A 230,686-nucleotide genomic window follows, 5' to 3' on the forward strand; every position below is an offset into this window, starting at 1 on the left:
TAGCGACTAAGGTCGTGTAGAGCGCTTGCCGCACCCCCCACGCACTGCCTTCGCGGGGCAGAGCATTAGCCCACGCACGCCGCTCATCCAGCGTGTAGTGAGTGGCCGCCCCCTGCATGACAGCGTGGTAAAACACTTCCGCCTGGTCGGCGGCGTCGCGTGCCAGCGCCGCGCGATACATTATCCGCGTACCGGTTGGCGCTTGCTGCTCCTCGGTATTGGTCATGCGTCACCTCTGAGCTGTTCAGCTATCATTTGATCAAGATACATTCGATCACGCCCCATTTGGTCACGCTTAAGCCATTGCCTGCTTTATACTGCCCGAGTCAGCCCTACGCGGATCAACCCTAGCAAAAGGCAGTGTGATGGACGATGCCCCTAACAGCGAGCACTTTACGCTAACGCCCATTGGTCATGTGGTCAGCGACTACCCCGATAAATTCGGCATTCCGCGCCAGCCGGGGCTCGCCCCTGCTGCCAATGCCCGACTGGTACTCACCGCTCCCTACAACGACCTACTCGCTGTGCGCGGCTTGGAAGACTTCAGCCACCTGTGGCTGAGCTTTATTTTTCATCAAAGCCCTGAGCGCTGGTCGCCGCTGGTAAGGCCGCCGCGCCTGGGAGGCAATAAAAAGGTGGGGGTTTTTGCCAGTCGCAGCACCCACCGCCCTAACCGCCTGGGGCTCTCTCTCGTGAGATTAGTCGGGATAGACTCCCAGCACGGTGTCGCCCTGCAGCTCCAGGGCTGTGACTTAGTCAGCGGCACCCCGGTGGTCGATATCAAGCCTTATTTACCCTGGGCCGAATCTCATCCTAATGCACAGGCCGGCTTTGCCCCTGAGGCACCATCTCTCATGGAGGTTGCCTTTCATCCATCGGCACTGGATACGCTCGCTCTGCGCCAAGACAGTGCCACTCTGCTAGCATTAATTGAGCAGGTACTAAGCCAAGACCCTAGGCCCGCCTATCAACAAAAAGATAAAGTCTCTGAGCGTCTCTACGGCGTTCGCCTACGCGATGTGGACGTTAAATTTCGCCAACGCCAAAAAGGCGAAGCCACCACCTTAGAGGTGATGGCTATCGAACCATGTGCCGAGTAATGACACAACAGTGGCGGTTTAAGCGGGGAAGGTAATACCCAAACGGCGGCCGACTTCCTCGTACGCCTCAATTACACCGCCCAACCCCTGACGGAAGCGGTCTTTATCCAGCTTTTCACGGGTGTTGGCGTCCCATAGGCGGCAACCATCCGGAGAGAACTCATCCCCCAGCACGACCTCGCCTTTAAATACACCAAACTCCAGCTTGTAATCCACCAGCAGCATATCGCCCTCAGCAAACAGCGCTTTGAGGATATGGTTAACCTTGAAAGTTAATACCTTCATTTTGGCTAACTGCTCAGGTGTAGCCCAACCGAAAGTCTCCGCCAGCGACTCATTGATCATCGGGTCACCCTTCTCATCGTTCTTCAAGAACAACTCAAAGGTGGGTGGCGTCAGCACAATTCCCTCTTCCACGCCGAGGCGTTTGACCAAACCACCCGCGGCGATATTGCGCACCACACATTCAACCGGGATCATCTGCATCTTTTTGACCAGACTCTCCGTATTGGTGAGCTGTTTTTCGAAGTGGGTGGGAATGCCCGCTTCCTGCAGCCGCTCCATAATGAAGGCGTTAAAGACGTTATTGACCATTCCCTTGCGGGCCAGCGACTCCACTTTTTTGCCATCGAAGGCACTGGTGTCATCACGAAAATTGAGCACCAACAAATCCGGATCGTCGGTGGTATACACAGATTTCGCCTTACCGGCGTAGAGTTCTTGGCGCTTTTCCATGGGGGCTCCGTAAGGGGTCAAGGGTCACAAATTAACGTAAATAGCCGGAGACACGCTCAAGCAACTCGCGCTGATCATCGGCGCTGAATGCCCGTTCGCTGGCATTGATGGCACGCAGAATCGTCTGGTCGCCGTCAGGCTGTAGGGCAAGGCGGATCTCTTGAGACATCTTGCGAACATCAGCGCTGAACACGATTTGTAGCGGGTTGCGGTTGCGCTCGGTTTCCGTCATGTACTCAACCATAAACTCGTGACTGGCGGGGTCGGCAGCTAACAAATCACGCTGACCTTCCTGGGCAAAATCCAGCTCAAGATAGTGGTTCAACTCGGCCCACACACGGTCAATTGGCTGCGGGATAACCACTTCCCACTCGTCGCCCTGCTCGCGAATTTGCAGCGTTTGCTCATCGGTAAGGCGCTGAGCCGTCCAGGAAGAGGAGGCGCTGACGGATGCACTGCGCGAACTTAGGTGGCTCTCCAGCGCATCCAGGCAGCTAGTCATGGTTTGCCCACCGCGTTCGCAGCGAACTTCGCTACTGCCTGCGCGCAGCGCACTTTGCAGCTGTATGTCTGCCTGGGAGGTAATGATAACACCCTGGGAAGCGCTGCTCTCCTGCACCGCTAACTGACGGCTACGCACGAACTCTTCCAACTGCGGCCACACCGTACCGGTATCGGCGGCCACCACTAGCCAGGTGTTGTCGCCCACTTCGCGGCGCTCAACGTACTCTGGCTCCAGGCCACTACCCATTGCCAGTGACTGCGGAGGGCGAATTTCTGCCGCTTCGTCAAGCCGCGCGCCTTGGGTGGCGGCTTGAGGAACCGGCAGCGCATCTCCGTAGCGTTGGGTATTGCGGGTCTCTGGCAGCACCAGAGGCGGTGCCGGAGCGGCCTCGGTGTAGTCCAGGTTGCGGTCGTGGTAAAAACCATCCCGCGCACAACCAGAGAGCGCGACAGCCGCTGCGAGTGCCAGCGGCACCCATTTAAGCACACGTATTTCAAGCACAGAGCTCATCAAGCCACCTTAAGTCAACAAATCAAGTACCCAGCTCACGGCAAGTGAGCTGGGTAGCAAAGGGTATTGCGCCGGGTTACTCCTCTACGACGCCCGCCAGTTGCAGCGCTTCACTAACCGTCGCGTGGTACTTTTCCGACAGCCAAGTTAGCGGCAACCGAATCCCCGCGTCCGCGTAACCCATACGATTCAACGCCCACTTCACCGGGATAGGGTTCGACTCTATGCCCAGATTGGTGTGCAGCGGCATCAAGCGCGTATTGATCTGGTGCGCCTTATCGGCATCACCGGCCACGGCTGCCGTGCAGAGCTCATGCATCGCCCGAGGTGCAACGTTGGCGGTTACTGAGATATCCCCATGGCCACCCATCAGCATAAAATCACAGGCGGTCGCATCGTCACCGGAGTAGAGCATAAAGCCACTGCCTTTTAGGCGAGTAATTAGATCTTCCGCACGCTCTAGGTTCCCCGTGGCGTCTTTTAAACCGATAATATTATCTACTTCGGCCAGACGTAAGACGGTTTCGTTGTAAATATCCGAGCAAGTGCGACCAGGCACATTGTAAAGAATGACCGGCAGGTCGCTGGCCTCGGCGGTGGCCTTAAAGTGCTGAAACAAGCCTTCCTGAGTAGGCTTGTTGTAGTAAGGCGCAACCGTTAGGCAATAATCGGCACCGACCTCTTTAGCGTAACGGGTCAGCTCTACTGCTTCGGTGGTGTTGTTCGAACCAGTACCGGCAATGACGGGAATACGGCCATTAACCTCTTCTACGACGCTGCGAATGACATCGAAGTGTTCGGCGAAGGACATGGTAGTCGGTTCGCCCGTGGTGCCAGCGGCCACAATGGCATCGGTGCCATTTTCGAGATGGAAGTTCACCAGACGGCGAAGCGCCTCCCAGTCGATGTCGCCATTGACCTTCATAGGCGTCGCCAGGGCGACAATGCTGCCTGTGATCATCCGTTTATTCCTCACCAGCCAAATTGTGATATCAACTATCTAGGTTTTTAAATACTAAGTTTACATCGAAGCCGAGCGCGATCAGGCTATTTTGCGCTAAACGCCTGCATCTCGCAGAGGCCAAATGGTACTCAGGCGATTCGAGCCTGTACAGCGTAAAGCGCTGTGAGTTTGTCGTCACCCGGTTTTGGGCTTTGACAACGGCCCTTGGCTTACGTGTAATCGTGCATAGCTCTTCACATTAGCTATTCACATTAGCGCTTCACCTCAACGCCCATCTTAACCCCCAATGAGGACGCTTCATGCCTGTTGAAATTGGTCAATCCGTTGCTGACTTCTCTGCCACTGCCACTGGTGATACCACCGTGACGCTGTCGGAGCTACGCGGCAAACAAGTGGTCATTTACTTCTACCCCAAAGCCAGCACGCCCGGCTGCACCACCGAGGGCGGAGACTTTCGTGACCGCAAACCCGCCTTCGACGCTGCAAATACGGTGATTCTCGGCGTTTCTCGCGATGGCCTGCGCGCCCAGGAGAATTTTAAGGCCAAGCAGGATTTCAATTTCGATCTTATTTCAGACAAAGACGAAAATGTCTGCACTCTATTCGACGTTATCAAGCTCAAGAAAATGTACGGCAAGGAGCACCTGGGCATCGAACGCAGCACCTTCTTGATTGATAAGCAGGGCAAGCTAGCCAACGAGTGGCGCGGCGTTAAAGTACCTGGCCACGCGGAAGAAGTGCTTGCTGCGGCTGAAAAACTTAACGCCTCCAGCTAGTTTTCCCAAACTTTCTCTCCGCTAACCCCATTACCCGTGCCCATCCATCACGGGTAATGGGTGAACCTTACTCGGCCTCCTGGGCCGCCGGGGCTTGCAGCCCTCTCCGTTCATCACGTCCATGCATGCTACGCGGCCAGGCGTAAATCAGCGCCTTCAGCAGCGTTGCCAAGGGAATTGCAAAGAAGATCCCCCAGAAGCCCCAAACCCCACCGAAGAACAGTACCGCCACAATAATCGAAACCGGGTGAATATTATTGGTCTCAGAGAACAATACCGGTGCCAATACGTTGCCATCCAGCGCTTGAATCACGCCATAAGCCACCAGCACATAGACAAAATCTTCGCTAAGGCCAAAATAGAACCCCGCCACCGCAGCGACAGGCAGCGTAGCCACTGCAGCACCGATATAAGGCACTAACACTGAAAGACCTACCAATACCGCCAATAACGCCGTATATGGCAAGCCAAAGAACGCAAAGGTAAAGAACGCCACTGTACCCACGATGATAATTTCAATAAATTTACCGCGGATATAGTTGGCAATTTGATCGTCCATCTCACGCCAAATACGCGAGAGCAGCGTACGTTTTTGGGGCAGCAGCGAAAGTATAAAACCGACCAGTACGTCGCGGTCCTTAAGCATAAAGAACACCAGAATCGGCACCAGCACCAAATAGATAATCAGCGACATAATATTGCCTAGCGAGGCCAGCGAGAGTGTTAAGGCGCGCTGGCCTAACTGGCTAATCTCGCGGCTTGCTACGCCTATCCAGCTCTGCATCTGATCCGGTGTAATAATATTCGGATAGCGCGTCTGCAACTCATCCAGCCATCCCTGGCCACTAGCGAACATGCGGGGCGTCTCTTGAACCAGCCCCACTAACTGATTCCAGATCAACGGCATCAGAATAAACGCCAGGGTGAGCAACACACTGATGAAGGCTAAAAAGACCAGGATGACCGCCAGCAGATGCGGTAGCCCCCGCCGGGTAAGCGCACCCACTACGCCCTGGAGCAAAAACGCGATCACGAGTGCGGTAAAAAATGGCGCCAGCATCCGTCCAAACCAAATAATCGCTGCAAAGCCTGCCACCAGCACTACCAGCAGTATGAGCGCCTCTTCGTCAGAGAAGTAGCGCTCAACCCAGCTTTTTAGAATCGTGCGCAGGGTCATGAGTGCGCATCCCCAGCTTTTCTAATCCAGTAAACATAAACGTCGTCGCGCTGTTCACGACCTTCCAGCGTATGCGCACTCTGGTCGGTAAACGACGCCATATCCCGCCACGAACCCGCATCTGTTGAGCGTACTTCCAGTAACTGACCAGCCGCCAAGCCTGCGAGGGCCTGTTTGGCCTTTAACAAAGGTAACGGGCAATGCAGCCCACAGGCGTCAAGCACCGTATCGGGTTGAAAGCCCCCGGTTTGCTCAGACATACTCACTCCCTCAAAATGACCTGCCTATTCACGGCATAGATTTATAAATCTTGTTGCATATACATTGTTTAATAAACGCTTCGGCATAAACTGTCTTTTTAACGATTGATTTCACTAGGCTGTCGATTTAACGGCACTTCCCAGCCTTTATCAATGTCACACAATCACCGCTGTGCTTAATCATCACTTAAGAGGATGCCATGCCGACCCTTCGTACCGCTTACCCAGGCTGGATATGTGCATTCGCTTGTGCCTTTGGCAGCCTACTCTTTAGTCCGCAAAGTGCGGCTATCAACGATTACGGTTTGCCAAGTTTAGGGGCGGCGTCTACCTCCGTCAGCAATGAAGAGTATCGTTTGGGCCGCGCCTGGCTGCGCCAGTTTCGTGCCCAAGCCCCCCAGTGGCAAGACCCCATTACCAATGATTATTTGCAAAGCCTGATTGCCCGGCTGGCTCCGCACAGCGATATTAACGGTCTGCGTACGATCACCGTGATGGTCGATAATGCTTCACTGAACGCCTTTGCCGTCCCTGGCGGGGTGGTAGGGATCAATTCAGGACTATTCGCGTTTGCCGAAGATGAAGGTGCCTTTGTCTCGGTATTAGCTCACGAACTGGGCCACCTCTCTCAACGCCACTATGCCCGAGGCAGCGCCCGCGCGGCTCAGACCCAGCTGCCCGCCATGGCGGCCATGCTGGCGGGCATGCTGATTGCCGCCAGTGGCGGCGGCGACGCTGGCATGGCGGCCGCTATGGGCTCACAGGCGGCGCTGATTCAGGATCAGCTCAGCTACTCACGGCTGTTTGAGCAGGAAGCCGACAATATCGGCCTGCAGGCCATGGCCGATGCGGGCTACGACCCTGAAGCAATGGTGCGCATGTTCGCCGCCATGCAGCGCATGGCCCGCTTACAGGGCGACACGCCGCCGGAGTTCTTGCTCACCCACCCGGTCACCGACAATCGCTTAAGCGCCGCACAAGCTCGCGCAGCCCAACTCAATGTGGCCGATGCATACACCAGCGACACCCTCTACGACATGGTGCGCGCCCGAGCGCTGCTCAGCATTTACAACAACACGCCACAGCAAGCTGCTTCGCGCCTTGCTCAGGAAGGCGCCGAACAAGCCGCTCAGGACTACTTAACTGCACTGATCGATGCTCGCAACGGCCAAACCGATAGCGCTCTGGGGCAGCTGGATAGGCTTGCTAACGAGCATCCCGACTTTGCCATGCTGCCCGCCTCTGCGGCTAATGTCGCCCTGGAAGCGGGCCGCTACGATCAGACCATTCAGCGCAGCCAGCAATTGCTACGTTTTATGCCCAACTACCTACCTGCCCAGCTAATATTGGCCGAAGCCCAGCTCCAGCGCGACCCGCAGGCGGCCTATGACCTGCTACGCGACATCACCTCCCAAAACCCGGAAAATCCGCAGGTCTTTAACCTGCTGGCCGAAGCCGCCGGGCGCAGTGGACATGATAGCTGGGGGCATTTAGCGCGTGCAGAGCATCTTCAGCTGACCGGCCGCGTTGATAGCGGCATTCGCCAGCTCTCTATCGCCCGGGATGCCGCTGAGCGGGAAAATGACCAGCAGGCGCTGGCAAGAATCGAGCAGCGTCGCGAGGACTTTATTGAGTATCGCGAAGCCCTGGAAGATTTTAACTAAACCTATGTTCTAAACCTATGTCATTGCGAGGAGCGCAGCGACGCGGCAATCTTCACCAGTGGTGGCAGTAACACCTAGATTGTTCCACATCGTGCGCAATGACACTTCTAAGCTCGCAATGACATTCGGTTAATCTTATCTCGCTATGCGTTGAAGTTAAGCATGCGTTCAAGGGGTTTTAAGGCCTGCAGGCGCAATGCTTCATCCACCTGAATCTCACCACTCCCCTCGCGCAGCGCACCGGCTAGATTATCCAGCTCGTTCATGGCCATCCAGGGGCAGTGGGCGCAGCTACGGCAGGTAGCGCCATTGCCTGCCGTCGGCGCTTCAAACAGGGTTTTATCCGGCACCGCCTGCTGCATCTTGAAAAAGATGCCACGATCAGTGGCCACAATCAGCTTATCGTTGGGCAACTCTTTCGCCGCCTTGATCAACTGTGAGGTGGAGCCCGCCACATCCGCCAGCTTCACTACCGGCTCTGGCGACTCCGGATGCACCAGCACTGCGGCATCCGGATAGATGCGTTTCAAGTCTTCAACGCCCTTGGCCTTGAACTCTTCATGGACGATACAGGCGCCGTCCCACATCAACATATCGGCGCCGGTTTTGTTCTGGATATAGCCGCCCAAATGCTTATCGGGTGCCCAAAGAATTTTCTCGCCTTTGGCCTGCAGGTGCTCAATCACCTCTACCGCAATCGACGAAGTCACCACCCAGTCTGCCCGCGCCTTAACAGCCGCGGAGGTGTTGGCATACACCACTACGGTGCGGTCTGGGTGGGCATCACAGAAAGCGCTGAACTCATCAGCAGGACAGCCAATATCCAGCGAGCAAGTGGCTTCCAAAGTGGGCATCAGCACGCGCTTTTCAGGCGATATGATCTTGGCGGTTTCGCCCATAAAGCGGACCCCGGCGACGACCAGCGTGGTGGCGTCATGGCGAGCACCAAAACGCGCCATCTCCAGCGAGTCCGCGACACAGCCGCCGGTCTCTTCCGCCAGTTGCTGAATGGCATCAGCGGTGTAGTAGTGTGCGACCAGAACGGCGTTATGGGCTTTCAATAGCCGTTTGATCTCTTCAACCCGGGCCTGATCTTCCGCGGGAATGCGGGTCGGGCAGTAGGCTGTGGGTAGCGGAGCACTGAGCTCTGCTTGCGTATTCATAATAGTCATTGTGTCTACCACTGTGACGAACAGGGAATCCCCCTGTTAAACACTGGGTCACGGCTCACGCACGCCTTGTACGTGTGCCGCTCGTATGAGCGATGGGCCGCTGCGTCTCTCGCGATGGCCGATCACTTAAAATCTATTCTGGATAGCATTATTCTAGACTATTTTGGCGGGAAATAGCTTTTGACTGCAAACAGATTGTCACACACAAATTGCTTACCAGGCGCATAGCAAAACGCCCCTGGCAGATAAACTGCCAAGGGCGTTGAATTTGGTGGGTCGTGCAGGATTCGAACCTGCGACCAATTGATTAAAAGTCAACTGCTCTACCAACTGAGCTAACGACCCAAACTTGCTTTGCTTTTCATTTACTGGCGGTACAACACTTTAAACGTTCATCACTGAATTCAAACTAACTTAATCCAAACTGATCAGATGTTTGAATGGTGGGTCGTGCAGGATTCGAACCTGCGACCAATTGATTAAAAGTCAACTGCTCTACCAACTGAGCTAACGACCCGCCTGAACGGATGCATATCCTACGCTTACACCTCATTGATAGCAAGCGTTTTTTCGCCTTCACTCTACAACAAGCTACCCTTCGCGTGCCTGCTCGCGTCACTCAATGCTGACAGGCAAGCTTATCAGCCTAATCGCTAATAACTTAACGGGCTTTGCTTTTCGGTTTGCGCAATGCCTGTACCGGCTTACGCTTGTGCTTGTCGCGGTTCCAACGATTCTTCTCATCTGGCGTCAGCGCGGGCACTTTACGGGTTTCCAAGTTAGCCAGCGTGGCTAAGTCATCCACCTCATCCTGGGTAAGCTCGACCCACTCGCCAGCTTTTGCCCGCTTATCGAGGAAGATATTGCCGTAGCGCACGCGTTTAAGGCGGCTGACCGTCAGCGCTTGCGATTCCCAAAGACGCCGCACTTCACGGTTGCGCCCTTCCAGAATCACTACGTGGAACCAGGTGTTGATGCCTTCGCCACCAAACTCCTGTACATCGGTAAAGCGCGCTGGGCCATCTTCAAGCATGACGCCATCGACCATGGCCATGATATGCTCGCGCTTCACTTCACCCATCACGCGAACCGCATACTCGCGCTCCACCTGGGTGGAGGGGTGCATCAAACGGTTGGCCAGCTCACCATCGGTGGTAAACAGCAGCAAACCGCTGGTATTGATATCCAGGCGCCCAATCGCAATCCAACGCTCGCCTTTCAGGCGCGGCAAGCGGTCAAACACCGTGCGACGCCCTTCTGGATCTTTACGGGTGCACAGCTCGCCTTCCGGCTTGTTGTACATAATCACCCGGCGTGGCACTTCTTCTTCGGGGCGCAGTGCCACCGGACGGTCATCAAAACTGACTTTGTCCCGCGCTTCAACGCGGTCGCCCAGCTTAGCTACTTGGCTATTCACTTTAACGCGGCCGGCGGAAATCGCCGTTTCCATTTCACGACGCGAGCCAAGGCCTGCGCGGGCCAAGACTTTTTGCAGCTTTTCGCTGGTGGGGGGCGTGGTGTTATTACTCTGACTCATGGTCGTCTGACCTCACATCGGTAGTCTCCGTGCTTTCGCGCTCGTCTTGTTGGCGCTTGGCACGTGCCGCGAGCCGAGCCTGTAGGTCGGCAAAACTCAGCGGCTGGGTTAACGCCGTCTCGGCGTGCGTGTCGGCTATCTCAGCCGAGGTTATCTGTTCTTTCTGGGGTGGCGCATCCTGCACCGTTTTGATCGTTTCGTCTAGTGCTTCAGCATCTGAACCGGTGTCATTTTCTTCCTGAATGTCAGCATCCTCCGCTATCCCCGGCTCTTCAGGTAGTTCGTTCTCTTCCCAGCTTGCCAGCGTGTGCATGGGCGGCAGCGCATCGAGGGTTTTTAACCCAAAATCGTCTAAAAAGCTGCGCGTGGTGGCGTATACCGCCGGTCGGCCGGGCACATCACGATGACCGACTACGCGAATCCAGCCGCGCTCCGCCAAGGTGCGCATAATGGAACTACTCACGCTGACCCCGCGCACCTCTTCAATATCACCACGCGTAACCGGCTGCCGGTAGGCGATTAACGCCAGCGTTTCCAGCAGCGCCCGTGAATATCGCTGGGGGCGTTCATCCCACAACCGCGACACCCATTGAGAAAGCCGCGGGCGAATGCGTAGCTGATAGCCTGAGACCGTTTCCAGCAGCTCCAGCGCACCGCCGGAATGGCGATGTTGTAAACGCCCCAAGACGTCACGAAACTCCTTGCGCGAGGGGCATTCGCCCTCAACGAAAAGGGTCTCCAACCGCTCAAGGGGCAAGGGCTCGCCAGCGGCCAGCAACGCCGCTTCAATAATCTCATCTAACGCGGTGGCGGCGTTACTCATGGCGTCTCCTCGCCAGGTTCAAAAGCGGACTCGCCATAGGCATCATCTTCTATCTCGCCCTCATCAAAAGCACTCTCCTCGCCGTCAGCAAGGGCTGCGCGCCGCGCCCGCACGTGAATCGGCGACAGCGGCACATTTTGAACAATTTCAATCATGGCTTCTTTGGCTAGTTCAAGAATTGCCATAAAAGTGACCACCACACCTGCGCGCCCCTCTTCCAGCGTAAAAAGCGCTTCAAAGGGTGTATAGCGCTGATGGGCGTCATCGTGACTTAGTCGCTCCATAATTTTGAGCATACGCTCGCGGGTAGAGAGCACCTCGCGACTGATTTGGTGGGCCTGCACCAGCTCGGCGCGCTTGAGGATGTCGGAGAGCGCGCTAAGCAATTCCTCCAATTCCACCTCGGGGTGAATCACACGGGATTCCAGCGGGGGCAAACCCGCCTGCACGCTAAACCAGTCACGCCCCACGCGCGGTAGCGTATCCAGCGTCTCTGCCGCCTCTTTAAGGCGCTCGTACTCTTGCAGTCGGCGGATAAGCTCAGCGCGGGGGTCTTCTTCGTCGTCGCCCTCGACCTTCGGCGGGCGGGGCAACAAGGTGCGCGACTTGATCTCCGCCAGCATAGCGGCCATTAACAGGTACTCGCCCGCCAGCTCTATCTCCATGGCCTTCATCAGCTCCACGTACTCGATGTACTGGTGGGTAATGGTGGCTACGTTAATGGTCAGAATATCCAGATTCTGACGCCGAATCAGGTAGAGCAGTAAATCCAGCGGGCCTTCAAAGGTCTCCAGAAAGACCCTTAGCGCCTCGGGAGGAATGTATAAATCCTCTGGCATTTGCGTAATCTGCTCATTGAACAGACGCCCAAACGAAACTGCCACTGGATCAGCGGGCTCGGAATCAGACGTCTCTAAATCAACGGTAGCACTTGGCGTCTCGCTCACGCGGGTCGGCTCTCTTGAAAAGTGGAAATCGGCACCAGCGAACAGTTTAGCAAAGTCGTCAGCATTCGCGTCGCTCTGGTAGAGAGTAAGCACAAGCGTACTACCCCGCCTCCACCGCTTTGCGGTAGCGGCCAGCATAGTCAAACAGCTTGTCACGGATTTGGAAATGGCGCCCCACTTTGCGGCCTACAACAAAATCAGGATGGCGCAGGCGGCGTTGTTCGGCAACGACTTCTTCGGCGCTTAGCGGCTGCCATTTACCTCCCGGCGCGCGCAGGTGGTAGCGCAGAAAAGCGGCATAGAAAGCGCGCCGCTGGGCGGGCGTCTCCAGCGCGAACCACTCGGCCAGGTGGGTGCCATCTTCGTCATGATAGGTGACTTTTAAGCGCGGCAAACCACGGCCGTTGGTGGTCGCTTCCAGCTGCATACCGCTTACCCGCAACACCTTGGCGTCTTTCAGCTTAAGGGCATCCTTGAGCTTATCATCCGCGTCCACTAACAGCTTGTCGCAGCCGTGGCAGCGACGGGCGGCGATGTCATTCTCGGCGCCGCACTCCTCGCACACTTTAAACCGAAAACGAAAGTCACATTGATGGCGCCTCCCTTCGTCATCCTCAATCAAACCCTGGCAGCGACGGCCAAAGTGCTCAATCACTAAATCACCGTCGCGCTTACCCCAATAAAGATTGGCATGACCGCAGGCGGGGCACTCCACCTGCACCGGTTCGCTGTCGCTATCCGGCTTTGGCTCACCCACTTCCGGCGCAAAGATATCCCAGGGGTTACCGGCGTAATCCAGAATCAGGCAGTCGCTCTTACCCGGCGACAGGCGCAGCCCCCTGCCTATCATCTGTTGGTAGAGACTCACCGATTCGGTAGGCCGCAAAACAGCGATCAAGTCAACGTGAGGCGCATCGAAACCGGTGGTCAGCACTGCCACGTTCACCAGATATTTAAGCTCCCGCGCTTTAAAGGCATCAATAAGCTCAGTGCGCTCCTTTGACGGAGTTGCGCCTGTGATTAACGCGGCTTCCGACCGGGGTAAATAACCGATGATTTCTTCAGCGTGGGCCACGGTGGCGGCAAAAATCATCACGCCCTGGCGATCAACCGCACGCTCAATGATTTGCCCGATAATACACGGCGTCGCTCGGCTGCCCGCCACCACGCGATTAAGTTCTTCCTCATGGAACAGACCGCTTGATGAGGGTTTGAGCGCGGAGAAGTCGTAGCCCTCAATGGCCATATCCAGGCGCTTGGGCGCGGCGAGGTAGCCCTGCTTTACCATCAGTCGCAGCGGCTGTTCAAAGACACAGTCGCGAAAAAAACTCTCTTCACTGCCCCGCACCATGCCATGGTGGTGGCGATAATAGATAAACCCCTGCCCCAAACGGTAGGGCGTAGCGGTGAGGCCGAGTATTTTAAGCTGCGGATTGAGCTGGCGCAGGTGCTCAATCACCTGACGATAGCTGGCGTCTTCGTTGAGTGATACACGATGACTCTCGTCGATGACCAAAAGGGTAAAATTAGCGTCGTTAAAACTCGCTAGGTTACGCACCACCGACTGCACCGAGCCAAATACCACTTGGCGACTCGCCTCCTTGCGCTTTAAACCGGCGCTAAAGATGTCCGCCTCCAGCCCATACGCCTGATATTTAGCGTGGTTCTGCTCCACCAGTTCACGCACATGGGCCAGCACCAATACCCGCCCACGGGCCAAGCGCGCTAGCTCAGCTATCACCAGGGATTTACCACTGCCGGTGGGCAGCACTACCAAAGCAGGCTCGCTGGAGGTGCGAAAGTGCACCACCACGCGCTTGACCGCCTCCTGTTGGTAGGGGCGAAGTTTGGGCGTAGCCGATGAAGATAGGAAAGGCGGCCCGGAGGCCGCCTTAGGGTGTTGCTTAATCAATCTCTAACCCAACCATACGCGAGCGTTGCGGAATAGCCGCAGCCAGGCACCATCTTCCGTCCACTCCGCCGGGCGCCAGGAGTTGGTGACCGCCCGAGCAACACGCTCTGGGTGGGGCATCATAATGGTCACCCGGCCATCCGGCGTGGTCAGGCCGGTAATGCCTGCCGGCGAGCCGTTAGGGTTTGCCGGGTAGCGCGTAGTCGCCTGGCCGTAGTTATCGATATAGCGAAGGGCGATTTGGTTGCTCGACTGCATGCTGCGCAGATGAGCGCTGTCGCGGAACTCCGCCTGCCCTTCACCATGAGCCACGGCGATGGGCAGCTGAGAGCCTTCCATACCGGAGAGCAGAATCGAGGGGCTCTTTTCAACCCGAACCATGGAAACCCGCGCCTCAAACTGCTCGGATTCGTTGCGCACGAAGGTCGGCCAGTTTTCAGCGCCAGGAATTAGCGACTTCAACTGCGAGAGCATTTGGCAACCGTTACATACGCCCAGCGAAAAGCTGTCTTCACGGGCGAAGAAGGCCGCAAACTGCTCCTGGGCGCGCTTGTTAAACAGCACCGACTTGGCCCAGCCACCGCCAGCGCCGAGCACGTCGCCGTAGGAGAAGCCGCCGCAGGCCACAAGCCCTTTGAACTCATCCAACGAAACGCGCCCTTCGAGGATGTCGCTCATATGTACATCGACGGCCTCGAACCCGGCCTTATCGAAAGCCCAGGCCATCTCTACCTGGCCATTGACGCCCTGCTCACGCAGCACCGCCATGGCAGGCTTGGCGGTGTTAACGAACGGTGCGCTTATATCTTCATTGATATCAAAGGTTGGCGTGGCGGATAGCCCTGGGTCGCGGCTATCGAGCAGATTATCGAATTCGTTTTTAGCGCATTCAGGATTATCGCGCAGCGCCTGCATGCGATAACTGGTTTCTGTCCAGGTACGCTGGGTAATTTGACGAGTAGTTTCCAGCAGCGGCTCTTCAAACAGCGTAACGCGCACCTGGTCGTCGTAACGCGGGCGGGCGATAACGCCACAGGTTTCGATACCGGCCACGGCAAACTGCGCCAGCACTTCTTCAGTGTGTTCACGGTTGACCTGGATCACTGCGCCCAGCTCTTCCGAGAACAGCGCGTTCAACGCTTCTACTGGCTCATCGATCATCCAGTCGAGTTTAATCTCAAGCCCGGCGTGGGCGGCAAAGGCCATTTCCAGCAGCGTGACCAGCAGGCCGCCATCGCTGCGGTCGTGATACGCCAGCAGCTTGCCGTCGCGGTTCAGGCCTTGAATGACTTCGAAGAATGCTTTGATATCTTCCGGGTCGTCTACATCCGGGCAGTCGCTGCCTACCTGCCCATACACCTGAGCAAGTGCTGAGCCGCCCAAGCGGTTCTGACCGCTGCCCAGATCAATCAAAATCAGATCCGATTCGTCTTGATCCAGATTAATCTGCGGGGTTAGCGTCGCCAAAGCGTTGGTCACCGGGGCAAAGCCGGTCACCACTAGCGAAAGCGGCGACGTCACGCTCTTATCTTCGTATTGGCCCTGCTCGTCCTCATCTTTCCAAGCCGTACGCATCGACATCGAGTCTTTGCCCACCGGAATCGCGATACCCAGCGCCGGGCACATTTCCATACCTACGGCATAAACCGCATCGTAAAGCGCCTGGTTTTCACCTGGGTGATCCGCCGCGCTCATCCAGTTAGCAGAGAGTTTGATGTCGCTAAGTTTGGCAATCGGTGCCGCCGCCAAATTGGTGATCGCTTCGGCGACCGCCAGACGGGCGCTAGCCGCGGGGTTGATCAATGCGACCGGCGGACGCTCCCCCATGGCCATGGCTTCACCAGCATGACTATCAAAGCTTGCCGTGGTTACCGCGACATCGGCGACCGGCACCTGCCAGGGGCCGACCATTTGGTCCCGAGCCACTTGACCGGTAATCGAGCGGTCGCCAATGGTGATCAAGAAATTTTTGGAGGCGACCGTGGGCAGACGCAGCACCCGATCCAACGCTTCGCGCAGGTCGAGGTTATCGAGCATTACGCCGGACAGCTCAGGGTCGTGACGGGCAAATTCGCGCTGCATCTTGGGTGCTTTGCCGAACAGTACACTCATTGGCAAATCGACCGGCTTACTTTCAAAGTGGCCGTCGCGCACTTCAAGGTGGTGCTCTTCCAAGGCTTCGCCGACGACCGCATAGGGGCAGCGCTCACGCTTACATAGCGCATCAAAAGTATCCAAATCCTCTGGCGCGACCGCAAGCACGTAGCGCTCCTGGGCTTCGTTACACCAGATTTCCAGCGGACTCATGCCCGGCTCGGCGTTGGGCACCGCGCGCAGATCAAATCGGCCACCACGATTGCCGTCTTTGACCAGTTCCGGCAGCGCATTGGAGAGCCCACCGGCGCCCACGTCGTGGATAAAGCGGATCGGGTTGTGGTCGCCCAGTGCCCAGCAGCGATCGATCACTTCTTGGGCACGGCGTTCAATTTCGGGGTTTTCACGCTGTACCGAGGCAAAATCCAAATCGGCGCTAGAGGTGCCGGATGACATGCTGGAGGCTGCACCGCCGCCCAGACCAATCAGCATCGCCGGGCCACCCATCACAATCAGCTTGCCGCCAACGGGGATATCGCCCTTCTGAACATGGTGGGCTCGGATATTGCCGTAACCACCGGCGAGCATAATCGGCTTATGGAAGCCGCGACGCTCAATGCCGCCTTCGTTAAGCGACTCCTGCTCGTAGGTGCGGAAATAGCCAGTTAGATTGGGGCGACCAAATTCATTGTTGAACGCGGCACCGCCAATGGGGCCCTCGAGCATAATGTTAAGCGCCGATTCCATCCGCCCTGGTTTGCCGTAATCAAAGGCTTCCCAGGGCTGCACGAACTCCGGAATGCGTAGGTTGGAAACCGTAAAGCCCGAAAGGCCCGCTTTGGGCTTGCCGCCGATGCCGGTAGCGCCCTCGTCGCGGATTTCACCACCCGAGCCAGTCGCCGCCCCCGGGAAAGGGGCGATCGCGGTGGGGTGATTATGGGTTTCAACCTTCATCAGGATATGAATGGGTTCCTGATGGGTGGCGTAAAGCGCACGTTCATCGTCGGCGCCCGTCAGCGGCGTGGCAAAGAAGCGCCCGGCCTGGCTGCCCTTAATGACCGCAGCGTTGTCGCTGTAGGCCGAGAGCACGTTGTCCGGCGATGATGCAAAGGTGTTCTTGATCATCTTAAACAGCGAGTGGCTCTGGGGCTCGCCGTCGATCACCCAATCGGCGTTGAATATTTTGTGACGGCAGTGTTCAGAGTTGGCCTGAGCAAACATCATCAGCTCAACGTCGCTGGGGTTGCGCCCCAGCTCATTGAAGGCATCGACAAGATAGTCGATTTCGTCTTCTGCCAGCGCCAGCCCCAAGGCCTGGTTGGCCGTTGCCAGCGCATCCCGGCCACCCTCTAGAATATCCACACTGCCCAGCGGTGCCGGGTCGTGTTGGGCAAACAGCTTAGCGGCGTCCGAGGCATCTACCAGCACGGTTTCGGTCATCCGGTCATGCAGCAGTGCCGCCAGCGCATTCAAACCCTCTTCGTCGGGCATAGCGCTAAAGCTGACCCGGTAATCGATGCCGCGCTCGATGCGGCTAATTTGGTGCAAGCCACAGTTGTGGGCGATGTCAGTGGCTTTTGAAGACCAGGGTGACTGAGTGCCCAGGCGCGGCACCACCAAAAAGCGCTGGGCGCGCTCGGGAACCTCTACGCTCGAGTGAGTGCCGTAATCAAGTAACTGCACCAAACGTTCGCGGGCAGCGTCATCCAACTCATCTGGGCGGTCATGGGAATGAACATCAATGAAATGAACATAATGGGCAGACAGCGCTTCCACCTCGGGAATACGTTCACGCAGCACCGTTAACAGCCGAGCATGACGGAAGTCAGAAAGGGCGGGCGCGCCTCGCAGTTCGAGCATATCCTGAAGCCTCTAGAGCAGGGAAATTCGAGCAGGGAAATCACCGGGCCGCCAGGCGGCCGTGCTTTTATGGTGCCGGAAAACACAGATAATATGGTACCGGAAAACGCCTATGATACTGGAAACCAGCCGCCACACGAAATCAACAAGGTGACAGCCTGCCCCTGGCTGGGTATCGTGGCAGATTGTTTCATGCCGACAAGACGCCATGCTGACGTTGATTTGCCGACATTTTGTAGCCTGTGCTGGCGCTTTTTATGCGCTGATCGCCATTACGCTACTGACCCTCGTACCGACGCTCTCCCTGGTTCCTCCCGGCGAGCATCTTACGCAGATCACTGCAAAAGATTTTATTACCGTACACACCCGCAACACGCCCACCACTTATTACGAAGGTCGCCAAGGCCCTACCGGCTTTGAGTACGAGCTAATGCACCGCTTTGCCGACTACCTGGGGGTGAGCCTTAACCTTAACGCCCGCCATCACCCCGAGAGCGTGCTCCCGGCGGTACGCGAAAGTGGCGACCTGGGCGCGGCGGCGCTACCGCTATTACCCGCCCCCACTGGTATTCACTACACTCGGCCGATTATTCAGATGCAGCCGCTGGTAGTATACCGGCGCGGCCTGAATGGTATTAGTGAGCCGAGCGACCTAGTCGGCCTGGAGCTTGGTACGCTTAGCGAAGCGGGTACCAGCGAAGCACTGCGCGACCTGCAGCTTCGCCACCCCACACTGAGCTGGAAAGAGTCCCACGAGCTGGAGGTCGCCGAACTGCTGGCCCGGGTTGAGGACGGCACGCTGGACGCTGCGGTTATTTTTGAACATCAGTTTCGTTTAAACCGGTTGTTTTTCCCCAACGTTGAGCGCGGTTTTATCCTTGGCGACCCGCTCTCCATGGTGTGGGCGGTGCCCAGCGACCGCGGCTTGGGGTTACTGGAAGCCGCCAATCGCTTCCTCCAAGACCTTCAGGAAAGCGGCATACTGGATCGGCTAGTCAGCCGTTACTTTGGCCATGACGACTATTTGGAGTATGTAGGCACCCGTACCTTCCTTGATCACCTGGATGCGCGTTTACCCCGCTACACGGAGCTATTCCAGCAGTCCGCCCGAGAAACGGGGTTTGATTGGAAGCTACTCGCTGCCGTGGGCTACCAGGAGTCGCACTGGGATCCAGATGCTGTATCGCCAACTGGGGTGCGAGGTCTGATGATGCTGACCAACCCCACTGCGGGTGAAATGGGTATCGCTGACCGTACCGACCCCGCACAGAGTATTGATGGCGGCTCCCGCTATTTACGCAGTATTAAAGACCGCCTACCGGAAAGCATTACCGGTGATGACCGCTTGTTTATGGCCATGGCGGCCTACAACGTAGGCCTTGGGCATTTATACGACGCTCGCAAGATTGCTGAAATGCGCGGCGGCGACCCTGATAGCTGGGCAGATGTGCGCGCTGCGCTACCGTTGCTGCAGCAGCGGGAGTGGCATAGCCAGACGCGTCACGGCTATGCGCGCGGTGGAGAGCCGGTAATATACGTACGCAATATCCGCCGCTACTACGAAATGATTGAGTATGTTGAGCGCAGCCGCCAGCAGTTTTTCCAACTAGAACAAACGGCTGTCAACGATGACCCACTGCTATTGTTCGAGCTTGTACCGCCGCTTAATTAAAAGCCTCCTGCCACCTACCACTTCACTGACCCGTTACCCGCCTGCGGATAACTACTCACTTGGCTACTCTCGACGCGCGGCAAAAAAGCTCTTTAGCAGTTTTTGCGAGGCTGGCGCCAACACTCCCCCGGTCACCAATATCTGATGGTTAAACCACGGCTGCGCCAACAGGTTAGCTTTAGATTCGACCATGCCAGCCCTGGGTTCGGCGGCGCCATACACCAGCCGCGCTAGGCGGGCATGGATCATCGCGCCTGAGCACATCATGCACGGCTCTAAGGTGACAAACAGCGTGCAGCCCTCAAGGCGATAATTTCCCTGGTGCTGGCCCGCCTCGCGCAGAGCACGAACTTCCGCGTGGCCGCTAGGGTCGCAGCTCGCCACCGGGGCGTTGCAGCCGACGCCAATAATTTCTCCCTGCGCATCGACAACCACCGCCCCTACAGGCACCTCGCCCGCAGCAGCGGCCAGGTGGGCTTGGTCAAGTGCCCGATGCATGTAAAATTCATCGCTGCGCATAAACGTAAACTCCGCTAAGGTAGCTAAACGATCGTATGAAAGGGTTGCCCGCTGCTGTGGCAGCTCGCTTTTCACCGACAGCATCTTATAGAGACAGCCGCAAGGATACCGAGAATGACAGACGCGCTGAACAAACTGGTAGCGTTACTGGAGCTAGAAACGCTGGAAGAGACGCTATTTCGTGGCCAGAGCCAGGATCTAGGCTTTCCCCAGCTCTATGGTGGCCAGGTACTCGGCCAGGCGCTTGCGGCAGCCGCGCGCACCGTACCCGACGAGCGCCGCCCGCACTCTCAGCATGGCTACTTCCTGCGCCCCGGTGACCCACATCGCCCCGTTGTCTATCAGGTGGATACCATTCGCGACGGCGGCAGCTTCACCACCCGACGCGTCACCGCTATTCAAAAAGGCCGACCGATCTTCTTCTGCAGCGCCTCCTTTCAAAGCGAAGAGATGAGCTTTAGCCATCAGCGTGCCATGCCGGATGTGCCGACACCCGAAGCGTTAATCGAGAGCGGCGAGGCCAAGCACGACCGCTTTCCCGGTCACCCGATTGAGTTTGTGCATCTACCCGGCAACCCCGATAACGGCACACCCGCTGGCCAATGTTTATGGTTTCGTCTTTCCGGTACGCTGCCAGACGACCCAGCATTACACCGCCACTTGCTCTCTTACGCCTCGGATTTCAACCTGCTGACCACCAGCCTGATTCCCCACGGCATTGAGTACCGAGACCCTAAGCTGCGCATCGCCAGCCTTGACCATGCCCTGTGGCTCCACCAGGACACCCGCCTGGACGACTGGCTGCTATACGTTATCGACTCACCCTGGGTAGGCGGCGCTCGCGGGCTGGCACGGGGGCATATTTATAGCCGCGATGGCCGCTTAGTGGCCTCCACCGCTCAAGAAGGGCTAACGCGCTATTCACAAGACTAACTAGGCAGTCTCTCAAAACACTTACGCCCGCGAGTAGCGGGCGTAAGTCAGTGAATAAGCTAGGAGCTTAGCCGCCGTAGACGTCGTTAATTGACTGCAGCGGGTAGTGCGCCGGGAAAGGCTTACGCGCGACACCGGAATCAACCGCGGCTTGCGCCACCGCCGAAGAGACCCTTGCCAGCAGGCGAATATCGACCGGCGTGGGAATGATGTACTCGCGGCCAAAACTCATCTCGGTGCGTTCGTAGGCGTTCAGCACCTCCTGGGGCACGGGCTCGCGGGCCAGGTCTTTTAGTGCGTGAACCGCGGCCAGCTTCATCTCTTCATTAATGCGGGTGGCACGAACATCCAAAGCGCCGCGGAAGATAAACGGGAAGCCCAGCACATTGTTGACCTGATTGGGGAAGTCAGAACGGCCAGTCGCCATGATCACATCCGGACGCACTTCGCGAGCAACGTCAGGGTGAATTTCCGGATCCGGGTTGGTGCATGCAAAAATCACCGGATCAGGCGCCATTTTCTTCACCTGATTAGCGGAGAGGAGCCCAGGCCCTGATAGGCCGATAAAGACGTCAGCGTTGTCGATAGCATCGTCTAAGGTGCGCATCTCAGTATCGCGGGCGAACTCGGCTTTATATTCGTTAATGCCTTCGCGGTCGGTGTGAATAACGCCACGCCGATCCAGCATCACCAGGTTATCTTTACTAGCACCACATGAGATCAGCAGCCGCATGCAGGCAATCGCCGCTGCACCTGCGCCCATGCAAACGATCTTAACGTTTTCAATTTTTTTGCCAGCGATATCCAAGGCATTAAGCATGCCTGCCGCCGTCACAATTGCGGTGCCGTGCTGGTCATCGTGGAAGACCGGGATGCTGCAGCGCTCAATCAGCGCTTTCTCAATTTCAAAACACTCCGGCGCCTTGATGTCTTCAAGGTTGATGCCGCCCCAGGTATCGGCAATGCGCGCGACGGTATCGATAAACGCCTGCGGGTTCTCCGCATCCACTTCGATATCCACAGAGTTAATGCCAGCAAAGCACTTGAACAGCACGCCTTTACCTTCCATTACTGGCTTGCTGGCCAGTGGGCCCAGATTACCCAACCCCAGGATAGCGCTGCCATCGGTAATCACGGCTACCAGATTGCCCTTGCCGGTATAGCGGTAGGCATTTTCCGCATCCCTGGCAATTTCAAGTACTGGCTCAGCCACGCCAGGACTATACGCCAGCGCCAAATCCCGTGCAGTTGCGGTGGGTTTGGTCAACTCCACCGAAAGCTTACCGGGAATCGGTTTCGCGTGATAATCCAAAGCAGCCTGCTTATTTGCATCCGTCATGGTCAGAGTCCAGTTAACATAAAGTAGATAAGTCGTTTCAGAATATAGAAAAAACCATAGCGCCTCAAGCACGCCGTCAACTTACAACAAAACGCTCGTTTAACTGAATTTTCCCTTCACATTCGTCACTTTTAGCCACCATTTGCAGAAACTTATGCAAACATCGTTCACCCATAACGCTTTGCTTATTGCTGCAACGCAAAATTTATGGAAAATTTTTCCACATAAAACTAATACAGCAAGCATATCCAGATAACAAAAAACCCACGCCGGGGCGTGGGTTTTGCGGGAGCCTAGCCTGATAAGAACAGGCCTGCTGCCGATATGGCTATCCGACTAGGATTAGCCGCGCTTAACAGCAGCGCCGAAACGCTTGTTGAAGCGCTCTACGCGGCCACCAGTGGTCGCTTGCTTCTGCTTACCGGTGTAGAACGGGTGGCAGTTGGAGCACACGTCCAAAGAGAAGTCCTGACCAGAGGTCGAACCTACTTGGAAAGTGGCGCCGCAAGAACAGTTGGCGGTGACCGTGTTGTAATTCGGGTGAATACCTTGTCTCATTTCGAGCCTCACGAAGCTATATGCCGCCACCTGATCTAATGCCAGGCACCGCATAAGGGTTTGGAAAAAACGACTAACCGGTTAGCCGCTCTGTCGTTACGATAGGTCTTTACAAATAGATCGATAAAGATCGTTAGGATTCAGAGCGGTCGCATATTCTAGCAAAACTAACGCCGGAGGCCAATTGGCTGACTCTTTTTCTTCACAGGCATCTTCGCAAAGACAGTCTCAAAGACCTTCTCAAGCTTTTAATCAGGTGCTTAAGGTCGCCCTGCCTTCGCCGCTGCGCCGCCTGTTCGACTACTTGCCGTCCAGGGAAGCGCCCTCCTGCGGCTGGCTGCCGGGACTGCGAGTGCGGGTGCCCTTTGGGCGTCGCGAAGTCGTTGGCGTGGTCGTCGAATTAGCCGACCACAGCGACCTTCCGCGCAGCCAACTGCGTAGTATCAGTGAAGCGCTGGATGATGCCCCGCTGCCGGAGGATTGGCTGTGGCTATGCCGCTTTGCCGCTCGTTATTATCAGCACAGTCTAGGCGACACCTTGCACCACGCCATGCCTGCACGGCTACGCCAGGGGCACCCCATGGCGGGTCGTACCCAGACGCTCTGGCTTGCCCAAGGCGAAGGCGCAGAAGACATACTCAGCCGAGCGCCCAAGCAAGCCGAGCTATATGCGCTGCTGCGCCAACATCCTCATGGGCTGCCCGGCCGCGCGGTTAGCGCCCACGGTTTTGCCCGCGACCAGCTGTTAGCGCTGGAGAAGAAAGGCCTGGCATCCAGCCAGGAACACATCCTCACGGCCCCAACGCCCCCCAGCGGCAACTTACTGGCAACGCCAGCTCTGCCGCTTAACCGCGAACAGGCGACGGCGCTGGCCGCACTGCATGAGAAGCTCGATGGCTACCACCCCTGCTTGCTCGAAGGTGTCACCGGCAGCGGCAAAACGGAAGTCTATCTGCAGCTTATTGAAGCCGTCGCCGCCAAGGGCAAGCAGTCGCTGGTACTGGTGCCGGAAATTGGCTTAACCCCACAGACGCTTGCCCGCTTTAGAAGCCGCTTTCGGGTGCCCGTGGTGGCGCTGCATTCGGGTCTTACCGATCCAGAACGGTTAGATGTATGGGAAGCCGCCGCCAGCGGTCGGGCGCTGATCATTATTGGCACTCGTTCGGCGATTTTCACCCCGCTGGCCAACCCCGGCGCGATTATTGTCGATGAAGAGCACGACGGTTCCTACAAACAGCACGACGGCTTGCGCTACCACGCCCGCGATTTAGCCGTGGCCCGGGCCCACTACCATAAAATTCCGCTGCTGATGGGCAGTGCCACACCCTCCTTGGAGAGCCTGCACCAGGCGCTTAGCGGCGCTTACCGCCATCTGCGCCTGACCCAGCGCCCCAGCCAGCACCCGCCAGCCAAGCTGGAGCTGATTGATCTACGCCACCAGCGCCGCCAGGGGGGCCTGTTACCCGGTGCCATCAAGGCGATTAAAAGCACCTTGAGCGCTGGCAAGCAGGTGCTGATTTTTATCAACCGGCGCGGCTTTGCCCCGACTCTTGCCTGCCACGCCTGCGGCTGGATGGCCGAGTGTGGCCAGTGCGACGCACGCATGACGCTACACCGCCAGCCTCCCCTACTGGCTTGCCACCACTGCGATAGCCGCCGCGCCCTGCCGGACGCTTGCCCCGATTGCGGCAGCGGCGACCTGCGCGCCTTGGGCAGTGGCACGGAGCGCACCGAAGAGACGTTGCAAACGCTGTTCCCGAAAACCACTATCCACCGCATCGACCGGGATAGCACCCGGCGGAAGGATAGTTTCGAACAGGTACTCAAAGAGATTCAGCGCGGCGAACCCTGCGTCTTGGTCGGCACTCAAATGCTCGCCAAAGGGCACCACCTGCCCCACGTCACACTTGTGGTGGTCGTCAATGCCGACGGCGGCCTCTACGCCGCTGATTTTCGCGCCCTAGAGCACAGCGCCCAACTGCTTGAACAGGTGGCGGGCCGTGCCGGTCGCGCCGCCCACCCAGGCCGAGTGCTGGTGCAAACACTGCACCCCGACGACCCTCACTTGGGCCAATTGGCTGAACATGGCTACGGGGCCCTCGCGCGCAATATGCTGGAAGAAAGACGCATTTCTCAGCTGCCGCCGTTCTGTTTTATGGCGCTGCTACGCATTGAAAGCCCAAAAGAGGAGGCAGCTTTGGCCATGGCGCAACAGGCTGCCCAGGCCCTGCGCCAATGGCTAAAAGAGTCCGGCGTAGCCACCCGCTGCTTGGGACCGGTACCCGCACCGATGGAAAGACGCCAGAACCGCTACCATTTACACGTTATGCTGGCAGCCGATAAACGCAGCCAACTACACCCGGCCGTTAGCTGGCTGGTGCAGTGGCTGGAAGCCAATCGCGAAGCACGCAAGGTACGCTGGTCGATTGATATCGACCCACAAACTCTCGCTTAGCGCTTATCTCTTGGCACTTGTTTAGCAACACGCCTTTGAAACTGCGGCTCAATTGCCGATAATAGCCGCCTTACCGACGCAACTTTACTGCTGCGCATTAGCACACGCCGCCACAGACGTAACCGGATACCTACATGAAAGATACGATAGTTTCTCTGCTCGAAGGCGCGGTCACCGCGCTCAAGCACCAGGGCGTGCTGCCAAACGATCTTCAGCCCACCATCAAAGTGGATCCAACCAAAGACAAGGCCCACGGCGATTACGCCACCAACTTGGCGCTGATGCTGGCCAAACCAGCAGGTAAAAATCCGCGCGAATTAGCCAACGCGCTGGTAGCCGCGCTACCCGAAAGCGACGCTATCCAAAAAACCGAGATTGCGGGCCCCGGCTTTATCAACTTTTTCGCCGCCGCCGATGCCGCGGCGCAAATCGTTGCCCAGGTGCTCGACTGCGGCGACACCTTTGGCCGCAGCATGGTCGGCAAAGGAGAGAAGGTTCAGGTCGAGTTCGTTTCCGCCAATCCCACCGGCCCGCTGCACGTAGGTCACGGTCGGGGCGCGGCCATTGGCGACTGCCTATGCCGCCTGCTCGAAGCCACCGGTTTTGATGTCACCCGCGAGTTCTACTACAACGACGCGGGCGCCCAGATCGCCAACCTGGCGCGTTCGGTACAAGCGCGGGTAAAAGGCTTGGGCCCTGACGATGCCAGCTGGCCCGAAGATGGCTATCGTGGTGAGTACATTGTCGATGTCGCCAACGATTACCTAGCAGGTAAAACGGTTAGCGCCGATGACCGTGAAGTCACCGCCAAAAAAGACCCGGATGATTTAGACGCCATTCAAGAGTTTGCCGTGGCGTGGCTGCGTCGCGAACAGGATCTGGATCTAAAAGCCTTCGGCGTGGAGTTTGACGTCTATTTCTTAGAGTCATCGCTCTATGAAGATGGCAAGGTGGATGCCACCGTTGAGAAGCTGGTGAACGCGGGCCACACCTATGAAGAAGATGGCGCCATGTGGCTACGCACCACCGACTTCGGTGATGACAAAGACCGCGTAATGCGCAAACAAGACGGTGGCTACACCTACTTCCTGCCCGATGTGGCCTACCACCTGGACAAGTGGCAGCGCGGTTTCAAAACCGTGATCAACGAACAGGGCGCCGATCACCACTCCACCGTCACCCGCGTACGCGCCGGTTTGCAGGCGCTGGAAGTCGGCATTCCCAAAGGCTGGCCCGACTACGTGCTCCACCAGATGGTCATGGTTACCCGCTCAGGCGTCGAGGTAAAACTCTCCAAGCGCGCGGGTAGCTATGTCACCGTGCGCGACTTGATCGACGAAGTGGGTCGCGACGCCACGCGCTTCTTCCTCGCCGCCCGCCGCGCCGACTCACAGCTCACCTTTGACATCGACCTGGCCCGCTCCCAGTCGAATGACAACCCGGTCTACTACATCCAGTACGCCCATGCCCGAGTCTGCAGCATGCTGCGCAAAGCCCAGGATGCCGACCAGCCGTTTGATCATGCCCTGGCACTGGCCAACCTGGCGTTATTGGACAGCGACCAGGAGAAAGCCGTACTTAACCGGCTAGCGCGCTTCCCTGAAGTAGTAGAAACCGCCGCCAGAAACCGCGAGCCCCAGCAGGTTGCCCAGTATTTGCTCGACCTTTCCGGCGACTTCCACACCTGCTACAACGCCGTCAAAGTAATGGTCGATGACGACACCCTGCGCAATTCGCGCTTGGCGCTAGGCCTCGCCACCCGTCAAGTGCTACGCAACGGGCTTGATTTAATGGGGGTTAGCGCCCCAGAGGAGATGTAAGCCATGGCTAGCCCGCGCAAAAAGCCCGCCCCCCGCCGCGGCGCCACCTCGCAGCGCAAGTCCAAGCGCAGCTCAGGCGGCTTCCGCCTACCCGGCTGGCTGTGGGGACTTGCTGGTATGGCGGCAGGCTTCTTTCTGGCTCAGCACCAGCACGGCACCGCCCCCTGGCAAGAGCAGAGCGAAGCACCTCAGGCCACGGTAGTGCCTAAGCCCTCGGGTAGCGAAGAGCGCGCCGCCGCTCGGGAAACCGAGGAAGCCGCCGAACCCTCGATGCCGACGTTTGAGTTTTATACCCTGCTGCCGGAAACCGAGGTCATTGCCCCCGGCGTCACGCTGCCGTCAAGCGTAGTGCGCCCGGAGACTCCCGAACAAACGGTCGATAGCGATGCGGCCTCCGTCGCCGCAGGCGACGACCCCATTGCCCAAGTCATTGCCGCCAATACCCGGCCCGAAGATCAGGTCTCGGCTGCCCAAGAGAATGAAGCGGCCACCAATACCCCAGGGCGCTATATGCTTCAGGCGGCTTCATTTCGAGAGGCAAGCGACGCCGAGCAGCTGCGCGGCCGACTGCGTAATTTAAGCCTGCTGGCGGAAATCAGCGCGGTACAGGCAGATGGCAGTACCTGGCACCGGGTACAAGTGGGGCCTTACGAAGACACCCGGGAGCTGAACCGCGCCCAGGATTTAATGAATACCCAAGGTATCGAGCCCCTGCTTATCCAACTGCAAAACTAATAATCCCATCCTGAATAGTTGCGGGCGGTTGATTTTTTATCAGCCGCCCGCATTTTGTTGTGAACGCTTAAACAATGGTCGCTTGTTGAGTGACCTGCCAGTCATCGGGAGCGAGCCTCCCCCAAGGAGTTATCTCCATGACCACTATTGTCTCCGTTCGTCGTGGTAACCAGGTCGCCCTCGCTGGCGACGGCCAAGTATCGCTGGGCAATACCGTAATGAAGGGTAACGCCAGCAAAGTACGCCGCCTCTACCGCGGCAAGGTACTGGCTGGGTTTGCGGGTGGCACGGCGGATGCGTTCACCCTGTTTGAGCGCTTTGAAGCGCAGCTGGAAAAGTACCAAGGCCATTTGACCAAGGCCGCGGTTGAGCTTGCCAAAGATTGGCGCACCGACCGGGCGCTGCGCCGCCTGGAAGCGCTGCTCGCAGTCGCCGATCACAGCGCTTCGCTGATCATTACCGGTAACGGTGACGTAGTCGAACCCGAGCGCGGCATTATTGCCATTGGCTCTGGCGGCAACTTCGCCCAGGCTAGCGCCCGTGCGCTACTGGAAAACACCGAGCTGTCGGCGCGTGAAATTACCGAGAAGTCGCTTTCGATCGCTGGTGATATCTGTGTATTCACCAACCACCATGTGACCCTCGAAGAGCTGTCGATTGACGGTCGCTAATCAACTCACGCGATCCCCAAACGCCGCTCATTGCCCACAAAGGTTACTTATATGACTCAGATGACACCCCGCGAAATTGTTCACGCTCTAGACCAGTACATTATTGGCCAGCAGGATGCCAAACGCGCCGTTGCAATCGCTTTGCGTAACCGCTGGCGCCGTATGCAGCTCGATGACGACCTGCGCCCTGAAGTCACGCCTAAAAATATTTTGATGATTGGCCCCACCGGTGTGGGTAAAACCGAGATTGCCCGCCGTCTGGCCAAGCTGGCCAAAGCGCCGTTTATTAAAGTTGAAGCGACCAAGTTTACCGAAGTCGGCTACGTGGGCCGGGATGTTGAGTCGATTATTCGCGACTTAATGGAAGCAGCGATCAAGATGGTCCGTGAACAGGCCAAAGAGGAAGTTAGCCACCGCGCCGAAGATGCTGCAGAAGACCGCGTGCTAGACGCCCTTCTACCGCCGCCCCGTGGCCAGGAAGATAAGCCGCGGGAAGATAACGGCACACGCCAGACCTTCCGCAAGAAGCTTCGCGAAGGGCAGTTGGACGACAAAGAGATCGATATCGAAGTATCTTCCCAGGGCCAAGGCATCGACATCATGACGCCCCCGGGCATGGAAGAGATGACCAGCCAGCTGCAGAGCATGTTCTCCAGCATGGGCCAGCAGAAGCGTGAAAACCGCCGCGTCACGGTCAAAGAGGCGCTGGTACTGCTGCGCGATGAAGAAGCGGGCAAGCTGGTCAACGAGGAAGAGATCAAGTCCCGCGCGGTCTACTCGGTCGAGCAACACGGCATCGTGTTCCTGGATGAAATCGATAAAGTAGCCAAGGGCAGCGGCCAGTCCAGCGGTGGCGAAGTCTCCCGTGAAGGCGTCCAGCGCGATCTGCTGCCGCTGATTGAAGGCTCCACCGTCTCGACCAAGTACGGCATGGTAAAAACCGATCACATACTGTTTATCGCCTCCGGTGCCTTCCACCTGTCGCGTCCGTCGGATCTGATTCCGGAGCTTCAGGGCCGCCTGCCGATCCGCGTTGAGCTCGACGCGCTTACGCCCAACGACTTTAAGCGCATTCTTACCGAGCCCTCCGCCTCACTGACCAAGCAGTATCAAGCGCTGCTGGCCACCGAAGGGCTCGACGTTGAGTTTACCCCCGACGGTATCGAGCGCATCGCTCAGATCTCCTGGCAGGTTAACGAAGGCACCGAAAATATCGGCGCTCGCCGCCTGCACACGGTGATGGAGCGGCTGTTAGAGGAAGCCTCTTTCCGAGGCGGCGATATGGAGAGCCCGCTGGTCATTGACGGCGACTACGTCAATGCTCAGCTTGGCGAACTGGCGGTCGACGAAGATCTGTCGCGGTATATTCTATAAGCTACGTCTGCCGTTATTATCAGCACTGGTATAGTCAGCAACAGTAAGCCCGCTCTTTGCGGGCTTGCTGCTATGTTCATAAGCCATGGACACTTAGCGATGAGGTCTGATCATGAATGCCCCTACCCCCACTCGGGTTCACTACCATAAGCAGAATCGCGAGCTGGAACTTGGCTACGCCAATGGGGAGAGTTTTCACCTCCCGGTTGAGTTTTTACGCGTCTATTCGCCTTCCGCCGAAGTACGCGGTCACGGCGGCGATACGGCGGTACTGCAAGTGGGTAAAAAAGATGTCGGTCTACAGAATATTACCCAGGCGGGCAACTACGCGCTGAAACTGCACTTTGACGATGGCCATGACAGCGGGCTGTTTAGCTGGAACTATCTGTATGACCTCGCTACCCACCAAGAGGCCTACTGGAACAACTACTTGCAGCGCTTAAAAGAGGCCGGTGCCTCACGAGAGCCCGCCAGTATTCAATTCAAACAACTGTGACTACCTGACTCAGGCCTATACAAGAAGCCAGGCAGACAAGCCAGGGTGGACAAGGCTACAATGGCGTTAACTTTTAATCGCGTCGGCCTTAAGGTCAAAAGGACTTACGGTCGAATTGCCACCGCCTCGAATTCGGGAGCTACTGCCCAATGAGCCCCACAGAAAAACGCACCACTGACTTTGGTTTTCAGGAAGTCCCTGTTGATGAAAAAGCCTCGCGAGTGGCTGATGTTTTCCACTCTGTGGCTGCCCGCTACGATGTGATGAATGACCTGATGTCCATGGGCATCCACCGGATATGGAAGCGCCTTACCATTGAGCGCGCAGGCGTGCGCCCCGGTCACCACGTGCTGGATATCGCGGGCGGCACGGGGGATTTAACGCTTAAGTTTTCCCGTATGGTTGGCCCCCGGGGCAAAGTCGTACTTGCCGATATTAACGCCTCCATGCTCAAAGTCGGCCGCGACAAGCTGATGGATAACGGCGTAGGCGGCAACGTCGAGTATGTTCAAGCCAATGCCGAAAGCCTGCCGTTTCCCGACAACAGCTTCGACTGCATCACCATTGCCTTTGGCCTACGTAACGTCACCGACAAAGACGCCGCGCTACGCTCCATGGCCCGGGTGCTCAAGCCCGGTGGTCGCCTACTGGTGCTGGAGTTCTCCAAGCCCAACAACCCGCTGCTCTCCAAGGCCTACGACGAGTACTCTTTCCGCCTGCTGCCCCGAATGGGCGAATTGGTGGCGGGCGACGGCGACAGCTATCGCTACTTGGCGGAGTCGATTCGTATGCACCCGGATCAGGAAACGCTCAAAGCCATGATGGAAGAGGCAGGGCTTGAGCGGGTTGAGTACACCAACCTGACCGGCGGTATCGTTGCACTGCACCGCGGCATTAAGCTATGAGGTTTCAGACGCTACAGGCCCAGAGGTCAGCATGCTGGTAACCCCGACCTTGCTACTGGCCGGTTGTGAACGCACGCTCAACGCCCTGCTCGCCCGCGACCCCGCGGCCCCTGCACGGCTAGCGGCACTGGCGGGCAGCCGTTTACTGGTTCGCCTTGAGCAGCCTCACTTAGCGCTGGTCATTCACTACCATCACGCCGGGCTCGACCTGATGCGCGGCGATGACGTTGATGAAACCGACGTAGACGCAGTGGTAGAACTCACTCCGGAAACGTTTTCCGAGTGGATCAGCGGCGCTTCGATTGAACGCCTTATGTTTGATGGCAAGCTGGCCGTGCGCGGGCGTATTCATCTGCTTGAAGCCACTCGAGACCTGCTCTTCGACCTGGACATCGACTGGGAGAGCGAGCTGGCCCACTGGCTGGGCGATATACCCGCCCACTCCCTGGCCGAAGGCCTGCGGCGCGCTGCCCGCTGGGGGCTGCGCGCCAAAGACGAGCTGATGCAGGATGTATCTGAATATGTCTTTGAAGAGGCACGCCTGCTGCCTGGGCCGCAGCAGCGTAGCCTGCTCCGCGAGCACCTGACCGAGTTAGAGGTGGCGACCGATCGCCTGGAAGCGCGCCTAAACCGCTTACAGCGACGACTAGAACAGCTTCAGCTTGCGCCACAGGAGACGCGCCCATGAGTTTGCGCCTGCTACGGATCAGCTGGGTGATCAGCCGCCACCGACTGGACACGCTGCTGCCGTTAGAGCGGCTGCCCTGGTGGCTCCGGGCGCTGCTGTGGTTTTCTCCGCTACGATTGATCCCCGTTGGCAAGCGCTCACGGGGCGAACGACTGCGCTTGTCGCTGGAGGCGTTAGGACCGATTTTTATTAAATTCGGCCAAATGCTCTCGACCCGCCGCGACCTGCTGCCAGCGGATATCGCCGATGAGCTTAAACGCCTGCAGGATCAGGTGCCGCCTTTTCCAGGTGATCAAGCCGCCGACCGGGTCGAGAAAGCGCTGGAAGTGTCGCTGGAAGAGGCCTTTGCTGAGTTCGATCGAGTGCCCTTGGCCTCGGCGTCGATTGCCCAGGTCCACGCGGCAAGGCTGCACGGCGGCGAAGACGTGGTGGTGAAAATTATTCGCCCCGGCATCGATCGCGTGATGCGCCAGGATATGGCGCTGATGTACCAAGTCGCCAAATTATGCTCCAAAATCCCCGAGGCGCGCCGCCTGCGCCCGGTGGAAGTCATTCGCGACTACGAAGCCACGCTGTTTGACGAGTTGGACCTTTACAAAGAGGCCGCCAATACCTCGCAGCTCAAGCGTAACTTCAAAGACTCACCGCTGCTGTTTGTACCCACCATCTACTGGCCCTTCACCCGCCGGCACGTGATGGTGCAGGAGCGCATTCGCGGTATTCCGGTCGCCGATTTAGATACCCTGATTGCTCGTGGCACTAATTTGAAGAAACTTGCCGAGCGCGGCGTCGAACTGTTCTTTACCCAGGTATTCCGCGACAACTTCTTCCACGCGGACATGCACCCAGGCAATATCTTCGTCAACTGTGACAACCCCGAAGATCCCCAGTACATTGCCATCGACTGCGGCATTGTGGGCAGCCTGACGCGGGAAGACCAGGACTACCTGGCGCGGAACCTACTGGCGTTTTTCCACCAGGACTATTACGAAGTCGCTGCGCTGCACATTGAGTCAGGCTGGGTGGGCGAAAATACCCGAGCCAATGAGTTCGCAGCGGCGATTCGCACCGTTTGTGAACCCATTTTAGAGAAGCCGTTGAAAGATATCTCCTTCGGCCAAGTGCTATTGGGGCTGTTTCAAACCGCGCGGCGCTTTAATATGGAAGTGCAGCCGCAGCTGGTACTGTTGCAGAAAACGCTGCTCAATATTGAAGGCCTGGGGCGCCAACTCTATCCGGATCTAGATCTGTGGAGCACCGCCAAGCCCTATTTAGAGCAGTGGATGAAAGAGCGTGCCGGGGTGAGCGGTTTATGGGAGTCGCTAAAGCGTCAGGCGCCGGAACTTTCGCACCAGTTGCCCGAACTGCCCGTACTGGCTCATCAGGCGCTTAGCCGCATGGAGCATGAGCATCGCCAGCGCCATCAGCAGGTCGATTCGATCAACGCCATGCGGGTGCAGATGGCGCGCCAGGTTAAACGCCTTTACCGCCTGCGGCTTGGCTTGATTCTACTGGCGCTGGCACTGGCGTGGCAGCCATTAAGCGGTTGGATTGCGCTTCAGGAGTGGCCGATACTAGCGGCCGCCGCCATTGGCCTACTGCTGCTGGTGTGGCAATAGAGTGACGCACTAAACGTTTACAAGGATTCCCATGGACAGCAACGCATTAACGCCTAACAATTCGACTAGCCACCCCAATGTGCTGGATACGCTCAATGAGGTGTTAAAGCAGCGGCGCCATGCAGCGGCAGAAGAATCTTATGTTGCCTCCTTGCATCATAAGGGTTTGAACAAGATACTCGAAAAGGTGGGCGAGGAAGCGACAGAAACAGTGCTTGCGGCAAAAGATGCTGAGCATGGTAGCGAGGCTGAACGCCAAGCGTTGATTTCTGAAACCGCCGACCTGTGGTTTCATAGCCTAGTGATGCTGTCACACCTGGGAATGGATCATCAGGCCGTTTTAGACGAACTGGCACGGCGCTTCGGCATTTCCGGACACGAGGAAAAAGCCGCCCGCCAGCCATAGTTACCACATATCGCTGTTGCATAGTGGTAACGCGCGTAATGTAGTGGTAACGCTGGTAGTAGCCATGTTTACATCAGCGCTTGCATCAACGTTTGCATCAACAATGAAAGTTAACTTGCTCCCATGAGGAAACGCATATGTTAGGTGGCATTAGTATTTGGCAGTTGCTGATTGTACTGGGCATCATCATCCTGGTTTTCGGCACCAAAAAACTGCGTAACGTGGGTACCGACCTGGGCGGGGCGGTCAAGGGCTTCAAGAAAGCCATGCACGATGAAGAAAAAAATAAAGAGGCAGATAAAGACGACGCCGACCAACCCCATGCCAAAGTGAGCCATGAAGAGCCGGGCAACACTTATGACGTTCAAGCCGAAGAGAAACAGGCCGCCAACGACCGCAACGAAGAGCGCAAATAAACCATGCTGGATATCGGCTTTCTTGAACTGATGCTGATTGGCGTCGTCGGGCTGTTGGTGCTTGGGCCGGAACGGCTGCCCCGCGCCGCCCGAACGGCGGGCATGTGGATTGGTAAAATCAAGCGTACGGTATCCGGTATGCAGCGTGAAATCAGCGCCCAACTGGAAGCAGAAGAGCTGCGCCAAAAGCTCAACGAACAGCAAAAGAAGCTCGATGACAGTTTGAAGAAAGCCAAGTTGGACGTAGAGAGCATTGCCGATAGCCCCTCAAACGCAGCGCCAGCGTCGCAGAGCGATACTGAGCAGCGGGTTGCCAAGGCCAGCTCTCGATTGGATGACGCCCTGCAAACGGTGCGTGAAGAAACGCCTCCGTCATCATCTACACCTGCCTCGGCTACGCCCACCCGCGAGGCCGAACCTGAAACGCCTAACCCTGAGTCGGCTGCACTTAATAAGGATCGTAATCACCAATGAGTATGTCTGGCGATTCAAAGGAGCCGCGGGAAGAGCAGAGCCAAGCCCCCCTGATTGAGCACCTGATCGAGCTACGCTCACGGCTAATGCGCGCCGTGATCGTTATCCTGGTGGTCTTTTTGGGCCTCTACTCCTTTGCCAATGATATCTACACCTTTGTGGCCGAGCCGTTAATGGCGCTACTGCCTGAAGGCTCGCAGATGATCGCCACGGAAGTCGCTTCGCCGTTCTTGGCGCCGTTCAAGCTCACCCTGGTGGTTGCGGTATTTATTGCTATTCCCTTTGTGCTACACCAAGCCTGGGCGTTTATCGCGCCGGGCCTTTACGACAATGAGAAAGCGCTGGCGATACCGATTCTGGTTTCGAGTATTGCACTTTTCTACGGCGGCGCGGCGTTTGCCTATTACGTGGTATTTCCACTGCTGTTTGAGTTTTTCACTCAGACCGGGCCGGAAAACGTCGCCGTCATGACCGACATTAATCAGTATTTGAACTTCGTTCTTAAGCTGTTTTTTGCCTTCGGCGTAGCGTTTGAAATTCCCATTGCGACCTTTTTGCTTATTTTATCGGGCGCGACGACGGTGGAGAGCCTGTCTAAAAAGCGCCCGTATATTCTTCTAGGCTGTTTCGTTGTCGGCATGCTGCTAACACCACCAGACGTGATTTCTCAGAGTCTACTGGCGATACCAATGTATCTGCTTTATGAAGTCGGGCTACTGTTTGGACGCCTGGTGCGTAAGCGCAAAGAGGAGAAAGAGGCCGCCGAAGAGCAAGAAGCAGACCTCTAAGCACGGGGTCAGGGTGCAGATACTTAAAAAACGCCGCCATTAACCATGGCGGCGGTTTTTTATCTAGAGCACAGCGTCGAGCTTAATCCATCATTTCGGCAATGCGGTCTACTAGCTTAAAAATACCGGTAGCAGCTTCGCTGATACGCGTTGCCAGCATATAGGCAGGCGTAGTGACCACACGATGTTCAAGATCCACGACGATATCTTCTACGCCGCAGCTACGGTGCAGGCCGCCCATGGCGCTAATGGCCCCGGAAACCGCCGGGTCATTGCCCACCGTTACCGCAATGCCCTCATCCAATAGGCGGGGTACCAGTACGGGGGAAATACACATCAAACCAATTGGCTTGGCCTCTTCGCGAAACCCCACCAAGGCCGCTTTTAATGCATCTAGAACCTGCATACTGTCACCGGCGCTGGCGAAGTCCGACAGGTTCTTGGCGACGCCAAAACCGCCGGGCACGATCACTGCGTCGAAGCTGTCAGCGTCTAACTCCTCCAGCGGGCTGACCTCTCCCCGCGCCAGGCGGGCAGACTCCAGCAGCACGTTGCGCTGCTCGCCCTCTACCACCTCTTGAGTGAGGTGATTAACCACATGGTGCTGCTCTATATCTGGGGCAAAACAACGGTAACCGATACCCAACTGATCCAAGCGCAGCAGCGTTAGCGTGGTCTCGTATATTTCTGAACCATCGTAGACGCCGCAGCCGGCTAAAATCACCGCCACCTGTTTGGTCATGCTTATCTCCTTATCCCAGGGTCTGCCGAACGCAATACAGCAAAGCAATCGCTCACTTTAGTCAGTCTGGCGTGTCGCCACAAGACGCCTTTCGCCGCAAGGTATGGCTGATATACTGACGCCAGGCCTTCAGGCATATTTATTTTCGATCCTTAATGTTCACGATTGCTGATCTTTACGACTTCTATGGAGAGACCCTTGAATACACCCACTGCCCGCCACTTTCCCGCCACGCGACTGCGCCGCATGCGCCGCGACGATTTCTCACGCCGGTTGATGCAGGAAAAGAGCCTGTCTCCCTCTGACCTAATCCTGCCGGTGTTCGTACTGGAAGGTGAAAATCAGCGTGAAGCCGTTGCTTCCATGCCAGGTGTTGAACGGCTCTCTATCGATCTGCTGATCGAGCAAGCTCGCGAGGCGTATGAACTGGGTATTCCAGCGCTGGCTCTGTTTCCTGTGGTTGGCCCCGAGCACAAGAGTGAGCTTGCTGAAGAGGCCTATAGCGCCAGCGGTCTAGTTCAGCGCAGCGTGCGCGCCCTCAAACAAGCGCTGCCCGAATTAGGCATCATCACTGACGTGGCGCTTGACCCTTATACCAGCCACGGCCAGGACGGCATCCTTGACGAACACGGCTATGTGCAGAATGACCGCACGGTGGATACGCTGCTCAAACAGGCACTCTCCCATGCCGAAGCCGGTGCCGACGTCGTCGCCCCTTCCGACATGATGGATGGGCGGATCGGCGCTATTCGTCTGGTGTTGGAGCAGGAACACCTGCATAACGTGCGTATTATGGCCTACAGCGCCAAGTATGCGTCGCACTACTACGGGCCTTTTCGCGATGCAGTCGGTTCAGCTGCCAACTTAGGCAAAGCGGACAAGCGCACCTATCAAATGGATCCCGCTAACAGCGATGAAGCGCTACACGAAGTGGCCATGGATATCGCCGAAGGCGCCGACATGGTGATGGTCAAGCCCGGCATGCCTTACTTAGATATCGTGCGGCGGGTAAAAAGCGAACTACAGGTACCCACCTTCGCTTATCAAGTCAGCGGCGAGTACGCCATGCACCGTGCGGCCTTCGATAACGGCTGGCTGGAAGCGGAGCCGGTGATACTGGAATCGTTGATGTGTTTCAAACGGGCAGGGGCAGATGGCATTCTGACCTACTTTGCCCTAGACGCTGCGCGTTTACTTCAGCGCCGCTAATATGACAACTAGGTGACACCTGTTTGTCATCTTCTCCCCGCATACTGCACTGATAAACAAGTATCAGGCTATGATACCTTCGAGCTATCAACGCGGGGAGATCCACCATGGACGAGCAAGCTTCAGATTCCTTACCATTATCGTCTACTGATCACACCAGCAGCGACGGCGATATGCCGCTACGGATCAACCGCACCCCTACCGGCGTTCAAGCGCGTGAAGCGCTACCTGAAACCGACCTCGACGATACCCAGCTCTACTTCAACCGCGAACTGTCGCATCTACAGTTCAATATTCGCGTGTTGGAGCAGGCGTTAGACGACGCCCACCCGCTGCTCAACCGGTTAATGTTCCTGCTGATTTTCTCCTCCAACATGGACGAGTTTTTCGAGATTCGCGTGGCGGGCTTAAAGCATCAAATTGCCCTGGGCGACGACACCACCGCCGCCGATGGCCGCCTGCCCAAAGCGGTGCTGGCCGAGATATCGCAGCTTGCCCACGCGCAAATTGACCGCCAGTATCAGATACTCAATGACACTTTGTTACCTGCGCTGGAAACCCATGGGCTGCGTTTTCGTCGCCGCGATCAGTGGACGGGTAAGCAGAAAGCCTGGGTTAAGGCATTTTTTGATAACGAAATCATGCCGGTCATCAGCCCGATCGGCCTCGACCCCTCGCACCCTTTCCCGCGGCTGGTGAATAAAAGCCTCAACTTTATTGTTGAGCTGGAAGGCAAAGATGCCTTTGGTCGCGCTGGGGGCATGGCGATTCTTCCCGCACCACGCTCGCTGCCGCGCCTGATGGCGCTGCCCAAGGAGCTGTGCGAAGAGGGTTTCTCGGAGTATGTTTTCCTCTCGTCGATGATTCATGCCCACGCCGAGGAGCTATTTCCCGGCATGAGCGTGCGCGGCTGCTACCAATTCCGGCTGACCCGCAATGCGGATATGAGCGTTGACCCAGAGGAAGTTTCGGATCTCGCCTCTGCGCTGCGCGGTGAGCTGCTGGCACGCCGCTACGGCAGCGGGGTGCGCCTGGAAGTCGCCGACAGCTGCCCCGATGACTTGACCAGCTTTTTACTGCGCCAGTTTGAGCTTGAGAGCGACGACTTGTATCGCGTCAAAGGGCCAGTCAACCTGACCCGAATGATGTCGGTGCTGGGTGATGTGGATCGTCCTGAATTGCTCTATCGTCCGTTCACTCCCAGCATTCCCAAAGCGCTCAAATCGGGTAGTCTGTTTGACGCCATCGCCAAGAACGACATTCTGCTCCATCACCCCTTCCAGTCGTTTACGCCGATTGAAGACCTGCTGCGCGAGGCCGCCCGGGATCCAAATGTACTGGCGGTGAAGCAGACCCTTTATCGAACGGGCGCAGACTCGGCCATTGTCAGTGCGCTGGTTGAAGCGGCCAGCCAGGGAAAAGAAGTCACTGTGGTCATTGAGCTGCGCGCGCGCTTTGATGAAGCCGACAACCTACAGCTAGCTTCACGCCTGCAAGAAGCCGGGGCGATCGTTGTCTACGGTATTATGGCGTACAAAACTCACGCCAAAATGCTGCACATTGTGCGCCGTGAAAAAGGCGAGCTGTGCTACTACGCGCACCTGGGCACCGGTAACTATCACTCTAAAACCGCCAAGCTTTACACCGACTACAGCCTGCTGACTGCCAACAAAGCGCTGTGTGCCGATGTGCATAAAGTTTTTCAGCAGCTATCGGGAATGGGCCGGGCGCGCAAAATCGACACGCTGTTGCACGCGCCGTTCACCTTACACGAGCGGCTGGTGGCAATGATTGAGCGCGAGGCGCAGATAGCGCGCAAGGGCAAGCGCGGGCATATCATCATTAAGTGCAACTCGTTAACTGAGCCCAAGCTTATCAAGGCGCTCTACCGGGCCTCTCAAGCGGGGGTTGAGTGCGATTTGATTATTCGCGGTATGTGCTGTTTGAAGCCCGGGGTACCGGGGGTTTCCGACAATATTCGCGTGCGCTCGATTATTGGACGTTTGCTGGAGCATACCCGGGTATTCCACTTCCACAATGACGGCAAGTCAGAAACTTGGTGCTCTAGCGCGGACTTTATGTCGCGCAATATGTTCCACCGTGTGGAGACCTGCTTCCCACTGCTGGATAAGAAGCTCGCCACCCGGGTGCGTAAAGACCTCGAGACCTACCTGGTGGATAACTGCCAGAGCTGGCTGCTCCAAACCGACGGCAGCTATCAACTACAAGACCCAGGTGAAGCCGACGCGATCAGTGCCCAAGAAACGCTGCTCTACGCCTACGCTTCGAAAAGCTAGACTTCGAAGCATTAGCTCTCATATCAAAAACCCGCTGCTTAATGCAGCGGGTTTGATTATGTTCTGTAACCGTTTACGAGTAGCGTTGGCGTAACACCTTAGCGGCTTCCACCATATTGGCTAGCGCTGGCTCCACTTCCGCCCAACCACGGGTTTTTAGGCCGCAGTCCGGGTTTACCCACAGCCGTTCGGCGGGGATTTTTTCCAGGGCTTTCTCCATCAAATCGACCATCCAGCTCACCTCGGGAATATTCGGGGTGTGGATATCGTAAACCCCTGGGCCGATTTCGTTGGGATAAGCGAAGTCCTGGAAGGCGTCCAACAGGTGCATATCCGAGCGCGATGTTTCAATGGTGATCACATCGGCATCAAGTGCAGCAATCGCGCCAATGATGTCGTTGAACTCCGAGTAGCACATATGGGTATGAATCTGAGTGGCATTGCCAACGCCTGCGGCGCTAAGCTGAAAACTCTCTACCGCCCAATCAAGGTACGACTGCCACTCATGCTGGCGCAGCGGTAACCCTTCGCGCAACGCTGGCTCATCGATTTGAATAATGTTGATCCCGGCTTTTTCTAGATCCAGCACCTCATCGCGCAGCGCCAGGGCAATCTGGCGGCAGGTGGTTTCCCGCGGCTGGTCATCGCGCACAAACGACCACTGGAGAATCGTCACCGGGCCGGTCAGCATACCCTTCATGGGTTTGTCGGTCAGGGTTTGGGCGTATTCGCTCCAACGCACCGTCATCGGGGCAGGGCGCGATACGTCACCGAAGATCACCGGCGGTTTTACGCAGCGTGAACCATAGCTCTGCACCCAGCCAAACCGGGTAAAGGCAAAGCCCTCAAGCTGCTCGCCAAAGTACTCCACCATGTCGTTACGTTCGGCTTCGCCGTGAACGGGCACATCGATATCCAGCGCATGCTGACGTTCAACTGCATAGGCGATCTCGGCCTGCATGCGGGCTTCGTAGTCGGCCAACGCCAGCTCACCGGCCTTAAAAGCACCACGGGCGGAACGAATCTCATTGGTTTGAGGGAAAGAGCCAATCGTTGTAGTGGGGAATAACGGTAGCTTGAGCGCCCGGCGTTGAGCCTCGGCACGCACGGTGTAAGGCGCCTGGCGCTGGCTATCAGCAGGGCTAACCGCCGCCAAACGCTCACTGACCACAGCTTGGTGAATACGCGTTGATTCACGCCGGGCATCCAGCGCCCGGGTGGCCTGATCCAGACGCTGCTCGTCGGCGCGCGTGGCGCGGTTATCGACCAAGCGCGCCAAAGTGACCACCTCGTCAAGCTTCTGTCGCGCAAAGGCAAGCCAACTGATTAGCTCATCACCCAGCTCCGTCTCCTGCTCCAAATCCACCGGCACATGCAGCAGCGAGCAGCTTGGCGCCAACCAAAGCCGCTGGCCCAGACGCACTTTTAATGGCAGCAGGCGTTCCCGCAAGGCGGCCAAATCGGCCCGCCAGATATTGCGGCCATCGACAAAACCGACTGATAGCACCTGATGGGGGCCAAGGCGATCAATTACACTCTCGACTTGCTGCGGTGCGCGCACGGCGTCGATGTGTAAACCCGCCACGGGTAGACGGGTCGCCAGTGAGAGGTTGTCGCCCAAGCCGCCGAAGTAAGTGGCTAGCAATAGTTTTAGCGGCGCAGACTGAAGTCGGTGATAAGCCCGCTCATAGGCCTGCTGCCATGCCAGCGGCAGATCCTGTACCAGCGCTGGCTCATCCAACTGAACCCACTCGATGCCTTGGGTGGTGAGCCGCGCTAATATTTCGCCATACACGTTGAGTACGCTGTCGAGCAGCGTCAGGCGATCAAAATCACCGCCCTTGGTTTTGCCCAGCCATAGCCAGGTTAGTGGCCCCGTCAGCGTTACTTTCGGGGTAAAACCTGCGCGTAACGCTTCATCCACTTCGTCAAACAGGCGGTTGGAGGCCAGGGTAAACGTTTGCCCTTCGTGCAGTTCGGGGACGAGATAGTGATAGTTGGTATCGAAGTACTTGGTCATTTCACAGGCCGCGGCGGGCTCCCCGCTGGGCGCTCTACCCCGGGCCATACGAAAGGTAGTGTCGAGATCGATATCGCCACCAGCAACCTCTGCTTGGGCGTTAAAACGTGAAGGCACCGCTCCCAGCGCCACCGAAACATTCAGCACTTGATCATAAAACGCGAAATCGCCCACGCTAACGAAATCCAAACCCGCATCCTGCTGCGCCTGCCAGTGGCGCAAACGCAGCTCACGGCCAGTGCTTTCCAGCTCGCTACGCGAACACTCGCCTTTCCAGTACGCCTCAGTGGCTTTTTTTAGCTCTCGCTGCGCACCAATGCGGGGATAGCCGAGAATATGAGAAACTGTCATGATGAACCCTACCAACGTGAATGAATTCACACAGTCTGGGCACCGCACCTTAGTGAATCAAACTAAAGTTTCTAATATTAAAGATGAAAAATACTCACAATGACTGAGCCACTACATGATTGAGCTACGACATCTACGCACGCTGCTGGCTCTGCGCGAAACCGGCTCTCTCGTCGATGCTGCCGATCGCGTGCATTTGACCCAATCGGCGCTTTCGCACCAGCTCAAGGATCTTGAGAGCCGCGTGGAAAGCGCGCTTTTTGTGCGCAAAACCCGCCCGGTGGAATTTACCCGCGCAGGCTTGCGGCTGCTCGCCCTGGCCGATCAGGTACTACCTGAAGTACGCAAAGCGGAGCGGGATTTGGCGCGTCTGGCAGGCACCGAGCAGGGCCGTTTGCATATGGCCATCGAGTGCCACAGCTGCTTTCAGTGGCTGATGCCGACGGTGGATTATTTTCGCGACCACTGGCCAGCGGTAGAAATCGATATTCCCAGCGGCCACCACTTCGACCCACTTCCGGCGCTTGCCCGTGAGCAGCTGGATCTGGTGATCACCGCCGATCCCCAACCCCTTGAGGGCATTCACTACGCGCCGCTGTTTCGCTATGAAGGGCTATTGGCCGTCGCCCGCCAGCACCCTTTTGCCGGCCGGGGGTATATAGATCCTCAGGCGTTGGCCGAGGAAACGTTGATTACCTACCCTGTTGAGCAGTCGCGGTTGGATATTTTCACCCAGTTTCTGCAACCGGCAAATGTGCGTCCTCGGGAGATTCGCACCGCCGAATTGACGATTATGATGATGCAGCTGGTGGCCAGCGGGCGTGGCGTCTGTGCGCTGCCCAACTGGGCACTCACCGAGTATTTAGAGCGCGATTACGTGAGCGCGGTGAAGCTAGGCGAGCATGGGGTATGGAGCACGCTGTATGCAGCGATTCGCGAAGAGACCCGCGAAGCGCCGTGGATGCAGGATTTTTTACGCACTGCGCGGGAGACTTCCTTTGCAGTGCTTTCGGGGGTTAAGCCGGCGGATCGCGACGCGGAACCAGCAATGTAAAGCGTGCGCCACCCAAAGTGGGGCTAGTATCGATAGTCACGCTGCCACCGTGCCCGGCCATGATTTTCTGCACAATCGAAAGCCCTAACCCGTAGCCGCCAGAGCTTCGAGCGCGGCTGTCGTCCAGCCGGGCAAACGGCTTGAAAATATCCGCCCGCGCTTCCGGTGGAATGCCGGGACCGTCGTCTTCAACGTCAATACGCACCAGATTAGGCTCATCCCAGAGGTGAATCACCACCTGGGACTTGGCATGGCGGCAGGCATTGCCGACTAAATTCTGCACCGCACGCTGAAGATAGCGCGGCTCCGCTAACAGCTCGATTTCCGGCCCAGGCGCAAGCGACAGCGCTAAGCCCTTATGCAGCGGCGACAGCGTATCAATTACCCGCTCCGCCATGGCTCGACACTCTACCAGCGCCGTTTCAAGCTCAGCGCCGTTCACCGTTTCCCCACCTAGCCGTGCATAGGTGAGAATTTCATCGACTAATTCATCGAGCTCGGCAATGTCCGCGTCGATGCCCTGAAGCTGGCGGCGAATAGCGGGCTGGTCGGTCATATCCTCGACCATCTGCACGGCAAAGCGAATGCGCGCTACGGGGGTACGTAGTTCGTGGGAAACTGCCCGAATCATCTCTTGCTGGCCACGCAGCAGGCTCTGCACCTGATTGGCCATACCGTTAAACGCCATGCCCAAGCGGCCTAAAAAGTCACCGCTCTCCACCTTCACCCGGGTTTCCAGGCGGCCGCTGGCAATCCGCGTGGCGGCCAGCTCCAGCCGTGCCATGCGGGCTTCAATGCTGCGCATAATCAAATAGATAATCAGGCTGAGAACAATCATCAGCCCGACCAGGAGAGGTAGATGTAAATTTGGCGGAAGGGTGTCGCCGCGGGAAATAGGCCCCGCTTGCAGCCATTGTGACTCGCCTGGCAACTGATAGAGCAGTGTAATTGACAGCTGATCGGAGACTAGCAGAGTAATGACGTCACCGCTGGCCAGCTGGGCCTGCTGCTGATCCGTTAGCCCCGCAGGCAACGCAGACAAAAACTGCAACGGCCAACTCCCTGGGCGCAGTTGGTCGATACGGCCGTCACGCTCTTCCTCGGGCACTGCATCAAGCCAGTCACCGAGCAGCTTAATGCTGCCATGCCACTGGTGCTCGCTCCAGTCATCAAGGCGCGCTTGTAACAGCCAAGTGTCGCTAGGTAGGCGCTGTTGCAATAGCCAAGGGCTTTCGGCGACCAGTATTTTGCCCTGCTCCAGGCGAGAGCGCTCAAAATAGCCCAACTCAGCCTCGCTGATGGGCCGCAGGGTCAGTTGCAAATCGAGCTGCTCTGAAAAACGCTCAAGCACGGCATTTCGCTGTACTACCGGTGTGGCGTCTAGCTGTCGCGTCATCAGCGACATGGGTAGCGCAGCGAGCTGCTCGCGATAGTCTTCGCGACGCACCTGTTCGATAAAAGAGCGCCCTGCTAACGCGATGATAAACACCACTAATAGCGCGATCCCCAGCAACACATAGAAGCGTAAAAACGAGCCGTTACTGAGCACCCGCCGCATGATGCCGTCCCTCTGAATGATCAACTGTCCTTGACGAAGAGATAGCCTTTGCTGCGCACGGTTTTGATCCGGTGAGGCTGATTAGGATCATCGCCAATTTTGGGACGAATGCGCGACACGCGTACATCAATCGAGCGGTCTTGGCCGTCGTACTTAATGCCCCGTAAGTCGCTGAATATCTCTTCACGGGTGAGCACACGGCCTGCGTTACGACCCAGTAGCCAAAGTAGGTCGAACTCGGCGCTGGTTAAGTCAATACGCTCACCCGAGAGCCAGGCTTCACGAGTCGCGTTATCGATCTCCAGGTTTTCGAAACGCAGCCGCATCTCGCCGTCAGGGGCAGGCCCGTCGGCGCGACGCAGTAGTGCGCGCATGCGTGCCAGCAGCACCCGCGGCTGTACCGGCTTCGGCACATAGTCGTCGGCGCCCATTTCGAGTCCCAAGACCTGATCGAGATCGTCGGTGCGCGCGGTCAGCATCATAATCGGGCCGGCAAAATTGGGTCTAACGCGGCGACAGATCGCTAGGCCGTCCTCTCCTGGCAGCATTAAGTCTAAAATCACCAGATCAGGCTGCAGGGTTAAAATGCGGTCGACACCTTTAGCACCGTCGGCTTCCAGCGTTACTTGGAAGCCGTTCGCTTCCAAGTAATCACGGGTAAGCTCGGCCAGACGCTGGTCATCTTCGATGATCAAGACATGGTCTTGATCGGGATAGTCAGGCATCACAGACTCTTGCGACTCAAGCGCCTGAAATTGCTGTTCCAAATGATCTACCATCCTCTTTATACACTCCGCTTAGGCTGTTTATTTTTTCACCCGCTCACCCGATATCAACGCAGGCGCCCCATTATTGGCACTCAGGATAACTCAAAACCATCAAAACACCCGCCTCTGTCGTTACAATTGCACTTATCGGCTGGTGCGTCTGGCCGGATACTTGATTCTTCCTCAAGCGAGGTCTAATGTGTAAACGCTAACTGTCGACAATTTGACAGGAGGAGACTGCCATGGGAAGTAGCAAAACGAAAAGTGTTATTAAACGTGTTTACGTTCCAACCCAAGTGCGCGACCTGCCCAATGGGGAGAAGTTAAAAATCCCGGGGCATTATAAGGCGCCACCCGGGGAAGGAAACGACGCCATTGAGTAATGTATTATTGAGCAACTATTGCTAAAGCATATCAAAAAGGCAGACCATCAGTGGTCTGCCTTTTTTTCTCAACTACTTTTTTACAACTACTTTCTTCTACTACACGTTTTGGCGCAATTGCACGAGGCGTGCTTTTCAATAGCTTTGCTTTTCAGCGACTAGCCTTTTGGCCCAAACAGGAACCAGGCGATTAAGCCGACTAGCGGGAAAAACAGCAACACCAGTATCCATATCAGCTTAGCAAAACCACCTGCTCCGCTTTTGGCCACTTTAACAATGGCCCAAATCACGATGATAAGCCAAATTAGCCCTAATAAACCACCTACTTCAATGCCCATAGCAACTCCTTAGCGTGTTGGCACTCATATTAATTTAGACAATCCTATCAATGGCACATTCACAAGCTGAACTCACTGCTCGGGAAGGCTCAACACCATTTCACCCGACTGTATTTCAATCGACAATAAATTTAGAAAGCTCATGCCGAGTAGCACAGTGTCGCGCTCCATGCCGGGGCTGATTGACCCCTGTACATTCTGCACTTTAAGTCCGCCCAGCGAAACCTCATCGAGTTCGGTTAAGGTACCTTCGACTCGGCCATTGGCGGTATTGAACCAAGCGCTGCGCCCAGGCTCCAAACCAATCTCGTTGGCTAAATCAGCCGGTATCGCCACATAAGTGGCGCCAGTGTCGAGCAAAAAGGTCACTGGCGTACCATTGATACGCCCAGGCGCCTCAAAGTGCCCGGCACGGTTACGCTTTAAGGTAACCGGCTCACCTGCAGGTAGCGTATGCACAATATTCGCGTTGGGGCGCATCATCTCTTCCAGGCCACCGTGAATCCACCAAGTGCCCACCGCCATTAACAGTATCCAAAACAGCAGCATCATAACAATGCCGCCACGCTGGGCTGTTTGACCTGCCAGATGCGTTGCCATACTCCACCTCACAGAGGTAAGGGTGCCTCGTTAGCGTTGTTATTGTTGCTTTGACTATTGGCTTCCCAGGCGAGCGCAGCCTCCCGGCCGCGGCGTTCGTTGACCCTGGCGCAAATCAGCATCGCGATAACGAACAGGGCAACACATAATAGAATAGACGCTTGCAAGCCAATCAGCGTTTGCAGCACCCCCAGCATGACGATGCCTAACACCCCCGCTAACTTATTAGCCAGCCCCCAGAAGCCGAAGAACTCGGCTGATTTCGCCAAGGGTGAAAACAGCCCGACCAGAGCCCGGCTGGCTGATTGACTCGATCCTAGGCTAAGTCCCGCAAGGCAGCCGACCACCAAAAATACGTACTGAGCCTGCCACTGCAGGTCAAATCGTCCGTTTACCCACTGCGTCACCTCCGGCGTTGCCCAGATAGCAATAATCGCCAACACCCATAGCGCCAGCGTCATTTGGTACGTCCGCTTAGCACCTAGCTGATCCTGTATCCAGCCGAACCCCAGAGCCCCCGCCGCCGCAGTAATTTGGACAATAATAAACATGATATTGCGTACGCTTTCATCCCAGCCAATCACTTGAGCGCCATAAATAAAGGCGAAGGCGATAATGATGTAGACACCGGCCATCGAGAACAGCAATGAAATCAAAAACACCGTCAGGTCTTTAAAATAACGCAACTCGTGAAAAGTAGTTGTGACGCGGTTGAGAGCAATATGCCGATAAGAGACGCCGCGGGGCTGGGGGGTGCCGCGCTCTTTTAGCCATAAAAACGTAGGAATAGCGGTAATCAGAAAAAAGCCCGCTGCAAAGGGTCCCACCCAGCGTATGCGTTCAAAGTTGTCCTCGCTGGCCTCGCCTAGCACCACTAGGGTGAAGCCTGCCGCAAACAGCCCGCCAATGTAGCCTAACGCCCACCCAAAGCCGGAAATTTTGCCCAGGGATTGCGGCGGCCCAAGCTCGGGTAAAAAGGAGGCGATAAATGACTCCCCCATGGAGTACGCGTAGTTAGACAGCACGATCAATAACAAACCGATAACGACGTAGCCCGGTTCAACGAAGTAGAGCATGCCCGTAGTGACCACGGTGGCGAGATAGCTAATCAGCAAAAAGCGTTTTTTCTCCGCCCAGTAATCCATCACGGCACCGCACAGCGGCGCCGTAATCACCACCATTAAATAACTAATCGCCAGGGCCAAGCTCCATAGAAAGTTGGCCAGCCGGAAGTTATCGCCGCGATCCCCCACAATGACGGTGGTAAAAAGCTCGCCAAATACCACGGTAATAATCAAAAGCGTGTAGGCCTGGTTGGCAAAATCAAACATCGCCCAGCCGAAAATTTCTCGTCGCGATGCGTAGCCATCCGTCGCCTTAGCAGTGTTAGCAGGCAGCATTAGTTTTCTCTCACAGGGGGAGCCGTAAGGCTAGCAGATGGAACCGCCAAGGCGCCACGGCTTGCGTTGGCAGATTAGAGGTGACAGCCGACCAGCGTTGCTCTAAGTTTGATTGATTGATAGGTAATACGGATTGACTACGATGGGATTAGTCCAGCCCTCTCCACGGCAATTATACCAACAACTGTTAAACAGTTTGGTGGCCGTGCTATGCCTGTGGCTGGCAGTCATCGCAAGCGTGCAGGCGGATGAAGCCAGCGGTTTAGCACCACTCACCTTTATTACCGAAGAGTACCCTCCCTACAACTATATCGAGAATCAGCGATTAACCGGGGTATCAATTGATTTGTTGGAGGCTATTTTTGCGGAGACAAAAACACCGCTAAGCCGTAATGACATCCGCTCCTACCCTTGGGTGCGCGGCTATGAGCTGGCACTAAGCCAACCTAATACGGTGCTATTTTCCACCACTCGCACATCGGCAAGGGAGGCTAATTTTCATTGGGTGGGGCCGATTGCTCAAGACCGGGTAGCGCTGCTTGCCCACCGTGACGCACCGATCGTGATTGACTCTTTGCCACAGGCGATTGACCGCGGCCTGACCGTGGCGGTCATTCGGGAAGATATTGGCGCCCAAGCGCTGTTGGAGGCCGGCTACCCAGAGTCCCTACTCGTACCCGCCATGGATAACCGCAGCGCGCTCAATATGCTCACCCGTGGGCGAGTGGATCTATGGGCTTACAGCCAGGACGTGGCAGGCTGGATAGCGGAATCCGAAGGCTACCCAAAAGATAATTTAATCCCGATACACACCCTTAGCGAATCTTCGCTATACTTTGCCATCAACAAAGACACGGACCAACGCCTGGTAACGTTGATGCAGCAGGCATTAGAAAGGGTGCAAGCGGGCCGAGTCGAGAGGTAGTTGACGATGACTAGCGACTTAACTCGCCGATGGCGGTACCGCATGGGCGTCGCTCTGATCACCACTATCGGTAGCTGCAGTCTGTCACTTAATGCGATGCCGCTGACGATCAATACCGAAGAGTACCCACCGTTCAGCTACTCGGACGACCAAGGGCAAATAATCGGTAGTGCGACGCTTCTGCTACGTGATGCGCTTCGCCAAGCGGACATTGAGGCTTATTTTCGGCTACTGCCTTGGGCGCGGGCTTACACCGAAGCACGCTTAAGAGAGAACCACTGCGTCTACTCCACTACCCGCACCGGTGAGCGTGAAGCGCTATTTCACTGGGTGGGACCGCTGGTCGTCAATGAGTGGGCAGCGTTTAGCTTAGCCGAGCGCCGGCTCAGCATTGACTCACTTTCAGGGCTTGACGCTTGGCGAGTGGGTAGTTTTCGGGAAGATGCCGTAGGCGATTACGTTGCCTCTCGCGGCATTAATGTTCTACTTGCTCCCACGGAGCGAGAAAATATCGCCCGTTTAGAGGCGGGCCTGCTTGATGTAATTGTGACAGGCAAAGCAACCGGTGAATTTATGGCACAAGAACAGGACATCGCGTTAGCGCATTTGTTTACCTTTTACCGTGCACCGCTTTATCTCGCCTGCCACCCCAGCGTTTCTGAAGCACTGCTGGCGCGATTGCAAACGCAATTAGATGCCCTGCATCAGGAAATGCAGGAGGGCAACCAGTGAAGAGCCCCCGTCCCCGGTTTCCTCTCTCGGCCCCAGGCAAAGCACCTAAAAAAGGCAGCCTGACCACTAAGCAAGCGCTGCTCACATTGCTGCTCGCCATGCTGATTAGTGGTGTAGCAGGCAGTATGGAGCTTCTCAGCCATGCCACCAACATGCGCCAGGAAACCGAGCAACGCATTACTCAACAGCTGGCGGTTGTTAATGGCGCAGCAGCAGAAGCCGCTTTCCAGCTTAATCCCGACCTCGCCCATCAAATAGCCTATGGGCTATTTAGTGATAATGAGGTTGCGTGGGTATCTATTCGTGACGATTTTGGCCGTTCACTGGCTGAATTTGATAGCCCAGAACGGGCTGACTCGACTTGGCTCAGCCAGTATTTGTTTGGCGATATACTGCACCACCAAACCGCCCTCGCCTATTACATAGGCAGCGATATACCGGAAGCAATCGTCGGCGAAATTGAACTGACGCTGGCGGAGGGATATTTAACCCAGCAGTTTCTGGCGCGTATTTATACGGTGGTAGGGGTGAGTATTTTAGAGGCGTTTATTTTAAGCATTTTGGTGGTGGCTTTTTTTCATCTGTTTATTACCCGCCCGCTGCTTAAAGTCCATGCTGCCATTACCCAGACAGACCCAAATCGCCCCGGTCAGTGGCCCAAGCCAGCGCTGCGCGGCCACCAGCATGATGAGCTGGGCCATCTGGTGGATAGTCTGGATCACCTATTAAATGCGTTCCAGCAAGGCTTGGAGCAGCGTGACCAGCTCCATCATCTCTCCAATATAGATGGCTTAACGGGCGTGGCTAACCGTCGCCACTTTGATGAATTTTATCAGCACCACTGGCACTTGGCGCAACAAACGCAGCAGCCGCTATCGGTGATTTTTATCGATATCGATAACTTCAAAGAGTTTAACGATCACTATGGTCATGCCATGGGTGACGATACGCTACGTGCCGTAGCTAAAACGCTCAATCAGTGCATTGACCCCGCCAGGGATTTACTCGCCCGCTACGGTGGCGAAGAGTTTGTGTGTGTACTGCCGGGCCAAGATCATGACGACGCAGTCAATATTGCCAACTGCTTGCGCGAAGCCGTGCTGTCTTTGGCCATTCCTCACGCTTTTTCAAGCACCCACTCAGACCTCACCGTTAGCATGGGTGTTGCCAGCATGTCGCCCAGCTTTTTAGTTAGCGCTGAAGCGCTGATTGAGCACGCCGACCAGCACCTTTACCACGCCAAACGGCTGGGCCGAAACCGGGTAGAGACACGCAAACGCCCGGCATAAAGCCAGGCGTTAAGTGCCAACATACAAAGAGCAGGTGCTTTAGAGTAACCAGTGAGCGGCCACAGCGGCCAGACCAATGGCCATCGCCGTTAGCACTGCCACTGTGACCACCCGATCAAGCCAGCGATCGAAAGCAACCCCCTTAGGCCCCTTGGGCTGCCTTCGCGTCGCTCCATGGCGCTCTTGCCGCGCCATTAGCATATTCGCTTCATGTGTTACTGCTCCCGAATCACCTTACCCCGTAACAAAGGCTTGGTACTTTTTATTAGTGCTAATGAGTGATGCTAACTATTAATGCGCCGGTTGACCACACTCGGAGCACGGCGCAAGCGCTCTTCTTCACCTAGCAACTCGGCTTCAAAGGCATCGGCACCCACTGGCGTTTCGCCATGGCGACGATAAAGCTGCGTAAGCATGGCTTTGCGATCTGCACGAAGTTCCTGAACTAATACAAACACCATCATATACAGGATAAAGGTGAACGGCAGTGCGGAAAGTACCGACGCCGATTGCAGCCCCGTTAAACCACCCGAGGCAATTAGCGTCAGGCAGATAGCGGCGATCAGCACACCCCAAATGACACGCTTGTAGAGGGGCGGATTGATCGAGCCATTATCGGTCATTTGCGCCACGATATACGAAGCCGAGTCAGCCGACGTGACCAGGAAAATAAAGATCAGCATCATCGCGACAACCGACAGCACGCCCGTATAGGGCATCAGCTCAAACATCTCAAACAGCGCGACCGTTATATTATCCTGGGTCGCGGCAGCAAGGCCGACGTCGGTGCCATTCAACTCCATATGCAGCGCCGCGCCACCGAATACGCCAATCCACAAACAGGCTAACAGCGGCGGTACAAACAGCACCCCAAACACATACTCTTTGATGGTGCGGCCACGGGATACCCGGGCAATAAAGGTACCGACAAACGGTGACCAGGCTATCACCCAAGCCCAGTAGAAAATCGTCCAACTGCTCGCCCACTCATTATCACTATAGGGGGAAATGCGTAGGCTCATGCCGATAAAGTTCTGCAGATAGTCACCAATGCCTACCGTGATGGTTTCTAATATCGCCACAGTTGGGCCAGTGAACAGCACATACAGCATCAACCCGATACATAAAACCATATTAAGGTTAGAAAGGCGTTTAATGCCCTTGTCCAAGCCCGACCAAGTCGATGCCATATAGGCGCAGAACATTACGAAGAGAATTACAAACTGCCAAAACCCGTTTTCCGGCAAGCCAAACACGGCGTTTAAACCGCCGTTCATCTGCAGCACGCCCAACCCAAGCGAGGTAGCGACGCCCATTACGGTGGCAACCACCGCAAAGACATCCAGCCAGGATGCATAGGGACGAATTTTAGGATTCTTAGCCGTTATCGACGACAGTACGGAAGAGACCAGTCCGGCCTGCCCTTTGCGAAACTGAAAATAGGCAATGATCAAACCGACGATTGAAAAGGCCGCCCACTGGTGTATACCCCAGTTAAAGTAGCTGTATTGAATGGCGTAGCGGGCAGCCGCTTCGGTTTCGGCGGTTCTGTCGCCATAGGGGGGCTCGATGAAGTGAAACATGGGTTCCGCCATGCCATAGAAGACCAGCCCGACACCAAAGCCTGCGGCCAGCAGCATGCTGATCCACGAAAAAAACGTATAGTTGGGCCGACTGTCCTGGGGGCCCAAGCGCACCTTGCCGTACTTGCTCAGCGCAAGACCAAATAGAAAAATCACAAAACCAAAAACCGAAAATAGATAAAACCACCCGAATAGCCCGGTAACAGTGGTCAGCGCTCCCTCTGCAGCGTTGGCAAATCCTTCAGGAAATGACGCTCCAACTACTACCAAGCCAAAAATAATCACCACCGATGCGATGAATACCGACTTGCCTCCATGATTAGCCATATAACCGTCCTGTTAGATGAGCTCTGTTTAGGTAAGCACAACGTATTGAGCGCATGCTTGTACAACGAAACTTGTCGTGTACAGCTTAATGGTAACAGTTGAAAAACCTAAGCGCATGTACGTAGAAACTGTACATGGAACGGGAACCTAGAGAATCGCCGCTCTACTACCCGTTACTGCCAAGCAGTGAACTTGCTAGAGCAACTGTGTTCCAATGGGTGCGAATAACCGATGGAGGCTCTCATGCCACAGATGAATCGCGACCAACGCAACGCTGCATGGCAAGCGGCTAACCAATGGCGCGCCCGTGCTGCGCAAACCCAACCCACCGGGCTAGCAGGCAGCCTGAAACTGCTGTTCACATGGCTGGCGTTTGGCGCGTTAATGATAGTCGGCGTGGTACTCGGCCTGTTTTTCTTACTTATTGGCTGGGCAATGATGCCGTTCATGCGCCATAAAATGAAAAAGCGTATGGAGCAGATGCGCGCCCAGCAGGCGCAGGATATCGGCGGCGGCTATGCTCAAGGGCATGCTTCTGCGCACAACCGTCCAGGTCACCAGGACGCGTTAGAAGGTAGCTATGAAGTTAAAGATGATCGTTAATTAAGCATTTAGTTACTTTTTCGCGCCACCCAGTGCTGGGTACTTTATTAAAGTGGCGCGTAAACCCAGGTAAATGCCGCGGCCAAGATGAGCGGCATAACGACTAAGCTTCCCAGGTTCCCAATCAGCACCAGCGATGCCACTTTCTGTGGTGCTAGCTTGTACTGTTCGGCGACCAAATAATTCAACACAGCGGGTGGCAGCGCCGCAAATACCAGCAGCACCGCCGCCTGCAGCGCATTAAGCGGCAACAGCCACATCAGCGGCAACGCAATCACCAATCCAGAAAGCGGGCAAAGCACCGCACCCAGTATCCCCGTGCGCCAATCGCTAAAGTCGATTTCCAAGAGGCGCACCCCTAACGCAAACAGCATTAGTGGGATACACACCCCGCCCAGCATATGCATCGCTTCCAGCAGCCAGCCTGGCAACGGTAACCCACTGATATTCAACGCTAAGCCCGCCAGACTCGCCATCACAATCGGCATACGCAGCATTCGCCATAGCGAGGTGCGCGGATTAAGCATGTAAAGCCCCACCGAAAAGTGCAGCAGCATTTCAACGATAAAGACTACCACCGCCGCGGGAAGTGCCTCGGCACCAAGTGCCAACACCAGCAGCGGCACGCCCATATTGCCCGCGTTGTTGAACATCATCGGGGGTAGGAAAATTTTACTATCCAGCTTTAGCCATTTAGCCAGCGGCCACAGCACAACCCCCGACCCCAGCACCACCGCTACCGCCGCCGTTGCAAGCCAGGCGTATTCGGCTAACGGCGCTTGTCGGTCGGCCAGCACGGCAAATACCAGTAGTGGAACGAACAGCTCCATATTGAGCGTGTTGAGACTACGAATATCCGGCGTACGATAGCGCCCATAGACGGCGCCACTGCCAGCGATTAAAAACACCGGCAGTAGCGTGGCCAGAATATGTCCAATCATACGGGCAGTCCCGCCTTGCTCCCTGGCATCAAGGTTTCTTCCTGTTTTTTGTAACTAGTTATTATTAGCGGCCGATGGCTCAAGAAAGCGCTGCCAGAGCGCGGTGACTATATCTCGATGGGCACGAAACTCCTCACCATCGCTAAGCGCTTTTTCACCGGTGAGCGCCGCTCGGTGCGTAGCGCTGCGATATGCCAGATAAGCCTCACGAAGGCGTTCCGCCTCTTCAGCAGGTAAGTGCCCACTCTCGGTAAGACTCTCTAGAATGCGGATATTATCGCTGTAAGTAAGTAACGCAGGCGTTTGGTGAGCAAGCGCTAACACCGCGTATTGGCAAAGAAACTCGATATCCACCATGCCCCCAACATCTTGTTTGATGTTGAAGGTATTGCTGGTGGCTTTACTGCCCAGATGGTCGCGCATTTTGTGACGCATCTTTACCACCTCTTCGCGCAGCGCATCTTTATCTCGCTCACCGCCTAAAATATCGCCCCGCAACTGACTGAACTTCTCGGCCAGCGCATCGCTCCCCGCCACCACACGGGCGCGCACCAATGCCTGGTGCTCCCAGGTCCAGGCATTTTGACGCTGATACTCCGCAAAGGCTTTAAGCGATGTGACCAATAGCCCAGAATTACCCGAAGGCCGCAGGCGCATATCCACCTCATAAAGCGTGCCGGTGGGCGTTACCGCGGTGAGCAGGTGAATAATGCGCTGACCCAGACGGGTAAAAAACACCGGTGTATCAATGGGCCGTGGACCGTCGGTAGTGCCTTGGCCATCGCTATCGTGAAGGAAAACCAAGTCTAAATCTGAACTGTAACCCAGCTCAATACCGCCCAGCTTGCCGTAGCCGATAATCAGAAATTCAGCCTCGCGGGCATTCAACCCCTCTGGAACGCCATGCTTGCGGGTAATATGCTTCCACGCCATGGCCAACACGGCATCGAGAATGACTTCGGCGATAAAGGTTAAGTAATCACTTACTTTCATCAGATGCCGAGTGCCCACGATATCCGAGGCCGCTACGTGCAGGGTTTGCGCGTGTTTAAAAACGCGCAGCGCCTCTAGCTGGGCCTCTTCATCATCCTCTGGCAGGCGATTCAGCGTTTGGCGCAGTTCATCGGCCAGGCGCGCTTTATCGGCGGGGGTATACAGCGTTTCTGGCGTCAGCAGTTCGTCAAGCAGAATAGGGTAGCGCGACAGCTGCTCGGCTATCCATGGGCTGGGGGCACATAGGCGCATCAAGTGTTCAAGCGCCTGGGGGTTTTCGCGCAGCAGCGCAAGGTAAGCCGTACGCCGCAGCACGGCTTCAATCAGCGGCTGCACCCGTTCAAGCGCGGTATCCGGCGCCTCATTGTCCGCCACGGCGTCCAGCAGCAATGGCATTAATGCATCCAAACGCTCGAAGCCAATCCGCTGCATGCTTTGCACTTGGCGAGAATGATAAAGGCTATGCAGACGCTTCAAGGCTTTTTCAGGCTCGTTAAAACCCGCCTCGGCAAGGTGCGCAGTAGCCTCCGGCACCTCTAACTCGCCGCGCCAAATAAGCCGCCACTGGGCCAAGCCAAGCTGGCTATCATCGTTGGCCTCGTCGACATCCTCTTCGGGGTCGGCAATCACTGCGTCGAAGTGTTGACGTACCCGCTCGCGCACTTCGTCAAGCTGGGCGACCAGCCCTGGCCAGTCTTCATGGCCCATGGCGAAGGCCACCCGTTCACGATTACTATCATCGCTGGGTAGGGTTTGAGTCTGGCGGTCTTCCAGCGCCTGCAGTGCGTGTTCGACATCGCGCAGAAAAGCGTAATCGGGCAGCAGTTCATCGACCACTTCCTGGGGTAACAGGCCTAGCTCGGGCAAGCGATTGAGCGCCGTTTTCAGCGCTGTGACCTGCAACTCGGTATCGCGGCCGCCACGAATCAGCTGGAACGCCTGGACTACGAACTCAACCTCGCGAATACCGCCGGGGCCAAGCTTGATATTGCTCTGCATGCCTTTGCGCTTCACTTCGCGATTGATCATCGCTTTCAGCTCACGCAGCGACTCAATGGCGCCAAAATCGAGATATTTGCGATATACAAAGGGGCGCAGCCCGGCCAGCAGTTCGTCACCCGCGTCGAGATCTCCTGCGACCGGGCGCGCTTTAAGCATCGCGTAGCGCTCCCACTCGCGGCCTTGATCCTGGTAGTAGCTGGAGAGCATGGCAAAACTGCCCACCAGCGGCCCGCCATCACCCAAAGGCCGCAAGCGCATATCGACACGGAAGGCGAAGCCGTCGGCGGTCATGGCGTCTAATGCGCCAATCAGTTTTTGCCCCAGCTTAGTAAAGTACTCCTGGTGCTCTAGGGGCTTTCGTCCACCTTGGGTTTCGCCTTTTTCGGGAAAGGCAAAAATCAAATCGATATCGGAGGAGAGGTTCAACTCCCCCGCGCCCAGTTTGCCCATACCCAGGATTACCAGACGCTGGGGCGTGCCGTCTTTGCGTGGGGCAGGTAAGCCCCAACGCGGCGCGTAAAACTGCTCAAGCCAGGTTAAAGCAGCTTCTAAACATATTTCGGCAAGTTCTGAAACCGCCTTGGCGGTATCCCACATGCTATGGCCGGAAGCACGGTTAAGGTCACGCCAAACAATACCCAACATGCGCTTACGGCGAAATCGGCGAATCGCCCGCTGCATGGAAGCTTCATCCTCGGCACTTTCAAGCGACTCATTCAGCCAACTGGCCAGCTCATCGCGCCCTGGATTTGCGTCCAACTCTCCGACTATATCCAGTTCAGCTAGCCAATGGGGGTGGCGCACCAGTGTATCCAGCGCGAAGCTCGAAATGGCCAGCACTCTAGCCAGGGCTTCGCGGCGCCGATCAGAAAGCCCCTGCCAGCTACTGGAAGGGAGCTCTTGCTTGGTCATCTCGGCGACGTTGTCGGCTTGAGCAAGCGCCTCACTTAGCCGCTGCCAGGCGGATTGAGTGGCTTTTTGTAACGACGCTGGCAGCGTCGACAACGGTAAAAAATCGTCGTTCACTTGCATAACCACCTCGCTGACAGCGCGTTAAACGTAAGCTTGCCAAGCCTCATTTCTAAGCCTCATTGCAAACTTTTAGCTCAAACTCTGGCTTAGCCAAAGAATTTTTCCCAGCCCAATAGGCCCCAGGTAAGACCGGCCATGATCAGCGACAGCATTACCGCCGCCGAACCAATATCCTTGGCCCGCCCGGAAAGCTCATGGTGTTCGGTACCAATCCGGTCAACCACGTTCTCAATCGCACTATTAAGCAGCTCCACTATCAGTACAAAAAACAGGCTACTCACTAGCATCAGCCAACTGATGGGGCCTTCACCGATCCACCAAGCAAGCGGCAGCAACACCACCGTAATGCCAACCTCTTGACGGAAAGCCGCTTCGTTTCTAAACGCCGCTTTCAGACCTTTCCACGAATAGCGCGTGGAGTGAACCAAATGTGTTAAACCGGTATGCCCAGGTTTCATGCAGGTCGCCTCACCTTGTGAGCGTGGAGTTTGTTCAGTTGGCTAATATCATTGCTTCCAGATCCAGTGACAACGGATCCAGCACCTCAGACCAGCTTAAATAAGGCGTACTGCTGTTACCATTGACCATGACACTAAACACTCCCCAACGCCCTTGCGCAGTCCGAAAATAGCCCGCCGATGCGCGGACGGCAAAGGGTTGGTTAAGCGTGCCAGTTTTGATCATGACATTATTTTGAAAGGTGGAAGAACCCCGCCGAATAAAGCGCATTACCCCGTTAGCTGGCGACTGAAAGGACGCCACAAAGCTTGGAAACAGGCTGCTTTGACGAAACATGTCTTCCAGCATCACGTTAATGCCCTGAGCCGAGGTCCGGTTTTCAGTGGTCAGCCCACTGCCACTATACAGAGTTAACGGCCCGTGCCCGGGTAGATTCTGGGCGTACGTTTCAATCGCCAGGCCTGCCTGACGTAGCTGTGCCTGGGGCGTATCGACTAGATCGAGCGCCAGCACATCGGCCATGTAGTTATTGGAGTAGTTCATGATACGCAGCAAAAGCTCTTGCAGTGGCTGGCTATCCACCGCTGCCAGACGCTGGGCGCTGCTGGGCGGCTGAGACGTACTAACGCGCCACGGTTCGCGCACCTGAATACCCGCCTGATTCAACATGCCCATCAACACTTGTGCGGTTGTTTCAGCGGCATCGCCCGCGCCACGATAAACATCGCGGGCAGTCGCGTTGGTCGAAATCTGGCCCGTCAGACGCATCACGTCGCCGCGCGCGTCGGTGATACGCTCTGCGCTAATATCAGTACCGCTATTGGCTGGGCGTGTGACTACCTGGTTATCAATGGTGATTAGCGACGTCTGGCTATCGCAAAGCCCCACCTGGGCGGATTCACCTGCGGTAGTGGCTGGCGCGACATTAACGCACCAACTGCCGAAGTTAACCCCAGCGGAGGAGAGCGGTGCGCTATAGGCATTGGCAACCCGGGTCAGGGCATCACAGCGGTCAGTGGTAATGCAGTCCACCGACCCAAAGCGCCACTGACTGACCACCAACGCACCCTCTACCTCACGCACCCCGGCCAAGTGTAAACGCTGCACCAAGCGCCATAGGTTTTCAGTCGTGAGACCCGGGTCTCCCCCGCCCTCAAACACCAAATCACCGCGGAGCACGCCATTTTCGATGCTAGCTGAGCTGACCAGTTGACTGGTAAAACGGTGCTGGGGGCCAAAACGGTTCAGCGCCGCCGCCGATAAATAGGCTTTAGTGACCGAAGCGGGCGACAGCTGGCGGTCCGGGGTGATACTGCCCAACAGCGCATTGGCGCCTGCGTCAGCATCCAATAGGCGTGCTTCCGCGCTAATCGAAAAGCCTTTATTCTGCAGTTGGCCCAGGCGATTGAAATCGGCGAATAGACTGGTGCTGGCACATAGCGCTAGTGTGGCTATACCTGTCACCAGCGACCAGCGCTGCCTACGCTTAACAGCAAAAAAACACCCCATTACAGTTCCTCAATGCACATTCATTTTAGAAAACACTTGCAGCATGACGACGCCTGCCACTATCAAACTAATCCCCACCACCGCCGGCAAATCAGGCTTTTCACCGAATATCACTATGCCGACCAGGGTGACCAGCACAATGCCCAGGCCCGCCCAAATCGCATAGGCGACCCCCACCGGCAGCGTGCGCAGCACTAGGCTGAGCAAATAAAAGGCCAACCCGTAGCCCACCACGACTACTAAACTGGGCAGTGGTCGAGTAAATCCCATGGAGGCCTTTAAGGCACTCGTGGCGATCACTTCGGCCACTATCGCCAGCACTAAATAGACAAACGTCATGTTCGCTCCAGATCAACACATAAACGCCACAGAGCCTGTCCACTTCGAGCATACTTAGCCTCGAACGGGGTTAAATAGTCGTCTTTAGGCGCAATTTCAGTCACGGCTGCCTGCTTACCGGTGACCTGTGCCACCGCCAAGGCAAACTCTTCAACATAGAGTGACCAGTTGGAGCGCAGCTCAAGGCGCCCACCAAGGGCCAACAGTGTGGGTAAAACCGCATGACCATGCCAGCGCATTTTTAGGTGCCCCGCCTTGGGGTAAGGGTTTGGATACAGTAGGAAGTGATACTCGGGCGCCCAGCCAGCCTGATAGGCCAAACGCCAGAAATCGACAAGATCGGCTCTTACCAGCAGCGCATTTTCTGGCAACTTGCCATGATCGCGCCCCAAGCGATCCTCGCTACGATCAACGCCAACCACCGCATGGGCGGGGAACTGCGCCGCCAGTTGACGTGTCGATATGCCTACGCCGCAACCTGAATCAAGTATCAACGGTGATTGGCGACCCGCGAACCACTCAGCCGCCAGGGCAAAGTTATGCTGCGTGTGGTCGGCAATCGGTTTACGTAGCGGATGCGCTAGCGCCCGGCTCACCCGGCGTGCCAAATTCTGGTGCGGGCCTGGCTGATTAGAAATCACTGGTCGAGAATTATGCTGCATGCCATCACTCGGCTGAAAAGCTTGATTCTATCAGTCTCGAACGCTTGCAGCATGACGCCATTGCACAGCCGGTGCTATGATCACGCCTGACGTGCTTATTAGCGTACTCATTAAGCGCATAGTACTGGGCATTATATACCTAGTACTGTTGCCAATAATTGTTGTTACCACCACCGCACCACGAGGAACCCGGCTTGTCACACTTACCGGTGATTGTCGGCATGGGCGGCATCAATCCCGCTGGCAGAACCTCTGGCCATCAGGCCTTCCGCCGCACCGTGCTTGATGCCCTTCCTGCTGACCAGCAACGCCAGACACTGGAAGGCTTGGCGGCGCTTATGCGCCTAGTAGAGCACTCCGAAAAGGGGTGGCACGATAGTCAAGGCCAGCCCGTAGAGGCTCCTGCGCAGTCGCTGCGCGATCAGGTGCTGAACCATACCCTGATTCGGCGCAATGAAGACCCGCGCTTTCTTGATCCTGGCATGCCGTCTAACCGGCAAGCCAGTATGCAGCTGGCCGAGCCAATACGCTTTACCCTGCGCCGCCGCCAGTTGCCCGAACACCTGCCAGTAGATTGGCAGGTGCGCGACATTGATGCCCGCGAGGTAGAGGTGAGCGTACCCGCAGGGGTGCTGGAGGTACTGCTGCCCGACGCGCAGCTGCCCAAAGTACGCGCGGCGGCTCAGCTACCCAGCGGCTTCGACCCCGCAAGCCTCTACCGCAGCGTACACCACCCCCGCGGCCTATCGCTGGCGGTGTTTGGCGCCAGCGACTGCCTGGGGGCCAGCGGTCTCTCCTGGGAGACGCTGCGTCAGCAGCTGAATCCGGATCATATTGCCGTGTACGCTGGCAACTCCATCGGCCAGCTAGACGATCAGGGCTGGGGCGGCTTACTGAAAAGCCTGGTGAGCGGCCAGCGCGCCACCTCCAAGCAGATGCCGCTGGGCTATGGTCAGATGCCCGCCGACTTTTTGAATGCCTATGTGCTGGGCAGCGTGGGCGGCACCGGCGCAGCGTTAGGCGCCTGCGCCAGCTTTCTCTATAACCTGCGCCTGGGCATTGACGATATTCGCGCCGGGCGCCGTCGTGTGGTGATGGTGGGTACCGCAGACGCGCCGATTACCCCAGAAATTATTGAGGGCTTCCGGGCCATGGGTGCGCTGGCCGACGACGCCGGTCTGAAAGCCTTGGATGCTTTGGAGCTGCTTACCGACAGTGACTATCAGCGTGCCTGCCGCCCGTTTGCGCGCAACTGTGGCTTTACTATGGCAGAAGCCAGCCAGTTCGTGCTGCTGATGGACGACGCCCTAGCAATGGAAGTCGGCGCGGATATTCTCGGCGCAGTGCCGGATGTGTTCGTCAATGCCGACGGTTACAAGCGCTCGATCTCGGCGCCGGGCATCGGCAATTACATCACCCTCGGCAAGGCGACTGCGCTAGTGCGCGATATGCTGGGCGAAAAAGCCCTCAAAGAGCGCAGCTTTTTGCATGCTCACGGCACCAGTACACCCAAAAACCGCATTACCGAATCCCACGTGTTCGACGAAATTGCCCGCGCCAACGGCATTAACGATTGGCCGGTAGTGGCGGTTAAAGCCTTTATTGGCCACTCCCAAGGCTCCGCGGCGGGCGATCAGCTGGCGAGCGCCCTGGGTAGTTTTGCCCACGACTTGCTGCCGGGTATTCCCACCCTTGATGCGGTGGCTGACGATGTCTATGCCGAACGGCTGCGCTTTTCACAAACGGCACAAACATTTCGCGCGGATGCTGCCTTTATTAATGCCAAGGGCTTCGGCGGCAACAACGCCACCGGTGTAGTGCTTTCTCCTGCGGTGACCGAACGCCTGCTGACTCAACGCCACGGTGCGGCGGCGGTGAGCGCCTGGAAAACGCGGCGTGAAACCACCCGCGAAGCGGCAGCGGCCTACCTCGCCCAGGCAGACCATGGCCACTACGCCCCACGCTATCAATTTGGGGAAGCGGTGCTTGAAGGCCCAGAGCTGGATATTCACGCTGACCGGATTCATATCCCCGGTTACGATCACGCCGTCTCATTAACCAGCGATAACCCGTTTGGCCGTCTGGACGAGGAGAGCGAGGAATGACCACGCGTAAACTGAATATCGCCGTCTACCCCGGCACCTTCGACCCCATCACCAACGGCCATTTTGATTTGATCGAGCGCGGTGCGCGGATGTTCGACAAAGTGGTCATCGCGGTGGCGGCAAGCCCTGGCAAAAGCCCCAACCTCGACCTGGAAACACGCATGGACCTAGCGAAAGCGGTCTGTGCGTCGCTACCCAACGTTGAGGTTATCGGCTTCTCCACCCTGCTCACGACCATGATGCACGAGCAGGGCGCGACGATTATTCTGCGCGGCCTGCGCGCGGTGTCCGACTTTGAGTACGAGCTGCAGTTGGCCAATATGAACCGCGCGCAGAACCCGGAGCTTGAAAGTGTATTTTTAACCCCAGCTGTGGAAAATTCGTATATCTCTTCGACCATCGTGCGCGAAATTGCCAAGCTCGGCGGCGATATTTCCCCCCTAGTGCATCCTCAGGTCGCCGAAGCGCTGCGTAAGCACTACACTAGCTAGCCAACGCCATTGTTGAGTAAAACACTCGGGTATTAGACAGCCCGAGTGTGAATGCCATCCGCGAGGTATGCCCATGGCCCTGATGATTACCGACGAATGCATTAACTGCGACGTCTGCGAGCCCGAATGCCCCAATGATGCGATCTCCCCCGGTGAGGAGATCTATGTCATCGACCCCAATCTATGCACCGAGTGCGTCGGTCACTATGACGAACCCCAGTGCCAGCAGGTTTGTCCGGTAGACTGTATTCCGCTTGACCCCGAGCGCCACGAGAGCCAAGAACAGCTGATGAAGAAGTACCGCATCATCACTGCCGCCTAAATCTAGTGCGAATTTGGGCCCTCGCCTGGCCAATCATCCTCTCCAATATCACCGTCCCACTGCTCGGGTTGGTAGATACCGCTGTGGTCGGACACCTGCCCGACTCTCGCTATTTAGCGGGCGTCACCCTGGGTGCCACGCTATTTAGCTTTCTCTACTGGGGCTTTGGCTTCTTGCGTATGGGCACCACGGGTCTAGTCGCCCAGGCCATGGGGCGCGAGAGCGATACAGACGTGCGCAACCTGCTGGGGCAGTCACTGATCATGGCGCTGGTGATTGGTAGCCTGCTGATTGTGTTTGCCTCGCCGCTGATTACGCTGGGTTTGCGGCTATTGGATGGCAGTGAAGTCGCGACTGATATAGCCCGAGAGTACGCCCATATCCGCCTCTGGTCTGCACCGGCGGTACTCGCCAACTACGCCATTCTGGGCTGGTTTTTGGGCCAACAGAACTCCCGCGTCACGCTGATGATTTTGCTGCTTACCAACGGCATTAATATCGTGCTGGATTTATGGTTTGTGGTGGGCCTGGGCATGACCAGCAACGGCGTGGCCTGGGCGAGTGTGATCGCCGACTACAGTGCCCTAGCGTTTGGCAGCTACCTGGTGCTAAACCAGCTAGCCCGACTAGAGGGCCATTTTTTGCGCGAGCGTCTGCTGGCACTCGCGGCTTACACAGCCCTGTTTAACGTTAACGCCAACCTATTTGTGCGCACCCTCGGCCTGCTGTTTGCCATGGCGTTCTTTACCGCCCAGGGTGCCCGTCAGGGCGATACAGTGCTTGCTGCCAACGCCGTGCTGCTACAATTTATCATGCTCACCAGCTACGCCCTGGACGGCTTTGCCCACGCTGCCGAATCACTGATTGGGCGCGCTTACGGCCGCCGGGATTGGCAGGAGTTTGCCGCCACCGTGCGCGCCGCCGCGCGCTTTTCATTCTGGACCGCGGGTGCTGCCGCCCTGCTGTTCGCGCTGGGTGGCAATGCGCTGATTGCGTTGCTCACCGGACTTGAAGAGGTGCGTGCGACCGCGGCGCAGTACTTGCCCTGGATGGTCGTCATGCCACTGATTGCGGTATGGAGCTACCTGCTTGATGGGGTGTTTATTGGCACCACCGCGGTACGTGAAATGCGTAATAGCATCTTTATCGGCCTAGCCGCCTATCTGCCCGCTTGGTGGCTAACCCAGGGGCTAGGCAATCATGGCCTATGGCTGGCGTTCATGCTGTTTACGCTGGTGCGCTCGGCGGTGCTGATCGTCTACTACTATTTTCACTACCATCGCCCCTACCGGTTAAACCAGTGGCGTTAAAACAGGCGCAATTACCCCCAATTGCGCTAACGTGAGATTAAGCGGGCAGCTTCAACGTGAAAATTTCCGTACTCACCCGTATATTAGCCATGCACCTTCACATGCACTCCCTACGCACTTCCTAATAATGAATAAAGAGAGCATCCCATGCTTAAAATGATCTCAAAACCAGCGGTAAAGCTGGTAGAGCGCTATCTCCCCGACCCGTATATTTTCGTTCTACTGCTGACGTTAATTGCCTCGGTCGCTGCGATTGCCATTGAGCGCCAAACACCGCTGGCGGTGCTGCGCTTCTGGGGCGATGGCTTCTGGGGTTTGCTGACGTTCTCGATGCAGATGCTGCTGGTGCTGGTTACCGGTTTTATGCTGGCAAGCTCACCGCCGGTTAAACGGATTCTGCAGAAAATTGCCGGCACCGCTAAATCTCCAGGCGGCGCAATCATACTAGTGACGCTAGTCTCACTGGCGGCCAGCTGGATCAACTGGGGGTTTGGCCTGGTGGTCGGCGCGCTCTTTGCCAAAGAGCTGGCCCGGCTGATCCGCGTTGACTACCGGTTGCTTGTCGCCAGTGCCTACTCCGGTTTTGTGGTGTGGCACGGCGGTTTGGCAGGCTCGATCCCGTTGACCATTGCTACCGAAGGGCATTTTTCCGCTGACCAAATTGGGGTGATTGGTACAGGCTCAACGATTTTCGCCTTCTTCAACCTGGCTATTGTGGTCTGCTTGTTTATTGCCATCCCGCTGGTAAACCGCATGATGCTGCCGGACGAGAAGGATAGCGTCTATGTCGATCCCAGCGTGCTGAATGATGAGCCGGAACCGGTTGGTCGTATTACGCGCCCTGCGGAGCGTCTGGAAAACAGCTTAACCCTCGCCATGCTGGTTGGTGTGCCGGGGCTGCTGTTTTTGCTTGACCACTTTTTGCTACGCGGTGGCGGCTTAAACCTTAACGTCGTTAACTTTATGTTTCTGTTTCTAGCCATTGTGCTACACCGCACGCCGCGTAACCTACTTAATAGCCTGAACGAGGCGATTAAAGGCGGCGCTGGGATCGTTATTCAGTTCCCGTTTTACGCCGGCATCATGGCGATCATGGTTCAGTCTGGGCTAGCAGAGAGCATGTCCGAGTGGCTGGTCTCCTTTGCCACCGCCAATACGCTGCCGTTCTGGTCGTTTATCAGCGCCGGGATTGTCAATCTGTTCGTTCCCTCCGGCGGCGGCCAGTGGGCCGTGCAAGCCCCCGTAATGCTACCTGCTGCTCAGGCCTTAGGGGCTGATATTCCGCGGGTTGCCATGGCGGTGGCTTGGGGCGATGCCTGGACTAACCTGCTACAACCCTTCTGGGCACTACCGGTGCTCGCCATTGCCGGGCTGAAGGCAAAAGATATTATGGGCTTCTGCCTGATTCAGCTTTTTATCACCGGCATTATTATCTCCGTCGGTCTGGTATGGTTTTAAAAAGAACATAGTTTTAAGAAACCGCCAATAACTGCCCGCCGCTCTGTTTGCCCAGCATATGGGTGGCGGGCAACCGTTATTGGTCTCAAGTAATAGCAGGAGCACCGTATGACAGACGCCGAAATCAGCGCGAACGCTGCCCTGCCTGGGCAGCATGAACTCTCCATGACCGTATTGATGACGCCCGACATGGCGAATTTCAGCGGCAAAGTGCATGGTGGCGCGATTCTTAAAAAGCTCGACGAAGTGGCTTTTGCTTGCGCTAGCCGCTATTCGGGCCACTATGTAGTGACACTGTCGGTGGATCAGGTGTTGTTTAAACAGCCGATTCATGTCGGCGAGCTGGTCACCTTTCTTGCCAGTGTCAATCATGTTGGCCGCTCGTCGATGGAAGTCGGCATTAAGGTCGTAGCTGAAGATATTCGCAATAAGCTGATCCGCCATACCAACAGCTGCTACCTCACTATGGTCGCGGTGGACGCTGATGGTAAACCCGCCAGCGTACCACCACTCAATTTGGCAACGCCGCTGCAGAAACTGCGTTTTGAAAAGGCGGCTTTACGCAAGAAGCTACGCAAACAGGCGGAAAGAGAGGAACTGCTGACCCAGCAGCATCACCAGTCCCAGGCCCATTAAAAGACCCAGCGACAAGGAGTTCGTATGCCCGCCAGGGAACGCTACCCGCACCTGCCTAAAGCGGTTGAATACGCCCATATTGGTTGGGATTTTTTTATTCTGACGCTGGTGGTGATTAACCTCGCGCTGCTGCTGTTTGATTCGCTGTTTCTGCTCGGCCCTATTAACCAGGGCATCGCCAACCTCGCCCCTAGTTTTCACACCTTCTACGATGACGTGATTCATAGCCGTTTCATCACCATCGACTTGGTATTTGTCAGCTTTTTTATCGCCGATGTACTGCTGGGCTGGTCAATCGCTATTGCCGAGCGGCGCTACCACCGCTGGTTCTTTTACCCCTTCGTCCACTGGTATGACGTGCTGGGCTGTATTCCCTTGGCGGGCTTCCGCCTACTGCGTATTTTACGCGTCATCTCGTTAATCAACCGACTGCACCGCCTCGGCCTTATTGATGTTACCCACTGGTACATCTATCAATTTGTGGCCAAGTATTACGACATTCTGCTTGAGGAGCTTTCCGACCGTATCGCTCTGCGGCTGTTGGGCAATGTGCAGCAGCAGATTCGCGCCAGCGATTCGCTGACCGAGCGCGTTATTGAGCGTGTGATAATGCCACGCAAGTCTCAGCTGATCAGTGAGATTGCTCAAAGGCTGGAAAGCACTATCGGCAAAGCTTATCAGCACAATCGCCAATCCATTATGGTGGCGATCAGCGATTTAGTTAGCCGTACACTACGAGAAAGCCCCGAGATTCAGCGCCTTAACCGTCTGCCCATGGGGCAGCAGGCCACCAGCGCGATGGAAGCATCGCTCAGCGGTGTTGCCCAGCGGCTAGTCGATGAGCTGCTGCTAGGCATTCATTCGGATGAGTTTAGGCAGTTAGTGGAGCGCACCGCCGACAGTGGCTTCGACACCTGGCTGACGGTTGACGAAGGCAGCAACCGAGTCACCGAACAGGTGCTGTACGACGTTCTCGAAATGCTTAAAGACCAAGTGCGCCACCAGGGCTGGAAAGACCGCTACGAGTAAATCACAACGTGATAGGGGCTAACGGGCGCTCGGTTAAACAGGCGGCGACGATACTCAATGCCTGAATCAGTTCGCTGCGATCCGCCGCGGCCCCTATACATAGCCGAATTGCCTGGGGCGCTGGCGTGCTCCCGACACAAAAGGGCTCCGCGCTGCTTACCTTAACGCCTCGTTGAAGTAGCCGATCACACAGCTCTTCGGCCCGGCTCCCATCTGGCAGCGCAAGCCAAACATTGCTGCTGTGTGGTCGACCGCTTAGGGAAAAATCTTTTAGCCATTCGGCGGCCAACTGTTGGCGCTCCGCGAGCTCTTGGGTTTGCCAGCTAAGTAACTGTTCAGCCGCGGCCTGGTTAATCCAGTGGCAGACTACATCGACCATTAGCGGCGGGACCATCCAACTCTGGGCCCGCAAGCCTGTCGCTAACCGCTCGTGCAAGCCCTTGGGCGCACGCAGTACGCCGATTCGCAGCCCTCCCGCCAACACTTTAGCGGTACTAAATACAAACAGCGTGCGTTCCGGCGCCAGCTTGTAAAGAGGTGTGCCACGCTGCTCAGCGGGCAGATACTGAACGCCATCTTCAATCAGCCATATATCGTAGCGCCTCGCTAAGGCCACCAGCCGTTCGCGACGCGTTTCGCTTAAACACGCGCCGTTGGGGTTGTTCTGTTCCGGCGTTAGATAAATCGCTCTAGGTGGCTGCCGGGCACACTGCGCCTCAAGCAGATCCATGCGCATTCCGTCACTGTCTTGGCCAATCCCCACCAACTTTAGATGGCCCTGCTGCGCTGCGCTGATAGCTCCGGGATAGGTCAAGGCATCGGCGGCCAGTAGCTCGCCTGGCCGTAGCAAGGTGCTAAGCGCCAGACTAATGCCGTGCTGCCCTCCCTGGGTGATAAGCAGCTCGTCGGCTATCAACGGCATGCCTAAGGTATTTAACCAGCGAGCGAGTACTTCACGATGCTCACGACGCCCCTGGGCCTGCTGGTAGGTGACACCGCGTGCTAATGCTGCCCCGGACTGGCTTAAGGCGAGCAGCGCTTCGCTCAACAGCGTCTGCCGCAACGGGTGGGGCGGCGGCAGGCTAAGGCTTAAATCGATCACACCGGCCGTTTCGTCAGCGGGAAACGTCAGGCTAAAAGCGCTGTCTTGGGTTTGACTCTTTACATAGGTGCCGCTACCCACCCTTGCCGACACCCAGCCATTGCGTTCAGCCTCAGCGTAACCTCGGGTCACCGTGCCGATGGTCACTCCTAGCGCATCCGCTAAACGGCGCTGGGGCGGCAATCGCTCCCCGGGCAGTAGCGTCCCTGCCTGGATAGCGGCTTCAATGGCGCTGGCAATAGCGCGATAGCGTGAACCAGAGAACTCAGCTAGCGAAGGCACCCACATTGTCATGGTGACAATAAAACCTTTGACGTCAATTTAATCCCCATTATGCTAGCAAAAGCGCCACTAAAACAATCTTTCACCCCATAATTGTATGGATACAATAAAATGAACAGCGAATGGTTAATCCTCGGCCCGGCCGCGCTCTATATGATGTCGATGACGCTTACCCCAGGGCCGAACAACGTTATGCTGACCGCCTCTGGTGCTAACTTCGGCTTTAAACGCACGTTGCCGCATATGTGGGGGATTTTAGGCGGCTGCTTTCTGCTATTTGCGGGCATAGCGCTGGGCTTGGGCGTGCTGTTTGAGCGCTACCCGGCGATTCAAACCGCACTACGCTGGGTAGGCAGCGCGTATTTGCTCTATTTGGCATGGAAAATTGCCAGCGCCCCGCCACCCAATCTTAAGGCGCAGGCTCACAGCGTACCCTTTACGTTTTGGCAGGCAGCAGCGTTTCAGTTCGCCAATCCTAAAGCATGGGTAATGGGGCTAGCGTTGATGGCGGGGTTTCTACCCGAAAGCGGCCAACCGGTATTTAATGCCCTGTTACTTGCAGGCTTTGCAGAGATGGTGGCGCTGCCCTGTATTGCGCTATGGGCCGCCTTTGGTAGTGCGATTGGGCAGTGGATCAAAACAGATGCCGCGTGGCGGGCGTTCAACATCACCATGGGGGTGCTGACCGCCGCCTGCGTCGTGCTGATTTTAGGATGACAATACGTTAGCCGCAGCGCAGCGCTTCAATGCGATCTTGATCATCGAGATGAATATTCAAACGATCCGGGCGGTGATCCATGGTAGCCATATCGCCTGGGCGCAGCACGCGCACCTGTCGAGCACCGCTATCGCTTTGTATCTGCGAAACGTTAGCCTCATCGAAGGGCTCACCGATTGCGGATTGGATAGCGTCTAGATCACAGCTAGCAGCCTGCTCTTCACTGGAGCCGTTCGTTGCTACCGTTGGCGGCGGTGGCGCGGCATCCACATCGTCGTTAGCGGAAGAAATCGGCATTTGGGAGCTAGCACAGGCCGTTAGCAGCAGCGCACAGGCGCTAATAGCGGCAAACTTAACCAAAGGAATACGAGGCTTTATCCTTGAATCTCCAAAAAAGGTTATAAAAACCGACTATAAAACCCAACGGGCCAGGCGTTAGCTTAGCCCGTGGAATACCACTTACTTTAAAATACAGTTTTACTTAATTATTCAGCTGCATCTTGGACGGCTCTACCGCCCTCTTGCACATCCTGGCCAGCGCCAGAGATGGTATTGCAACCAGTTAGAACACCCGCCGTCATCAGCAGCATAAAGCTCATGGCCAATAATTTTTTCATTTTCCGTTCTCCTTAACGAGTCATTCAACATTGGGAAACTCCATTGGCAACTTAATTTGCCACTTGGGAGTTTTTTCAGGGTAACAGCGTTTGAGCAATCGTGCTCGCTTTCACTAATTTACTTCGCGGCTGCTATGCTAACAATCATTTAAAGCGCTGCCTGGAGCCTATCTTTTGATCAATTTCGAGCTAGATGAACGCCTTGCCGCGGATACCTTACCCGTCGCAGACCTCCCGCTAAGCCGTGCGCTGCTGATGAATGACGCGCGCTACCCCTGGGTGATTTTAGTACCGCGCCAGGCCGCTATCAGCGAAGTGTTTGAGCTTTCTGGCGACGACCAGCAGCAGCTTTGGCGTGAAGCTACTCTGATAGGTGAAGCAATGAAAACAGCGCTTAAGGGGGACAAAGTCAATATTGCCTCGCTAGGCAATGTGGTTAGCCAACTGCATGTGCATATTGTGCTTAGACGGCACAGCGATGCGACGTGGCCAGCACCGGTATGGGGCAATGGTAGCCCCGAACCTTACGATCTCGATGGACAGGCGCAGTTACGGGACCAACTGCTGGCAATTATCGATGGGCTTGATGTGTAGACTACTTCTACCCCGTTAATGGGTGGCCTTGCCGAGCAGGCGGCTCATTGAGAATCGGGCCACTGGCAGGCTGTGCGACACCCGCCACGCTAAGAGAAACCCCTAGCACCACGATCAGCGCACCGCCGGCCAAGGCTACCCAGCCGGTGGCTCTTTGTACGCTGCGCTGGCTGTGCTGTTGCTTGGATAAGCGCCGCTGCGCCCAGCCACGGGCAACAATGCTCGCCAGGGCGAGCGCTGATACGGTTATCCCAGTACCGATCGACATGGCCACTACCGATGCCACGCCCACCTCGAACTGACCCAGCAAGCTGGCCGCCCCTAGCATCAACACTGCCCCGCTGCAGGGGCGCATACCAATGGCACCGACCGTCATCATCGCCGTCCGCCAATCCAGCGCTTGCTGCGGTTCAATATGATGAGCACCGCCGCAACAGTGGCTGTGGTCATGGCTGTGCCCGTGGTTTCGATTATGTTCATGGCCAGGGCTGTGCGAATGGGCCGCTCGCTCTGGCTGATAGGCTCGCCGCAGTTGCTTGACGGCTCGCCAGCATAGCCACGCACCTAACGCCGCCACCAGCAGAAAGCTAGCCTGCTCTACCCAGGCAACGCTGCCCATGGCCTGCCGGGTTATCCAGCCCAGGCCGTAAACCAGCACGATGACCAGCGCAATGGCGGTCACGCCTTGCAGTAAGGAGGCGGCAAAAGAGAGCCCCAAGGCGCGCTTTACCGCACCACCGTGAGTGGCTAAGTAGGTCGCCAAGACGGCTTTACCGTGCCCCGGTCCTGCGGCATGAAAGACGCCATAGGCGAAGCTAATGCCTAACAGGCTCACCCAGGTCGCCATGGTGGGAGTACGTGACAGTTCGGTAATCGCCAGCGTTAGCGAACGGTGCAAATCACGCTGCCAACCAAGTAGCTGATAGCTCACGCTCTGAAACCCGCCTTGCCAAACGATGATGAGCACTGCTGCGACTAGCAACAGACCCAGCATTAAACCTAACTGATGTCTAAAGGGCCGTGTTAAGGACATCTAACCGCTCCATTGCGAAAATCGTTATAAAGTAACATGGCCATAAAATAACACGGCACTGCCTGTTTTCGAACAGCGCCTAGCGACAATCAACTTGGCCGGTCTCGGCAAAATAGCGCCCCAAGCCTGGCTCACCACTCTCATCTTTATCGAGCAGCGCCGCTTGCATCACCAGCTCTGGATCGGGGTCAGCGGGAAGAACAGACAGCTCACAGCTAGGCTCACCGTGAAGTATCAGCGCCTCATCCTGGGGTTGGCCATTCTCCTCTTCATGCACAACTTCGATGTAGTAGGTGGGATCAAACACTTGGTAGCTAAGCATGGCATCTGTCAGCGACTGTGGCGTTTCCAGCGGCAGGATAAACATAAAGATAAGCCGCCCATCGCGCTCCATGGCGGTATATTCGCTTACCTCGCCCAATGCCTGGCGCTCACCGTTAATACTCACTTCGGTTAAGTAGTGCTCCGCGGCAAGATTATCGCGAATCTCTTTGCCTAGCTGATCCAGCCCTTCTTCAAGACTGGCGTTTTGCACCTGCTGCAGCTCTTCAAAAACGACTAGGCTGTAAAAAGGATCCATCCGCCAGGTTTGATGTAGGCCGCTCACCACGCCCTGATCGTCGGTGATGACCCGCACACTCAGGTCGATCCAGCCGTGGGGGTGGGCTCGGGCATCGGGGCTGGCCACAAAGCTACTCATGCCCACGAAAAAAGCGACTGCGGTACCCGCCCACTTCATGGTGCGACACCTAGCTTATTCTGCAAGGCGACAAGCCAAGGGTCGAGCAAATAGGGCGGCAGCGGTTGATTCCCCCTCAAGGCCGACACGCTAACGCGGCTACCGCTAACCTCTTCATTTACCTCCAATTGCAGCCGATACCCCGGCCAGCGGGCAAGCGATGCTTCCGCCCGACCCAACGACAGATCCGCATGGCGCACCACATAGCCCTGCTCAACCATTAAATCTACCGCTTCACGAAACGTCTCATCGTATGGCGTTGCGTAAACCAGTTCGCGGGGTTCCAAAGGGGTGGTGGTGGCACAGCCGACCAATCCGCCCAGCAGCGTCATCAATAGCCAGTGTCGCAGGTTCATAGTGACCTCCCATCGGCGGGCAAGCTCTGCTCGAAAGTGGCTTGAAAGCGCCGACAGAAATCGTCATTGCTGGCACTGTACGATTCACGTAAATCGCCCACATGATCAAAGCGACGAATATCACGGGAAATACGTATATGCGCGTCGTTGATGAACAACGAGACACGCTCCACCTCCACCGGCTGCTGACCTATTCCGCCACCAAAGCCTACCCCGCCACCAAAGCCTATGCTCGAACCACTCCCAATGCCCAAACCACCAAACATACGCATTCCTCGCCCATAGTTATCGTAAGGGTCATAGTAGCCGTGCAGCTCACGTTCACGACTGGCGCTAATTAAACCCAAAGTGGTATCGGTAGAGGTAAGGGTAAAACCCCATTCGGTCAGGATATCTACGCTGGTTTCAAGCGCTCGATCATCCGCTGAAGGAAAATAGCACGCGGCAGAAGGCGCTGGTTCGGCTTGTGGCAAGCGATCTGGGGTCACTTGGCAGCCAGCAAGCGCTAGCAGGCAGGTCAAGCTTATGGGTATCGACTTCATGTTAGATCCTCTAACGGGCGAGGCCGCTGGTTTGGCGCAGGCTAGCGCGCTAAGCTCGCCAAAGGTGGTCATACTTAACTGTCACTGTAGTAAAGACACTGTAGTGAAGACACTGTTTTGCGGAGATCGTGCTAATGAATGTTCTGCTTTGCCCCGACAGTTTCAAAGATGCGCTGAGCGCCCAAGACGCCGCGGCCGCCATGGCGCGGGGAGTGCGGCGCCCCGCACCCCAGGCACACGTTCAGGTATGCCCTTTAGCTGACGGTGGCGAAGGCAGTTTAGACGCACTCATCGCCGCCACCGGCGCCGAACGACGCCAGCTAAATGTTCAAGATGCCCTGGGTCGCCCCCGCCAAGCAGCCTGGGGCTGGTTGAGCGACCAGCGTACCGCGTTTATTGAGCTGGCAGAAGCCAGCGGATTACAGCACCTTGAGGCCGATGAACGCAATGCGCTGCGCACCTCTACCTTTGGGGTGGGTGAACTACTGCTAGCGGCGCTGGATCAAGGCGCTGAAAAAGCGCTGTTGCTGCTGGGCGGCAGCGCTACCAATGACGGCGGTGCTGGCATGCTGCAGGCCCTGGGCGCGCGCTTTTTGGATCAAAATGGCGAATCGCTGCCCCCTGGCGGCGCAGCGCTGAGCCAACTGGCTAGTTTAGAACTCGATGGGCTAGACCCACGGTTAGCCAAGCTCACCCTCGAAGCCGCCGTTGATGTGGACAACCCCTTGCTCGGCGAACGCGGCGCCAGCGCGGTATTTGGCCCGCAAAAAGGTGCATCACCTGAGGAAGTCGAGCAATTGGATCGTGCGCTTGGCCATTTCGCCGATATCAGCGCTCATGCATTAGGCGATGATTACCGAACGCTGCCGGGTGCAGGGGCGGCAGGCGGCATGGGGTTTGCAGCTAAGGCTTTTTTAAAGGCCACCCTGAAACCCGGCATTGAGATGATTATGCAGCAGGCCGATATGGCGAAACTCTTGGCCAACGCGGATGTAGTAATTACCGGCGAAGGCCGTTTGGATGGGCAGAGCCTGGCGGGTAAAACGCCTATCGGCGTTTCCCGTGCTGCCAAACGCCTTAACAAACCCGTCCTCGTGCTGGCAGGCAGCCTAGGCGATGGCTGGCAAGCCTGTTTTGACGAAGGCGTCACGGCGGCGTTTGCATTAGCCGATGGCCCCATGACCCTAACCGACGCGCTACCGCGCACCGCTGAACTGCTGGAAGCACGCTGTGAAAACCTGCTTCGGCTATGGGCAGCAGCAGAGGCAGGTTAAGCAGCGTTTTGCTGACGGGCCTTGAAAAGGGCACTAAGCGCCAGCATTTAAACGATAGTCAATGGGCAACAGTCAAAGGGTAACGACAGGCATTTTATGTCGAAGCGCTATGGCAGCGATGCAAAAAACTTGTTTTGCACCGCCCCAAAGACACCCTATTCTGGAAACACGCATCAACCGCCGCATACTGTGGCATAAACACTGCGGCATAAAGAGGAAGCAGGATATGACTGACACCAATAGCATTGGCCTACACGAAGGTAGCGCTAGTCAACTCGCCGAAAAGCTCAACCACCTGCTGGCCAATTACCAAATTTTCTACATGAACGTGCGCGGCTACCACTGGAATGTTCGCGGTAGCGACTTTTTTGAGCTGCACGCCAAGTTTGAAGAGTTCTACACCGACCTGCTGACCAAAGTGGACGAGGTTGCCGAGCGCATCCTGACTCTGGGTCATAAGCCGGTTCACGCCTACAGCGACTACGTAACGCTGTCACGCATTCAGGAAGATAAAGACGTTCACGACGGCACCACCTGCGTTAAAGGCGTGCTTAAAGGGTACCAAACGATCATTGAACTCCAGCGTGAACTGCTGGCACTCGCTTCTGACGCCGACGATGAAGGCACCGCCGCGCAAGCCGGTGACTACATTCGCGAGCAGGAAAAAACCATCTGGATGCTCAACGCCTATTTAAGCAAGTAAGCGGCATCTTTTGATGTAAAAGCGGCACCGTATAGGTGCCGTTTTTTATGCGCGCCAGCTAGGGTTCAACGGCTAGCGCTGGTCGGCAAGATCTTCGATCAGCGCCCGCAGCATCACCCAAAACTCCTCAACCGAGGCAAGCTCCACCCGCTCATCCGGCGAGTGAGCGCCGCGAATCAGCGGACCAAAGGAGATCATATCTAAGTGCGGGTACTTGCTGCCTAAAATGCCGCACTCGAGCCCCGCATGAATCACCTTCACCTCCGGCTCGCGGCCCAGCAGCGCCGCATGGCGGACTTTAAAGCTCGCCAGAAGCTCGCCGTTCGGATTGGGCGCCCAGCCTGGGTAGCTGTTCTCCACTTTCACCCGCGCGCCAATCAAGCCAAACAGCGCTTTAAAGCGATCCGCCATAGCGACCACCGCACTATCGTGCAGTGAGCGTACCAGCGCGCAGAGGTGCAGCCGCCCATTCTCCAGACTTAGCACGCCCAGGTTATTGGAAGTTTCCACCACGCCAGGCACATCGGCGCTCATCCGCTCGACGCCGCAAGGGGCCGCATGAAGCGCTGCCAGCAGCATTACACTGGCGTCTAGGGTTAGTGGCTCCGCGTCGGGCACCTCAGTCAGACGTTTGGCGCTGATGCGAAGGCCGCTATCACCACTGCCTAATTCTCTTAACAGAATCGTTTCCAGACCGGCGATAGCCACCATGGCAGCATCTACTTCGTCGGCGGGTAGCGCCACTTGGGCAAAGGCTTCCCTGGGAATCGCATTGCGCAAAGTGCCGCCCTGGTAGCTAATCAAACGCGCATCAAACGCCTCAAGAGAACGCAGTACTCTGACCAACAACCGGTTGGCGTTACCCAGCGGTTTATGGATATCCATACCGGAGTGCCCACCCTTCAGGCCAGTCAAAGCAATTTCGATCACCCGCTCATGGTCGCCAGCGGCAGCGCTGGGCAGCTGGGCATCAACCTCAACGTCGGCCCCGCCCGCGCAGCCAATATAGACCTGTCCGCGATCTTCGCTGTCCAGGTTGAGTAGCAGTGAGCCCTCGAGCCAGTTCTCAGCAAGGTTTAGCGCGCCGCCCATGGAGGTCTCCTCCTCCAGGGTAAACAGCGCTTCCAGCGGCCCGTGGCGCAGGTCAGTATCTTCTAGCAAGGCGAGAATCGCCGCCACGCCCAAGCCGTTGTCAGCGCCTAAAGTAGTGCCATCGGCGTGCAGCCAACCGTCGGCCACATAGGTAGCGATCGGGTCCTTGGTAAAGTCATGCGCATGATCGCTGTTGGCTTGGGCCACCATATCCAGATGGCCCTGGAGCACTACGCCCGGGGCCTGTTCGCAGCCGGGAGAAGCCGGTTTACGAAGGCGTAAATTACCGAAGGTATCGCGGTCATGGGCGAGCCCCTGGGCATCGGCCCAGCTTTCGAGGATAGCGACGAGGGCCGCCTCATGCCCAGAGGGGCGCGGCGTATTACACAGCGTTCGAAAGTGGCGCCAAACCAAGGCGGGTTCCAGCGCGTCAAGATGTGCGTTCATTAAAGACTCTTCGTTATCGGTAACCGATCTACTTTACCTCAATGAGGCTATTGACAGCGAGGCGTAGGGTTTTCATGGCTTCATTGTGGGCATTCGCCAGGGCAATATTTTGAAATGCCCAGGCAGATAACTGTTGATGCGCCTGCTGTTGCAGCCCAGATAAAGTGTGGTGGCTGGCTACGCGGGCCAAAGCTTGCAGAGCCGGGCGGGCAAGAGCGGGGTCGCGATGGGCGGTCGCCACATCCTCGATATCCTGCCCTTCGCGGACGCTTAGCGTAATACTCGGCATTTGACCGAGCAGCAGTACGAGCACCGCGGCGGGCAGCGCCTTCAGCTCAAAGGCTAGCAGGCCAGGGAGTGCTGCCTGGAAGCGCTCACTGAGTTCAGCAAGCACCGCCTCGCCTTCTGAATTCAGCGCTTTGGCCACCATAACAGCGAACTCACCGGTGGATGTCTCTCGGGTAATCCCTAAACGTACCGGCGTAAAACCCAGCGCCAGCCAAAAGCAGAGCAGTGACGCCTCGGCGCCGAAGGTCGCGCCATAGAGCACAGCCCCCTGCTGCTTGGCGGCAACCATATCCTCTTGCAGTAGCGTTTGCGCCAATCCTTGGCGACGCCGCTCGGGGTGAGTCGCGATACGCACCACCCTCCGCCAGCGGGCGGTCAGTGCCGCGCGGCTACCAGCGTGGGTCGCCAGCGACTGCGCCAACAGATGCCCCTGGGGGCGACGCTCACCGCGGGCAACCTGGTCGGCAAGAGTGGTCTCAAAGCCGCCCTCTTCACGGGTGATCAACACCGCTTGAGGCTCGCCCGCCTGCTCAATCATGCGGAGCTGGGTACCGGGGCCGTCAAGCAGTTGGCGCAAATCGCTAGGAGAAGTGCGGTAGTGAGATTGCACCAGCAGGCCAAACAGCTTCTCCAACACAGCCTCTTGCTGGGCAAGCCAGGCACGATCAAGCACCTTGGTTGCCACTGCGCTGCCATGCGGCTGGGCAATTGGTAGCGGTGCTTTTAACAACAACAGCTGATTGGTCATAGCTTCCAAGGGGTCGCCACTACGCCAGCGGATGGGCGCGTTAAGCGTTAGCGCTTTCCACTGGGGCGTGATCCGATCAAGGGTCGCTCGAAAGCGTAGCGCAAACCCTCTGCCGGACCCCTCATAGCCGTGCACCGTGGTGGCGAAAGCAATACGCGGAAAGGCGGCGAGCCACTGGCCCAGCAGCGCAGCGGGGATCGCCGCCGCCTCATCGACCATTAAATAGCTGCCATCACCGCCCTGCTGCCCAGTATTGATCTGTTCGGTTAAGCAATCCGGGGGCAAAAAAACCAGCTCGCTGCCCTGGGCCAGTACAAACTGGCCAGGGGCGACCCGTCGGCCCTCCGGGCATAGTGCCGCTACCCGCTCGAACACGCTCTCCACCGCACTCAGCCGCGGCGCGGTGAGCACTACCCGCTGAGCTTTGTTCGCTAGCAGCCGTGCGCAGGCAATACCCAGCGCGGCGCTTTTGCCGCGCCCTCGATCGGCGGTTATTACCAGCGGGCGACGTCGCTTTAAGCCAACCAGTTGTTTCACCGCGTAGGCTTGATCTGAGGTCAGGCAGTCGCTGTCCCCACTCCCGGTATCGTCTACCTTACGCAAAGGCAGGCGAGGCAAATGCAGCGTCTGGTCAGTGCGCCAGCGCACTACGTCAGGTGACACATGCAACTGACGCGCTAAGCGCGCCAAAAAGTGGCAGTTCAGATCTGACCAGTGCCAGGGGTGGTCAGCACAACGAGCGTAATCGGGATCCGGCGTCTCTCCCCACGGCTGTGGGGTGAGCAGAACCAGTAAGCCACCGGCGGTGATCGTTCCCGCCAGCGCCCCGAACGCTTCGGGATCAAACCCAGTACCGTGGGTATCGAGCACTACCAGCTGGTGTTCTGCGCCCAGACGTGTGCGCGCTTTGCGTGGCGAGAGATACTCCTCTCCCACCCACAGCGGTGCCTGCCAAGGGTGGGCTTGCCATAAAGCCTGCGCGAGGGTTTGGCAATGCTGGGCATCGCCGCTTAGCCATACTAGCTGGCGCCAACGGCGGCGGGCTAAACGCTGTGCATGATGGACTAACGCTGCCACCCTCCGCGTTTGCTGTTTATTCTCTAGCACATGGGTATTTAGCAAATGATTTCCTACTCCAACGCGACTGATTCCCATCACGTTACCCTTTTAAGCGTGTAAGTGTGCTGCTGAGCGCCTTATGGAGAGCTTTCTGCTTACAACTTTGGTTGAACAATTTAACTCCTTTCAACGTTTCCAATCTCCTTAGCCACTTATCTTGATGCCTAAATAAAACTATAAATATCTGTTTTAAATGAATTTAAAAAGATTTCTTATAAAAAACCCTGACTGAAAACTCTTACATTACTGATATTGCACCGCAGCGGGGTTGATGTGCTAATTTAGCTCTGAAGCGTTGATATCCTTGTTTACGTAAACGTAACCTAACAGCGCTGCACTTTCCTGACTTCAGGTAACCAACACTAATAACGCCACACGCCAAACCAGGAAATACATCATGAAAAAAATGACCAAATTCGCCCTCACCGGCCTGGCTGCCGGTATTGCCTTCGCTACCTTAACGACCACCGCACAAGCACAAGAAGAGTGGACAATGACCACTACCTGGCCGGAAAACCTTGATCTAATCAAGATTGACCAGCACTGGGTGGAACTGGTCAATAAACTGGCGGGCGAAGAGCTACAAATCAATTTCCGCGCAGGCGGCACGCTCATGCCCGGTACTGAAGTATTTGACGCCACTGAAACGGGCAGCATTGAAGCCGCAGGCGACTGGCCGGGCTATTGGGCAGGCTTGAACCCCGCCTTCTCGCCATTGGCGACCACCACAAGTCTGTTTAATGGCGTTGACTACCTCAACTGGATTCAGCAGTGGGGCGGCCGCGAGCTGTACGAAGAGATCTATGGCCAGTTCAACATGGTCTATCTCCCCTACGGCATTACCAACAATGAGTCGGGCTTTATGGGCCGTACCCCGATTGAGAGCATTGCCGACCTAGAAGGCAAGCGTCTGCGTCTTTCGGGTCGCGACCAGGGCCGCGTGCTTGAAGAGCTGGGCGGCTCCCAGGTCACCCTGGCGGGCGGTGAAGTCTACCAAGCCATTGAGCGCGGCGTTATCGATGCAGGTGAGTTCTCTACCCCTGGGGTCGACTTTAATGCCGGTTTTGCCGAAGTGGCCGACTACTGGGCAACGCCCGGCTGGCACCAGTCGGCCAGCGTATTCGGGGTCATGATCAATAAAGATGCCTGGGACGCCCTCTCAGAAGAGACCCAAGAGACCCTGCGCATCGCGGCGGACGCCACCATGGCATGGTCGTTAGCTTGGTCTGAACGCCAGTCCACCGAAGCCACGCAGAAGTTCATTGACGCAGGTGTCACGATCAACCAATTCTCTGAAGAGGACTTGGCGCGCATTCAGGAAGTTACCAACGACGTGATTCTACGCGGTGCTTGCGAAGACCCCGACCACGCCAAGGTCTACCAATCAATGATTGCCTACCTTGAGCACTACGCGACTTGGCGCGATGTTTCCGCACCTTACAACATGAGCCGCGTGATGGATAACCTGCCCTCACTGGAAGAGATCGAAGCCTGCCTGTAAGGCGCTTCTGTGCCGCCTCGGTTTTTACCGGGGCGGTTTTTTTGTGCTGACCGCGGAGACCTTCCATGAATGCGATTGCCAAGGCGATCGATGCCATCAATGAAACCTTAGGGCGAATCATCGCCCCATTGATTGCCATCATCACCCTGATTGTTCTTTACGACATTGCGTCACGCTTTCTGTTTGGGCGCCCTAGTGACTGGGCCTTTGATGTGACCAAGATGCTGTTTGGCGCCCACTTCATGCTGATGGCGGCCTATGGGCTCAAGCACCACGCCCACGTGGAAGTTGACGTGCTAAAGCGCTTGCTATCGCGCAGGAAGCAAGCCGCGCTTGAAGTGCTCGGCTACCTAATTTTCTTTGTCCCCTTTATCTGGATGCTGATCACCCTGGGCTGGAGTTTCTTTGAACGCGCGTGGAGCCGCGGTGAAACCACGTACGGCATGGTCTCAATCCCGGTCTATCCGATTAAAGGGGTGATTGTGGTCGCCTCCATACTGATTCTGCTGCAGGCAGTTGCCATTGTGCTGCGTGCCATCATGCAGCTTCGCGAGGAGAGATCAGCATGAATCTAAGTCCTGAAATGCTCACGCTGGTGATGTTTGGCGGCCTGATGGTGGGGCTGTTTATGGGTCACCCACTGGCGTTTGTGCTCGGCGGCGTAGCGGTTATCGGTGCCTTTCTTGGCCCCGGCGAGCGCATCCTCGGCACCCTGATCAACAATATTTTCGGTAATGCCATGGACAACTATGTCCTGGTGGCGATACCGCTGTTCATTTTGATGGCACGGTTCTTAAACGACTCCGGTGTTACCGAGAAGATGTTTGATGCCATGCGGCTGTTGCTGGCGAACCTGCGCGGCGGCTTGGCACTTACCGTGGTCATCGTTTCGGTGCTGCTAGCGGCCACCACCGGCATTGTGGGCGCCTCGATTGCGGTCATGGGCATGATTGCCCTGGTACCGATGCTCAAGTACGGCTACAACAAAGAGCTTAGCGCCGGGGTTATTATGGCGAGCGGGTGTTTGGGCATCTTGATTCCGCCCAGCATCATGCTAATCCTCATGGCCAGCTACTCGCCGGTTTCCGTAGGCGCACTGTTTGCGGGCGCGCTGATTCCTGGCCTGCTGCTTGGTGTCATGTATGCGCTCTACGTACTGATCATCTGCTACATTAAACCCAGCTACGGCCCTAAAGTGCCTGCTGAAGAGCGCGCCGAAGTCAGTACTAAACAACTGCTTATCATGCTGGCAAAGTACGTGCTTCCACCTATGTCATTGATTTTGGGCGTACTGGGTGCACTATTTACCGGTGTCGCCACGGCTACCGAAGCCTCGGCCATCGGCGTATTTATCGCCTTTATTCTGTTTATGATTTTTGGTGATCGCAAAATCAGTACCTGCTTCTGGACGATGATAGAAGCGGGTAAAACCACCACCATGGTCATGCTCGTATTGGTGGGGGCTACTGCGTTCACCGGCGTATTCTCACGCGGTGGCGGTATGACCGTGATCAGCGAGCTGGTGCTGGCCATGCCCGGCGGCACCATTGGGGCGCTAATCCTGATGCTGTTCCTGGTATTTATTCTGGGCATGTTCCTGGATTGGACCGGCATTGTTCTGCTGAGCTTCCCCATCATGCTGCCCATCGTCGAAACCATGGGCGTGGATATGCTGTGGTTCGTGGTGATGGTGGCGGTGGTACTGCAGACATCGTTCCTGACCCCGCCCTTTGGCTATGCGCTGTTCTACTTGAAAGGCGTGGCACCGCCCGGGGTCGAAATCGTCCATCTTTACAAAGCAGTAGTACCCTTTGTGGCGTTGATTCTACTCGCCTGTACGCTGATGGCGTTCTTCCCCTGGCTGATTACCGGCTTACCTAGCATGCTGCTGGGTTACTAGGCCTTGCATCCAAAGCTTATCCTCCAACCATTATGGCCCGCTCCGGCGGGCTTTTTTGTATGAACGACGAGGCTGCAAAGCTGCAGTAGAACAGCGCTAATGCTACTATTCACGCCCGTCACTATTTCGCATTAAGTGTGCTGCGCTACTTTCCGGCTTTTCGCTACTGCTTTCCGTCAATGCAAGGAGTGTTCGCTTGTTCAGATCCGGCTATCGCGGGCTATTCGCCTTCTCCTCTTCGCTTAGCCGTCGCGCTACCCCCTGGTCGATTGCCCTGATCGCGGTAGCGTTCGTGGTTGCGCTGCCCGTGCTGGTGGTATTTGCCCATATCGCGATGCCCACCGATGGTGTTTGGCAACACTTGGCCAGCACCGTACTTGGTCGCTATTTGAACAACACCTTCTGGCTTGTCGTGACCGTAGGACTCGGCACGCTCATCATCGGCACCGGCACGGCTTGGCTAGTGGTTATGTGCCGATTTCCCGGCAAACGGCTATTCGAGTGGGCGTTGCTGCTGCCGCTGGCGGTACCTACCTACGTCATCGCCTACGCCTATACCGATTTTTTGCAGTTTGCCGGGCCGTTACAAAGCCTGATGCGCGAGACGTTTGGTTGGGGGTATGGCGACTACTACTTTCCCAACATTCGCTCCCTGGGTGGCGCCGCGACGGTGATTACCCTGGTGCTCTACCCCTATGTTTATCTACTGGCCCGCGCATCGTTTTTAGAACAGTCAGTCTGCGTGCTGGATGTAGGGCGCACCCTCGGCCGTGGCCCCTGGAAACTGTTTGCCAGCGTCGCCGTACCGCTTGCACGCCCGGCGCTGGTAGGCGGGGTATCGCTGGTATTAATGGAGACGCTTAACGAGTTTGGCGCCGTTCAGTTCTTCGGCGTTGATACCTTTACCACCGGTATCTACCGCACCTGGTTTGGCATGGGCGAGCAGGTGGCGGCGGCGCAGTTAGCGGCGTGCCTGCTCACCTTCGTGATTGTGTTAGTGCTGCTGGAACGCTGGTCGCGGGGCAAGCGTCGCTATTTCCATACCACCAATCGCTACCAGCAGTTGCCCGAGTACGCGCTGCACGGCTGGCGAGCCGCGGCAGCGACGCTGGCTTGTTTGGTCCCGGTGCTGGTGGGCTTTTTATTGCCCAGCGGCATTCTGCTCAATTTAGCGCTGCAGGGGGGCGATTCACTCTGGGGCTCGCGCTTTATTGGCTACGCCTGGAACAGCCTGGGGTTGGCAACAGTGGCCGCGTTGATCGCCGTGGGCTTGGCCGTTGTGCTGAGCTACGGCGTGCGCATGCACGATACGACGTTTGCGCGGGTGGCTTCCCGGGTCGCCTCCATGGGCTACGCGATTCCTGGCTCAGTGGTCGCGGTGGGTATTCTGATTCCGTTTGCCTGGTTGGATAACGCCCTCAACACCTGGCTGAATAATCACTATGGCTACATCATTGGCCTGGTCTTCAGTGGGTCGGCGTTTATCTTGCTATACGCCTATGTCGTGCGCTTTCTAGCCGTCTCATTCAATGCCGTTGAGGCGAGCTTAGGTAAAGTGACGCCAAGCATGGATGCCGCTTCGCGCACCCTGGGTCAAACAGCGGGGGGGACGCTGCGCCATATTCATACACCGATGATGCGTAGCAGCCTGTTAGCGGCGGGAATTTTAGTCTTCGTTGATGTGATGAAGGAGCTGCCCGCGACGATTATTCTGCGCCCCTTCAACTTCGACACCCTGGCCGTGAGGGCGCATAACCTAGCCTCTGATGAACGGCTGGCAGAGGCCTCCACATCGTCGCTGGCGATTGTGGTGGTGGGCATCCTGCCGGTCATTCTGCTTAGCATGGCCATGCGCCGTTCGCGTCCCGGCGCTTAGTCCTGATCAAACCCTAGGACGTAAGCGGGAAAACAAATACCTGTGAAAGGTCGAGGTGAATATCCACCGGCTGCCCCTCCGCGGGTAAAAACACCCCAGGTACGCGGGCGTGCAGGTGGGCCTCAAGATCGTTTTCACCATGGGCACATAGGTGCAGAAGGCTGGTGCGGCCCAGCAGTTTCGCCATTACCACATGGCTATGGCGATGCTCATCTGCAGGCAGATCACGCTCAACTATTCGCAGCGCCTCTGGGCGAATCATCACTTGAGCGTCGCTGCCTTCCGCTAGCCCACCGGCAGGCACCCGCCCAACTGGCGTGTTCACCGTGCCATTATGCACTTTGCCCTGCAGCTCATTAACGTCACCAAAAAAGGTCACGACAAAGGGGTCTTGAGGCGCGCAGTAAAGCTCTCGTGGCGTACCCGTTTGCACGATCCGCCCATCCCGCATCAGTGCGATGCGATCCGCCATAAACATGGCCTCTTCGGGATCATGGGTCACCAGCAGCGTCGCCGCGCCGACTTTTTTGAGCACGTGCAGCGTATCGTCGCGGATACGATCGCGCAGACGCGCATCCAGACTTGAGAACGGTTCATCCAAAAGCATTAAGCGCGGCGAAGGCGCCAGCGCACGCGCCAAGGCCACCCGCTGCTGCTGCCCCCCTGAGAGCATGTGCGGGTAAACATCGATATACGCGGCCATACCCAACTGCTCAAGCAGTTGGGCCGCCCGCTCCCGACGCTCGCGAGAAGCTAAATGCTTAAGCCCAAAGGTGACATTTTCCAAAACGGTTAAGTGGGGGAAAAGTGCCGAGTCTTGAAACGCCAGCCCGACATTGCGTTTTTCCGGCGGCACGTGGCGCTGGCCCTGTCCTGCAATATAGATATCGTCTAAGGACACACTGCCTTCTTGCAGCACTTCAAGGCCCGCAGCGATACGCAGTAGCGTTGTTTTGCCACAACCAGAGGGGCCCAAAAGGCAAACCACCTCGCCTGGAGCAACGCTTAAATCCACACCTTTTACAACCGTATGGCCATCGTAAGCATGGCGTACGTTGTGCAGGGTTAACGCCGATGAGCCAGGCGCTACCTCAGCAGCCCTTCTTGCAGTTACCTTTAGCGAAGCTGTCATAAATCACCGCTATGAATTAGCACTGTCTGATTAGTGGTGTCTGAATAGCACTTCCCAGGTGAGCAAACCGCACCTCTAAAAGCCTAAACGCGGATTGAGTACATTTGTAAGTTGTTTGCATTCTATTTTTTATTGGCCGGTTATGCACGTACCACCTTTTGGGTAGGCAATAACTCTTGACGCAAGGCATACGAAACGCTTCAATAACAATGTTAATAATGTAACGTATTATCATTCAACAAATAAGGATGTGCTTGATGAAAACCGTACGCTTTGTTGCTCCGATGGCAGCGATGATGGTGGGTGCTACGTTTGCCGGTCAGGTCGCGGCAGACGAGCTCAACCTTTACTCCGCGCGCCACTATGACTCTGACGAACGCCTCTACGATGCTTTCACCGAAGAGACAGGCATCGAAGTTAACATCCTTGAAGGTGACTCCGACCAGCTGATCGAGCGCATTCAGCGCGAAGGCGTGGCCAGCCCCGCAGACATCATGCTCACCGTCGATGCAGGCCGCCTATGGCGCGCAGAAGATGAAGGCATCTTCCAAAGCGTTGAGTCGGATGCTCTCAACGAGCTCCTGCCCGAATCCATGCGCCACCCTGAAGGCCTGTGGTTTGGCTTTAGCCAGCGCGCACGGGCAATTTATTACAACCGCGAAAACTTCGACCCTAGCCAGATTACCAGCTACGAAGACCTTGCCGACCCGCAGTTTGAAGGCAAGGTGTGCATTCGCTCTTCCAACAACATTTACAACCAGTCGCTGCTCGCCGCGATGATCGAGCACCACGGTAAAGAGGGAGCCGAAGAGTGGGCCCAGGGCGTGGTCAATAATATGGCGCGGGATCCGGAAGGTGGCGATACCGACCAGATTCTGGGCGCGGCCAGCGGCGAGTGTGACATCGCAGTGGCTAACCACTACTACTATGTGCGCCTGCTAAAATCCGACGACGATGCCGAACGTGAAGCGGCCCGCAAAGTGGGTATTATTTTCCCCAACCAGGATGACCGCGGTACCCACGTTAACGTTGGCGGTGCCGGTGTGGTAGAAGGTGCGCCTAACCGCGACAACGCCATCCGCTTCCTTGAATACCTCGCCTCAGACACTGCCCAGGAAATCTTTGCCTCTGGTAACAACGAGTTCCCGGTAGTTGAAGGCATCAAGAAAGACCCGGTACTCGAATCCTGGGGCAACTTCAAAACGGATGACGTAAACATCAGCGTACTGGGTGAAAACAACCCTGAAGCAATCCGCATTTTTGATCGCGTCGGCTGGCGTTAAGCCCTGCCCTAAACATCGCGTTTAACCCAACCCCGCAGCCACTGGCTGCGGGTTTTTTCGTTTAGGGCAATGATTACCCTGGGGCGTTAGTGGGCTTCATCCCAGTTGGCGCCACTTTCTGCCTCGACAATCAGCGGCACTTTTAGCTCCGCCGCGCCCTGCATGCGTTTTTGCACCTGCTCGATAAACGCTTCGACCTGCTTCTCGGCGACTTCAAACACCAGCTCATCGTGCACCTGCATCACCATCAGCGCGTCGAACTCGCCTTCCGCTAGCCACGCATCCACATCAATCATCGCCTGCTTGATGATATCGGCGGCGGTTCCCTGCATCGGCGCGTTTATCGCGGTGCGCTCAGCGCCTTGGCGGCGGTTACGGTTTTGCGACTGAATTTCCGGTAAGTAAAGACGCCGACCCAGGACGGTCTCGACAAAGCCATCCTCTGCGGCTTGGGTGCGAATACGGTCCATGTAGCGGGCAACGCCGGGGTAACGGTCAAAGTAGCGATCAATATAGGTTTGTGCCTGATTGCGATCAATGTGCAGCTGACGCGACAGCCCCCAGGCACTCATGCCGTAAATCAAACCGAAGTTGATCGCTTTGGCACTGCGACGCTGGTCGCCAGAAACCTTCTCAAGGGAGGTACCGAAGACTTCTGCCGCCGTGGCGGTGTGGATATCACGCCCTTCGGCAAAGGCTTCCAGCAGCCCTTTATCTTCGGAAAGATGCGCCATAATTCGCAGCTCGATCTGCGAATAGTCGGCGGCGACAATGCGGTAGCCAGGGCGGGCAATAAATGCCTGACGAATTTTGCGCCCCTCTTCGGTACGAATGGGGATGTTCTGTAAGTTTGGGTCCGACGACGACAGCCGCCCGGTGGCGGTGACCGCCTGGTGGTAGCTGGTGTGTACCCGGCCAGTGGCTTTATTGAGCAGCCGTGGCAGTTTATCGGTATAGGTGGACTTCAGCTTGGCCAGCCCCCGGTGCTGCATAATCACCTTGGGCAGCGGGTAGTCCAGCGCCAGCTCTTCCAGCACGCCTTCGGCGGTAGAGGGTGCGCCTTTAGGGGTTTTCTTGAGCACCGGGATTTTCTGCTCTTCAAACAGAATCTGCCCTAGCTGCTTGGGTGAGCCGAGATTAAATTCGCGCCCGGCCAGTTCAAACGCCTCGCGCTCTAATTCACCAATCCGCTGCTCTAGCTGCTGGCTCTGTTTGTGCAGTAGTTCGGCATCTACCGCGACCCCGTTGCGCTCAATGCGCGAGAGCACTTTGATCAGTGGCAGCTCGATATGATCCAGCACTTCCGCTAGGCGCCCTTCGTTTTCGACCTGGGGGCGAAGCGTTTGCTGCAGCCGCAGGGTGATATCAACATCTTCGCAGGCGTATGGCGCCGCTTGCTCCAGGGCAATCTGATTAAACGTAAGTTGCTTCGCACCCTTACCGGCAATCTCTTCAAATGAAATGGTTTTTTCGCCCAGATACTTGAGCGCTAGCGAATCCATATCATGCCGCGTGGCGGTAGAATTGAGCACATAGGACGCCAGCATGGTGTCAGCAAAAGGGCCTGCCACAGAAATCGCATAGTTGGCCAGCACCGAAATATCGTATTTAAGGTTTTGGCCAATCTTGGTTTTTTTCGGGTCTTCCAGCAGCGGCTTTAGCGCCGCCAGCACCGTTTTGCGGTCAAGCTGCTGTGGTGCATCCAAATAGTCATGAGCAAGCGGAATATAGGCCGCCTCCCCCGCCTCCAGCGCCAAGCCAACGCCGACTATTTCCGCATCCATACAGTTGAGGCTGGTGGTTTCCAAATCAAAGCAGAAGCGCTCGGCACTGTGCAGCCGCTCCAGCCAGCGCTCGAAGTCTGCCTGTTCGAGGATGACCTGATCTTCACGAACAGACACTGGCCCAGAAGCACTCGATTCCTCAGACTCGTTTACTGCTTCCTCAGCACTAGTGGGCGCGGGCTCGCCACCTTTAACGTTATCCACGCCTTCGTCTTTGTCTTCCAGCAGCTCACCCAGCCACTGGCGGAACTCCATCTCTTTGTACAAGGTAACAAGCGCTTCGCGATCTGGATGAGCGATATCCAAATCATCCAAGCCCACCGGCAGATCGCAATCGACTTTGATGGTGGCCAACTGATAGGAGAGAAACGCCTGATCGCGGTGCTCTTCAAGCTTCTTGGACAGGGTTTTCGCGCCGCGGAAAGTGAGCGTTTTTACTCGCTCTAAATCGCCATAAATGGCCTCCAGCCCGCCGCCCATACCTTGCAGCAGGCCAATGGCGGTTTTTTCACCCACGCCGGGCACGCCGGGAATGTTATCGACCTTGTCGCCCATTAGAGCGAGAAAATCGATAATCAGCGCAGGTGGCAGGCCGAATTTTTCTTCCACGCCCGCCTCGTCCAGGGTTTCATCCTTCATGGTGTTGACCAGCGTGATATGAGCATTGACCAGCTGCGCCATATCTTTATCGCCGGTGGAGATCACCGCGTCGCGCCCCGCCTGGGTAGCATGATGCGCCAGCGTGCCAATCACATCGTCCGCCTCGACGCCTTCAATACACAGCAGCGGGAGGCCCAGCGCCTTCACGCAGGCGTGCAGCGGCGCGATCTGGCTGCGCAGATCATCAGGCATCGGCGGGCGGTGCGCTTTATAGTCGCTGTACATCTCATCGCGGAACGTTTTGCCCGGCGCATCAAACACCACGGCCATGGGGCTTTCAGGGTAATCCTTGATCAGCCGCTTGAGCATGTTCAACACGCCTTTCACCGCGCCCGTCGGCTGACCATTGGAGGTCGTCAGCGGCGGCAGCGCATGAAAGGCACGGTAAAGATAGGAAGAGCCATCGACGAGGACGATCGGAGCGCGAGCCATAACCAAGTTCCATTGTTAAATAAGATTGCTTAAAAAAATAACTGCTAATAAGAGTGAATCATATGATACGCGTTGCGCAGGCAGCCTGCAGAGCCAAACTCGACTCTCTTATCACGACAACGCTGCCAACTGAGCGACCAAGCCGCTACAATAATGGGCTTAGCAACCTGGGCGAGACTCTCATGGCTGTATTTACTCCGCTTAGCGACGCACAGGTCGCCGCGTTTTTAGAAAAATTTGATGTGGGCAGTTTTGTTTCTCTTCAGGGCGTCGCGAACGGCACCGAGAATTCAACATTTTTTGTGACCACTGACCGCCGCGAGCTGGTGTTAACCCTGTTCGAACAGGGTGAGCACGCAGAGCTGCCGTTCTTTGTTGAGCTGTTGGACTATTTAGACGAACACCGCCTGCCGGTGCCCGGCACGATTCACGACCGCGAAGGTATCGCGCTGCATAGTCTAGTGGGCAAACCGGCGCTGCTATTTCCGCGCCTGCCTGGCCGCCATCCGCAAGCGCCCAATTTAGCCCAGTGCCACGCCCTTGGCGACACTTTGGGCCGCCTGCACGTGGTATCGAAGCGCTTTCCCGGCCACCGCCCGAATCCACGGGACCTCAACTGGCTGCACGTGATGCACCACAAGGTGTTGAGCTACCTAAGCCCCGCCGATCAAACGCTGATGAAGGACGAAGTCGACGATTTCGAAAGCGCCTTCAGCCAGCACGATGAGTTGCCCCAGGGTGCCCTGCACGGTGATCTGTTTCGCGACAACACCCTGTTCGAGGGTGACCAGCTTGGCGGGATTATCGACTTTTATAATGGCTGCACCGGCGATCTACTGTTTGATCTGGCGATTGTGATCAATGACTGGGCCTCTAACGACGATGGCACGCTCAATGCCGAGCGCTATAGCGCGCTGTTGAGCGCCTACCAGGCGCGCCGACCGTTAACGGCGGATGAGCGGGAACTGTGGCCGACCATGCTGCGCATGACCGCGCTGCGCTACTGGCTGTCACGCCTGCTGGTGGTCTATGTTGATCCACCGGCCCACGATTTGACGCCCCACGACCCCGAACGTTTTCGAACCATATTAACTGCGCGCATTGCCCACGGTGCATTGCCGCTACCCGAGGTTTCTGCATGAGTGTGATGGCGACGACTAGCCCTGCCCTTCGCGCACGGCGCACCTGGAATATCGATCAATGGGGCAGCGGCTACTTCGACGTGGATGACCAGGGCCAAGCCCTGGTTCGGCCCCTCGGTAGTGATGCGGAAGGCCCAGCGCTACCGCTTAGCGGACTGGTTCGCCAACTTCAGAGTGCCGGGCTGCGTCTACCGGTGCTGGTGCGCTTTAGCGATATTCTCCACGATCGGGTTGAACAGCTGTGCGGCGCTTTTGATGCCGCCATGAGCGACTGCGACTACCAGGGCGGCTACACCGCTGTTTATCCGATTAAAGTGAACCAGCAACGTCGTGTCGTTGAAGAAATTCTGGCCACCGCCGAGCGCGGCAACGGCCGCGTGGGGCTGGAAGCGGGCAGCAAGCCGGAGCTGCTGGCAGTGCTGGCGCTTTCCGACGGCGGCTCTTCGTTGATTGTCTGTAATGGCTACAAAGACCGCGAGTATGTGCGCTTGGCACTGCTGGGTGAAAAACTCGGCCATAAGGTCTATTTGGTGGTCGAAAAACTCTCCGAGCTTCAGATGATTTTGGAAGAGGCTCGCGAACTAGACGTTACCCCGCGTATTGGCCTGCGCGCCCGCCTTGCCTCGGTGGGTAAAGGCAAGTGGCAGAATACCGGCGGCGAGAAGTCTAAGTTTGGTCTCACCGCCAGTCAGATTCTTGAGGTGGTAGAGACCCTTCGCCGTGAAGACGCGCTGGAAAGTCTGCAATTGGTACACTTCCACCTGGGCTCGCAGATCGCCAATATTCGCGATATTCAGCGCGGCCTGCGCGAGTGCGCACGCTTCTACCAGAACCTGATGCAACTGGGTGCGCCCATCGACACAGTGGACGTAGGCGGCGGCCTGGGCATCGACTACGAAGGCACTCGCTCGCGCAGTTTCTGTTCGGCCAACTACTCGATGCGTGAATACGCCCGTAACGTGGTCAGCGCCTTTGCCCAGCTGTGCCAAGAGGCAAACCTGCCGCAGCCTCATCTCATCAGCGAATCAGGTCGCGCGCTGACCGCCCACCACGCGGTACTGATCACCAACGTGATTGGCGAAGAGCGTATTGATCACACCCCGCCGGAACGACACGTCCAAGAGGATACTCAAGTTGAGTTACTGTGGCGTGTGTTTGAGCAACTCGCCACCGCCCAAGAGCCGCGCATGCTAGTAGAAGCGTGGCACGATCTGATTCAAGCGGTTAGCGAGCTGCAGGAACGTTTTGTGATGGGCTTGAGTGATATTACCGCCCGCGCTGAAGGCGAGCGGGTGTATATGGCCGCCTGCGCGCGGCTGCGCACCCAGCTGGATACCCGTAACCGTGCCCACCGTGAGATTTTGGACGAGTTAGCGGAGAAGCTAGCCGATAAGCTTTTCGTCAACTTCTCGCTGTTCCAATCGGTGCCTGACGTTTGGGGCATTGAGCAGATCTTCCCGGTGCTGCCCCTTAGCGGGCTGGATCAAGCGCCCACCCGGCGGGCGGTGATTCAGGACATCACCTGCGACTCCGACGGCCGCATCGACAGCTACGTCGACGGCCAGGGTGTAGAGAGTACTCTGCCACTGCCCGAGTGGGCATCCGACGACGAGCGCTGGTTAGGCTTCTTCCTGGTGGGCGCCTATCAGGAAATTCTTGGCGATCTGCACAACCTGTTCGGCGACACCGACTCCGTGGACGCTGCGCTTAATGCGGACGGCGAGTGGTCGCTATCGAACCCGCTGGCAGGGGACTCGGTGGCCCAAGTGCTTGCCTACGTCAACTTCAATGCCAATGTGCTCAAGCAAAAGCTCACCGACCAATTGGCGGCAAGCGGCTTTACTGCCGACGAGCAGGCACGCTTTGCAGCAAGCTTAAGCGAAGGGCTGGAAGGCTATACCTATCTTGAGTAACGAGGCTGAACGCTTGGCCTTGAAGAGAATGTTTTGGTAGCTCTAAACAAGAAACGCCACCCTGATTGCGGGGTGGCGTTTCTTCGTTATCCAGTGCTGTCATCCAACACTGTCCAGCCACCCTCTGCTCTTTACGCTACTCGACTACGCTGGTTTCGACTTCCAAACCACCGGTCAAGGTTAAGCGTAGCGATGAGCCACGCACTAACGCACCCACACCTGCTGGCGTTCCTGTCAAAATCACATCGCCCGGCTCTAAGGTAAAGTGGCGGCTCATTTCTGCCACCAGCGTAGGTACAGCAAAGATCATATCGGAACCTTCTCCGTGCTGAACCTCTTCACCGTTGATCTCAAGGGTAAATGCCAGCGCGTTCCAGTTGGGCACACGGCTTAACGGCAGAAATGACGAAAGTGGGCAAGCACCATCAAAAGCTTTGGCAATTTCCCAGGGGTGCCCCTTCTCTTTTAGCTTCATCTGTACATCACGAAGCGTTAAATCCATCGCCAAACCGATACCGGCAATCGCTCGCTCGGCTTCATCCAGGGTGGCGTGGGTTAAGGTTTCACCCACTAACAACGCAAGCTCAACTTCATAATGCACATCGCCGCGTGAAAATGGCGGATCCAACGGTTTGGTTAGATCCACAACGCTGGTCGCTGGTTTAATAAACAGCAGCGGCTCTGTGGGAACCGGATTATCTAACTCTTTCGCATGGTCGGCATAATTACGGCCGATGCAGACAACCTTGCCCAGCGGGTGGGGAAACTCCTGGCCATCGGTAAACTGTGGAACAAAACGCATGGCGGGTATTCTCCTTCTCATTATGCGTGCCGCATTCGCAACGACAGGCGCAACAGTTTACCCCACCTATACCAAGGTTCCACTCCCTTGGGCCATGAATTTGTTTCCCACTTCACCCTAGCGATATTGCTGCGCCGGTTGGTCGGGGCTATGAGCCAAGAAATCAGGCCGTTGTTTAGCCGCTGCGTAAGGTGCTTCGCAACGATTATCCTGGCGGTTAAATACAAAGAACACGTTGCTACGCGGGTCAGGCGAAAGGTTCGCATTCGAAGCATGCAGCGTATTGCAATCAAATAGCAGCAAACCGCCCGCCTTGCCTTTTGGAGCTTCAATACCGTGTTCAGCTACTAGCTCGGTAAGCGCCTCTGGGCTTGGTACACCCACCTCTTGCGCTTTCAGCGAGCTTTTATGGTTATCCTCCGGTGTTTCCCCCAGGCATGGCACAAACTTTTTGTGAGAACCAGGAATCAACATTAACGGGCCGTTGAACTCATGGTTGTCGGTCAGGATCAGCGATGCGCTTACCGCGTGCATCGCTGGCATGCCATCCTCCGCGTGCCATGTCTCAAAATCGGAATGCCAGTTAAAGCCCTTACCGGCAAACCCAGGCTTGTAGTTAATCCGCGACTGATGCACGTAAGGATCATCGCCAATGATTTGACGAGCAGCGCCCGCTACACGCTCATCGCTAGCCAGTTTGCCCAAGCGCTCCGAGAGGAAGTGCACTGCAAAAAGCGAACGGATTTCCTGGCTCTCTGGCTCAGTCACGCTGAAGTCTTTATTGAGATACTCATCATTGCTCATCAACGCCTTCATTTCCTGACGCAGCTCATCAAGCTCTGTGCCTTCAATGAGGTTGGGAATAAACAGAAATCCTTTGCGTTCAAACTCATCAAGCTGCGCTTGGCTTAACGGGCCGGAAAGTTGACGGCCTTTGACAACCGCATCTTGGCGCGGCAGCCAGGTTGTCTCTGGGGTAGCGCTTAAGCGCGAGGGATAGGTATCGTGTACCTCGGCGCGCTGAGCCTGAGTGCTGCGAACGTTAGGTGTATCGGCCATTTCGCTATATTGCTTATGGGCGGTTACAGAATTTAGCGGTGTGCTTTTGACTGTCATCTAATCCACTCCTTGTATGATTAGGTTTCAGATCGAACATATTGCACGTATAAATAATAGCGTACATATAAATAATAGAGCACGGTTCAAACGTCGTGCAGGGAGTAGCCTAGACCACTAAAATTTCCCCGCAAGGAATGATTAACCATTTGATAACGTAGGTTACGTGAAAAAAATTGAACGGTAACTATTATAACTTGGGTTAACTAAAACCTAACTTACTTATCAATCAGCCAATTTCTCACCCAAACATCTGCCTGAAAAACTAAACCTGTTTAAGATGTCCATAAATTAAGCTCTCATTAAAGCCTGTATATTCGGCCAACAGCTCTGGTTGTAGTAAATTAATTGAACTTCTGGTCTTGCGAATCATTTTCTTTTGTTCTAATGCGGTCATACACCGACTGACATGCACGCTAGTAATACCCAGCAACTCACCCACTATCTCTTGTTTAATCGGCAGTGAGAATTCATTCGAGTTAATCATTTTTTTGAAATTATATCTTGCATACACCTCAAGCAAAAAATGTGCAACTCGCTCTTCTGCCTTATGATGTGTACAGCTTCTTAACCTTTCGATGGTAATATTATCATTAACCATAATATAAGAAACTACTGCTCTTTTTATATCCGCATATTTTTCACATAAATCATGTAAACTAACAACCGAGATTCTATCAAGCTGACAGTCTTGCAATGCCAATATAGCCATATTATGGTTATCAAAAAAGCTTTCTCTAATACCGACGATATCGCCGGGCATATATACATTACATATACTTTTCCCTCTGCTTTTAACCGAATGACACAAGCTTACCCAGCCTTTCTTAACTACGAATATCTCCGGTCTTTCGTGGTACAAAGAATATAATTTTCGATTTTTCTTCAAGATTATGTTTTGAAGCTTAATATCTAATAACCGCTCCAACGCCTCAGACGGAAGATTACAATAACGACTTAAAATATTCCCCAAGGTTATAAACTGCAATAAATCAACTTTTACTTCAGATGCCTGGACGGAACGATCTTTCCTTTTCGGAATATCGCTTTCTATATCAGTCACATAATTTGTCATCTCTACATTCCTTGTAGCTATAAAAAAACCAAATATTTAACTATACATGTATAATAAAACCAGGGTTCACCACTCATATTAGAAGGGAATATAGTCAACATTTAGAAATACTACAAGATCAATCTTTTCACTCGCCTTAAAAGCGCCAAGAATTAACTCACTACTCTATAGGCAGTCACCCAGACCTTAAAACCCCCACTCTGCCAATAAGTTAGCATCACAAAAAAGCATTAGTCATAGCAATGACTCAATAAGAACAAATAAAAACCCTGGCAACAGACCAGGGCGAAAGATTTACTGTGTAAAATAAATTAAAAAAACATAAAACTTATTAGATCAATCGAACACCTCTTCTATTTTTAAAAATTATCACTCGGTTAGCGTGAAAAACAAGTCTTGAAGCAACGTTTTTAGATTTAATGACAACCTACATTTGCTCCTTCTGAGCACCCGAGTTTGGCGGAGCTTTACCTAATGTAGGCTCCTGACCTTCAGGTGAAGGTTGATCCATTACAGAATAATTGCTCTTTCCGTCAAGTGAGGGGCCTTCCGCCCAACGGCCTTTCGGCGCTTCTTTATCAAGCAAGGTATTCAAGTAATAGTAAGAGTGCTGCATTGCCTCATGATCTTCTGGGGTCGAATTCGGAATGGGAAGCTGCGCTTGCATGCCCCCCAGCTCTTCTATAACGGCCAACCATTGCTGTTGATGGTAGGTATCTCTGGCGATCAGAAACGACAAGAAATCCTTCATGCCATGATCGTCAGTCCAGTTATATAGGCGTGATGCCAGCACCCTGCCCCCCGCTTCAGCAGTCACGTTAGCGAGCATGTCGGCACCAATGTTACCGGTGGCATAGACATGGCTCATATCAAATGGAACACCATTCGCATTTACCGGCATCGCAGAAAGGCCAGAGGATAATAGGTGCCGTGGGTTGGCACCGCCCAATATGGCATTCATAACCGGATCTTTTGCGGTCTCTTCTTGGTATGAGAGCGGCGCTCCTTCAAGGTTAAGAGCTACCGCATGACCGAGCATTTCGATATGCGATAGCTCTTCCGTCGCGGTCGACATTAGCATATCGCGGATCCGGTCATCGCCTCGGGCGCCCATCGCTTGGAAGAAATACTGCATCGCAACGCGAATTTCACCTTCAATCCCACCTATCGCCTGCTGAAGCAGCATAGCAAACTGGGGGTTAGGCTTATCGACTTTTACCGGATACTGCAGTTTTGCGGAATGATGGAACATTTTAAATTCTCCTTAGTGAGCTATCAGAGAGTCCTTCCACTGGCAGATATCTCATGGGTCATCTTTAAGTTTATTAATGATTTAAAACCACTAAATTCATCGCACTTAGATAAATCACCATATAGATCGAACACTAATGAGCATAGCTGACGCCCCCCTTCTATCAAGCCAGAAGAGGCATAAAATAAAATATTTAACTTACATTAAAATAGTGAATAAGAATTTAATTTAAAAGCAATGCGGCAATTTACCGAAGAAAATTATAATGACGGCATGTCTGCCCATTAGATTATTAAGGAATAGAAAATTGAAACGGCTGCTAGCGATAAGTGTATTTATCGGGATTTTATTAATGACCTCCGGCTGCATCGTAGCTGCTACGGATTCCCATAAGTACACCACATCCCCGGATGAATCATTGATCAATACCTATTGGAAGCTGGTGATGCTTGATGGCGCACCGGTCGTCACTCATGAGGACTTTCGTGAAGCTCACTTGGTTCTTCATCAAGAGGCTTCCCGCTTAGCTGGTGCTACTGGCTGCAATACCTTGATGGGCAGCTACCGTGTGGAAAATGAGCAAATAGCGTTTGGTCAAATCGCCAGCACTAAAATGGCCTGCCCAACGACCCAAATGAAAACTGAGCGAGACTTTCTAACCGCACTCAAGCAGGTAACAGCATGGAGCGTGGATGGCGCGACGCTTGTACTGTCGGGGGATAATAATGAACTACTGGCGGCCTTCGAAGCTGTGCATCTTTATTAGTAATACGGCCAGGCAACGCTACCTTTAAAGTTATAAAGCTTCGCTGGTTATCTAACGGATATACAGGTGAAAGCAAGCTTCCTGAATAGCGCGTTATCAACAACCCTAAATAAATAGTGGATGTGGATAACGCCAATGCTGGATAGATACTCCAGATACGAAAAAGCCGCCCTTTCGGACGGCTTAATCTAATTCTCTAACGCTTAACTTTTAACCACTTCTGTAGTGGTGCCGACACCAGGAGTCGAACCCGGGACCTACTGATTACAAGTCAGTTGCTCTACCAACTGAGCTATGTCGGCGCTTCACGTTTTCTTGAGAACATGACTGCTTTGCTATTGGGCTTCGCAATCAACAAGAAATTTTGTTGGCAATGGCTGGGGTACCAGGATTCGAACCTGGGAATGCCGCTACCAAAAAGCGGTGCCTTACCACTTGGCGATACCCCAGCAGTGTGGTGGCCAGAGACGGAATCGAACCGCCGACACGGGGATTTTCAATCCCCTGCTCTACCAACTGAGCTATCTGGCCGCTGCCAACGGTGCGTATTAAACTAAAAACGCCGCTTTTCGTCAACACCTTTGTGAAACTTTCTTGCGATACCGATGCTTAGAGGTCTTTTTTCCTGCGCCATCGCTGGCTCGGCCTTCGATACACCCATACCTGGAACCACTGATTACAAGTCAGTTGCTCGACCAAACCACCCGCTACTAGAAAGAGCCTCCTCACTCTTTATGCCTGCTATTCATGCCTGCGTGGGCGGTACATAGCCTTCGGCTTGGTCGGTTTCCTGGTTATCCAGGAAGCGCTGCATCTGCTCCATTAGGTACGCGCGGGATTCGGGGTCGAGCATGTTAAGGTGCTTCTCATTGATCAAGCGGGTTTGCAGCGCCTGCCAGGCTTCCCAGGCGGGCTTGGAAACGGTGGCCTGAATCTCCTGACCCTGCTTACCCGGCAAAGGTGGGAATGGCAGTGCTTCCAACTCTTTTTGGTACTTGCGGCAAAAAACGGTATTGCTCATAACGTGCTCCTGGTTCTGCGACTTCATTCAATGATCTCATCCAATCTGCTAGCAAACGTTTAAGCGTGCCCTGCTGTTGGATTGAGGCTAAAGGGCGTTAACTGGCTGAGCAGCGCTTTAACGGGGGCAGCAAGGCCCAGCGCGGGTGGCTGGTTAACGTCGTACCATACGCCGCTTTCGCGAACACCGCCCAGCCTATCGCAGCTCACCGGCTGCGGGGTAATCTCTAAGCGAAAATGGCTGAAGGTGTGGTAAAAGCTGGGCGATGTAGTCTCCCGCTTAGGGTTAACGGCGTTGATTTCAAGCCAGTCGTTAAGCTCGCTGTGCTTCTCGAACTGCGGCAAACTCCATAACCCGCCCCACAGGCCGCTGGGGGGGCGCTTCTCCAGCCATATCCGCCCTTCCGGGTCACGCAGCATTAGCATGATCGTTTGTCGTGTGGGTAGCGCCTTTTTGGGTTTGGACTCTGGGTAGCGCTTTGGCTCGCCTTGAGCGTAGGCCAAACAGACATCGCTAAACGGGCAGCCCAGGCAGTCCGGTTTGCTGCGTTTACATAGCGTGGCGCCAAAATCCATCATCGCCTGGGTGTAATCCGCTAGGCGCTCTTCTGGTGTGTAGTACTCCGCCAGCGCCCATAGCTTTCGCTCCACGGTAGGCTTGCCCGGCCAGCCGGGCAGCGCATGCAGGCGAGTGAGCGAGCGTTTCACATTGCCATCTAAAATAGCGGCCCGCTGTCCCGTGCTTTGCGCAATGATAGCGCCAGCGGTGGATCGGCCAATACCGGGCAAAGCCACTAACGCGTCGATACTTTCCGTCGGCAGCTCGCCATTGTGCTCCGCCAACGCCACCTGGGCAGCTTTATGCAGGTTGCGCGCACGGGCATAGTAACCAAGACCCGTCCAGAGGTGCAGCACTTCATCCTGTGGCGCCTTGGCGAGGCTTTCCAGGGTAGGAAAGCGCGCCATAAAACGCTCAAAGTAGCCTATAACGGTGGTAACTTGGGTTTGCTGCAGCATGATTTCCGACACCCACACGCGGTAGGCGCTACGCGGTGACTGCCACGGCAAGTCGTGACGGCCGTAGCGGTCGAACCAGGCCAGTAAGCGCTGTTGGAATTCGCTTGCCGCCAGCCGCGGCGTGGGTATATCTGCCATGCACGCTCCTTAAACAGAAATGGGGATATGAAACAGAAATGGTGCTACAAAGGTGCCAATAAAAAAGCGCCGGCGTGAGGGCCGGCGCAGCACGTACTGTTTCGATTAATGCGTCACTTCACATCCTGCGCAATGCTCAGTTAAACAGGTTGCGTAGGCCATCGCGAAGTTCTTGAGCAGCGCCTTCGCCAAGGCGTTCATCTAGATCATCTAGAGAGTCGCCTAGACGCTCCTCCAGCTCTTCATTGACACGCTCCCCCGCTTCGTTGCGCAGCAGGTCAACCACAGCGGTCTGGAACATCTCACGGTCGAAGCGGCACCACTCGGTGCGTTCATCGCCAAGATTACCTTCACAGCGTACGGGCAGCGGCAGTTGCTCCAGGCGCGGATTAACTTCACAGGCCGCGTCGGCGGTATCGACCAAGCGAGCATTTGCACGGGTATCAAAGTTCAAGCTGGCGAGATTCAGTTCGCCTTCTCCACGCACATCGATGCCGGGCAGGGTGATCAGCAGGTCGTCACTCTCCACTAAGCCGTTACTGATTTGGAAGGTAGCATCAAAACGCTCAAAGCGAGTATCGGTGTGCCAATCCCGCAAAGTGCCCTGCCCCTCTAACTGGGCCACCAGTTCGCACATTTGCTTGGAAATGTTGGTATTTAAAATGGCGCCTTCGTTTAGGCGAGCATCAAGCGCGCCATTGAGATTGCCGATAAGTGCTTCACGGGTATTGCCCTGACTGGTGACATCCCCAGTTAAATTAAGGCGGCCGCGCAGTGGTGACGCCTCCTCTTTTTCGCTGATCGCTTCAATCAACGGTGCCATCTGAACGTTATTAATGGTCGGCGATAGCGCCCACTCAAGGATGGAATCCGTAGCATCAACCTGACCGGTAGCGCTGAGTTCACCCTCGTAAAAGCCTGACTCAAACGCCGTTAGCCGATGGACGCCGTCGTCGCCACGCAGCTGCAAGCGTGGGTTGTTGAAGGTCAGGCCCGCAAAAATAAGCGTATCGACACTCAGGTCGCCCTCTAGCGCCAGCTCACTGAGTAAAGATTGCGGCACTAATGTGTTGGTTTCCTGGGCAAAGGCTTTACGCAAAAAGCCCCGGCTAGCCTGTTTAGCGGTGGCTTCACCGGGTAGATAGCGATCAAGGTCTAGTTGATCACCGGCTAAATCGAACGCTAGGCGTGAGCCATCCAGCGCAGCGGTCAGGTCACCAGTAAAGGTGCTGTCGTCTACCACCAACGATAGGCTGGGCAAGGAGAGCTGCTCGGCATCACCTTCGATAGGGCTGGTCAGGGCGACATCGCTGAGCGCAGCCTCACCAGCTGTGGTGAGGGTAACGCCAGCGCGGGCAAGCCAGGGGCGCAGCGTAAAGGGGGCAGCGGTTAGCTGGCCACGATAGCTGGGGGGGGCATCGCGCAGTTGCTCAATGTTAAGGTGCCCACTCACTCTTAGGCCATCTGGTCCGGTAAGTTGCAAGTCTTTCAACTGCGCCGTTTGCGCCTGCCAATCGCCCTCCAGACCAAAGGCGAGCGTCAGCGCTAAGCTGCCCTGCCAGTTATCTGCATTTCGCAGACCCGTTTCAAGCACCCCCTCGTTAATAATGAGCTGCTGCTCGCTCAACCGGGCAACCAGTTCGGCAGCCTTTAAACTCAGTTGCTGTGGCTCGCTCTCTGCGCCGGTCGTCGTCCGGGTAATCAGCGCCATATCTTCCAGGGCGAAAAGCTCATCCGCCAAGCCAAGCCGCACGCGGGTTTCGAGATTGATCTCGCTGGTTAGATCTGGAGTACGCTCCAACACTTCGGCATCGAGCCGGTTATGCTTGGTCAGGGTGAACATGGCCTTCAGCGGAAAGGCGCGCAGCGGGTTGACGTTGCTACCCGAGATATTCAGTTGCTGCATACGCCAGAGTGCTTGGGTTTGCACATCGCGGAAGCGAATATCGGCATTTTTCACTTCAACGCTAGCAATACTTAACTTCACGGCTAAGTTACCGGCGTCTGCATTAGGTCCAGCACTGGCGGGCGCTAGCACCGTTTCAGCCGCCCCCTCATTATGCTCTGAGAGACGCTCTAACAAGGGCTCCCAATTACCCTCACCTTGCTCATCGCGTTCTAGGTTAAGGCGCATGCCGTCCAGAGTTAGGCCGTCAACGGCAATTTCCCCACGTAGTAACGGGCCGAATGCCACGCTCACTTCTGCGCGATCAATGGCGGCAAAAGCGGCGGTTTCTTCAGCCTGCTCGGGCAACCAGGCGCGGGCTTTCTCTACGCTAACGCCAATACGTGGGTAGAATGACCAGGTTATGGGGCCTTCGAGCGCCAAGTTCAGCCCAGTTTGCTCCTCCACAACGGCGGTTAAACGGGGCTTGAAGTCTTCTGGATCCAGGAAGGTGGTCACGTAGACCACGGCGGCGACCGCAACGATGGCGAGGATGCCAACTGCTGCCAGCACAATACGTAATAGCTGTTTCATTACCCTTTCCCTTGTGGGTCTAACTCAACAAAATCGCTGGTGGCGGGCATGCCCGCCACCGGAGTTTCCGGATTGGCCATTGGCCGGTAACCTAACTTGGAGAGCAGCACGCGGTCGGCCAGTGGTAGAGTGGACGTTGCGATGCGCAGGACGCGGTTTTCCTGCTTGGCTTGCTCACCAAGCAAAGCCATTAAGCGCGAACCGACGCCCCGTCGGCGTGTGGTTTTGCGCACGCAGAGCTCAGACAGCCACCAGGCTCGGTCTTCGCCTTCCTTAATGGCGACGGCCCCCAGCAATCGATCGTTAAAAAGTGCACAGGCAAAAAAGTGCTGACCTGCAAAATGTTGCTCAATAAATGGCTCAACCGTTGGGGTGGGCATACGCTCTTGGGGCGCGTCCTGGTAGATGCGCATTAGATCAAGGCGCACCTGCTCATCGGCTTCCCAACGGGCCTGGTCGACGTGGTGCAGTGTCACCGGCATGGTGAAATCCTCTTCGCCAAAGCAGCCTGGCTGCTATTTCTGCCGCAATTGATTGCGGCTACATTTCGCGCATTGTAGCGGATGAGGGCGCCGATTCACTATAATGGTCGCTTCGCCACAGGCTGATCACACAGTGGTAAGTTGATGAGAGCCACCAGCCGTCCCTCAGAGTGCGCTTCAGCGCAGGAGATGCAACATGTCAGCGCGTATTGCCACGGTTAGCCGTGACACCAACGAAACGCAGATCAAGGTCAGCGTCAACCTCGACGGCGAAGGCCGTCTTAGCTGCCAAACCGGCGTTCCGTTTCTGGATCATATGCTTGATCAAGTTGCCCGCCACGGAATGATCGATCTCGACATCAATGCCACTGGCGACCTGCATATTGACGACCACCATACCGTAGAAGACCTGGGTATTACGCTAGGCCAAGCTTTTTTTAAAGCCATTGGCGATAAGCGCGGCATTTACCGTTATGGTCACGCCTACGTTCCTCTTGATGAAGCGCTCTCTCGCGTGGTGATCGACTTCTCCGGTCGCCCGGGGTTGTTTATGAACGTTGAGTTCACCCGCGACAACATCGGTAGCCTGGACACCCAGCTGTTCTGGGAGTTTTTCCAGGGTTTCGTCAATCACGCCCGGGTGACGCTGCATATCGACAATATTAAAGGCTTTAATGCTCACCATCAGGCGGAAACGATTTTTAAAGCTTTCGGACGCGCCCTGCGCATGGCCGTAGCGGAAGACCCGCGTATGGCAGGCCAAATGCCCTCCACCAAGGGGAGCTTGTAATGCTGGGCTATATGACCGGCTATGCCGCTAGCCACATTTTGTCTACCTCCATAAGGAGCGCTTCATGACCATTGCTGTGATCGACTATGGAATGGGCAATCTTCATTCTGTCGCCAAAGCGCTGGAGCATGTGACCCATGAGAATGTCGTCATTACCCGCGACCCGCGCCGCATCCTTGGCGCAACGCGTTTAGTGCTACCTGGCCAAGGGGCCATTCGTGACTGCGTTGGCGAACTTGAACGCACCGAGTTACGCGGGCTGGTGGACGATATTTTAACCCGCCAGGCTAAGCCGTTACTGGGAATCTGCGTCGGTCAACAGATGTTGCTGGAGCGCAGCGAAGAGAACGGCGGCGTGGAGTGTCTGGGTTTCTTTAAAGGCAGCGTAGATCGCTTTCCTGGTGATATGCGCGACGACCACGAGCAGCGCTTGAAAGTACCGCATATGGGCTGGAACGTGGTCGAGCAGCACCATGAACACCCACTCTGGGCAGGCATCGATAATCGTGAACACTTCTACTTCGTGCATAGCTACTTCGTCAATGCCGCGGAAGATGCCCAGGTGTTTGGTACGACCCAATACGGCAAGGTGAGCGCACATGTTGCCATTGGCCGAGACTCGACCTTTGCGGTGCAGTTTCATCCGGAAAAAAGCTCCCGTGCAGGCCTTCGCCTGCTTGAAAACTTTGTCACCTGGACGCCCTGAGAGGATTTTGTATGTTGGTAATTCCCGCTATTGATCTCAAAGATGGCCAGTGTGTCCGGTTGAAGCAGGGCCGCATGGAAGACGCGACCTCCTACGGCGATGACCCGGTGGCCATGGCGGCACGCTGGGTGGAGGCAGGCGCCCGCCGCCTGCACTTAGTCGATTTAAACGGCGCCTTTGAAGGCAAGCCGGTGAATGGTGACGCCGTCACGGCTATCGCCCGTGCCTACCCCAACCTGCCGATTCAAATTGGTGGCGGCATTCGCAGTGCGGAAACCATCGAGCACTACTTAAGCGCCGGTGTTTCGTACGTCATTATCGGCACCAAAGCGGTAAAAGAGCCCGACTTCGTTGGCGATATGTGTCGCGCCTTTCCCGGCCATGTGATTGTTGGGCTGGATGCCAAAGATGGCTATGTCGCCACCGACGGCTGGGCCGAAGTCTCCACGATAAAAGCCACCGAACTGGCCAAGCGTTTCGCCAACGATGGTGTCTCCAGCATCGTCTATACCGACATTGCCCGCGACGGCATGATGCAAGGCGTCAACGTGGAAGCCACCGCTGCGCTTGCCCGTGAAGGTGGCTTGCCGGTGATTGCATCGGGCGGTGTGACCAACCTGGACGACATCAAAGCACTCTGCGAAGTGGCTAATAGCGGCATTCTGGGCGCCATCACTGGCCGGGCGATTTACGAAGGCAGCCTGGATGTCGCCGAAGCACAGCGATTAAGCGACCAGCTGACGGGAGGCGGTTCATGAGCCTTACCAAACGCATCATCCCCTGCCTGGACGTAGACGCCGGGCGTGTGGTCAAAGGCGTTAATTTTGTCGGCATTCGCGATGCCGGTGACCCGGTGGAGATTGCCCAGCGCTATAATCAACAAGGCGCCGACGAGATTACCTTTCTCGACATTACCGCTAGCCACGAAGACCGCGACACGACGGTGGAAATGGTTGAACGCATTGCTGGCGAAGTGTTTATTCCGCTGACCGTCGGCGGCGGGATTCGTAGCTGCGACGACATTCGCACCATGCTGAACGCCGGGGCGGACAAAGTCTCGATCAACACCGCGGCGGTCACCAACCCCGAGTTTGTGCGCGAAGCCGCCGAGCGTTTTGGTAGCCAGTGCATTGTGGTGGCGATTGACGCCAAGCGCGTATCGAAAGAGGGCGAAACGCCTCGCTGGGAGATTTTCACCCACGGTGGCCGCCGCCCCACAGGCCTGGATGCAGTTGAGTGGGCTAAGAAGATGGTGGAGTTCGGCGCTGGCGAGCTACTGCTCACCAGCATGGATCGCGACGGCACAAAGATTGGCTTTGACCTGGGCGTAACCCATGCGATTTCCGAAGCGGTCAGCGTGCCGGTAATTGCCTCTGGCGGAGTGGGCAACCTGGACCATCTGGTAGATGGCGTACTCAAAGGTGGTGCCGACGCGGTGCTAGCTGCCAGCATTTTCCACTTTGGCGAGTACACCATTCCTGAAGCTAAGCGCTATATGGCCGAACGCGGTATCGAAATGCGGCTTTAAAATGCCTTTTTTTGACCTGCAACTTCGCCAACTGCGATTGTCCCCATGGATGGGCTGGCTAGCAGGCCTACTATTAAGCACGCCTGCTACTGCCTTCACGCTACCTGATTGGCCACCTGCGCTGGAGTGGGATCATACTCTGGTGCAAACCAGCCTTTACACCCGCCACTTCAGCCCCGACCCGGAACATACCAATCAGCAAGACCTGATTAGCATTGAACTGCATAATCCTGATCGCTGGTTAGCGGGCGCGGCTTGGTTCAAAAACTCTTTTGATCAGCCCTCTTGGTACTTCTATGCAGGGCGGGAATTTCCTCTTTGGCAAACCGATAAAGGTCTAAACGTTCGCGCCAAACTAACCGGTGGGCTCTTGCGCGGCTACCAGGGTGAGTATCGCGACAAAATTCCGTTCAATCACCTGGAAATCGCCCCGGCAGTACTCCCCAGTATCGGTGTGCAATGGGGCCGGTTTGAATCTGACCTGATTGTGTTTGGTACCGCTGGCATGATGATATCCGCAGGGGTGCGCTTTTAGCCGCTACTCCTCAACCTCGTCCAGGGATAAACCCAGATTACTGATCCCACCATTGCGCCCTAATTCGCGCACCTCTTTTTGTGCCGCTTTATCCAGCGGTTCGCTGACCATTTCCAATACGGCATCTTGAAAGTCGTTCTCGTCGTCCATCAACGGATGGTCGCGGATAATCAGCGCTAGCTTCTGCGCGTCAACTTCGCCCTCGGTGAGCTCTATAAAGGCGCGTACGCCCGCTCGGGATGTACGGCTAACATCGAGCACGGCCTCTGGGGAATCGCCTTGTAGGGTGTCCAGCAGCGCCGAGACCGACACCACCGCATCCAGAGCGCGTCGAGCACCAAAGCTGTCATCCTCTTCCGGCGGCTCACACTCGGCTAATTTTTCCGCCTGGCGGGCAAAGTCGATACTGGCATTGGGCACATTAAGCCGCTCCCACACCAAACTCAGTACGGTGCGCAGCGTATGGCTATCGCCGTGGCCTGTGGTTTGCTCATAGAGCACATAGTTAGGCAGCAAACGCTCGCACAGTGCCGCCATAAACGCCTGTTGGGCAGGTAGTGGGAGTTCTTGTAATCGTTGGTAAAAGCCCTGGGGGTTCGACACCATACTGATTTCCTGGATCGCTTGACGTGGGATATTGGTGAAAAGTAGCGGGTACGTTATCGTCTCTATACGCTTGGGGCGATCCCCCAGCGCCTTGATGATTGTACGGCCGGCGAGGAGATTACCATGCATATTCATCTGCTACAGCACGGCCCTGACCATGGCCCCGCCCGTTTAACCGACTGGCTAACCAGCATGGGCCATAGTTACACCGTTTTTCATCTCTACGCAGGCGAGCTAACGCCCCGCCCAAGCGAGTCTGATGCGCTGATTGTCCTTGATGGCCCAGAGGAGCTACTCAGCCAACCACCGGCGTGGTTTAAAGCTGAAGATAAACTGATCAACCGTTACCTGGATGGGCAAAAACCGCTGCTGGGTATTGGCGTGGGCGCTCACTGGATAGCCCAGGCGCTAGGCTCAGTGGTGGCGCCTGGCACTTATACTGAAACAGGCTGGCATACGGTCACACTTGCGCCGGAAAGCTCGCTGGATTTACCCGAAACATTCACTGCTTTTATGTGGCATCGCTACGTCTTCAGTTTACCCGACGATGCGCTTCCCCTAGGCGGTAGCGAAGCAGCACCGCTACAAGGGTTTGCCTGGGACAGAGGACGCGTTATCGGCCTGCTGTGCCACCTAGAAGCCACTTCGGCTAGCGTGAAACAGCTGCTGGGCACCGCCGAGTGGCCTGCTGCGTCGCCTTCCGCCACCCGCTATATTCAGGACGCGACCCAAATATTAGAAGACCCCAACCGCTTTATTCACCTCGCGCCGCAACTTGACCGACTGATGACCCAGTGGCTTAAAGCAGCGTAACCCTAGCAAGAGCAAGCTATAAGGCCGTCAGCGGTTCCACTGCCTGGCGGCCTCTAAGCAGCTATCCCAATCGCCCACATGAATCTCTGGCGGCGCAGCGTCGCGCGGCTTCTCTAATTGGTAGCGGTAGAGCGGATCGTAGTACTCGGTGAGCAGCGGCGCGAGCCAGGCTTCATGGGCTTGGGGGTTGCCTTGGGCATGCTCCTTGAATGCCAGCGCCTGCAGCCGTTGCAAGCGTTGAAGACGCGCATTACCCAAGCGCTTTCCTAGCCGGACAAGGGCATTACTTAACTGCGCCTGCATTAACTGCCAGCCTTGATCAGCACCATGACGAATGGTATAGGCCTGCTCCAGGTCGACAATATAATCCTGCTGAATTTGGGCAAGTCGCCAATCCAGCGGCATTTCGATACGCACTCGGGGAGCTTGCTGCTGTGCTCGCCAGAAGCTCAAGGGAATATTGGCGTTGCCAATCTGACGGGACTCATCTTCCATGACCAGCCCTTCCGTCAGTCCGATTAACCGTTTGGCCAGCGCATGCTCAAAGTTGATTTGGGTAGCAGGCTCTTCGGGCCTGCGCCCAAAGGCCGAGCCTTTATGGTTCGCATAAGCCTCTAGATCGACGCCGTTATCGAGCTGATTAATCAGCGTCGTTTTTGCGCAACCGGTCAGCCCTGCGACCACCAGCATCGGCTGCGGCGCTGCCGTATCAATACGCTCACAAAGCGCTTGGCGCATGGCTTTCCAACCGCCCTCAAGTCGTGGCCTTGAAATACCGGCGCCTTCTAACCACTGCTGAGCAATTTGCGAACGCAGCCCGCCGCGAAAGCAGTAAATCAGCGCGTTGGGATACTCGGCTAAATACGTCTGCCACGCGGCGATGCGTGCCTGCTTGACCTCGCCGCTGACTAAACGCTCGCCCAGCTCAATCGCCGCGGCTTGGCCGTGCTTTTTATAGGCAATGCCCACCTGATGACGCTCGTCATCGACCATTAAGGGCAGATTGACGGCACCGGGCAGCGCTCCCTGGGCAAACTCCACCGGAGCGCGTACATCTATTAGCGGTCGCTCTTCTCTAATTAAACTCAATGCCGCTGGTGTCGTGGCTAGGGTCACCCGACCACCTCAATCGAGGCGCTGCCTTGGCGCGCTTTCATTACCCCAAATGAACGCAATGAAAGCCCGAATTCACGTCCAATACGTTCCACGTCATCTTCCCAGGCGGGGTCAACGCTTAGTAACAAACCGCCGGAGGTTTGCGGATCGCACAGCCACTGCCAGTGGGCATCATCCATAGCGGGCAGACTTTCCCCCAGGGCATCGCGATTGCGCAGCGTACCGCCGGGCACAGCGCCTTGGCGGCGATAGGATTCTGCTTCTGCTAAGCGTGGTAGGCGGCGGAAATCAATTTGCGCCATGACGTTACTGGCTTGGCACATCTCTGTAAGGTGGCCTGCCAAACCAAAACCGGTGACATCGGTCATGGCGTTCACCCCTTTCACATCGGCAAGTTTCACGCCAATGCTGTTGGACTTGAGCATAGTTTCACGGGCAAGCCCATGGTGGCCCATTTCCAATAAACCGCGCTTTTCTGCCGTGGTTAGCATACCCACGCCTAACGGCTTGGTTAAAAACAGTAGGTCACCTGGCTTAGCGGTGCTGTTTAGCTTGAGTTTGTCTAGGTCGATTAAGCCGTTCACTGCGAGCCCGAAAATCGGCTCGGGCGCATCAATGGAGTGACCGCCCGCCAGGGCAACGCCTAATTCGCGACATACTGCCTGGGCGCCGGCCATTACGTCCCCCGCGACTTCAGCGCTAAGTTTATCCAGCGGCCAACCGAGAATGCCTAACGCCATCACCGGCGTGCCGCCCATGGCGTAAACATCACTGATGGCATTAGTCGCCGCGATACGCCCAAAATCGAAGGGGTCATCGACAATGGGCATAAAGAAATCCGTGGTGGCAATCATGCCGCGGCCATCGCCCAGATCGTACACGGCCGCATCCTCGCGCCCTTGATTGCCGACGATAAGCCGCTTATGGCCCGCCGCTGGCCCCGCCTTGGCAAGGATGCCATCCAGCACGTCCGGGGCGATTTTGCAGCCACAGCCCGCGCCGTGGCTATATTGGGTCAAGCGAATCGAACTCATCGTGTCTCTCCTTGGCACTTGGGGAAATATATATTCAGTTTAGCTCAGCATGACACATGCTACAGGGCGTCCAGCGCATCGCTGAGCTTATCCACGGCAATCACCTCCATGCCCCTAGGCGCCTGCTTGGGTGCGTTGGCGCGCGGCACAATGGCGCGTAGAAAGCCGTGCTTGGCCGCTTCGGCAATGCGTTCTTGGCCACTGGGCACCGGGCGTATCTCGCCCGATAGTCCAACCTCACCAAATACGACTAACTCTTTGGGCAGTGCGCGATTTTGCAGGCTAGAAACCACGGCTAGCAGCACCGCCAGATCGGCACTGGTTTCGAGCACTTTGACGCCGCCGACGACGTTCAAGAACACATCCTGGTCGCCGGTAAACAATCCACCGTGGCGATTAAGTACTGCCAGCAGCATAGCCAGACGGTTTTGATCCACGCCAACTGCTACTCGTCGTGGATTACCTAGCGCCGATTCATCTACCAGCGCCTGCACCTCGACCAGAATCGGCCGTGTGCCTTCCCATACCACCATTACTAGGCTACCCGGTGCTTGCTCCTCCTGACGGGAAAGAAAGATTGCGCTGGGGTTTTTGACTTCTTTAAGACCCTGCTCAAGCATCGCAAACACGCCTAGCTCGTTAACGGCGCCAAAGCGGTTTTTCTGCCCCCTCAGGGTACGAAAGCGTGAGTCTGCGCCGCCTTCTAATAACAGTGAGGCATCGATCATATGCTCAAGCACTTTAGGGCCCGCCAGCGAACCGTCCTTGGTCACATGCCCCACTAATAGCAGAACGGTGTTGGTCTTCTTGGCGAAGCGAGTTAACGCAGCCGCCGACTCGCGTACCTGGGCAACGCCACCCGGCGCAGAACTGATATCTTCCAGATGCATGGTCTGGATGGAGTCAATCACCAGAATCTCTGGCTTCTCTCGTTCAGACACCGCCAGAATGGTTTCCACGCTGGTCTCGGCCAGCATTTTCAAGCCATTAGTAGGTAGCTGCAGGCGGTGGGCACGCATGGCTACCTGGGAAAGCGACTCTTCACCGGTCACATAGAGGATACGCCGCTGCTGGGCCAGTTTGCAGGCCGTCTGCAGCAGTAGGGTCGATTTGCCTGCCCCAGGATTGCCACCCAACAGCACCGCCGAGCCGGGCACAAGACCACCACCTAGCACGCGATCAAACTCCGCGAAGGTGGAACTCATGCGTGGCACTTCACTAAGATCCACATTGCCCAGGTCGATCACTTCGCGGGACAGATCACCCGTATAGCCAGATCGACCAGGGGCTGTGCCGCCACCGGGGCGAGCGCTCGCCAAGTGCACTTCACTGAGCGTATTCCACTCTTGGCAACTGCTGCACTGCCCCTGCCATTTACGGTATTCGGCGCCGCACTCGGTGCATACAAAGGCGCTTTTGGCTTTTGCCACTGCCATTACACTCCTACTGTTGCTGTCACTAAGTGGCAACGTTCGCTGGGCTGCCGCTAGCATTCAATTTCATTAAGCACTTTTGACGTTGCGTACTTTGTATTCATTAGTGCCAGCAAACACAAAAGGCGGCCAGAGGCCGCCTTTTGTACTACTGGCTAACGTCTTATTGACGCTTTAGCTGCAGCATTTCACCGTTTTCAAAACGACGACGCTCTGGGTCAATCAGCTCCAGCGTGCCCTGATCAATACGCATGAAGTAATAGATCTGACCATCGCCATCTGGCGTCAGCTCGTAAACAGTGGCATCTGGGTCAGAGGGTGTACCGGTCAGCACTTCCCAGTTACCCGCGTAGTTTTCATCCGGGGGGGTTTGGGGGTGGTTACGGTAGCTGGCGTTCAATGTGAAGGTGCGCTCCTCGGCGGCACTCGTATCTTCACCCACCATTGTGACATCCAGATCGATACCATCGCAGTTACGGCAAGGTAATGAACCCTGGTAAGTTGCCTGCGCGGCGGCAGCCTCTTCTTGCTGCTGTTCCATGGGGCTGCTCGCACAGCCAGCCAGTAGTGCCAACATAGCCGAACCGGCCAGCAAACTCTTAAGTTGCATAGAGTGTCTCCTTAATCTCGTGTTGGACATCACATTTATTTACGCGCACTTATGACAGCATAACCGCTACAAGGTGCGACGCACACCCCTAGTGATGCGAATGCTTGCGCTTAGTTAGCCTTCAAGCGACCATGGTGCACCTTGCTAGGATAATCAGGTTACCCACATGAGCCAATACTGGAGTCCGGCCGTTCGCGAACTTACGCCTTACGTGCCCGGCGAGCAGCCACGCGAGCAGCTTGTTAAGCTCAATACCAATGAAAACCCTTACCCACCTGCGCCAGGCGTCGGTGAGGCGCTGCGAGACTATGCAACCGATCATCTGCGCCTCTACCCTGACCCTACCTCTAAAGCGCTGCGTGAAGCGCTGGCGGAGACGTTTAAGGTAGCCAGCGGCCAAGTGTTTGTCGGTAACGGTTCCGATGAGGTACTGGCGCTTGCTTTTCAGGCATTTTTCCGCCATGGCGCACCGCTTGACGTACCCGCCATTACCTATAGCTTCTATCCCGTTTACGCCAATCTGTATGGCGTTGAGCTACGTAAGCATCCGCTTAATGCGCAGTGGGAAATCGATATTGATGCGCTGGCGGCTGATGCCAACCGTAGCGGCGTTATTTTCGCTAACCCCAACGCCCCAACGGGCCACGCGCATTCGCTTGCGGCTATTGAGGCGCTGCTAAAGCGCGTCACCGATCGAGTAGTACTGGTGGACGAGGCGTATGTCGATTTTGGGGCAGAGAGCGCCGTTTCGCTGATTGATCGCTACCCTAACCTGCTCGTCACCGGTACGTTTTCCAAGTCGCGCAGTCTGGCTGGATTGAGGTTGGGTTATGCGGTGGGCTCTGAGGAATTGGTTGATGGCCTGCTGCGGGTAAAAGACTCTTTCAACTCTTACCCAGTGGATAGCCTAGCAAGCTTAGTAGGCATCGCCGCTCTGAAAGATGTCGAGCATTTCGAAGCCTGCCGCGAGCATGTCATTACTACCCGTGAACGTACTCGACAACGCCTTGAAGCGCTAGGGTTTGAGGTGCTGCCCTCTAAAGCTAACTTCGTTCTCGCCCAACACGCTGATTATGCAGGCGCGCAGCTATTTGCTGGCCTACGCGAGCGGGGCATTCTGGTGCGCCATTTTAATACTTCAGACCTCAATAACTTCCTACGTATCACCATCGGCACCGATGATGAGATGGACAGCCTGATTGAAGCGCTAGAGACGATCTTCGCTTAACCTTTTCATTTTTAAGTCTTTACCTGGGCGGCGCAAGCCGCCTTTTTGATCGACTACTTTTCTTCCACGCACACAAAAAACCCAGCCGGGTGGCTGGGTTTTCTGCGCTATAGGTGCCTGACGATGACCTACTCTCGCATGGGGAGACCCCACACTACCATCGGCGCTAAGCGGTTTCACTGCTGAGTTCGGCAAGGGATCAGGTGGTTCACGCGTGCTATGGTCGTCAGGCGTAACTGTTAATGCATATCATGCTGACGAGCGTTTGCTCAAGTGTGTGCGTCTCATGGTGCCGCCCTCGCTGTTGCTGGGGCCACACGCTGCGTATCCGGCTTTTTAATGTTGCGTCATCATTACGACCAGACCCCTTGGGTGTTATAGGGTCAAGCCTCACGGGCCATTAGTACACGTTAGCTCAACGCCTTGCAGCGCTTCCACACCGTGCCTATCAACCAGCTGGTCTCGCTGGGCCCTTCAGGAGGCTCTAGGCCTCAGGGATGTCTCATCTTGAAGGGGGCTTCCCGCTTAGATGCTTTCAGCGGTTATCCCGTCCGACCATAGCTACCCGGCAATGCCACTGGCGTGACAACCGGAACACCAGAGGGTCGTCCACTCCGGTCCTCTCGTACTAGGAGCAGCCCTTCTCAAACATCCAACGCCCACGGCAGATAGGGACCGAACTGTCTCACGACGTTCTAAACCCAGCTCGCGTACCACTTTAAATGGCGAACAGCCATACCCTTGGGACCGACTTCAGCCCCAGGATGTGATGAGCCGACATCGAGGTGCCAAACACCGCCGTCGATGTGAACTCTTGGGCGGTATCAGCCTGTTATCCCCGGAGTACCTTTTATCCGTTGAGCGATGGCCCTTCCATACAGAACCACCGGATCACTAGAACCTGCTTTCGCACCTGCTCGACGTGTCTGTCTCGCAGTCAAGCACCCTTATGCTCTTGCACTCAATGCACGATGTCCGACCGTGCTGAGGGTACCTTCGTGCTCCTCCGTTACTCTTTAGGAGGAGACCGCCCCAGTCAAACTACCCACCACACACTGTCCTCGATCCGGATAACGGACCTGAGTGAGAACGCCAATGATGCCAGGCTGGTATTTCAAGGTTGGCTCCCTCCGAACTGGCGTCCAGAGTTCAAAGCCTCCCAGCTATCCTACACAGGCAACATCAGCGTCCAGTGTGAAGCTATAGTAAAGGTTCACGGGGTCTTTCCGTCTAGCCGCGGGTACACCGCATCTTCACGGCGATTTCAATTTCACTGAGTCTCGGGTGGAGACAGCGTGGCCATCATTACGCCATTCGTGCAGGTCGGAACTTACCCGACAAGGAATTTCGCTACCTTAGGACCGTTATAGTTACGGCCGCCGTTTACCGGGGCTTCAATCAAGAGCTTCGCCTTGCGGCTAACACCATCATTTAACCTTCCGGCACCGGGCAGGCGTCACACCCTATACGTCCGCTTGCGCGTTAGCAGAGTGCTGTGTTTTTAATAAACAGTTGCAGCCACCTGGTATCTTCGACCGGTTCGGGCTTAGAGAGCAAGTCTCATCACCCTACGCCGGCGTGCCTTCTCCCGAAGTTACGGCACCATTTTGCCTAGTTCCTTCACCCGAGTTCTCTCAAGCGCCTTGGGATTCTCACCCTGACCACCTGTGTCGGTTTGGGGTACGGTCGCACATGATCTGAAGCTTAGAGGCTTTTCCTGGAAGCGTGGCATCAGTGACTTCCTGACCGTGGTCAGTTCATCTCGTGTCTCGGCCTTAAAAGGGTCCGGATTTACCTAAACCCTCAGCCTACTCACTTTCACCAGGACAACCAACGCCTGGCTCACCTAGCCTTCTTCGTCCCCCCATCGCAACCATGTCCGGTACGGGAATATTGACCCGTTTCCCATCGACTACGCCTTTCGGCCTCGCCTTAGGGGCCGACTCACTCTGCTCCGATTAGCGTCGAACAGAAACCCTTGGTCTTCCGGCGAGGGAGTTTTTCACTCCCTTTATCGTTACTCATGTCAGCATTCGCACTCGTGATACCTCCAGCAGACTTCTCAATCCACCTTCATTGGCGTACACGACGCTCCTCTACCGCTCATTCCTAAGAATGAACCCGTAGCTTCGGTACCTGGTTTAGCCCCGTTACATCTTCCGCGCAGGCCGACTCGACTAGTGAGCTATTACGCTTTCTTTAAAGGATGGCTGCTTCTAAGCCAACCTCCTAGCTGTCTGAGCCTTCCCACATCGTTTCCCACTTAACCAGGATTTCGGGACCTTAGCTGACGGTCTGGGTTGTTTCCCTTTTCACGACGGACGTTAGCACCCGCCGTGTGTCTCCCACGCGTTACTCACCGGTATTCGGAGTTTGCCTCGGGTTGGTAAGTCGGGATGACCCCCTAGCCGAAACAGTGCTCTACCCCCGGCGGTACTACGTGAGGCGCTACCTAAATAGCTTTCGAGGAGAACCAGCTATCTCCGAGCTTGATTAGCCTTTCACTCCGATCCACAAGTCATCCAAATCTTTTTCAACAGATCCTGGTTCGGGCCTCCAGTTGATGTTACTCAACCTTCACCCTGCTCATGGATAGATCGCTCGGTTTCGGGTCTATATCCAGCGACTGTGTCGCCCAGTTAAGACTCGGTTTCCCTACGGCTCCCCTATACGGTTAACCTCGCCACTGAATATAAGTCGCTGACCCATTATACAAAAGGTACGCAGTCACAGGACTAAGCCTGCTCCTACTGCTTGTACGCACACGGTTTCAGGATCTATTTCACTCCCCTCTCCGGGGTTCTTTTCGCCTTTCCCTCACGGTACTGGTTCACTATCGGTCAGCCAGGAGTATTTAGCCTTGGAGGATGGTCCCCCCGTCTTCAGTCAAGGTTTCTCGTGCCCCGACCTACTCGATTTCACATGATCAGATTTTCGACTACGGGGCTATCACCCGCTACGGCCAGACTTCCCAATCTGTTCGCCTAATCAGTCACATGCTTAAGGGCTGGTCCCCGTTCGCTCGCCGCTACTAGGGGAATCTCGGTTGATTTCTTTTCCTCAGGGTACTTAGATGTTTCAGTTCCCCTGGTTCGCCTCGTACACCTATGTATTCAGTGCACGATACTCATCTTATGATGAGTGGGTTTCCCCATTCAGAAATGCCCGGGTCACAGGTTGTTGCCACCTCACCGAGCCTTATCGCAGGCTACCACGTCTTTCATCGCCTCTGGCTGCCTAGGCATCCACCGTGTGCGCTTCATTGCTTGACCCTATAACCCGAAGGAGTCTGGATGTCGCAATGATCACGTTTCATTTTGCCGGATACGCTTGAGACGTATCACAATTTAAGAACAGTTCCTTTCAGAATTTTCTTGTCAGCATGATATACATTGTTAAAGAGCAGCTGTTCAATGAACAGTGATAAAGCGGTGCTATAACGACAACAACAGCACAGCGACTTATCAATGGTCACGAAACATTCACAAACGGTATTGAGGGTTCAACAGAGTAGTAACGTAATGGTGGTAGATGTTTCAGTTCCCCTGGTTCGCCTCGTACACCTATGTATTCAGTGCACGATACTCATCTTATGATGAGTGGGTTTCCCCATTCAGAAATGCCCGGGTCACAGGTTGTTGCCACCTCACCGAGCCTTATCGCAGGCTACCACGTCTTTCATCGCCTCTGGCTGCCTAGGCATCCACCGTGTGCGCTTCATTGCTTGACCCTATAACCCGAAGGAGTCTGGATGTCGCAATGATCACGTTTCATTTTGCCGGATACGCTTGAGACGTATCACAATTTAAGAACAGTTCCTTTCAGAATGTTCTTGTCAGCATGATATACATTGTTAAAGAGCAGCTGTTCAATGAACAGTGATAAAGCGGTGCTATAACGACAACAACAGCACAGCGACTTATCAATGGTCACGAAACATTCACAAACGGTATTGAGGGTTCAACAGAGTAGTAACGTAATGGTGGAGCCAAGCGGGATCGAACCGCTGACCTCCTGCGTGCAAGGCAGGCGCTCTCCCAGCTGAGCTATGGCCCCATCTAGTCATTATTAGTCACGCTCACCTCTGGCCAATTTTATTTAACGCAAGGCATTTTATGGCGACGCATAGCCTGCTATGCGAGGTATAAAATAACGCAGCGATAGATAAAATTTGGTGGGTCTGGGCAGACTTGAACTGCCGACCTCACCCTTATCAGGGGTGCGCTCTAACCAACTGAGCTACAGACCCAAGAGGGGATCGTACTTCTTACCGTTTGCTCTATCTTTGATCAGGTAATTCATTGTGGACGCTTACCGACTGTGACGCATCGTTTAAGGAGGTGATCCAGCCGCAGGTTCCCCTACGGCTACCTTGTTACGACTTCACCCCAGTCATGAACCACACCGTGGTGATCGCCCTCTTGCGTTAGGCTAACCACTTCTGGTGCAGTCCACTCCCATGGTGTGACGGGCGGTGTGTACAAGGCCCGGGAACGTATTCACCGTGACATTCTGATTCACGATTACTAGCGATTCCGACTTCACGGAGTCGAGTTGCAGACTCCGATCCGGACTGAGACCGGCTTTAAGGGATTCGCTGACTCTCGCGAGCTCGCAGCCCTTGGTACCGGCCATTGTAGCACGTGTGTAGCCCTACCCGTAAGGGCCATGATGACTTGACGTCGTCCCCACCTTCCTCCGGTTTGTCACCGGCAGTCTCCTTAGAGTTCCCACCATTACGTGCTGGCAAATAAGGACAAGGGTTGCGCTCGTTACGGGACTTAACCCAACATTTCACAACACGAGCTGACGACAGCCATGCAGCACCTGTCTTACAGTTCCCGAAGGCACACCAGAATCTCTTCCGGCTTCTGTAGATGTCAAGGGTAGGTAAGGTTCTTCGCGTTGCATCGAATTAAACCACATGCTCCACCGCTTGTGCGGGCCCCCGTCAATTCATTTGAGTTTTAACCTTGCGGCCGTACTCCCCAGGCGGTCGACTTATCGCGTTAACTTCGCCACAAAGTGCTCTAGGCACCCAACGGCTGGTCGACATCGTTTACGGCGTGGACTACCAGGGTATCTAATCCTGTTTGCTACCCACGCTTTCGCACCTCAGTGTCAGTGTCAGTCCAGAAGGCCGCCTTCGCCACTGGTATTCCTCCCGATCTCTACGCATTTCACCGCTACACCGGGAATTCTACCTTCCTCTCCTGCACTCTAGCCTGACAGTTCCGGATGCCGTTCCCAGGTTGAGCCCGGGGCTTTCACAACCGGCTTATCAAGCCACCTACGCGCGCTTTACGCCCAGTAATTCCGATTAACGCTTGCACCCTCCGTATTACCGCGGCTGCTGGCACGGAGTTAGCCGGTGCTTCTTCTGCGAGTGATGTCTTTCCTGCCGGGTATTAACCGACAGGCGTTCTTCCTCGCTGAAAGTGCTTTACAACCCGAGGGCCTTCTTCACACACGCGGCATGGCTGGATCAGGGTTGCCCCCATTGTCCAATATTCCCCACTGCTGCCTCCCGTAGGAGTTCGGGCCGTGTCTCAGTCCCGATGTGGCTGATCATCCTCTCAGACCAGCTACGGATCGTTGCCTTGGTGAGCCTTTACCTCACCAACTAGCTAATCCGACATAGGCTCATCCAATAGCGGGAGCCGAAGCCCCCTTTCTCCCGTAGGACGTATGCGGTATTAGCCTGGGTTTCCCCAGGTTATCCCCCACTACCGGGCAGATTCCTATGCATTACTCACCCGTCCGCCGCTCGTCAGCGGGTAGCAAGCTACCCCTGTTACCGCTCGACTTGCATGTGTTAGGCCTGCCGCCAGCGTTCAATCTGAGCCATGATCAAACTCTTCAGTTTACAATCATTGTGATCCTTACTCGCTTACCTAAGGACTAGCCGAAGGCAGCAAAAGCGGATCAAACTTGGCTCAAGGTTCAAACGAATTCATTCAAAACAGATCCCAAAGGACGAATCCTTTAAAACCCTATTGCTTGAGTCGCTTGCCTTGATATTGGGTGATTTGTCACCAACATCAGCAAGCGCCCACATGAATTACCTGATCAAATTGTTAAAGAGCTGTTTCGCTGCGTTTGACTGACGAACCGTTGAACTGGCTTGCCGCAGCGAGGAAGGCGTATTCTACGCCTTTCCTGGTGGTTGTCAATGTGCGATTTTCGCTATCGATACAACCCTGACACGAAATCGCTAACCCTTTGACAAACCAAGGCTTTTACACCTTATGCACCGCTGGTAACGCTAGGCGTCCCCGGCAGCGGATGCGTACTCTACGGATTCGCTGACGGGTTGGCAAGGGCTAATGCGAAAAAAACTGTAAAACTGACTGAAAAGCTTAGCTCTTAGGTTTTGCTTTACGCATAACGGCTAAAACAGGGCCTGAAGCCACATAGGTTCCAAACAGTAATAGCAGCATTACTGAAGGCTCGACCGAGATCAACACAAAGGCGAGCACGATGGCTAACAGCACAACAAAAGGTACCGGCTTTTTAAAGTCGAGATCCTTAAAGCTGTAGTAACGGATATTGCTCACCATCAGCACACCTGCTGCTGCCACGACTACTAACATCAGCAGTTTGAAACCGAAGGCGTCGGCATCAAAGCTATGGAAAGTCCAAACGCTGGCGGCGACTAGCGCCGCAGCAGAAGGGCTGGGCAAGCCAATAAACCACTTTTTATCGACACTACCAATTTGTACATTGAAGCGTGCAAGGCGAAGCGCCGCGCAGGCAACGTAGAGAAAGGCCACTACCCAGCCCGTCTTGCCAATGTCTTGAAGAATCCAGGTAAAGGCGACTAAAGCGGGCGCCATACCAAAGGAAATCATATCGGCCAAGCTATCGTACTCAGCACCAAACTCACTTTGCGTATTGGTCATTCGTGCAACACGGCCATCCAAGCCATCCAGCACCATGGCAATAAAGATCGCAACGGCTGCCGAGGTAAACTCACCATTTATGCCAGCCACCACCGCAAAGAAACCGGCAAAAAGTGCCGAAGTGGTAAATAAGTTGGGTAATAAATAGATGCCTTTACGGCGAATCTTTTTGCCGTTTTCTACAGCCTCTTCAACTACCTCAGTTTCACGCAAGAATGCAGTGGCTAAATCTTCATTGCCACCCACTTCTGACTGCTCAGTATTTTCTGGCTGGGGAGCGCCTGGTTGGCCCAGGTTTGACTGATCAGAGTTTGAGTGTTCTTGATCGCGAGCGTCCTGTGTCATAGGTTTCATCCATTAAAAGTGAAGTCACGGGAACAGTAGTCGCTTTCATTCTACACGGTGAGTGCAACTCGGCCAGCCAATTGCTGCATTGATGCCCTGTGGGCAGCCGCCAGCTAGCGGCAGTAAGCCATTCATCAAAAACGCCGCCCCATGAAAGGAGCGGCGCTTGGGCTTGCTTTTAAGGCTACGTACTTATCGTGCTTAGAGAGACAAAACCTTATCGCCCCGAGCAATACCCGAGACCCCCGTACGGGCGACCTCAAGAATGCCTACCGGCGCCATGGCTTGAAGGAAAGCATCGAGCTTGCCCGCATCGCCGGTGATTTGCACGGTATAAAGGCTTGGCGTTACGTCGACGATCTGTGCACGGAAGATATCCACCGTGCGCTTCACTTCATCACGCGCCGCGCCTAGCGCTTTCACTTTAACCAACATCAGCTCGCGCTCGATATGGTTACCTTCGGTGAGATCCACCAGCTTAACCACGTCAATCAACTTATTGAGGTGCTTGGTGATCTGCTCGATCACGCGGTCATCGCCCACGGTGGTGACCGTTAAACGCGACAGCGACGGGTCTTCAGTGGGTGCCACGTTAAGCGTTTCGATGTTGAAGTTACGCTGGGAGAACAACCCGACCACACGTGACAGCGCACCCGGTTCGTTTTCTAACAGAATCGAGATGATATGACGCATCAGGTACGCTCCGTTTTAGACAGCAGCATGTCGCGCATGGCACCTAACGGCACCTGCATCGGATAGACGTGCTCATGGGGATCGACCTTCACGTCAAGGAATACCAGCTCGTGTTTATCAGCAAAGGCACGCTCCAACGCAGGCTCCAATTCATCAAGCGTATTGACGGTAATTGCGGTAAACCCATACGCCTCAATCAGCATATGAAAATCAGGGAGCGACTCCATATAGGAGTGTGCGTGACGCGACTTATAGTTCAAGTCCTGCCACTGACGCACCATGCCAAGCGACGCATTGTTAAGATTGACGATCTTAACGCCCACCCCGTACTGCTTACAGGTGGAGAGCTCCTGCATCATCATCTGGAAACTGCCTTCACCAGTGATACACACCACGTCATCATCCGGGAAGTTCTGTTTGATGCCCATAGCGGCGGGAAAGCCAAAGCCCATGGTGCCCAAGCCACCCGAGGTAATCAGCCGGTTGGGTTTATCAAACTTGTAGTACTGGGCCGCGAACATCTGGTGTTGACCAACATCGGTGGTCACGTAGGCTTCGCCGCGGGTAATCCGGCAAACCGCCTCAACCACTTCCTGGGGCTTAAGCACTTCACCTGGCTTGGAAGGTTCGTAAAGCTTGCCTTCACGGTCGGCGCGCCAGCCGTCAATCTTCTGCCACCACTCGGTCAGCGCTTCGGGATGGGCAATTTCGTGTCCTTGCACCAAGCTGATCATCTCATTGATAACGCTGGAGGCCGGGCCAACGATCGGCACATCGGCACGCACCGTTTTAGAGATCGAGCTCGGGTCGACGTCCACATGGATGATTTTAGCCGTCGGGCAGAACTTCGAGGTGCTGTTGGTCACGCGGTCATCAAAACGCGCCCCAATGGCAATGATCAGGTCGGCGTGGTGCATGGCCATATTGGATTCGTAAGAGCCGTGCATGCCCAGCCAGCCCAAACACTGCCGATCACTTTGCGGATACGCACCGATGCCCATCAGCGTGGTGGTGATCGGATAACCCAGCTGCTTTACCAGATCGGTCAGGCCTTCGCTGGCTTTGCCCGTTACCACGCCGCCACCGGTATAGAACACCGGGCGCTTGGCTTTGAGTATCATCTCAACGGCTTTTTTAATCTGCCCCGTGTGGCCACGCGTGACGGGGTTGTATGAGCGCATCTTGACCTTTTTCGGATAGATGTACTCATAACGCTCGGTGGGAGCCGTCATATCTTTCGGGATATCGACCACCACTGGGCCCGGACGGCCTGTGGCGGCTAAATAGAACGCCTTTTTGAGTACTTCCGGAATTTCAGATGGGTGACGAATCGAGAAGCTATGTTTCACGATAGGGCGTGTCACACCGACGATATCGGTTTCCTGGAAGGCGTCTTCACCGATCAAATGGCTCGCCACTTGGCCACACAGCACTACCATGGGAATTGAATCCATGTAGGCGGTGGCAATACCAGTGACGGCATTGGTGGCACCGGGGCCGGAGGTAACCAGCACGCAGCCGGGCTTGCCTGATGCGCGGGCATAGCCATCGGCGGCGTGGGTAGCCGCTTGTTCGTGACGCACCAAAATGTGCTTCACTTTATCCTGGCGGAAAAGTGCATCGTAAATATGCAGCGCTGCACCGCCGGGGTAACCATAAATGTATTCGATGCCCTCATCTTGCAAGAAGCGGGCGATCATATCTGCGCCGGAAAGCAGTTCCACTGTATTTCTCCCCTGAAGGTCTCGAGTGCGATCCGCAGGACATCCTGCGGTGTCGAGTGCGGCGGTATGCCGCTGCCGGCCCTTGCCGGCACCTGATGCCAAACCCTGGCAGATGGCCCGGTTAGGGCCTGCACTCTTATCACGGCAGTTCGCCGTGTCGGGGCGTTGGCCAGGTTGGGCGGTTAGCCCAAGCCCGGAAGTCCTTCGGCGGGTAGAGGCCTTCGCCTACCCTTCGCGCGGGGATTAGGGGTTGCCCGTTGAGTCCGCGCCCGCAAATCAGGAACCGACAAGATTCCATTAGCGCCCTCAGCCTGTCAACCTCCGATCAGGCCAAACGCAACAAAGGTCGCAAGAAGCCATTAAAAAAGCCCCGCCAGCAACGCTAGCGGGGCTTTTTACTTACTCAATTGCGCAAAGTGGCGGCATCAATTATGAGCTAAACACCAGCTTGCCCTCTTCCGCGTTGATATGAATAGTATCTCCAGGGGCAAATTTGCCTCCGAGCAGGTCTTGCGCCAGCGGGTTCTCAATACGGCTTTGAATTGCCCGTTTGAGTGGCCGCGCCCCGTATACGGGGTCGAAGCCCACGACCGCCAGTTGTGCCATGGCCTCTGGGCTAACCTCAAGCTTCAGGTCGTGTTCGGCAAGGCGCACTTTCAAACGCTCAAGCTGAATACCGGCAATCGCCTGAATCTGCTCTTGGCCTAAAGCGTGGAACACCACCACTTCATCGATGCGGTTGATGAGCTCAGGCCGGAAGTGGTTACCCACCACCTCCATGACCATGTTTTTCATTACCTCATAGTCACTATCGTCACCGCCCATACGTTGGATAATGTCCGAGCCCATGTTGGAGGTCATTACAATCACGGTATTGCGGAAATCTACCGTGCGGCCCTGGCCATCGGTTAAGCGGCCGTCTTCCAATACCTGCAGCAGGATATTGAAGACATCCGGATGGGCTTTCTCCACCTCGTCCAGCAGCATCACCGAGTAAGGTTTGCGCCGCACCGCCTCGGTTAAGTAGCCGCCCTCTTCGTAGCCGACGTAGCCTGGGGGCGCACCGATCAAGCGAGCCACGGAGTGCTTCTCCATAAACTCGGACATATCGATACGCACCATCGCTTCTTCGGTATCGAACAGAAAGTTCGCCAGCGACTTACACAGCTCGGTTTTACCCACGCCAGTGGGACCGAGGAACAGGAATGAACCGTTGGGACGATTAGGATCCGATAGCCCGGCCCGTGAGCGGCGTACCGCGTTCGCCACCGCCTCGACGGCTTCATCCTGGCCAATCACCCGCTGGTGCAGCGCCTCTTCCATACGCAGCAGCTTATCGCGCTCGCCTTCCAGCATTTTGGAGACCGGAATGCCCGTCCAGCGGGAAACCACCTCGGCGATCTCCTCTTCGGTGACATTAGAGCGCAGCAACTGATGGCTCGAGGTATCCGCTTCGCCTTCGCCGCTTTCGGCGATCTTCTTCTCAAGCTCTGGAATCTTGCCGTACTGAATTTCTGACATCCGACCCAAGTCGCCCTGACGGCGGGCCTGCTCCAGATCAAGCCGCGCTTGTTCTAAATCGGCCTTAAACTGGGCAGCCCCTTGAATACTGGCTTTCTCGGCTTTCCAGATTTCGTCAAGATCAGCGTATTCCCGCTCTAGCTCGTGAATCTGGGTATTGAGTGCTTCCAGGCGTTTTTTGGTGGCTTCGTCGGTCTCTTTCTTAAGCGCTTCACGCTCCATTTTGAGCTGTATCAGGCGGCGATCAAGGCGATCCATCGCTTCCGGCTTGGAGTCCAGTTCCATGCGAATCCGCGATGCGGCCTCATCGATTAGATCGATGGCTTTGTCGGGCAGTTGGCGATCGGTGATATAGCGAGTAGAAAGCTTGGCTGCGGCAATAATTGCCGAGTCGGTAATATCCACGCCGTGGTGCACTTCATAGCGCTCTTTTAGGCCGCGCAGTATCGCCACGGTGTCCTCTTCGGAAGGCTCATCAACCAGTACTTTCTGGAAGCGGCGCTCCAAGGCGGCGTCTTTCTCGATGTACTTGCGGTACTCATCAAGCGTGGTCGCCCCCACGCAGTGCAGCTCACCGCGAGCCAGGGCAGGCTTGAGCATATTGCCCGCATCCATAGCACCTTCGGCTTTGCCCGCGCCGACCATGGTGTGCAGCTCGTCAATAAACAGGATCACCCGGCCTTCTTCCTGAGAAAGCTCCTTGAGCACCGCTTTCAAACGCTCTTCAAACTCACCACGGAATTTGGCGCCTGCCAGCAGCGAGCCCATATCCAGCGAAAGCACGCGTTTATCTTTTAAGCCTTCCGGCACTTCGCCGTTAACGATGCGCTGGGCCAACCCCTCGACAATGGCGGTTTTACCCACACCGGGCTCACCGATTAATACCGGGTTGTTTTTGGTGCGCCGCTGCAGCACTTGAATGGTCCGGCGAATTTCGTCGTCGCGACCGATCACCGGATCCAGCTTGCCGTCCAGCGCACGCTGGGTAAGATCCATGGTGTATTTATTGAGCGCTTCGCGCTGATCTTCAGCATTTGCATCGTCGACGGTAGCGCCGCCGCGCAGGCTATTGATAGCCGCTTCGAGTGATTTACGGTTGATGCCCGCTTCTTTAAGCAGCTTGGTAATCGCTGAATTCATTTCCAGCGCTGCCAATAGAACGAGCTCACTGGCGATAAACTGATCACCGCGCTTTTGCGCTTCGCGATCGGTTAAGTTGAAAAGCTTGATGAAATCCCGCGATGGCTGCACTTCGCCATCGAACTGCCCCACCTTGGGCAAATTATCCAGCTGCTGCATCAGTCCATCACGCAGGCGCGAAGGACTGCCCTCGGCTTTTTCAATCAGGGCTTTAATACCGGTGTCTTTGGTGTCGAGCAGGGCCAGCAGCAAATGCGCTGGGTCTAGCTGATTATGACCGCGGCCAACGGCCAGCGACTGCGCTTCGGCAATCGCACTTTGAAGCTTGGCGGTAAATTTATCAAAACGCATGGAGTTCCTCCTGGGGTAGCCGTGCGTTTGGACGCACCGCGTAACCCAATAACGTGTCATTAGACGTGCTAAATCACGATTAGCTTGACAAGTTAAATGGCGTCAGTTCCGGGCATTTCAAGAGCAGGTTAAACAAACCACTGGTCTAAGGAGGCTTTTATTGACGTTAATTGATCCAGATCACGCTTGCCATACGACCGGTTTTACCGCCATCACGACGGTAGGAGTAGAAGCGCGACTCGCAGGCGGTGCAGAAGTGCCCGCCGCTAATATTATTGACTCCCAGCGCCTCTAACCGAAAGCGCGCCAGCCGATAAAGGTCGGCCATGTAATGACCCAGCCGGTAAGGGCTATGGTCAAAGGCGTCCGCGGTATCCGGATGAACGGCAACAAAGGCGCCGTAAACCTCAGGGCCAACCTCAAATTGAGCGTTGGAGATAGCAGGCCCTAACCAGACCAGAATATCGTCTGGGTCAGTGTTCATCGCGGCAATGGTTGCCTCCAGCACACCGCCCGCCAAGCCCCGCCAACCGGCATGGGCCACCGCCACCTGGGTACCCGCTCGATTGCAGAACATCACCGGCAGGCAGTCTGCCGTCAGTACGACGCATGCGTACTCATTGGAGGTCGCAAGGGCGGCATCCGCGTCGGCAGGCTCAAGCTGATAAAACTGCTGCACACGGGCGCCATGGGTCTGATTCAGCCACAGCAGAGGCCGTTCATCGCCAATTTCCTTTTGCAGCAAACGACGGCACAGCGCGACATGATCAGCATTATCGCCGACATGGGAAGCGGTATTGAAAGCGGCAAAATGGCCCTGGCTAGGCCCCGATTCACGGGTCGTCACAAAGGCACGCACATTGGTCGGCGCCGGCCAGTCGGGCACTAAAAGCGTTGGCCGTAAATTAATGGCATCGCTCATCGCATGGTCTCATTATCTTCGCGCAGGTAATCCAACAACATTAACAAATCATCAGGGAGGTCTGCCTGAAACGTTAATGTTTCGCCACTTACCGGGTGCTTGAAAATCAACTTACGCGCGTGAAGAGCCTGACGAGGGAACTCGCGCAGGATCTCCTTCAGCGGCTCAGCAGCACCCGGCGGTAATTTGGCGCGGCCGCCGTACATAGGGTCACCAATTAACGGATAACGAGCATGGGCCATATGCACACGAATTTGGTGGGTGCGCCCCGTTTCCAACTTACAGCGCACGTGGGTGTGGGCACGGAAGCGCTCAACCACGCGAAAATGGGTAATGGCAGGTTTACCCGAGGCCGTCACGGCCTGGCGTTTACGGTCTTTAGGGTGACGACCAATGGGTGCGTCAATGGTACTACCCGATACAGGCTTACCAATCACGACGGCGTCGTACTGGCGTGACACGCTGCGCGCCTGTAGCTGTTCCACTAGCGCTGTCTGGGCGGGCAGCGTTTTCGCCACCATCATCAAGCCCGTGGTATCTTTATCTAGGCGGTGGACGATCCCCGCACGCGGCACTTCCGCCAGTGCCGGATGATGGTGAAGCAATGCATTTAATAGCGTGCCATCCGGGTTGCCTGCAGCAGGATGCACCACCATACCGGCAGCTTTGTTGATCACCATCACCGTATCGTCTTCATAAACGATATCCAGCGCGATGTCCTGGGCTTCAAAGCGCGTATCGTCTTCGATGGTCGCCTGAAGCGCCAACACTTCATGGCCATGTAGCTTGGCTTTCGGCTTGGCTTGCGCGCCATCAACCGTCAATTCACCAGCGTTAATCCACGCTTTTAAGCGCTCACGGGAGTAATCGCTGAACAACTCAGCCGCCGCTTGGTCTAATCGCGCACCGGCTAACGTAGCGGGCACGCGCTGCGTGTCTTCAACTATTCGAGACATGAAAAACCTCTTTAAGACGCAAAAACCCCCAGCAAGGTGAAAAAACCAGCCCCGACATGGAAAAATAAGCTTTGACGACACCCAACGAAACGTCGCTAAGCCTGCGTTTTGAGCCGAGGTGTTTTATAGTGGGCGGACTGCGACCTATTCTACCATTTCTACTTATGGCCATCGCCGCTTTTTGGTGATTGAGGCTTGTTTGCAACGAGGATGATGATGCGCGTTTTTTCAGCTGCCAACCGCTTTGGTGCTCTAGCCCTAAGCCTTGCCCTTTTAGCGGGCTGTGCGAGTAACGATACCAGCGAAGAAGAGGAAGATGAATTTGCTGGGGTACAGGAGCGTGAGCTCTATGAACTGGCCCGCACGGCCCTAGACGGCAACCGCTACCCGATTGCGATAGAGCGCTTGGAAGCGCTCGATACGCGCTATCCGTTCGGCGCGCATGCTGAGCAGGCCCAGCTTGAGCTGATCTATGCCTACTATGAAAATAGCAATTGGGAAGAAGCTCGGGCAGCAGCCAGCCGCTTTATTCGCCTTCACCCCGATCACCCCCAAGTGGACTACGCCTACTATCTGCGTGGACTTTCTGCTTGGCAAGCGGGCCGTTTCAGCCTAGAGCGCCTGCGCCTGATTGATATTTCCAGGCGTGACCTGGGCGCTTCCCGTGATGCCTACAATGACTTCCGCGAGCTGATTCAGCGTTACCCGCAGAGTGAATACGCCGCCGATGCCCAGCAGCGTATCGTCTACCTGCGTGAGTTGATGGCGCGTCATGAGCTGCACGTTGCCGATTACTATCTGCGCCGTGGCGCCTACTTAGCGGCCGTTGAGCGTGGTCGTTGGGTAATCGAAAACTACCCTGAATCCAGCGCCACCCGTGATGCGTTGGCCACCATGGTGGAAGGCTATCAAGGCCTAGACATGGACGACCGCGCCGATGAAGTCCTCGCAGTGCTGCGCGAGAACGCACCCGATCATGATCAGTTGCAAGGCAGCCGTTTTGTTCCCAAGCACTTAGGTCAAAATGACTAAGTCTTGGCGACTATTCAGTTGCTAAGAACTGTACAACAGTTACCTATTAAACCACGCCTCGGCGTGGTTTTTTTATACGATAACAGTGCAACTAATTGATTGTGAAGGCCAACATACAAGCTAAAGGTGGACATTGTACAAATAATAATTATTTTCTATACAAATATTATACAACAATATATGATTAGCCTGTCTTACATAATAAAGCGCCTAAACGGCGCCTGAGGGAGCACTCCATGTCTTTTTTTAACGCCCGTTCCGGCAACACCAAAATAAGCACACGCTTAACGCTCGGCTTTTCCACTCTTTTGGGCTTGCTAATTCTGTTAACAGTCGTGGGTATTTACCAAGTCAATCAAATTGATCGAGACCTAGCGTCGATCAACGACGTCAACGGAACCAAACAGCGTTTTGCGGTGGATTGGCGAGGCAGCGTGCATGATCGCGCTATCGTGCTTCGCGATATTGTCATCACAGAAGGCAGTAACAACCTCCCCTCACTTGAAGGCGAAATTGAACGCCTGGGAGACGCTTACCGCTCGGCTACAACAGGTATGCAGCAAGTGACCAGCGAACACGCTGGTACTGCTCAAGAGCAGAGCATCATTAACAGCATCAACGAACAAGCCGAGTTAACGCGAGGGCTTACCGAGCAGGTAATAACAGCCCGCCAGGCAGATGAGTATGCCAACGCGCAAACGCTGCTTCTGGAACAAGCGGGCCCAGCTTACACCGAGTGGCTTAATCGCATTAATCAGTTTATCAATCTCCAGCAGCAGTTGAACGACGCCACCACAGCGACAGCCCGCGATACAGCTTCCGGCTTTCAAATGCAGATGTTGGGTCTAACACTGTTTGCGTTACTGGTAGGTGGTTTGATCGCGGTATTCTTGTCCCGTCAACTACTACGCGAACTGGGTGCTGAACCCCACGAAGTCAAAGCGTTTGCTGAAGCCATTGGCCGTGGCGAGTTAACCAGCCGGGGGCAGCTAAAGAAAGGCGATACCCGCAGCATTATGGCGTCTCAGGTCGCTATGGCGCATCAGCTACAAACGATTGTGACCCAGGTGCGTGCCTCTGCAGAGGCGGTGGCCAGCAACAGCGAGCAAATTGCTGAAGGCAATAACGACCTCTCTTCACGTACTGAACAGCAGGCCAGCGCACTCGCGGAGACGGCCTCTGCAATGGAAGAGCTCAACAGCACGGTAAAACTCAACGCTGAAAATTCTGAGCAGGCTAGCCAGGAAGCTTCAAGTGCATCAAGCACGGCCAAGCAAGGTGGCGAAGCGGTAAATCAAGTCGTTGCCACAATGAATGATCTCAATAAGAGCTCTCAGGAAATTGCCGGCATTATCTCTACTATTGATGCAATTGCCTTCCAAACCAATATTCTAGCCCTTAATGCTTCGGTTGAAGCCGCCCGCGCTGGCGAGCACGGCCGTGGTTTTGCTGTAGTCGCAGAGGAAGTGCGTCGATTAGCCCAGCGCAGTGCCGATGCCGCGCGAGAAATAAATGCCCTGATTTCCAGCAATCTTGAGCGTGTTAACCACGGCAATGAGCGCGCTGAAGAAGCCAGCAAATCGACCGAACAGATCGTAGCGGCTATCGAGCGTGTGACTAGCATTATGCAGGAAATCAGTCACGCCAGCGCAGAGCAGAGCACGGGTGTCCAAGAAGTGGGGCGAGCAGTGACCGAGATGGATCAGGTCACCCAGCAGAACGCTGCCCTTGTACATGAAAGTGCTACCGCAGCTAACAATTTACGTCAAAACGCTCACTCGCTACTGAATGCCATGGAAGTCTTTAAATTGCCGAATACACTGCAAAAAGCACAGCCATCGCATACTGCATTGGCACCTGCGCGTAGCCATTCTGCCAACACTCACGCTCTGCCCGCCGCAAAACGTCAGCAGGCAGCACCGGAGTGGGAAAGTTTTTAAATTAAAAATGGTTTTTCGATTAACTGTTTAGAGGGATACGGCTCCTAACCCTTAGGGGCCGTTTTTATTTGCCCTCCCCCCTGAGATAACGATGAAGCCCACTCAAAGCCTATTTAAGATGTTCTTGTTACCGATCTTAATGGTAGCGCTTCCAGCGCTGTTACTCATGACTATTGCCATGGAAATGCGGGGGAAACAGTCGCTCGACAACTTAGACACTATCGCTCAAGTTGCAATAATGTGGCTGGGAATTGGTGTCATGAGTGGGCTGATTGGAGCTGCTTTCTTTTTCGTCTGGCGTAGCAATAAGCGTTTAATGATCATCGGAGACGCTATTTTATCGCTCGCCAATAGCCAGCAAAAACTGTCCAATTTCCAAGCGATTGAGCAGATGAGTCGTCAGCGCAGCGGTTCTTTAAAGCGCATTGCCATGGCACTAATGACGTTTCAAGATGCAGAAAAGCAACGCCGGGAAGCCGAGTGTAAAGTACACCGATTGGCGTATTACGACACCCTGACCCAGCTGCCCAACTGGCAATTGATGAGAGACCATCGTCAACATTCGCTTGATACAAGCCAACAAACCGCCACCTACGGCGCGCTGATCTATATTGACGTTGACGATTTTAAGCGTATCAACGACAGCTGGGGTCACCGTCTGGGCGACAACCTACTCCAACAGATTGCCGAGCGCCTCACGGGCTTGAAAGTAGAAGGCACTACCATTGGCCGCCTAGGCAGTGATGAGTTTCTGGTGATCATCGATGGCTTAGCCAACGAACAGCTAAAAGCGGCCGAGAAAGCTGAGCTATTTGCCGAGCAGTTACAGCAAACGCTAAGCCCCTGCTACAGTGTGGAAAATAAGAAGCACTTCCTCAGTGTGAGCTTGGGAATCGCGCTGTTTAATGGCGCTCAAGAGAGCATTGATAGCCTCTTTCAATATTCCAACGCGGCCGTTCATCTTGCCAAACTAACGAGCCCCAACGGGTTACGTTTTTACGATCCGGCAGTGCAAGCCGAACTAGAAGCCAGAACCGCACTAGAGCACGATCTGCGCTTGGCCATCGAGCGACAAGAGTTCGTATTAGTTTACCAATCACAAGTGGATAGTCGCGGGCGAGCTATTGGCGCTGAGGCATTGATCCGCTGGGAACATCCTCGTAACGGGTTTGTCTCGCCGGGTACTTTTATCCCCTTAGCCGAGGAAACGGGCCTAATCGTACCCATTGGCAACTGGGTGTTGGAAGCGGCCTGCAAGCAGTTGGTCACCTGGGCCAACGACGAGCACACGAAGCATCTAACATTAGCCGTCAACGTCAGCGCCAAACAGTTTCAACAGCCCGATTTCGTGGCCACCGTTTGCGACGTGCTAACCAAAAGCGGTGCCTCGGCACATCGCCTAAAGCTGGAGCTGACCGAAAGCACAATGATCGGCAAAATAGATAACATCATTGCTAGCATGCATCAGCTCAAGGCGCTGGGGGTTAGCTTTTCATTAGACGATTTCGGCACGGGCTACTCGTCGCTGCAGTACCTCAAACGACTCCCCTTAGATCAAATTAAAATCGACCAGTCGTTTGTACGCAACCTACATGGAGACACCGACGATAAGGCCATCGTGCAAACCATTATTGCCATGGGGCGTTCGCTCGGATTACAGGTTATTGCCGAAGGTGTAGAAAACCTAGAACACTGGCGCTACCTAAACGAGCACCAGTGTCATGCCTTCCAAGGGTATTACTTTTGCAAACCGGTATCCGCTACCGAGATGGTACAGCGCAGCTTGTCCCCTCCACCGATGCTCGCCTAATACTGCAATAGTGCCCGGCTTACTCGCCGGGCTGCCAGCCATTGACGATAGGATAACGGCGGTCGCGACCAAAGCCGCGGGGGGTAACGCGAACACCAATGGGCGCCTGACGGCGCTTATACTCGCAGCGGTCGACAAGCTTCACTACTTTATAGACGTCTTCAGCGTCAAAACCGGCGGCAATGATCGCTTCAGCGCTCATGTCACCTTCGATATAGCTTAATAAGATAGCGTCCAGGACATCGTAGTCGGGCAAAGAGTCGCTATCCTGCTGATCCGGCGCCAGCTCAGCGCTGGGTGGGCGCTCGATCACCCGCGCAGGGATAGCGGGTGATTGCGTATTGCGCCAGCGGGCCAGGCGATATACCCAGGTTTTATAGACGTCTTTAATCGCATTAAAACCGCCCACCATATCGCCATACAGCGTGGCATAGCCCACCGCCATTTCGCTCTTATTACCGGTAGTGAGTACCATCAAGCCTTTTTTATTGGAGATTGCCATCAGCAGCACGCCACGACAGCGGGACTGCAGGTTTTCTTCGGTAGTATCTCGCTCTGTTCCCGCGAAGCTCTCTGCCAGCGTGCCCATAAAGGCCTCTACCATGGGCTCAATCGGCATGATCTCGTAGTGCACACCGAGCATCTTGGCCTGCTCGGCTGCGTCCTGCTTAGAGATATCCGCGGTGTAGTGATAGGGCATCATCACCGCCTGCACCCGTTGCGGGCCCAGTGCATCAACGGCAATGGCCAGCGAAAGCGCTGAGTCGATACCGCCGGAAAGCCCCAGCACCACGCCATCAAAACCGCTCTTATTGACGTAATCGCGCAGCCCGGTGACTAACGCGCAATAAAGACTCTCTTCCGGTTCTACCTCGGGATCCATCTCGCCGGGCTGGGGCTCCCAAATAGTGGCGCTGGTTTGCAAAAACTGTATCGGCATCAGGCCAGCCTGCCAGTACGGCGCCAACACCTGTAACTGCCCGCTGGCATTAACACAGCAGGAGCCGCCATCAAACACCAGCTCGTCCTGACCACCAATAGTGTTCACATACACTATTGGACGGTTAACGTCTTGGGCGTGCTCCTGCAGTAAACGCAGCCGCTCGTTTGGCTTGTCCTGATGATAGGGCGAGGCGTTCAAGGTGATCAGCATCTCAGCGCCTGCATCTGTTGCGGCTCTAACCGGCGCACCATCCCACAGGTCTTCGCAAATCAAGATACCCAGCTTGGCGCCTTTATGCTCATACACCAGCGTTTCAGTGCCGGGCGTGAAGTAGCGCTGCTCATCAAACACTTGGTAGTTGGGCAGCGCCTGCTTGGCGTACTCGGCCTCCCACTGCCCGTTGTAAAGTAGACCCGCCAAGTTGTAGCAGCGGCCTTCGCGCACACCGGGGTAGCCAATAATCACCAGCACGTCACTAGCGACCTTCGATGCCATTAGCGCGCGGGCTTCACGCAGGCGGGTTTCCATTGAGGGGCGCAGCAGCAAATCTTCCGGCGGGTAGCCCGACAAAAAAAGCTCTGGAAAGACAACAATATCCGCCCCATGCTCAATCCGCGCTTCGCGCACTGCTTCAATCGCGCGTGCGGCATTGCCGGGAATATCCCCGACCAGAGGATCGAGTTGGGCCATTACCAGCGTTAAGTCTTGCATGGGCGTCAAAATCTCTTGAGAATCTTAAAATAGGGTTACACCGACATAGTCGTATTGTCCCGCAAGGGCCGCCAACTGGCAAAGGCTGCGGGTCTATCCTAACGCCTACTGCCTAGATTCCCACTTCGGGAGACACAAAAGGATGAACCTCTTGATCATTCGGCTGATTATTTTCGCCGTTATATTTTATGCCGGTTTAAAACTCTACGGCATCTACCGGCAACGTAAGCTTGAGCATGAAGCGCAGCATAAAAAAGTCAACCGCCAGGAGGGTGGCAAAATGGTGCGCTGCCGCTGGTGTGAGGTACACGTTCCAGAAGACGAAGCGCTACGCGACCAAGAGCAGTGGTTCTGCTCTAGCGCTCATCGAGATCGCTTCCTGCAAGAGCAGCAGGATAAAGGCTGAACACCTTAAGCCTGTATTAGTCGCTCTGGCGTAGGCTGGTAAGGCGCGGGGTCAATCAGTGGCTCGCGCCCCAACAGTTGATCCGCAAGTAAATGGGTCGAGGCAGGCGCCAACACTAAGCCGTTGCGATAGTGCCCGGCATTGACGTAGACATTAGGCCATTCAGGCAGCGCGCCAATAAAGGGGATGCCCGCTGGGGATCCAGGTCTCAGCCCGGCCCACTGGTGCGCTACCGGGCATGTTGCCAAAGCAGGCAGGATGGCTTCAGCGCTTTGCTTTAGAGACGCCAAAGCCGCCGCATCGGTGCTCTTATCAAAGCCCACCTCTTCCAACGTAGAGCCGACCAATAGCAGGCCATCTGCACGCGGAATAATATAGCGACCATCCTTTAACACCACGCGCTGCACCAACCCTTTGGGTGCTTGGTAAGCGATCATCTGCCCTTTAACGGGCCTTACCGGCAATTGCACATTCAGCTGCGACAAGAGCTGTGCAGCCCAGGCACCGCCGCACACAATAATGCGCTCAGCCGTTAACGGCCCTTGCGACGTCACCACCCCTTCCACTTGGCTACCGCGCTGGATAAAGCCGCTGACCTCGCACTGCTCTCTCAGCGTTACCTGGGGCATCGCGGCTAACCGCGCTTTCAACGCTTTGGCTAAACGCGGATTGCGCACGCTGCCCAGCGTTGGCATCCATAGAGCGCTATCGTCAGCCATTGCCACACCAGGCTCTTTAGCGTGGACAAAGTCTGCCCCTACCCGCTCTAGCGGCTTACCCAACTGGCGTGCCCATTGCAGCGCTTTTTCAGCGTCATCTACATTTAGGTAGAGCAACCCCTTTTGGCGATACTCGGGGTCAATGCCGGTCTCTTCCAACAAACGCAGGGCCAAAGAGGGGTAAACACCTTCCGACCAGCGCGAGAGTTGTGTCACCGCGGCGTCGTAACGCCAGGGGTAGAGCGGCGAAACGATACCGCCCCCCGCCCAGGACGCTTCTTTACCGCACTCCCCACGATCAACCAGAGTGACCCGCTGACCGGCGTCGCCTAGCTGCAGCGCCGTCATCATACCGATCGCACCGCCGCCAATAATTAAGAAATCGCTCACAAAATTGTCCGTTTTGGCTTACATAAAAAAAGCGTAGCGCCGCCTAGTATGACCCATTAATTGCGATGTGTTCGCTGCAAAGGTTTGTACGAAAAGTCGGCTAGCGAGCATAGCGCGGGCAATAACCAGGTCAAGTGGGGAGAAGCGATGAGCAGTTCTCACATCAAGACGCACACCACACCTGAAAGCGGATTCACGTTGCTTGAGCTACTGATCACGCTGCTGTTGGTCGGAATCATCGCCGCTTGGGGTCTGCCCAATTTTCAAGCACTGGGGGAGCGTACCGCGCAGACTAGCGAGGTCAATCGATTCCAGAGCGCGTTTTCATTAGCGCGCAACACGGCGATTAGCCAACGTCGCCAGCTGACGCTTTGCCCAGCCTCCGAAAACCGCAAGGCCTGCGCTAGTAACTGGAGTAGAGAGCTAATGATCGTGCGGGGGGATAAAACCGATAGCATCACTGAAGACGATATTCTGCGTATTGTACCCGCACAACAAGGCACGCAGGTGGCCTACAGCCGTGGCTGGTCGCGAATCCGTTACAGCCCTTTAGGCTATACCAGCGGTTACAACGGTAGTTTTGCTATTTGCTCAAGCAGCGGCGCCAAAGGTAAGAAACTGGTACTTAGCCAATTGGGCCGCCTTAGGATTGCTGAAGCGCCTATCGATTGCTAGGCGCTCCATGCGACTGAGCTTTTACCCTGCGATACCATCTAGATAGCGCTCGGCATCCAGCGCTGCCATGCAGCCACTGCCCGCCGAGGTGATCGCTTGACGATAAATGTGATCCATCACGTCGCCGCAGGCAAACACGCCCGGGACGCTGGTCGCGGTTGCATTTCCTTCAAGGCCAGAGTGCACCTTGATGTAGCCGCCGTTCATGGCCAACTGACCTTCAAAAATGCCGGTATTGGGGCTATGGCCAATGGCGATAAACAAACCAGGTGCATGAATCTCTTTGCTTGAACCATCTTTAGTGGATTTAACCCGCACTCCCGTAACGCCGGAGTTATCACCGAGCACTTCCTCAACTTCTTGGAACCACTCAAGGGCGATTTTGCCTGCCTCGGCTTTCTCCAACAGCTTATCTTGGAGAATTTTTTCTGCCCGCAGCGTGTCCCTGCGGTGTACCAGGGTCACCTTGGAGGCGATGTTAGAGAGATAGAGCGCCTCTTCCACGGCGGTATTACCGCCACCCACCACAATGACTTCCTGATTGCGGTAGAAAAAGCCGTCGCAGGTGGCACAGGCCGAAACCCCTTGCCCCATAAATTGCTGTTCGGTAGGCAAGCCCAAGTAACGCGCGCTAGCACCCGTCGCTACAATTAGTGCATCGCAGGTATAAACACCGCTATCACCCTTTAAGGTGAAGGGTTTTTCACCTAGGCTGACCTCATTGATATGATCAAACAGCACCTCGGTATTGAAACGTTCGGCGTGCTGCTTCATGCGCTCCATTAATTCAGGGCCTTGAACCCCTTGAGCGTCACCCGGCCAGTTATCCACATCGGTTGTGGTGGTCAATTGGCCACCCGCCTGAATACCGGTAATTAGCAGCGGCTTCAGGTTTGCCCGTGCGGCGTACACAGCAGCCGTATAGCCTGCAGGGCCGGATCCAAGAATAATCAAACGCTCATGACGAGTTTCCATGACACCACCTTGTAAATATCTGACTGATAGCTTTGTCGCTAGCTGTGTTAATAGCTTTGAAAAAATTAGCCACAGAGTCTGCCTGAAATGGTGCCAAGTACAAGCTATTGCAAGGTTTCGTATACGCTATTAGGCGAAGAAACCTTGAAAGCCCCTGTGCAAAGACCCATGTGTTATTACTAAATCAACGCCATACTGGGGAAATCCATAAAAGAAAGATCGTGACCGTCACGCTGAGCGCAGCGCTCAGCAACCTGAGGAGAGAGATATGAGCAAGATACCCGATACGCTAAGCACCCTAGAGGTGGGCAGTAAAACGTATCACTACTACAGCCTGCCCCAAGCGGCCGAGACCCTGGGCAGCATTGACCGGCTTCCCAAGACGCTCAAGATTCTACTCGAAAATCAGCTGCGCTTCGCCGATGACGAAAGCGTAGATCAAGAAGATATGCAGGCTCTGGTCGACTGGCAGACCGAGGGCAAATCAAGCCGTGAAATCGGTTACCGTCCGGCGCGGGTATTAATGCAGGACTTTACCGGCGTGCCCGGCGTCGTGGATTTAGCCTCTATGCGTGCCGCGGTAGAAAGCCTGGGCGAAGACCCGGCGAAGATCAATCCGCTATCCCCTGTCGATCTCGTTATTGACCACTCGGTAATGGTCGATAAGTTCGGTAACCCTGCCGCGTTCCAAGAGAACGTCGATATCGAAATGCAGCGCAACCGCGAGCGCTATGAGTTTCTACGCTGGGGACAGCAAGCGTTTGACAACTTTAGCGTCGTTCCCCCCGGCACCGGTATCTGCCACCAGGTCAACCTGGAGTACCTAGGCAGAACGGTATGGATCAAGGACGAAGACGGCAAAACCTTTGCCTACCCCGACACCCTCGTCGGCACCGACTCCCACACCACGATGATCAACGGCCTAGGCGTACTTGGCTGGGGCGTAGGCGGTATTGAAGCCGAAGCAGCCATGCTTGGCCAACCGGTTTCAATGCTAATCCCCGAAGTGATTGGCTTTAAATTAACCGGCAAGCTCCGCGAAGGCATTACCGCCACTGACTTGGTACTCACCGTTACCGAGATGCTGCGTAAAAAAGGCGTAGTGGGTAAATTTGTCGAGTTCTACGGCGACGGTTTGAAAGACCTGCCGCTGGCGGATCGCGCCACGATCGCCAATATGGCGCCCGAATATGGTGCTACCTGTGGCTTCTTCCCGGTCGATGACGAAACGCTGAACTATATGCGTCTAACAGGGCGTGAGGATGAGCAAGTCGCGCTGGTGGAAGCCTACAGCAAAGCCCAAGGACTGTGGCGTGAACCCAACGATGAGCCGATCTTCACCGACGCTCTAGAACTGGACATGACCGAAGTGGAAGCCAGCCTTGCCGGCCCTAAGCGTCCGCAAGACCGGGTTGCTCTACAGGATATGGCGGCGGCCTTTGACAAGTTCATGCAGGAGGACGTCAAAGCGGATTCAACCGCCAAAGGGAAATTCTCCTCTGAAGGCGGCCAAACCGCCGTGGGGGTGGAACGTAGCTTCGAACATGACACCAGCCAAGCCGTTAAGCTTGATGATCATGATTTCAGCCTTGACCCCGGCGCGGTGGTGATTGCGGCGATTACGTCGTGTACCAACACCTCCAACCCCAGCGTTATGATGGCAGCGGGCTTGCTGGCCCGTAAGGCGCGTGAAAAGGGGTTAACCACTAAACCCTGGGTGAAAACCTCACTGGCGCCCGGTTCCAAAGTGGTCACCGATTATCTGGAAGCCGCTGAATTAAACGACGACTTGGATGCGCTTGGCTTCAACTTGGTCGGCTACGGCTGCACTACCTGCATCGGCAACTCTGGCCCGCTGCCTGATGAGATCGAAAAAGCGATCAACAGCGGCGATCTTGCCGTAGCCTCTGTGCTTTCCGGTAACCGTAACTTTGAAGGCCGCGTACACCCGTTGGTCAAAACCAACTGGCTGGCTTCGCCGCCCCTGGTGGTGGCTTACGCCCTGGCCGGTAATGTCCAGCTTGACCTTACCCAGGAGCCACTGGGCAACGACAGTAACGGCGACCCGGTCTACCTCAAAGATATCTGGCCCAGCCAGGCCGAGATTGCCAGCGCCGTTGAGCAGGTCAACACCGCCATGTTCCGCAAAGAGTACGGCGCGGTGTTTGAGGGTGACGACGTCTGGAAAGCCATCGACGTGTCAGAAAGCAAGGTCTACCAGTGGCCTGAATCCACCTACATTCAGCACCCGCCCTTCTTTGAAGGCATGGGCCGCGAGCCGGATGCCATCGAAGATGTGCACAGTGCCCGTGTACTCGCCATGCTGGGTGATTCGGTGACCACCGACCATATCTCGCCTGCCGGTGCCATCAAACCTGACAGCCCCGCCGGGCGCTATCTGCAAGAGCACGGCGTTAAGCCGGTCGACTTCAACTCCTACGGCTCACGCCGGGGTAACCATGAAGTCATGATGCGTGGCACCTTCGCCAACGTGCGGATCAAAAACGAGATGCTCGATGGCGTGGTTGGCGGTGAAACACGCCACGTACCCAGCGGTGAGCAGATGGCTATTTACGATGCGGCCATGAAGTACAAAGAGGAAGGCAAACCGCTTGTGGTGATCGCCGGTAAAGAGTACGGCACCGGCTCTTCAAGGGATTGGGCGGCCAAAGGCACTCGCTTACTCGGCGTTCGCGCGGTTATCGCCGAATCCTTTGAGCGTATTCACCGCTCTAACCTGATCGGCATGGGCGTTGTACCGCTGCAGTTTGCCGAAGGCGAAAGCCGTCAAACGCTGGGATTAACCGGGGATGAAGAGATTTCGATTGCCGGTTTAAGTGACCTGACGCCGGGCGGCACGGTCAAAATCGTAATCAAAAATGCCGACGGGGAACGTAGCGTTGATGCCAAGTGCCGAATTGATACGGTAAACGAGCTGGCTTACTACCGTCACGGTGGTATCCTTCACTACGTGCTGCGCAAGATGATCGGCGCAGCCTAATAGGGTAAAACCTACCAATGCTTGCATGCCCCCACCTCGGTGGGGGCTTTTTTTTTTTAGCCAAACGCTTAAAAAGCGCGGCGACGATACGTGCGGTAATCCGGTGACCAGGACGCCTTTTCGATTAACTCGCGCAGCGTCGTACCACTGGTTTTTAACGCCACGCCGTTCTGCTGTGCCTGGGCAGCTACTTCAAAAGCAATCGACTTGCTGATATCGCGAATACGCGACAGCGGCGGCAGCAAAGCACCCTTACCCTCTTTAACCAGTGGCGCTTCACGGGCCAGCGCCCGTGAGGCGCTCATCAGCATCTCGTCGGTGACTCGATTGGCACTGGCGGCAATCACGCCCAACCCAATGCCTGGGAAGATATAGGCATTGTTGCACTGGGCAATCGGATAAGTGCGTCCGTTGTAAACCACCGGCGCAAAGGGGCTACCGGTGGCGACCAGGGCTTGGCCATCCGTCCAGCGGATGACATCCTCCGGTACGGCCTCTGCTTGGGAAGTAGGGTTAGACAGCGGCATGATCACCGGGTGTTCACAGCCCGCGTGCATGGTGCGCACCACCTGCTCGGTAAAGATACCGCGCTGGCCGCAAACGCCGATTAATACCGTTGGCTTGATCTGCGCGATTGTCTCTTCCAGACCTTGGCCACTCCACTCCGCCACTAGCGAAGGGTCATGGGCTAACCGGCGCTGGAAGTCGCGCTGCCACTCTTGATCGCTGGTCATCAAACCATCCCGATCAACAATGTAAATGCGCGACCGCGCTTCACTTTCGGTCAAGCCTTCGGCTTCCATGGCAACGACCACCTGCTCGGCAATTCCACAGCCCGCCGAGCCACCACCCACAAACACGACACGCTGCTGTGCAATGGTCTCTTCCCGGGCCTGACAAGCCGCCATTAGCGTACCCACTACCACAGAAGCAGTACCCTGCACATCGTCATTGAAGCAGCAAAGCTCGTTGCGGTAGCGCTCTAGCAGCGGCACCGCATTGGCCTGGGCAAAATCCTCAAACTGCAGCAGCACGTTAGGCCAGCGGCGCTTCACAGCAGCGATAAATTCCTCCATGAAAGCATCGTACTCTTCTTGCCCTACCCGCTCGTGGCGCCAGCCCATGTACATGGGGTCATCAAGTAGCGCTTTGTTATTGGTGCCCACGTCAATCATGATCGGCAGCGTGTAGGCGGGGCTAATGCCACCACAGGCGGTATACAGCGCCAGTTTACCAATCGGGATGCCCATGCCCCCGATCCCCTGGTCGCCCAGGCCTAGAATGCGCTCACCATCCGTCACTACGATCACTTTGACGTTATCTTTGGTGGCGCTGCGCAGGATGTCATCCATATGTTCGCGGTCAGGATAGCTAATAAACAGGCCGCGGTGGTTACGGTAAATATTGGAGAATTCCTGACACGCCTGTCCAACCGTGGGGGTATAAATAATCGGCAGCATCTCTTCAAGGTGCTGGGACACTAGACGGAAATAGAGCGTTTCGTTGTCATCTTGAATGGCGCGCAGATGAATATGCTTCTCAAGGCTGCTATGGCACTGCTGGTACTGGCGATAGGCACGCTCTAGCTGATCTTCAATGGTTTCCACCTTTTGCGGCAGCAAACCAATCAGGTTAAACGCCAAGCGCTCTTGCTGAGTAAACGCGCTGCCTTTGTTCAATAGCGGCATTTCGAGCAAAGAAGGACCGGCGTAAGGAATGTATAGGGGGCGTCTACTCTGGGTAGTCATAAGCACTCTCTTTTTATGTCAATCACTGCTGCAATGCAGCAACATCGGGCGTTCGCGGCGTTTGAACGTAATGTAACATGCTCCTGCGACAAAGGTGGAAGAGAGCGGCCATGTTGATATAAAAACGCCTCGGTTTAGTTCTCCTAAACCGAGGCGTAATGACGATATTAACGATGCTTTAGCACGTTTTAGCGGTGGGTTTGCGCCCCTCAACGCCAGCGAAGAAGAACGGCCGCAGCTTAACGCCGAACATGTTGCCCGAAAACGCCGCTACCAACCATACCCAACCGTGCAGGCTGCCAGACGCAATACCGCTGAAGTAAGCACCGATATTGCAGCCAAACGCCAACCGCGCGCCATAGCCCAGCAAGATGCCGCCAATGATCGCCGCCAATACAGACTTCAATGGAATTTTGAAATTGGGGGCAAAGCGACCAGCCAAGCTGGCGGCAGCGAGCGCGCCAAGCATAATACCCACGTTCATTACCGTGGTGATATCGCTCCATACGCTGGCTTCCAGGGCCGCCGCATTGCCCGGCGCTTGCCAATAGCCCCACTGGCTAACATCACCGCCCACCAGCTCAAAGCCTTTAGCCCCCCACAGCGCAAACGCAGAGGTAATTCCCCACGGGCGGCCTGCCAGTGCCAAGGTGGCAAAATTCAACAGCGCCAGCGCCACCGCGCCTGCAACTAACGGCCAGGGCCCAGTCAGCCAACGCTCATACCCATGCTTATCGACCATGGGCGCCTGCTCTAACTGACCATGGCGGCGCTTCTCCATCACCCAGGTAAATGCCGCGATTGCAGCAAACAGCACGAGACTAATCGCTATGCCACCACTAACCCCGGCAACGTTAACCAGTGATACCGGTTGAAAAGCCGGTAAGCTCTGCCACCAGGCAAAATGCGCCGAGCCAATCACAGAGCCGACAATAAAGAACATCAGGGTAATTAGCATACGTGCGTTACCACCGCCCGCGGTAAAAAGCGTGCCAGAGGCACAGCCGCCGCCCAACTGCATGCCCACCCCGAACAGGAACGCCCCTACCAGCACGGAGATACCAATGGGCGCCACAAAGCCCGACACCTCGTTGCCAAACAGGGTGCCTGCCCCTAAGGCAGGGAAAAACAGCACCACGGCTATGGCCAACATCACCATCTGCGCGCGCAGACCACGTCCCCGCCTTTCAGTAATAAACACGCGCCACGCCGAGGTAAAACCAAACGCGGCGTGATACAGCACCATGCCAAACAGCCCGCCGACAATCATTAGCAGGCCCGTATTCGCCTCAAACACCATCCCCACCAGTAACGCGCCCAGCACAATCGCCGCCGTAGCAATAAGCGGCACGCGATAGCTCTGCGGCGACGCAGCAGCAGCTGTTGTAGACATACACTCACCTTTTGCAATGCCAAAAGCGCCTGTTAATAAACAGACGCTCTCAGACAGTATGGATTAATGGCTATAAGCTTAACGCTGCTCTCTTAGAGCGTAAAACTATTTATGATCCGTTCGATATTACTTTTTTATCTAGCTATGGCACATCTTCATCACGGGTTACGTAAAGACGATTAACCAATACAAATGCCACAACAGTCAGCGGTGCGGCCAATAGCAAGCCCGCCACACCAAACAGGGTACTTGCCGCAAACAGCGAAAATAATAGCATCGCAGGGGGTAGGCTGACTGCGCGCTGCTGTACCAGCGGCTGTAAAATATTGCCCTCTATTTGCTGAATAACCGTATACGCAATCAGCACAAATAACGTGGTTTGAGGACTCACTGTGAAGGCAAGCAACAGCGCAGGGATAGCAGCGATAAGAGGCCCTACTAACGGTACAAAATCCAACAGCCCTGCAATTAGCCCCAAAGCAATTGGCGCTGGCACCCCTAATAACCACATGCTTACCCCAACTAACAGCCCGGTAATTACCATAGCCACCAACTGCCCGCCGAGCCAAAAACGCAGTGCCTTGCCGCTCTCATCTAGCGCCTCAGCCAAACGTGGCCGACTTTTAATCGGTGCAAGTAGTAATAACCCACGGCGATAAACATCGGGTTGGGCAGCAAAATAAACCATGCCGACAATGAGCGCGAAGAAGCTGACAACACTGCCTCCCATCGAGACCACAACCATGCCAACCTGAGAAATACCGTTTTCTAAAACGCCACCTGCCCGCTCAGCGGCATCATTAATCAATGGTGCTAACTGCGTTCCTTCAAGCCGCTCCTGTAGCTGTTCCCATGCCTCGGGTAGCAGAGCCGACAGCGATTCCAGCTCAGAAGACACTTGCGCGCCAAATGCCCAGCTAATTAAGCCCAGCGCCAGGGTTAGCGTAATAATCACCGTCGTCAGCGCAAGCCAACTGGGTGCCCCTAGCCGCAAAAGCGGCATCATACACGTTTGCAATATACAGGCACCCACCACCGCGCCAAAAATCAAGATAAGTAGGCCAACTAGCTTCCAAAGTATTAACGCGACGACCACCAGCGTTAATGCAATCAAAGCACACTCCGTAAACGTCTGATGTCGATACCTTGAGCGCATACAATATTCCCTTTGTGGATGCGTTGAGATCAACAAACTAACCGCGAAATAAGTAACGGACTAGCCTTGTATGAGAATTACTATAGGCCATCTACCAAGATGAGCTTTCCGAGCTGATAGAAGCGTCACTGGCTTACCGTAAGATTGATTGAGAACACACTGTTGCTGGCACCTATGGTTCCGACGACTGGCGCGCCCCGACCGAAGGCTAAGCTGTCGCTAATAGCTTAGACGTGGAGTAAAAAAAGAGGAGTGAAACAAGCGAAGCCCCTTCCAACCGGAAGGGGCTTCGTCATTGCTGCCGTCGTGTTACTGACGTGTAGCTATTGCTACTGGCAGGGTTCATTCAGGCTCTAAACAAACCGTCCTAGACCCACCGCTGAACGTAAACGATCCATCGAGACTGCGGCTTCTTCCCGCGCCCGTTCCGCACCTTTCTGCAAAACCGCTTCAATGTGGGCGGGATCTTCCATCAGTGCGTTATAGCGTTCACGCGGCGCGCTCAAGTGAGCATTCAAGTATTCAAACACTTGATCCTTAGCCACGCCCCAACCAATACCGTTCACGTACTGCTCACGCAGGCTGGCAGTCTCTTCTGCTGTGGCAAAGGCTGAGTAAATCTGGAACAGCGTGCAGCTATCTGGATCTTTTGGCTCACCGGGCTCCAGCGAGTTGGTTTTAATCTTACGTACTAGCTTCTGTAGCTTCTTCTCAGCAACAAACAGCGGAATGGTATTGTTGTAGCTTTTGGACATTTTGCGCCCATCCAAGCCATTCAACAGCTGTACTTTATCGTCAACGACGGCATCCGGGAGGACAAAGTGCTGACCTTTGTAGAGATGGTTAAAACGCCCGGCGATATCACGAGCCATTTCGATATGCTGAATCTGATCACGCCCTACCGGCACTTTATTAGCGTTAAACATTAAAATATCCGCCGCCATGAGCACGGGGTAACCGAAAAGCCCCATGGTAATGCCTTTATCCGGATCTTGGTTTTCCGCCTCTTCGTTCTCAGCAACCGCTGCTTTGTAGGCATGAGCGCGATTCATCAAGCCTTTGGCACATACGCAGGAGAGCATCCAAGTGAGCTCAGGGATTTCTGGAATATCCGACTGGCGATAGAAAATCGCGTTGTCGGTGTCCAGCCCCAGCGCCAGCCACGTAGCAGCAATTTCAAGTCGCGACTCCTGAACACGCTTGGGATCCGGGCACTTGATCAACGCGTGGTAGTCGGCCAGAAAGTAGAACGACTGCACGTTAGGGTCTTGGCTTGCCTCAATGGCAGGCTTGATCGCCCCAACGTAGTTGCCCAAGTGGGGCGTGCCGGTGGTGGTAATACCGGTGAGAACGCGGATTTTGGGTTGGCTCATGTTCTTAGCTCATTGGGCTGAAAATCAGACAGGGTATCTCTTGAAATAAAAAAATGCTAACTACTCTAGAGTATTTGCCAATCAAAACCTGAGCCACCTTCCCCAGAGGAAATAGCACTATATCGAACGCCACCCTGGCCACCATTTCCCGTCCCTAAATCAATCGCTCCTAAAGCGATCACGCTTCCATAAACATTTGTATTATTACCCATTTCTAAACCACCCCCTTCTTCCACAATAATAAGTCCTTCGTGATGTCCTGTTCCTGCTAGCTCTAATTTTGCACCACTTCTCACTATGATAATGCCATAGGTATTCGTTCCTGCTGCCTGTTTAACGTTCCCAGTGATTTCTATAAGGCTCACCTCCCCCCTAGTGCCATTAACAAAATTATTATTACCACTATCAAAGGAGTAATCGAAATTACCGCTCAAAGGCTCCAGATATGAATTCCACTCACTTTTTGAGTCCGCATCATAGCTAATTGCGCCTCCGTCTTCTCCTTCAGGAGTAGTTCGGCAGCCATTGCCTTTACATCTAAAGTCACTGGGAACAGGGTGCGCCCTTCCATCAAAGTAATCACCCACATTGCTATCTTCCCAGCCGCAACCATTTTCAATGCTCTGCAAACAAATAAGCGGATTAGAAATACTGGGAGAGTTATTGATACTCAACCCTGGGCCAATCCCACTACCGACGACCGCCATGAAATGTATACCAACAAATTCATCAATTTCGCCCTCTGCCTGATGGCGAACTTGTCCAATGACTAAATCAGCATCTCTACCATCAAATTTGCATCCTCTGTAATAATAACCCATTAAAAAGTCGTTATATTCATTAGAGTTTACCTCTTTGAATACAAATGAATTTCTAACACTATCGTCACTATAGTTCACAGCTAAATTTTGGCAGGTATCGAGATTCGATTCGGAATTAAAGTCGCCTTCCTCACTTCGTTCGCTACCGCCGGTTTCAGTTGCCATCTGCGCTAGAATGACAGCACGATAATTACCAGCTAGCCGCTCATCAATCAACGCACTCTGCATGCCTGACATGCCTAACATAAGCGCGCCGGCGAGCAGTGCCATTACAATTACTAACGCTGCGCCTTGCTGCTGTTTCATGAAGTAGGCTCTTATGGTGAGATTGCTTTATTTCGCTCGCTGATGGTAAAGGTGATTTGATCGCACGTCGCATCCACGCTTTCTCGGCAATCACCAATGGGCAACGTGACTAAGTGAGACACATCATCACCATTGGGTATAGAAAGCGTCGGACAGGCTGTCGCGTCATCAACTTGAGAAAGATCAACTATAGGCTGGTTTTGAACCTCATCCTGCAGAACGCAGTAATGACGCGTACCGCCGTCAGAGCTTCGCTCATCTGAGACGATAGCGTAGTCACCAATATCTCCTTTACGACCGGCTGCAGTCAGGGTACTTATCGCAAAAATTAATGTCTCTTGTTTACGACTGACCTTGTCAACGGTTTGAAACGTTTGAAAAGTCGTTAGAAAAAGTTGACCAGCTCCCAAGATGATCACCGTGCCGATGGCCATTGCGACCATTAGCTCCACTAGGGTAAACCCGCCTTGGCGCTGTTTCATTACTGCACCTCAAGCCTTGGGAGACGAAACGTGTAGTCGAAACGATCATTCTCGTCATCGCCAAGTACCAGAACCACATTAAAACGGCACTTGTGTTCGCCGTTGTCTCTGCCAATGCTGCTTTCGCCGTCCTTGACGTTGCGAAGCGGGTTCTGGTCGTTATCCTTAAACCAATCATCTTTCCACACGTCCTCAACAGCTGAGCTGTCGATATCTTCACAGGTTTCGCCGGGGTCTAGTTTAGCCAGTCGCGCCCAAAGCCGCTCCTGGGCATCGACGGCAGCGACACTTGCTACAGAGCGCTGATAACCAGCATTTGCACTCTGCAATGCCTTCAGCTGCATGGCGGCCACGCCTATCAGCCCAATGGAGAGAATCACCAACGCGATCAGCGCTTCTATTAAGCTAAAGCCACGCTGAGAGTTCATGACTCACTCTCCTTCCTGCGAATGCTTCCAGTGTTGCGGATTACAAGCGTTACAGGAGGAGTTGATGCACTTTCCTCAGTGGTTTTTAGCGTCATTTCGCAGGGTGATTCAGGGCAGTTGGAAATGTCGGCGTCGCCCAAACTTTGAAAGGTAAGCGAGAACGCTTGAGTAGGCGAGGCTATATTAGCGGACTGCCCTACTCTTAGTATCTGACTACCCGCACCGCTTTTCACCACCCAATAGCAGCCTCCGGTGTAACGGTAACGGATGCTCTCTTCACTGTTTTCACCCGAATCATCCTCGATTTCATTATTTCTACAGGATTCAGGGCGGCGGTTTGAAGAAGCGGCATCGGGAGGCGAAAAGACCACGGACATATCACTGCGTTGTTTTATTGCCTCGCTGCGGGCAAAGCTCAGCACAGAAATAAGCTCGTTCACATCGCTTGCCAGTTGCTGGCGGGCAAGGAAACTGGCAAACGTGGGAACTGCCATAACAGCGACAATCGTTGCGATCATCAGCGTTACCAACAGTTCAATCAGGGTAAAGCCACGATTTTTCATGTGATTACCAGCAATCGGGTACACCCTCTGAGCCGTTCGGCCTTTTTTCGCCGAGTGCCGTTAAGGTTATATTTTCACTGCATCCATCATTCTGTTCAGTGCTTGCTGTCAACGTGTAGCCCCCACCGCTATCCAGATCAACTGTAATGTTATAGTTGTCGTCTGGTGAGGCGGTTGGCACGTCATTACAACTCGCATAGGTATAAGAGCGCGTATAACAGCGTTCAAGCTCCGAAGCGGCTTGCATAAGGCCCGCATGGGCGTCGGTTCGAACTGATTTTTGCACGTAGCGGGTATAGCTGGGGTAGGCAATGGAGGCGACGATGCCGATGATCACCAGCACAATCATTAACTCAATGAGGGTAAAGCCGCGCTGGCCGTTATGAGAAAAACGGCCAGTGGTAAGATGAGTAACATAAGACACGCGGCTTTGCTCCTGTATTAGTTGGCTCATACCGTTTCAGTATGTCGCAAACTAATACGCTTTGCATCAGCTGCTGGCGATCACCTTTTCACGCAACTCTTTAGGCATAGAGAAGGTAATGGTCTCTTCGCGGCCCTGTAGCTCTTCAGGTAATGCAGCGCCCATGGTTTGCAGCTTAGCAATCACTCCTTTCACCAATACCTCTGGGGCACTGGCGCCAGCGGTTACACCAATACGCGCCACATTTTCAAGCCACTGAGGATTGATCTGGTCAGCGTTATCGATCAAGTAGGCGGGTGTGCCCATACGCTCAGAAAGCTCACGCAAACGGTTAGAGTTTGAGCTATTGGGGCTGCCTACCACCAGCAATAGATCGCTCTGGGCCGCTAGTTCACGCACGGCATCCTGACGATTCTGCGTGGCGTAACAAATATCATCATTGCGCGGCCCCTGAATCTCGGCAAACTTATCGCGCAGCGCGTCGATCACCTTAGCGGTATCATCCATCGACAGCGTAGTTTGGGTCACGAAGGCCAGCTTTGAAGGGTCATTCACCTCCAGCTTAGCGACGTCTTTTTCGTCCTCTACCAGATAGATACGCCCGCCGTGGGAGGTGTCATAACGCCCCATGGTGCCTTCGACTTCCGGGTGGCCTTCATGGCCAATGAGAATGCACTCCTGGCCACGCTTGGCGTAGCGCAATACTTCCAGGTGCACTTTAGTGACCAGCGGGCAGGTGGCATCGAACACCTTCAAGCCCCGCCGCTCAGCATCGGCCTGCACCGCACGGGAAACGCCGTGGGCGGAGAAAATAACGATAACGTCGTCCGGCACTTCATCCAGTTCTTCAACAAACACGGCACCGCGGGCGCGCAGCGTTTCGACCACAAAGCGGTTATGGACGACCTCGTGGCGCACATAAATGGGCGGCCCAAACACATCAAGTGCGCGGTTGACGATATCGATGGCGCGATCCACACCGGCGCAAAAACCACGCGGATTGGCCAATTTAATCTGGATGGGCTGTGCTTGCGTCGATTGCATAATAGCGCCTTGATGCGTAAGCGGCATCGCTTAGTGAATTAATGCGTTGTCACCGGCTTGACGTCGAGCACTTCGACCTCAAAGGTGAGCGTGCGACCTGCTAACGGGTGATTGAAGTCCACCTCGATACGATCACCGTCAATGGTTTTGACCACACCTGGCAATTCCGTTCCCGCTTTATCGGCAAACGACATCACCATACCAATTTCCGGGGCTTCATCGCCAAAATCTGCCCGTTTCAGGGTCTGAATATTTTGCGGGTTATGTTGTCCGAACGCATGTTCAGGGGTTATCTGAAAGGTACCCTCCTGACCCGCAGCCAACCCTTTAATAGGGTGTTCAAAACCGGGCGGCAAATTGCCGTCACCAAACTCAAACGTGGCTGGTGCTTTGTCTTTGGTGGAGTCCACCAAAGTGCCATCTTCCAGCTTTAAGGTGAAGTGTAGCGTCACTTCCATACCATCATCGATCAGATAGTCGCTCATAGCAGTTCTCAATATACAGGTGTTCTCAACGTTCGATTAATGGGAAGCATTGGCCGCTTTTTTGCGCCGACGCTCACCCATAATGGATTCCCAGATTAAAGCGACCGCCCCCAGGGTAATCGCTATATCCGCCACGTTAAACGCCGGGTAGTACCACCCAGCGGCGTGGAAAGAGAGGAAATCGACCACATAGCCATGCACCAGGCGGTCATAAAGATTCCCCAGCGCACCGCCGATAATCAATGGCAGCGCTATCGCCAACAGCTTTTCATCGTGTTTGATGCGTGAAAGCCACACCGTTAAGCCGACACTAGCGCCAATCGCAATAATGGCGAAGAACCAGCGCTGCCAGCCGGGATGCGTGGCTAAAAAGCTAAACGCCGCACCGGGGTTGTGCAGCAGCGTCAGGTTAAAGAACGGCAGCACTTCTACCGGCTGAGCATAACCCAACTGACTACTGGCCACGTATTTGGTGGCCAAATCTAACACGACCACCGCCACTGCTAGCCATAGCCAGCGCAGCGGCCGCTGCATCGTCGGCCGCGCGTTTGTATCGTTAGGCACGTTTTTTCCGTTAGGCATAGTAACGAATCTCACCGCTGCCTTCGGGGAGGTTGCTGATACAGCGACCACATAGATCCGGATGATCAGCATGGGTACCCACATCCGGGCGATGGTGCCAACAGCGTTCGCACTTAGTGTTGTCGCTGGCTTTAACGGCGACTTTCAGGCTCTCTAACTCCGTCGCTTCTGCATCGCCTGCATCAACCAGGGATTTCAGCGTAACTTCGCTAGTCAGCATCACAAAGCGCAGTTCATCGCCCAGTTTTGACAGCGTCGCCTGCAGGTCATCGCTGACATACAGCGTGACTTCAGCTGCCAAGCTGCCTTTAATGACTTTGGCATTCCGGGCATCTTCTAGGCACTTGTTTACCGAGTGCTTAACTTCTAGCACCTGCTCCCAAAAAGCACGGCCCATGTCGGCGTCGTTTTCCAGGCTGCCAAGGTCAGTGTAGTAAGTCTCCAGCAGCACACTGTCACCGCGCTTGCCGGGGATGTTCTCGTGAATTTCTTCGGCAGTGAAGGAGAGAATCGGCGCGATCCAGCGGCTCAAGGCTTCTACCACGTGATACAGCGCTGTTTGCGCACTGCGGCGTGCCAGCGAATCGGTTTGCGTGGTGTATTGGCGGTCTTTAATCACATCCAGATAGAAGCCGCCAAGCTCACGGGCGCAGAAACCATGCACCTGCTGGTAAACATCCAGGAAGCGGTACTCTTCGTAGGCTTTTTCGATCCGCGCCTGCAACTGATGAGCACGATCCACCACCCACTGATCCAGTGCCAGCATATCGCCAAACGCTACTTGGTTTTTCTCTGGATCGAAGCCGTTAAGGTTCGAAAGCAGGAAGCGAGCGGTATTCCGAATCCGACGATACACATCGGAGGTGCGCTTCAAAATCTCGTCCGACACCGCCATTTCACCGGAGTAGTCGGTGGAGGCGACCCAAAGGCGCAGAATATCACCGCCCAGTTTATCCATCACTTCCTGGGGCGCGACCACGTTGCCGAGCGACTTGGACTGCTTGCGGCCCTGGGAGTCGACGGTAAAGCCGTGGGTCAGCAACTGACGATACGGCGGATAGCCGTCAATGGCAGAACCGGTGAGCAGCGACGAGTGGAACCAACCACGGTGCTGGTCAGAGCCTTCCAAGTACAAGTCAGCCCGCGGGCCGCTTTCATGGCCGTGCGGATGTGAGCCGCGCAGTACGTGGCGATGTGTAGTGCCGGAATCGAACCAAACATCGAGAGTATCGGTGACTTTATCGTATTCCGCCGCTTCAGCACCCAATAGTTCCGCCGGGTCGAGCTTGAACCAGGCATCGATACCTTCCTGCTCAACGCGTTTGGCGGCTTCTTCCATCAGCCCAACGGTGCGTGGGTGTAGCTCACCGGTTTGCTTGTGTAGGAAGAACGCGATCGGCACGCCCCAGTTACGCTGGCGGGAGATACACCAATCCGGGCGGTTGGCGATCATGCTGTGCAGACGCGCCTGGCCCCAGGCAGGCGTAAACGCCGTGGCTTCGATGCCTTCAAGGGCGCGTTCGCGCAGGGTTTTGCCGTCTTTGCCTTCAATATCCATACCCACAAACCACTGCGCGGTTGCACGGTAGATCACCGGCGTTTTGTGGCGCCAGCAGTGCATGTAGCTATGTTTGATTGGAATATGCGCCATCAGCGCACCCACTTCGCGCAGCTTTTCGACGATTTGGGGATTAGCTTTCCAAATCATCTGACCGCCGAAGAACGGCAGGTCGTCAACGTAAACGCCGTTGCCCTGCACCGGGTTGAGCATGTCGTCGAACTCCATGCCATGCTCGCGGCAGGTGATAAAGTCATCCATGCCGTAAGAGGGTGCGGAGTGAACAATACCGGTGCTGCCCACTTCTGACTCGACGTACTCTGCCAGATAGACTGGCGAGAGCCGGTCATAGAACGGGTGACGGAAATTGATCAGATCAAGATTCTTGCCTTGAGTAGTAGCAATCACTTCGCCTTGCAACTCAAAGCGCTCTAGGCAGCTCTCCACCAACTCTTCCGCCAACAGCAGCAAACGCTCGCCAGTATTGACCAGTGCATAGGTGAACTCTGGATGAACGTTAAGCGCCTGGTTAGCCGGAATGGTCCACGGCGTGGTAGTCCAGATAACCACTGCCGCTGGCTTGGCCAGCTCGGGTAAGCCAAAGGCGGCGGCGAGCTTGTCGGCATCTTCTACCGGGAAGGCGACGTCGATGGCGTCGGACTTCTTATCAGCGTACTCGACTTCGGCTTCCGCCAGCGCGGAACCACAGTCAAAGCACCAGTTGACCGGTTTCAAACCTTTAAACACGTAACCCGCGTCGACCATCTCGGCCAAGGCACGAATCTCACCCGCTTCGTTGGCGAAATCCATGGTGCGGTAGGGGTGATCCCAATCACCAATAATGCCCAAGCGCACAAAGTCGGCCAGCTGTGTTTCGATCTGGGCACCGGCGTATTCACGGCACAGCTCACGGGCGTATTGCGGCGCCAAGTGTTTGCCGTGAGTGGTTTCTACTTTGTGCTCAATGGGCAAGCCATGGCAGTCCCAGCCGGGCACATAAGGCGCATCAAAACCGGCTAAATTCTTCGATTTAACGATAATATCTTTCAGAATTTTATTAACGGCGTGACCAATATGAATACTGCCGTTGGCGTAGGGAGGGCCATCGTGCAGCACAAACAGCGGCGCACCCGCGCGCGCTTCCCGCAGGCGCTGGTAAATGTTCATATCCTGCCACTGGGAAACCCGGCCCGGCTCTTGCTTCGGCAGCATGCCGCGCATGGGGAAGTCAGTTTCAGGCAAATTCAGCGTGTGCTTGTAATCCATAGTCCGGTCAGCCGTCGTTAGCATCAGCGGAAGTTCCCGCCGAGGAAGAATCAGAAGAAGCGGTCTCACGCCCAAGCGGGGCCGAGGCCAGCGGAAGAGAATAGTCCTGTTCAGCGTTCTCTTGGTCAGCGCTGTTTTGCCCACCTATTGCCGCCGTTAAATAGTGGCGAGCGCGGGCCTGATCACGTTCAATTTGCGCTTTAAGCGCCTCAAGGTCGTCAAACTTCACCTCGCCCCGCAGACGCGCGCAGGGAAACACCGTCATGCGTTGGCCGTAGAGATCACCGTTAAAATCCAGCAGGTGCACCTCAAGCGTTGGCCGTTCCGAACCTACCGTAGGACGGAAGCCCACATTCGCCACTGCTGGGTAGCGCTCGCCATTCTCCAGTTCAGCCACCACCGCATAAACCCCACGCAGCGTTAATGGCTGGGGCATCAGCGGCAAGTTGGCAGTCGGTACACCAATGGTGCGGCCCAACTGCTGGTCGCGTACCACGCGGCCATGTAACGAATAGGCGCGGCCCAGCAAACGCGCAGCGGCGGAAAAATTACCGCTGGCAAGCAAGGTACGCACCCGCGAACTGGAAACCCGCTCGTCATCCACGGTAAAGGTGCGCGTGTGCTCGACGCCAAACCCCTGTTCACGCCCAACCTCTGCCAGCAGCGCGAAATCGCCGCGGCGGTCGCAGCCGAAGCGGAAATCGTCGCCCACGACCAAGTGCTTAACGGCGAGCCCATCAATCAACACCTGATCGATAAACTCACGCCCGGTAAGGCTGCGCAGCGTGTCGTTAAACGGCAGCACCAGCACTTGCTCCGCGCCAAAATCGCGTAGCAGCCGCACCTTCTCACGCAGCCGGGTTAAACGCGGCGGCGCTTGATCACCGGCAAAAAACTCACGCGGCTGGGGCTCGAACACCACCACTGTTAGCGGCACACTCCAGCGCGCCGCATGCTCGCGGCACTGCTGCAGGATGGCTTGATGGCCGCGATGCACCCCATCGAAATTACCGATGGTGGCAACGCAGCCACGATGAGCCGCTCTCAAGTTGTGCAGACCTCGAATGACGCGCATGGCACCTCAGCCGTTGGAGGACATAAAGCCTCTGATTATAACGAACCCACACCCCAGGATGCAGTGTTATGAGTGCATTTTAAAATGACGAACGCGCAAACCCAGTGCAGCCAGCCAGGCAAAATAAATCGAGCCGCCCAGTACCACTAAGCCGGTGACCCAGCTGATCCGTTGCCAAAGGCCAAACGCGAGCCAGGCCTGCCAGTCGGGTGCAACAAAGTAGAGGGCCGCGCACATTAGCCCGCTGCCACCGAGTAGCTGCACCGAATAGCGCTTCCAGCCCGGCTGAAAGACCAGCACTCCCTGCTTATGCAGTAAATAGCCCAGCAGGCCCGCGTTTAAGAAGGCAGAAAGTGCGGTGGCTAACGCCAATCCGGCATGAGCCAATGGCCAAATTAGCAGCAGATTAAGCACCATATTAGCGACCATGGCGATAATGCCTACCTTCACCGGTGTTTTGGTGTCCTGACGGGCAAAAAAGCCCGGTGCTAATACCTTGATCAGCATAAAGGCCACCAAGCCGAAGGCATAAGCGCGCAGGCTCATCGCCGCCATCTGAATATCGTTGTCAGTCATCGCACCGTAATGGAACAGCGTGATCAACAGCGGCTCGGCCAACACCGCAAGCGCCAACGCCGCAGGTAAGCCTAACAGCAATACAATGCGGATAGCCCAATCAAGCATCGCCGCGAAGTGCTCCTTGGACTGATCAGCATGGCGTTTAGACAGCGCTGGTAAAATCACCGTCCCAATGGCCACCCCAAACACACCCAGCGGTAGCTCCACCAAACGGTCTGAGTAGTAGAGCCACGACACGCTCCCCGCCGCCAGCAATGACGCCAAAACGGTATCCAACAGCAGGTTAATTTGCGATACCGATACCCCAAACAACGCAGGCCCCATGAGTTTCAGTATGCGCCGCACGCCCTCGTGGGCAAAATTAGGCCAGGGGGTAGGCATCAGCCCCAAGCGCAGCAAGAACGGTACCTGAAAAACCAACTGTGCCGCCCCGGCGATTAGCACTCCCCAGGCCAACGCCATGGCGGGCTCTTCCATAAGCGGCATTAAAAACAGTGCCGCACCGATCAGCGAAAGGTTAAGCAGCACCGGGGTAAAGGCAGGTACCGCAAAGCGGTTCCAGGTATTCAGCACACTGCCTGAAAACGCGGTGAGCGAAATCAGCAATAAATAGGGGAACGTTAAGCGCAGCATATCCGCGGTCAGCGACAGTTTTTCCGGATCACTGCCAAAGCCGGGGGCAAACACCCAAATCAGCCACGGCGCGCAGAGCATGGCCACGGCGGTAATCAGCGCCAGCACCGCCGTTAAGCTACCGGCAGTGGCATTCAGCAGCGCGCGTATCTCCTCCCGGTTACGCTGGGTGGAGTACTCTGAAAGCACCGGCACAAAGGCTTGATTGAAAGCCCCTTCGGCAAACAGGCGGCGCAGAAAATTTGGGATCTTAAACGCCACGAAAAATGCATCGGCGCCATCCCCCGCCCCTAAGAAAGTAGCGATAACCACATCGCGCGCCAGCCCCATCACCCTCGACAGCATGGTCATGGCACTGACCACAAGACCCGAGCGCATTAGCCCGCGGCGGACTATTGCGGTATTTGGAGAAGTGCTGGGGGCTTTCTTCGCTGTCATAAGCTATCCAGAAAAACCGTCTAGAAGAACTATCCAGAAGAACTATTCAAAAAATGGATCTAGAAAAATCATCCAGACACAAAAAAACCGGCCGCAGCCGGTTTTTTATGGCGCCTGCCGGCTTACGCCGCCAGTGCCTTAATACGCTTGTTCAAACGGCTCTTCAGGCGAGCTGCTTTCTTCTTAGACAGCACGTCTTTGTCTGCAATACGGTCAACGACCGGCTGCATTGCCTTGAACTCTTCCATCGCCTTGGCGTGGTCGCCGGTGCTGATCGCTTTCACTACACGCTTGATGTAGGTGCGGACCATGCTACGCTGGCTGGATTTCAGGACGCGACGGTTCTCGGCCTGGCGGGCGCGCTTGCGAGCTTGCTTGCTGTTCGCCACAGGGTATCTCCTTGGAGAATAAAGGTTGCCGATAAAACGGCAACGAAATTAAATATGTGTTCGTCGGCTGCGCTGTCACAGCGCGACGCTTCCGCAACATGACACTTCTATAAAACCACTTGATTTGGCAGGTTTTTCGTCCTGCCAAAACATGTAACGGACAGTTGAATTAAGCTGCCCGCTCACGGGTCTTGTCTGAGAGGATGGCGTAGTCTATCACGCGCTAGGCGTGCTTGCTAGCAGTTGTGGACGGTCTGTCAATGCGACCGGTTGCAAGATTTCTTGTTCTCGAAACCGGTGCCATTTGCAGTATTGAAGCACTTGCCACAAACTCTCACACCATCCTAAAAAATGGGCATAACATCCTGCATGGCCACTGTCATTTGCCTTATTTGCACAAAACAATAACAGGCTATCTTTGCGAAGCAGCCACCCCAGGAGAGGAAACATTTCAGTGTCACTGCGACGTTTACACACTCGCCTACTGTTAGCCGTTTGCATACCGTTAATCTTAGTATCGACAACGCTGCTGCCTGTGCTTCATGTGCATATGGAATCGCGGCTTGACAGCCTGCGGGCCGAAGCCGACGCTTTGCTGAAAGCCGGTCAAGAGACGCTAACCCGCGATATTAATGAGAGCCTAAACTACGCGCTAGCGATTGCCGAAATGCCTGCATTACGGCGGTACCTGGAAGCACAAGACAGGGCACCATTAGTGGATCAGTCCTATTCGCTTAGTGACCTTTCGCAACTTTCAAATTTTTTAAGCACGCTGATCAGCCACAACCCCCGCTATACCAAGTTAGTGCTGATTGATAACCAAGGAAGTGAAGTGCTCCGGGCGCCCAAAAGTAATGAAACAGGGCCGCGCGTGGGTGGCAATTATCATGCCTCTACCGACTATTTCGAAGAAGCATCCTCACTGCTACCGCGCGACCTGTATATCTCGCCACCGGGTCGCAACTTACAATTCGAGTTATTGGGTAAAGACATTATTCCGGTGGTCAACGTTTCCACCCCCGTTTTTGATGCGACGGGCGAACGCCGTGGCGTCGTACTTTTAAGCCTTAATTGGGACTACCTCACAAGCGCCCTACGCCAAGCGATGCTGCTTGACCAAAGTGCCAATACGCTTTTAATCGACGCCCAAGGCCGGTGGCTGCTGGATGAAGGCATCCCGCCCTTAAATACGACAAGCTTTGGTAGCGATTTCACCTCACTTTCACCCCACTATTGGCAAGCTATGCAGCAGCGCAATGCGGGCCACGCCACGGTAGATGACCATCTATTACGCTTTCAAACTGAAGATATACGCACCCAGCGCTACCGCAGCTTGGCGGGCAGTATTTTCAGTGAAAACAGCTACCACCCATGGAAGCTGGGTGTGACACTGCCACTCCCTACTTGGCGCTCGCTGATTGAAGAAGAGACGACCGTGCTCTGGTTTCTATTATTAACCTACGGAGTCGCCGTCGCCTTTGGCATTTTTTGGGCCTTCAGCAGCCAGCGTCAGCGCCAGTTACGTAAGGCGGCGCAACGCCATGCTTATGAAGTAAGTGACCTGTACGAAAACGCCCCCTGCGGCTACCACTCGCTGGATACCACAGGGCGAGTGATTAAAATGAACCGCACCGAGCTCGCTTGGTTGGGCTACTCTGCCCAGGAAATTATCGGGCAGCTTGATTATAGAGAGCTGATCACGCCAGAAACGCGCGATCAGTTTGAAAAAGCTTTTCAAAAAGTGAAAAACAATCAATCCGGTAGCGCAGAGTGCAGCCTATTAACGCGAAACGGCGAGCAGCGTCACGTTATGATCCAGGCCTCTGCCTTCTATCGCAATGGCCAATTTGTGCACTCGCGGGCTACCGTGTTTGATCTTACCGAGCGCAAACAGCTTGAAGAAAAGCTGCGCGCCCAAGCAATGACCGATCCACTAACCGGGGTCTTCAACCGGCGTTATTTACAGACCAAAGCGACTGCAGAGATATCGCGGGCGCGAAGGCAGAATCACCCCATCGCGCTCATCGCCATTGATATTGATCACTTTAAGCAGATTAACGATATGTATGGCCATGACGTGGGTGATGACGTACTAACAAGCTTCACAAAAATAGTGGCTGACTTACTTCGCCAGGAAGACTTGCTATGCCGTGTAGGGGGGGAAGAATTTGCTATTTTGCTTCCCAACACCTCGATTTCACACGCTGAACAGGTAGCCGAGCGAATACGGAGCACGGCCGCGGCCACCCCTATTAACGTATCAGAAGATCATTCAGAAAAAGTGCTGTGGCTGACCGCTTCACTCGGGGTAACCGCTATTTTAAGCAACGAAAAGACGCTTAAGCCTGCCCTAAAACGTGCCGACATAGGCTTATACCAAGCTAAAGAAAACGGCCGTAACCAGGTAGTCGTTAACCCGGGCTAGTCGCCCTGCCCCACACCACAAAATCGGGGTTGAGCACTTGCTCGGGGGTAGCATATCCTGGCATGGCATAGCCCAGAGGCTGATTGTCAAACGTCACGATGCGGCCGCCAGCCTGCTCTACAACTGCCTGTGCAGCCCCCGTGTCCCACAAACTGGTTGGCCCGAACCGTGGGTATACATCGGCATTCCCTTCCGCAATGAAACACGCTTTAAGCGAACTGCCCATAGGCCGAAGCTCATGCTTGCCCAATTCACCAAGCCATGCCGACAAACGCGAATCCGTGTGGGAGCGGCTTCCCAACACGCGCCATGGCTGCCCTTCTAACGGAGGCAATGACGCCATGATCGGCTGCCACTGCCCATCAGCTTCGGCTTTGAAAGCGCCCAAATCTTCGGCAGCTAGATAGGTAAGTTTCAAGGCAGGCGCCACCACCACACCGAGCACAGGCAGGCCCTTTTCAATCAGGGCAATATTGACGGTGAATTCATCGTTACGCTTGATGAACTCTTTGGTGCCATCCAACGGGTCGACCAGCCAATAAAAGCCCTGCGCGTTGGCGCCTTTAAAGCTCTGGGTATCCTCTTCGGAGAGTATCGGCACATCAGGGGTAAGTGCCTGCAAGCCACGGGCGATCACCTCATGGGCGGCTTTATCCGCCTCAGTAAGCGGGCTTTTGTCGATTTTAAACTCAACGGCGAAGTCTCGACGATATACCTGCATGATCGCCTCGCCCGCCTCACAGGCCAATTGCTCAACACTTTTTAGTAATGCCTTGTTAATAGTGAGCATTAAGAGATCGTCTCCACATCAAATGCTGTCGGAATTCGTATGATTAATGACACGTTTCCAGAATAGTTCGGGTCCATTAGTCCGCCACCGTTTCATTGCATCAATTAGGGGCTGATGGTGGATTGATGGGTATGGTGGCTGTACCGCCTTTTAGCGTGGCGGGGGGGACAGCTTTCACAGCCAAAGCACTGCTGTAATTGCCAATTATGGGTACTTCAATATAGTGCGTAGAATAAACATGGTCACTAGCGCTTACTATCCAGCGCTTGTACTATATATATGGTAGCAAGATACAAATAACGAGGTGAGCCCATGGCGATTAAACCTGATGCAGAACAACGATTTGCAGCCCAAGCGGTGCGTTACACACGACGCGCTTATCAGGTCTCGTTGAGCAGCGGTCAACACATAGTGGAAATCGTCGACGGTGAACTTGTTGAAACACGTCCCGATGGCAGCACGCAGGTTCTGAAGAAAGCGCCTCCTAAGCATAAAGCTCCCATAGGAATGAAGCTCAAGGTTACCTAATGGATGAGACACCACGCTTGCGGATGTTTGCTGGGCCCAATGGCTCAGGAAAAAGCACGATTCAAAATGTAATTCCCTCTCACCTCAAAGGGGTGTACATCAACCCTGATGATATTGAGAGAAGCGCCAAAGATACAGGCGCAATATACTTCAGTGACTACTCCGTAGATGTTTCAAAATCTGCCATTGAGGACTATTTTTACCTCTCACCTCTAACAGAAAAAGCTTCCTTAACGCCGCAGCTTGAAACCATCATATTTGAAGACAATTGCATCAGCTTTCCCACGACAGAACCCAATTCCTATATTGCCTCTATCGCCTCATCGTTGATCCGTGACCAACTGATTGCGTCTCGAATTAGCTCAGTTATGTCGTCTGAGGACAAAATTCAAGTGCTGCAGGCAGCTCGAAACGCAGGCTTCAAAAACTATCTTTACTACATCGCTACTGACGATCCTGCCATCAACGTTCAGCGTGTCCGAAATCGGGTGAATATAGGCGGCCACTCTGTGCCTGAAGACAAAATACGTCAACGTTATTACCGCTCGCTTGACTTATTACTCAGTGCTATCAATCTCTCCGACCGCGCATTCATCTTTGATAATTCAGGTAACGAAGCTATATGGCTAGCTGAGATAAATGTCAAAGGTGAAATAGAAGCTAGAGTAGAAGAGCTGCCGAACTGGTTTTACAAGAGCATCATTTTGTAAACCACCAAGCAAGGCTTCGACTATCTGAAACAAGCCTCAGCCTTTAAGGTACTGCTTGCCCCGTGGGCGCGAGAATTTTGCGCAAGAAGTGTCGTGTTCGCTCGTCTTTGGGTGCGGTGAACAGCTCCTCCGGCGGGGCTTGCTCTACGATGCCGCCTTCGTCCATAAATACCACGCGATCCGCGACTTCCCGGGCGAACTGCATCTCGTGGGTGACGACGATCATCGTCTGGCGTTCTACCGCCAATTGCTTCATCAGGCTCAAGACCTCCTCCACCCACTGTGGGTCAAGAGACGAAGTGGGCTCATCAAACAGAATTACATCGGCATTGGCCGCCATGGCCCGACCAATACCCACCCGCTGCTGCTGGCCACCGGAAAGTGACGCCGGGTAAGCATCCGCTTTATCTGCCAGACCGATGCGCTCCAGAATTTCCCTTGCCCGCGCATGGGCCTTAGCTTTCGGCAGCTTGTCCACCACGATCATGCCTTCGCTAATATTCTCCAGCGCGGTTTTATTGGCGAACAGGCCGTAGTTCTGAAATACAAACGCCGTGCGGCGGCGCAGTGCCAGAATATCGGCCCGGCTGGCGCGCTGGGTATCCACACTCAGGTTGCCTACCTGCAAGCGCCCAGCGTCCGGCTTTTCAAGGAAATTGATACAGCGCAGCAGCGTCGATTTCCCCGTACCGGAAGGGCCAATGATGACAATGATCTCGCCTTGAGAAAGGCTCAAATCGATATCTTTAAACACCGTATGGCCACTGAAACGCTTGGTAATGCCTTGCAGCGAAATCATCGTTGGTAGGCCTTATTCAGGTAAATTTCTAACCGACGCTGTCCCCAAGAGAGCACTTCCACAATCGCCCAATAAATAAGCGCCACTAGCAAGAACGCCTCCAAGTAGAGGAAGCTGCCCGCGGCCTCTTTTTGCGTGGCCCCCATTAGCTCGGTGACCCCCAGCGTAAAGGCCAACGAGGTCGCTTTAATCATATCGATGAAATAGTTCATCAGCGTCGGCGTTGCCACACGAGTGGCCTGGGGCAAAATAATACGGCGCATTAACTGCGACTGGGTCATACCAATGGAGAGCGCGGCTTCGGTCTGGCTACGATCAATCCCCACAATCGCCGCACGAATAGACTCAGCCATGTAGGCAGAAAAGTGCAGCGTAAGCCCTAGCACTGCCGCCGTTACGCCATTGATCGCCACCAGCGCTTCCAGCAACTGAGGCAGGCCGTAGTAGAAAAGAAACAGCTGAACCAGCAGCGGCGTACCGCGGAAAAACGAGATAAACAGCAGCGAAAAGCCGTTTAACACCGGCACTTTCGACACGCGAACCACCGCCAACAAGCACGCCAGTATCAGCGCAAAGATCATGGCAATCGTTGCCATTTGAAGGGTAAGCGGCAAGTAGCGCAACAGAACCGGCAGCAGCCCCCACATATATTCGAGGTTAAGCATAGTAAGTAAACATAGGCTAAATCGCTTATAAGCAAACGGCCGTGGCAATGCCACGGCCGCATGAAACGGATAAATTCAGCTGTTACGGCTGAGTGATATCAGTATCAAACCATTTTTCTGATATCTCACGCAGTTCGCCATTATCGCGCAACTCGGAAAGCGCTGCGCCTACACGGTCACGCTGCTCCCGACCCGCCTCGTCATCACGAAACGGTAGCGCATTCTCAATAGTCGAGAACGGCTGACCCGCCAGCTCTAACGGCAGGCCTTTCTCTTTAATGACTTGCGTAGCGCTCACGCGATCCATCACAAAGGCTTCTACCCTGCCCAGTGCAACATCCTGCTCGATGTTGGATTCATAGGTGCGAATATCGATTTCATCGGCGTTCGGTTGTTCACGCAGCAGCTGTTCGTAGTTGGAACCCAGGTTCACCGCCACGCTTTTGCCGGACAAATCTTCAACACCTTCAATGGTGTCATTGCCTGCCCTCACCACGACTTGCGCGCCGTCATACACGTAAGGCTCCGTGAACGCATACTTGGCTTCGCGCTCTGGGGTAATCGTGATCTGGTTAGCAATAGTGTCGATACGCCCAGATTCCAGCATGCCCGCCAGGCCAGAGAAGCTCGCCGTGACGAACTCAATATCGTCACCGGTAATCTCACCCACGGCATTCATCACATCAACTTCAAAGCCTTTAAGCTCATCCTGCTCAACGAAGGTAAAGGGGAAGTAACCGCCGGACATACCTACCCGAAGTGTATCGGCTTGAGCGGTCGCGGCGAACAGCCCGCTGGCAACGGTTAGCGAAAGCGCGGCGAGGGTGATATTAAGCTTGCGTGGTAGTGGCATGAGTCTGTTTCCTCGTTAGTCGATATCCCGACGATCCGAATAGCCGCAAAAAAATCATGTGGCGTGATGGCGGCTATTTTACCTGCAAGACAAAAGCATACAAAAGAATATGAAAGATATTTTTTATTCTTATTTTGCATATAAACTATTGAGGTGCGATAACAATCACGGCTCAATTGCGTGGCGTATATTGCCATAACGGCTCAAAGCGAAGGCGAGGCAATAACCTGCAAAAGTAGGTGCCGACAAAATTACCTATTTGCGAGCTTTTCAAATAACACTTCCGAATTAGCCCGATAGCATTCCCTGCGTATGCTCGCGTTGCTGCTTCACGGCATCATCCAAAATCGCCAGCAGCGTTTCATAATCCTTCGGCAACTCGTCGTTCATACCTGTGTTCTCAAAGCGCTTAAGCGTGGCATGAGTTTCATCGATAACGCTTTGCAGCTCATCGATGACGTGCTCATATTCCTCTGGCGTCATAAGGGCACCTGATCGATTAGAGGGTTTCCAGAATGGCAACACCTTCAGGTATATCGCCTTTCCACGGTGTAACATTCAGGCCCGTCACGTTAGCGTTTTCTGGACCGTTGGGCACGGCATCGCACAGTGGTTGCAGGCGTTCCAGCGTGCCGTGAATCACTGCCTCGGCACTGCCATCGGCTAGGTTGCGTACCCAGCCCGCTATCTCACGCTGGCTCAGCTCATCGGCCAGCCATTGGCGATAGCCTACCCCTTGCACTGCGCCGGTTATTATCAAGTGCAGGGTTAAGGGAGTATCCGACCCAACGCCAGGTGCCGGTGGCACGGGCAGCTCAAATTCCCACGGTGCAACGCCCACTTTCTCACACAGCCGCGCATGAGCCAGTTCGGCTTGCTGCTCGGTGTTTTGCGTTTCGTCCACCAGCTCAGCGCTGTGGATCAACGGGCGGTTCAGACGTTCTGCCACATGGCTTGCCATGCTCAATGCGGCCTGGTTAGCGGGGGTGTCTTCAATGATATTCAGCACGACATCTACCTCCGGTAGCTTGCGCAAAAGCTCAGGGGTATTTTCCAGCGTGTCGACAAACAGCTCGACCCGCGTTATATGCGCGGCATCCAGCCCGCCGGGCAGATGGCGATGGCCTTGCACCAGGGCATATCGGAACTGTTGAGCATCAAACCGCCACTGGGAAGCGGCGGCGTTACGTAGCACCAGCACGCGCAGCTTTTCTTCACGCTCAGCGTTGATGACGACGAACGGCCGTTTGAGCAGCGCACGCCGCGCCCACAGACTACCCTGGGTGGGGTAACCGGCCTCGTAGTACATGGCGGCTAGCTGAAACAGCCCTTGGGCATTACTCGGGCGCAGCGCCACCAGCTGGTGCATTGCGCTTAAAGCGGCGCGGTCGTGCCCTAGCTGTGCGTGTAAACGCGCCAGACGCTTATAGACTTCCGGGTGGTTGGGTAACTGGTACGAGGCACTCAATAACGAGGAAAGCGCTTCTTTCGGCTTGCCATGTTGCATCTGTAACGTGCCTGCGAGTAACAACGCCTGTGGGTTCGCCGGGTCGTGCTGCTGCAGCGTTGCCAACAGGCTAACGGCCAGTTCGGTTTGGTCATGGGCCAGCGCAGTGCGGATATTATCCAGCTGTTGTTGCGACTGCTGCGCCAACGGCGAAGGCGGCATAGCGGCTTGCTTACGTTGGCGGGCGGAGTTCGGTGATTTTTTCGACGTGCGAGCCATGCGATTAATCCTGTGGGCGAGCGCTAATGGCGCTGTGTAAAGATGGCTCGATAGTAGCAAACAATGGTATGAGAGGTGTCAGAGACTTAGCTAATCGGCAGATATGAGGTCACTTCATTAGATAAAGGTTTATTTTCAAATTCAATACAGTGTCATGGCGAGGAGCGTCGCGACAAAGCCATCTCTGGCTTGGCCCGGCACAACCAAATGATCACTTCACTGCGTGCCGAGCCGGTTTAAACAATTACTAGGAACCTGACATATAGCCTCTTTCCCTTAACACTCTTCGCGCAACACCCTTCTCGCTCTCTGAGTTGCCCGTAAAACCTTTGCTTTTTATTATTCTCACAAGCTCTTCATCAGGCTTTTGCTCATATTCTTGCTTGAGCTCTTTGAGTTCACCGGCCTTTTGTTCAATACCGTTAGAAACTACCGTAGCGGTATTTCCAAGAAATTTTGCGGTTTTATAGCTGACCTCGCCAAGCTTGTTCCAGAAACCCATAACACCTCACCTATAAATTCACAGTTAACTTAGCAACCTTTTTGCACTTCGAGTTTAGCGATCTGGACACGTCCGCTTATCATGCTGATAGCTACCACACAGACTACATCGCCTAGCATCTGGGCATGTTTGTACATTATGCCCGGTTCGACCACAGCCAGAGCAGCGTGACGGTTTAGGACAATTCCTTGCCGTATGACTTCCTGATCCACAAAACGAACATGCCATCTTACAATGTCTCCCTTAAAGCATAAAAAACGGGGCCTTTCGGCCCCGTTATATATCGATCAATTAGCTTTAGAGCTAACCAATTAACCCAGCAGAGAAAGAACGTTCTGCGGAATCTGGTTGGCCTGTGCCAGTACAGAAGTACCGGCCTGCTGCAGAATCTGTGCGCGAGTCATGTTCGCTACTTCTGTTGCGTAGTCAGCATCTTCGATACGTGAACGCGCAGCAGAAAGGTTAGTTTCGTTAGTCTGTAGGTTAGTGATAGCAGACTCAAAACGGTTCTGGATCGCACCGAGGTCAGAGCGCAGGCCGTCGACTTTAGCCAACGCGGCGTCTAATGCCGCCAACGGGTCTGTAGTACGCTCGCCAGCGCTCGTTTCTTCGGTGGTTAGACGACCTTCACTGCTGATATAAGCTGTAGCACCTGCTTCAACGGCATACTTACCTTCACCGTTACTGCTAGTCACAGCCACTTCACCAGTTTCCGGGTTAACGCCATACTGAGTAGTAACAGAGGCAGTGGTAGTTAGCTCACCATCATTATCTACATAAACCTGTGACCCTGTATTAGCAAGGGCTCCAGTATTGTCAAAATCCACTGAAGCATTAGTGACACCGCTGGAGAGGTTAACGGTAACGTCTTCACCATCCGCACTACTCAGCACTTCAGCTGCAGTAGCGGTATTGGTGAAGTTAACACCAGTTCCTTGTGTATTCTGTGGTGTAATATCGCCACTGGCAACAGCAAAGGTAGCAGGGGTGTTATCAGTAAAATCAAACTCCGTACCGTCAGCATCTGCATAAACGATGTTTATATCAGTGCCATCTACGGTAGCTGAAGTAATTTCATTAGAAGATGCCAAAGAAGCTGCCAAGTCATCTATATCATCGATATCCCCAGCCGTGACGCCAGTCAAGCCTGTCAAAGCAGATTCATCTAGTGTGCCAGCAGCGCCATAGGCGATGGTTGAAGCATCAAATGTTGTGGTTGCACCTCCTAAATCAGTCCCCGTACCGCTAAACTCCACGTCATTAATTGACAGTTTCATATCAGCAGTGATCGCGTCATCTTGGCCCACTGCAGTAAACAGACTTTCCAATGTTGCTTGGCCGCGACCATCCGGGTTATTTGCAGTTAGCACACCGTCATCTGTGAGGACAGCTGCTTGGCCACCCACCGTAAGATTACCACTCGCATCCACTTCAAAGTTGGCAACACTGCCATCACCAAACTCAAAGGTGCCAGAGTTAGTATTTCCTGCAGAAGGCAAGTTATCAGCTGCCAGCTGCGCGTAGTCCGTTTCATTATCTGTGAAGGAGAAATTACCTGAGGCTGCGTCAAAGGCGTAAGTAACTTCATTGATTTCGACAGTATCACGATCACCCAATTCGCCGAGCATACCTTCAAGATCAACAGCATCGAAGTTCTCAACAACGCTGAACTGATTATTACCCAGATCAGAAGCACCGATAGAGGTAAGATCAGTAACAGTAGCTGAACGATTCGCAAGGGCACCACTACCATCTATATTAAAACCATCCAGTCCCAGCGTCTGTGAGGTGATTTGCTGCAGGCCGACACTGATGGTCTGGCCGTCGTCGGCACCTACCTGAATTTTCAAGCCGTTGTCTTCTGCTAGCACCTTGGTGCCGTTGAAGTCAGTTTCTTCAGAGATGCGGTTGATCTCTTCCATACGCTGGTTAATTTCGTTCTGGATGGATTCCAGATCCGACTGGCTATTGGTGCCGTTGGAAGCCTGTACAGTAAGTTCACGTACACGCTGCAGGTTGTCGTTGACCTGGTTCAAACCGCCTTCAGCGGTCTGGGCGATGGAAATACCATCGTTGGCGTTACGCTGCGCCTGGCCTAGACCTGTGATCTGTGATGAGAAGCGGTTGGCGATGGCCTGACCGGCGGCGTCATCCTTGGCACTATTAATGCGCAGACCAGAAGACAGACGTTCCATAGAAGTCGTTAAATCATTTTGCGACTTGCTCAGGTTTTGCTGGCCGATCATCGATGTGATGTTGGTATTGATCACTGACATGGTGTGATACTCCTTGCTTTGGACACTGGCCTTGAAGGCCCGCTTTTCGGCCACTGTTTGTGCCGTTATATTAATTAACGGCTCGGTGGGGAGAATCTTTAGGAGAAGTCGTAAAAAAAGATGTAAAAGTAGGTAACTGAAAGGTGAGGGTTTTCATGCTGGGGGCCAGGAGGCATCGAAAGTTTGAGATTGCTTCACTGCGTTCGCAACGACACCGCCCCCTTGAGTTCAACGCGCTTTATGAGAAAGCATCAATGCATCCTCAATGAAAAAAAGCAGCGCTAAGCGCTGCTTTTGGACTCAAGCGACTTCCTGCGTAAATCACCTTTCTTCGAGGCGCAGAGATTAGCTTACTTTTTGCGCCCTAGCTGGGCATCCAGCGCATCGAACTGCTGCGTGAGGTAGGAGCTTGTGCTGTTCATTTGCGCGATCATTACATCCAACTGACTGAATTGGCTGCGGTAACGAGAAATGGTGCCTTCAATACTTTTTTCCATACGCTCATAGCGGGTATCGAGACTTTTCACCCGGTTCTCCGCACCAGTGATGGCACCTTTAAGCACACCGTTGTTACCTAGCATCTGTTCAACCGAAGCGCCCAGCTTACCTGCCAGCCCACCTTCTTTTTTATCGCCTGCAAAAAAGGCGCTGAGTGCCTGGGGGTTATTCGCTACTAGGTCGCTCAGCTTGGCGTCATCAACTTCTAGCGTGCCGTCGCGCTGGAGTGAAATGCCTAGCTGGTTTAGGGTGGATAATTCGCCACTCTCCACACCACCGGTCAAAACGCTACGCAAGCGTGATTCTATCGTGCGCACGGTGCTGTCACCCAACAACTCCGCCGCTGAACCACTTTCACCATCAAACGCAGTTAATTTACCGATAGTGCCTTTTAAATCGTTAAACGCTTTTACAAAACCATTAATCGCTTCGCGCTGCTTTAGCGTATCGCGCTCAATGTTAACCGTGCTAGTCGCGGTTTCGCCTTCTTCAATACTGAGCTCTGCCAGGTTGAGCGTTACGCCTTGAATGGCGCCTTCGATCTGGTTTTTGGCGCTGTTTATGACGATGCCGTTGACGGTTAACGACGCATCCTGCCCTTGCTGCTTGGCCCCTGCCTCTGTCGCTTCACCGAATGGGCCGGTGACTACATCACCTGCTGCTTCTACAAAGCTAAAACTGTAAATGGATGCCTCAACACCGGTCTCTTTGGAACTTAGCGCCAGCCGATACCCCTCACCATCATTGATGATGGTGGCGTTAACGCCTGATTCTTTGTTGGCGTTAATGGCATCACGGATATCTCTTAACGAGCTATTAGGGGCAATATCGATCGTTACCGACCCATCCGCGCCTAACTCACCAAAATTAAGCTTGAGTGCTGTGGCGCCTTGAAGATCGAGCGGCTGATCATTGGTGCCTACGCGCGCAGAGGCTAGCGTACCAGAGGTCGCCAGTTGGCTAACTTCTACTCGGTAGCTACCTGGCAATGCACTCGCGGTAGTAGTGGCGGTAATACCTTCCCCACGCACATTGGCAGAAAGGCTTTGATAGAGCTTGGGGTCATTGATTTTCGCGACAGCGTCTTGGAACGCATCGAGCGAGGTTTGCAGTTGGCCGTAGGCAGAAATTTTGGCTTCTTGCTGCTTTTTTTGAAGCGTAATGGGGGCGAGCTTGCCGCGTTCGGCTTCTTGTAATTGATCCAACAGGCCGGTCAGGTCGAGACCCGAACCAACGCCAAGGGAGGTTATTGTCGCCATACTGGATGTTCCTCAGTGAAAAGGCTAAACCAAAAACATTACGCGCATCGGTTGCGCTAGGAAGTTTGATAGTTAGCTTATCGACTGAACAGAGGGCAACTTTAGCGCTTTTTCTACCGCTAACTTAGCTGTTTTGTTTTTATCAATAAAAACGCCTGCTTACGCAGGCGTCAGGTTCCTCAATTGCTAGTTATTAACATCAATCACGACCTAGCTGGGCATCTAGGGCATCAAACTGCTGAGTGAGGTAACTGCTTGTTTGATTCATTTGCGCAATCATGCCATCCAACTGACCAAACTGCGTACGGTAACGCGAGATGGTTTGATCAATGGATTGCTCCATGCGGGTGTAACGTTCAACAAGCGATTCTGAGCGATTTTCCGCCCCAGTTATCGCCCCAGTAACAGTCCCGTTGGTGCTGAGCAATTGCTCGACCATCGTATTAACCTGTCCCGCCATACCGGCTTCATCCGCATCACCTGCGAAGAAGGTGGACAAAGCGTCTTGGTTGCTGGAAATAGCATTATCGAGTTCGTCAGAATCAATTTCTAACGTGCCATCTCGCTGTAGTGAAATACCGATATCACTAAGCATTGAGATCTCGCCTTCCACACCGCCGCTGAGCACGCTGCGCATACGTGATTCGACGGTGCGTACGGCGCTGTCGCCCAACAACTCGCCAGCTGCACCGGTTTCAGCGTCAAAGCTGGTTAACTCCCCAATAGTACCTTTCAGGTCATTGTAGGCGTCCACAAAGCTAGTCACGGCCTCGCGAACTGCGCGGGTGTCTTGCTCTATCGCTACCGTACTCTCGCCTTCTTGTTGAAGGTTAAGCGTCACACCTTGAATAGCGCCTTCAACTTGATTGGTGGGGCTGGTGATCTCTATGCCATTAACGGAGAGCGAGGCGTCAGTGCCGCTTTGATGCGTACCTGTTCCATCATCCACTTCACGATCTGCATCAAACGGAGCAACGCCGGTAAATGAGAAATTACTAATTGATGCATCGGCACCGGTTTCGCTGGAAATGAGTGCTAAGCGAAAATTCTCGCCGTCACCACCGTCATTCACAATAGTAGCGTTAACCCCCGAATCCCCGCCAGCATTGATAGTATCTCGGATCTCCTCAAGCGTACTGCCTGCCGCTAGGGTAATATCTTTAGTGGTGTTATCAGCAAAGGTCAGGGTCAGCGTTTGATCGGCATCAGCATCAATTATGGGCGTATTGGCAGCATCCACTCCGGTAGAAGCAAGCGTGCCGCGGGTTGCGAGGGTTTCAACGCTTACGTTGTAGCTACCGGGCTGCGCTTCTGCATTTGCAGAGGCGGTTATGGCTTCCCCACCCACGTTGGTCGAAAGGCTTTCATAAAGGGCGCTGTCATTGAGCGCATCAGCGGAATCTTGAAACGCTGAAAGCGCACTCTGTAACTGGCCATAGGCAGAAATTTTGGTGTCCTGGGTTTCCAGTTGCCGCTCAATGGGCTCAAGTTTTTCGCGCTCAGCGTCTTGCAACTGATCCAATAAGCCGTTGAGGTCTAATCCTGAGCCGATACCAAGTGATGAGATGGAAGCCATAAAGCCAATGCCTTTTTTAAATACATTTTGCTACGTTTGCTGCTTTCAATTAGCGTTCCTTCATAAAGTTGTACGTAGCGCTATTTTAATACAATTACCTTAATATAACGGCTAAGTGAATAAGAACTTAAATATTGACCTTCTTTTTTCGTATTAAGACGTAATACCAAGTAATTTTTCGTAATGCACATATAAAGATTTAGGAGATTGCGGCAATAAATCTACCTACGTATTACTCTTTCGTATTACTTTTTCGCCCCACCCCTATGTAACGCAATCCAGCCTCTTCAACGGCACTGGGTGTGTATAAATTACGCCCATCGATGACGACTTTTTCGGCCAGTTGGTCGGCTAACCAAGTGAAATCGACACTGCGGAACTCTTTCCACTCGGTGCAGATAACCAAGGCATCGGCGCCTTTCACGGCCTGAATCCGGTCGCCTGCCAGCATTAGGTCATCCCGCTCGCCGTAAATGCGACGACACTCCGCCATGGCTTCGGGATCAAAGGCTTGCACCTTAGCGCCCGATTGCCAGAGTGCTTCCATTAACGTGCGACTTGGCGCTTCCCGCATATCGTCTGTGCTGGGTTTAAAGGCTAAGCCCCATACGGCAATGGTTTTACCGCTTAGATTGCCTAAGCTATCTTGCAGTTTTGTGAATAGGGTCTGCTTTTGGCGCAAATTAACTGCTTCGACGGCGCTAAGCAGTTCCGGGGTATAGCCTAATTGACGCGCGGCACGCTCTAACGCCTGGACGTCTTTGGGGAAACAGGAGCCGCCGTAGCCACAGCCAGGGTAGATAAAGTGGTAGCCAATGCGCGGATCGCTGCCGATTCCCCGGCGTACGTCTTCAATATCCACTTCAAGCCGTTCGGCAAGATTGGCGATCTCATTCATGAAGCTAATTTTGGTGGCGAGCATGGCGTTGGCGGCGTATTTAGTTAACTCGGCGGCACGCACGCTCATAAACATCAGTTTTTCGTGGTTGCGATTGTAGGGGGCGTAGCACTCTTGCATAAGCGCTTTTACCCGCTCGCTTTCCGTGCCGACGATGATGCGCGCGCCACGGGTAAAGTCTTCAAGCGCCGCCCCCTCTTTCATAAACTCGGGGTTCGAACACACATCAAACTCGACTGATGCACCGCGCTGGTCGAGCGCATCGCCGATCACCGCGTGAACTTTTTCGGCGGTGCCCACCGGCACGGTCGACTTATCAATCACCAGCTTATAGCTATCCATATGCTGGCCGATAGTGCGGGCTACTTCTAACACATAGCGTAGGTCTGCACTGCCGTCTTCATCGGGCGGCGTACCCACGGCGATAAACAGCAGTTCGCCATCGGCTACCGCTTGGGCCGCATCAGTGGTAAAGCGTAACCGCCCTGCGGCTACGTTATGGGCAACGATGGTACTTAGCCCAGGCTCATAAATCGGCACTTCTCCGCCATTAAGCTGATCAATGCGCTCTGCATTAACATCCATACAGGTGACTTGATGGCCGACATCGGCTAAACAAGCGCCTGCGACAAGGCCGACATAACCGGTTCCGAATACACTGATATGCATGACTTATTAACTCGCTAAAATACGTGACAACGAGCCTAGCACATTGGCTTACCGTTGATGAGTTCGAAAGAGGGAGGTTCTCGCTTAATTATAGACCTTGGTCTAATGCTCTCCTTGGTTTATAATGCGCTGCAACAAGCCCGATTTGGTGCTGACCGCAGGAGAACATACGATGCCTCCCGAACTGACAAAAGAACGCCCTTTAAAAGCGCTTCATGGGCCTTCGACTACTACGAACGTTCAACGTAGCCTTCGCCAATGCTTATCGATTGCCGCTGAGCTGCTCTACGATAACGGCCATGTGTTAGAAACTATTACCCTTCCTCAGCGCGGCTTAGCCCGCCGTGAGCTTTCAGCGCTTAGTTCCGAAGCGCCCACCTGGGCAACCTGCCAACAGGTGATGGAAGCCAGTGAAGCAGCTACCTTCAATGAGCATGGCCGCTTCGTATTGACTCGCCTTGGCCGTGAAATAATGTTTGATATGTTTGGCCAAGGCGCCGCTGATTGCGCTTAACATCTGTTGCTGCCACGCATTGCTGATCAGAAGAGCTTATAAAAGTGGCTCATAAAAAAACCGCCCACAAGCGAAAGCTTCGGGCGGTTTTTTGCTTAGGCTTATTTGTTTAGGCTGATATTTTAATGCCTATCTAAACAAGACCTAATTTTATGTCGCTTAGCGCAGGCCGAGCATCGACAGAATGAACAGCACAACCACGATAAGACCAATAATGTAGATAATATTACGCATAGGGCGCTCCTTGCTTATTGCGTTTTAGGGAAATCAAAGGCTTGCTTACCCATGAGCCAACACCCCCATCCTAGCAGGCTTTTTCTGCTTTTGCGTAATGTCGTTGCATTTCCCTGATAGAAAGTGATTGTTTAGAAAGTGACTGTGCTCGCGTGGACGCAATGTGGTTATCATCAGCGAGTATCCCTAGTGCTATCCGAGGCGTTTGCGGTTCTCGTTGAAGGCGCGCTGAATCATTGTCTGCTGCTTAGCATCGATTTCCAATTCACGGCAAAGGGACGACCAGCCGGAAAGGGCATCAAGGGTTTGCTCAATATAGAGATCCGGATTTAAGTATCGAAAGGGAGCGCAAACCTGTTTGAGCTTTTTGCGGGTCGCCAAGCCTGCACCGCTGATAGATGTGGTGTGCTCATCTGCGTAGCCTCGGACAGGGGCGTAAGTCAGGTCATAAGCAGGAGCTAGTGTCCATCGACCTTGGTCATACAAAAAAGCGAAGTTCTTAGCGTGGTCATCGTGGTTGTGGGTCAGGGCGTTGAACACCATAAGCCTCGCCATACGCTCAACGTCTTCCGCATGGCGCGTAAAAGCGTTGGTTGCTTTCAAGAGATCTGAATAGTCTAGCGATGGAGCGCTGTAATCGGCATAGAGAATACCGCTAGCAGTTATCATGTGAATTTTGCGATTACCGTCGCGATCAAACCGCTGGGCAGAAAAGAAACGCTCGGTTCCCGTTGAGGCGTTGATCTCAATCAGCTGGCTCCCGGCCATTTTCACCCCCGCACGCTCTGCCAACACCGAGTAGGCGTACTCGATGGCACCGGTATCACGGTGCTCGGTTGGCGCACGGAATTTCACTAACCAGTGCTGGTAGCCCGCAGGAAGTTCCTGAAAAGATGTACTGCACTGCTTGCCATCAGAAGATAATGCAACGATCACCTTGGGTCGGGCACCTGCTGGGGATCCACCGGCTAGGCGCAAGGCATCAAGAGTGGCCGCGGTTTCTCCTTCATAGACAGCATTTGCTGCCTGATAGAGTTGGACTAAGTCAATATTATCCTCGTCAGCAGTACGCTCAATAACGGGGCGATACTCCAATGCCCCCATCCCCCTGTCAGCCATATAAGCGAGCCGGTCTAGAGGGGAAATATCTCTCTGGTCTTTTCCATGCTCGGCAAGAAAATAACGATCCATGAGCAGCACACCCCAGCCATCCGGCAGAGAGTCAGCAAATGCTCCCGGTAGCCCAGAGAAAAGAAGTGGGTCAGGCGCCTTCTGTGGTTGAGTAGTGAAATCCATGTTCAGGGGCGACAAATTAAAGCCTTCCGCCACCCACTGGGGGTGATAGGCAAAGTAGATGCCCTGTCGGCTAGCAACCAGTTCCCCCACAGGGTTACCTGCTAACAGCACCTCTACGGTATTGATCCGCTTCATTTTCGCCCCCGGGTGCGCCCTGTCTGTTTGATCTCTTCAAGTGATAGGGGGTGCTCATGCTTGAATAGCTCGGCGATTTGGCGTGTGGCGCCCAGCGCTGTGGCAATCAGCACTAGTCCATCGAGGGTTATTTGCCCACTGGATTCGAATCGTTTAATAGTGGACTCGGAAACACCCGCCATCTGCGCCAAGGTTTTACGGGAAAGATTCTGCGCCAGGCGCGTTTCCCGTGCGTTGTTACCAACCTGCCGGGCCAGTTCGCCAGGGGCAAGTAGAGAGTGAGTTAAGGCCATAGAAAACCTCTCTATAAGGGCTCATTTATAAACCATTATAAACTAAAAATGGTTATAGATAAGCAAATACGACCCTTTAATATATAAGCATTCGCGCCAGATTCAGAAAGCACAACCTGGCCTTACTTCGAGCAGCTATCTGTTGTGGAACCTCTTTGGCTTCTAAACCTCGAACCCTTGCCACTTATACCGAAGGTGTTGTGATGCGCTCTACTGCTTTGCTTGTTTCGTTTGCTGTTATTTCGTTGTTCCCCACCGCCTATGCAGCCGCTAATGAACCCTCTACAAACGCACTTCAGACGCTAGACCAACAAACCAGCCAGCTTGAACGCGTACACAGCGTGGTGGTGGCCTACGATGGTGAGATTGTCCACGAGCTGCACCAGGGTGGGCCGGGGGTGGCGTCACCTGCCAACATTAAGTCGCTGTCCAAAACCGTGCTGGCTGCCATTACCGGCGCGGCGATTGAAGCGGGCATCATTGAGTCACCTGAGCAACCCATGGTGGAGTTGTTTGGCGAGCACCTACCTAGCGGTATTGACCCGCAAGTTGGGGACATTACCGTTGCCCACTTACTCGCCCTGCAGGCGGGGCTGGAGCGCACTTCGGGCAGCAACTATGGTACCTGGGTGGCCAGCGCCAATTGGGTGAACGATGCAATGACGCGCCCATTCGTGGATGAACCCGGCGGGCGAATGCTTTACTCCACCGGCACCAGCCATCTACTTTCCGCCGCGCTCACCCACGCCAGCGGCGAGACAACCCATGCCCTTGCCCAGCGTTTATTAGGTGACCCGCTCAATATCACCATTCGCCCCTGGCTACGCGACCCCCAAGGCATCTATTTTGGCGGCAATGATATGCAGCTCTCACCACGGGCATTGATTGAGGTGGGCGAGCTGTATCGCAACGATGGCATCGTGGTTAATGAGGCAGGAGACGAGCAGCGCGTTCTGCCGGAGGGCTGGGTGGAAGAATCATGGCAACCGCGTGGCACATCGCGCTGGACAGGCGACGGATACGGCTACGGTTGGTTTATTACCCAGTTGGCAGGCGAAGATGTTTACTACGGGCGTGGCTACGGCGGCCAGGCGCTGTTCGTTATTCCAGAGCGTGAGATGACCGTGGTGATCACCTCAGACCCTAATCCACCCTCGCCGGGCGGGCAGTTCCAGCAGCGGCTAAACAGACTCGTAGAAGGGCTGTTATCAGCCAATGAGCAGTAGCTTAGCCAGTTAATCAGCCTCGCTTACTCGCCCTTATGGCCTAGGCTCATCAGGTAAAGCGCGGCTGCCAGCGCCAGCACTGAAAGCGCTAAATAGATAGCTTCTAGGGGCGTGGAAAAGCGGATATCTACCACGGCGCGGAAAAACTCAATAATCACCGCCAGAATCACCACCCGGGCGATTTTGTCTTTCAGTTGGTCTAATGAGGCGACGTTAAAGGGGTGGCGCAGGTTACTCGCTTCGGCTTGATCAATCCGGGAGACAAACAGCCGGTATACACCCAACGCAAAAATCAGCAATACGATGGCAATCAGATAGATATCCACCGCAATAATGATATCGGGCACTAAGCTGTCGTGGATATTCTGGGTCCCACCCACTAGGTAGTAACTCAGTACGTCGGCAACCACTTTGAAAATATCCACCGTGCCGACGATAAACAGCATCAATGAACCCAATAAGCTGGGCACGACCGCCAGCATAACCAGAAAGCGCGAATTCCAAAGCGCCGTTTCAATGCGCCGCTCCCAGTGATTCTGGCTCTCTGGGGGCTTTGGTGGCGGCGTTGAAACCGGATCAGTCATGGCGGTACTCCTTTTTTTATATCAGTTTTTGATATTAGGTTTTGTTATATCAGGCTCATCGTGATGAAGGCGCAGGTGGCGCCGAACAGCGCGAAACCCAGCAGTAGCGCGATACCATCGCGAGCGACCAAGCCTAACCCTAGCAGCGTAAGCGCCAGCCCCGCACCGTTGGCCGAAAAAGGAATAAACTCCATCGGCGGCATCGCCAGAGCGATCAATAAACACACCACGGCGGTCACGCGAATCCCGATGTAGCCCGTCAGCCAAGGTAAACGTACCCGCAATAGCCCATCTATCCAGCGGGCGGGCTTTTTCATCAGTTGAATGCCCTTATCGAACTTTTGCTGGGAAATCGAACGCTTCAGTAACCAACCTGGCAACCAAAACGCTTCACTCCCCGCCAACAGCTGCACGGAAACCAGCAGCACCAACGCGGCCATTAAGGTCGGCATGCCGGGTATATCACCAATAATCGGGGTGAGCGTAATCAGCCCGGCAACCAGCAGCAGCGGCCCAAACGAGCGCCGCCCCACGGCATGAACAACATCGTCAACGCTAACCCGCGAAGCATCCTGCTCCATATGCTCAATTGAGCTGATTAGATCCATTAAATTCGAGTCTTCGTTACGGTTATGCATCGGGTTTATTGCGCTCCTCTACGTGCAGTTTGGTACGGATAAAATCGCTATGGCTAACATGCAGTAAGTCCGCCAAACGACGAATACGGTGCTCTTCTAACGGGTCAACGTTACCGTCGGCCCAGGCCAGTTGCCACATCTGTGCGACCAGCTCACAGCGCTGGTCGTAGTTATAGTGCTCTTTGATCAAGCTAACAAACTGGTAGTGATCGACGGCCTCATCTACTTCGGCTTGCGCCAGCGTCATTAACTCTTCCACATCGCTTGCGCTTAGCCGGTAGCGCTCCATAAGCATAAGGCGCAGCGCGGCAAGCTCTTCGTCGGTGGTGTCATAGTCGGCGCGCACGATTTCACACAGCAGTGCGGCAGTGGCCAGCTCCAAAGTGAGCGTTTGATTTTCGCGCTGATCGGGTTGCGCCAGGGTGCGCTGGAAAAAATCACTAATGGCATTCAGCATAGGGGGCTCCTAGGTAGATGCAGCGTCGTCCTTACCTCAATCCTTCTTGGTAAGCTGCTCTTTTAACTGTTTGGGCACCTGCTTGATAATCAAGCGATCCTGGGCGGCGTCATACTCGATGCTTGAGCCCAACAGGTGGGAATCAAAACTAATCGAGACGCCGCCCGCTCGGCCGGTAAAGCGGCGGAACTGGCTCAAGGTGCGCTTATCGGGGGGAATCTCCGGCGAGAGCCCGTAATCGGCGTTGCGAATATGGTCGTAAAAGGCTTTCGGCTGCTGTTCGTCCACCAGCCCAGAAAGCTCTTCTAAGGTCATTGGCTCGCCACGGCGAAGCTGTTCATTGGCGTAGTCCACCAGCGTGTCGGTTTTTTCACGACTCACCTCGTCGTCGTAATCCTCTTTCTCGACGTAGTCACTAAACGCTTTCAGCAGCGTGCGGGTTTCCGCTGGGGCATCAACGCCCTCTTCCATACCCAGCAATGCAACCAATCCCTCGGCGAGCTTTTTACCGCCACGATCTTTGAGGAACGAAACGTACTGCGCATTTGGCGCATCGCTCTGCCACTGGGTAAGGTTGATGCGTGCCGCCAGGGTAAGCTGGCTGGTATTGAGCTGGGCAGCGGGCACCGCGTGATGGTCATCGTTAATACCAATCCCTTCGCGCTGGTGCACCAAGGCAAACAGCAGCGTTTCGGTATCGCCCTGGCGCTGATGGCTAATTACTAAGTAACCACTTACTGACAGCTGCTCTTGAAGCTGCTTGGCGAGCCGCTCAGCTAGCGCCACTGAAAGCTCGGCAAAGCTTTTATCACCCGCCAAATAGTCGCGCAGCCACATGGCCAGCGGCCCTGCCTGATCACCCTCTTCGGCAAAGCGCCCCCAGCCTTTGGGCTTGGTGTTATAGGTGTCGTTAAGCGCACCCACCAGGCCCGCCATCACCGAGTCGTCACTGGGCGCAGCCTGTTCTGATGGGGGCGCAGCGGTTAGGGTTAGGCGCTCACCGTCAAGCGTTGGGTCAAGGCGGTGCACAATACTTTGCAGTAGCGGCATAAAGGTCTACTAGCTTCCAGGGTTGAAAAAAGAGTCAGGGCTTAAGGCGATAACCGGTACGGAAAATCCAACCAATCGCGACCAGGCAAGCCACCAGAAACAGCGCAATCATGCCCACACTGGCCGCCAAACTAACGTCGCTGATACCGTAAAAACTCCAGCGAAAGCCGCTCACCAGGTAGACTACCGGATTGGCCAGGGTGACCGTTTGCCAAAACGGCGGCAGCATATCGATAGAGTAGAAGCTGCCACCCAAAAAGGTCAGCGGGGTAATCACTAACAGCGGCACCAGCTGCAGCCGGTCAAAGCCATCGGCCCAAATGCCGATGATAAAGCCGAGCAGACTAAAGGTGACGGCGGTTAGCACCAGGAACGTTAGCATCCAGAACGGATGGGCGATTTCTAGCGGTACAAACAAGCCTGAAGTGGCCAAAATAATCAGCCCCAGCAGAATCGATTTAGAGGCCGCCGCCCCTACATAGCCGATCACAATCTCTAAATGCGAGATAGGCGCCGAAAGCAGCTCGTAAATACTGCCGGAAAATTTCGGAAAGAAAATGCCGAAAGAGGCATTTGAGACGCTTTGGGTGAGCAGCATCAGCATAATCAGCCCCGGCACAATAAAGGCGCCGTAGCTAACGCCGTTGATCTCGCTGATACGCGAACCAATGGCGGCACCAAAGACGACAAAGTAGAGCGAGGTAGAGATAACCGGCGAAACAATACTCTGCAATAGCGTGCGGCGCGTACGCGCCATCTCCGCCATATAAATAGCGCGAATAGGATGAAGGTTCATGCGCGCTCCTTAACCAGGTCGACGAAAATATCTTCAAGCGAGCTTTGCCGAGTATTGAGATCTTTGAAGGTAATCTCCTCTCGCTCTAGTGCAGCCAACAGTTCTGAAATACCGTGTCCATCTTCATCCTGACTGCCATCGTAGGTATAGATCAGCTCATACCCTTCAGCGGCCAGGCTTAACTCAAAACGCTGCAGATTAGCCGGCATATCCGTTAGCGGGTTGTGCAAATTCAGGGTTAGCTGTTTGCTGCCCAGCTTGCTCATTAACGCAGCTTTCTCTTCCACCAGCACCAGCTCACCGCGATTGATAACACCGATACGGTCGGCCATCTCTTCGGCTTCTTCGATGTAGTGAGTGGTCAAAATAATCGTCACGCCGTTATCGCGCAGTTGACGCACGACTTCCCACATCTCCCGGCGCAGCTCGACGTCGACCCCGGCGGTGGGCTCATCCAGAAACAGTATGCGCGGCTCGTGGGAGAGCGCTTTGGCGATCAGCACACGGCGTTTCATACCGCCGGAGAGCGTCATCAAGCGGTTGTTGCGCTTATCCCAAAGCGCCAGCGACTTGAGCACTTTTTCGATATGCGCAGGATTGGGCGCTTTGCCAAACAAGCCACGACTGAAACTGACGGTGTTCCAGACGGTTTCAAACGCTTCGTTGGTCAGCTCTTGAGGTACTAACCCAATGCGCTCGCGGGCTTGGCGATAGTGGGTAATATTATCGAAGCCATCGACCAGCACATGACCCGCAGTGGGATTGACCAAGCCGCAGACCACGCTGATCAGGGTGGTTTTGCCCGCCCCATTGGGGCCAAGCAGGGCAAATATCTCGCCACGGTGAATGGTTAAATCAATATGGGTTAACGCCTGAAAGCCACCTTCGTAGGTTTTATTCAGGCCGTTAATGGTAATAATCGGGTCGTTCAAGGCGTACTCCTCACGCCGCGGTCGAGTGACCGCGACGCTTGACGGCCTTTTCGGCGCAATTAAGAGCGTTTGGTTAGGAAAAGTTAAGTGCGTTCAGTAATTTCTAGCAGGTGGTAGCCAAACTGAGTTTTCACCGGGCCGTGTACCTGGCCTACTTCGTCGTTGAAGACGACTTTATCGAACTCAGGCACCATTTGGCCGGGGCCAAAACTACCGAGATCGCCACCTTGACGACTAGAAGGACAGCTGGAGTGCTCTTTAGCGACTTCGGCAAAGTCGCGGCCATTCTGAATTTCTTCTTTCAGTGCTAGGCACTGCTCTTCACTGCTGACCAAAATGTGGCGGGCGCTGGCGCGTGTCATAGATTACTCCTAATTAATTATGTGCTGAGGGGTCATTCGGGGCGGTAGTTTACCACGGCTTACCCAGGGCTCCGCTATAGCGCAACGCTTCGCCCACACGAGCCAAGGCACGTTCGTGAGCGCTTACCGCCTCTGGCCCGCGAGTACAGGTGACAATCACCCAGGGGCCTTCTGCCGCAGTATCCACATCGGTACGCTCGGCAATACCGGCATCGCAGCTGCGCCGCTGCTGAGTGCCGGTTTTATGGGCGAAGCTCACGCTATCGCCCAGGCCCGCTTTAAGACGACGCTTTCCGGAACTGGTTCGCTGCATAAGTGCCAACAACGTTTGCCGCTGCTCGTCACCTAAATCGTCCATGGCACCTCTTTGGTGAACAGGGTGCAGGCTGGCGAGCAGGTCGCCAAAGGCGCTTAGGGTGCCCACGTTTTCACCGGTGGCTTCGTAAGCATCAAACGCATGGTCGTAATCGGGCTGGGTGAAGGATTGCGTGCTAACGCCTAAAGCGCGGGCTAACGCCTGTCCGCGCTGGCTCACTGAGTGCTGTCGCAGGGCGATAAAATCCATTCCGCCAAGCGCGCGCGCGTCAGGGTGGAGTTCGCCGTAAACCCCTTGGCGTACGCCGACCAATTTTGAGATAGGGCCAAGCTCATCGGGGTTGCCACCGCTTGCGGCGATCATCGCCCGGGCGCGTGCGTTAACTTCCGCCAGCCCCACCCGGTCAATCAGCATATCAGTGGCGGTGTTATCGCTGACGGTAATCATCTGCTCCATCAAGTAACGAATAGAGATAGGCGTACCGGGGTCGTGCCAATTGGTGGGCCCCGCGCCATCGACAAAGTCACTACGTGCAAGCGTTAACCGCTCATCCAGTGTCAGCGTGCCCACCTGCCGCTCTGCGAGCACCTGCGCTGCCACCGGTATTTTAATCAGCGAGGCTAAGTACCAAGGGTCATGAGCGCGCCATGAAAACGCTTCGCCACTGGCGAGGTTTTGTACATATACGCCCAGTTGGCCCTCAAAGACACCTTCAATGGCCTTCAAGCGGGCGGTTAAATCGCCTTGCCAAGCGCTCTTTTTATCTACCTCATAGTACCAATTTGTATCGAACCCGGCGGTCTCGTAAACCTCTGCGTAAACAGGGGGCGCAACAAGCAGCGCTAGTGCCACCAGTCCAAATTGTATCCAGTGTCGCAAATCGTCACTCCAACAGTTATTGATCGCTTCTAACGGTGCTTAGCCATCCAACGGGTCAACCAAATCCACGCCGCAGCGCCAAGTATCAACAGGCCGCCCACGCCAAGCGCCTGTGGATAGGTGTACATTCCCTCGCCTTCCCACAAAAATCGCAGCACTAAAAAGATCATCACAATATGGAAAATAAACGCTTTAAGGGCATCTGAACCGACCATCGTCAGCGGCAAAAGTGCCTTTGCTGCTTTGGCGCCACCGGCTAAAGCGAGGGCTAACAGCACCAGCGCACCGCCTAAGCTAAACAGCATAAATTCAAGCCCTGGCGGATGTTTGCCGACGTTGTTGGCCACCGCCAGCATCGCCTCATGTACATCGCCACCAATAAACGCTAACGCATAAAACCCAGCGATCATTAGCACACCCAGCCCCAGAAGGGTCAGCACCAAGCGCCGCCGTGTGGCGGGCTCAAAGTAGCAGCGCAGCAGCGCTTCGCCGATGAGTAGCCCCACCAGAATCAACGGCGCGCGACTGATCTGCCCCCAGGTGTAGTGGTCTTCATGGTCTACCAGCAGTGCCTTCAGTATATCGTTGCCGCCAAAGGTAAGGCTTTGCAGCCAAATAGTCAGCGCGGTTAATGCACCAATGGTGGCGAGTCGGCTCCAGAGTGGCGCCCGCGCCCATAGCGGCAGAATCAGCGGCACCCATAACAGCGCGATGGCGTAGAAACCCAAGATTTCGACCCAAATAGCAAAACGGCCATAGAGAAGCGCATCGACGATCTCGCTTGGCGTGTTGAACGGTAGCATCTCAATGATCAACAGGGCTTTGTACCAGAACCACACTTCTACGGCGCGCAGCCACAGCTTTAACCGGCGTTTAGGCCAATCATCGCTTTGGGTATGGGAGAGAAACGCCACGGCTAGCGCGATGCCAAACACCAGAATAAACAGCGATGAAGAAAATTTGGTCAGAAAATGGATTGGCACCATCCCCCAATCAGGCACATTGCGAATACCCACTAATCCGCTGACCGAGTGGCTGACAATCATCAAGCCGATTGCGATACCACGGGCTAGATCAATCGCTGCTATGCGACCCTCGGCCTTAGGCAGTTGGGGCTTTTCTGTCCATTTTAGGGACGTCCATTTCAGCGGCATTGAGTCATCCTTGTGGGGTGCAAGGGTCAAATCATCACGCAAATCGATGCGTTACGCCATAGTGGAAAGTCTTCCTCTAAGCCCAGCCAGCATCAACCACCAACTCCTGGGCGGTGATGGCCAGGCTTTCGGCGCTGGCTAAAAACAGTACGGCGGGGGCGATATGTTGGGGCTCTAGGCGCATTTTTAGGCATTGGCGTTGTTGAATAGTGGCTTCGTCCTCGGGGCTAATCCACTTTTCGAGCTGCCGTTCGGTCATCACTGCCCCCGGCACCAGCGTATTGACGCGGATATTGTGCTCACCCATATCGCGCGCCAAGCTGCGGGTTAAGCCGTGCACCGCCGCCTTGGCGGTGACGTAAGCGGGCAAGCCGCCCAGCGCCATCTGCACGCTGACCGAGCCGAAGTTAATGATCGAACCGCCGCCTGCTTGCATCATCTGTTCAGCCGCCGCCTGGGCGGCAAAAAACATCGGCCGCAGGTTGAGCGACATGCGCTCATCCCAGTAGGCAACATCCACATCCTGCCAGCAGTGGCGATCATCGCTGGCGGCATTGTTGACCAGGGTATGAATCAGCCCGACGTTTTGGCCGGTATCGGCGATGACCTTTTGCAGACTCGCCACATCGCGAATATCGCAGTGGTGGTAAAGCGGTGGTTCCCCGGCTTCGGCACTCAGCTCGGCGACCAACGCCTCGCTGGCTTCGTCGTTGATATCAACAAACACCACCCGCGCGCCCTGATAATGAAAGGCACGGGTCAGCGACGCGCCAATGCCGCTGCCGCCGCCGGTAATAAAGACCACACGTTGTTCAAGGCTTATATAGCGCGCTGAGTGATGGTTCATAGCGACTCTCTCTTCATTTTATTGTTATCGCCAATACCTATCTTCACATATCTACCCACTGCCCACCGGCGGCGGACGAGGCCAGCGCGCGGGTAATAAAGGTCAAGCCATCGACACCATCGGCTACCCCCGGTGTTTGTAACGCCAGCGCCTCGGCGCGTTCGCCCCGTTGATGGGCGTGAATTTGCACGGCGAAATCGCGATAGAGCTGGGCAAAGGCTTCGAGATAGCCTTCCGGATGCCCCGGTGGGATTCGCACGGCCGCCATGGCCGCTTCGCCCAGGCCCGGGCCGTTGCGGGTCAAGATCCGTGGAGGCTCTCCCAGCGGCGAATGGATTAACTGATTGGGCGCTTCCTGGCGCCAGGCAAGGCCACCTTTGCTGCCATACACGCGTAGCTGCAGACCGTTTTCGTTGCCCGGTGCGACCTGGCTCGACCACAGCATGCCCCGCGCGCCGCCCTTGAAGCGCAGCAGCATATGCACGTTGTCATCCAGCGCGCGGCCTTCCAAAAAGGTGTGCATATCGGCGGCGAGTGATTCGAGCTCCAGACCGGTCACATAGCGCGCCAGGTGGTAGGCGTGAGTGCCTATATCGCCCAAACAGCCCGCCGGGCCACTGCGTTTGGGGTCGGTGCGCCACTCGGCTTGCTTGACGCCGCTCTCTTCCAGTCGGGTGGATAGCCAGTCTTGCGGGTACTCCACCTGAACGACACGAAGCTCGCCTAGCTCACCGTTGGCGACCATGTCGCGGGCTTGGCGTACCAGCGAGTAGCCGGAGTAGTTATGGGTCAAGCCGAAGAACAGTCTAGTACGTTCCACCAGTTCAGAAAGGGTTTGCGCCTCTTCCAGGGTGATCGTCATCGGCTTGTCGCAGATGACGTGAAAGCCCGCTTCCAGAAAGGTGCGCGCTACGTCGAAGTGCACATGGTTGGGGGTCACAATGGCGACCACGTCGATACCATCCGAGCGCTTGCGCTCCGCTTCGGCCATGGTTTGGTAGTCGGGGTAGGCGCGATCGGCGTCAACGTGGAGCTCCGCGGCGGCGGCCCGGCTGCGCTCGGGGTCAGACGCAAAGGCCCCGGCGACCAGCTCGTAGTGGTCATCTAACCTTGCGGCGATGCGGTGTACCCCTCCAATAAACGCGCCCTGGCCGCCGCCGACCATGCCCAGGCGAAGCCGACGCGGCGTGTCGTGTTGATTGCTCATGTCGTATTGCCCTTCCCTTTGGTTGAATTAGTTGAGGCTCGTTATTAAAGACCGAGGATGCGGCGATTGGCGGCTTGGTCGGAGCCGCCGTCAGCGAAGTCATCAAAGGCCCGCTCGGTCACTTCAATAATGTGATCGCGGATAAAGGTGGCGCCTTCCCGAGCGCCGACTTCGGGGTGCTTCAAGCAGCACTCCCACTCCAGCACCGCCCAGCCGTGGTAGTCGTTGGCTGCCATCCAGGAGAAGATCGACTTGAAGTCGATTTGACCATCGCCCAGGGAGCGGAACCGGCCCGCGCGCTCCGTCCACGACTGGTAGCCGGAGTAGACGCCCTGCTTAGGGCTGGGATTAAACTCGGCGTCCTTAACGTGAAACATCTGAATATGGTCGCGATAGACGTCCAGGAAGCCGCGGTAGTCGAGCTGCTGCAGAATCAGATGGCTGGGGTCGTAAAGAATATGGCAGCGCGGGTGGTTGCCGACTCGCTCAAGGAACATTTCAAAGGTGATGCCGTCGTGCAGGTCTTCCCCCGGATGGATCTCGTAGCAGAGGTTCACGCCCGCCTCTTCAAAGGTGTCCAGAATCGGGCGCCAGCGTTTAGCCAGCTCGTCAAAAGCGGTTTCGACCAAGCCCGCCGGACGCTGGGGCCAGGGATAGATAAACGGCCACGCCAGCGACCCGGAAAAGGTGCCGTGGTCGGTGAGTCCCAGGTTTTGCGATGCCTTGGCGGCCAGCTTGAGCTGATCAACCGCCCACTCCTGGCGCGCTTTGGGATTACCGCGCACTTCGGGTACCGCGAAGCCGTCGAACATCTCATCGTAAGCGGGATGTACGGCGACTAACTGGCCCTGAAGATGAGTGGAGAGTTCGGTGAGCGCTAAGCCGTGTTCGGCCAGAGTACCTTTGATCTCGTCGCAGTAGGTGCGGCTCTCGGCGGTGCGCTTGAGATCGATCATGCGTGCATCCCAACTGGGAATCTGCACGCCCTTATAACCCAGCCCCGACGCCCAGGCGGCAATGCTATCAAGACTATTAAAAGGGGCTTCGTCACCGGCGAACTGGGCGAGAAAGAGCGCAGGCCCTTTGATGGTTTTCATAGGACTCTCTCAGTGAAATCTAAATGACGTGAGTAGAGGAGCGCGGGCGGCTTCACCCGCGCCTTTTGGTCAGATCAGAACGGCGAGTCGGGGAAGTAGTACTGCTCGGCGTTCTCCTCGGTGATCAGCGGTGAGCCTAGAATGTACTCACCCAATACCGGGCCATTGGAGACAAAGTGCTGCACGGTCAGATCCATGGCGGTGGCGATCATGGCGGGCGGATAAAGCACGTCCACCGGCACCAGCTCGTCGCCTTCCATGACCCGCTTGATGATGTCCTTCATGCCCGCACCACCGACGATAAACAGCTCGTCTTCACGATCCGCCTGGCGCACTGCTTCAATGACTCCAAGGGCGATATCGTCATCCTGGGCCCAGACGGCGTCGATATTGTCAAAGCGCGATAGGTAGTCCTGCATCACTTCAAAGCCATCATCGCGGTTCCAGTTGGCGTGCTGCATATCGAGGATATTGACCTCGGAGCCCTCGATCGCCTCTTGGAAGCCTTGCACCCGCTCATCGTCGATCACCGTGGGAATACCGCGCAGCACCACAATGTCGCCCTGATCATCAAGGCGCTCGCGGATGTACTCGCCGGAAACACGGCCTAACTCATGATTGTTGCCCGCCACATAGAGATCCTGGATTCCCTCTTCCGTCAGGCCTCGATCCACCACGGTGACGAATACCCCGGACTCTTTAACCCGGCGCACCGGATCGGTCAGTGGGCCAGATTCAAACGGCAGCACCACCAACGCGTCGATGTTGCGCAGCGACACCAAGTCTTCGAGGTCATTGGCCTGCTCTCCCGCCGTGCCTGCAGTGGAGATGGTGATCTCAATGTCAGGATAGAGCTCCTCAAGGCGCTTTTTAGCCTCTTCGGCGTGGTAGTTAACGCCGCCCGTCCAACCATGGGTGGCGGCGGGAATGGATACGCCGATGGTATATTCCTGGGCAACGGCGGCGCCGGAAAGGCCTATTGCTGCCGAAGCAACGAACGTCGCCACTGCTGTTTTGATGGTTCGCATAGTGATGCTCCTTTCGTGTTTGTAATTGTTTTGCTGTTTGTACTTGCTGTTTTTAGTTGCTGTGTTGCGAGCTGCTTGTGGTTGATTTGGCACTGATGGCTAGTGACTTTATGGTCCTGTTTTCCTCCATGACGCACGCTGCAGGTAAACCGCCACAATGATGATGATCCCCTGCACCGTACCGTTGAGATAGTTGGAAATGGCGTCGGTCAAATTAAGAATATTGCCAATCATGGTCAGCATGATGGCGCCCACCACCGTGCCCCAGATGCGCCCATGCCCGCCCTTGAGCATGGTGCCGCCGATGATGACCGCGGCAATCGCCTCCAGCTCCCAAAGCACCCCGGTAGCGCCAGATGCCGAGCCCAGCCGGGGCACATAGATAATCGTCGCCAATGCCACGCACACGCCTTGCAGCATGTAGGTCATGGTTTTGATGCGGTCGACGTGAATAGCGCTATATTCGGCGACTTTTTCGTTGGAGCCGATGGCAAAGCAGTAGCGCCCGAAGCGTGTGTAGTTGAGCAGGATGTAGCCAATAATCGCGACCGCCAGAAACACCCATACTGGAAAGGTGATGCCCAGAAAGCTGCCGTAATACACCGGGCGGTAGATATCGCGCACTGCCCAATCCAGGGTGAGGGTGCCGCCATCGGCGAGGTACGTCACCAGTGAGCGGTAAATCCCCATGGTGCCGAGGGTGACGATAAACGCCTCAATCTTGCCTTTGGTCGTCACCATGCCGTTGATAAAGCCCGCGCACAGCCCGAGCAGCAGCGAGGCGCCCACGCCGAACAGCACGGTGGTCAGCCCCGCGCCAAACTGCTCGACGAGGCTGTTCATCAAAATAATCATCACCCCGGCAATAAAGGCCGCCATCGCCCCTACCGAAAGATCCAACCCGCCGGCGGTAATCACGAAGGTGGCGCCGATGGCAATAATGCCGATAAAGGCACTGCGGGTGAGCATGTTCGAGAGATTATCCAGCCCCAAAAAAGCCGGATTAATCAGCACGCCCAGTAGCGCCAGAACCACCAGTGCTACAAAGGGTCCCCAGGTTTTCAGATCTATGGCGAAGCCTTTTTGCTTGATCATTTTATTAGCTGCTTTGTCAGTCGTTTTGTTATTAGCCATGACGCTGCTCATCGACCTCTACTCCCTTAATCCCGGATGCGTACTGCATGATTTCGTGTTCGTTAATTTGCTCGCCTTCCAGCACCCCGGTGAGCACCCCGGCGCACATTACCGCTACCCGGTGGGAAAGGCCGATCAGCTCGCCCATTTCTGAAGAGATCAATACCACCGAGCAGCCCGCCTCGGTTAATTCATGGATAAAGTGATAGATCTGGTGCTTGGTACCTACATCGATGCCCCGGGTCGGTTCGTTGATAATCACGATTTCCGGGTCGATGGACATCACCTTGGCGAGCAGCAGCTTCTGCTGATTACCGCCGGAGAGTTCGGCGGCGGTTCGCGCTGCCGTCCGCAGGCGGATATCAAAGCGCTGGATAGCCTGCTGAAAGGCCTGCTCTTCACGGCGGCGGTCGATAAGCGGATGACAGTGAGCGCGTAAATTGAGCAGTGTAACGTTGGAGCGCAGATCCATATTGAGCACCAAGCCCTTGCCCTTGCGATCCTCGGTGAGATAAGCAATTCGCTGGTGCACCGCATCGCGCAGGTGGCGCAATACCACCGGCTGGCCATTGCGCAGCACCTGACCGGCGCTTTTACTACGCAGACCCAGCACGGCTTCAAGCAGCGCGGTTCGCCCAGCGCCGACCACCCCGCCAAACCCCAGCACTTCCCCTCTGCGCAGGGTAAAGCTGGCCTGTTTAACAGCGCCGGGCACCACCATATCCCGCGCTTCCAGTACCACCGGCGCATCGTCAGGAAGCTGCGTACGGGGTGGGTACATTTCCGTGATCTCACGCCCCACCATCAGCCGCGCCAGCTCCTCTTTGCTGCGCCCGGCCATGGGGCCGCTATCCACCAAATGGCCGTCGCGCAGCACCGTCACGCGGTCGGCAATCTGCTCAATTTCACGCAGCTTGTGGGAGATATACAGAATCGCCACGCCACGCTGGCGCAGGCGGGCAATCAGTGCGAACAGCACCTTTACTTCGTTTTCAGTCAGAGTGGCAGTGGGTTCGTCCATAATCAGCACGCGCACGTCGCGGGTGATCGCCTTGGCGATTTCCACCATCTGCTGATCGGAAGTGCTTAAGTCTTTCACTCGAGCGCGTGGATCGACGTGGGTTTCAAGCTCCTCCAGCGCCGCCCGGCTTTGTTCCCGCATGGCTCGCCGATCCAGAAACAGCCCCCGGCGCAGCTCGCGGCCCAAGAAGATGTTCTCCTCTACGCTGAGCTGTTCCGCCAACGCCAGCTCCTGGTGAATCATCACCACGCCGTCGGCCTCCGCCTCACCGCTGGAGCGATAGTGCCGTTGGCTGCCGTCCACCAATACCTCGCCTGAGGTGGGGCGAAGGTATCCGGCCAGGATTTTTACCAGGGTCGATTTACCGGCGCCGTTCTCACCCAGTAGGGCATGCACTTCGCCCGCCTGCAGGTCGAGATCAACGTCGAATAACACTTGGTTTTCACCAAACGAGCGGCAGAGTTTGCGCGCTGATAACAGCATGGGGCCACCTGATGAAGTCTGTTGTTATTGTGTTGGAGGCTTATCAACATTGATTGCTTTAGGTTGATGCTTGATTTACTTTAGGTGCTAAAATAAATACTTGCATATGCAACTTAGGTCGCACGTCCCTATGGCTCTTTCATCGACTGATACTAGCCGCATCGACAACACTCTGGCGGTGATCCGCACCCTCCGAGACCAAGGGCCGGTGGCACGCACCGATCTGGGCAAACTCAATGGCATTAGCTCTGCTACCGTCACCTCAATTAGCGCCGAGCTGCTCCAGCAGGGGTTGATCAGTGAGCGCCCACCCGAAACACCCCGCTCCAACGGGCGTGGACGACCGAAAACCCTGATTGAACTCGAGCCTAATGCCGCCTGCGTGGTGTGCATCAAGCTATCGATCAATGAGATCCAACTGGTGGTGGGCGACTTTTCGGGCCAGGTTCGCCATAGCGAGCTCCACGCGGTGCCCACCTTGACGTTGAGCGCCGACGACCTGGAAGCACTGTTGGAAGACAAGATCAGCGCTGTTTGCACTCAACAGCTGAAAGGTTTTCAACGCTTGGCGGGGATCTGTTTGGCGGTGCAGGGCGTGGTGTCGTCGCAGAGCGGTACGATTATCTGGTCACCCGCTTTAAGTTTCCGTAACGCACCGATCTCGGCGCGTTTAGCGGAGCGTTTTCACTGCAGCGTCCTGCTGGAGAACGATGCCAACTGTATCGCCAGCGTTTTAGCGGCACAGCCCGCCTATGCAGACTGCCCCAATTTGGTGGTTATTATGCTGGGCTACGGCATCGGCATGTCGGTACTAATTAACGGCGTGCCTTATCTCGGCGCCAATGGCTCGGCGGCCGAGTTTGGGCATAGCAAATACCAGCCCGATGGTGCACTTTGCGCCTGCGGTCGACGGGGCTGCATTGAAGCCTACGCCAGCGACTACGCGCTTTATCGCGCCGCCGCCGATCACTTAGAACTCCCCTCTGGCGACAGCGCCCACCCTTCAGAGCAGCAAATGCAAGCGCTTACGCAACTGGCTTTACAAGGCGACTCCGTGGCTCAGCGCATCTATGCCGAGGCTGGCCGGGCGTTGGGTTTCGGCATTGCCAATGTGCTGGCGCTATTCAACCCCGATCTAGTCCTGATTACCGGTTCCGGCGTGCGCGGTTTTGACGCCATGCAGCCCGCCATGCACAGCGCCATTGATGACGCCCTGGTGGCCGAACTGATGGGCACCACCCGCATCGAAAGCTGCGCCTGGGAGCGCGACATGACCTGCATGGGCGGTATCGCCCTGGCGCTACACGCTACCGATACCCAGACGCTGCTGGATAGCGACTAATGGGTGTCAGTCGTGATAAACCACGCTTCGCCCACCATCAATGGTCAGGCAGCTTGCGTTAATAAAGGGCGCTTCATCTGAGGCAAGAAAGACCACCGTCATGGCCACTTCCTCAGGCTGCCCCAACCGCCCTGGCGGCAGCAACGCTTCGATGCGGGCCTTCGCCGCAGCGGGGTCATCGAACGTCTGCCAATGCGCCTCTACCGCCGGGGTGGCGATATAGCCCGGCGCAATCGCATTGACCCGCACACCGCGTGGAGCATATTCAATGCCGAGTGCCCGGGTTAAACCAATCAAACCGTGTTTGGCCACCGGGTAGGGAAAACAGCCGGGAATAATCGAGAAGCTGTGGGTGGAGGCTATGTTGATAATGGCACCGCCACCCTGCTCCAGCATATCCGGCAATACTGCCCGGCTGCAGTGCCAGGCGCCTTCAAGATCGACCGCGAGGCAGCGCTGCCAGGCGTCGTCCGGCATGGCGAGCGGCTCATGAAAGACATTCATTCCGGCATTATTGCCAGCGTCGTCAGCGGCCCGTTAATCTCCCGCACCCGCGCTACGGCAGCTTCCACCGCCGTTCGGTCGGCAATATCGGCGACCAGGGCCTGGGCATGGTGGCCTTCCCCACGCAGCTCTTCCGCCAGCCGTTCGACGCTGTCACCATCCAGGTCCAGCAAGGCGACCGTGGCGCCCTCCCGAGCACAGGCCTCGGCTACAGCCCGGCCAATGCCTGTGGCGGCCCCGGTCACCAGAACATGCTTGGCGGCCAATCTGGCGGTCATGGTATTTCCTCTGGTCTACTATCAATTGGCCAGTTAGACATCAATGCGAATGACGCGGTACCTCGGAACCTCGACAGCCGACCAGGAAGTCGAAGTCGCAGCCCTCGTCCGCCTGGAGCACCCGCTCGATATACAGTTGGCGGTAGCCGCCCTGGCTGGCGATAAGCGTTGATGCAGCGGTGGGATCGCTTTCGGCCAGGCGCGAGGCCAGTTCTTCATCGCTTACATCCAGGTGCAGCCGGCCGCTTGCGCAGTCGAGCTCGATCCAGTCGCCGTTGCGCACTGCAGCCAGCGGGCCACCCGCCGCGGCTTCCGGAGCAACGTGCAGCACTACGGTGCCATACGCCGTGCCGCTCATGCGGGCATCGGAAATACGCACCATATCGGTAATGCCCTGGGCGAGGATTTTGGGGGGTAGGCCCATATTGCCCACCTCGGCCATGCCGTGATAACCCCGCGGGCCACAGTGTTTCATGACCAGAATGTCGTTGGCTTCCACGTCCAAGTCTGGGTCGTTGATGCGCGCTTTATAGTCGTCGAAGTCCTCGAAGACCACCGCGCGGCCACGGTGCTGCATGAGTTCGGCGGTGGCTGCCGAGGGCTTGAGCACCGCGCCGTTGGGAGCCAGGTTGCCGCGCACCACGCAGATACCACCGTCCGCGGTGAGAGGATTGTCCAGCGGACGGATGACCTCATCGTTATACAGCGGGGCGTCTTGGACGTTTTCCCACAGGGTTTTGCCGTTGACGGTTAACGCTTCTTTGAAGGGCAGCCGGTCGGCCTCGCCCAGGCGCTTGAGCACGGCAGGTAGGCCACCAGCGTAGTAGAACTCCTCCATCAAAAACCGCCCCGAAGGCTGCAGATCCACTACCGTAGGAGTACCGCGCCCTACCCGGCTCCAGTCGTCCAGGGTCAGATCGACGCCGATGCGCCCGGCAATCGCCTTGAGATGTATCACCGCATTGGTGGATCCACCAATCGCCGCATTGGCGCGAATGGCGTTATCGAAGGCTTGTTTGGTGAGGATTTTGGAGAGCCGCAGGTCTTCGTTGACCATCTCGACAATCCGGTTGCCGGAAAGATGGGCAAGCACGTAGCGGCGTGAGTCCACCGCGGGGATCGCCGCGTTGTGTGGCAGCGAAGTGCCCAATGCTTCGGCCATGCAGGCCATGGTAGAGGCTGTGCCCATGGTGTTACAGGTACCGGCAGAACGGGACATGCCCGCCTCGGCGGCCATAAAGTCATGGAGTGAAATCTCGCCGGCCTTAACCTGCTCTGAGAGCTTCCAGACCACGGTGCCGGAACCAATGTCCTTACCTTTGTGCTTGCCGTTGAGCATTGGCCCACCAGTGACCACGATGGTGGGGATATCGCAACTTGCCGCGCCCATCAGCAGTGCCGGAGTAGTTTTATCGCAGCCCACCAGTAGTACCACGCCATCCATGGGGTTGCCGCGAATGGCTTCTTCCACATCCATGCTGGCCAGGTTACGGGTGAACATGGCCGTGGGGCGCAGGTTGGATTCACCGTTGGAAAACACCGGAAACTCTACCGGGTAGCCGCCTGCCTCAAGGATGCCCTGTTTGACATGCTCCGCCAGCTTACGGAAGTGGGCGTTGCAGGGCGTCAGCTCCGACCAAGTATTGCAGATACCGATAATCGGCTTGCCCTGAAACTCATGGTCGGGGATGCCCTGGTTTTTCATCCAACTGCGGTACATAAATCCGTTCTTATCGGCGGTACCGAACCATTGGGCAGAGCGTAATGGGCGCTGACGATCAGACATAACAAAGCCTCCGTAAAAACCGGGAAAAGAGTGGCGATAAAAGAGTGACAAAAAAAGAAATAAAGCGTTAAGCGTCAGGCCCGCTGACGGCGGGTGTGTTTCCAGCGGTCAAACATCACCGCCAGCAGCAGAATCGCGCCACGCACCAGGTACTGGTAAAAGGTGGGTACGTTGAGCAACCCCATAGCGTTCTGCACACAGCCCATAATCAGCACGCCGACCACCACGCCGGTAATCGTGGCTACGCCACCCGATAGCGCCACGCCACCCAGCACACAGGCAGAAATGACCGCCAGCTCCAGCCCCATGGAGGTATTGGGATCGCCCAGGCCCATGCGTGATGCCAGCAGCACCCCCACTACGCCCGCGACGACGCCCTGAAGACCGAAAACTATAATTTTGAGGCGGCGGACGTTAACACCCGCTAATGCCGCCGCTTCCGAGTTGCCGCCGGTCGCCAGCACATTGCGCCCGAAGGCGGTCATGTTGAGGACTACGCCAAAGATCACAAAGCAGGCCAGCATGGTCCATACCGGCAGCGTTAGGCCCAGAAAAGAGGCGCTGCCCAGGTCAAAGAAGCCCGGCACAGTGATCATGACGGCATCGCCGCCAGAGGTGATGTAGGCCAAACCGCGTACAAACTCCATCGCCGCCAGGGTCGCAATCAGCGAGTTGATACCAAATTTGGCAATCACCAAACCATTGAAGACCCCGACCGCCCCACCGGCCAGAATGCCTCCCATTACGCCTATCAACACACTGCCGCTACTAGAGGTGACTACCGCAGCGACGACCCCGGCAAAGGCCACCGTGGAGGCCACCGAGAGATCCACCTCGCCCAATGCCAACACCAGCATCATAGTGGCCGCCAAACTACCAATCAGCGTCACTGAGAGCAGCAACCCCACCATGTTTCGGCCGGTCAAAAAGCCGGGTATAAACACGGCTAGAGCCACAAACAGCAGCAAGAAAATCGCGATCAGCCCCGAAGTGTCTAGCAGTGTACGTAACGGCTTAATGAGACCCTGACGCCCTGCCGGGCGAGCGGGCGCTTTATTGCCTTCGCTTTGGGTTACATTGTTAGTTGTCATTGTTTGCGTCCTGAACGTGTGTTCTCAAAAGACTTTTCACTTAAAAAATGGCTTAGGCCGGCAACGCCAGTCCCAACAAGCGCTCGGGGGTGGCCGATTCCCGCGGCACCACCTCCACCAGCTCACCATCACGCATTACCGCGATGCGGTCGCAAATGGAGCTGACTTCCGCTAGGTCACTGGAAATCACCACCACGCTTTTGCCCTGCTCGGCCAGGTCGTAGAGCAGCGAGTAGATGTCGCGTCGCGCGCCTACGTCGATCCCGCGGGTTGGTTCGTCCATTACGAAAAGGTCAATCTCCTCTGCCAGCCAACGGGCCAGAATCACTTTCTGCTGATTGCCGCCTGACAGCTTGCCGATGGGCGTTCGTGGCCCCGGCGTTTTAACGCTGAGTTGCTGGATATACGACTCGGCATTGCGCCGCTCACGGCCAGGGTGGCGGAACATCCCCCAGCGTTTAAAAAAGCGTCGACAGCTAATATTGAGGTTGTCGGCCACGCTGGCCACCGGAAAGATGCCCTGAGATTTGCGATCCTCTGGGCACATGGCGATACCCGCGCGGATGGCATCCTGGGGGCTTTTAAACCGCCGCACCTCGCCGTTGAACTGCACACTGCCTGCTTTGGGAGATTCGACCCCACAGACCAGCCGCAGCAACTCACTACGCCCCGCGCCCACCAGACCAAACAGCCCAAACACTTCACCGCGCTTAACGGAAAAGCTCACCGGAGCCTTGAGGCCACGCCCCTGGATACCCTCCACGTTCAAGACCACGTCGCCATGTTCGCGAGGGCGGTAGCCGTAAACATCGTCGATATCACGGCCGACCATTTCGCTCACTAACAGATCGTGATTGAGCGCCGACATATCCTCGTGGGTACGAATATGCTGGCCGTCGCGGAAGATAGTGACCGCATCGCACATTTCAAACACTTCTTCCATGCGATGCGTCACATAGAGCACCACACGCCCCTCGTCGCGCAGTCGTTTGACGATGCGCTTGAGCTGGCGAATTTCCTGAATGGAAAGGCTACTGGTAGGTTCATCAAAAGCGATGACCTTGGCATCGCGCAGCAGTGCACGACCAATCTCGATCATCTGCTGCTGGCCGATAGAGAGTTCGCGTACCTTGGTCGAGGGGTGGATATCCCCCTCGCCGAGATCGGCCAGAATCGCCAGGGCTTTTTCGCGCAGCTGGCGGCGGTTAACAAACCCCTGCCGCGTGGGCAGTTGGCCCAGCAGCAGGTTCTCTGCCACCGACATATTGGGCGAGAGCGTTAACTCCTGGTAGATGATGGCGATCCCTTCGCGCAGTGCCTCTCTGGCGTTACTGAACACGTGGCGCTGGCCGTCGATCCACAGCGCACCTTCCGCCACGCGGTTAACGCCGCTAAGCACCTTGAGCAGGGTGGATTTTCCCGCACCGTTCTCACCCATCAGCGCATGCACTTGACCGGCGTGAGCGCTAAAGCTCACGCCATCCAGCGCACGCACCCCTGGGAAGACAACGCTGATAGCGTCGAAACGTAGATAAGCATCAGACATGCGTGAGCACTCCAACCGATTGCCAGTGACATATAGTTCGTGACATATAGCCCGTGACAGCGAGGCCGTTACAGACCCAACTCTTCGCGCACTTCCTGCCAGTTCTCACGTGTCATCAAGACGCCTGAGGTTTCGGTATTCGCCGGCGGCTCTTTGTCTTCGGTAATCCAGCGGTAGAGGTCTTCGGCTGTTTGCCGGCCGTGCATGGTAGAGCTCACCGCCACAGTGCCGTGAAAGCCGGTGGGGTTGTCCCGGGAGAATTCTGCAAAAGCCGCGCCGGAGCCATTGATACCCACGCCGATCACGTCTTCAGCCGCTAGGCCGTATTGCTCTGTGGCCCGTACGCCACCCAAAACGCTCTCCTCATTGAGGGCATAGATCACCCAATGCTCATAATCGCCGCGCTGGGAGAGCACCGGGGATGCCGCCGAGAAGGCGCTGGCGGTATCGCTGTTCTGCTGGGGTGCATCGAAGATATTGCCCTCGGGGAAACCGGATGCCAGTAATGCTTCGGTCGCACCATCAGTACGCTCAACGGCAGTGGGTAGCTCATTATTGGTTATGCGTAGGGCGGCAACTTCTTCCGGATCCCAGCCGCGTGCTTCCATTTCGGCGGCAATCGCATCGCCTACCTGCTGACCAATTTTATAGCCGGACATACCTAGGTGTGGCACGTCCTCCATTGGTTCACCGCTGGAATTCACAAACTGGTCGTCCACGGTGACTACTTTCATACCGTACTGGTTGGCACGGTTCATAATCGCGGCCCCCAGACGCACATCCGGCGGACAGATCACAAACCCCTCGGCACCCTGGGCGTACAGGTTATCAATGGCGCTGAGTACTTCCTGGCCGTCTTCACCACTTAGGCGTACCACGTCGAAGCCGAGTTCTTCACCTAGCTCGGTAGCGGCCTGCTGTTCGTTAATAAACCACGCCTGCTCGGGTTTTTTAACGATAAAGCCAATTTTCACCTCGTCATCCTGCGCTTGGGCTGAGCTCAATGACGCCAGCATGATGGCGCTGCCGAGGGCTAAACGAGTAAACGTCTTGGTTAATTGCATGGTCTGGCTCCTGCTTTTATTGATTGTTTTTGTGTCGCTGTGAATGCGCGGTTGTTAATTGTGGCGATTGTTGCTTGCTCAGGTTGCTAGTAACGAACGCAGCGCGTTACTCATCAAAAGATTCCTGGGCGGAAAAACGATAGATCGTACGCGACAGGTAAGTATCACCAGGTTCTAGGGTTGTGCTGGGAAACGCCTCCTGATTAGGCGAATCGGGGTAGTGCTGGGTTTCCAGAGCAAAGCCGGAACGATGGCCGTAGGCCTGACCCTGTTTGCCGGTCAGATCGCCGTTAAGAAAGTTGCCCGAGTAAAATTGGATCGCAGGTTCGGTAGTGGTGATTTCCACCATACGGCCGCTCTGCGATTCCCATACCTTGGCCGCCACAACCAGTTCATCCGATGCAGCATCATCACGCGCAAGCACAAAGTTATGGTCATAACCGCCGCCAAAAGAGAGTTGCTCGTTGTCCTGCTCGATCCGTTCGCCAATAGGGGTCGCCTGGGTAAAGTCGAATGGCGTGCCGTCTACCGAGCGAATCTCACCAGTGGGAATCAGGGTATCGTTTACCGGGGTAAATTCCGGAGCGTTTATCATTAGCTGGTGATCGAGAATGGTGTCGCTACCCTCGCCCTTTAGGTTGAAGTAGCTGTGTTGGGTGAGGTTGACCGGCGTGGCTTTGTCGGTCACCGCCCGATATTCCACCATCAGTTCGTCATTATCGGTCAGGGTGTAAGTGACTTCGGTCTCCAACTTGCCGGGATACCCTTCTTCTCCATCCTCGCTGGTATAGCGCAGCACTAAGCCAGTGCCTGCCTCGCTTTCGAACGGTTCAGCCTGCCACAGCACTTTGTCGAACCCCTGTTCGCCGCCGTGCAGGTGATTGCTACCATCGTTGGTAGCCAATGAATAGCTTTCCCCATCGAGTGAGAATTGCCCACCCGCGATACGATTGCCGTAGCGCCCAATGATGGCACCGAAGTAGGGATTGGCCTGACGGTATTCATCGGAGAGGTATGCCTCAAGAGAGTCAAAGCCCAACGCTATATCGTCAAACTTGCCGTCCATATCGGGGGTTTTCAGCGACAGAATGATGCCACCGTAGTTGGTTACCCGTAACTCGATACCATTGGCGTTGGTGAATTGATAGACATCAACCTGACGACCATCGGGCAGGTGACCAAACACCGACGTTTGGATATTACTGTCGGCTCCACTGCCAGCGTCGGTTTCAGAGTTGCTCTGGGCTTGGGCTGCGTTTGCCAGCAGCACTGTTGCGATTGCACAGAATAGAAGAGGTGAACCATTTTTTAATCGTTGGCTGTACATGAGAGGCATGAGCTTCCTCCTGGAGGCGTTCTTTTGTTGTCGCTTGTTGTTGTTAGGTCGGTATTGTTAATTCCGATTCAGTCACTACAGTAGCCACGTCTTTCATAACCAACCAATATACAAACGCATCACTATCGATATACTTCTAAGTATCAATAACAACTCAAGGCTTATCCCATGGGCGTTCTCGGTGAGAACTGGTTTTTAGACGTGCGACTAAAGTTGCGCCATTTTCAGCTATTTTTAGCGCTGGATGAGCACCGCAACCTGCATCGCGCTGCGGCTCAGCTCAAGATGAGCCAGCCAGCCGCTTCAAAACTCCTCAGCGACCTGGAAGCCAACCTGGGTATTCGGTTGTTTGATCGCCACCCCCGCGGGCTAACGCCCAACTGGTATGGCGAGATTATGATTCGCCACGCCCACAGCATGCTCTCAGCGCTGCGCCACACGGGCGAGGAGTTGAATGCACTCAGCGAGGGAAATGCGGGCACGGTAGCTGTCGGCACGGTGATGGCCCCGGCGGTAACGCTGCTTACCAGCGCGATTGAGCGGGTGCACCGTGACCGGCCAGGGCTAAAGATCAGCGTGGATGTGGATGTTAGCAAGGTGCTGGTGCCGCGCTTATTGGAAGGCGAGCTGGATTTCGCGATTACCCGCATTCCCGCAGGCGTCGATGCCGAGCACTTCGTGTTCGAAGAGATTGGCGAGGAGGAGCTCTGCTTTGTTTGTCGACAAGGGCATCCACTAGCCGATAAACAAACGCTGAACCTTGCTGATATGACTGGCTACCCATGGTCGCTGCAGCCCGCTGGCGCACTGATGCGCCAGCGGGTGGATAGCCTGTTTCTGCACCATCAGGTCGCGCTGCCCCGACAAATAGTCGACACCGCGGATCTGCTGCTATCGCTGGCGCTGGTCGATAAATCCGACACCATCACGGTGACCACACGGGAAGCCGCTGACCTGCTCTGCCCCCCGCAGCGCTTTCACCTGCTGCCCTTCAGCGAGACGCTGAGCGTTCAGCCCTATGGGCTGGTCAGTTTACGCCACCAGCGGCTCTCTCCCGGCGCCGCCGCCTTAATGAGTGCTCTCCGCGAGATTATTGCCCAGGACGCTTAGCCAACAACACCCGCCATACAAAAGTTTATGTTGAACAATTTATTTTAATGTTCAACATTAGGCGTCTTATGTGGTTATGAAATATTCTCTCCACAACATCTCTCATAACAATAAACGTTAGGAATAGCCCATGAGAAATAGCCGCATGCGACTGATTCAGTGTGATCATCAGGGCCAGGTTCGCGCCGCCCTGGTCGAGAGCGAAGAGCAGGTCAGGCTGCTCGACTGTGATACCTACACCCTGGCCAAGCGGGCCATTAGCGCCGGTAAGCCACTTAGCGACATGCTGTCGGAAGCGTTGACCGAAACGCGCCTGGATTATCAAGCGCTGGTCGACGCTAAGCAGTTGCTACCCCCGCTGACGCATAGCGACCCGGCCCACTGCCTGGTGACCGGCACCGGCCTTACCCACCTGGGCAGTGCCGACACCCGCTCGGCGATGCACGCAAAAGCCCAAGCCGCTGAAGAAGATATGACCGACTCCATGCGTATGTTCAAGCTGGGCGTGGAGGGCGGCAAACCCGATGCAGGCCAGCTAGGCGCGCAGCCGGAGTGGTTCTACAAGGGCGATGGCCAGTGCGTGGTGGCGCCGGAAACAGACATCCCCTCTCCCGCCTTCGCCGAAGATGCGGGCGAGGAACCGGAGCTGGCGGGGCTCTACGTGATTGGTGACGAGGGCCAGCCCTGGCGGGTCGGCTACGCCCTCGGCAACGAGTTCTCTGACCACGTGACCGAGCGCTTCAACTACCTGTGGTTAGCTCACTCCAAGCTACGCGCCTGCAGCTTTGGGCCCGAACTGTTGATCGGCGAACTGCCAGCCCATCTGGAAGGCACCAGCCGTATCCAGCGGAGTGGCGAGACGCTGTGGGAGAAGCCCTTTCTCACCGGCGAGGCCAACATGGCCCATAGCCTGGCCAACCTGGAATACCACCACTTCAAATACCAGGGCTTCCGTCGCCCCGGCGATGTGCATGTGCACTTTTTCGGTACCGCAACGCTAAGCTTCGCCGACGGCATCAAGGTGCGCGAGGGTGATCGTTTTGAGATCCAGATCAGCGAGTTTGGTCGCGCCCTGCGCAATCCCCTTCGGGTGGAAGCAGATGCACCAGCCATCAGCGTAAAATCTCTTTAAACCAGCAGGAGGAAGTATGACTCTGGAAGGTAAACTACTGATTGGTCAGCAGGCCGTCAGCGGCCAGCAGGCTGACATTCATGCGGTTAATCCCGCTACCGGCGAGACGCTGTCTCCCGCCTATCCCGGCGGCAGTAAGGCCGAAGTCGATCAGGCCTGCGCCTTAGCCGAGACGGCTTTTGATAGCTATCGCGAGACCTCCTTAGAGGCGCGCGCAACGTTTCTTGAAACCATTGCCGCCGAGATCGAAGGGATCGGCGATGAGCTGATTGAACGTGCCATGGCCGAAACCGGCCTGCCACGCCCGCGCCTAGAGGGCGAACGTGGGCGTACCTGCGGCCAGCTGCGGCTGTTCGCCTCGGTAGTGCGCGCCGGTGAGTGGCTGGATGTTCGTATCGACCCGGCCATGCCTGATCGTGAGCCGCTGCCCCGCGCCGACCTGCGTCAGTGCCATATCGGCCTGGGCCCGGTGGCGGTGTTTGGCGCCAGCAACTTCCCGCTCGCCTTCAGCGTTGCCGGTGGCGATACCGCCTCCGCCCTGGCCGCCGGCTGCCCGGTAGTCATCAAGGGCCACTCTGCCCACCCCGGCACTTCTGAGCTGGTAGGCCGCGCCATTCAGCGTGCGGTTGCCAAGTGCGAACTGCCCGAGGGCGTCTTCTCGCTGCTGTTTGGCTCGGGCCGCGAGATCGGTCAGGCGCTGGTTGCCGACCCGCGCATACAGGCGGTGGGCTTTACCGGGTCACGCAGCGGCGGTACCGCGCTGATGGCCACCGCCCAGGCGCGGCCCCAGCCGATTCCCGTCTACGCCGAGATGAGCTCCATTAACCCGGTGTTTCTGCTGCCCGAAGCGCTCAAGGCACGCGGCAAAGCGATTGCCGAGGGGTTTGTCGGCTCGCTCAATATGGGTGCCGGGCAGTTCTGCACCAACCCAGGGTTGGTCATTGCGGTTCAGGGCCCTGAGCTGGACGCCTTTGTTGCAGCAGCCGGTGAAGCAGTCAAGGGCAGCGCTGCCCAGACCATGCTGACCCCAGGCATTCATGACGCCTACCAGCAGGGCGTGAATCGATTGGCCAGCCATGCCAAGGTCACCGAGGTGGCACGCGGCCAGGCAGGTGAAACAGCCAACGCCTGCCAAGCAGGGTTGTTCGTTACCCAGGCCGATGCGCTCCTTAACGAGCCCGCCCTTCAGGAAGAGGTATTTGGTTCGACGTCATTGGTGATCGCCTGTGCTGATGCCCAGGAAGTAGCGCGGGTTGCTGCCCAGATCGAAGGTCAGCTCACCATTACCCTGCAAATGGATAACGGTGACTTGGAGACCGCCCGGAAGCTGTTGCCCACGCTGGAGCGCAAAGCGGGACGGATTCTGGCCAACGGCTGGCCCACCGGCGTGGAAGTCAGCCACACCATGGTGCACGGCGGCCCCTACCCGGCGACCTCGGATTCGCGCACTACCTCGGTAGGCAGCGCGGCGATTTTCCGCTTCCTGCGCCCGGTGTGCTACCAGGCGCTGCCGGAAGGGCTACTGCCCGAGGCGATTCGTGATGGCAACCCTTACGGGGTATCACGCCTGGTCGATGGCAAGCGTGAATAAGCGAGCGTTACTCAACGAAGGCGTCGGTGGTTTCACGATGACCGTATAGAAACGCATCGGCGACCTGGCGCAGCGGGGCCACATCCACCTCGCTGCGCTTGTTTGCGATCAGCTCGGCAAAGCGCGCATATAAACCTTGATACTCGCGCTCCTCCTCTTCAATGATCAGTTCATCGTCGATGACCAATTGACAACCGCCCTGGGTGAGACTTAAACGGCTGCCATCGCTGTCGATATGCATATCCCAGGTGGGCGGGCCACTTTGTAGGAAGTCGAAATCTGCCTCAATTGCTGCGCCTTCTGGATCAGTGAAAGAGAGCTTCGCCGCAATCGGGGTTTGCGCGTTACTCGGCACCAGCAGCCGCGCTTGTTGCAGGAAAAACGGCTGCGGCAGAATGGCGGTCGCAATTGACAGCGCATTGATACCAGGATCAAAAACGCCCATACCACCGGGTTCCCAGATCCACGCCTGGCCTGGATGCCATACCCGCACATCCTCCTTCCACTCGATCTCTACCTGCTGTACCTGTCGTTCGGCTAACCACTGCTGGGCCTGGGCAACGCCGGGGGCAAACCGCGAGTGCCAGGCGGCAAATAGGCTAACGCCCTGCTCTTTGGCACAGGCAATCAAGTCCTCCACTTCGCTTAACGTTGCCCCCGGTGGCTTCTCAAGCAGCACGTGCTTGCCACGCATCAGTGCGGCCCGCGCCTGGGAGTAGCGCAGATGGGTCGGCGTGCAGATTGAGACAGCGGTAATTTCAGGGTGGGCGTCTAGCATTGCCTCAAGACCTTGATAGCCCGGCACATCCGACAGCGAGGCGTAGGGATCCGCCGTGGCGACAAGGTGGCAGTTTGGGGTGACGGCTATTGCAGGAAGGTGCTGGTCGCGGACAATTTTACCCACGCCCACCAAGCCGAGGTTGAAGTCAGACATACGCTTGCCTTTGTTTTTTGCCATTAAAAATGGGTTCAGGGGGTGGTATGGGGCAGCTCAACGCTGCGCCCTAATGAACTGACGCTATGTTCAAGCCCCAACGCTGCGGCGGTGCCAGCCAATACCGCTTGGGAGGCTAAAAAAGCCTCCCGGGGTCGGCGCAGCCGGATACTCTCCATCAACTGACGGTGGCGTTCCAGACTCTCTTCAGGGTCCGGGGCGTTCTCGTTGGACATGGAGATCAACATATAGATGGAGGGCCGCAGGATATGCGATAGCTGCGCCCAGACAATATTGTGGGTCGCCTTGAAGATCGCCTCATGAAAGGCGAAATCGCACTCGCTGTGCAGCCGCCGCTCCTCTTCGCAGGTGGCGTTGCGCAGATTCTGTCCTAGCCCTTCAAAGGCTTCTTCCATGGCGACCAAATCACGTGCTTTGGCGCGTTTGGCGGCGGTCATCGCCACATAGGGTTCAACGTCCAGGCGGAAGGCAAGGATTTCGCGCTGAATATCCGGGTTGGGCGCGGCGTAGCGGGTCAACCAGTCGGTCACCTGGGCGTCGAGAATATGCCACTCGGAGTACTCGCGCACCTTAGAACCATGGCCGGAGATACGCTCGATAATACCGGCATCGACCAGTTGGCGCAGGTCGCTACGCACCGCAGAGCGGTTAATAGCAAAGCGTTCGCATAGATCCATTTCACGGGGTACTAGGTCACCGGGGTGGTAGCGCCCACCGAAGATCTCCTCGGCAAGATGTTCGGCGATACTGGGGCGAGCTGCTGGCTTACTGAGAGATGACGTCACTGCGATAAGACCCTATTTCAATTCCTGCCAATCATAACGTACTTGACCCCCTCCAGCACCGCACACTGCCCCAAGCGACTGATGCTAATGATTATCCCTGGGCGGATGCTGGCGGGCCACATCGCGATATTTGGTGGCGGGTTCTAGCGTCATACCGCGATCCAGCGGTTCGACCATGCTGCGCTGAATCTCTTGCCAGGGGGTCTGATGGCCGGGGTAGCGATAGCCGCCCTGCTGGGCTAAACGCTCGCGGCGCGCTTCCAACTCACTATCCTCTATCAATAGCTGCACTTCGCCGCGCTTGAGATCGACCCGCAGCCGGTCGCCGCTTTCAAGTAGCGCCAGACCACCGCCGGTAGCCGCTTCCGGGGAGGCATTAAGAATCGACGGCGAACCGGAAGTGCCCGACTGGCGGCCATCGCCCAGGCAGGGCAGCGATTCGATACCCTGCTTAATCAGCGCCTCCGGTGGCTGCATATTAACCACTTCCGCACCGCCAGGGTGGCCTACGGGGCCCGCTCCGCGCATTACCAGAATGGTGCGTGAATCAATGTTCAGCGCCGGGTCGTCGATACGGGCGTGGTAATCCTCGGAGCCATCAAACACCACGACTTTGCCTTCAAAGGCTTCCGGGTCGTTGGGGTCATTGAGGAAGCGCTCGCGGAAATCTCGCGAGATCACGCTGGTTTTCATCAGCGCCGAATCGAACAAATTGCCCTTGAGATTGAGGAAGCCCGCGTGGTCTACCAATGGATCGTTATAGCGACAAATCACGTCACTGTCTTGAGTTTCACGACCCTCAAGATTATCGCCTAGCGAGCGACCATTCACCGTCAGCGCATCGCCGTGCAGCTTACCCGCCGTTTGTAGTTCATGGAGGATCGCGGGCACGCCCCCGGCGCGGTGGAACTCTTCGCACAGGAAAGCGCCAGCAGGCATCACGTTGGCCAGCAGCGGGATTTCATGGCCCAGCCGCTGCCAGTCGTCGTTATCCAGCTCGATGCCCGCATGGCGGGCAATGGCATTGATATGCACCGGCGCATTGGATGAACCACCTAATGCCGAGCAGGCCACAATGGCGTTCTCAAACGCTTCCCGGGTCAGAATACCCAGCGGCCGCAGGTCTTCCCAGACCATATCGACAATCCGCGTGCCGGTGTCGTAGGCCACCATCGCGCGCTCTTTATAGGGCGCGGGAATCACCGCCGACCCCGGCAGGCTCATACCCAGGACTTCCGCCATGGAGTTCATGGTGGAAGCGGTGCCCATGGTGTTGCAGTGCCCAATCGAGGGTGCCGAATCACTGGCACGGGAAAGGAACTCGGCGTAGTCGATATCGCCCGCCGCCAAGCGCTTGCGCAACTCCCAGATAATCGTGCCCGAGCCCACCCGCTCCGCTCCGCGCCAGCCGTTGAGCATCGGCCCACCCGAGAGCACTATCGCGGGGATATTCACCGTTGCCGCCGCCATCAGCGCGGCCGGAGTGGTTTTATCACAGCCGGTAGTCAATACCACACCGTCTAGTGGGTAGCCGTGGAGCACTTCCACGATGCCCAAATAGGCGAGGTTACGATCTAACGCCGCCGTGGGGCGCCGCACGTTCTCGTGAATCGGGTGCATGGGAAATTCAAACGGTACGCCACCCGCTGAGCGAATACCGTCTTTAACCCGCTTGACCAAGTCGATGTGGTGGCGGTTGCACGGGGTTAAATCAGAGCCAGACTGGCAAATACCAATAATTGGCTTACCGCTAGTCAACTCATCCAGGGTAATGCCGTAATTAAGATAGCGCTCGATGCACAGCGCCGTCGTACCGGGGTGATCAGGGTTATCGAACCAGTAACGTGAACGCAGTTGCTCAGGCGTTATTCGCTGAAAAATGGCCATGGTTCCGCTCCACGCCTAAAGTAAATATGAAAGTCAGTAGGCGCGCTTTAGGCACTCAAACCGCCCCACCAACATTATCGATTAAGTAAGCTCCCTAAAATGAAGGGGAGAATCGTAATGAAGGTACGCTTTCTTCCCGACGGCGTCGACACATACAAAAGTATATGTTGAACATATAGGCAAAACGTTAGACATTCATCTAAGGGTTGCGGCGCTTACTCTTTTATAAGTGAACGCCGCTTACACACAACAACAATAGCCAACACGCTGCAGCTCGCTTGGAAAACCCCCTTAGCGAAGCGGCCTGTAGCACGCCAGGAGAGTGACAACTATGCACCATCTTTGGAAACGCACCCTGCTAATGACCGGTGCCACGCTGCTAAGCTCAGGTATCGCCTACGCGCAAACGCCTGATCTTTCCGACCCGCCCGAGATTGACGGCGGCACCGTGGGTGACCACGGCAGCGTCACCCTGCGTATGGGACTTGGCTTAGCGGAAAGCTCGCCCCAGTACATCTCCAGCCAGTACTTCGCGGATATTCTTGACCAGCGCAGTGAAGGACGCATCAGCGTTAACATCTTCCCTAACAGCCAGCTGGGCGACGACGTGCAGATGATGGAAATGCTGCAGACCGGTACGCTGGATATGACTTACCCATCGTCTTCCCCTGCTACCAGCTACGTTGAGGAACTGGCGGTTTTCGACCTCCCCTTCTTGCTACCTACCCGGGAAGCAGCTATCGAGGCCATGCGCAGCGATGCTGCCCAGGAAATGCTCGACGCCTTCGATGGCAGCGGTCTGAAAGCCCTGGCGTTTTCCGAAAACGGCTTCCGCCAGCTCTCTAATAGCGCTCGGGAAGTCTCCTCTCCAGAGGATGTGGCTGGCCTAGACGTTCGTGGCCTGTCGATTCGCACCATGGAAAACCCGGTGCATCTGGCTATCTGGGAAGCGCTGGGTGCCAACCCGACCCCAATGGCGTTTGGTGAGCTCTTCTCCGCCATGGAACAGGGCGTTGTCGATGGCCAGGAAAACCCCTGGAGCACCATTCTGACCTCCAACTTCCATGAAGTGCAGGACTACGGCTCCGAAACCCGCCACGTCTACACACCCTTTATCAAGATGATCTCTCAGCGTACCTGGGATCGCCTCGACCCTGAATATCAGGAGCTTGTTCAGGAAGCCGCGCTGCAGGCTGCCGATTACGAAATCCAACTTTCCAGCGAGTACGACGACTGGGCGCGGGATCAGCTTGAAGAGCGCGGTATGCAAATCACCCGTCTTGATGACGAGCAGATTGCCGCTTTCCAGGAAGCCGTGCAGCCGGTTTACGAAGAGTGGGCCCCGCGCATTGGTGAAGATCTCGTGGAAGAATTCCAGCGAATTGCTGAATCATCAATGACCGAGTAAGCACCAATCGACTGGTTGGGTTGAAAACCATGCCTCACCCCGTACCTCTCCTGCCGTGATTACTTGGCGGCAGAGGTAACGGGGTGATCCACCTTTAATACCTCCTCGCTGGCTGACGGCAAGCGGGAGAGCTAACGATATGAACCCCCCTATGCAACCACTGCCCCTGAATGACTCTCTCCCCAATGACCTGGATAACGCGCTGCTGGTTGGACGCGTATGGCTGGATGGCGCGCATCCCGGCCCCGCGCTGGTGACCGTGAAAAATGGCCAGGTGATCGACATCACCGAGTTCGGCCCCACTATGGCTGATCTACTGGAACGAGACGATATACGCGAGGTTGTGCGGCTAGCAGAAGGCCCCAGCCTGGGCGGGGTTGAGGCGCTACTAGCGAACTCTCAAACGTCGCCAGCGCAAGCGCCTTACTTACTCGCTCCTTGCGATGTTCAGGCCGTTAAAGCCTGTGGCGTCACCTTTGCCGTTAGCCTGTTAGAGCGGGTCATCGAGGAGCAAGCGGGCGGCGACCCAGCGCGGGCAGTGGAACTGCGCGATGACTTGCAGGCACTGATCGGCAAAGATCTTTCTAAAATCAAGCCGGGCTCTGAAGAGGCGATGTCGCTTAAAAAAGCCCTTCAGGCACGCGGTGGGTGGTCACAGTATATGGAAGTCGGCATTGGCCCTGATGCTGAAGTGTTCACTAAATCCCAGCCGCTCTCATCGGTAGGCTTTGGCACACCGGTGGGTTTGCACCCGTCTTCCAAGTGGAATAACCCCGAGCCGGAAATTGTCCTGGCAGTGGACAGCCGCGGCCAGGTGCGTGGTGCGACTCTGGGCAACGACGTTAACCTGCGCGATGTGGAAGGGCGCAGCGCCCTGCTGCTCGGCAAGGCAAAAGATAACAACGCCTCCTGCTCCATTGGTCCCTTCATTCGCCTGTTTGATGATCACTTCGATATCGACAGCGTACGCAACTGCCAGGTATCGCTGCGTATCGAGGGTGAGGATGACGGCTTCTTGCTCCAAGGCGAGAGCGATATGCGCGAAATCAGCCGCGATCCGCTGGACTTGGTAAGCCAAACTATCGGCGACCACCACCAATATCCGGACGGCTTCATGCTGTTCCTGGGCACCATGTTCTCGCCCATTCAGGATCGCGACGGTGAAGGCCAGGGCTTTACCCATCACCTCAATGATCGTGTCACCATCGCCACGCCCGCCCTGGGCGCCTTGGTCAACCGGGTAGGAAGAAGTGATCAACTGCCGCCCTGGACTTACGGCATTCGTGAACTGATGCGCCACTTAGCGCGCCGCTGATTCTGACCATCCATAAGCCACTCATATCGCAGCCCAGGAGCGCACCATGACAATCATCACTCGCGTCGAGATCCAGGATATTCGTTTTCCCACCTCGCGCTCACTGGATGGCTCGGATGCCATGAATGCCGCGCCGGACTACTCCGCCGCCTACGTCATCCTGCACACCGATGACGGCAGCCCCGAGGGGCACGGTTTAACCTTTACCATTGGCCGCGGCAACGAGATTGTGGTCACTGCTTTACAGTCGTTGGCGCCGCTGATTGAAGGTCGCTCTCTGGCCTCCATTACCGACAATATGGGCACCTTCTGGCGGGAAATTACCGGCGATAGTCAATTGCGCTGGATTGGCCCCGACAAAGGTGCGATTCACCTCGCCACCGCCGCCATCGTTAACGCCGTGTGGGATATGTGGGCGAAAAAAGAAGGTAAGCCGGTATGGAAGCTGCTGGTGGATATGACTCCGGAACAGCTGGTTCGCTGCCTTGATTTTCGCTTCGTCACCGATGCGTTAACGCCGGAAGAGGCTATCTGCTTGCTGCGCCGTCAGGCCTCCGGCAAAGCAGCCCGCGAAGCCGAAATGCGCCGCGATGGCTACCCCGCCTACACCACGTCAGCGGGCTGGCTGGGTTACAGCGACGAGAAAGTGCGCCGCCTGGCTCGGGAAGCGCTGGCTGAAGGCTGGACGCACTTCAAACAGAAGATTGGTGGTGACATCGAAGATGATGCTCACCGCGCGGCGCTGCTGCGTGAAGAGATCGGCTGGGACAACGTGCTGATGATGGACGCCAATCAGGTGTGGGAAGTCGACGAGACGATCACCAAAATGCGCAGGCTGGCCGAATTTGATCCGCTATGGATAGAGGAGCCCACCAGCCCTGACGATATTCTTGGCCACGCCGAAATCCGCCACCGGGTTGCGCCTATCGGCGTCGCCACTGGCGAGCACTGTCACAACAAAGTGATGTTCAAACAGTTTTTCCAGGCAGATGCCATCGACTACTGCCAGCTAGATGCGGCGCGCTTGGGCGGGCTTAACGAAGTGATTTTAGTAACACTGATGGCCGCCAAGTTCGGCGTGCCGATCTGCCCCCACGGCGGTGGCGTTGGACTTTGCGAATACACCCAACATATTTCCCTATTCGACTATATCGCGATATCCGGCAGCCTTGAAGGTCGCGTACTTGAGTATGTAGATCACCTTCACGAGCACTTTATCGATCCAGTGGTCATCAACCGTGGCCGCTACCAAGTGCCTGAAGCGCCAGGTTACAGTATCGCCATGCACACAGAATCCCAAGCCCAGCACCGCTTCCCCGAGGGCGCGGCCTGGCAGGAAGAGAATTAATGACAGACACCACCTCCTTTCTAAATGAGCTAACCAGCCTGCTCGGCGAGCGGGGTTTAGTCCGCGAGCCAGACGCCATGGCGCGCTACGTTAGCGATTGGGCGGGGGATACATTAGGCACACCGCTGGCAGTGGCCCGCCCAGCAACTACCCCAGAAGTCGCCGAGGTGGTAAAGCGCTGCTACGAACAAGGGGTCGCGATGACGCCCCAGGGCGGCCATAGCGGTCTGGTGGCAGGCGCTTTGCCCGCAGCAAACGGTCAGGAACTGGTGATCAGTCTAGAGCGCTTAAATAGCGTGCGTGCCATCGATCCGATTAACTTCACCATTATCGTAGACGCGGGCTGCATCCTTGAAAACGTTAAACTGGCCGCTTTTGACCATGACTGCGACTTCCCGCTCTCGCTGGGCGCTCAAGGCAGTTGCCAGATTGGCGGTAATATCGCCACCAATGCAGGCGGGCTTAACGTACTGCGCTACGGCATGATGCGCGAGCTGGTACTGGGACTTGAGGTGGTTCTGCCGGATGGCCGCGTATGGGAGAGCCTTAACGCGCTCCATAAAGACAATCGCGGTTACGACCTTCAGCAGCTGTTTCTTGGCAGCGAAGGCACTCTAGGCATCGTCACCGGTGCGGTTTTAAAGCTCTCCCCGCGCCCGACCCAGAACCGTACCGCCCTGCTGGGTCTGCCCTCCGTCCAGGCGGTAATCGACCTGTATGGCCTGGCGCGCCGCGACTGCTGTGATCTGCTAACGGCTTTTGAGCTGATTCCCCGCCGCTGTATCGAGCTAGCCATGGAAGCGACGCCAGAGCTGCGCGACCCGATGGAAAGCGCCTACCCCTGGTACGTGCTGATGGAGGTTGCCGCCACAGGGCCGGTGGATCTAGGTTCGATGCTGGAACAGCTGCTGGAAAACGGCATGGAACGCGAACTGGTGCTGGATGGCGCGTTGGCATCCAGCGACACCCAGTCGGCCCAGCTATGGCAGTTCCGTGAAAGCATGCTGGAAGGCCAGCGGCGACGCGGTGAGCATCTGCGCACCGATATTTCGGTGCCCATCTCGGCGATACCCGACTTCGTCAGCCGAGCCAGTGCCGTGGTCATGGCGACGTCACCCGAGTGCGAAATTATTGCCTACGGGCATGTGGGGGACGGCAACCTACACTTCAATATCCTGCCACCCATGACAATGGCGGATAGCGATAAGAAAGCCCACCTGCACGACCTGGAGGAGCAGCTGTTTGAAGTGCTCGATGATTTTCACGGTAGCATCAGCGCCGAACACGGCATTGGCCGCACCAAGCAAGCCCCCTACTTGGCACGGCTATCACCTATTGAACGGGAGCTTGTTAAGGGGGTTAAGGCGCTGTTCGATCCCAAAAGGCTGATGAACCCAGGGCGGATCTTACCCGCTGACTAAGCCTCTTTTCTAATACCCCATCACCCGTGGCAACCAAGTGGCCAGACCAGGCACTGCGATCAGCAACAAGATCGTCGCAATAATTGGCAGTAAGAAAGGCATGATCGCCCTGACCACCTGGCCGTAGCGTAATCGCGTGATCCCGACCATCAGGAACAGCACGGTGCCAAACGGTGGGGTAATAACCCCCACCGAGAGCGTAATCACCATCACAATACCGAAATGAACGGGATCCAATCCGGCGCTTAGCGCGGCTGGTACCACAATGGGGGTGAAAATCAGGATGCTTTCGATCACCGACATAAAGCAGCCGATAAGCAGGAAGAACAGCGCAAAGCAGAGCAGCAGGGCAAACGTTGGCATATCGATGCTGGCGACTTGGCCTGCCAAGGCCTGAGGAATTCCCATACGCACCAGTATCCAACCATAAAAGCTGGAGACCGCAATAATCAGCAGGATCACTGCACTGAACATAAGGGTACGGCGGAAGGCGCTATAAAGGTCTCGCCAGTTCAAATCGCGATAGATCAGCCCGCCTAGAATTACCGCATAGAGCGAGGCAATAGCACCCGCCTCGGTGGGGGTGAAGAAGCCACCCCAAATACCGCCGACGATAATGGCCGGCATCATTAACGGCAAGATGGCGCGTTTACCGGTTCGGGCCACTTCGCAGGCATCAAAAGGGGTCGGCTTAGGCATGACTACCTTGCCAGTCGCACCCAGCAGTACCGTCATCCCCATCAACAGCAGCGCCATCAACATCCCCGGCAATAGCCCTGCCATAAACAGCCCGCCGATGCTTACATTGGCCAGCCAGCCGTAAACCACCAGCGCTATGCTGGGCGGCAGAATGGGGCCGATAACGCTGGAAGCAGCGGTCACACCGGTGGAGTAATCCAGCGCATAGCCACGCTCTTTCATGGCTTTGATTTCAATACTGCCAAGCCCTGCGGCATCGGCAACGGCGGTGCCTGACATAGTGGCAAAAATGGAGCTGGCCACCACGTTAGCGTGCCCCAGGCCGCCCTTGGTAAACCCTACCAACGCTGTGGCAAAGTCAAAAATTCGCGTGGTAGTGGAGCCAATGTTCATAATATTGGCGGCAAGAATGAACAGCGGTATCGCCAACAGAGTGAAGTTATTGAGCGTTTGCACCATGCGCAGCGGCAATAACTCAACGGGCAGGCCACCAGTGCCCGTGGCTACCAAAGCAATAAAGGAGGTAACACCAATGGCGACCACGACTGGCAAGCCTATCGCCATCAGTACGAGCAAGCCGCCAACAAAAATCAGTAGTTCGGTCATGGCTTGGCATTCTCCACTTCACGCCCCTCTATACGCGCTTCTTCACGCGGCGCCTCTAGCCAAGGCACTGGGCCTCGCAGGGTTTGCCATACGGCGATCAGCGCCATGCCCAAAAAGCTGAAACATACCCCGTAGTAGAGGTAGCTGAAGCTGATACTTAACGAGACCGTTTTATTGTTGGCGCTCATGTCCGACATAATCCATGCACCCCAGGCAGCAAGCGCAAAAAAACCGCAGGAAATCAGTGCAGTAAGACGATACTGAATATTTTTACCCAGGCCTGAAAGCTTGTGGCTAAACAGATCGACTACCAGGTGTTCACTGCGCACCCACGCCGATAGCGAGCCAAAGCCAATCGCATAGATGGCCAACATAGACGCTACCTCTTCCGTCCAGGGCATGCCCAGCCCCAGCAGGTCGCGGGCAATAACCGCTGCCACAATCAGGATGAGAATGGCCGCCATTAACGCCACGCCTACCCCATCACACAGGCGGGTGACACCGCGCAGCGTATAAAAAGCGATTCGATCCGGCCCTTGGCTGGGCGCTACAGCGTCTTCCACAGCAGAACTCCTTACCCTGACGTCTTTTTTTCGGTTATGAAAAGTTATTTGTCATGAAAAACTTACTTGTCTTATAAAACTTTCTTGACCTGTAAAACAGCGACGGCCCAGTGGGCCGCCGCTGTTTCTGCCAAAGGAGGATTACTCGCTCTGGTTACCCAGTGCATCTTCGCGAACACCGTCGGCCATTTCGGCCATGACACGATCAATCGCCGGTAACGCGGCTTCGCGGAAGGCGGCAATATCAGGCTCAACAATCGTCATGCCTTCATCCTGCAGCGCTTCCAGGTAGTACTCATCGAGTTCGCGTTCTCGCTCCGTGCCATGCTCACGGGCAACATGAATAGCTTCTTCGATCAATGCCTGGTCCTCGGCCTCAAGCCCTTCCCACCAGCGCGCACTTGCCACCCAGTTCCACGGAAACTGAACATGGCTGGTCATAATAATGTGATCCTGCACTTCCCATAGCCGGCGGGTATAGGGCGAAGAGAGCGAGTTTTCATGACCATCAACCTGCCCTGTCTGCATGGCAAGATAAATCTCTGGCGCAGGCACGTTGACGACCTGGGCACCGATCTCTTCCCACACTTCCATCCAAACTGGCAGCGCGGGAAGGCGCATGCGGAAACCATCAAGATCTTCCGGGCTTTGGATGGCTTTATTGGCGGTCATGTGGCGCGGGCCGCGGTGCTGGGTGCCGAAGTATTTAAGGCCGCCCTGACTCTCCGCCTTTTCAATCAGCGCCTGGCCAGAGGGGCTCTCCATATAGGCATCAACTTCGTCCCAGGTTGAGAACACAAAGGGCACAGTAATGGCATCGTATTCAGGTGCGTACTGCTGGCGCCAGTTACCGCCAGTGATGGAGAGCTGGGTTTGACCAAGATTCAGTAGTTCCAAAACGGCATTTTCGCCGCCCAATGAACCCGCCAGGAAGGGACGAACATCGAAGCGACCCGGTGCCTGTTCTTCTAAGTACTCAGCAAAGCGCTCCACCGCAGCGCTTTCCGAACCGCCTTCGCTCATGGTGTTATTAACTTGAATTTCGATAGGATTCGCCAAGACGAACGGCGCAGTCGTTAGCATGCCTAGGGTAGCCAGCGTGGCAAACAGTTGTTTCCGCATGGGATAGACTCTCTAAGGTTGTCGTTATTGGATGTGATGCTTATTCGATATTGAAACAAGCTGCCAATGGGCTCAAATCGACGTTCAAGAAGGCTGGCTTCGTCAAATACGATGGCTATAAACGCTGCTATAGCGGGCTTTTAAATCCAACCTATCACCGCCATACGACCAAAGATGAATACCTATCTCTATTGGTTAACCCGTTGTGTCACACGTTTCGGGCCACTGAAGAGATAAATAGCGATGCTTAGCTTTCTCAAAACACGAAGCCATAAAGAGAATTCGTCGAGACTATTGCTCATCCTCTTTCTGGGTAAGGTGATCCACCAAGTGCCGGGCAGTCACATGCAGCGAGGCATAGCGCCGCATGCCAATCACCAGTTCGCGCTGAGCCCAAGGGTCGCTAAGCGGGATGCTTTTCAGCTGCAGATCGCCTAAGTCACTGTAGATGGTTTGCTCGGGTAGTACGCCCACGCCCATACCGTGATGAATCATCCGGCAGATAGCGTCAAAGCTGCGCACTTGGATACGCATGCGTAGCGCCTTACCCGCCAGATTAGCCTGCTCATTTAACAGTGACTGCAGCGAGGTATCCTGCTGTAAGCCGATAAAATCGAAAGCTAATGCTTCATGAAAAGCGATGCTTTCACGCCCAGCTAAAGGATGATCGATAGGAGTCATTAACACTAGTCGATCTTGTCGATAGGAGATCTGCTGAAGGTCGGGTGCCGCCACATGGCCGGCAAAAATACCGATATCGGTCAGGCCATCGCGAACGGCAGCAATAATTTCGCTACTGACCCGCTCCTGAAGATCGATTTTGATTTCCGGGTAGAGACGTGAGAAAGCGCTGAGATCCTGGGGAAGAAAGGCAATAATCGCCGAGGTATTTGAGTGAATACGCACATGGCCGCGCACGCCTTCGCCATACTCGCTGAGTTCGGCCTGCAGGCGCTCAATGTTATCCATAATTCGCCGGGCATGATGCAAAAACGCCTGGCCTGCGGGGGTTAGCTCCACACCTCTGGGACGACGATAGAGCAGCGTTGTGCCCACCAGCGTTTCCAGGTCGCTTATTCGCTTACTCACGGCGGCGAGGGCTAAGTGTTCACGCTCCGCCGCCGCCGTCAGACGGCCTTCATCCGCCACGGAGATAAACAGTTTAAGGGTGACAAAATCAAAGCGACGCATGCAACGGACTCCTTGAAGGCGACCCGCTTATGCTAGCGCACACCTTCGTCACCGACGAACCCTTTGTTACCCATTGCCTAATTGTCGCCTTTGGTCGGCTCACGCATGCTGACAATTAATGATGATAACGATAAGTAGAGGACAGCCTTAATGAATGCTTCCGAAGCGCGCCAGCTTCCGCTACAGGGCTTAAAAGTTCTAGAGCTCGGCCAACTGATTGCGGGGCCTTTCGCCACCAAACTGTTGGGCGAATTCGGCGCCGACGTGATCAAAATCGAACCGCCCGGCACCGGTGATCCACTTCGCAAATGGCGAATGATTGAAGAGGGCACCTCGCTCTGGTGGCACGTTCAAACCCGCAACAAGCGCTCGGTGGCGCTGGATTTGCGTAGTGAAGAGGGGCAAGACCTAGTGCGCCAGCTCGCCGCTGAGGCTGATGTGGTGGTGGAAAACTTCCGCCCCGGCACATTGGACAACTGGGGGCTGGGCTGGGAAGCACTCTCCAAACTTAATCCACGGCTGATCATGGTGCATATTTCCGGCTATGGGCAAACCGGGCCTTACCGCGACAAGCCCGGCTTTGGCGTGATTGGCGAAGCCATGGGTGGGTTGCGTTACCTCACCGGCCAGCCGGGAGAGCCTTCGGTACGCGTTGGCGTGAGTATTGGCGACTCGCTTTCCGCGCTCTATGCCGTGATTGGCACGCTACTGGCGCTTCAGGAGCGTAACCGCAGCGGCCTGGGCCAAGAGATCGACGTTGCTCTGTATGAATCGGTGTTTGCCATGATGGAGAGTCTGCTGCCTGAGTTCGATGCCAGCGGCCAGGTTCGCGAACCCAGCGGCAGCGCCCTACCCGGCATTACCCCTTCAAACGCCTACCGCTGCCAGGGCGGCGATTACGTGTTGATTGCCGGTAACGGCGACAGCATCTTCAAACGCTTAATGGGCGTGATTGGCCGCGATGATCTTGCCAACGACCCGGCCCTGGCCCATAACGATGGGCGTAGCCAGCATGCCGAAATGATTGATGCCGCGATTCAAACGTGGACCGAAGAACGCCCACGGGATGCCATTTTACAGGCGCTGGATGAAGCCCGTGTGCCCGCAGGCTACCCCTACACGGCGGAAGATATCGCCTTTGATCCTCACTATTTGGCGCGGGAGATGATTCAAACTTTCACTCGCCCCAACGGTAAACCGCTAAAAGTACCCGGCGTACTGCCCAAGCTGAGCGCTACCCCTGGGCGAATTGGCGACGGCGGTCCCACACTTGGCCAGCATACCGACGACGTATTGGATGAACTGGGCATTGATCACGAAACCCGCGCCAAGCTGCGCCAAGCGGGCATCATCTAGGGAGTTTCCTTATGAACGAAATATCACCTTGCCCCACTAAAATCGAGATCAACGAAGTCGCCCCTCGGGACGGCCTACAGATTGAGGCGCGCTTTGTACCTACGGAAGAGAAAATCCGCTGGGTAGACGCACTCTCCACCACCGGCCTACGGCGAATCGAAGCAACCTCGTTCACCTCACCGAAAGCGATTCCCAACCTGCGCGATGCTGCTGAAGTGGTGACCGGCATCCAGCGTCGGGAAGGGGTCGATATCACCGTTCTAGTGCCCAACGTTAAGGGCACCGAGCGCGCTCTTGACTGCCAGGTGAATGAAATCAATCTAGTAATGTCCGCCAGCAACAGCCACGGGCTAGCCAACCTGCGCATGACGCCAGAGCAATCCCTTGAACAGTTCGCGGCGATTTTGGAGGTCAGCAAAGGCAGCGGCGTGTTTATCAACGCCTCGCTCTCCACCGCCTTTGGCTGCCCCTTCGAAGGCGACGTTCCCGAAGCGCGGGTGCTGGAACTGGTTGAGAAGCTTATCGATCTTGGCATTCAGGGCATCACGCTCTGCGATACCACCGGTATGGCTAACCCTGCCCAGGTCAAACGCCTGTGCGCAGCCGTGCTTGAGCGCTGGCCGGAAACGCCGTTCACGCTCCACTTCCACAACACCCGCGGCATGGGGCTGGCCAACGCCCTGGCGGCGTGGCAAACAGGTATTAGCCGCTTTGATGCCTCACTAGGTGGGCTGGGCGGCTGCCCCTTCGCCCCCGGCGCTAGCGGTAATGTATGCACCGAAGACCTGGTGCATATGTTTGAGGCCATGGGCGTCGATACCGGCGTCGATCTGGATGCACTGCTGGAAGTCGCCGCTACCCTCCCAGACCTCATCGGGCATGACGTGCCAGGGCAGGTGGTAAAAGCCGGGAAATCGACCCGGCGTTATGCGATGCCAGCAGCCCATACCTGATGCTCGAAACAGCTAAGGGTTAATTAACGTCGGTGAACTGCCGAAGCAGATTTATGCTTTTTTTACAGATGCTACTAACATGAAGGTTGGCCCATGAGCCGCACGACATAATTACAATAAGGACAGCCTGTCATGACACTTCCTGTATTCACGCGCCTGACCCTAGCCATTTCCGCCGCCAGCCTTATGTTGGTAAGCACTATGAGCGCCGCGGAAGAAGAACCACAGCCGGCCTGGGCGCAAGGTCGCTCGGCCGAGATGGCTGGGTCGTCATTGGCACCTCACGCTACGCCAATGACGACTACCGCCGAGGAGAACATTCCGGTTGATGATATTCGTCTACCGGATGGCTTTAGTGCCGAAATATGGGCAAACGGTATGCCCGGAGCACGCATGATGGCGCTTGGCGACGATGGCACCTTGTTCGTAGGCACAAGAAGCATCGGCCGAGTCTATGCCGTGCAGGATAATGGCGAGGAACGCGAACATCAGATCATTGCCGAAGGGCTCACCCAACCTAACGGACTCGCCTTCAAAGATGGCAGCCTTTACGTCGCCGCGATCAACCGGATTCTGCGTTATGACGATATCGAATCGCAGGTAGCCGATGGCACTATTTCAGATCCCGAAGAGTTAACCGACGCCTTTGGCCTGCCTGATGACGAGCATCATGGTTGGAAGTTTCTCGCTTTCGGCCCCGACGACCGCCTTTACATACCGGTAGGAGCCCCCTGCAATGGCTGCGAAGTCGATGAAGACTCACATGCCACCATTCACAGCTTTGAGCCGGATGGTTCCGATATGCAGGTTGTCGCTCGCGGCGTGCGTAATAGCGTTGGCTTCGACTTCCATCCCGAGACTGGAGAACTGTGGTTCACCGACAATAATCAGGACTGGCTCAGTGAGCATGGGCCTAATGACGAACTTAACCGGGTGAGTGAGCCTGGCGCGTTCTACGGCTTCCCGGTTTGTCATGGCATCGGCATTGTCGATCCCGACTTGGGATCCGAAGGCTCCTGTGATGGTGTGACCATGCCAGTCGCTACGATGGACCCTCACAGCGCCCCGTTAGGCATGCGATTCTATGATGGTGAGATGTTCCCTGAGGAGTATCAAAACGCCATCTTTATTGCCCGTCGGGGTTCTTGGAACCGCGCGCTGAGCGTGGGTTACGATATTCAAGTGGCTAAAATTTCCGACGATGGCGAACGCGCGGGCCTGTCGCCCTTTATGGTGGGGTTGCACGACCCACACGAGAATGACTTCTCGGGTCGCCCGGTGGATGTTCTGCAAATGCCTGATGGTGCACTGCTGGTTGCCGATGAGCAAAATGGTGCTATCTATCGCATCAGCTACGAAACCCCCGATTACGACGCGGAGTAATCACCATGCAACTATCCCAGCGCGCGCCTTCTTGGCGCGCTCTGCTGGCAATGGGTGCGTTTACCGTTCTTGTGCTTCCTTTTGCAGCCGCCGCCGACGAGACCTCGCCGGCGGCGGGTTTGCCGTTGGAGGAGCAAGTTCAGTATTGCGGCTTTTGCCACGGAAGCGACGGTAACTCAACCCAGCCCGGCACACCCTCGTTAGCGGGACAGCCAGCGCTCGCGATTACTAACCAGTTGATCTATTTTCGCGAACGCCTGCGTCAGTCCGAAATCATGACGCCCCAGGCCCGAGGTCTCGATGACGAGGAGATCCAGGCGATGGCCGCCTACTACGCTGACCAGCCGGTCGCCGAACCAGAAGGAGAGCGCGACGCCGACTTGGCCAAACAGGGTCAGGAAATAGTCACTAGCCAAGGTTGTGCCAGTTGCCATAGTTCTGACTATAGCGGTCGCGAGCAGATGCCGAGGCTAGCGGGGCAGCGCGAGGACTATCTGTTCGCAGCCATGGTGGCCTATCGCGACCGCACTCGCGGCGGCCCCGACACCACTATGATCGACATCATGCGCGGCATTTCCGATGAAGATATAGAGGCGATGGCCCACCACCTGGCCCACTTTGACGACTGATCAGTTCTCAACCAGCGATATCAATCAGCTGGCCCAATGACATGCTTCACTTCAAGGTAGGCACTTAGCCCCCAGGGGCCCAATTCGCGACCAATGCCGCTGCGCTTGAAACCGCCCCAGCCGGTTTCGGGTAGCACCAGCTGCTCGCTGTTGTACCAAATGCTACCGGCTTTAAGCTGGCGGCCAATGCGTTTTGCCCGTTCAGGGTCGCCGCTGATCACTGTGGCTGCCAGACCAAAGACGCTGTCGTTGGCAAGCTGAATCGCCTCGGCTTCGTTTGCCACGCTTTGACCGCAAAGCACCGGGCCAAAAATCTCCTCTTGCCACAGGCGGCTTTCCACCGGCACATCGCGATAAAGTGTGGGCGCCAGGAAGTAGCCTTGAGCAGGCAGGGTGCGGTGCGTCGCATCGCGCACTACTGTCAGCCCATCCTGTTCGGCCAGATCCAGATAGCGCTGCACGGCGTCGCGCTGCTTGGCGCTGGTTAGCGGTCCTAAGTCGGTATCTTCGTCCAGCGGGTCGCCGAGTGTCAGCCCATCCATACGCTCGGCAAGCGCGGCGTAGAGTGCTTCGGCCACGTTTTCGTGCACCAATAACCGCGAAGTTGCAGAGCAGATTTGTCCGGCGTTGAAGTAGATACCGGCCATTACCCAGTCGGCTGCCTGTTCGGGGTCGGCATCTTCCATCACCAGGATCGGTGACTTTCCCCCCAGCTCCAGAGAGACGCTGGCGGTGCGTGCGGAAGCGGCCTGCATCACCGCTTCACCGACGCGGTTGCTGCCGGTAAAGGAGATTTTATCCACATCAGGATGATTGGTTAGCGGTGCACCGATGCCCTCCCCGTCGCCATTAAGAAGGTTGAGCACCCCAGCGGGCAGGCCAATCTCCAGCGCGATCTCCGCCAGTACCCGTTCGGGGAGCGGCGTGACTTCCGATGGCTTAAGCACCGCGGTGCAACCAGCCGCCAAGGCGGGCGCCAGCTTCCAGGCACTGGTCACCAGCGGGAAATTCCACGGCGCAATCAGCCCCACAACGCCCACGGGGTCGTGATAGGTACGCGCCTCAACGCCTTCCATTTCCACGCTGACCAATTCGCCCTGGCGTGCATCCAGTGCCTTCGCCTGCCCGGCGTAATAGCGGTAGCAGGCAATCGCGTCGTCGAGGTCAATACCCGCTTCCGCTAAAGGCTTGCCGTTGTTGGTCGCCGAAAGCGTGATAATCGAATCCCGGCGGGCTTCCAGTGCATCGGCAAACCCCTCAAGGTATTTTGCCCGTGCGGCACCGCCCAACGCCTGCCAATCAGGTTGAGCCTGCTTTGCGGCTTTGACGGCGGCATCGACATCCGCTGCATCCCCAGCGGTTACCTGGGCAATCCGCTCTTCGCGGTAGGGATTCATTACGTCAAGCATTCGGGTGCCCTCCGAGGGCACCCACTGATTGTTGATGAATTGGTGGTCGATAAACTGCTGGCTGAGTGACTGCATGGAAATGTCCTAGTCAGAAAATGCGCACGCACGCTGCCAGGCAGCGGCGTCTATTTCGATCAGTAAAGGCCCGGTCGCTTCACGGTTGGCGAGCGCCTTGGCAAGCTCCGCGGGGCTTTCTACCAGAACGCCGGGGCAGCCAAAGCCTTCGGCGAGGGTGAGGAAGTTGGGTGCTTGAATATCCACGCCCAGGCGCGCCACACCATTGGCATCCATATAGCGACGAATCTCTTCGTAACCAGCGTTGTGCCACAGCACAATCACCACGGGCAGTCGCTCTTCTACGGCCGTTGCCATTTCGGAGAGCGTAAACATCACCCCGCCGTCCCCCACCAGTGCCACCACCGGCAGATCCACTCGCGCCAGCTGTGCGCCCAGCGCCGCCGGCAGCCCATAGCCCAAGGTGCCGTAGCCGGTTGAGGCATTGAAATAACGCCTGGGCGCCGGCTGACTGACCAGGTGGTTACCGGCATACACCGGCGCGGTGGAATCGCCCACCAGAATGGCCTCGGGCAGATGCTCGGCAAGCGTTGCATACAGCGGCACAAAATCACTGAAAGCCGGATCGTTGGGTAGATTTAGCGCGCTCAATGCGGCAGCGGTTCGTTCGCTGCCGTCGCGCTGCAATGGCTCGGAGAAATGGCCTAGCAGAAGCTCAAGGCTACGCCCGGCATCACCCACCAGCCCAAGCGTGGTGCGCTGGTTGCGCACTAGCTGCTCAGGGTCAAGATCAATACGAATCAGCGTGCCGTTGAGGTGAAAGCCGTCATCAAACACTACGTCGTAGTCGGTTTCGCCTAGCTCGGTACCTATCGCCAGAATCACATCGGCGTTAGCCGCCAATTCACGCACTGCGGGCAGAGCCGCATTAGCCCCCAAATCCAACGGATGGTCGCGGCCTAACAGCCCTTTGGCGTTAATGGTCGTTACCGTGGGGGCATCAAGTTTTTCTACCAAAGCCCGCGCTGCCTCTGGCGCTGAAATGCAGCCACCGCCTAATAACACCAGGGGCTGTTTCGCCGCGTGTAACAAACGGGCGGCTTCGGCCAGCCCTTCTGGATCAGGCGCGGCGCGGTAAAGCTTAGGCGCCTGCCAACTCACCGGTACGTTCACTTGCGCGTTGAACAGATCGATGGGGATTTCGATATGCACCGGGCCTGGGCGCGCTCCATTGAAGATAGCAAAGGCGCGGGCCAGCACCTCGGGTAGCGTATTGGCGTCCAACAGTGTGTGGCTAAACCGCGCCACGCCGCTGATCATCTGCTGCTGGCTGGGCAGCTCGTGCAGCCGCCCTTGACCCATGCCCAGCGTATCGCGACGGTTAACGCTGGAGATCACCAGCATAGGGATCGAGTCCGCCAGGGCCTGGCCCATGGCGGTCGCTATATTGGTCATCCCCGGCCCGGTAATAATCAGGCACACCCCCGGCTGGCCGCTGGCCCGGGCATAGCCGTCGGCCATAAACCCGGCGCCCTGCTCATGGCGTGGCGTAACGTGCCTCACATCGCTGCCTTCCAGCCCGCGATAAAGCTCCACTGTATGCACGCCGGGTATGCCGAACAAAGCACGTATCCCGTAAGTATCGCGCAGCAGGTGAATCAGTAACTCGGCACAGGTCATGGTCGCTTGATTGCTCGATGCATTACCGTTCATTGCAAGCCCCTTAGAAGAAAAATGTATGGGCCATAAAGGCGATGATCGGCAGCGTAATTGCAGTGCGCAGCAGGAAGATGGCGACCAGCTCCCATAGCTTGATGGGAATTTTCGACTTGAGCAGCAGCGCGCCAATTTCCGACATGTAGATCAACTGGGTGAGCGACAGGCAGGCAATCACAAAACGGGTGAGTTCGCTTTCGATATTAGTCGCCAGCACCGCAGGCAGGAACATATCGGCAAAGCCCACCAGCGTAGCGGGCGCCGCCGCTTCTGCTTCAGGAATCCGCAGCAGCTCAAGCACCGGCACCATGGGGTAGGAAAGCCAGGTAAACAGCGGGGTGAATTCCGCCAGAATCAGCGCCACCGTGCCAATGGCAAACACCAGAGGAAGTAAGCCAAGGAAAATATCCATCACGTTGAGGAGCGCCAAACGTGCCAGCTCACGGGGGCCGGGAGCTCCAGCGGCGCGATTAGTGGCCTGAATCAAGCTATAACGGAACAGACCCACTTTCTCCGTCCGCTCCTCGTTCAGTTGGCAGCCCACTGGTTCATAGTAGTCATTGGATTTGAGCGACAGGGGCGGCAGGCGCGGCACGATGACCGCAGCGATTAACCCGGAAACCACTACCGTAAAGTAGAATTGCACGAACAGGTGGTTGATATCGACAAAGCTGGTGACGAGCAGCGCAAACGCAATCGACACCACGGAGAAGTTGGTGGCAATCACCGAGGCTTCCCGGCCATTGTAATAGCCCTGCTCATACTGCTGCGTGGTGATCAGCACACCAACGGTACCCGAGCCCATCCATGAGGCGGTGGCATCGATAGCGCTGCGTCCCGGCAAGTTAAAAATTATCCGAAACGGTTTACGTACCATACTGCCAATGAACTCCATAAAGCCAAACTCGACTAGAAACGGCAGCAGCAGCGCGGCAAAGAAGAAGAACGTTAATAGTACTGGCGCCAGGTCATTGAGCATCACGCCACCGGTAAAGGACGCAGTGACAAACTCCGGACCAAACTGAAAATAGGTCATCAAAGCAAACAGCGCGCCTAACACACGCATCGCAAGCCAAACCGGCCCGACATGAAACATTTCGTGCAGCATGCCTTTTTTGGCCCAGGCGGGGGTAGCTAGCTTGGCGTAAATCGTCGCTACCACCGACAGGCAGAGCACAACGACAGCAATGGCTGGCAGCGCCGAGCCCAGCAGGGCTTGTAAACCTTCTGCCATTAGGCCCATACCGATGTTGATGGTATCGCCAAATTGAAAAGGGACTAGAAAAAGCAAAACCCCAATTAAAGATGGCACTATAAACTTCAGTAAATGCGCGCGGGGAATCGGTGCCGACGAGGTCGGCTGTTCCGATTTAACGTTGCTATACGACATAGGGTTCACCCATTGGAAGTGATTATTGGAGGTGGACTGGCGGCGTTGTTAGGTCGGTGCTTTTTTATTTAGTCGCTATTTCTTTGATAGCTATTCGGTCGGCGTCACTCGCTGTGTTTAACGCCCGGAAGTACGCAAAGCATTTCATACAGCAAGGTGGCGCCCATCAGCGCGGTGTTGCCGCTAGGGTCATAAGGCGGAGATACTTCCACCAGGTCGCAGCCGACAATATTCAGCCCAGCGGCACCGCGAACCAGCTCCAATCCTTGGCTGGAGGTCAGTCCTCCCATCTCCACCGTGCCGGTACCGGGGGCAACAGAAGGGTCCAAACCGTCAATGTCGAAACTGATGTACACCGGGATATCGCCCATCTGCTCGCGCACTTCGGCCATCAAAGGCGCTAACGAGCGGTACCAGCACTCTTCGGCCGGCACGACGCGGAAACCCTGACCACGGCACCAGTCAAAATCTTCAGCGGCGTAGCCGGTACCGCGCAGACCGATTTGTACCACCTTGCCGTGGGCCAATAAGCCCTCCTCCTGGGCGCGGCGAAACGGCGTACCGTGGGCAATTGGCTCACCGAACATGTGCTCGTTCACATCGGCGTGGGCATCGATATGAATCAGTCCCACCGGGCCGTGCTTTTTGGCCATGGCACGAAGGATAGGCAGCGTGAGCGTATGTTCTCCGCCCAGGGTCAGCGGAATGCAGTCATGTTTCAGCACGTCATCGTAAAAGGCGGTGATGATGTCGACGCTTTTAGGCAGATGGAAGGTATTGATGGGTACGTCGCCGATATCGGCTACTTGCAAGCTTTCAAAGGGCGCGGCGCGGGTCGCCATATTGTAGGGGCGCAGCATGCGCGACTCGTCGCGGATCTGGCGCGGCCCAAGCCGTGTGCCGGGGCGGTTTGAAGTGCCAATATCCATGGGAATGCCAATAAATGCCGCATCCAAACCCTCGGCAGTCTCTTGGGTAGGCAGGCGCATCATGGTGGCAGGGCCTGCAAAGCGCGGCATGGTGTTGCCGCCCAGGGGCTGATTAAACTCCGACATACACATCTCCTTATATTTTTTGGCGGTGAGCACGGTGTAGGTACTGGCCTAGCTCTTTTCACTACTCTTCCAAAGACATTGCACAGACCATGCCAAGTCGAAGATGCCTATAAAGTGGTGTAATTAACGACCAAACGATGCAAAAATGAATCAATCAGGGGCTTTATCAATTCATTTTTGCATCAAAGATTCAAAAATGAATTGCTCAGAGGTGTCGGCTGCGATGAGTGAAATAGACAGACGTGTACTGCAAACCATTGTAGAAACCGCTAACGACCACTTCTTTATCGTCAGTGGCGATGGGCAAGTAGTTGACATTAGCCCAGGGGCCGAAGCGGTTTACGGAGTATCACGAGAAGAGCTGCTCTCCAGCAGTGTGCAGCAGCTGCAAACCGCTGGGGTGCTTAAGCCATCCATCACCATGGAAGTAATGCGCACCCGCCGGCCTGCACAGCTTATGCAGGTCACCGGAACAGGCCGCCGGGTGATTGCCGAAGCCTATCCTGTATTCGTCGACGGCAAGCTGGAGCGCATTATCAGCCGCTCGCGGGATTTAACCGACTTGCAGCTATTGCAGGACGAATACGCACTGCTGCAAAAACGTTTTAGCGAACACTTAAAGCGCAGCCAGGCAGCCCCGGATGCGGAAGAGCAGGCGCTGGATGATGCCCTGGACAATTTGCAGGTGCGCAGCAGCGTGATGCGCGAAATTGCGTTGCTGCTTAAGCGGGTCGCCCCTTCGGATGCCAACGTGCTGATGCTGGGGGAATCAGGTGTGGGTAAAACCGCCTTTGCCAAACAGCTACACCGCTGGAGCCAGCGCTGTGACGGCCCCTTTATTGACGTTAACTGCGCGGCGATTCCAGAGAATCTGTTTGAGTCCGAAATGTTTGGCTACCAGCCCGGCGCTTTCAGCGGTGCCGCTCGCCAGGGCAAAGCCGGGCTGTTAGAGCAGGCCGAGGGCGGCACGCTGTTTTTGGATGAAATCGGCGAGCTGCCGCTGCTAATGCAAACCAAACTGCTCAAGGTGATCCAGGACGGAAGTTTGACCCGACTGGGTGACACCCGATCACGCAAGGTCAATTTCCGCTTGGTCGTGGCGACCAACCAGGATTTGGGCAAGCAAGTAGAGGCCGGACTTTTCCGTCTGGATCTTTACTACCGCCTCAATGTGATCCCGGTCACCCTGCCGCCGCTGCGTGACCGCCGGGAGGATATCCCCGACCTGGTTGAAGCGTGCTTAAACCGGCTCAACCAGCGCTATGGCCGGCAAAAAATCCTTGATACCCGCGTTTGGTCGACCCTGATGGGCAGCGAATGGCCAGGTAACGTCCGCGAGCTGGAGAACTGGCTAGAAAGAGCCTGGCTTTCCAGCCCCACCGATCAAATCGAGGTGCCCGCCGCACTCCCTCACGCCGAGCAGCACCCAGCCAGTTTGCCGAGCGACGCGCCAGTCACTTCGGCAGTAGCACTCGAGCCCCAGGAAACCCTCAAGCAGTACCTAGCGCGGCTGGAGCGAGAAACCCTTGAAGAGCTGTGCAACACGCTTCCCAGCACCTACGCCATTGCCGAGCGGCTGGGCATCAGCCAATCCAGCGTGGTGCGCAAGCTTCAGCGCTATGGCATCAAAGTAGCCAGGTGATTTTCTGCTTGACACAGCTGCCGTCATCAACCATCCATGTAAGTGTCATGAAACGGCAACACCTTCAACACAAGCTGAACCAATAACAACCAACAGCCGGTGATGTGTGTGCTATGTCAAACCAATCGCGAATACGCTTAGAGGGCGTCACTAAACGCTGGGGCGCCTCTGCGGCTGTCGATGGTATTTCGTTTGATGTGACCCCAGGGCAGTTTGTCATTCTCCTGGGCCCTTCAGGCTGCGGTAAATCCACCACGCTACGCATGATTGCAGGCCTGGAAGAAGCCAGCGACGGCCAAATTCATATTGGCGAACGTGACGTCACGCGCCTGCCGCCCGGCGACCGTGGACTAAGCATGGTATTTCAATCCTACGCCCTGTTTCCGCACTTAAGCGTTGCCGACAATATCGTGTTTGGCCTGCGCAGCCGCAAAGTACCCAAAGGTGAACAGCGCCAGCGGCTGGCCAAGGTCGCAGAGCTGGTCGATTTAACCGATTACCTAGACCGCAAGCCAGGCCAGCTTTCCGGCGGCCAACGCCAGCGGGTTGCTTTGGCGCGCTCGGTTATTTCCGAACACCCGATTTGCCTAATGGATGAGCCGCTATCAAACCTGGACGCCCGGCTGCGCAGCGACATGCGCCGGGAAATCAAAGCACTACAAAGCCGCCTGAATATGACGGTGATTTACGTCACCCACGACCAGGTGGAAGCCATGAGCATGGGCGATCGAGTGATTCTGATGCAGTACGGCAAAATCGTGCAGGACGGCACCCCGGACGAGCTCTATAACCGCCCCGCTAGCGCTTTTGCCGCCAGTTTTATTGGCAGCCCCGCCATGAACCTGCTGCCCCTAGTGGCCGGTGAGAATGGCGCCGTTATCGAAGGCGAACCAAGTACCCCCGTAGCCCCCTTGGACGCCGTTGGTGGCCACTTGGGCATCCGCCCGGAAGATGTCGAGCTGCGAATCGCACCAGGCCCCGGCGTACCCGCTAACGTATTAAGTGAAGAGTATCTGGGAGCGGACACCATTGCTTATGTCGCGGTGGGGTCGCACACCCTACGCGTGCGGCTTAGCGGCAAGCAGGCACTGACAGGCCAGCCATGCAGC

201 protein-coding genes, 7 tRNA genes, 3 rRNA genes and 1 pseudogene (2 of these 212 running past the window's edge) are annotated in these 230,686 nt (G+C 55.7%); 77 read left to right on the forward strand and 135 right to left on the reverse strand.

Annotated elements, in window-relative coordinates:
• Positions 1-226: the 5' end (the start) of a GNAT family N-acetyltransferase gene (locus QHL1GM_RS08995; RefSeq protein ID WP_071694173.1), read on the reverse strand. 299 nt of this gene lie to the left of the window's left edge; the window shows 226 of its 525 coding nt (coding positions 1-226); its start codon is at positions 224-226; its stop codon lies off the left edge, out of view.
• Positions 227-365: 139 nt separating this feature from the next.
• On the opposite strand from QHL1GM_RS08995, the gene tsaA reads away from it, so the two are divergent.
• Complete coding sequence (tsaA, locus tag QHL1GM_RS09000; protein ID WP_071694174.1) at positions 366-1,100, forward strand: tRNA (N6-threonylcarbamoyladenosine(37)-N6)-methyltransferase TrmO; 735 nt, start codon at positions 366-368, stop codon at positions 1,098-1,100.
• Positions 1,101-1,118: 18 nt separating this feature from the next.
• On the opposite strand, the gene purC is transcribed toward tsaA, so the two are convergent.
• The 3 genes from purC to dapA form a co-directional block, all read right to left on the reverse strand.
• A complete protein-coding gene (purC, locus tag QHL1GM_RS09005; RefSeq protein ID WP_071694175.1) occupies positions 1,119-1,835 on the reverse strand; it encodes a phosphoribosylaminoimidazolesuccinocarboxamide synthase in 717 nt (238 codons plus the stop codon).
• Positions 1,836-1,866: 31 nt separating this feature from the next.
• Positions 1,867-2,850 carry an outer membrane protein assembly factor BamC gene (bamC, locus tag QHL1GM_RS09010; protein ID WP_071694176.1) on the reverse strand — a complete coding sequence of 328 codons (984 nt, stop codon included), beginning with the start codon at positions 2,848-2,850 and terminating at the stop codon, positions 1,867-1,869.
• Positions 2,851-2,926: 76 nt separating this feature from the next.
• Positions 2,927-3,811 (reverse strand): 4-hydroxy-tetrahydrodipicolinate synthase, encoded by an 885-nt coding sequence (dapA, locus tag QHL1GM_RS09015; RefSeq protein WP_071694177.1) that lies wholly within the window; start codon positions 3,809-3,811, stop codon positions 2,927-2,929.
• A 302-nt stretch (positions 3,812-4,113) separates the two neighbouring features.
• Between dapA and QHL1GM_RS09020 the strand changes: the two genes are divergently transcribed.
• Positions 4,114-4,590, forward strand: a complete 477-nt coding sequence (locus QHL1GM_RS09020; RefSeq protein ID WP_071694178.1) for a peroxiredoxin — start codon at positions 4,114-4,116, stop codon at positions 4,588-4,590.
• 67 nt (positions 4,591-4,657) lie between these two features.
• Here QHL1GM_RS09020 and QHL1GM_RS09025 read toward each other — a convergent pair whose 3' ends face one another.
• Both QHL1GM_RS09025 and QHL1GM_RS09030 read right to left on the reverse strand, forming a co-directional pair.
• Positions 4,658-5,767 (reverse strand): AI-2E family transporter, encoded by a 1,110-nt coding sequence (locus QHL1GM_RS09025; RefSeq protein WP_071694179.1) that lies wholly within the window; start codon positions 5,765-5,767, stop codon positions 4,658-4,660.
• Positions 5,764-6,027: a sulfurtransferase TusA family protein gene (locus tag QHL1GM_RS09030; protein ID WP_071694180.1), complete on the reverse strand. Its 264-nt coding sequence runs from the start codon at positions 6,025-6,027 to the stop codon at positions 5,764-5,766. Before QHL1GM_RS09030 ends, QHL1GM_RS09025 begins: the two co-directional genes overlap by 4 nt.
• A gap of 200 nt (positions 6,028-6,227) precedes the next feature.
• On the opposite strand from QHL1GM_RS09030, the gene QHL1GM_RS09035 reads away from it, so the two are divergent.
• Positions 6,228-7,691: a M48 family metalloprotease gene (locus QHL1GM_RS09035; RefSeq protein ID WP_071694181.1), complete on the forward strand. Its 1,464-nt coding sequence runs from the start codon at positions 6,228-6,230 to the stop codon at positions 7,689-7,691.
• Positions 7,692-7,834: 143 nt separating this feature from the next.
• On the opposite strand, the gene nadA is transcribed toward QHL1GM_RS09035, so the two are convergent.
• The 8 genes from nadA to purL form a co-directional block, all read right to left on the reverse strand.
• Positions 7,835-8,863, reverse strand: a complete 1,029-nt coding sequence (gene nadA / locus QHL1GM_RS09040; RefSeq protein ID WP_071694182.1) for a quinolinate synthase NadA — start codon at positions 8,861-8,863, stop codon at positions 7,835-7,837.
• Between the two features lie 269 nt (positions 8,864-9,132).
• Positions 9,133-9,208, reverse strand: a tRNA-Lys gene (locus QHL1GM_RS09045).
• Positions 9,209-9,304: 96 nt separating this feature from the next.
• A tRNA-Lys gene (locus QHL1GM_RS09050) sits at positions 9,305-9,380 on the reverse strand.
• A 144-nt stretch (positions 9,381-9,524) separates the two neighbouring features.
• Positions 9,525-10,400 (reverse strand): 23S rRNA pseudouridine(2605) synthase RluB, encoded by an 876-nt coding sequence (gene rluB, locus QHL1GM_RS09055; protein WP_071694183.1) that lies wholly within the window; start codon positions 10,398-10,400, stop codon positions 9,525-9,527.
• Positions 10,387-11,223 carry an SMC-Scp complex subunit ScpB gene (gene scpB / locus QHL1GM_RS09060; RefSeq protein ID WP_071694184.1) on the reverse strand — a complete coding sequence of 279 codons (837 nt, stop codon included), beginning with the start codon at positions 11,221-11,223 and terminating at the stop codon, positions 10,387-10,389. Before scpB ends, rluB begins: the two co-directional genes overlap by 14 nt.
• Positions 11,220-12,170 (reverse strand): ScpA family protein, encoded by a 951-nt coding sequence (locus tag QHL1GM_RS09065; protein ID WP_071695955.1) that lies wholly within the window; start codon positions 12,168-12,170, stop codon positions 11,220-11,222. Before QHL1GM_RS09065 ends, scpB begins: the two co-directional genes overlap by 4 nt.
• Positions 12,171-12,270: 100 nt before the next feature.
• Positions 12,271-14,082, reverse strand: a complete 1,812-nt coding sequence (locus QHL1GM_RS09070) for a DEAD/DEAH box helicase (protein ID WP_071694185.1) — start codon at positions 14,080-14,082, stop codon at positions 12,271-12,273.
• A 3-nt stretch (positions 14,083-14,085) separates the two neighbouring features.
• On the reverse strand, positions 14,086-18,036 hold the full coding sequence (purL, locus tag QHL1GM_RS09075) for a phosphoribosylformylglycinamidine synthase (protein WP_071694186.1): 3,951 nt from the start codon (positions 18,034-18,036) through the stop codon (positions 14,086-14,088).
• Between the two features lie 208 nt (positions 18,037-18,244).
• On the opposite strand from purL, the gene mltF reads away from it, so the two are divergent.
• Positions 18,245-19,708, forward strand: coding sequence for a membrane-bound lytic murein transglycosylase MltF (gene mltF / locus QHL1GM_RS09080; protein ID WP_071694187.1), 1,464 nt, complete (start codon positions 18,245-18,247; stop codon positions 19,706-19,708).
• 63 nt (positions 19,709-19,771) lie between these two features.
• Here mltF and tadA read toward each other — a convergent pair whose 3' ends face one another.
• Entirely contained in the window at positions 19,772-20,206 is a 435-nt protein-coding gene (gene tadA / locus QHL1GM_RS09085; protein WP_254795278.1) for a tRNA adenosine(34) deaminase TadA, read from the reverse strand.
• A 135-nt stretch (positions 20,207-20,341) separates the two neighbouring features.
• Between tadA and QHL1GM_RS09090 the strand changes: the two genes are divergently transcribed.
• Positions 20,342-21,160, forward strand: coding sequence for an acyl-CoA thioesterase II (locus tag QHL1GM_RS09090; RefSeq protein WP_071694188.1), 819 nt, complete (start codon positions 20,342-20,344; stop codon positions 21,158-21,160).
• A gap of 67 nt (positions 21,161-21,227) precedes the next feature.
• On the opposite strand, the gene QHL1GM_RS09095 is transcribed toward QHL1GM_RS09090, so the two are convergent.
• Positions 21,228-22,499 (reverse strand): malic enzyme-like NAD(P)-binding protein, encoded by a 1,272-nt coding sequence (locus tag QHL1GM_RS09095; RefSeq protein WP_071694189.1) that lies wholly within the window; start codon positions 22,497-22,499, stop codon positions 21,228-21,230.
• A gap of 342 nt (positions 22,500-22,841) precedes the next feature.
• Positions 22,842-23,057 carry a 50S ribosomal protein L31 gene (rpmE, locus tag QHL1GM_RS09100; RefSeq protein WP_071694190.1) on the reverse strand — a complete coding sequence of 72 codons (216 nt, stop codon included), beginning with the start codon at positions 23,055-23,057 and terminating at the stop codon, positions 22,842-22,844.
• A gap of 256 nt (positions 23,058-23,313) precedes the next feature.
• Here rpmE and QHL1GM_RS09105 point away from each other — a divergent pair, with 256 nt between their 5' ends.
• The 13 genes from QHL1GM_RS09105 (at position 23,314) to tatC (ending at position 35,904) form a co-directional block, all read left to right on the forward strand.
• Positions 23,314-25,512, forward strand: a complete 2,199-nt coding sequence (locus tag QHL1GM_RS09105; protein ID WP_071694191.1) for a primosomal protein N' — start codon at positions 23,314-23,316, stop codon at positions 25,510-25,512.
• 134 nt (positions 25,513-25,646) lie between these two features.
• Positions 25,647-27,332, forward strand: coding sequence for an arginine--tRNA ligase (argS, locus tag QHL1GM_RS09110; protein WP_071694192.1), 1,686 nt, complete (start codon positions 25,647-25,649; stop codon positions 27,330-27,332).
• A 3-nt stretch (positions 27,333-27,335) separates the two neighbouring features.
• Positions 27,336-28,067 carry an SPOR domain-containing protein gene (locus QHL1GM_RS09115; RefSeq protein WP_071694193.1) on the forward strand — a complete coding sequence of 244 codons (732 nt, stop codon included), beginning with the start codon at positions 27,336-27,338 and terminating at the stop codon, positions 28,065-28,067.
• 137 nt (positions 28,068-28,204) lie between these two features.
• Positions 28,205-28,738 carry an ATP-dependent protease subunit HslV gene (hslV, locus tag QHL1GM_RS09120; protein ID WP_035585510.1) on the forward strand — a complete coding sequence of 178 codons (534 nt, stop codon included), beginning with the start codon at positions 28,205-28,207 and terminating at the stop codon, positions 28,736-28,738.
• 51 nt (positions 28,739-28,789) lie between these two features.
• Positions 28,790-30,112, forward strand: a complete 1,323-nt coding sequence (gene hslU / locus QHL1GM_RS09125) for an ATP-dependent protease ATPase subunit HslU (RefSeq protein WP_071694194.1) — start codon at positions 28,790-28,792, stop codon at positions 30,110-30,112.
• Positions 30,113-30,224: 112 nt separating this feature from the next.
• Complete coding sequence (locus QHL1GM_RS09130) at positions 30,225-30,608, forward strand: gamma-butyrobetaine hydroxylase-like domain-containing protein (protein WP_071694195.1); 384 nt, start codon at positions 30,225-30,227, stop codon at positions 30,606-30,608.
• Between the two features lie 149 nt (positions 30,609-30,757).
• Complete coding sequence (gene ubiE, locus QHL1GM_RS09135) at positions 30,758-31,513, forward strand: bifunctional demethylmenaquinone methyltransferase/2-methoxy-6-polyprenyl-1,4-benzoquinol methylase UbiE (protein WP_071694196.1); 756 nt, start codon at positions 30,758-30,760, stop codon at positions 31,511-31,513.
• 31 nt (positions 31,514-31,544) lie between these two features.
• Positions 31,545-32,201 carry an SCP2 domain-containing protein gene (locus QHL1GM_RS09140; protein WP_071694197.1) on the forward strand — a complete coding sequence of 219 codons (657 nt, stop codon included), beginning with the start codon at positions 31,545-31,547 and terminating at the stop codon, positions 32,199-32,201.
• Positions 32,198-33,820 (forward strand): ubiquinone biosynthesis regulatory protein kinase UbiB, encoded by a 1,623-nt coding sequence (gene ubiB, locus QHL1GM_RS09145; RefSeq protein WP_071694198.1) that lies wholly within the window; start codon positions 32,198-32,200, stop codon positions 33,818-33,820. The genes QHL1GM_RS09140 and ubiB overlap by 4 nt, the downstream gene beginning before the upstream one ends.
• 31 nt (positions 33,821-33,851) lie before the next feature.
• Positions 33,852-34,226, forward strand: a complete 375-nt coding sequence (locus QHL1GM_RS09150; protein ID WP_071694199.1) for a phosphoribosyl-ATP diphosphatase — start codon at positions 33,852-33,854, stop codon at positions 34,224-34,226.
• A gap of 137 nt (positions 34,227-34,363) precedes the next feature.
• Complete coding sequence (gene tatA / locus QHL1GM_RS09155) at positions 34,364-34,642, forward strand: Sec-independent protein translocase subunit TatA (RefSeq protein ID WP_071694200.1); 279 nt, start codon at positions 34,364-34,366, stop codon at positions 34,640-34,642.
• A gap of 3 nt (positions 34,643-34,645) precedes the next feature.
• Positions 34,646-35,116 (forward strand): Sec-independent protein translocase protein TatB, encoded by a 471-nt coding sequence (tatB, locus tag QHL1GM_RS09160; RefSeq protein WP_071694201.1) that lies wholly within the window; start codon positions 34,646-34,648, stop codon positions 35,114-35,116.
• Positions 35,113-35,904, forward strand: a complete 792-nt coding sequence (gene tatC / locus QHL1GM_RS09165; RefSeq protein ID WP_071694202.1) for a twin-arginine translocase subunit TatC — start codon at positions 35,113-35,115, stop codon at positions 35,902-35,904. Before tatB ends, tatC begins: the two co-directional genes overlap by 4 nt.
• 82 nt (positions 35,905-35,986) lie before the next feature.
• Here tatC and elbB read toward each other — a convergent pair whose 3' ends face one another.
• Positions 35,987-36,646 (reverse strand): isoprenoid biosynthesis glyoxalase ElbB, encoded by a 660-nt coding sequence (elbB, locus tag QHL1GM_RS09170; protein ID WP_071694203.1) that lies wholly within the window; start codon positions 36,644-36,646, stop codon positions 35,987-35,989.
• 198 nt (positions 36,647-36,844) lie between these two features.
• On the opposite strand from elbB, the gene hemB reads away from it, so the two are divergent.
• Positions 36,845-37,855, forward strand: a complete 1,011-nt coding sequence (hemB, locus tag QHL1GM_RS09175) for a porphobilinogen synthase (protein WP_071694204.1) — start codon at positions 36,845-36,847, stop codon at positions 37,853-37,855.
• Positions 37,856-37,962: 107 nt separating this feature from the next.
• Positions 37,963-40,152, forward strand: coding sequence for a polyphosphate kinase 1 (gene ppk1, locus QHL1GM_RS09180; protein ID WP_071694205.1), 2,190 nt, complete (start codon positions 37,963-37,965; stop codon positions 40,150-40,152).
• Positions 40,153-40,225: 73 nt separating this feature from the next.
• Here the strand turns inward: ppk1 and metE are convergent, their stop codons facing one another.
• On the reverse strand, positions 40,226-42,523 hold the full coding sequence (metE, locus tag QHL1GM_RS09185; RefSeq protein ID WP_071694206.1) for a 5-methyltetrahydropteroyltriglutamate--homocysteine S-methyltransferase: 2,298 nt from the start codon (positions 42,521-42,523) through the stop codon (positions 40,226-40,228).
• Positions 42,524-42,638: 115 nt separating this feature from the next.
• On the opposite strand from metE, the gene QHL1GM_RS09190 reads away from it, so the two are divergent.
• Entirely contained in the window at positions 42,639-43,577 is a 939-nt protein-coding gene (locus tag QHL1GM_RS09190; protein WP_071694207.1) for a LysR family transcriptional regulator, read from the forward strand.
• On the opposite strand, the gene QHL1GM_RS09195 is transcribed toward QHL1GM_RS09190, so the two are convergent.
• The 5 genes from QHL1GM_RS09195 to QHL1GM_RS09215 all read right to left on the reverse strand — a co-directional run bounded on the left by QHL1GM_RS09195 (position 43,540) and on the right by QHL1GM_RS09215 (position 48,623).
• Positions 43,540-45,135: an ATP-binding protein gene (locus QHL1GM_RS09195; protein WP_071694208.1), complete on the reverse strand. Its 1,596-nt coding sequence runs from the start codon at positions 45,133-45,135 to the stop codon at positions 43,540-43,542. The genes QHL1GM_RS09190 and QHL1GM_RS09195 overlap by 38 nt on opposite strands.
• A gap of 20 nt (positions 45,136-45,155) precedes the next feature.
• Positions 45,156-45,914: a winged helix-turn-helix domain-containing protein gene (locus QHL1GM_RS09200; RefSeq protein WP_007113866.1), complete on the reverse strand. Its 759-nt coding sequence runs from the start codon at positions 45,912-45,914 to the stop codon at positions 45,156-45,158.
• A gap of 529 nt (positions 45,915-46,443) precedes the next feature.
• The gene (locus tag QHL1GM_RS09205; protein ID WP_071694209.1) at positions 46,444-46,623 is read right to left on the reverse strand and encodes a PLDc N-terminal domain-containing protein; all 180 of its coding nucleotides are present in this window, start codon (positions 46,621-46,623) and stop codon (positions 46,444-46,446) included.
• A gap of 72 nt (positions 46,624-46,695) precedes the next feature.
• Positions 46,696-47,223, reverse strand: a complete 528-nt coding sequence (locus QHL1GM_RS09210; protein ID WP_071694210.1) for a TIGR02281 family clan AA aspartic protease — start codon at positions 47,221-47,223, stop codon at positions 46,696-46,698.
• 8 nt (positions 47,224-47,231) lie between these two features.
• The gene (locus QHL1GM_RS09215; protein WP_071694211.1) at positions 47,232-48,623 is read right to left on the reverse strand and encodes an MFS transporter; all 1,392 of its coding nucleotides are present in this window, start codon (positions 48,621-48,623) and stop codon (positions 47,232-47,234) included.
• 142 nt (positions 48,624-48,765) lie between these two features.
• Here QHL1GM_RS09215 and QHL1GM_RS09220 point away from each other — a divergent pair, with 142 nt between their 5' ends.
• The 3 genes from QHL1GM_RS09220 to QHL1GM_RS09230 are packed head-to-tail and all read left to right on the forward strand — an operon-like array spanning position 48,766 to position 51,569.
• Positions 48,766-49,548 (forward strand): ABC transporter substrate-binding protein, encoded by a 783-nt coding sequence (locus tag QHL1GM_RS09220; RefSeq protein WP_254795279.1) that lies wholly within the window; start codon positions 48,766-48,768, stop codon positions 49,546-49,548.
• Between the two features lie 42 nt (positions 49,549-49,590).
• A complete protein-coding gene (locus QHL1GM_RS09225) occupies positions 49,591-50,280 on the forward strand; it encodes an ABC transporter substrate-binding protein (RefSeq protein ID WP_071694212.1) in 690 nt (229 codons plus the stop codon).
• Complete coding sequence (locus QHL1GM_RS09230) at positions 50,277-51,569, forward strand: sensor domain-containing diguanylate cyclase (protein ID WP_071694213.1); 1,293 nt, start codon at positions 50,277-50,279, stop codon at positions 51,567-51,569. The genes QHL1GM_RS09225 and QHL1GM_RS09230 overlap by 4 nt, the downstream gene beginning before the upstream one ends.
• 39 nt (positions 51,570-51,608) lie before the next feature.
• Here the strand turns inward: QHL1GM_RS09230 and QHL1GM_RS19330 are convergent, their stop codons facing one another.
• Positions 51,609-51,764: a hypothetical protein gene (locus QHL1GM_RS19330; protein ID WP_175540368.1), complete on the reverse strand. Its 156-nt coding sequence runs from the start codon at positions 51,762-51,764 to the stop codon at positions 51,609-51,611.
• An 89-nt stretch (positions 51,765-51,853) separates the two neighbouring features.
• Positions 51,854-53,479 (reverse strand): BCCT family transporter, encoded by a 1,626-nt coding sequence (locus QHL1GM_RS09235; protein WP_071694214.1) that lies wholly within the window; start codon positions 53,477-53,479, stop codon positions 51,854-51,856.
• 243 nt (positions 53,480-53,722) lie between these two features.
• Between QHL1GM_RS09235 and QHL1GM_RS09240 the strand changes: the two genes are divergently transcribed.
• Positions 53,723-54,082, forward strand: a complete 360-nt coding sequence (locus tag QHL1GM_RS09240; protein WP_071694215.1) for a hypothetical protein — start codon at positions 53,723-53,725, stop codon at positions 54,080-54,082.
• A gap of 47 nt (positions 54,083-54,129) precedes the next feature.
• Here QHL1GM_RS09240 and QHL1GM_RS09245 read toward each other — a convergent pair whose 3' ends face one another.
• The 6 genes from QHL1GM_RS09245 to QHL1GM_RS09270 form a co-directional block, all read right to left on the reverse strand.
• Positions 54,130-55,023, reverse strand: a complete 894-nt coding sequence (locus tag QHL1GM_RS09245) for an AEC family transporter (protein ID WP_071694216.1) — start codon at positions 55,021-55,023, stop codon at positions 54,130-54,132.
• A gap of 54 nt (positions 55,024-55,077) precedes the next feature.
• Entirely contained in the window at positions 55,078-58,050 is a 2,973-nt protein-coding gene (gene glnE, locus QHL1GM_RS09250) for a bifunctional [glutamate--ammonia ligase]-adenylyl-L-tyrosine phosphorylase/[glutamate--ammonia-ligase] adenylyltransferase (protein WP_071694217.1), read from the reverse strand.
• Between the two features lie 86 nt (positions 58,051-58,136).
• A complete protein-coding gene (locus tag QHL1GM_RS09255) occupies positions 58,137-58,508 on the reverse strand; it encodes a diacylglycerol kinase (protein WP_071694218.1) in 372 nt (123 codons plus the stop codon).
• Positions 58,509-58,542: 34 nt separating this feature from the next.
• Positions 58,543-60,018, reverse strand: a complete 1,476-nt coding sequence (gene dacB / locus QHL1GM_RS09260) for a D-alanyl-D-alanine carboxypeptidase/D-alanyl-D-alanine-endopeptidase (protein ID WP_071694219.1) — start codon at positions 60,016-60,018, stop codon at positions 58,543-58,545.
• A 9-nt stretch (positions 60,019-60,027) separates the two neighbouring features.
• Positions 60,028-60,357 carry a multidrug efflux SMR transporter gene (locus QHL1GM_RS09265; protein ID WP_071694220.1) on the reverse strand — a complete coding sequence of 110 codons (330 nt, stop codon included), beginning with the start codon at positions 60,355-60,357 and terminating at the stop codon, positions 60,028-60,030.
• Positions 60,354-61,019, reverse strand: a complete 666-nt coding sequence (locus tag QHL1GM_RS09270) for a tRNA (guanosine(46)-N(7))-methyltransferase TrmB (protein ID WP_071694221.1) — start codon at positions 61,017-61,019, stop codon at positions 60,354-60,356. Before QHL1GM_RS09270 ends, QHL1GM_RS09265 begins: the two co-directional genes overlap by 4 nt.
• Before the next feature lie 221 nt (positions 61,020-61,240).
• Here QHL1GM_RS09270 and QHL1GM_RS09275 point away from each other — a divergent pair, with 221 nt between their 5' ends.
• The 7 genes from QHL1GM_RS09275 to QHL1GM_RS09305 all read left to right on the forward strand — a co-directional run bounded on the left by QHL1GM_RS09275 (position 61,241) and on the right by QHL1GM_RS09305 (position 68,370).
• Positions 61,241-63,124 (forward strand): beta-ketoacyl synthase, encoded by a 1,884-nt coding sequence (locus QHL1GM_RS09275; protein ID WP_071695958.1) that lies wholly within the window; start codon positions 61,241-61,243, stop codon positions 63,122-63,124.
• A complete protein-coding gene (gene coaD / locus QHL1GM_RS09280) occupies positions 63,121-63,615 on the forward strand; it encodes a pantetheine-phosphate adenylyltransferase (protein WP_071694222.1) in 495 nt (164 codons plus the stop codon). Before QHL1GM_RS09275 ends, coaD begins: the two co-directional genes overlap by 4 nt.
• A gap of 73 nt (positions 63,616-63,688) precedes the next feature.
• Positions 63,689-63,937, forward strand: coding sequence for a YfhL family 4Fe-4S dicluster ferredoxin (locus tag QHL1GM_RS09285; RefSeq protein WP_008957577.1), 249 nt, complete (start codon positions 63,689-63,691; stop codon positions 63,935-63,937).
• A gap of 5 nt (positions 63,938-63,942) precedes the next feature.
• On the forward strand, positions 63,943-65,247 hold the full coding sequence (locus QHL1GM_RS09290) for an MATE family efflux transporter (protein ID WP_071694223.1): 1,305 nt from the start codon (positions 63,943-63,945) through the stop codon (positions 65,245-65,247).
• A gap of 147 nt (positions 65,248-65,394) precedes the next feature.
• Positions 65,395-66,705, forward strand: a complete 1,311-nt coding sequence (locus tag QHL1GM_RS09295; RefSeq protein ID WP_071694224.1) for a short-chain fatty acid transporter — start codon at positions 65,395-65,397, stop codon at positions 66,703-66,705.
• Between the two features lie 108 nt (positions 66,706-66,813).
• Entirely contained in the window at positions 66,814-67,341 is a 528-nt protein-coding gene (locus tag QHL1GM_RS09300; protein WP_071694225.1) for an acyl-CoA thioesterase, read from the forward strand.
• 24 nt (positions 67,342-67,365) lie between these two features.
• A complete protein-coding gene (locus QHL1GM_RS09305; RefSeq protein ID WP_071694226.1) occupies positions 67,366-68,370 on the forward strand; it encodes a hypothetical protein in 1,005 nt (334 codons plus the stop codon).
• A 1-nt stretch (position 68,371) separates the two neighbouring features.
• On the opposite strand, the gene QHL1GM_RS09310 is transcribed toward QHL1GM_RS09305, so the two are convergent.
• Entirely contained in the window at positions 68,372-69,766 is a 1,395-nt protein-coding gene (locus tag QHL1GM_RS09310) for a PLP-dependent aminotransferase family protein (RefSeq protein WP_071694227.1), read from the reverse strand.
• A 99-nt stretch (positions 69,767-69,865) separates the two neighbouring features.
• Between QHL1GM_RS09310 and QHL1GM_RS09315 the strand changes: the two genes are divergently transcribed.
• Positions 69,866-70,471, forward strand: coding sequence for a LysE family translocator (locus QHL1GM_RS09315; RefSeq protein WP_071694228.1), 606 nt, complete (start codon positions 69,866-69,868; stop codon positions 70,469-70,471).
• Positions 70,472-70,478: 7 nt separating this feature from the next.
• Here QHL1GM_RS09315 and QHL1GM_RS09320 read toward each other — a convergent pair whose 3' ends face one another.
• Together QHL1GM_RS09320 and QHL1GM_RS09325 are read right to left on the reverse strand one after the other, a co-directional pair.
• Entirely contained in the window at positions 70,479-70,769 is a 291-nt protein-coding gene (locus QHL1GM_RS09320; RefSeq protein WP_254795280.1) for an I78 family peptidase inhibitor, read from the reverse strand.
• A gap of 188 nt (positions 70,770-70,957) precedes the next feature.
• A complete protein-coding gene (locus tag QHL1GM_RS09325; RefSeq protein WP_071694230.1) occupies positions 70,958-71,089 on the reverse strand; it encodes an entericidin A/B family lipoprotein in 132 nt (43 codons plus the stop codon).
• A gap of 174 nt (positions 71,090-71,263) precedes the next feature.
• Here QHL1GM_RS09325 and QHL1GM_RS09330 point away from each other — a divergent pair, with 174 nt between their 5' ends.
• The gene (locus QHL1GM_RS09330; protein WP_071694231.1) at positions 71,264-71,683 is read left to right on the forward strand and encodes an HIT domain-containing protein; all 420 of its coding nucleotides are present in this window, start codon (positions 71,264-71,266) and stop codon (positions 71,681-71,683) included.
• 7 nt (positions 71,684-71,690) lie between these two features.
• Here the strand turns inward: QHL1GM_RS09330 and QHL1GM_RS09335 are convergent, their stop codons facing one another.
• From QHL1GM_RS09335 to QHL1GM_RS09350, 4 genes are all read right to left on the reverse strand, one after another.
• Positions 71,691-72,716 (reverse strand): nickel/cobalt transporter, encoded by a 1,026-nt coding sequence (locus QHL1GM_RS09335; RefSeq protein WP_071694232.1) that lies wholly within the window; start codon positions 72,714-72,716, stop codon positions 71,691-71,693.
• A 79-nt stretch (positions 72,717-72,795) separates the two neighbouring features.
• Positions 72,796-73,455: a DUF1007 family protein gene (locus QHL1GM_RS09340; RefSeq protein ID WP_071694233.1), complete on the reverse strand. Its 660-nt coding sequence runs from the start codon at positions 73,453-73,455 to the stop codon at positions 72,796-72,798.
• Complete coding sequence (locus QHL1GM_RS09345; protein WP_071694234.1) at positions 73,452-73,811, reverse strand: hypothetical protein; 360 nt, start codon at positions 73,809-73,811, stop codon at positions 73,452-73,454. Before QHL1GM_RS09345 ends, QHL1GM_RS09340 begins: the two co-directional genes overlap by 4 nt.
• A complete protein-coding gene (locus QHL1GM_RS09350) occupies positions 73,808-74,353 on the reverse strand; it encodes a hypothetical protein (RefSeq protein ID WP_071694235.1) in 546 nt (181 codons plus the stop codon). Before QHL1GM_RS09350 ends, QHL1GM_RS09345 begins: the two co-directional genes overlap by 4 nt.
• Positions 74,354-74,487: 134 nt before the next feature.
• On the opposite strand from QHL1GM_RS09350, the gene QHL1GM_RS09355 reads away from it, so the two are divergent.
• Together QHL1GM_RS09355 and QHL1GM_RS09360 are read left to right on the forward strand one after the other, a co-directional pair.
• Positions 74,488-75,627, forward strand: coding sequence for a glycerate kinase (locus tag QHL1GM_RS09355; RefSeq protein ID WP_071694236.1), 1,140 nt, complete (start codon positions 74,488-74,490; stop codon positions 75,625-75,627).
• A gap of 226 nt (positions 75,628-75,853) precedes the next feature.
• Positions 75,854-76,330 (forward strand): Dps family protein, encoded by a 477-nt coding sequence (locus QHL1GM_RS09360; protein WP_027958621.1) that lies wholly within the window; start codon positions 75,854-75,856, stop codon positions 76,328-76,330.
• Positions 76,331-76,402: 72 nt separating this feature from the next.
• Here the strand turns inward: QHL1GM_RS09360 and QHL1GM_RS09365 are convergent, their stop codons facing one another.
• Together QHL1GM_RS09365 and QHL1GM_RS09370 are read right to left on the reverse strand one after the other, a co-directional pair.
• On the reverse strand, positions 76,403-77,869 hold the full coding sequence (locus QHL1GM_RS09365) for an aminoacyl-histidine dipeptidase (protein ID WP_071694237.1): 1,467 nt from the start codon (positions 77,867-77,869) through the stop codon (positions 76,403-76,405).
• Between the two features lie 28 nt (positions 77,870-77,897).
• The gene (locus tag QHL1GM_RS09370; RefSeq protein ID WP_254795281.1) at positions 77,898-80,060 is read right to left on the reverse strand and encodes a tRNA(Met) cytidine acetyltransferase TmcA; all 2,163 of its coding nucleotides are present in this window, start codon (positions 80,058-80,060) and stop codon (positions 77,898-77,900) included.
• A gap of 361 nt (positions 80,061-80,421) precedes the next feature.
• Here QHL1GM_RS09370 and dctP point away from each other — a divergent pair, with 361 nt between their 5' ends.
• From dctP to QHL1GM_RS09390, 4 genes are all read left to right on the forward strand, one after another.
• Positions 80,422-81,525, forward strand: coding sequence for a TRAP transporter substrate-binding protein DctP (gene dctP / locus QHL1GM_RS09375; RefSeq protein WP_071694239.1), 1,104 nt, complete (start codon positions 80,422-80,424; stop codon positions 81,523-81,525).
• Between the two features lie 65 nt (positions 81,526-81,590).
• Positions 81,591-82,094 (forward strand): TRAP transporter small permease subunit, encoded by a 504-nt coding sequence (locus tag QHL1GM_RS09380; protein ID WP_071694240.1) that lies wholly within the window; start codon positions 81,591-81,593, stop codon positions 82,092-82,094.
• Positions 82,091-83,425, forward strand: a complete 1,335-nt coding sequence (locus tag QHL1GM_RS09385; RefSeq protein ID WP_071694241.1) for a TRAP transporter large permease subunit — start codon at positions 82,091-82,093, stop codon at positions 83,423-83,425. Before QHL1GM_RS09380 ends, QHL1GM_RS09385 begins: the two co-directional genes overlap by 4 nt.
• A gap of 196 nt (positions 83,426-83,621) precedes the next feature.
• Positions 83,622-85,301, forward strand: a complete 1,680-nt coding sequence (locus QHL1GM_RS09390; protein ID WP_071694242.1) for an iron ABC transporter permease — start codon at positions 83,622-83,624, stop codon at positions 85,299-85,301.
• Between the two features lie 13 nt (positions 85,302-85,314).
• Here QHL1GM_RS09390 and QHL1GM_RS09395 read toward each other — a convergent pair whose 3' ends face one another.
• Entirely contained in the window at positions 85,315-86,433 is a 1,119-nt protein-coding gene (locus QHL1GM_RS09395) for an ABC transporter ATP-binding protein (RefSeq protein WP_071694243.1), read from the reverse strand.
• A 257-nt stretch (positions 86,434-86,690) separates the two neighbouring features.
• Here QHL1GM_RS09395 and QHL1GM_RS09400 point away from each other — a divergent pair, with 257 nt between their 5' ends.
• The gene (locus QHL1GM_RS09400) at positions 86,691-87,716 is read left to right on the forward strand and encodes a Fe(3+) ABC transporter substrate-binding protein (RefSeq protein WP_071694244.1); all 1,026 of its coding nucleotides are present in this window, start codon (positions 86,691-86,693) and stop codon (positions 87,714-87,716) included.
• Positions 87,717-87,802: 86 nt separating this feature from the next.
• Here QHL1GM_RS09400 and polA read toward each other — a convergent pair whose 3' ends face one another.
• The gene (gene polA, locus QHL1GM_RS09405; RefSeq protein WP_071694245.1) at positions 87,803-90,592 is read right to left on the reverse strand and encodes a DNA polymerase I; all 2,790 of its coding nucleotides are present in this window, start codon (positions 90,590-90,592) and stop codon (positions 87,803-87,805) included.
• A 182-nt stretch (positions 90,593-90,774) separates the two neighbouring features.
• On the opposite strand from polA, the gene QHL1GM_RS09410 reads away from it, so the two are divergent.
• Both QHL1GM_RS09410 and speA read left to right on the forward strand, forming a co-directional pair.
• Positions 90,775-91,734, forward strand: a complete 960-nt coding sequence (locus QHL1GM_RS09410) for a homoserine kinase (protein WP_071695959.1) — start codon at positions 90,775-90,777, stop codon at positions 91,732-91,734.
• Positions 91,731-93,647, forward strand: a complete 1,917-nt coding sequence (gene speA / locus QHL1GM_RS09415; RefSeq protein WP_071694246.1) for a biosynthetic arginine decarboxylase — start codon at positions 91,731-91,733, stop codon at positions 93,645-93,647. The genes QHL1GM_RS09410 and speA overlap by 4 nt, the downstream gene beginning before the upstream one ends.
• A gap of 136 nt (positions 93,648-93,783) precedes the next feature.
• On the opposite strand, the gene QHL1GM_RS09420 is transcribed toward speA, so the two are convergent.
• The 4 genes from QHL1GM_RS09420 to QHL1GM_RS09435 form a co-directional block, all read right to left on the reverse strand.
• Positions 93,784-94,449, reverse strand: coding sequence for a fumarylacetoacetate hydrolase family protein (locus QHL1GM_RS09420; protein WP_071694247.1), 666 nt, complete (start codon positions 94,447-94,449; stop codon positions 93,784-93,786).
• Between the two features lie 117 nt (positions 94,450-94,566).
• Positions 94,567-95,565, reverse strand: a complete 999-nt coding sequence (gene thpD / locus QHL1GM_RS09425; RefSeq protein WP_071694248.1) for an ectoine hydroxylase — start codon at positions 95,563-95,565, stop codon at positions 94,567-94,569.
• Between the two features lie 265 nt (positions 95,566-95,830).
• Positions 95,831-96,640: a Crp/Fnr family transcriptional regulator gene (locus tag QHL1GM_RS09430; RefSeq protein WP_071694249.1), complete on the reverse strand. Its 810-nt coding sequence runs from the start codon at positions 96,638-96,640 to the stop codon at positions 95,831-95,833.
• A gap of 427 nt (positions 96,641-97,067) precedes the next feature.
• On the reverse strand, positions 97,068-97,892 hold the full coding sequence (locus QHL1GM_RS09435) for a manganese catalase family protein (RefSeq protein WP_071694250.1): 825 nt from the start codon (positions 97,890-97,892) through the stop codon (positions 97,068-97,070).
• A gap of 307 nt (positions 97,893-98,199) precedes the next feature.
• Here QHL1GM_RS09435 and QHL1GM_RS09440 point away from each other — a divergent pair, with 307 nt between their 5' ends.
• Entirely contained in the window at positions 98,200-98,658 is a 459-nt protein-coding gene (locus QHL1GM_RS09440; RefSeq protein WP_175540369.1) for an META domain-containing protein, read from the forward strand.
• 226 nt (positions 98,659-98,884) lie between these two features.
• On the opposite strand, the gene QHL1GM_RS09445 is transcribed toward QHL1GM_RS09440, so the two are convergent.
• The 7 genes from QHL1GM_RS09445 to QHL1GM_RS09475 form a co-directional block, all read right to left on the reverse strand.
• Positions 98,885-98,960, reverse strand: a tRNA-Thr gene (locus QHL1GM_RS09445).
• Between the two features lie 72 nt (positions 98,961-99,032).
• Positions 99,033-99,107: transfer RNA gene (locus QHL1GM_RS09450), tRNA-Gln, on the reverse strand.
• A 6-nt stretch (positions 99,108-99,113) separates the two neighbouring features.
• Positions 99,114-99,189, reverse strand: a tRNA-Phe gene (locus QHL1GM_RS09455).
• Positions 99,190-99,403: 214 nt separating this feature from the next.
• Positions 99,404-99,679 (reverse strand): oxidative damage protection protein, encoded by a 276-nt coding sequence (locus QHL1GM_RS09460; RefSeq protein ID WP_035585612.1) that lies wholly within the window; start codon positions 99,677-99,679, stop codon positions 99,404-99,406.
• A 59-nt stretch (positions 99,680-99,738) separates the two neighbouring features.
• Positions 99,739-100,833, reverse strand: coding sequence for an A/G-specific adenine glycosylase (gene mutY, locus QHL1GM_RS09465; protein ID WP_071694252.1), 1,095 nt, complete (start codon positions 100,831-100,833; stop codon positions 99,739-99,741).
• A 136-nt stretch (positions 100,834-100,969) separates the two neighbouring features.
• Positions 100,970-103,312 carry an AsmA family protein gene (locus tag QHL1GM_RS09470; protein WP_071694253.1) on the reverse strand — a complete coding sequence of 781 codons (2,343 nt, stop codon included), beginning with the start codon at positions 103,310-103,312 and terminating at the stop codon, positions 100,970-100,972.
• Positions 103,312-103,794, reverse strand: coding sequence for an acetyl-CoA sensor PanZ family protein (locus QHL1GM_RS09475; RefSeq protein ID WP_071694254.1), 483 nt, complete (start codon positions 103,792-103,794; stop codon positions 103,312-103,314). Before QHL1GM_RS09475 ends, QHL1GM_RS09470 begins: the two co-directional genes overlap by 1 nt.
• 196 nt (positions 103,795-103,990) lie before the next feature.
• Between QHL1GM_RS09475 and hisB the strand changes: the two genes are divergently transcribed.
• From hisB to QHL1GM_RS09500, 5 genes are all read left to right on the forward strand, one after another.
• A complete protein-coding gene (gene hisB, locus QHL1GM_RS09480) occupies positions 103,991-104,584 on the forward strand; it encodes an imidazoleglycerol-phosphate dehydratase HisB (protein ID WP_071694255.1) in 594 nt (197 codons plus the stop codon).
• Between the two features lie 64 nt (positions 104,585-104,648).
• Positions 104,649-105,290 (forward strand): imidazole glycerol phosphate synthase subunit HisH, encoded by a 642-nt coding sequence (hisH, locus tag QHL1GM_RS09485; RefSeq protein WP_071694256.1) that lies wholly within the window; start codon positions 104,649-104,651, stop codon positions 105,288-105,290.
• Between the two features lie 11 nt (positions 105,291-105,301).
• The gene (hisA, locus tag QHL1GM_RS09490) at positions 105,302-106,048 is read left to right on the forward strand and encodes a 1-(5-phosphoribosyl)-5-[(5-phosphoribosylamino)methylideneamino]imidazole-4-carboxamide isomerase (protein ID WP_071694257.1); all 747 of its coding nucleotides are present in this window, start codon (positions 105,302-105,304) and stop codon (positions 106,046-106,048) included.
• Positions 106,045-106,818, forward strand: a complete 774-nt coding sequence (gene hisF / locus QHL1GM_RS09495; RefSeq protein WP_008957631.1) for an imidazole glycerol phosphate synthase subunit HisF — start codon at positions 106,045-106,047, stop codon at positions 106,816-106,818. The genes hisA and hisF overlap by 4 nt, the downstream gene beginning before the upstream one ends.
• Position 106,819: 1 nt before the next feature.
• Entirely contained in the window at positions 106,820-107,353 is a 534-nt protein-coding gene (locus QHL1GM_RS09500; RefSeq protein WP_071694258.1) for a hypothetical protein, read from the forward strand.
• Positions 107,354-107,356: 3 nt separating this feature from the next.
• Here QHL1GM_RS09500 and QHL1GM_RS09505 read toward each other — a convergent pair whose 3' ends face one another.
• Positions 107,357-107,959 (reverse strand): YjaG family protein, encoded by a 603-nt coding sequence (locus QHL1GM_RS09505; protein WP_071695960.1) that lies wholly within the window; start codon positions 107,957-107,959, stop codon positions 107,357-107,359.
• Positions 107,960-108,082: 123 nt separating this feature from the next.
• On the opposite strand from QHL1GM_RS09505, the gene QHL1GM_RS09510 reads away from it, so the two are divergent.
• A complete protein-coding gene (locus QHL1GM_RS09510; RefSeq protein ID WP_071694259.1) occupies positions 108,083-108,772 on the forward strand; it encodes a type 1 glutamine amidotransferase in 690 nt (229 codons plus the stop codon).
• 27 nt (positions 108,773-108,799) lie between these two features.
• On the opposite strand, the gene mnmH is transcribed toward QHL1GM_RS09510, so the two are convergent.
• From mnmH to QHL1GM_RS09530, 4 genes are all read right to left on the reverse strand, one after another.
• Positions 108,800-109,888, reverse strand: coding sequence for a tRNA 2-selenouridine(34) synthase MnmH (mnmH, locus tag QHL1GM_RS09515; RefSeq protein ID WP_071694260.1), 1,089 nt, complete (start codon positions 109,886-109,888; stop codon positions 108,800-108,802).
• Positions 109,885-110,922 carry a selenide, water dikinase SelD gene (selD, locus tag QHL1GM_RS09520; RefSeq protein WP_071694261.1) on the reverse strand — a complete coding sequence of 346 codons (1,038 nt, stop codon included), beginning with the start codon at positions 110,920-110,922 and terminating at the stop codon, positions 109,885-109,887. The genes mnmH and selD overlap by 4 nt, the downstream gene beginning before the upstream one ends.
• Before the next feature lie 59 nt (positions 110,923-110,981).
• On the reverse strand, positions 110,982-112,352 hold the full coding sequence (gene radA / locus QHL1GM_RS09525) for a DNA repair protein RadA (RefSeq protein ID WP_071695961.1): 1,371 nt from the start codon (positions 112,350-112,352) through the stop codon (positions 110,982-110,984).
• A gap of 166 nt (positions 112,353-112,518) precedes the next feature.
• Complete coding sequence (locus QHL1GM_RS09530; RefSeq protein WP_071694262.1) at positions 112,519-112,965, reverse strand: copper resistance protein NlpE N-terminal domain-containing protein; 447 nt, start codon at positions 112,963-112,965, stop codon at positions 112,519-112,521.
• A 166-nt stretch (positions 112,966-113,131) separates the two neighbouring features.
• Between QHL1GM_RS09530 and hisC the strand changes: the two genes are divergently transcribed.
• A complete protein-coding gene (gene hisC / locus QHL1GM_RS09535; protein WP_071694263.1) occupies positions 113,132-114,193 on the forward strand; it encodes a histidinol-phosphate transaminase in 1,062 nt (353 codons plus the stop codon).
• A 115-nt stretch (positions 114,194-114,308) separates the two neighbouring features.
• Here the strand turns inward: hisC and rrf are convergent.
• The 11 genes from rrf to rluD all read right to left on the reverse strand — a co-directional run bounded on the left by rrf (position 114,309) and on the right by rluD (position 128,747).
• Positions 114,309-114,424: ribosomal RNA gene (gene rrf / locus QHL1GM_RS09540) — 5S ribosomal RNA — on the reverse strand.
• Between the two features lie 148 nt (positions 114,425-114,572).
• Positions 114,573-117,465: ribosomal RNA gene (locus tag QHL1GM_RS09545) — 23S ribosomal RNA — on the reverse strand.
• Positions 117,466-118,173: 708 nt separating this feature from the next.
• Positions 118,174-118,249: transfer RNA gene (locus QHL1GM_RS09550), tRNA-Ala, on the reverse strand.
• A 116-nt stretch (positions 118,250-118,365) separates the two neighbouring features.
• Positions 118,366-118,442: transfer RNA gene (locus tag QHL1GM_RS09555), tRNA-Ile, on the reverse strand.
• A gap of 84 nt (positions 118,443-118,526) precedes the next feature.
• Positions 118,527-120,059: ribosomal RNA gene (locus QHL1GM_RS09560) — 16S ribosomal RNA — on the reverse strand.
• Together the 16S, 23S and 5S rRNA genes with 2 tRNA genes alongside form the textbook arrangement of a ribosomal RNA operon.
• A 493-nt stretch (positions 120,060-120,552) precedes the next feature.
• Complete coding sequence (gene pssA, locus QHL1GM_RS09565) at positions 120,553-121,440, reverse strand: CDP-diacylglycerol--serine O-phosphatidyltransferase (protein ID WP_071694264.1); 888 nt, start codon at positions 121,438-121,440, stop codon at positions 120,553-120,555.
• Between the two features lie 201 nt (positions 121,441-121,641).
• On the reverse strand, positions 121,642-122,133 hold the full coding sequence (ilvN, locus tag QHL1GM_RS09570) for an acetolactate synthase small subunit (protein WP_007113940.1): 492 nt from the start codon (positions 122,131-122,133) through the stop codon (positions 121,642-121,644).
• Complete coding sequence (locus QHL1GM_RS09575) at positions 122,133-123,857, reverse strand: acetolactate synthase 3 large subunit (protein WP_071694265.1); 1,725 nt, start codon at positions 123,855-123,857, stop codon at positions 122,133-122,135. The genes ilvN and QHL1GM_RS09575 overlap by 1 nt, the downstream gene beginning before the upstream one ends.
• A 429-nt stretch (positions 123,858-124,286) precedes the next feature.
• Entirely contained in the window at positions 124,287-126,869 is a 2,583-nt protein-coding gene (clpB, locus tag QHL1GM_RS09580; protein WP_071694266.1) for an ATP-dependent chaperone ClpB, read from the reverse strand.
• Between the two features lie 166 nt (positions 126,870-127,035).
• The gene (gene pgeF, locus QHL1GM_RS09585) at positions 127,036-127,791 is read right to left on the reverse strand and encodes a peptidoglycan editing factor PgeF (RefSeq protein ID WP_071694267.1); all 756 of its coding nucleotides are present in this window, start codon (positions 127,789-127,791) and stop codon (positions 127,036-127,038) included.
• Complete coding sequence (gene rluD, locus QHL1GM_RS09590) at positions 127,788-128,747, reverse strand: 23S rRNA pseudouridine(1911/1915/1917) synthase RluD (RefSeq protein WP_071694268.1); 960 nt, start codon at positions 128,745-128,747, stop codon at positions 127,788-127,790. Before rluD ends, pgeF begins: the two co-directional genes overlap by 4 nt.
• A 216-nt stretch (positions 128,748-128,963) precedes the next feature.
• Between rluD and QHL1GM_RS09595 the strand changes: the two genes are divergently transcribed.
• The 3 genes from QHL1GM_RS09595 (at position 128,964) to QHL1GM_RS09605 (ending at position 133,529) form a co-directional block, all read left to right on the forward strand.
• Positions 128,964-129,779 carry an outer membrane protein assembly factor BamD gene (locus QHL1GM_RS09595; RefSeq protein ID WP_071694269.1) on the forward strand — a complete coding sequence of 272 codons (816 nt, stop codon included), beginning with the start codon at positions 128,964-128,966 and terminating at the stop codon, positions 129,777-129,779.
• 236 nt (positions 129,780-130,015) lie between these two features.
• Positions 130,016-131,719, forward strand: coding sequence for a methyl-accepting chemotaxis protein (locus QHL1GM_RS09600; RefSeq protein WP_071694270.1), 1,704 nt, complete (start codon positions 130,016-130,018; stop codon positions 131,717-131,719).
• A gap of 91 nt (positions 131,720-131,810) precedes the next feature.
• Entirely contained in the window at positions 131,811-133,529 is a 1,719-nt protein-coding gene (locus QHL1GM_RS09605) for a bifunctional diguanylate cyclase/phosphodiesterase (protein ID WP_071694271.1), read from the forward strand.
• A 19-nt stretch (positions 133,530-133,548) separates the two neighbouring features.
• Here the strand turns inward: QHL1GM_RS09605 and QHL1GM_RS09610 are convergent, their stop codons facing one another.
• A complete protein-coding gene (locus QHL1GM_RS09610; protein ID WP_071694272.1) occupies positions 133,549-135,183 on the reverse strand; it encodes an NAD+ synthase in 1,635 nt (544 codons plus the stop codon).
• Positions 135,184-135,325: 142 nt separating this feature from the next.
• Between QHL1GM_RS09610 and QHL1GM_RS09615 the strand changes: the two genes are divergently transcribed.
• Positions 135,326-135,589 carry a PP0621 family protein gene (locus QHL1GM_RS09615; protein ID WP_071694273.1) on the forward strand — a complete coding sequence of 88 codons (264 nt, stop codon included), beginning with the start codon at positions 135,326-135,328 and terminating at the stop codon, positions 135,587-135,589.
• A 5-nt stretch (positions 135,590-135,594) separates the two neighbouring features.
• On the opposite strand, the gene thiO is transcribed toward QHL1GM_RS09615, so the two are convergent.
• Positions 135,595-136,698 carry a glycine oxidase ThiO gene (gene thiO, locus QHL1GM_RS09620; RefSeq protein ID WP_071694274.1) on the reverse strand — a complete coding sequence of 368 codons (1,104 nt, stop codon included), beginning with the start codon at positions 136,696-136,698 and terminating at the stop codon, positions 135,595-135,597.
• Positions 136,699-136,845: 147 nt separating this feature from the next.
• Between thiO and QHL1GM_RS09625 the strand changes: the two genes are divergently transcribed.
• On the forward strand, positions 136,846-137,373 hold the full coding sequence (locus QHL1GM_RS09625) for a GspH/FimT family pseudopilin (protein ID WP_071694275.1): 528 nt from the start codon (positions 136,846-136,848) through the stop codon (positions 137,371-137,373).
• 21 nt (positions 137,374-137,394) lie between these two features.
• Here QHL1GM_RS09625 and trxB read toward each other — a convergent pair whose 3' ends face one another.
• The gene (gene trxB / locus QHL1GM_RS09630; protein WP_071694276.1) at positions 137,395-138,348 is read right to left on the reverse strand and encodes a thioredoxin-disulfide reductase; all 954 of its coding nucleotides are present in this window, start codon (positions 138,346-138,348) and stop codon (positions 137,395-137,397) included.
• Between the two features lie 268 nt (positions 138,349-138,616).
• Between trxB and acnA the strand changes: the two genes are divergently transcribed.
• Entirely contained in the window at positions 138,617-141,349 is a 2,733-nt protein-coding gene (gene acnA / locus QHL1GM_RS09635) for an aconitate hydratase AcnA (RefSeq protein ID WP_071694277.1), read from the forward strand.
• A 68-nt stretch (positions 141,350-141,417) separates the two neighbouring features.
• On the opposite strand, the gene QHL1GM_RS09640 is transcribed toward acnA, so the two are convergent.
• From QHL1GM_RS09640 to QHL1GM_RS09650, 3 genes are all read right to left on the reverse strand, one after another.
• On the reverse strand, positions 141,418-143,097 hold the full coding sequence (locus tag QHL1GM_RS09640) for an NAD-dependent malic enzyme (RefSeq protein ID WP_071694278.1): 1,680 nt from the start codon (positions 143,095-143,097) through the stop codon (positions 141,418-141,420).
• A 178-nt stretch (positions 143,098-143,275) separates the two neighbouring features.
• Positions 143,276-144,490 carry a YeeE/YedE family protein gene (locus QHL1GM_RS09645; protein ID WP_071694279.1) on the reverse strand — a complete coding sequence of 405 codons (1,215 nt, stop codon included), beginning with the start codon at positions 144,488-144,490 and terminating at the stop codon, positions 143,276-143,278.
• A gap of 142 nt (positions 144,491-144,632) precedes the next feature.
• Positions 144,633-145,604, reverse strand: coding sequence for an AI-2E family transporter (locus tag QHL1GM_RS09650; RefSeq protein WP_217648536.1), 972 nt, complete (start codon positions 145,602-145,604; stop codon positions 144,633-144,635).
• Between the two features lie 137 nt (positions 145,605-145,741).
• Between QHL1GM_RS09650 and QHL1GM_RS19170 the strand changes: the two are divergent.
• Positions 145,742-145,858: pseudogene (locus QHL1GM_RS19170) on the forward strand (type VI secretion system tube protein Hcp); the annotation flags it as partial.
• A 141-nt stretch (positions 145,859-145,999) separates the two neighbouring features.
• Here the strand turns inward: QHL1GM_RS19170 and QHL1GM_RS09655 are convergent.
• The 13 genes from QHL1GM_RS09655 to rpsT form a co-directional block, all read right to left on the reverse strand.
• The gene (locus QHL1GM_RS09655) at positions 146,000-147,019 is read right to left on the reverse strand and encodes a tryptophan--tRNA ligase (RefSeq protein WP_071694281.1); all 1,020 of its coding nucleotides are present in this window, start codon (positions 147,017-147,019) and stop codon (positions 146,000-146,002) included.
• Positions 147,020-147,084: 65 nt separating this feature from the next.
• Complete coding sequence (locus tag QHL1GM_RS09660; protein ID WP_071694282.1) at positions 147,085-148,146, reverse strand: hypothetical protein; 1,062 nt, start codon at positions 148,144-148,146, stop codon at positions 147,085-147,087.
• Between the two features lie 11 nt (positions 148,147-148,157).
• Positions 148,158-148,628 (reverse strand): PilW family protein, encoded by a 471-nt coding sequence (locus QHL1GM_RS09665; protein WP_071694283.1) that lies wholly within the window; start codon positions 148,626-148,628, stop codon positions 148,158-148,160.
• Complete coding sequence (gene pilV / locus QHL1GM_RS09670) at positions 148,628-149,056, reverse strand: type IV pilus modification protein PilV (RefSeq protein ID WP_071694284.1); 429 nt, start codon at positions 149,054-149,056, stop codon at positions 148,628-148,630. The genes QHL1GM_RS09665 and pilV overlap by 1 nt, the downstream gene beginning before the upstream one ends.
• The gene (locus QHL1GM_RS09675) at positions 149,053-149,619 is read right to left on the reverse strand and encodes a GspH/FimT family pseudopilin (RefSeq protein WP_071694285.1); all 567 of its coding nucleotides are present in this window, start codon (positions 149,617-149,619) and stop codon (positions 149,053-149,055) included. Before QHL1GM_RS09675 ends, pilV begins: the two co-directional genes overlap by 4 nt.
• A 4-nt stretch (positions 149,620-149,623) precedes the next feature.
• The gene (locus tag QHL1GM_RS09680) at positions 149,624-150,043 is read right to left on the reverse strand and encodes a type IV pilin protein (RefSeq protein WP_071694286.1); all 420 of its coding nucleotides are present in this window, start codon (positions 150,041-150,043) and stop codon (positions 149,624-149,626) included.
• Between the two features lie 66 nt (positions 150,044-150,109).
• Positions 150,110-151,087 (reverse strand): 4-hydroxy-3-methylbut-2-enyl diphosphate reductase, encoded by a 978-nt coding sequence (gene ispH / locus QHL1GM_RS09685; RefSeq protein WP_175540371.1) that lies wholly within the window; start codon positions 151,085-151,087, stop codon positions 150,110-150,112.
• Positions 151,088-151,125: 38 nt separating this feature from the next.
• The gene (gene fkpB, locus QHL1GM_RS09690) at positions 151,126-151,572 is read right to left on the reverse strand and encodes an FKBP-type peptidyl-prolyl cis-trans isomerase (protein ID WP_071694288.1); all 447 of its coding nucleotides are present in this window, start codon (positions 151,570-151,572) and stop codon (positions 151,126-151,128) included.
• A gap of 36 nt (positions 151,573-151,608) precedes the next feature.
• Positions 151,609-152,154, reverse strand: coding sequence for a signal peptidase II (gene lspA, locus QHL1GM_RS09695; protein WP_071694289.1), 546 nt, complete (start codon positions 152,152-152,154; stop codon positions 151,609-151,611).
• Complete coding sequence (gene ileS / locus QHL1GM_RS09700) at positions 152,147-154,978, reverse strand: isoleucine--tRNA ligase (RefSeq protein WP_175540372.1); 2,832 nt, start codon at positions 154,976-154,978, stop codon at positions 152,147-152,149. Before ileS ends, lspA begins: the two co-directional genes overlap by 8 nt.
• A gap of 7 nt (positions 154,979-154,985) precedes the next feature.
• A complete protein-coding gene (gene ribF / locus QHL1GM_RS09705) occupies positions 154,986-156,053 on the reverse strand; it encodes a bifunctional riboflavin kinase/FAD synthetase (RefSeq protein WP_071694291.1) in 1,068 nt (355 codons plus the stop codon).
• A 66-nt stretch (positions 156,054-156,119) separates the two neighbouring features.
• On the reverse strand, positions 156,120-157,703 hold the full coding sequence (gene murJ / locus QHL1GM_RS09710) for a murein biosynthesis integral membrane protein MurJ (RefSeq protein WP_071694292.1): 1,584 nt from the start codon (positions 157,701-157,703) through the stop codon (positions 156,120-156,122).
• Between the two features lie 122 nt (positions 157,704-157,825).
• Positions 157,826-158,092: a 30S ribosomal protein S20 gene (rpsT, locus tag QHL1GM_RS09715; protein WP_008959243.1), complete on the reverse strand. Its 267-nt coding sequence runs from the start codon at positions 158,090-158,092 to the stop codon at positions 157,826-157,828.
• A 454-nt stretch (positions 158,093-158,546) separates the two neighbouring features.
• Between rpsT and QHL1GM_RS09720 the strand changes: the two genes are divergently transcribed.
• A complete protein-coding gene (locus QHL1GM_RS09720) occupies positions 158,547-160,517 on the forward strand; it encodes a GGDEF domain-containing protein (protein WP_071694293.1) in 1,971 nt (656 codons plus the stop codon).
• On the opposite strand, the gene cysQ is transcribed toward QHL1GM_RS09720, so the two are convergent.
• Entirely contained in the window at positions 160,504-161,307 is an 804-nt protein-coding gene (gene cysQ / locus QHL1GM_RS09725) for a 3'(2'),5'-bisphosphate nucleotidase CysQ (protein ID WP_071694294.1), read from the reverse strand. The genes QHL1GM_RS09720 and cysQ overlap by 14 nt on opposite strands.
• 312 nt (positions 161,308-161,619) lie before the next feature.
• Here cysQ and QHL1GM_RS09730 point away from each other — a divergent pair, with 312 nt between their 5' ends.
• Positions 161,620-161,835, forward strand: a complete 216-nt coding sequence (locus QHL1GM_RS09730) for a hypothetical protein (RefSeq protein WP_071694295.1) — start codon at positions 161,620-161,622, stop codon at positions 161,833-161,835.
• The gene (locus tag QHL1GM_RS09735; protein ID WP_071694296.1) at positions 161,835-162,545 is read left to right on the forward strand and encodes a hypothetical protein; all 711 of its coding nucleotides are present in this window, start codon (positions 161,835-161,837) and stop codon (positions 162,543-162,545) included. The genes QHL1GM_RS09730 and QHL1GM_RS09735 overlap by 1 nt, the downstream gene beginning before the upstream one ends.
• Positions 162,546-162,588: 43 nt before the next feature.
• Here QHL1GM_RS09735 and QHL1GM_RS09740 read toward each other — a convergent pair whose 3' ends face one another.
• From QHL1GM_RS09740 to QHL1GM_RS09790, 10 genes are all read right to left on the reverse strand, one after another.
• Positions 162,589-163,344 (reverse strand): amino acid ABC transporter ATP-binding protein, encoded by a 756-nt coding sequence (locus QHL1GM_RS09740; protein WP_071694297.1) that lies wholly within the window; start codon positions 163,342-163,344, stop codon positions 162,589-162,591.
• Complete coding sequence (locus tag QHL1GM_RS09745; RefSeq protein ID WP_071694298.1) at positions 163,341-164,009, reverse strand: amino acid ABC transporter permease; 669 nt, start codon at positions 164,007-164,009, stop codon at positions 163,341-163,343. Before QHL1GM_RS09745 ends, QHL1GM_RS09740 begins: the two co-directional genes overlap by 4 nt.
• An 82-nt stretch (positions 164,010-164,091) precedes the next feature.
• Positions 164,092-164,862 (reverse strand): amino acid ABC transporter substrate-binding protein, encoded by a 771-nt coding sequence (locus tag QHL1GM_RS09750; protein ID WP_071694299.1) that lies wholly within the window; start codon positions 164,860-164,862, stop codon positions 164,092-164,094.
• Positions 164,863-165,150: 288 nt separating this feature from the next.
• On the reverse strand, positions 165,151-165,345 hold the full coding sequence (locus QHL1GM_RS09755; RefSeq protein WP_071694300.1) for a hypothetical protein: 195 nt from the start codon (positions 165,343-165,345) through the stop codon (positions 165,151-165,153).
• A 16-nt stretch (positions 165,346-165,361) separates the two neighbouring features.
• Positions 165,362-166,588: an acylphosphatase gene (locus tag QHL1GM_RS19080; RefSeq protein ID WP_083570997.1), complete on the reverse strand. Its 1,227-nt coding sequence runs from the start codon at positions 166,586-166,588 to the stop codon at positions 165,362-165,364.
• 247 nt (positions 166,589-166,835) lie between these two features.
• Entirely contained in the window at positions 166,836-167,090 is a 255-nt protein-coding gene (locus tag QHL1GM_RS09765; RefSeq protein WP_071694301.1) for a hypothetical protein, read from the reverse strand.
• 311 nt (positions 167,091-167,401) lie between these two features.
• Positions 167,402-169,366, reverse strand: coding sequence for a flagellin (locus QHL1GM_RS19820; protein ID WP_071694302.1), 1,965 nt, complete (start codon positions 169,364-169,366; stop codon positions 167,402-167,404).
• 350 nt (positions 169,367-169,716) lie between these two features.
• Positions 169,717-171,123, reverse strand: a complete 1,407-nt coding sequence (gene fliD / locus QHL1GM_RS09780) for a flagellar filament capping protein FliD (protein ID WP_071694303.1) — start codon at positions 171,121-171,123, stop codon at positions 169,717-169,719.
• A 199-nt stretch (positions 171,124-171,322) separates the two neighbouring features.
• Positions 171,323-172,699 carry a flagellar filament capping protein FliD gene (gene fliD, locus QHL1GM_RS09785; RefSeq protein ID WP_071694304.1) on the reverse strand — a complete coding sequence of 459 codons (1,377 nt, stop codon included), beginning with the start codon at positions 172,697-172,699 and terminating at the stop codon, positions 171,323-171,325.
• Positions 172,700-172,931: 232 nt separating this feature from the next.
• Positions 172,932-174,266, reverse strand: coding sequence for a UDP-glucose/GDP-mannose dehydrogenase family protein (locus QHL1GM_RS09790; RefSeq protein WP_071694305.1), 1,335 nt, complete (start codon positions 174,264-174,266; stop codon positions 172,932-172,934).
• Between the two features lie 172 nt (positions 174,267-174,438).
• Here QHL1GM_RS09790 and QHL1GM_RS09795 point away from each other — a divergent pair, with 172 nt between their 5' ends.
• Positions 174,439-174,780 carry a hypothetical protein gene (locus QHL1GM_RS09795; RefSeq protein WP_071694306.1) on the forward strand — a complete coding sequence of 114 codons (342 nt, stop codon included), beginning with the start codon at positions 174,439-174,441 and terminating at the stop codon, positions 174,778-174,780.
• 426 nt (positions 174,781-175,206) lie between these two features.
• Here QHL1GM_RS09795 and QHL1GM_RS09800 read toward each other — a convergent pair whose 3' ends face one another.
• Positions 175,207-176,445, reverse strand: a complete 1,239-nt coding sequence (locus tag QHL1GM_RS09800) for a type II toxin-antitoxin system HipA family toxin (RefSeq protein ID WP_071694307.1) — start codon at positions 176,443-176,445, stop codon at positions 175,207-175,209.
• Positions 176,442-176,738, reverse strand: a complete 297-nt coding sequence (locus QHL1GM_RS09805; RefSeq protein WP_071694308.1) for a helix-turn-helix domain-containing protein — start codon at positions 176,736-176,738, stop codon at positions 176,442-176,444. Before QHL1GM_RS09805 ends, QHL1GM_RS09800 begins: the two co-directional genes overlap by 4 nt.
• Positions 176,739-176,941: 203 nt before the next feature.
• On the opposite strand from QHL1GM_RS09805, the gene QHL1GM_RS09810 reads away from it, so the two are divergent.
• The gene (locus QHL1GM_RS09810) at positions 176,942-177,964 is read left to right on the forward strand and encodes a serine hydrolase (protein WP_071694309.1); all 1,023 of its coding nucleotides are present in this window, start codon (positions 176,942-176,944) and stop codon (positions 177,962-177,964) included.
• A gap of 23 nt (positions 177,965-177,987) precedes the next feature.
• Here the strand turns inward: QHL1GM_RS09810 and QHL1GM_RS09815 are convergent, their stop codons facing one another.
• From QHL1GM_RS09815 to QHL1GM_RS09885, 15 genes are all read right to left on the reverse strand, one after another.
• The gene (locus QHL1GM_RS09815) at positions 177,988-178,548 is read right to left on the reverse strand and encodes a YqhA family protein (protein ID WP_071694310.1); all 561 of its coding nucleotides are present in this window, start codon (positions 178,546-178,548) and stop codon (positions 177,988-177,990) included.
• Between the two features lie 44 nt (positions 178,549-178,592).
• A complete protein-coding gene (locus tag QHL1GM_RS09820; RefSeq protein ID WP_071694311.1) occupies positions 178,593-179,186 on the reverse strand; it encodes an exopolysaccharide biosynthesis protein in 594 nt (197 codons plus the stop codon).
• Positions 179,179-179,643, reverse strand: coding sequence for a TerB family tellurite resistance protein (locus tag QHL1GM_RS09825; RefSeq protein WP_071694312.1), 465 nt, complete (start codon positions 179,641-179,643; stop codon positions 179,179-179,181). The genes QHL1GM_RS09820 and QHL1GM_RS09825 overlap by 8 nt, the downstream gene beginning before the upstream one ends.
• Before the next feature lie 36 nt (positions 179,644-179,679).
• The gene (locus tag QHL1GM_RS09830) at positions 179,680-180,693 is read right to left on the reverse strand and encodes a nucleoid-associated protein (protein WP_071694313.1); all 1,014 of its coding nucleotides are present in this window, start codon (positions 180,691-180,693) and stop codon (positions 179,680-179,682) included.
• Positions 180,694-180,727: 34 nt separating this feature from the next.
• Positions 180,728-181,489, reverse strand: a complete 762-nt coding sequence (locus tag QHL1GM_RS09835) for an ABC transporter permease (protein ID WP_071694314.1) — start codon at positions 181,487-181,489, stop codon at positions 180,728-180,730.
• Positions 181,486-182,421: an ABC transporter ATP-binding protein gene (locus QHL1GM_RS09840; RefSeq protein WP_071694315.1), complete on the reverse strand. Its 936-nt coding sequence runs from the start codon at positions 182,419-182,421 to the stop codon at positions 181,486-181,488. Before QHL1GM_RS09840 ends, QHL1GM_RS09835 begins: the two co-directional genes overlap by 4 nt.
• A gap of 83 nt (positions 182,422-182,504) precedes the next feature.
• Entirely contained in the window at positions 182,505-182,783 is a 279-nt protein-coding gene (locus QHL1GM_RS09845; protein ID WP_007112840.1) for a peptidylprolyl isomerase, read from the reverse strand.
• 49 nt (positions 182,784-182,832) lie between these two features.
• Positions 182,833-183,978 carry a serine hydrolase gene (locus QHL1GM_RS09850; RefSeq protein ID WP_071694316.1) on the reverse strand — a complete coding sequence of 382 codons (1,146 nt, stop codon included), beginning with the start codon at positions 183,976-183,978 and terminating at the stop codon, positions 182,833-182,835.
• Between the two features lie 29 nt (positions 183,979-184,007).
• A complete protein-coding gene (locus QHL1GM_RS09855) occupies positions 184,008-185,132 on the reverse strand; it encodes a heparan-alpha-glucosaminide N-acetyltransferase domain-containing protein (RefSeq protein ID WP_071694317.1) in 1,125 nt (374 codons plus the stop codon).
• 76 nt (positions 185,133-185,208) lie between these two features.
• Positions 185,209-185,979, reverse strand: coding sequence for an SDR family NAD(P)-dependent oxidoreductase (locus QHL1GM_RS09860; protein ID WP_071694318.1), 771 nt, complete (start codon positions 185,977-185,979; stop codon positions 185,209-185,211).
• A 43-nt stretch (positions 185,980-186,022) separates the two neighbouring features.
• On the reverse strand, positions 186,023-187,186 hold the full coding sequence (locus QHL1GM_RS09865; RefSeq protein ID WP_071694319.1) for a Gfo/Idh/MocA family protein: 1,164 nt from the start codon (positions 187,184-187,186) through the stop codon (positions 186,023-186,025).
• A 44-nt stretch (positions 187,187-187,230) separates the two neighbouring features.
• Positions 187,231-188,283 carry a sugar phosphate isomerase/epimerase gene (locus QHL1GM_RS09870; RefSeq protein WP_071694320.1) on the reverse strand — a complete coding sequence of 351 codons (1,053 nt, stop codon included), beginning with the start codon at positions 188,281-188,283 and terminating at the stop codon, positions 187,231-187,233.
• A gap of 74 nt (positions 188,284-188,357) precedes the next feature.
• Entirely contained in the window at positions 188,358-189,311 is a 954-nt protein-coding gene (locus tag QHL1GM_RS09875) for an ABC transporter substrate-binding protein (RefSeq protein WP_071694321.1), read from the reverse strand.
• 108 nt (positions 189,312-189,419) lie between these two features.
• Entirely contained in the window at positions 189,420-190,445 is a 1,026-nt protein-coding gene (locus tag QHL1GM_RS09880; RefSeq protein ID WP_175540373.1) for an ABC transporter permease, read from the reverse strand.
• A complete protein-coding gene (locus tag QHL1GM_RS09885) occupies positions 190,438-191,949 on the reverse strand; it encodes a sugar ABC transporter ATP-binding protein (protein ID WP_071694323.1) in 1,512 nt (503 codons plus the stop codon). Before QHL1GM_RS09885 ends, QHL1GM_RS09880 begins: the two co-directional genes overlap by 8 nt.
• A gap of 130 nt (positions 191,950-192,079) precedes the next feature.
• Here QHL1GM_RS09885 and QHL1GM_RS09890 point away from each other — a divergent pair, with 130 nt between their 5' ends.
• Positions 192,080-193,291 carry an ROK family transcriptional regulator gene (locus tag QHL1GM_RS09890; protein WP_071694324.1) on the forward strand — a complete coding sequence of 404 codons (1,212 nt, stop codon included), beginning with the start codon at positions 192,080-192,082 and terminating at the stop codon, positions 193,289-193,291.
• Between the two features lie 6 nt (positions 193,292-193,297).
• Here the strand turns inward: QHL1GM_RS09890 and QHL1GM_RS19675 are convergent, their stop codons facing one another.
• From QHL1GM_RS19675 to QHL1GM_RS09920, 7 genes are all read right to left on the reverse strand, one after another.
• Positions 193,298-193,795 (reverse strand): SDR family oxidoreductase, encoded by a 498-nt coding sequence (locus QHL1GM_RS19675; RefSeq protein WP_254795282.1) that lies wholly within the window; start codon positions 193,793-193,795, stop codon positions 193,298-193,300.
• Positions 193,792-194,073, reverse strand: coding sequence for an SDR family NAD(P)-dependent oxidoreductase (locus QHL1GM_RS19680; protein WP_254795283.1), 282 nt, complete (start codon positions 194,071-194,073; stop codon positions 193,792-193,794). The genes QHL1GM_RS19675 and QHL1GM_RS19680 overlap by 4 nt, the downstream gene beginning before the upstream one ends.
• Positions 194,074-194,113: 40 nt before the next feature.
• Positions 194,114-195,859 (reverse strand): IlvD/Edd family dehydratase, encoded by a 1,746-nt coding sequence (locus tag QHL1GM_RS09900; protein WP_071694325.1) that lies wholly within the window; start codon positions 195,857-195,859, stop codon positions 194,114-194,116.
• A 74-nt stretch (positions 195,860-195,933) separates the two neighbouring features.
• On the reverse strand, positions 195,934-196,950 hold the full coding sequence (gene araH / locus QHL1GM_RS09905) for an L-arabinose ABC transporter permease AraH (RefSeq protein WP_071694326.1): 1,017 nt from the start codon (positions 196,948-196,950) through the stop codon (positions 195,934-195,936).
• A 52-nt stretch (positions 196,951-197,002) separates the two neighbouring features.
• Positions 197,003-198,496, reverse strand: a complete 1,494-nt coding sequence (gene araG / locus QHL1GM_RS09910; protein ID WP_071694327.1) for an L-arabinose ABC transporter ATP-binding protein AraG — start codon at positions 198,494-198,496, stop codon at positions 197,003-197,005.
• Between the two features lie 68 nt (positions 198,497-198,564).
• Positions 198,565-199,560, reverse strand: coding sequence for an arabinose ABC transporter substrate-binding protein (locus QHL1GM_RS09915; protein ID WP_071694328.1), 996 nt, complete (start codon positions 199,558-199,560; stop codon positions 198,565-198,567).
• Between the two features lie 106 nt (positions 199,561-199,666).
• Complete coding sequence (locus QHL1GM_RS09920) at positions 199,667-200,896, reverse strand: aldose epimerase family protein (protein ID WP_071694329.1); 1,230 nt, start codon at positions 200,894-200,896, stop codon at positions 199,667-199,669.
• 168 nt (positions 200,897-201,064) lie between these two features.
• Here QHL1GM_RS09920 and QHL1GM_RS09925 point away from each other — a divergent pair, with 168 nt between their 5' ends.
• The 3 genes from QHL1GM_RS09925 (at position 201,065) to QHL1GM_RS09935 (ending at position 204,729) form a co-directional block, all read left to right on the forward strand.
• Positions 201,065-202,006 (forward strand): LysR family transcriptional regulator, encoded by a 942-nt coding sequence (locus QHL1GM_RS09925; RefSeq protein WP_071694330.1) that lies wholly within the window; start codon positions 201,065-201,067, stop codon positions 202,004-202,006.
• A 145-nt stretch (positions 202,007-202,151) separates the two neighbouring features.
• Positions 202,152-203,138: an AraD1 family protein gene (gene araD1, locus QHL1GM_RS09930; protein WP_071695963.1), complete on the forward strand. Its 987-nt coding sequence runs from the start codon at positions 202,152-202,154 to the stop codon at positions 203,136-203,138.
• Between the two features lie 16 nt (positions 203,139-203,154).
• Entirely contained in the window at positions 203,155-204,729 is a 1,575-nt protein-coding gene (locus QHL1GM_RS09935; RefSeq protein ID WP_071694331.1) for an aldehyde dehydrogenase (NADP(+)), read from the forward strand.
• A 7-nt stretch (positions 204,730-204,736) separates the two neighbouring features.
• On the opposite strand, the gene QHL1GM_RS09940 is transcribed toward QHL1GM_RS09935, so the two are convergent.
• The 3 genes from QHL1GM_RS09940 to QHL1GM_RS09950 all read right to left on the reverse strand — a co-directional run bounded on the left by QHL1GM_RS09940 (position 204,737) and on the right by QHL1GM_RS09950 (position 208,356).
• On the reverse strand, positions 204,737-205,663 hold the full coding sequence (locus QHL1GM_RS09940; RefSeq protein ID WP_071694332.1) for a Gfo/Idh/MocA family protein: 927 nt from the start codon (positions 205,661-205,663) through the stop codon (positions 204,737-204,739).
• Positions 205,664-205,698: 35 nt separating this feature from the next.
• Positions 205,699-206,469, reverse strand: a complete 771-nt coding sequence (locus tag QHL1GM_RS09945; RefSeq protein ID WP_071694333.1) for a FadR/GntR family transcriptional regulator — start codon at positions 206,467-206,469, stop codon at positions 205,699-205,701.
• Positions 206,470-206,553: 84 nt separating this feature from the next.
• Complete coding sequence (locus tag QHL1GM_RS09950; protein WP_071694334.1) at positions 206,554-208,356, reverse strand: IlvD/Edd family dehydratase; 1,803 nt, start codon at positions 208,354-208,356, stop codon at positions 206,554-206,556.
• A 331-nt stretch (positions 208,357-208,687) separates the two neighbouring features.
• On the opposite strand from QHL1GM_RS09950, the gene QHL1GM_RS09955 reads away from it, so the two are divergent.
• The 4 genes from QHL1GM_RS09955 (at position 208,688) to QHL1GM_RS09970 (ending at position 213,848) form a co-directional block, all read left to right on the forward strand.
• Positions 208,688-209,764 carry a TRAP transporter substrate-binding protein gene (locus tag QHL1GM_RS09955; RefSeq protein WP_071694335.1) on the forward strand — a complete coding sequence of 359 codons (1,077 nt, stop codon included), beginning with the start codon at positions 208,688-208,690 and terminating at the stop codon, positions 209,762-209,764.
• Between the two features lie 151 nt (positions 209,765-209,915).
• Positions 209,916-211,079, forward strand: coding sequence for a fumarylacetoacetate hydrolase family protein (locus QHL1GM_RS09960; protein ID WP_071694336.1), 1,164 nt, complete (start codon positions 209,916-209,918; stop codon positions 211,077-211,079).
• A gap of 46 nt (positions 211,080-211,125) precedes the next feature.
• Complete coding sequence (locus QHL1GM_RS09965; protein ID WP_071694337.1) at positions 211,126-212,427, forward strand: L-fuconate dehydratase; 1,302 nt, start codon at positions 211,126-211,128, stop codon at positions 212,425-212,427.
• Complete coding sequence (locus tag QHL1GM_RS09970) at positions 212,427-213,848, forward strand: FAD-binding oxidoreductase (protein WP_071694338.1); 1,422 nt, start codon at positions 212,427-212,429, stop codon at positions 213,846-213,848. Before QHL1GM_RS09965 ends, QHL1GM_RS09970 begins: the two co-directional genes overlap by 1 nt.
• A 9-nt stretch (positions 213,849-213,857) precedes the next feature.
• Here QHL1GM_RS09970 and QHL1GM_RS09975 read toward each other — a convergent pair whose 3' ends face one another.
• From QHL1GM_RS09975 to QHL1GM_RS09990, 4 genes are all read right to left on the reverse strand, one after another.
• Positions 213,858-215,153, reverse strand: coding sequence for a TRAP transporter large permease (locus tag QHL1GM_RS09975; RefSeq protein ID WP_071694339.1), 1,296 nt, complete (start codon positions 215,151-215,153; stop codon positions 213,858-213,860).
• Positions 215,150-215,716 (reverse strand): TRAP transporter small permease, encoded by a 567-nt coding sequence (locus QHL1GM_RS09980; protein ID WP_071694340.1) that lies wholly within the window; start codon positions 215,714-215,716, stop codon positions 215,150-215,152. The genes QHL1GM_RS09975 and QHL1GM_RS09980 overlap by 4 nt, the downstream gene beginning before the upstream one ends.
• 141 nt (positions 215,717-215,857) lie before the next feature.
• Positions 215,858-216,838: a TRAP transporter substrate-binding protein gene (locus QHL1GM_RS09985; RefSeq protein WP_071694341.1), complete on the reverse strand. Its 981-nt coding sequence runs from the start codon at positions 216,836-216,838 to the stop codon at positions 215,858-215,860.
• A gap of 291 nt (positions 216,839-217,129) precedes the next feature.
• The gene (locus QHL1GM_RS09990) at positions 217,130-218,029 is read right to left on the reverse strand and encodes a LysR family transcriptional regulator (protein WP_071694342.1); all 900 of its coding nucleotides are present in this window, start codon (positions 218,027-218,029) and stop codon (positions 217,130-217,132) included.
• A gap of 150 nt (positions 218,030-218,179) precedes the next feature.
• Between QHL1GM_RS09990 and QHL1GM_RS09995 the strand changes: the two genes are divergently transcribed.
• The 4 genes from QHL1GM_RS09995 (at position 218,180) to QHL1GM_RS10010 (ending at position 222,350) form a co-directional block, all read left to right on the forward strand.
• Positions 218,180-219,385, forward strand: a complete 1,206-nt coding sequence (locus QHL1GM_RS09995; protein WP_071694343.1) for a CaiB/BaiF CoA-transferase family protein — start codon at positions 218,180-218,182, stop codon at positions 219,383-219,385.
• An 11-nt stretch (positions 219,386-219,396) separates the two neighbouring features.
• Positions 219,397-220,338, forward strand: coding sequence for a hydroxymethylglutaryl-CoA lyase (locus QHL1GM_RS10000; RefSeq protein WP_071694344.1), 942 nt, complete (start codon positions 219,397-219,399; stop codon positions 220,336-220,338).
• Between the two features lie 132 nt (positions 220,339-220,470).
• Positions 220,471-221,721 (forward strand): sorbosone dehydrogenase family protein, encoded by a 1,251-nt coding sequence (locus tag QHL1GM_RS10005; RefSeq protein WP_071694345.1) that lies wholly within the window; start codon positions 220,471-220,473, stop codon positions 221,719-221,721.
• A 5-nt stretch (positions 221,722-221,726) separates the two neighbouring features.
• Positions 221,727-222,350, forward strand: a complete 624-nt coding sequence (locus QHL1GM_RS10010) for a cytochrome c (RefSeq protein ID WP_083570999.1) — start codon at positions 221,727-221,729, stop codon at positions 222,348-222,350.
• A 20-nt stretch (positions 222,351-222,370) separates the two neighbouring features.
• On the opposite strand, the gene QHL1GM_RS10015 is transcribed toward QHL1GM_RS10010, so the two are convergent.
• The 4 genes from QHL1GM_RS10015 to speB all read right to left on the reverse strand — a co-directional run bounded on the left by QHL1GM_RS10015 (position 222,371) and on the right by speB (position 227,935).
• Entirely contained in the window at positions 222,371-223,834 is a 1,464-nt protein-coding gene (locus QHL1GM_RS10015; protein WP_071694346.1) for an aldehyde dehydrogenase family protein, read from the reverse strand.
• A gap of 9 nt (positions 223,835-223,843) precedes the next feature.
• Positions 223,844-225,487: a 5-guanidino-2-oxopentanoate decarboxylase gene (locus QHL1GM_RS10020; RefSeq protein WP_071694347.1), complete on the reverse strand. Its 1,644-nt coding sequence runs from the start codon at positions 225,485-225,487 to the stop codon at positions 223,844-223,846.
• 10 nt (positions 225,488-225,497) lie between these two features.
• Positions 225,498-226,880 (reverse strand): YjiH family protein, encoded by a 1,383-nt coding sequence (locus tag QHL1GM_RS10025; protein ID WP_071694348.1) that lies wholly within the window; start codon positions 226,878-226,880, stop codon positions 225,498-225,500.
• Positions 226,881-226,984: 104 nt separating this feature from the next.
• Positions 226,985-227,935: an agmatinase gene (gene speB / locus QHL1GM_RS10030; protein ID WP_071694349.1), complete on the reverse strand. Its 951-nt coding sequence runs from the start codon at positions 227,933-227,935 to the stop codon at positions 226,985-226,987.
• 223 nt (positions 227,936-228,158) lie between these two features.
• Here speB and QHL1GM_RS10035 point away from each other — a divergent pair, with 223 nt between their 5' ends.
• Both QHL1GM_RS10035 and QHL1GM_RS10040 read left to right on the forward strand, forming a co-directional pair.
• Entirely contained in the window at positions 228,159-229,577 is a 1,419-nt protein-coding gene (locus tag QHL1GM_RS10035) for a sigma-54-dependent Fis family transcriptional regulator (protein WP_071695965.1), read from the forward strand.
• Positions 229,578-229,690: 113 nt separating this feature from the next.
• On the forward strand, positions 229,691-230,686 hold the 5' portion of the coding sequence (locus tag QHL1GM_RS10040; RefSeq protein WP_071694350.1) for an ABC transporter ATP-binding protein. Its footprint extends 135 nt past the window's final position; the window shows 996 of its 1,131 coding nt (coding positions 1-996); the start codon lies at positions 229,691-229,693; its stop codon lies off the right edge, out of view.

Origin of the sequence: Halomonas sp. QHL1 (assembly GCF_001882345.1) — a bacterium.
Lineage (GTDB): Bacteria > Pseudomonadota > Gammaproteobacteria > Pseudomonadales > Halomonadaceae > Vreelandella.

Bases quoted from the DNA above. Each gene is read 5' to 3' on its own strand.
- QHL1GM_RS09875 (WP_071694321.1), bottom strand. From the start codon at position 189,311: ATGCGAACCATCAAAACAGCAGTGGCGACGTTCGTTGCTTCGGCAGCA.
- QHL1GM_RS09660 (WP_071694282.1), bottom strand. From the start codon at position 148,146: ATGAAACAGCAGCAAGGCGCAGCGTTAGTAATTGTAATGGCACTGCTC.
- QHL1GM_RS09150 (WP_071694199.1), top strand. From the start codon at position 33,852: ATGGACAGCAACGCATTAACGCCTAACAATTCGACTAGCCACCCCAAT.
- QHL1GM_RS09430 (WP_071694249.1), bottom strand. From the start codon at position 96,640: ATGACAAATTATGTGACTGATATAGAAAGCGATATTCCGAAAAGGAAA.
- QHL1GM_RS09355 (WP_071694236.1), top strand. From the start codon at position 74,488: ATGAATGTTCTGCTTTGCCCCGACAGTTTCAAAGATGCGCTGAGCGCC.
- coaD (WP_071694222.1), top strand. From the start codon at position 63,121: ATGACCACGCGTAAACTGAATATCGCCGTCTACCCCGGCACCTTCGAC.
- QHL1GM_RS09275 (WP_071695958.1), top strand. From the start codon at position 61,241: ATGGGCGGCATCAATCCCGCTGGCAGAACCTCTGGCCATCAGGCCTTC.
- QHL1GM_RS09800 (WP_071694307.1), bottom strand. From the start codon at position 176,445: ATGAAGCGGATCAATACCGTAGAGGTGCTGTTAGCAGGTAACCCTGTG.
- ileS (WP_175540372.1), bottom strand. From the start codon at position 154,978: ATGGATTACAAGCACACGCTGAATTTGCCTGAAACTGACTTCCCCATG.
- QHL1GM_RS10015 (WP_071694346.1), bottom strand. From the start codon at position 223,834: ATGCAGTCACTCAGCCAGCAGTTTATCGACCACCAATTCATCAACAAT.
- QHL1GM_RS09825 (WP_071694312.1), bottom strand. From the start codon at position 179,643: ATGCTGAATGCCATTAGTGATTTTTTCCAGCGCACCCTGGCGCAACCC.
- QHL1GM_RS09470 (WP_071694253.1), bottom strand. From the start codon at position 103,312: ATGAAACAGCTATTACGTATTGTGCTGGCAGCAGTTGGCATCCTCGCC.
- QHL1GM_RS09115 (WP_071694193.1), top strand. From the start codon at position 27,336: ATGGCTAGCCCGCGCAAAAAGCCCGCCCCCCGCCGCGGCGCCACCTCG.
- QHL1GM_RS09970 (WP_071694338.1), top strand. From the start codon at position 212,427: ATGACAGACACCACCTCCTTTCTAAATGAGCTAACCAGCCTGCTCGGC.
- QHL1GM_RS19675 (WP_254795282.1), bottom strand. From the start codon at position 193,795: ATGAATGTCTTTCATGAGCCGCTCGCCATGCCGGACGACGCCTGGCAG.
- QHL1GM_RS09830 (WP_071694313.1), bottom strand. From the start codon at position 180,693: ATGCCGCTACTGCAAAGTATTGTGCACCGCCTTGACCCAACGCTTGAC.
- QHL1GM_RS09350 (WP_071694235.1), bottom strand. From the start codon at position 74,353: ATGAAGTCGATACCCATAAGCTTGACCTGCCTGCTAGCGCTTGCTGGC.
- clpB (WP_071694266.1), bottom strand. From the start codon at position 126,869: ATGCGTTTTGATAAATTTACCGCCAAGCTTCAAAGTGCGATTGCCGAA.
- QHL1GM_RS09325 (WP_071694230.1), bottom strand. From the start codon at position 71,089: ATGAAAAAATTATTGGCCATGAGCTTTATGCTGCTGATGACGGCGGGT.
- QHL1GM_RS09625 (WP_071694275.1), top strand. From the start codon at position 136,846: ATGAGCAGTTCTCACATCAAGACGCACACCACACCTGAAAGCGGATTC.
- QHL1GM_RS09340 (WP_071694233.1), bottom strand. From the start codon at position 73,455: ATGAAGTGGGCGGGTACCGCAGTCGCTTTTTTCGTGGGCATGAGTAGC.
- QHL1GM_RS09885 (WP_071694323.1), bottom strand. From the start codon at position 191,949: ATGCTGTTATCAGCGCGCAAACTCTGCCGCTCGTTTGGTGAAAACCAA.
- scpB (WP_071694184.1), bottom strand. From the start codon at position 11,223: ATGAGTAACGCCGCCACCGCGTTAGATGAGATTATTGAAGCGGCGTTG.
- QHL1GM_RS09380 (WP_071694240.1), top strand. From the start codon at position 81,591: ATGAATGCGATTGCCAAGGCGATCGATGCCATCAATGAAACCTTAGGG.
- araD1 (WP_071695963.1), top strand. From the start codon at position 202,152: ATGCGACTGATTCAGTGTGATCATCAGGGCCAGGTTCGCGCCGCCCTG.
- QHL1GM_RS10025 (WP_071694348.1), bottom strand. From the start codon at position 226,880: ATGTCGTATAGCAACGTTAAATCGGAACAGCCGACCTCGTCGGCACCG.
- tatA (WP_071694200.1), top strand. From the start codon at position 34,364: ATGTTAGGTGGCATTAGTATTTGGCAGTTGCTGATTGTACTGGGCATC.
- QHL1GM_RS09200 (WP_007113866.1), bottom strand. From the start codon at position 45,914: ATGGTAGATCATTTGGAACAGCAATTTCAGGCGCTTGAGTCGCAAGAG.
- QHL1GM_RS09740 (WP_071694297.1), bottom strand. From the start codon at position 163,344: ATGATTTCGCTGCAAGGCATTACCAAGCGTTTCAGTGGCCATACGGTG.
- QHL1GM_RS09460 (WP_035585612.1), bottom strand. From the start codon at position 99,679: ATGAGCAATACCGTTTTTTGCCGCAAGTACCAAAAAGAGTTGGAAGCA.
- rluB (WP_071694183.1), bottom strand. From the start codon at position 10,400: ATGAGTCAGAGTAATAACACCACGCCCCCCACCAGCGAAAAGCTGCAA.
- QHL1GM_RS09215 (WP_071694211.1), bottom strand. From the start codon at position 48,623: ATGCTGCCTGCTAACACTGCTAAGGCGACGGATGGCTACGCATCGCGA.
- QHL1GM_RS09320 (WP_254795280.1), bottom strand. From the start codon at position 70,769: ATGCCGATTTCTTCCGCTAACGACGATGTGGATGCCGCGCCACCGCCG.
- QHL1GM_RS19820 (WP_071694302.1), bottom strand. From the start codon at position 169,366: ATGTCAGTGATCAATACCAACATCACATCGATGATCGGCCAGCAAAAC.
- QHL1GM_RS09915 (WP_071694328.1), bottom strand. From the start codon at position 199,560: ATGCAATTAACCAAGACGTTTACTCGTTTAGCCCTCGGCAGCGCCATC.
- hisF (WP_008957631.1), top strand. From the start codon at position 106,045: ATGAGCCTTACCAAACGCATCATCCCCTGCCTGGACGTAGACGCCGGG.
- QHL1GM_RS09035 (WP_071694181.1), top strand. From the start codon at position 6,228: ATGCCGACCCTTCGTACCGCTTACCCAGGCTGGATATGTGCATTCGCT.
- QHL1GM_RS09370 (WP_254795281.1), bottom strand. From the start codon at position 80,060: ATGGGAATCAGTCGCGTTGGAGTAGGAAATCATTTGCTAAATACCCAT.
- QHL1GM_RS09870 (WP_071694320.1), bottom strand. From the start codon at position 188,283: ATGAAAACCATCAAAGGGCCTGCGCTCTTTCTCGCCCAGTTCGCCGGT.
- QHL1GM_RS09090 (WP_071694188.1), top strand. From the start codon at position 20,342: ATGACAGACGCGCTGAACAAACTGGTAGCGTTACTGGAGCTAGAAACG.
- QHL1GM_RS09860 (WP_071694318.1), bottom strand. From the start codon at position 185,979: ATGAACCATCACTCAGCGCGCTATATAAGCCTTGAACAACGTGTGGTC.
- ppk1 (WP_071694205.1), top strand. From the start codon at position 37,963: ATGGACGAGCAAGCTTCAGATTCCTTACCATTATCGTCTACTGATCAC.
- QHL1GM_RS09345 (WP_071694234.1), bottom strand. From the start codon at position 73,811: ATGAACCTGCGACACTGGCTATTGATGACGCTGCTGGGCGGATTGGTC.
- QHL1GM_RS09210 (WP_071694210.1), bottom strand. From the start codon at position 47,223: ATGGCAACGCATCTGGCAGGTCAAACAGCCCAGCGTGGCGGCATTGTT.
- QHL1GM_RS09950 (WP_071694334.1), bottom strand. From the start codon at position 208,356: ATGGCCATTTTTCAGCGAATAACGCCTGAGCAACTGCGTTCACGTTAC.
- QHL1GM_RS09645 (WP_071694279.1), bottom strand. From the start codon at position 144,490: ATGTCTACAACAGCTGCTGCTGCGTCGCCGCAGAGCTATCGCGTGCCG.
- QHL1GM_RS09925 (WP_071694330.1), top strand. From the start codon at position 201,065: ATGGGCGTTCTCGGTGAGAACTGGTTTTTAGACGTGCGACTAAAGTTG.
- QHL1GM_RS09960 (WP_071694336.1), top strand. From the start codon at position 209,916: ATGCAACCACTGCCCCTGAATGACTCTCTCCCCAATGACCTGGATAAC.
- speA (WP_071694246.1), top strand. From the start codon at position 91,731: ATGAGTGTGATGGCGACGACTAGCCCTGCCCTTCGCGCACGGCGCACC.
- QHL1GM_RS09395 (WP_071694243.1), bottom strand. From the start codon at position 86,433: ATGACAGCTTCGCTAAAGGTAACTGCAAGAAGGGCTGCTGAGGTAGCG.
- QHL1GM_RS09400 (WP_071694244.1), top strand. From the start codon at position 86,691: ATGAAAACCGTACGCTTTGTTGCTCCGATGGCAGCGATGATGGTGGGT.
- QHL1GM_RS09265 (WP_071694220.1), bottom strand. From the start codon at position 60,357: ATGACGTTTGTCTATTTAGTGCTGGCGATAGTGGCCGAAGTGATCGCC.
- dctP (WP_071694239.1), top strand. From the start codon at position 80,422: ATGAAAAAAATGACCAAATTCGCCCTCACCGGCCTGGCTGCCGGTATT.
- QHL1GM_RS09845 (WP_007112840.1), bottom strand. From the start codon at position 182,783: ATGACACGCGCCAGCGCCCGCCACATTTTGGTCAGCAGTGAAGAGCAG.
- QHL1GM_RS09595 (WP_071694269.1), top strand. From the start codon at position 128,964: ATGCGCGTTTTTTCAGCTGCCAACCGCTTTGGTGCTCTAGCCCTAAGC.
- QHL1GM_RS09985 (WP_071694341.1), bottom strand. From the start codon at position 216,838: ATGCGGAAACAACTGTTTGCCACGCTGGCTACCCTAGGCATGCTAACG.
- QHL1GM_RS10020 (WP_071694347.1), bottom strand. From the start codon at position 225,487: ATGAACGGTAATGCATCGAGCAATCAAGCGACCATGACCTGTGCCGAG.
- QHL1GM_RS09865 (WP_071694319.1), bottom strand. From the start codon at position 187,186: ATGAGCAATCAACACGACACGCCGCGTCGGCTTCGCCTGGGCATGGTC.
- fliD (WP_071694303.1), bottom strand. From the start codon at position 171,123: ATGGCGACAATAACCTCCCTTGGCGTTGGTTCGGGTCTCGACCTGACC.
- QHL1GM_RS09020 (WP_071694178.1), top strand. From the start codon at position 4,114: ATGCCTGTTGAAATTGGTCAATCCGTTGCTGACTTCTCTGCCACTGCC.
- QHL1GM_RS09815 (WP_071694310.1), bottom strand. From the start codon at position 178,548: ATGACTGATCCGGTTTCAACGCCGCCACCAAAGCCCCCAGAGAGCCAG.
- QHL1GM_RS09190 (WP_071694207.1), top strand. From the start codon at position 42,639: ATGATTGAGCTACGACATCTACGCACGCTGCTGGCTCTGCGCGAAACC.
- hisC (WP_071694263.1), top strand. From the start codon at position 113,132: ATGAGCCAATACTGGAGTCCGGCCGTTCGCGAACTTACGCCTTACGTG.
- hslU (WP_071694194.1), top strand. From the start codon at position 28,790: ATGACTCAGATGACACCCCGCGAAATTGTTCACGCTCTAGACCAGTAC.
- pilV (WP_071694284.1), bottom strand. From the start codon at position 149,056: ATGAACTCTCAGCGTGGCTTTAGCTTAATAGAAGCGCTGATCGCGTTG.
- QHL1GM_RS09750 (WP_071694299.1), bottom strand. From the start codon at position 164,862: ATGCCACTACCACGCAAGCTTAATATCACCCTCGCCGCGCTTTCGCTA.
- QHL1GM_RS09730 (WP_071694295.1), top strand. From the start codon at position 161,620: ATGGCGATTAAACCTGATGCAGAACAACGATTTGCAGCCCAAGCGGTG.
- mutY (WP_071694252.1), bottom strand. From the start codon at position 100,833: ATGGCAGATATACCCACGCCGCGGCTGGCGGCAAGCGAATTCCAACAG.
- dacB (WP_071694219.1), bottom strand. From the start codon at position 60,018: ATGGGGTGTTTTTTTGCTGTTAAGCGTAGGCAGCGCTGGTCGCTGGTG.
- ilvN (WP_007113940.1), bottom strand. From the start codon at position 122,133: ATGCGTCATATCATCTCGATTCTGTTAGAAAACGAACCGGGTGCGCTG.
- QHL1GM_RS09240 (WP_071694215.1), top strand. From the start codon at position 53,723: ATGCCACAGATGAATCGCGACCAACGCAACGCTGCATGGCAAGCGGCT.
- QHL1GM_RS09920 (WP_071694329.1), bottom strand. From the start codon at position 200,896: ATGCCTCTCATGTACAGCCAACGATTAAAAAATGGTTCACCTCTTCTA.
- pssA (WP_071694264.1), bottom strand. From the start codon at position 121,440: ATGACACAGGACGCTCGCGATCAAGAACACTCAAACTCTGATCAGTCA.
- QHL1GM_RS09225 (WP_071694212.1), top strand. From the start codon at position 49,591: ATGGGCGTCGCTCTGATCACCACTATCGGTAGCTGCAGTCTGTCACTT.
- araG (WP_071694327.1), bottom strand. From the start codon at position 198,496: ATGTCTGATGCTTATCTACGTTTCGACGCTATCAGCGTTGTCTTCCCA.
- QHL1GM_RS09295 (WP_071694224.1), top strand. From the start codon at position 65,395: ATGCTTAAAATGATCTCAAAACCAGCGGTAAAGCTGGTAGAGCGCTAT.
- QHL1GM_RS09790 (WP_071694305.1), bottom strand. From the start codon at position 174,266: ATGCATATCAGTGTATTCGGAACCGGTTATGTCGGCCTTGTCGCAGGC.
- lspA (WP_071694289.1), bottom strand. From the start codon at position 152,154: ATGCCTAACGGAAAAAACGTGCCTAACGATACAAACGCGCGGCCGACG.
- hisB (WP_071694255.1), top strand. From the start codon at position 103,991: ATGTCAGCGCGTATTGCCACGGTTAGCCGTGACACCAACGAAACGCAG.
- QHL1GM_RS09220 (WP_254795279.1), top strand. From the start codon at position 48,766: ATGGGATTAGTCCAGCCCTCTCCACGGCAATTATACCAACAACTGTTA.
- QHL1GM_RS09955 (WP_071694335.1), top strand. From the start codon at position 208,688: ATGCACCATCTTTGGAAACGCACCCTGCTAATGACCGGTGCCACGCTG.
- QHL1GM_RS09655 (WP_071694281.1), bottom strand. From the start codon at position 147,019: ATGAGCCAACCCAAAATCCGCGTTCTCACCGGTATTACCACCACCGGC.
- ubiB (WP_071694198.1), top strand. From the start codon at position 32,198: ATGAGTTTGCGCCTGCTACGGATCAGCTGGGTGATCAGCCGCCACCGA.
- QHL1GM_RS09130 (WP_071694195.1), top strand. From the start codon at position 30,225: ATGAATGCCCCTACCCCCACTCGGGTTCACTACCATAAGCAGAATCGC.
- QHL1GM_RS10010 (WP_083570999.1), top strand. From the start codon at position 221,727: ATGCAACTATCCCAGCGCGCGCCTTCTTGGCGCGCTCTGCTGGCAATG.
- purC (WP_071694175.1), bottom strand. From the start codon at position 1,835: ATGGAAAAGCGCCAAGAACTCTACGCCGGTAAGGCGAAATCTGTGTAT.
- QHL1GM_RS09615 (WP_071694273.1), top strand. From the start codon at position 135,326: ATGAACCTCTTGATCATTCGGCTGATTATTTTCGCCGTTATATTTTAT.
- QHL1GM_RS19680 (WP_254795283.1), bottom strand. From the start codon at position 194,073: ATGACCGCCAGATTGGCCGCCAAGCATGTTCTGGTGACCGGGGCCGCC.
- QHL1GM_RS09990 (WP_071694342.1), bottom strand. From the start codon at position 218,029: ATGCGTCGCTTTGATTTTGTCACCCTTAAACTGTTTATCTCCGTGGCG.
- QHL1GM_RS10035 (WP_071695965.1), top strand. From the start codon at position 228,159: ATGAGTGAAATAGACAGACGTGTACTGCAAACCATTGTAGAAACCGCT.
- QHL1GM_RS09140 (WP_071694197.1), top strand. From the start codon at position 31,545: ATGCTGGTAACCCCGACCTTGCTACTGGCCGGTTGTGAACGCACGCTC.
- QHL1GM_RS09505 (WP_071695960.1), bottom strand. From the start codon at position 107,959: ATGGTGTCGAACCCCCAGGGCTTTTACCAACGATTACAAGAACTCCCA.
- QHL1GM_RS09900 (WP_071694325.1), bottom strand. From the start codon at position 195,859: ATGTCTGATCGTCAGCGCCCATTACGCTCTGCCCAATGGTTCGGTACC.
- QHL1GM_RS09315 (WP_071694228.1), top strand. From the start codon at position 69,866: ATGAACAGCGAATGGTTAATCCTCGGCCCGGCCGCGCTCTATATGATG.
- QHL1GM_RS09835 (WP_071694314.1), bottom strand. From the start codon at position 181,489: ATGAACCTTCATCCTATTCGCGCTATTTATATGGCGGAGATGGCGCGT.
- QHL1GM_RS09300 (WP_071694225.1), top strand. From the start codon at position 66,814: ATGACAGACGCCGAAATCAGCGCGAACGCTGCCCTGCCTGGGCAGCAT.
- QHL1GM_RS09880 (WP_175540373.1), bottom strand. From the start codon at position 190,445: ATGGCTAATAACAAAACGACTGACAAAGCAGCTAATAAAATGATCAAG.
- cysQ (WP_071694294.1), bottom strand. From the start codon at position 161,307: ATGCTCACTATTAACAAGGCATTACTAAAAAGTGTTGAGCAATTGGCC.
- trxB (WP_071694276.1), bottom strand. From the start codon at position 138,348: ATGGAAACTCGTCATGAGCGTTTGATTATTCTTGGATCCGGCCCTGCA.
- QHL1GM_RS09530 (WP_071694262.1), bottom strand. From the start codon at position 112,965: ATGCAACTTAAGAGTTTGCTGGCCGGTTCGGCTATGTTGGCACTACTG.
- selD (WP_071694261.1), bottom strand. From the start codon at position 110,922: ATGAGTTCGATTCGCTTGACCCAATATAGCCACGGCGCGGGCTGTGGC.
- QHL1GM_RS09420 (WP_071694247.1), bottom strand. From the start codon at position 94,449: ATGCGTTTTGTTCCACAGTTTACCGATGGCCAGGAGTTTCCCCACCCG.
- QHL1GM_RS09940 (WP_071694332.1), bottom strand. From the start codon at position 205,663: ATGTCTGACTTCAACCTCGGCTTGGTGGGCGTGGGTAAAATTGTCCGC.
- QHL1GM_RS09890 (WP_071694324.1), top strand. From the start codon at position 192,080: ATGGCTCTTTCATCGACTGATACTAGCCGCATCGACAACACTCTGGCG.
- QHL1GM_RS09765 (WP_071694301.1), bottom strand. From the start codon at position 167,090: ATGGGTTTCTGGAACAAGCTTGGCGAGGTCAGCTATAAAACCGCAAAA.
- QHL1GM_RS09255 (WP_071694218.1), bottom strand. From the start codon at position 58,508: ATGAAACCTGGGCATACCGGTTTAACACATTTGGTTCACTCCACGCGC.
- ubiE (WP_071694196.1), top strand. From the start codon at position 30,758: ATGAGCCCCACAGAAAAACGCACCACTGACTTTGGTTTTCAGGAAGTC.
- QHL1GM_RS09605 (WP_071694271.1), top strand. From the start codon at position 131,811: ATGAAGCCCACTCAAAGCCTATTTAAGATGTTCTTGTTACCGATCTTA.
- QHL1GM_RS09435 (WP_071694250.1), bottom strand. From the start codon at position 97,892: ATGTTCCATCATTCCGCAAAACTGCAGTATCCGGTAAAAGTCGATAAG.
- QHL1GM_RS09025 (WP_071694179.1), bottom strand. From the start codon at position 5,767: ATGACCCTGCGCACGATTCTAAAAAGCTGGGTTGAGCGCTACTTCTCT.
- QHL1GM_RS09855 (WP_071694317.1), bottom strand. From the start codon at position 185,132: ATGCCGCTGAAATGGACGTCCCTAAAATGGACAGAAAAGCCCCAACTG.
- QHL1GM_RS09510 (WP_071694259.1), top strand. From the start codon at position 108,083: ATGCATATTCATCTGCTACAGCACGGCCCTGACCATGGCCCCGCCCGT.
- QHL1GM_RS19330 (WP_175540368.1), bottom strand. From the start codon at position 51,764: ATGGCGCGGCAAGAGCGCCATGGAGCGACGCGAAGGCAGCCCAAGGGG.
- tsaA (WP_071694174.1), top strand. From the start codon at position 366: ATGGACGATGCCCCTAACAGCGAGCACTTTACGCTAACGCCCATTGGT.
- QHL1GM_RS09665 (WP_071694283.1), bottom strand. From the start codon at position 148,628: ATGAAACAGCGCCAAGGCGGGTTTACCCTAGTGGAGCTAATGGTCGCA.
- QHL1GM_RS09475 (WP_071694254.1), bottom strand. From the start codon at position 103,794: ATGCCGGTGACACTGCACCACGTCGACCAGGCCCGTTGGGAAGCCGAT.
- thpD (WP_071694248.1), bottom strand. From the start codon at position 95,565: ATGACAGTCAAAAGCACACCGCTAAATTCTGTAACCGCCCATAAGCAA.
- QHL1GM_RS09310 (WP_071694227.1), bottom strand. From the start codon at position 69,766: ATGACAATGTGGGTGCCTTCGCTAGCTGAGTTCTCTGGTTCACGCTAT.
- QHL1GM_RS09995 (WP_071694343.1), top strand. From the start codon at position 218,180: ATGAATGCTTCCGAAGCGCGCCAGCTTCCGCTACAGGGCTTAAAAGTT.
- QHL1GM_RS09975 (WP_071694339.1), bottom strand. From the start codon at position 215,153: ATGACCGAACTACTGATTTTTGTTGGCGGCTTGCTCGTACTGATGGCG.
- QHL1GM_RS09270 (WP_071694221.1), bottom strand. From the start codon at position 61,019: ATGCAGCATAATTCTCGACCAGTGATTTCTAATCAGCCAGGCCCGCAC.
- QHL1GM_RS09820 (WP_071694311.1), bottom strand. From the start codon at position 179,186: ATGCATAACCGTAACGAAGACTCGAATTTAATGGATCTAATCAGCTCA.
- acnA (WP_071694277.1), top strand. From the start codon at position 138,617: ATGAGCAAGATACCCGATACGCTAAGCACCCTAGAGGTGGGCAGTAAA.
- QHL1GM_RS09360 (WP_027958621.1), top strand. From the start codon at position 75,854: ATGACTGACACCAATAGCATTGGCCTACACGAAGGTAGCGCTAGTCAA.
- tatC (WP_071694202.1), top strand. From the start codon at position 35,113: ATGAGTATGTCTGGCGATTCAAAGGAGCCGCGGGAAGAGCAGAGCCAA.
- argS (WP_071694192.1), top strand. From the start codon at position 25,647: ATGAAAGATACGATAGTTTCTCTGCTCGAAGGCGCGGTCACCGCGCTC.
- ispH (WP_175540371.1), bottom strand. From the start codon at position 151,087: ATGCAATCGACGCAAGCACAGCCCATCCAGATTAAATTGGCCAATCCG.
- fkpB (WP_071694288.1), bottom strand. From the start codon at position 151,572: ATGAGCGACTATCTGATCGATGATGGTATGGAAGTGACGCTACACTTC.
- QHL1GM_RS09335 (WP_071694232.1), bottom strand. From the start codon at position 72,716: ATGTCCTTAACACGGCCCTTTAGACATCAGTTAGGTTTAATGCTGGGT.
- mltF (WP_071694187.1), top strand. From the start codon at position 18,245: ATGCTGACGTTGATTTGCCGACATTTTGTAGCCTGTGCTGGCGCTTTT.
- QHL1GM_RS09500 (WP_071694258.1), top strand. From the start codon at position 106,820: ATGCCTTTTTTTGACCTGCAACTTCGCCAACTGCGATTGTCCCCATGG.
- QHL1GM_RS09600 (WP_071694270.1), top strand. From the start codon at position 130,016: ATGTCTTTTTTTAACGCCCGTTCCGGCAACACCAAAATAAGCACACGC.
- fliD (WP_071694304.1), bottom strand. From the start codon at position 172,699: ATGGCTTCCATCTCATCACTTGGTATCGGCTCAGGATTAGACCTCAAC.
- QHL1GM_RS09385 (WP_071694241.1), top strand. From the start codon at position 82,091: ATGAATCTAAGTCCTGAAATGCTCACGCTGGTGATGTTTGGCGGCCTG.
- pgeF (WP_071694267.1), bottom strand. From the start codon at position 127,791: ATGAGCGATGCCATTAATTTACGGCCAACGCTTTTAGTGCCCGACTGG.
- QHL1GM_RS09810 (WP_071694309.1), top strand. From the start codon at position 176,942: ATGCGCTCTACTGCTTTGCTTGTTTCGTTTGCTGTTATTTCGTTGTTC.
- QHL1GM_RS09795 (WP_071694306.1), top strand. From the start codon at position 174,439: ATGCCTCCCGAACTGACAAAAGAACGCCCTTTAAAAGCGCTTCATGGG.
- QHL1GM_RS09205 (WP_071694209.1), bottom strand. From the start codon at position 46,623: ATGGGCATTGAAGTAGGTGGTTTATTAGGGCTAATTTGGCTTATCATC.
- QHL1GM_RS09735 (WP_071694296.1), top strand. From the start codon at position 161,835: ATGGATGAGACACCACGCTTGCGGATGTTTGCTGGGCCCAATGGCTCA.
- QHL1GM_RS09365 (WP_071694237.1), bottom strand. From the start codon at position 77,869: ATGAACGCACATCTTGACGCGCTGGAACCCGCCTTGGTTTGGCGCCAC.
- QHL1GM_RS09935 (WP_071694331.1), top strand. From the start codon at position 203,155: ATGACTCTGGAAGGTAAACTACTGATTGGTCAGCAGGCCGTCAGCGGC.
- QHL1GM_RS09410 (WP_071695959.1), top strand. From the start codon at position 90,775: ATGGCTGTATTTACTCCGCTTAGCGACGCACAGGTCGCCGCGTTTTTA.
- elbB (WP_071694203.1), bottom strand. From the start codon at position 36,646: ATGACCAAACAGGTGGCGGTGATTTTAGCCGGCTGCGGCGTCTACGAT.
- bamC (WP_071694176.1), bottom strand. From the start codon at position 2,850: ATGAGCTCTGTGCTTGAAATACGTGTGCTTAAATGGGTGCCGCTGGCA.
- hisH (WP_071694256.1), top strand. From the start codon at position 104,649: ATGACCATTGCTGTGATCGACTATGGAATGGGCAATCTTCATTCTGTC.
- metE (WP_071694206.1), bottom strand. From the start codon at position 42,523: ATGACAGTTTCTCATATTCTCGGCTATCCCCGCATTGGTGCGCAGCGA.
- hisA (WP_071694257.1), top strand. From the start codon at position 105,302: ATGTTGGTAATTCCCGCTATTGATCTCAAAGATGGCCAGTGTGTCCGG.
- murJ (WP_071694292.1), bottom strand. From the start codon at position 157,703: ATGACAGCGAAGAAAGCCCCCAGCACTTCTCCAAATACCGCAATAGTC.
- araH (WP_071694326.1), bottom strand. From the start codon at position 196,950: ATGACAACTAACAATGTAACCCAAAGCGAAGGCAATAAAGCGCCCGCT.
- QHL1GM_RS09235 (WP_071694214.1), bottom strand. From the start codon at position 53,479: ATGGCTAATCATGGAGGCAAGTCGGTATTCATCGCATCGGTGGTGATT.
- QHL1GM_RS09805 (WP_071694308.1), bottom strand. From the start codon at position 176,738: ATGGCCTTAACTCACTCTCTACTTGCCCCTGGCGAACTGGCCCGGCAG.
- QHL1GM_RS09245 (WP_071694216.1), bottom strand. From the start codon at position 55,023: ATGATTGGACATATTCTGGCCACGCTACTGCCGGTGTTTTTAATCGCT.
- QHL1GM_RS09305 (WP_071694226.1), top strand. From the start codon at position 67,366: ATGCCCGCCAGGGAACGCTACCCGCACCTGCCTAAAGCGGTTGAATAC.
- QHL1GM_RS09030 (WP_071694180.1), bottom strand. From the start codon at position 6,027: ATGTCTGAGCAAACCGGGGGCTTTCAACCCGATACGGTGCTTGACGCC.
- speB (WP_071694349.1), bottom strand. From the start codon at position 227,935: ATGTCGGAGTTTAATCAGCCCCTGGGCGGCAACACCATGCCGCGCTTT.
- QHL1GM_RS09610 (WP_071694272.1), bottom strand. From the start codon at position 135,183: ATGCAAGACTTAACGCTGGTAATGGCCCAACTCGATCCTCTGGTCGGG.
- QHL1GM_RS09745 (WP_071694298.1), bottom strand. From the start codon at position 164,009: ATGCTTAACCTCGAATATATGTGGGGGCTGCTGCCGGTTCTGTTGCGC.
- ribF (WP_071694291.1), bottom strand. From the start codon at position 156,053: ATGCGCGTCATTCGAGGTCTGCACAACTTGAGAGCGGCTCATCGTGGC.
- rpmE (WP_071694190.1), bottom strand. From the start codon at position 23,057: ATGAGACAAGGTATTCACCCGAATTACAACACGGTCACCGCCAACTGT.
- QHL1GM_RS09195 (WP_071694208.1), bottom strand. From the start codon at position 45,135: ATGCGGCGGGTGCTCAGTAACGGCTCGTTTTTACGCTTCTATGTGTTG.
- nadA (WP_071694182.1), bottom strand. From the start codon at position 8,863: ATGACTATTATGAATACGCAAGCAGAGCTCAGTGCTCCGCTACCCACA.
- QHL1GM_RS10005 (WP_071694345.1), top strand. From the start codon at position 220,471: ATGACACTTCCTGTATTCACGCGCCTGACCCTAGCCATTTCCGCCGCC.
- QHL1GM_RS09285 (WP_008957577.1), top strand. From the start codon at position 63,689: ATGGCCCTGATGATTACCGACGAATGCATTAACTGCGACGTCTGCGAG.
- hslV (WP_035585510.1), top strand. From the start codon at position 28,205: ATGACCACTATTGTCTCCGTTCGTCGTGGTAACCAGGTCGCCCTCGCT.
- QHL1GM_RS09675 (WP_071694285.1), bottom strand. From the start codon at position 149,619: ATGAAAAATCGTGGCTTTACCCTGATTGAACTGTTGGTAACGCTGATG.
- glnE (WP_071694217.1), bottom strand. From the start codon at position 58,050: ATGCAAGTGAACGACGATTTTTTACCGTTGTCGACGCTGCCAGCGTCG.
- tatB (WP_071694201.1), top strand. From the start codon at position 34,646: ATGCTGGATATCGGCTTTCTTGAACTGATGCTGATTGGCGTCGTCGGG.
- polA (WP_071694245.1), bottom strand. From the start codon at position 90,592: ATGGCTCGCGCTCCGATCGTCCTCGTCGATGGCTCTTCCTATCTTTAC.
- QHL1GM_RS09965 (WP_071694337.1), top strand. From the start codon at position 211,126: ATGACAATCATCACTCGCGTCGAGATCCAGGATATTCGTTTTCCCACC.
- QHL1GM_RS10000 (WP_071694344.1), top strand. From the start codon at position 219,397: ATGAACGAAATATCACCTTGCCCCACTAAAATCGAGATCAACGAAGTC.
- QHL1GM_RS09640 (WP_071694278.1), bottom strand. From the start codon at position 143,097: ATGACTACCCAGAGTAGACGCCCCCTATACATTCCTTACGCCGGTCCT.
- QHL1GM_RS09095 (WP_071694189.1), bottom strand. From the start codon at position 22,499: ATGACGGATGCAAATAAGCAGGCTGCTTTGGATTATCACGCGAAACCG.
- rluD (WP_071694268.1), bottom strand. From the start codon at position 128,747: ATGTCTCGAATAGTTGAAGACACGCAGCGCGTGCCCGCTACGTTAGCC.
- QHL1GM_RS19080 (WP_083570997.1), bottom strand. From the start codon at position 166,588: ATGGCTCGCACGTCGAAAAAATCACCGAACTCCGCCCGCCAACGTAAG.
- tadA (WP_254795278.1), bottom strand. From the start codon at position 20,206: ATGCATCGGGCACTTGACCAAGCCCACCTGGCCGCTGCTGCGGGCGAG.
- purL (WP_071694186.1), bottom strand. From the start codon at position 18,036: ATGCTCGAACTGCGAGGCGCGCCCGCCCTTTCTGACTTCCGTCATGCT.
- QHL1GM_RS09755 (WP_071694300.1), bottom strand. From the start codon at position 165,345: ATGACGCCAGAGGAATATGAGCACGTCATCGATGAGCTGCAAAGCGTT.
- dapA (WP_071694177.1), bottom strand. From the start codon at position 3,811: ATGATCACAGGCAGCATTGTCGCCCTGGCGACGCCTATGAAGGTCAAT.